The sequence below is a fragment of the Kitasatospora sp. NPDC038210 genome (genome assembly GCF_055600605.1).
Window position 1 is genome coordinate 1 of the sequence record NZ_JBVJYK010000012.1, and the last position, 224,329, is coordinate 224,329.

The window sequence follows — 224,329 nt, forward strand, 5'->3', positions numbered from 1 at the left end:
CACGAACGCGGCAACGACATGACAGCCACACCCGGCACCCCTGGGTGCCCTGATCCTACGAATGACCAGAACGAGCCCACGAAGAAAGGTATGGAGACCATGAACAGCGAGGACGGCCGCCGTCCCGATCCGGCCACCGAGGCGTTCGTCGCCCACCGCAACCTGCTGTTCACCGTCGCCTACGAGATGCTCGGCTCGGCGGTGGACGCGGAGGACGTCCTGCAGGAGACCTGGCTGCGCTGGGCGGGCGTCGACCTCGACACCGTCCGCGACCACCGCGCGTACCTGGTCCGGATCACCACCCGGCAGGCGCTCGGACGGCTGCGCACGCTCGGCCGGCGCAAGGAGTCGTACGTCGGCCCGTGGCTGCCCGAGCCGCTGCTCACCTCGCCCGACGTGGCCGACCAGGTCGAACTGGCCGACAGCATCTCGATGGCGATGATGATGGTCCTGGAGACGCTGACGCCGACCGAGCGGGCGGTGTTCGTGCTGCGCGAGGTGTTCGCCCTCGGCTACGACGAGATCGCGGAGGCCGTCGGCAAGACGCCGGTCACGGTCCGCCAGATCGCCCACCGGGCGCGGGCGCACGTGGCGGCACGCCGTCCGCGCGGCAACGTCTCGGCGGACCAGGCACGGGCCGCGATCGCGGCTTTCCAGCGGGCGGTCGAGACGGGCGACCTGCAGGACCTCCTCGACCTCCTCGCACCGGACGTCGTCCACATGAGCGACGGCGGCGGCATCAAGACGGCCATGCCGCGGCCCACCGTCGGGGCCGAGCAGGTGGCCCGGCTACTCGCCAGGGGCGTGGCGCTGTGGGGTCCGGTGGCGACGGCCGAGTCGACCCAGGTCAACGGGCACCCGGCGCTGATCCTGCGGATCGACGGGGAGATCGACCTGGTGGTGGCCATGCGGCTCGACGAGGGGCGGATCACCGGCATCTACTCGGTGCGGAACCCGGAGAAGCTGACGCACATGGAACGCGAGACGGCGGTGAGTCTCTGAGCCTCGGAGCCCCGGACGGCCCGGCGCCCAGGTGCCTCTGACTCGGCGCGCCTCGAAGCCGCCGGGTCACCGGGTCACCGGGTCACCGGGTCACCGGGACCGACTCACCGGGAGCGGCTGCGCAGCACCGCGAGCGCCGCCGCCCCGCACACCAGCGCCGGAAGCAGCATCGCCACCGCGGCCGCGCCACCCCCGCCGACGAACGCTCCCGTCACCGCCACGCCCAGCGTCGCGCCGACCTGCCGGACGGCGTTGAGCAGGCCGCCCGCCGCACCCGCACGGCCCTCCGGCGCGGTCGTGACGACGGCGGTGACCAGCGCGGGCAGCGCGAAGGAGACCCCGAAGCCCGCCAGCAGCAGCCCCACGGCGAGCAGCGGGTACGGCGTGCCGAGCGACACCGCCACCGCGAGGACCGCGCAGCCCGTCGTCAGCAGTGCCAGCCCGCCCAGCACCGGCCGCCACGGGCCGACCCTGGCGACGATCGGCCCGGTGAGCAGCGGGTTGAAGCCCGGCGGCAGCGTCATCGGCAGGAACGCCACCCCGGCCAGCGTCGGGGACAGCCGCAGCTCCTGCTGCAGCAGCAGCGGCAGCACGAACAGGACGCCCAGCAGGGCGAAGTTGACCGCGCCGCCCGCCAGCAGCACCGCCCCCGTGCCGCGGGCCCGCAGCACGTCCGTCGGGAGGACGGGCGCCGGGCTGCGCCGCTCGCGCCGTACGAAGGCCACCAGGGCCACGGCCGCAGCCGCCCCGGACCACGCCGCGTGCGACCACCCGGTGCCGCCGAGCGCGATCAGCGCGTCCGTGAACAGCGCGAGCGTCGCACAGGCGGCCAGCTGGGCCGGCCAGTCGATGCGTCGTTCGCCGCGCGGGCAGTGCACGGCCCGCCCGGCCACCAGGGCCAGCACCAGCACCGCCAGCGGGACGTTCACCAGGAACACCGCCCGCCACCCGGCGAGGTCGACCAGCGCCCCACCGACCAACGGCCCGAAGGCCATCGCGCAGCCGCTGACCGCCGCCCAGACGGCGACGGCACGCGCCCGCTCCGCCGGCTCCGGGTGGAGCCGGGTGATCAGCGCCATGCTCGCCGGGACGCAGGCCGCCGCCGCGACGCCCAGCAGGGCGCGCAGCAGCACCAGCGTCGGGATGTCCGGCGCGAACGCGCTGAGCAGCGAGCCCGCACCGAAGGCGGCGATGCCGAAGCGGAAGGCCCGGTGGGCACCGTAGCGGTCGGCGGCCGCCCCGGCCGACAGCAGCAGCGCCCCGAAGGCGACGCTGTAGCCGGTGACGGCCCACTGCAGTCCGGCGGTCGAACTGCCCAGCGAGGCAGCCAGATCGGGTTCTGCGACGGAGAGCACGGTGGTGTCGAGCAGCACCATGAAGTAGCCGAGGGCGATGCCGAGCAGGGCGCGCGAGCGGGTCGCCGTGGCCGGCGTCGCAGGCGCGGCCGGCGTCGCGGGCGCGGCCGGCGTCGCGGGGGCGACGGGAGGCACGGGGGAGGTCATCGGGGTTCTCCTGATCGACGAGCGGAAGCGCCCCCACCCTGGCCGCGCCACGCCCGTCCGTTCGACCGCCGGAGCCGCATGCGGCGTTCGGTTTTTCCGAACGCCCCGGTACGACTCCGCGCACGCCGCGGTACAACTCCGCACACCCACCCGTACGCTGTCCCGCAGCACCGGGAGCAAGGCGTCCGGAAGCCGGGGAGTCCAGGGGAAACCAGTGGAACTACGTCAGTTGCGCGTCTTCGAGGCCGTCGTCGCCCACCGCACCGTCACCGGCGCGGCCGTGGCGCTCGGGCTCGCCCCGTCCTCCGTCTCGGAGCAGATCCGCACGCTGGAGCGGAGTCTGGACACCGAGTTGTTCGAACGGGCACCGCGCGGCATGACCCTCACGTCGGCCGGGGAGCGACTGCTGCCGTGGTCCCGGAGGCTGCTGGACCAGGCCGAACAGGCGCGGCGGGAGGTGGTCGCCGCCCGCGCCCGGCTGCGGCTCGGCGCACTGGAGACCATCGCGGCCACCCACGTGCCCGCCGTCCTGGCCCGGCTCGCCGAGCGCCGGCCCGACCTGGAGATATCCCTGCACACCGACACCGCCCGGGACGGCCTGCTCGGCGGGGTCGCGGCCGGGGCGCTGGAGGCGGCACTGATCCTGGACACCGCCGGACCGCTCGGCGAACTCGGCTTCTACCTGCCGCCGGCCCCGCTCGACCACGTCGACCTGCAGGACGTCCCGCTGGCCCTGGTCGCCGCCCCCACCGACCCGCTCGCCGACGCCACCGCCCTCACCCGCGAGAGCCTGCGCGGCCGGCGCCTCCTGGTCAACACCCCCGCCTGCTCCTTCCACCTGGCCGGCGAGCGACTGCTCGGCCACGACCTGGACCGCGTCCGCACCGGCGGCGTCGCCGTCACCCGCGCCTGCGCCGAACAGGGCCTCGGCATCGCGCTGCTGCCCGAGTTCGCCGTCCACGACCAGCTCGCCGCCGGCACGCTGGTGCGCCTCCCGCTCGATCCCCCGCCGCTGCACCTGCGCCTCGTCTGGCGGGCCGACCGCGAGACCGTACCCGGCCTGCGCGAGGTCCTGTACGCAGTCTCCGCATGAGCCCGCGACGCCATGAGCCTGCCTCATGGGCGCGCAACGCCATGAATCTGCGTCATGAGCCCGCGACGCCATGAGCCCGCGTCATGAGCCTGCCGACCTCGGTGCGCCCTCAGCCTGAGCCGTCCCCGCCCCTCAGGCCGGGGCGTCGGCGAGCCAGTTGCCGTGGAAGCCGAACGGCACCCGGGCCGGGAGGCGCACGGCGGCGACCGGAGGGGCGGCCTGCGCTTCAACGCCATGCGCCGCGACTGGGCCGAATGGGCCGCCGCCCAGATCAAGTGACCCCAGCCCCAACCCTTCCCGCACTACGGCGAATCGGGGCCTCGGCAGCCGGTAACCGCCCACCCCGCCACCACCGCGGGCAGCCGGGAAGCACTTCGGGCCCTCCCCCACCAGGGGAAGGGCCCGAAGGACGAACTACCGACTACCGACTACCGGCCACCGCCGGCAAGTACCGACTCAGGCGCCCTTGGGCCCGGCCGACTGGACGACCTCGAAGGACCACAGCGTGGAGCCGGAGGCGGCCGGCCGCTTCGGGGCCTCGCCCTCACCGCCGCCCTGGTGGGCCGACTTCATCGGGCCCTCCATCCACGCCTTGAAGTCCTCCTCGCTGCGCCAGCGGGTGTAGACCAGGTACTGCTCGGTGCCCTCGACCGGGCGGAGCAGCTCGAACCACTCGAAGCCGTCCGAGTTCTCCACCGCGCCGGCCCGCGAGGCGAAGCGCTGCTCCAGCACCTCGCGCTGCTCGGCCGGCACCGTCAGTACGTTGATCTTGACGACGGACATGCCGCTCCTTACTGGTCCGCCGGGGCCCCGCGTGCGGCCGCCGGCTCGGTCACTGCCAGCAGTCTCCTACACCTCACACCGGGCGGGCCGGCCTCCCGCCGCTCAGGCGATCCATGCCGGGAGGACGCGCTCGGCGTCGCGCGGGGCCATGGCGCAGGCGCCCTCGGGGGTGACGGCGTCGGGGTTGTAGGCGCGGGAGGGCGAGGTGGAGGCGACGACGGCGGTGAAGCCCCCGTCGGTGGTGATCCGGCGGGCCTCGTCGGCGGGGAGGACGAGGGTGTCGCCGGCGGCCAACACGTGGGAATCGCCCGCGAGTTCCACCGTGGCGAACCCGGCGAGGAAGGTCCAGATCTGCTCGGCGTCCATGGCGTGCAGCGGGCCCTGGGTGCCGGGCCGCATCTCGACCCGCCACAGCGCCAGCGACGTCGAGCCCTGGGTGGGCGAGGCGAAGGTGGTCATGACGGCGTTCGGGGTCTCGGAGCGGCGGGCGTCGGAGAGGCGGATGACGGACATGGCGAAGGGACCCCCTAATATGGACAACGAAGTTGTCTATATGGTCAATGAGGTTGTCTACCGTGTCAAGCGAACCCGCCCCGCCCGGCTTCGAGCTGCCGCTGCGCCTGCTCCTCGCCTTCCGGACGATCATCGACGAGCTGCACGAGCGGATCGCCCGCGAGGGACATCCGGACCTCCGCCCGATGCACGGCTTCGTCTTCCAGGCGATCGGCCCGCACGGCACCACCGCCGTCGAACTCGGCCGCCGCCTCGGCGTCTCCAAGCAGGCGGCGGGCAAGACCGTCGAGAACCTGGAACAGCTCGGCTACGTCGAGCGCGGCAGCGACCCGGCCGACGCCCGACGCAAGGTGGTCCGGCTCACCGACCGGGGTGTGGACTGCCTCGCCCGCTCGGCCCGGATCTTCGACGAGCTGCGCGCCGAGTGGTCCGCCACCCTCGGCGAGGAGGAGCTCCGGCGCCTGGAGGACGGCCTGCGCCGACTCGCCCCCGGGGACCCCTTCCGCCTCGACACCCCGCGCTGGTTCGGCGCCCCGTGAGTCCCGCGAAGCGGACATGCGTGTGCCACCCCGCCCTGGAGGCCGGGGTGGCACACGCACACGCACACACGAACACGCACGCGACTACTGGGTGACGGTCGGCAGCTTCGCCGTGAGCGCGGTCGGGACACTGACCACGTTGTTCGGGTCGAGCTTGCCCGGCCCGAAGTCACCGGCCGCCAGGGCCTTCTTGCCGCCCCCGTTGACGACCTGCCACACGGTGTTGCTGTCCGGCGAGAGCAGCAGCGTGCCGTCGCTCGGCGCCGCCTTCGCGGCCGCCGAGGCCTCCCAGGCGCCGGGCACCGGGCGCAGCGGACGCTTGTCGTACCCGAAGCCGGTGTAGTCCGCGGCGCTGAGCAGGACGGCCATGCCCCCGGCCATCACGTACACGTTCGGATCGGCGCCCGAGACGTTCTTGATGATCGTGCCGTCGGACAGCGGCTTGGCGACCGCGCCGGCGAGCCAGTGGCCGGGCACGCCCATCAGGCCGGCGCCGGAGTAGCCGTCGGCCACCCACTCGTCACCCGCGATGTGCAGCGCCGAGCCGCTCACCATCACGTAGCGGGCCGGGTCCGTGCCGTTCTGGTCCATCACGACGGTGCCCTCCGGCAGCGGCTTGGCCACCGCGGCGCGCAGGAAGTCGCCGGGGACGCCCATCAGTGCCCGCTGGTCGTAGCCGTCGGCCGTCCACTCGTCGCCCGCGATGTGCAGCGCCGCACCGGCCACCATCACGTAGCGGCTCGGGTCCGTGCCGGACTGGTCCATCACCACCAGGCCGGTCGGCAGCCGGCTCGCCACCGCGCTCTGCAGCCAGGCGGTCGGAACGCCCATGTCCGACCGGGAGTCGTAGCCGCCCGAGGTCCAGTCCGCCGCCGAGATCGGCAGCGCCGCACCGGCCACCACCACGTAGCGGGCGGCACCGCCGCCCTGGTCGTGGACCACCGTGCCGACCGGCGGCGCGGTCGCCAGCGAGTTGAACGCCGCGTCGTCCACCAGCACGATCCTGCCCAGGTCGTAGCCGTCGGCCGCCACGTCCGAGCCGGCCACGGGCACGCCCGAGCCGCCGATCATCACCTTCACCGCCGCCCCGTTCGGCGACTTCACCAGCGTGCCGCTCGCCAGCGAGGCCGGGTTCGGGTAGGTGGTGGTGGCCGGGAAGGGGTCGGCGTGGTCACCGACCAGCGGCGCGTAGCAGTTCGGCCAGGCCTTCAGCCCCTGCTTGGCGAGGATCTTCTCGGCGATCAGGATCTGCTGCTGCCTGGTGGCCCGGTTCGCGTAAGGCGCGTACTGGCTGCCGCCGAACGCGAGCCAGGTGGGCTGGGAGATCTGGAGACCGCCGAAGTACAGGCCGTTCCGGGAGACGATCGACCAGTTGCCGCCGCTCTCGCACTGCGCGACCTTGTCCCAGCTCGCCGCCGAGGCGGCCGAGGCCTGACCGGGGAGGGCGAGCGGGGCGGCCAGGGCGAGCAGCGCGGTGGCGGCGAGGGCGAGCGCGGACTTCTTGCGGACGGCGGTGGTCATGGTGTTCCCCCGGGAGCGGCTGGGCTGGGCTGATGAGGTGTCCGGCGGTCGACCGCCGTGAGCAGGGCGGCCCGGCCGATGAGGGCCGGGCCGCCCGGGTGCGGGCGCGGTCTACTGGGTGACGGTCGACAGCTTCGCCGTGAGCGCGGTCGGGACACTGACCACGTTGTTCGGGTCGAGCTTGCCCGGCCCGAAGTCACCGGCCGCCAGGGCCTTCTTGCCGCCCTTGACGACCTGCCACACGGTGTTGCTGTCCGGCGAGAGCAGCAGCGTGCCGTCGCTCGGCGCCGCCTTCGCGGCCGCCGAGGCCTCCCAGGCGCCGGGCACCGGGCGCAGCGGACGCTTGTCGTACCCGAAGCCGGTGTAGTCCGCGGCGCTGAGCAGAGCGGCCATGCCCCCGGCCATCACGTACACGTTGGGGTCGGTGCCCGCGGCGTTCTTGATGATCGTGCCGTCGGCCAGCGGGCGGGCCGTCAGCTTGCCCTCCCAGGTCTCCGGGGCCCCGACGACCGGCCGGCCGGCGTAGGTGGTGGTGAACTCGGCGTTGGTCAGCGGCAGCGCCGAGTTGTTGACGACCACGTAGATGCTCGGGTCGGTGCCGGCCTGGCCCTTGATCAGGGTGCCGTCGGCCGGGGCCGCGGCGGCCGCACGGCCCAGCCAGGTGCCGGGGACGTCGGACACAGGCTGGTTGTCGTAGCCGTCGGCCGTCCACTCGGCGCCGGAGATCTGCGCCGCGGCGCCGCCGACCATGACGTAGCGGTTGATGTCGTTGCCCGAGACGTTCTTGACGACCGTGCCGTCGGCCAGCGGGCGGGCCGTCAGCTTGCCCTCCCAGGTCTCGGGGACGGCGACGATCCCCCGGCCGGCGTAGGAGCTGTTGAACTCGTCGCTGGTCAGCAGCATCGCGGTGTTCTTGACCACCACGTAGACGTTCGGGTCGGTGCCGGCCTGGCCCTTGATCAGGGTGCCGTCGGCCGGGGCCGCGGCGGCCGCACGACCCAGCCAGGCGCCGGGAACGCCCAGCGCGGGCTGGATGCTGTAGCCCTCGGCGGACCACTCGGAGGCGTCGATCAGCGCCGCCGCGCCGCCGGCCGTGACGTAGCGGTTCGGGTCGGTGCCGTTCTGGTCCATCAGCACGGTGCCGTCGGGCAGCGGCTTGGCGGCAGCGGCGCGCAGCCAGTCGCCGGGGACGCCCATCAGCATCCGCTTGTCGTAGCCGTCGGCCGTCCACTCGGCGCCGGAGATCGGCAGCGCGGTGCCGTTGACCATCACGTAGCGGCTCGGGTCGGCGCCCGACTGGTCCATGACCACCCAGCCGGTGGGCAGCGTGCCCTGGATCGCGTTCTGCAGCCAGCTGCTCGGAACGCCCATGTCGGAGCGGCTGTTGTAGCCGCCCGAAGTCCAGTCCGCCCCGGAGATCGGCAGCGCGACACCGTTGATCACCACGTAGCGGGCCGAGCCGCCGGCCTGGTCGTGGACCACCGTGCCGGTCGGGGGCGCGGGCGGCAGGGCCTTGAAGGCCGCGTCGTCCACCTGGACGATCCTGCTCAGGTCGTAGCCGTCCGCCGCCACGTCGGAGCCGGCGATCGGGACGCCGGAGCCCGAGATGATCACCTTGACGTCGGGGCCGGCGGCCGACTTCACCAGGGTGCCGGTCGGCAGCGTCGACGGGTTCGGGTTGGCCGCCGGGGTGTTGTTGAAGACCGGGGAGATGTAGCCGCTGACGGTCTGGCCGTACGGGGCCTGGCCGACGCCGTAGCGCGTGGTGGACTCGCGCTGGACGATGCCGTTGCTGTGGCCGGAGCTGTGGCCCTCGTTGCCGCCGACGTAGGTGACGGTGCCGTTGCCGACCGCGACCACCAGCGCGACGTGGTCGGCGCGGTCGATGCTGCGGTTGTAGTTGAAGACGACCGCGTCGCCCACCTGCGGGGTGTTGTGCAGCGTGCCGTAGCGGCGCCCGTAGTCGTAGAAGCTCGCGGCGGAGGGGCTGAGGTCGCCCAGGTGCGCCACACCGTTGCGGGCCCAGATCCATCCGGCGAAGTCTGCGCACCAAGCCTCGGCGGAACCGCCGCCGCGGCCGCAGGAGTTGCTCGAACCGTCGCCCGGGACGTAGCCCCCGTGGGCGCAGGGGCCGTTGCCGACCTCGGCGTTGGCGGCGGCGGCGATGCCACCGGCGTCGGCGTGGGCGGGCAGCACGGTCAGGCCGGTCATGGCGGTGGCGGCGACGACGGTGGCTATGCCGCTCTTGCCGAGCTTGCGGGCGACGCTGGACATGGAGGTACTCCTGACGGTGGGAAGAGCGCGAAGTGTGTGTGCTCGGCTGCGCGGTGCGAGCCGGAAGTTCGTGGGCACGCCCCGGGGCGGACGGCTGCCCTGCAGGAGCAGCGGTCGACGGCGACGCGGGGGCGGCGGCGAGGAGCAGAGCGGAACGGAACGGAGCGACGGGAGCCGCGGGAGCGGCCGGTTCCCACTACTCCCAAGCGGTGGTGGCCGCGACCGTCGTCTCCCAGGCGGTGGTGGCCGGGACGACGGCGGCGGCGCGGGTCTGCGACGTGACGGGGGAGGCGGCGTGGGCGACGGCCGGAGCGAGCGCGGCGAGGGCGAGGGCGGTGACCGCGGCGGCCTTGCGGAGGGTGGTGTGCAGCATGATCGGTTCGGTCCTTTGCGAGAGCTGGGTCGAGGGGTGCTTCCGGTCTCGCGTCCCGCGGTGACGCGTCGTCCGGTGGTGTCCTCCGGGTGTCTCCCCCGGCTGACGGGATCAAGCTTCGTCGCAGCTCAGCGGTGGCGGAAGGGTTCTCAGCTGGACGGATCCGGTCCTGGACCGTTCCGTCCAGCGGGGCCGGAAGAGGACAGCAGGCGCTCGAAGACCGGCGCGATCAGCGGGGCCTCGGCGCTCGTGACGGTCCAGCCGTCCAGGGCCGGCCAGGTCGCGACGGCCCGCAAGCAGACCTCGGTCGCCCGGTGCTCGGCGTCCGCCAGTCGGTCCGCCACCAGGTAGAGGCCCAGCACGGTGGTGCGGTCCGCCCGCGGGTGCACCGAGACGTGCTCGACCCGCTCCTCGGGGAAGGCTGTCGTACGAATGAACTCCGAAACCCCCGGGGGGAGTTCGAAATCCGGCGCGGGCGGCCGCAGGACGGCGTGGACGAGGTGCATGGACCCGACGCTCCCAAACCACCCGGTCTGCGCATAGGTGTCCGATGATGGCGGTTCCGTCCCTGGCCGGAACCGTCCACGGGGAGACCTGGCCGCCCGAACACGGTTCGTGTCATGATCCTTTACAACTGCCGTACGGAGTCCACACTGGGGGAACCGCTGTGCTCGCCGCTCTCGGACTGGATGCCGCCGCGGAGACGCTCTACCGCGTGATGCTCGCGCACCCCCGCGACGGCGTGGCCGAGCTGGCGCAGCGGCTGGCGGTCCCGCAGGAGCAGGTCCGGCGCTCGCTGGACCTGCTGAGCGAACTGGCGCTGATCAGGCCTTCGTACGAGCACGAGGGCGAGCTGCGGGCGGTCTCCCCCGACGTCGGCATGGAACTGCTGATGGCCCGGCAGCGGACCGAACTGGCCGCCCAACAGCTCCGGGTGGAGGCCTCACGGGCGGCGGCGGCCCAGCTGATCGCCGACTACGCCGGCCTCGCGCCCCGCTCCGCCCACCCGGGCGTGGAGCAGCTGACCGGCCTCGACGCGATCCGCGACCGGATAGCCGCGATGTCGCGCGAGCTGACCGACCAGCTGATGACCTTCGCGCCGGGCGGCGGGCTCAAGGAGTCCACCCTGGAGGCGTCCAAGGCGAACGACGAGGCCCTGCTGAAGCGCGGGGTCCGGATGCGCACCGTCTACCTGGACAGCGTGCGCAACAGCCAGCCGACGGTGGCCTACGCCGCTTGGCTGGCCGAGCTGGGCGGCGAGGTGCGCACCGCCCCGGAGCTCGCCACCCGGATGATCGTCTTCGACCGCCGCGCCGCCGTCATCCCGGTGAACAGCGAGGACTCCGGCGCGGCCGCCGTGGTGCTGACCGGGAACGGCACGCTGACCGCGCTCTGTGCGCTGTTCGAGCACGTCTGGGCCTCGGCGCAGCCATTGGGCAAGGCCGGGGCCAAGGACCGGAGCGGGCTGACCGCCCAGGAGTCGACGGTCGTCCGGCTGCTGGCCCGGGGACTCACGGACGACGCCATCGCCAAGCGGCTCGGCGTCTCGCCGCGCACCGCCCGCCGCTCGGCGACCGATCTGATGGAACGGCTCGGCGCCCGTAGCCGGTTCGAGTTCGGCGTGCGCGCGGTCCAACGGGGCTGGCTGCCCTCCGAGGCCTGACCGACCGGCCGGGCGCGGGCCCGGGGCGTGTCCGGGGTGCACCCGCTCCGCCGTGGTCAGAACGACCGCCCCTCACCGTGGTACGGCGGCTGCGGCCCGACCGGGTCGGGACGGTCCCGCAGGTCGGCGCACAGGGCGGAGCTGAGCCTGGTCAGCAGCTCGGCGAGATCGGCGTACTGCTGCTCGTCCCAGTCCTCCAGCAGGCCGGCGAGTTGGGCGCGCCGGGCGGCGACCAGCCGCAGCGCCACCTCCTCCCCCGACTCGGTGAGCCGCAGCGGCAGCCCGCCGGTCCGCGCGGCCAGCCCCCGGCTCTCCACCTCCCGGACGGCCGCCTCGACGACGGCGAACGGCACGATCCGCCGCTCGGCCAGTTCGGCCGGCTCGACCGAGCCGTGCTGGTGCATCTGCAGGAGCAGCCAGCTGGAGGCGGGCAGCAGGTCCAGCCCGGCGGTGGCGGTGATCCGCCGGAAGAGGTCGCGCCGGGCCTCGCGGGTGCTCAGCACGGACAGCGCGCGGGCGATCTCGTCCAGGGAGCTGCGCTCCACCGGGTTCAGCCCGATGGACTCGCTCAGGTCCGGTGCGGTGACGGTGGACCGCAGCTTCTGCTCGCGCAGGAAGAGCGACAACACGAAGGCGACCGTCGCGACGGGCACCGCGTACAGGAAGACGCGGGTGATCGACTCGGCGTACGCGTGGTAGACCGCCGCCTGGGCGTCGGCGGGCAGCCGGGGGATGACCCTCGGGTCGGTGGTGACCGCCTCGGGCTGGAGGCCGGGTGGCAGCGGCACCCCCGCCAGGGCGTCGGCGAGGCGGTCCCGCAGCCCGCTCGCGAAGACCGTCCCGAAGATGGAGACGCCGAAGGAGGCCCCGATGGAGCGGAAGAAGGTCGCGCCCGCGGTGGCCACGCCGAGGTCCTCGTAGCCGACCGAGTTCTGCACGATCAGCACCAGGACCTGCATCACCAGGCCCAGCCCGAGGCCGAAGACCAGGAAGTAGAAGCTCGTCTCGGCGGTGCTGCTGTGCTCGTCGAGCCGGGAGAGCAGCAGCAGCCCGACGGTCGTGACGGCCGTTCCGGCGATCGGGAACGCCCGGTAGCGGCCGGTGCGGGCGACGACCTGGCCGGAGCCGATCGAGGTGACCAGCATGCCCAGGACCATCGGCAGCATGTGGATGCCGGACATGGTGGGCGAGACCTGCATGACCACCTGCAGGTAGGTCGGCAGGTAGGTGAGCGCGCCGAACATCGCGAAGCCGACCACGAAGGAGATCACCGCGACCAGGCTGAAGGTCCGCGAGCGGAACAGCCGCAGCGGCAGGACCGGTTCCACCGCCGTCCGCTCGACCTCGAGGAAGGCGACCAGCAGCACCAGCCCGAGCACGCCGAGGCCGACGATCTGCCAGGAGCTCCAGGCCCAGGTGGTGCCGCCGAGCGAGGTCATCAGCACCAGGCAGGTGGCGACGGCGGCGATCAGGACGGTGCCGAGGTAGTCGATCCGGTGCTCGCGCCGCACCTCCCGCCCGTGCAGCACCGCGGCGATCACCACCAGGGCGACGACGCCGATCGGCAGGTTGACGTAGAAGACCCAGCGCCAGCTGAGGTGGTCGACGAACAGTCCGCCGAGCAGCGGCCCGAGCACGCTGGTGACGCCGAACACGGCACCGAACAGGCCCTGGTAGCGGCCGCGGTCCCGGGGTGGGACGAGGTCGCCGACGATCGCCTGGGAGAGCACCATCAGCCCGCCGCCGCCCAGCCCCTGCAGCGCCCGGAAGGCGATCAGCTCGCCCATGTCCTGCGCGATCCCGCACAGGACCGAACCGAGCAGGAAGATCACGATGGAGGCCTGGAAGAAGCGCTTCCGGCCGTACATGTCGCCGAGCTTGCCCCAGAGCGGGGTCGCGGCGGTGGCGGCCAGCATGTAGGCGGTGACCACCCAGGAGAGGTGGTCGAGGCCGCCGAGGTCGCTGACGATGGTGGGCAGCGCGGTGGAGACGATGGTCTGGTCGAGGGCGGCGAGGAGCATCGCCAGCAACAGCGCGCCGATCGGCACCCAGAGGTTGGGGACGGCGGCCGTCGGCGGGCCGGGCTCGCCCGCCGGGCTCCGGTCGGACGCGGCGGGCGGATCCGTCACGGCGTCTCCGTGGGCATGGCGTCTCCGTGGGGTCGCGGGCACCGACCGGCAGCCCAGGCGGATGATCACTCCCAGCTCACCATGCTGGCAGATTCGCCCGGTTTTGTTCCTCCGGATTGAGCCGAACGTAAGCACCGGGGACGTCCACGGCGTCCGGGGCGTTCCCCGGAGGCGATCTCCGGGGCGGTCTCGGGGCGGTGTCGGAGCGGTCTCGGGACGTTCTCGGAGGGGCCAACCGGCACCAACCGGCACAACACCCCCGCAGCGGGTCGGACGCCCCTGTCCACCCTCCGGGCAGTCCTGCATAATCAGGCGCGATCGTGCGCCCGGGCCCCGCCCGGACGCCACCGGAACCGCACACGAGCACGACCCGAAACCGAGGAGGACCGGCCGATGCCGGACCAGCACTGCCCGACGTGCGGCACCGCACGCTCAGCCGGGTGCGGCTGTGTCCCGGACCCGAGCCTCACCGAGACAGCCGTCCTCCCCCACATCGAGGGCCCGCCGCTGGTCCGCCCGTACGTCCCGCAGACCGCCGACCAGGTGGCCGAGGAGGCCCCGGCGCACGCCCCGACCGTGGACCCGTTCGCGACCGCCGTGCTGCCGCCCGCCGCACCGGGGCAGTCGTTCGCTCCGGGCGGGCCGGTCACCGCGCCGCTCGGGCCGGACGCGGACGCCTACGCGACCACGGTGCTGCCGCCGGTCCACGCCGGGCAGCCCCCGCTCCGCCCGGACGCCGACGCCTACGCGACCACGGTGCTGCCCCCGGTGCCGGCCCCCGGGCCGGGCGCGTACGCGGCAGGGCCGCCGCAGACCCCCGGACAGCACGCCGGCGGGCACGGCAACGGGTACGAAAACGGGTACGGCGGCAACGGGTACGGCGGCAACGGGTACGGAGCCGGACACGAGGCCGAGTACGGGGCCGGGCAAGAGATCGGCCTGTTCCCCTTCGACAACGCCCCCGCCGGGCCCGACGCGCCGGACACCGGCGGACGGGCCGCACGCCGGGCGGCCGACCAGGCCGCCAGGAACCCGCTGACCGAGCGCAAGGGGCTGCTCGTCGGCGTCGGCGCCGCGCTGGTGGCGCTCACCATCGGCGTCGCGTACGCCGTGACGCCCTCCTCCGAGCCGGACGCCAAGCAGGCGAAGCCGCTGCCGACCACCACCCTGGCGCCCGCGCCGGTGGACCCGGCCCCCTCGGCGGTCCCCACCGCGACCACGCCGGCGCCGACCAGTGAGGCGCCGAGCCCGTCGGCGACGCCCACCCGCAAGCCGACGCCGACGAAGACGGCCACTCCGACGCCGACCCCCACTCCGACGCCGACGCCGACCCCGACTCCCACGCCGACCCCCACCCCGACGCCGACGCCCACCCCGACCCCCGCGCCCACCCCGCGGGTGCTGCAGGTCGGGATGGTCGGGCCCGACGTCCGGGACATGCAGCAGCGCCTCTACGCCGCCGAATGCGGATTCGTCGACAAGTCGATCATCTCCGGCACCTTCGACGACTGGACCAAATCGGTGCTCAGCAGCTACCAGCGCGAGAACCGGATCAAGGGCGAGAACGGCTTCTACGGTCCCAAGACCCAGGCCGTCCTCTCCGCCGACCCGGGCTGCTGATCCCCGGACACACGAAACGGGCGGCGCCCGCCGATCGGCGGGCGCCGCCCGTTCGCCGCTTCCGGGACGTCAGCCGGTGATCGCCCCGACGATGCTGACGGCCGCCAGCACCAGCATGATCCCCGCCGCCACCCGGATGATCAGCTTCATCGGCACGTACTTGAGCAGCTTCTGTCCGCCCACGATGGCGATCCCGCCGACGGCGCAGAGCGCCAGCCAGGAGCCGAGGCCGACGGCCAGCGGATCGGCGTACTTGGCGGCCAGGTTGGCGGTCATGATCTGGGTCAGGTCACCGAACTCGGCGATCGCGACGACCACGAAACTGGCCCCGGCCACCTTCCAGAAGCTGTTCGAGGACGGCTCCTTGGCCGCGTGCTCGTCCTCGTCCCCGCCGCCGTGGAACAGCAGCATCGCCGCGCCCGCCAGGAAGAGCACGCCCGTGACGAGCTCCACCCAGCGGTGCGGCAGCAGCGACAGCAGGTGCCCGGCGACCAGCGCGATCCCCACCTGCAGGGCGAAGGCGGCGGCGATGCCGGCGAAGACGTAGCTCGCCCGGTACTTGGTGCCGAGCACCAGGCTGGCCAGCGCGGTCTTGTCCGGCAGTTCGGCCAGGAAGACGATGCCGAACGTCAACACGGCAACGGTCAGGCTCATGCGCCCGCCTCGTTTCGCTCGGCAGGGACGTTCGCACGGACGCGCCCGTCGACGGCTCGTTCGGTTCGCTCACTCATCAAGGGAGGTTCCTCGGTCGGGCTGCCCGGCCGTCGCAGCTCCGTCAGGGGACGCTCCGGCCCGACAGCACTGGTCATGGTCACAGCACTGCGGCCGAAGGTCTCGCCGGCAACGCTCTACGAGCGGTGCCCCGGGCGCCGGGCCCCTGGGGGCCAGTATGTCGACGGTCCGGTGGAGGGCTACTCCCCTTCAACGCCCCCAAGGGTACCCGACGCCTTCCAGTGCCCCGGCTCCGTCGGCTGCCGGCCGCCGGCTCCCGGCTCCCGGCTCCCGGCTCCCGGCTCCCGGCCGTCATCGGCCTTCGCCCGGTTCCCCCGCCGTCACCAGGCCCCGGCCGACCAGTTCCAGCACCACCACGATCGCCACCGACTCCACCGCCAGCAACCCGATCAGCACGAACAGCTGCACCGCCCCCGCCTGGACGGGCGAGGCACCGCCGAGCAGCATCCCGACGAAGGCGCCGGGCAGGGTGACCAGGCCGACCGTACGGGTCTGGTCCAGGGCCGGGACGAGCGAGGTCGCCGCAGCCGTGCGGCAGATCTCCAGCCGTGCGTCGCGCTCCTCGAAGCCGAGCGCCAGCGCCGCCTCCACCTCCCCGCGCCGCAGCCGCAGCTCGTCCAGGGCGCGCCGCCCGGCCAGCGAGGTCGCGGTGAGCCCGCCGCCGATCAGGATGCCCGCGACCGGGATGACGGACAGGCCCTTCGGCGGCAGCAGCCCGACGCCCAGCAGCAGGGCGAGCACCGGCAGCACCCCGGCCCCGATCGGCGCGGCCGCCCAGACCCAGCCCGGCCCCGGGGTCATCCGCCGCCCGGCAGTGCGCACCGCGACGCCGAACATCAGCACCACGAACAGCGCCGACCACCACAGCGAGCCGACCACCCAGGTGATCACCGCGGCGACGGCCGCCAGCTGCACCACCGCGCGCAACCCGGCCCGCAGCACCGCGTGCCCGTGGCCGAGCTGCCCCCGCCCGGCCACCACGACGGCGGCCAGCAGCAGGACGGCGGTGACCACCCCGAGCACCGGCGTGACCGGCAGCAGCTGGCCACCGGACGCCGCAAGGTCCATCAGATCCAGCTGGTGAACCACATCCGGTCCTGCCAGGACGACATCGGGATCACCTCCGCCGTGTACAGCGGGTAGAAGAAGGCGAAGCAGCCGACGACCGCCAGCACGACGGCCCCCGCCCCGATCGCGCCGATCCGGCGGCGCCGGGGGCTGGATCCGGGCGGGCCGAGGATCGCCCCGAGCATCTGGGCGACGGCCAGGCACAGGAACGGCACCAGCACGACCATGTAGAAGGAGAAGATCGTCCGCTCCTGGTAGCGGAACCAGGGCAGGTAGATCCCGGCCACCGCGCACAGCACCGCGCCGGAGCGCCAGTCCCGCCGGAAGAACCAGCGCCACAGCAGGTAGACCAGCGCGAAGCAGGCCGCCCACCAGAGGAACGGCGTGCCCAGGCCCAGGATCTGCGCCGCGCAGCCGCCGGAGGAGGTGCAGCCGCGGGTCCCGTTCGGGATCTGCTCCCAGTACATGGAGACCGGGCGGCCGTCGACCAGCCAGGCGAAGGGGTTGGACTGGTAGGTGTGCGGGGTGCTCAGACCGGTGTTGAAGTCGTACATCTGCGAGTGGTAGTGCCACAGGCTGCGCAGCGGTGCGGGCACCCAGCTCATCGGCACCTGCGGCAGCGGGACGCCGAGGAAGCTGTCCGGGGACAGCCCGGCGCGGCCGTCGGCCCAGTGCCGGTCGTAGCCGCCCTCGCCGCTGCCGCCGCTGAGCAGCCAGCCGCCCCAGGCGCCGACGTACACCACCAGGGCCGAGCCCACCATGGCGAGGAGGGCGGGCCCGGCGTCCCGGCGCAGCATGGAGCGCCAGGGGCGGCGGGCGCCCGCCCCGCGGCGGCCGGCCTGGTCCCACAGGACGGTCAGGATGCCGAAGGCGGCGAGGATCGGGGCACCGTTCCACTTGACCGCGCAGGCCGCGCCGATCAGCACCCCGGCGGCGATCCGCCAGGGGCGCCACCCGAGCCGGACGGTGTCGCCGTCGGCGGCCTCGGCGAGCCGGGCGCGGGCGTGGTCGCGGTCGATCAGCAGGGCACCGAAGGAGCCGAGCACGAAGAACATCTGGATGCCGTCGAGCAGGCCCACCCGGCTCATCACCAGCGCCAGGCCGTCCACCGACATCAGCAGCGCGGCGGTGCAGCCGATCAGGGTGGAGCCGAAGAGCCGGCGGCCGATCCGGGCCAGCATCAGCACGGTGAGGGTGCCGAGCAGCGCCGTCATGAACCGCCAGCCGAAGGGGTGCAGTCCGAACAGCTGCTCGCCGATCGCCATCACCCATTTGCCGAGCGGCGGGTGCGCGATGAACTCGGGCGCGGAGCCGAGCGGGACGGACTGCGGGACGGCCAGGATGTCGGCGTTGGCGTGGTCGGGCCAGTTGGCCTCGTAGCCCTGCCGGAGCAGCGACCAGGCGTCCTTGGGGTAGTACGTCTCGTCGAAGACGAAGGCGTTGGGGTAGCCGAGGTTCCAGAACCGCAGCAGCCCGGCGAAGATCGCGACGCCGATCGGCCCGAGCCACCCGGAGCGGTCGGCCGCCCAGCGGACCACGCCCCCGCGCGGGGCCGGTGCGGGGTCGGCCGGGGCCGGGGCCGCCGGGGGGTGCGTGAGCGCCGCTTGCGTCATAGCCTCGCCGATTCGCCTGTCTGCTCTGCCCGGGCCCGGCGCTGGGGCCTGGTCCGGGCGGTCAACAGCCACTGACACTATGTGGCGGTGGTCGCGAAGCCAAGCGCGACGGGCGCCGACCAGGTGACCTGGTCGGCGCCCGTTTCACACGCTCGCACGTGCCCTTTCGTCACGCGGCGGTCTGCAGCTCCCGGACCGGGACGGCGTGGACCACGGCCGGGGCGGCGTTGTCCTGCTCCGGCGTGAGGTACGGGCGGAGCCGCAGCGCCAGGGCGACGATCAGCAGTGTCGAGCCCGCCATCGCCGCCAGGTAGAGCGGCCAGGTGCCGGAGCCGACCAGCAGCACGCCGACGGCCGGGCCGACCGCGATCGCGATCTGCTTCACCAGGGAGTAGCCGGCGTTGTAGGTGCCGAGCAGCCGGGCCGGGGCGAGGTCCGCCACCATCGGGCCCATGGTGGGCGCGAGCAGCGACTCGCCGACGCCGAAGAGGGCGTAGATCGAGACGATGGCGACCGTGGCGGCCATGGTCTCGGTCCGGATCAGGCCGGCCACCAGGGCCATCGCCCAGGCGCCGAGCCAGACCAGGCCGGCCGCGGCCATCGCGGTGGTGCGGCGGCGGCGCGCGGTGATCCGCACCATGAACATCTGCAGCACCACGATGGTCAGCGCGTTGGCGCCGATCGCGAAGCCCAGGGTGGAGGGCGCGGTGCCGACGGTGTCGGTGGCGAAGGCCGCCACACCGGACTCGAACTGGCCGTAGCAGGTGAAGAAGATCAGCCCGGCGAGCAGGCAGAGCCGCAGCATCGCCTTGTCGGCGACCAGCGCGCGCAGGCCGGTCGGGCCGTCGCCCTTCTCGTGGACGGCGCTCAGCTGGAACCGCGGCATCCGGGCCGTGCCGGTGACCAGGGCCAGGCCGAGGAAGGTCGCCGCCTCGATGGTGAACAGCCGGGTGAGGCTGGCCGGGTCGGTGACGTCGACGATCTGCCCGCCGACCAGCGCGCCGATGCCCATGCCCAGGTTGACCAGGGTGAACTGCAGCGCGAAGGCGTGCGAGCGGGTCGCCGCCGTCGAGCAGCGGACGATCATCGTGGCCAGCGCCGGCTGGCAGGTGGTGACACCCGCACCGAACAGGAAGGAGGAGACCAGCAGGGCCGGGGTGCCGGTGGCGTGGCCGAAGGCGAACGCGCCGGTGGCGGCGAGCGCCGTACCGGCCAGCAGCACCGGACGGGGGCCGTACCTGTCGATGCCGCGCCCGGTGAACGGCAGCACGGCGAGGGCCGCCAGCGCGAAGACGGTGAACACCATCCCGGCCGCCAGCGAGCCCAGGCCGCGCACCTGGTCCACGTACACGAACATGTACGGCATCGTGAACCCGCTGCCGAACGCACTGAGCGCGTTGCCGATCTGGACGCGGCGCAGCGGGCCACCCGCCCCGCGACGCGGCCTCCGCTGCTTCACCGTGCCGACCACCGTGCACATCCCTTCCTGGCTTCGACTGGATACTCTTAAGTCCAGAAGATTTCAGAGCTAAAGTTTGACGAGATAAAGTCTTAGCACCAGAAGGCTGTGGAGTCAAAGGCTTAAGGGGTGCACGCTCGTGCGACACTGGTCCGCATGACTACGGACAAGCCGGCGCCGGCTGCCGGAAAGCCCGCACCGGCCACCCCCCTGGAGCTCGGAATCGCCGAGCAAGTGGCGCTCTACCAGCGGGAGTTCCCCACCGTGGACCCCCAGGTGGAGACCATCGTGCAGACCCTCAACCGGGTCTCCCGGCGGATGGGCGTGGCGTACGACCGGCAGCTGACCGTGCTCGGAATCACGTCCGCCGAGTGGGAGGTGCTCAAGGCCCTGGTGGTCGCCGGCAGCCCGTACCGGCTGGGGCCGGGCGAGCTGGCCAAGCGGCTCGGACTCACCCCGGCGGCGATGACGCACCGGATCGACCGGATGGTGGCCGACGGCCTGGTCACCCGGGAGCGGGACGAGTCCAACCGGGTGCGGGTGATCATCGAGCTGACCGAGACCGGCCGCGACAAGTGGCTGGAGTCGATGCGGATGGCGGCGGTGTTCGAGGAGGAGCTGCTCCAGGACGTCGTGGGCCCCGAGCGCACCGCGCTCTCCGGCCTGCTGGCCCGGATGCTGCGGCGGATCGAGGAGACCCAGCCCGACGCCCTCGGCCGCACCGCCGACCTGGACTGAGCCGGCGCCGGCCCGGGGCCGCCGCGCCCGGCGAGCGGGGCGCGGCGCCCGGGAACGAAAGGGTCCGGCCCGCCGGGGGTGCTCCCCCGGCGGGCCGGACTCGTCCGGGTGCCGCGCAGGCCCGTCGGGGCCCCGGTCATCCGGTGGTTCGGGTCGTCAGCAGGGACCGTTGTCGGTCCAGACGCCCCACTGGCCGCTCAGGCTCGGGTCCTCGCCCTTGGTCCACCACTTGTTGGTGTAGTAGTGGCCCTTCCACGAGACCTTGGTGCCGCCGGCCGCGTAGGTGGTGTTCGGGTCCCAGCTCGGGGCGGCCGAGCAGGTGGCCGGCGAGGTCGGGGTGCCGGTCGGCGTGCCGGTGGGGGTGCCCGTCGGCGTGCCGGTGGGGGTGCCCGTCGGCGTGCCGGTCGGCGTCTGGGTCGGGGTCGGCGTGCCGGTCGGCGGGGCCGGGCAGGCCGCGGCGGAGCCGTTGGTGGCGTTCACCATCGTGTCGAACAGCCCGGTCCGGGTGCCGAGGTCGTAGAGCGAGAAGGCGAAGGAGCCGCCGAGGCCGTTGCAGTGCGCGTAGTCGAGCTTGGCCTGGATCGACTTGGTGTCCTCACCGCTCCAGAAGGTGTTGCCGTCGTAGAAGTACGTGGCCTTGGCGTCGTCGTCCCAGAAGGTCCTGGACGGGTTGTCGACGAAGCCCGCGAGCTCCTTGTACATCTGGATGCCGGGGACGTTGCCGGACATCGCCGCGCCGGCCGCCGGGCTGGCGGCGGGCTGGAAGAGGCCGTGCTTGCCGTTGTCCTTCACGCCGGTCCAGCCGCGGTAGTAGAACGGCACACCCATGTTGATCTTGTTGGCGGGGAACCCGCCGGGGATGCCGTACTGCGCGTCGCCGACCGTCCACGCCTTGACGGCGTTGTCGATCGAGTACTTTCCGTTGCCCGGCTTGGCCGGGGTCGACGGGTCGTTCGGGCCGGAGTAGAGCGGGGCCTGGTGGTTCGTCGGGCCCTGCGCGTCCCAACCTCCGTGCATGTCGTAGGTCATGACGTCGAGGAAGGTCAGGTACTGACCGATCTTGTCGGTCTCGACGTTCATGATCTTGTCCTGGCCGGCGCCGACCGCGGCCGACAGGGCGTAGGTCTTGCCGTCGGTCTTGCCCTGCGCGTCCAGCTGGGTGCGGAACTCCTTCAGCAGCGCCGTGAAGTTCTGCTTGTCGGCCGGGCTGGAGATGTTGCCGGTGTGGCCGCCGCCGCCCGGGTACTCCCAGTCGATGTCGACGCCGTCGAAGATGCCGGCCGCCGAGCCCGGGCCGCCGTAGCCGGCGTCGGACGGCAGGTTGCCCTTGATGAACATGTCGAGGCACGACGACACCAGGTGCTTGCGCGAGGCGTCCGTGGCGGCCGCCGCCGAGAAGTACTTGGAGTAGGTCCAACCACCCAGCGAGATAAGGACCTTGAGGTTGGGGTTCTTCGCCTTCAGCTTCTTCAGCTGGTTGAAGTTGCCCGCGACGGGCTGGTTCCAGACGTCGCCGACGCCGTCGACCGAGATGTCCGCGCCGAAGCTCTTCTGGTAGTCGGCGAACGCGTCACCCGCGCCGTCGCCCGCGTTGGGGTTGTTGTCGTTCGTGTCGGCGGCCTTGGTGGCCTCGAAACACCCCAGGTCGGTCGGATGGATGTTGGCGAAGTCGTAGATCAGGTAGTCCAGCTTCCCGGCCACCCCGGTGTCCTGGATCGTCTTGGGGTAGTAGCCGTTCGCGTAGATCGACCACTGGTCGAAGTAGGCGACCTTGATGCCGCCGCTGGTGGCGGGCGCGCCGGTGGAGTTGGTGGTCGCGGCGTTGGCCGCGCCGCCGCCGGACAGCGCGAGGCCCGCGCCGAGCAGGACGGAGGCGGCGGTGCCGGCCGCGACGGCGGCCAGGCTCTTCGGACGGCGTCGGCGGCCGCCCTGCGGAGCCGGGGTCCCGGCCCTTTCGATGCGTGAGCGCAGCATGCGTACGTGACTCCTGGTTGTGGGGGAGGTTCCCGCCGCCCCGGGGGCGCGCGTCCGGGGTGGGGCCGAACGACCGGGACATGACAGGAATGGGTGGGGAATCGAGCGGTTCGGGCCGTGACGGGACACCGGGATGTGCCGAACCGGCGCCGGCGGCACGAGGCCGTCGACGCCGGTTCAGGGGCTCCCTGCACCTGGGCATAAAAATGGACTAGACCAACTCGCCCGTCAAGGGGTCCTGTTGGGCCTTGAGTTCCGCTTAAGGTTCCGCCCCCGATCCGACCGGGCGTCATCACCTGGCTTCAGTACCGGGCGTCAGTACCGGATCGCGTTGGCCACGTCGGCCTTGACCGTGCCCGAGAGCTGCCGGTTGCTGCGCGCGGCCGCCTGGACGCTCTGCCCGGCGGCCAGCTCCGGGACGGTCACCGCGGTGGCGTCGACCACCTTGCCGGACTCGTCGGTGAAGTTCACCTGGATCACGTACTTGTACGACTGCTGACCGTGGTTGGTGACGGTCAGCTGCACCTGGGTCCTGTTGTCCGTGCCGGTGGTGACCGCCCCGACCGTCACGTCACCCTTGGCGTCCAGCCCGCCCTTGACCCCGGACACCGCCGAGGAGGCCGCCGACACCGCCTCCGAGGCCCGCGCCTCCGCCGACGCCAGGGCCGAACCCGCCCCGCTCGCCACCGAGGCCAGCGCCGAACCCGCCCCGCCGACCGCCGAGGCCAGCGCCGAGGCGGCGGAGGCGGCGGCACTCGCGCCCTTCTCCGCCGCGGACACCGCCTGGGAGGCCACACTGCTCGCGCTCTGCCCGGAGGAGCAGCCCGCCAGCGCGGCCGCGCCGACCAGCGCCGCCGTCAACACCCCTGCCACGGCGGGTCGTCGACGGCGCAGCGGTGACGCGTCCAGGTCCTGGGCGGTGACCCTCGCGCCCGTGGCAGCGGCCCCGGCACCCGGGGCGGTGACCCTCGCGCCCCGGGCAGCGGCTCCCGTGCCCGGCGCGGTGACCCGGGTGTGCGACTGGCGGTCCATGCGGTCCCTCGATTCCGGTCGGCCGGTTCCGGTCGGCGCCGGGCTGTCCGGCCCGCCTCCCCGCCCACCCTCCGAGGCCCCGGGGGCAGCCGCCAGCAGGGCTGCTGCCTCCGGGTGACCGCGCGGCCCGACCACGCGGCCGGACCACGCGCCCCGACCGCGCGACCCGACTGCCGACCCGCCCCGGCCCGGCCCGGCCCGTCAGGACAGCCCGGAGCCCTCCTGTTCGTCCGCCTCCACCGCGGCCCGCTCCTCGCGCAGCCGCACCACGTGCCGGCGCCGCGCAACCACGCCGTACGCGCCGGCCGCGCTCGCCACGAAGGACAGCACGCCCAGCCAGGGCCGGTCGAACACGTGGCCGGTCGCGTGGTCCAGCGAGTACCGCCCGGCGCCGGCCAGGCCGATCGCCAGCCCGGTCGCACCGAGGAAGGCCGGGTACTCGTAGCCGCCACCCATGGCGAAGAATCCGGCCGGGGCGTGCACCGCCACGGCGGTCGCCATCGTCCCGGCCACCACCGCGCCGGCCGCCGGCGTGGCCAGCCCGGCGACCAGCAGCGCGCCGCCGCCCGCCTCGCCGAGCCCGGCCGCGATCGCGCTCTGCCGGGCCGGATGGAAGCCCATCTGGTCCATCGCCTGGGTGGTGCCCTCCAGGCCGCCGCCCCCGAACCAGCCGAACAGCTTCTGGGTGCCGTGCGCGATCAGCACCCCGCCGACCGCGCTGCGCAGGGCCAGCAGGCCCAGGTCCTTACGGTTCAGGCACATGTCGCATCCTCGATTCCGCGGCGGAGTGTCCCTGCCGGTGGCCGCTGCCGGTGGTCCCCGCCGGTGGTCGTGCCGACGGAACTGCCGGTGGGGCCGCCGGCGTGGCGGTCCTCCCTCCATAGCAACCGAGACCGCCCGTGCGTTCGAGCCGGAGCCGCCATCCGGGCGAATTCACCGCCGATCGGGAATGAACCGCCGACCGGGATGCGGCGCGAACCGGCGAGACGCACGCCACGCCCGGCCGCGGGGCGTGGCGGACCGGCCGCCCGCGGTGCCGCGGTCATGCTGGGCGCATGTTCGTCTTCAACCTGAGCAGCGCGTTCATCACCTTCTTCGCCGTGGTCGGCCCCCCGAAGACCCTGCTGGCCTTCGCCCGGCTGGCCACCACCCGCAGCACCCGGGAGCTGCGGCGGCTGGCGGCGTGGAGCACGGTCATCTCGGCGGTGATCGGCCTGGTGCTCGGGTTCACGGCGGACGAGGTCAGCACCCTCTTCCACATCAGCGACCAGTCGCTGCAGCTGGCGGGCGGGCTGATCTTCTTCGTCTACGCGGTGGCGCTGGTCTTCGGCGTCCACCTCGGCGGCAGCAGCGAGGAGGACGAGCACCTGTCGAACCCGCTGGTGGACGGCATCCGCGAACTGCTGCTGCCGTACATCGCCAGCCCGCTCGCGGTCTCCGCCGTGCTGGTCGCCTCGCTCAACCGGGACGACTGGGCCTGGAAGGCCACCGTCGCCGCAGCGTACGTGGCCGTCACGGTGATCAACTACGTCTGCGTGGCCCTGCTGGCACCGCTGATGCGGCGCACCCACCGGACCTCGCTGGAGGTGCTGTCCCGGCTGCTCGGGCTGCTGCTGGCGGCGGTCGGCGTGGAGCTGGTCCTGGCGGGCCTGGCCGGGCTCGGGGTGCCCGTGCCCGAGGCGCACTGAGCCCGGCCCCGACCGCCCCGGCCGCAGGTCGGGGCGGTCGGGGCATCGGCCGGGCCGCCGTTCAGGCCGCCGCCAGCCTCGCCAGCACCTCGCCGATCCGCTCGCGCACCTGCGGGTCGGCGGCCAGCCCGTCCGGGCCGACCGCCCCGCGCTCCAGTGGGATCCGGACACAGGCCTCGTCCACCACGGCCGCGCCGGTGTAGCCGAGGACGGTGCGCAGAGTCGCCTCGGCGCCCCCGCCGCGGCCGGGCCCGGCGGCGTTGATCCAGGCGGCCGGCTTGTCCGAGATCTCCACGCCGCCGACCGTCCAGTCCAGCAGGTTCTTGAACGAGCCCGGCAGCGTCCCGGCGTACTCGGGCGTGCAGATCAGCAGCGCGTCGGCCGCCTCGATCGCGGCCCGCAGCGCGGCCACCGGGCCGGGCAGCGGGTCGGTGTCGTCGTCCGGGTTGAAGTGCGGCAGCTCGGCCAGCCCGGAGTAGTACGTGGTGCGCAGGCCCGGGGCGGCGGCGGCGACGGCGACGGCGGCAGCCGTCCGCAGCACGGTCTCGTTGGTGGAGCCGGCCCGCAGACTCCCCGGCAGCAGCAGGATGTGGCGCTCGTTCGACATGCGGTGGAACCTACTCCTTGACGTCGACGTCAGGGCCAGGCAGGACCGTTCGCCGAGGGCCGCGCGCCCGGTCAGCGCGGCGCCAGCGGCCGCCACGGCACCGGGCTGGAGAGGATCATCGAGCTGGCCGGCTGGCCGTAGCCGCCGAGCCGGTCGCACAGCGCCTCGAACTCGGCCATCGTCGGCACCGCGACCAGCAGCACGCAGCAGGCCCCGCCGGTGACCCGGTGCAGCTGGAGCACCTCGGGCCAGGTCGCCACCTCCGGGTCGCGCAGCACGCAGCGCGGGCCGTAGCACTGGATCTGCACCAGCGCGGTGATCGGCAGCCCGGCCCGGGTCGGGTCCACGTGGGCGTGGTAGCCGCTGATCACCCCGTCGGCCTCCAGGCGGCGGACCCGTTCGGCCACCGCGGGTGCGGACAGGCTCACCCGGCGGGAGAGTTCGTTGTACGAGAGCCGGGCGTCGGCCTGCAGCTCGGCCAGCAGGCGGCGGTCGACGGCGTCCATGGCGGGCTCCCCGGGTGATCGGGATCAAGTGGTTTTCATTCGTAAAGCGAATCCGCCGAACGCCTCGTGAACGACAGCTCCGAAGGCAGTTGCGGTGTCCGTCGACCATTCAAGCGGGGGCCACCCCCGCCGCACAATGGGCACCCGGTGGAACCAGGCAGTCCGTCTGGTTCACCGGAGCGGGCGAGGGGCCCGGACGGATCAGGAGGCATCGGGATGGGGCACGACACGGTGGAGACACCCAACCTGTCGTTCGGTCGGGACAGGACGCCGGGTCGGAGCACCCCGTACGCCCAGTACGTCCGGCTGGACGAGCTGCACAGCCTGCAGCACCCGCGCAGCAAGGAGCCCGCCGAGCTGTCGTTCATCGTCACCACCCAGGTCATGGAGCTGCTCTTCGACCTGATCCGGCACGAGTGGACGATCGCCCGGCAGGCGCTGCGCGAGGACGACCTGCCCACCGCGCTCGCCGCGCTGCGCCGGGGCACCCACGCCCAGGACGTGCTGGTGGAGTCCTGGGACCTGCTGGGCACCATGACGCCGCAGGAGTTCAACTCCTTCCGCTCGCTGTTCGGCGAGGCCTCCGGCTTCCAGTCCGCGGCCTTCCTGCACCTGGAGTTCCTGCTCGGCAACAAGAACGCCGCCCTGCTGACGATGTACGACGGCATGCCGGACACCCAGGACGGGCTGGTCGAGGCGCTGCGTTCCCCGGGCCTGTACGACGAGGCGCTGGCGCTGCTGGCACGGCGCGGCCTGGAGCTGAGCCCGGCGCACTCCGAGCAGCGCTACCGCCCGTCCGAGGAGGTCGCGGCGGCCTGGCGCCGGGTGTACACCGAGCCGGAGTTCGCCGCGCTGCAGCCGCTCGGCGAGGCCCTGCTGGACGTCGCGGAGCGGGTCACCCGCTGGCGCCAGCGACACCTGTCCGCGGTCAAGCGGACCATGGGCGGCAAGCCCGGCTCGGGCGGCTCCAGCGGGCTGACCTGGCTGCGCAAGTCCGCCGAGCAGGACGTCTTCCCGGAGCTGTGGACGATCCGGGACGAGCTGTGAGCGAGGAGAACGAGGGAATGGGCATGACCACGCGCGAGGAGTGCGAGGCGCTGGACGCCGTCGACCCGCTGGCGGCGTTCCGCAAGGAGTTCGCGCTGCCGGACGGGGTGATCTACCTGGACGGCAACTCGCTGGGCGCGCTGCCGGTGCGCACGCCGGAGCGGGTGCGCCAGGTGGTCGAGGAGGAGTGGGGCCGGGAGCTGATCCGCAGCTGGAACGACGCCGGCTGGTTCGAGCAGCCGTACCGGCTGGGCCGGCGGATCGCGCCGATGATCGGGGCCGATCCGGCGGAGGTCGTCGTCTGCGACACCACCTCGGTGAACCTGTTCAAGGTGCTGGCGGCCGCGCTGGGCCTGCGCCCGGGCCGGCGCACGGTGCTCGGCGACGCCGAGGCCTTCCCGACCGACCTGTACATCGCCGAGGGCGTGACCGGCCTGGTCGAGGGTGCGCGCAGCGTGCTGATCCGGCCGGAGGAGCTGGACCGGCACCTGGACGGGGACGTCGCCGCGGTCGTCCTCTCGCACGTGGACTACCGCACCGGCGAGCTGTTGGACATGCCCGGGATCACCGCCCGGGTGCACGCCGCGGGCGCGCTGATGATCTGGGACGTGTGCCACGCGGTGGGCGCACTGCCGGTCGAACTCGGTGCCGCGAACGTGGACTTCGCGATCGGCTGCACCTACAAGTACCTGAACGGCGGCCCCGGCGCACCGGCCTTCCTGTACGTCGCCGAGCGCCACCTGGCGGCGGGTCCGCTGCAGCCGCTGAGCGGCTGGTTCGGGCACGCCCGCCCGTTCGCCTTCGAGCCCGGGTACGACCCCAAGCAGGGCATCGGCCGCTTCCTGACCAGCTCGCCCTCGCTGCTCGGCCAGGCCGCCCTCGGCGCCTCGCTGGACGTCTGGGAGCGGGCCGACCTCGCGGCGGTGCGGGCGAAGAGCCTGGCGCTGACCGACCTGTTCATCGAGCTGACCGAGGGCCTGGACGGCATCGAGGTGGTGACCCCGCGCGAGCACGCCCGGCGCGGCAGCCAGGTGGCCCTGCGGCACGCCGACGGCTACCCGGTGGTGCAGGCGCTGATCGAGCGCGGGGTGATCGGCGACTTCCGCGCGCCGGACCTGATGCGCTTCGGCTTCACCCCGCTCTACCTCTCGTACACCGAGGTGTGGGACGCCGCGCGGCAGCTGGCCGAGGTGCTGGAGAGCGGCGAGTGGCGGGCGGAGCGCTTCTCCCGCCGGGGCGAGGTGACGTAGGCGGGTTCGGCCGGGGTGAGGCCGGGTGAGGCCGGGCGCCGCCGTGGGGTCCGGGGCGCCGGCCCGCTGCAGCAGTGGGCCGACGCCCGGACCGGCGCGGCACCGTGACGAAGGTCATGCCCGCGCCGAGTTGGATCACCATCGACCCAGGGGAGACTGCCGATTGACGGTACGTCAGTCCACAGGGAGGTCGCGTGAACCTCGAACTCGGCCCGCTCAAGCCCGAACCGGTCCCGCTGGGGCTCGGCCTGGCACTGTTCCTCCTGGTCCTCTGGGCGCTCGGCCGGCACCTGCTCCCCCGCATCGAGCGGGTGCAGGCCGAGCGCTGGGAAGCCACCGAGGGCCGGATGGAACGCGCGGAGGCCCTGCAAGCCGAGGCCGACGCCGTCCGGGACGCCCACCTGCGGGCACTGGCGGAGGCCCGGCACGAGGCCGCCCGGATCCGGGAGGACTACGCCGAACGCGGCGCGGCGGCGATCGCCGCGGCCCGCGCCGAGGGCCTGCGCGCCCGGGACGCCCTGCTGGCCACCGGCCGCGCGCAGATCGCCGCCGACCGGGCCACCGCGGCCGACCTGCTCCGACAGGACGTCGGCGAGCTGGCCATCGCCCTGGCCGGGCGGGTGGTCGGCGAGCCGGTGCACGACGTCGCCGCCCGGCGCCGCACGGTGGCCCGCTTCTTCGAGACGAACTAGCCCTCTCAGCAGGCCAGTTCGGCCACGAGCTTCCGGTAGGTGTCGAAGGCCGGTTTGCGCGAGTAGTCGTCGCGCAGCAGGCCGAAGTGGGGGAAGAGCCCCGCACCCGCGCTGTCTGCGTCCCGCAGCGCGAAGAACGCGTAACCGGTGACGGTGAGTTCGTCGGCCAGCCCGGCGACCGTCCGGACCACCTCCTCGACCACCTCGGCCTGCCGCGCCTCGCTCCGACCGGGACCGGTGGGCCACCCGTTCTCGCAGATCCGCAGCGGCACGGCGGGACCGATGCCGGCCCTGGGCAGCCAGTCCCGCCGGAATCCGGTGACCACCGCCCGCACAGCGTCGGCGAGCCGGCCCGCCGGGACGGGGCGGAAGACGTCCGGGAAGAAGTCCACGCCGACGTAGTCCAGGGCGCGGTGGAAGCGCTCGTCGGCGAGCTCGCCGAGCTCGGACCAGAAGGTGTCCGCGGGGTCGAAGGACGGCACCGCGTTGAAGCCGACGGCCAGCCGGTCGAACCCGCAGGCCAACGCCTCCTCCTTGGCCGCGATCACGCCCGCCACCAGCGCCCGGAGGACGTTCGGGATACTGCCGTCGACGGGCGGCAGGTCGAGGTTGGGCTCCTCGCAGATCTGGAGCACCGCGACCCGGTGGCCCTCGGCCCGGACGGTGCGCCGGACGAAGTCCAGCCAGCCCGCCGACCCCCCGCTGCGGTCCCGGTACTGGAGCACCAGGTCGAGCTTCCGCCCCTCGACGGCGTACTGCTCGGGACGGTCGGGGGCGCGTCCCGGATCGGCATACGAGCGGTAGGCGCGGACCTGGAACTCGGCTGCCTCGCCCTGGAGTTCGCGCAGGGCAGCGGTGATCAGCGCCGGGTCGTCGGGGCGGACGGGAGCGAGCACGCCGGTCTCGTCTCCGAGCAGTCCGCCGGGATAGATGCCGAAGGTGAAGGTCATGCCGCCACCGTAGCGGATAATTTTGGTGTCACTGCAAGTTTGATGTGACACCATGGTCCTGGCGTAGGATCCGGCCATGGGACTCCGTGAACTCAAGAAGCAGCAGACCCGGGAACTCCTGGCCGACACCGCCATGGGCCTGTTCGCCGAGCGCGGCTTCGACCGGGTCACGGTGGTCGAGGTGGCCCGGGCCGCCGGGGTCTCCCCGAACACGGTCTTCAACTACTTCCCCACCAAGGAGGACCTGTTCTTCGACCGGCAGGACGCGGTGGTCGCGCACCTCGCCGAGGTGGTCCGGCACCGCACGCCCGACAGGTCCGCCGCGGCCGCCGTCCGGGCGGACCTGCTGGCCGCGCTCGCGGACGGGGAGCCGACGATCGGGCTGAGCCCGCGGATGGCCGCGTTCTGGCAGATCGTCGCGGACAGCCCGGCACTGCGGGCCCGGCTGCTGGAACTCGGCGAGCGGGCCGAGGCGGCACTGGCGGCCGTGCTGGCCGAGGAGACGGGAGCCGCGGAGGACGACCCGCTCCCCCGCGTGGTGGCCGGGGCCATCGCGGGGGCCCACCGCGCGGTGCTCGGCGAGATCCGGCTGGCCATCGTGGCCGGCGAACCCGCCGAGGCCGTCCGGAACAGGATCCGGGAGACGGTGGAACGCGCCTTCGACCTGCTCGCCTCGGGGCTCGCGAAGTACCCGGCGCCGCGGTAGGACCGACACCCGGGAACGCCCCGGGCCGCCCGATCGGATCGACTCGGGCGGCCCGGGACAGCGGCCGGGCGTCCTGGCGTTCAGGCCCGTCAGCTGTGGCGGCCGCGACGACGGGCGGCCATCACGGCCAGACCGCCGAGACCGAGCAGGCCGACGCCCGCCAGGCCGAGGACCACCGGGGCGTTGCCCGCGCCGGTGGAGGGCAGCTCACCGCCGTCCCCGGGGTGGTGGCCGGTCGGCTGCCCGCTCGGGTGCCAGGTCGGGTGGTGGCTGCTCGGGGCCGGCCCCGAGCTTGAGGTCGAGGCGCCGGCCGACGGCGAGTGGTGGTGGCTCCCACTGGCCGACGGCGAGTGGTGGCTCGGACTGGGGGAGGTCGGGTGCGGTGACGTCGGGTGCGGTGACGTCGGGTGCGGCGAGGTCGGGTGCGGCGAGGTGGGGGACGTCGGCGCCGGCGACGTCGGCGAGGAGGTGGGCGACGGCGAGGTCGAGGTCGGCGACGGGCTGGGCGTCACCGTGCACTCCGGCAGGTCCCCGTCGAACGGGTAGCTGTGGATCTCGTAGCCGCCGGTGCCGGTGTGGATCAGGCTGCCCGCCAGGTACACCCGGCCGTTCATGCCCGCCTGGCCGATGGTCGTGGTGCCGGCCGGGTTCCCGGCCAGGACCGATCCCTGGAACTGGGCACTGCCGAGGATCCGGGCCGAGGTCGCGGTCGGGAAGTTGTACATCAGCTTCGAGCGCATCCCGGTGGTCTGGTCGCCCGGCAGCGCGGTGCCCGTGTAGGTGTTGATGACCGGGCTGTCGCCGAGCATGTTCACCACGACGGTGGCGCCGGCCGGGATGCCGGTGAAGACCAGGCCGATCTGCCCGCCGGTCGGCGAGGCGAGGTCGCGGGTGACGTTGAAGACCTGTCTCGCGCTGGTCCCGTCGCCGGTGAAGGTCGCCGTGCTGGAGGAGATGTCGACGGTGCCGGTCGCCGTGGCCCGCCCGACGCAGTCGGAGGTCTCCTCGATCCGGGTCAGCACCGCCCGGTAGGGCGCGGCGGCGGCGTCGTCCTGGATCGACCAGCCGGTGGGGTCGATGTTGACGGTGCCGGTCACGCTGCCCGCGTGGCGCAGGTTGCCGAAGGCCTGGCCGTGCGAGTCACTGCCGCCGATCAGGATGCGGTTGCCCCGCCGGACGTCGACGTTCCCGCCGGTGGTCACGAAGTCGCTGCCGTCCGGCGGCGGGACGCGCGAGCCGACGCCGACGACGCCCATGTTGTAGACGCCGCCGCCGTCCTTCTCGACGGTCAGGTCCCCCAGCACGACGATCTTGCCCTCGGCCTCGGCGGCGCGGCCGTTCACGGTGTAGTCGCCGCCGGTGAAGACGTTGACGGTGGAGTCCCGACCGGTGAAGTCGCCGTTGTTCGGCGCCGGCCAGGTGGCCGGGCAGTCCGGTCCGGTGCAGGCGCCGAGCGGCGGGGCCAGCGGAGCGGCCGAACCGACCGTCAGCACGGCGGCCAGCGGCAGCGCGGCGACGCCGGTGGCCACCGCCACCCGGACGGCGCGGCGGCCGCTGCAGGCGGGCGTTCTCACGGCGGTCGTTCTGTGATCCGGCGAACCGGTGGCCTGACCCATCGACAATTCCTCCGCGCATAAGAAAAGGGCAGGCCGAATGACCTGCCATGTTCCGTGTTATCTGCCGTCAATCCCACATTTCCGGGGCATCCAACCCTAAATCGGACTATTCGCACCTATGGACCCTCAGAACGGGTCCGAACACTCACCCGGACGGCGCAGCAGCACTCGGGCCTCGACCACCGGGCGACGACCCCGCCGACGGATCCCGGCGTGGAGCTAGGTTGGAGGCATGACCACCGAGGCCCAGGACCAGAGCGCGCCGCTCGTCGCCGTCGCGTCCGCCGACGCCGTGCTGCGGCACCCCGAGGCGGACGAACACCTGCTGACCGCCCTCGAAAGGGAGCGCGCCGCGCGCTTCCGGCACGAGTCCGGGCGGGTCGACTTCACCGCCGGGCACCTGCTGGTCCGGCTCTGCGCCGCCCGGCTGCTCGGCGTGCCGGCGGCCGGCCTGGTGCTCGCCCAGCAGTGCCCGGACTGCGGGCTGGCCGACCACGGCAAGCCGTACCTGCCGGACCACCCCGGGGTGCACGTGAGCCTCTCGCACACCAAGGGCGTGGTCGCCGCGGGCGCCGGTCACCAGCCGATCGGCGTGGACGTCGAACTGGCCGCCCGGGGCGGCTCGCTGGGCGCGGTCGCCCGCCGGGTGCTGGCCCCGGAGGAACTCGCCCTGGTCGAGGCGGACCCGGAACCCGAGCGGGCGTTCCTGCGGCTCTGGGTGCGCAAGGAATCGCTGATCAAGATCGGGCGGGCCACCCTGGACACCCTCGGCCGGATCGACCTCTCCGCCCTGCCCCTGGCCGTACCGCCGGGGCAGGCGCTGCGCAGCCGGTACGAGGACCTGCACCTGCTCGACTGGACGGACCCGGAGCACGGCGCCGCCGTCGCGGCGGTCGGCACCGCGGCGCCGCGGATCGTGGAGCTGACGACGGCGGGCTGAGCGGCTGCCCTCGCCGGGGCGGGGGCGGGCGAGGGCCCTCCGCAACCGCCCACCCGAGCGGTGGGCCCGTGAATAAGCGGTGTTAGCGTGCCTGGTCGTGGGCGCGCCGACCGCGCGCGCCCGCTCCCCAGCTGCCCACCGGATCCAAAGGGTGCCCCGCCATGGCCAAGTTCCTGCTGAGCCTGCACGTCCTCGTCTCGGTCCTGTTCATAGGCCCGGTCGCGGTGGCCGTCAGCATGTTCCCGCGCCGGGCGAAGGCCGCGCTGGCCGACGGCCCGGACCGGGCCTCCGACGCCGGTGTGCTGCGCGTCCTGCACCGGATCACCCAGGTCTACGCGCTGCTGGGGGTCGCCGTGCCGGTGCTGGGCATCGGCCTGGCCCAGGTGATGGACGTGATCGGCCAGTCCTGGGTCATCGTCTCCATGGTGCTGACCGCGATCGCCGCGCTCTCCCTGCTGCTCTTCGTCCTGCCCGGCCAGCAGGCCGCCGTGGACGCCCTCGCCCTCGACCCGGCGGACGAGCAGCGCACCAAGGCCGTCGACGGCCTGCGCCTGCTGCCGATGACGGCCGGGGTGTTCAACCTGCTGTGGGCCGTGGTCGTGGTCCTGATGGTCATCCGGCCGGGCTCCAGCACCGGCGTCTGATCCGGCCGATCCCCCCTCGCCCCCTCCCGCGGAGCGGGCTCGTTCGAGTACCGTCCTGGGCCATGACGATCATGGCGGGCATGGGCAGCCCGACGGGCACCGGGGTCGGACCGCTGCTGCGCGGCTGGCGGGAACGACGACAGCTCAGCCAGCTGCAACTGGCCCTGCGGGCGGACTCCTCGGCGCGCCACCTCAGCTTCGTCGAGAACGGCCGCTCCCGCCCCAGCCGCGAGCTGGTGCTGCGACTCGCCGAGCAGCTGGACGTCCCGGTGCGCGAGCGCAACACCCTGCTGCTCGCGGCCGGCTACGCCCCGCACTACCCCGAGACGCCGCTGGACGACCCCTCGATGGCCGCGCTGCGCGGCGGCATGGAACGGCTGCTGGCCGCCCACGACCCGTACCCGGCGGTCGTCGTCGACGGGGGCTTCCGGGTGCTGGCGGCCAACCGCTCGCTCGGACTGCTCCTGGACGGGATCGCCCCGCACCTGCTGCAGCCGCCGCTCAACGCCGTCCGGGTCACCCTCCACCCGGAGGGGCTGGCGCCACGCATCGTCAACCTGGGGCAGTGGCGGCGACACCTGCTGGAACGGATGGAGCGCCGGCTGGAGCTGGTCCACGCCGAGCCGCTGCGGCAGCTGTACGAGGAGGTCCGCGGCTACCCCGAGCCGGACGCCGACCCGGCGGAAGGAACGGCCGACGGGCCGGCCGAGGACGGCTTCCCGTTCGCGCTGCCGATCCGGATCCGCCACGAGGGGCGGGTGCTCTCCTTCCTCTCCACCATCGCGACCTTCAACACTCCGCTGGACGTGACCGTCTCCGAGCTGGCCATGGAGACCTTCCTCCCGGCCGACGCGGAGACGGCGCGGTTCCTGCAGTCCTCGGTGGGGCCGGAGCGTCAGCCGTAACGACCGCCCGCACCGGGTCGGCTTCCCGGGGTCGCTTCCCGGGGCCCGCTCCGTGGGGTCAGCTCCCCGGGGTCAGCTCGGGGTGCCGCCCACCCCGGGGTCGGCTCCGGCTGCCGTCCGGCGCAGCGCGGTGAACTGCAGGACAGCGAACAGGCCGACCGCCGCGGCCTGCAACGGGATCCAGACGAACCCCGCGGTGGTCGGCTCCAGCCACACCTCCATCGCGACCAGGCTGAGCACCACCCAGGCGAGGTTGAGGTCGATCACCGTCCGCACTGCCGTCCGCGGCGGCCGCCGGCGGGTGGCCAGCACGCCGACCGCCACCGCGTAGCCGGTGAGGAGGAGCCCGAGGTCGACCAGGGTGGCGCGGCCCGCGCCGAGCAGGTCGCCGAGCGGGCCGGCGAAGGCCAGGTAGGCCAGGCCGTTGCCGCCGGTGACCAGGGCGTCCAGGCCGAGGATGCCGCGCACCGTCCACGGCGAGAAGGCGGATCCCGGCGGGGCGGGGGTGAGGGAGTTCGCGTGGACGGACATGGCGGATCGCCTCCTGTCAGGGGTGGGGGCCCGGGGCCGTGGCGGCCGCACCGAGCTGCCTCCACCCTGCCCGGACCGGCGCCCGGCGTCGATTACCCCGCAGGTAACGGGCCGTCCGGCCGCCTCCTTCTCCTCCCCCTCCTCCGCCGCCTCCTCCGGCCGTGCGCGCCTGCACCCCTCCGGCCGCTCTCCCCTCGTCCCCCGTCACGGCCGCCGGGGCGGCTGACGGAGCAGGACGCCCGCCCGCTTCACCGCGCGGGCGGTGATCGTCGTCTCGGCCCGGGCGACCCCCAGCGGACCGAGGGTGTCGGCGAGGAAGCGGTACAGCTCACCGTGGTCCGCGCAGAACAGCGTGGCCAGCAGGTTGCTCGGGCCGCTGGTGGCGAACACCCCGTGCACCTGCGGGTGGCCGGCCAGGGCCGTGCCGACCTCGGCGAGCCGGCCGGGCGGCACGTCCAGCCAGAGGTTGGCGTCCACGGCCATGCCGAGCAGCTGCGGGTCGACGGTGGCGTGGGTGCGCAGCAGGCCGAGCTCGTCCAGCCGGTGCAGGCGGCGGCGCACCGTCGACTCGGGCGCGCCGACGGCCGCGGCCAGGGCCGCGTGGGCCTGCCGGGCGTCCTCGCCCAGCCGCTCCAGCAGCGCGCGGTCGAGGTCGTCCAGGGGCGGGGGCGCGGCGGGGCGGGGCACGGCGGACCGGGCGAGCGCGGCAGCCTCCTCCTCGGTGAGGTGGCCGGCCCGCCACTGCCCGGCGTCGGCGAAAGCGTGCAGCACGGCGTGGGTGGTGGTCTCGGTGACCGCACTGGTCGCGGGCAACTGCCCGTACAGCAGCCGGTCGCGGGCACCGGCGTCGGTCAGCACGACCGCGCCGACCTCGTGGCCGCCGAGCATCACATCGACGAAGGGGACGTCGGAGCGGTCGGCCAGTGCCTGCGCGATGGCGTCCACCCGGCCGCTCAGCACCCGGACCCGCAGCAGCAGCGCACCCACGGCGGCGTCCTCGACGTCGGGCATCCGGACCACCCGCAGCACCCCGGCCTGCCGCATCCGGGCCAGGCGGCGGGTGACCGTCCGGGCGGAGACTCCCAGCACCTCGGCGATCCGGCCGGGCTCGGCCCGCCCGTCCACCTGCAGGGCGCAGACCAGGCGGCGGTCGAGGGCGTCCAGCACGGCGTCCGGATCAGCAGTCGAGAGGTCCATGGTGTCCGATCCCCGCCACTCCTGGCGGCCCGTGCGTCCTGTTCGGCAGCCCTGACGGTACTCCTTGTCCCGTGGGGCCGGAGCGGACCGGCCCGGGAGCAACGAGGAGTCACCGTGACGAACGAGCTGTGGACGCTGGTCCGGGGTGTGGAGGACGCGGTGCGCGAGGTCGGCGCGAAGCTGGCGGCCCGTCGGTCCACCGAGCCGATCACGGCGCGGACGGTCGAGGAGGCCGGGGCCCGCTTCGCCGAGCTGGACCGCCCGGCCGCCGCCGAACTGCGGCAGCAGCTGGGCGTGCTGCGTCCGCAGGCCGGCTGGGTTCCGGAGGAGCTGGACGGTTCGGTCCCCGCCGAGGGCGAGTGGTGGCTGTGCGACGCGACCGACGGCGCGGTGCAGTACCTGCTGGGCCACCCGCACTGGGCGGTCACCGCCACGCTGGTCCGGGACGGTGCCGCGGTGCTCGCCGTGGTGCACGCGCCGCAGCTTGACGGCGGGCGGACCTACCGGGCGGTCCTGGGCGGCGGCGCCGAGCTGGACGGGCGCCCGATCGCCCCGCTGGAGCGCGAGTTGGCGATCACCGTCGCCGCCACCAGCCAGCCGCCGCAGGTGGCCGGGGACCCGGTGGCGCTGCGCCGGGCGGGCGAGTCGCTGTCCGCGATGGCGGGCGCGGTGCTCGCGGTGCGCAACCTCGGCCCGACCGCGCTGCAGGTGGCCCAGGTCGGCTCCGGACACCTGGCGCTGTTCTGGGAGTACGGGCAGGACGCCGGCAACCTGCTGGCCGGCGCGCTGATCGCGAGCGAGGCGGGCGCGGCGGTGACGGACACCGCCGGAGCGGACTGGACGGCCGGCTCCGACGGCATCCTGGTCGCCGCGCCCGGACTGCACGCGCGGGCCCTGGAGGTCCTGCGCGCGGTGCGGTGATCGGCCTCCGCTCGGGCGGCCGTGCCCGGTGCGGGCGGTCGTGCCCCGCGTCGGTGGCCGACCGCCCGTACGGCGGCCGGCCTCCGGCGCGGAGGTCAGCCTCCGGTCCCGATGCCGAAGAGTCCTGCCGCGTTGTCGTGGCACACCGCCCGCAGCCACTCCTCCCCCAGGCCCAGCCCGCCCAGCGCCTCCAGCTGGTGGACGTACCGGTACGGGATGTTGGGGAAGTCGCTGCCGAGCAGGACCCGGTCCTGCAGGCCGCGCAGTCGCGGCAGTTCCTCGCGCGGGAACGGGTCGTCGGCCTCGGCGAAGTCGGTGAACGCCATGGTGGTGTCCAGCCGGACGGACAGGTGGCGCTCGGCGAGGTCGAGGAAGTCCCGGTACTCGGACATGCCGAGGTGGGCGACCACCAGGACCAGCCCCGGGTGCCGGTCCAGCACCGCACCGATCGGGCCGGGGCCGGTGAACTTGCCCGCCACCGGCCCGGATCCGCAGTGGGTGACCACCGGGGTGCCGGTCTCGGCGAGCAGGCCCCAGACCTCGTCCAGCCGCCGGTCCGTCGGGTCGTAGCCGCCGACCTGCAGGTGCGCCTTGAACACCCGGGCGCCGTCCTCGATCGCCCGGGCCACGTAGCCGGCCGCTCCGGGCTCGGGGAAGAAGGTCGCGGTGTGCAGGCAGTCCGGGGTGCGCGCGGCGAAGTCGACGGCCCAGGCGTTCAGCCAGGCGGCCATGCCCGGCTTGTGCGGGTAGAGCATGGACGTGAACGCCCGCACCCCGAACTCCCGCAGCCGGCGCACGCGTTCGGCCTCGGCGTCGCGGTAGGTGATCGGCCAGGGCCGGCCGATCAGCGGGCCGGCCGCGTCGAAGTACGCCCACACCTTGTCGAGGACGTTCTTCGGCATGAAGTGGGTGTGCACGTCGACCAGTCCGGGCAGGCCCAGGGCCTGCCAGAACGCGCGGACCTCCGCGGCCTCGCTCACGCCGGCACCGGACGGGCCCGGTCGATGATCGCCCCGGTGTCGACGCCGGCCGGCAGGGTGCCGAAGGCCGTGCCGTGGTCGCCGCCCAGCCGGCTGGCGCAGAACGCGTCGGCCACCGCCGGGTGGCCGTACCGGACCAGCAGCGAGCCCTGGAAGGCCAGCGCCATCGACTCCACCAGCCGGCGGGTGCGGTACTCCAGGTCGGTCAGGTCGGTGAGCTCCTTGCGCAGCGCGGCGACGGCCGCGTCCAGCCGGCGGTCCGCGCCGGCCGCGGCGTCGATCTCGCCGAGGAAGGCCTCCACGCTCTCCGGGCGCTTGGCCATCGCGCGCAACGCGTCCAGCGCGGCGACGTTGCCGGAGCCCTCCCAGATCGACACCAGCGGCGCCTCGCGGTAGAGCCGGGGCATCCCGGACTCCTCCACGTAGCCGTTGCCGCCCAGGCACTCCAGCGCCTCGGCGGAGTGCGCCGGACCGCGCTTGCACACCCAGTACTTGGCCACCGCCAGGCCCAACCGCCGTACCAGCGCCTCGGTTTCGTCCCCGGCCAGGGCGAGGTCGGTGGACTGCGCGAGCCGCATCGCGACGGTGGTGGCGGCCTCGGACTCCACCACCAGGTCGGCCAGCACGTTGCGCATCAGCGGCTGGTCGACCAGCGCCTTCCCGAACGCCCGCCGGTGCAGGGCGTGGTGGACGGCGCGGGTGGCGCCGTAGCGCATGCCGGAGGCGGCGCCGATGGTGCAGTCCAGGCGGGTCATGTTGACCATCTCGATGATGGTCGGCACCCCGCGGCCCTCCTCACCGACCAGCAGGCCGACCGCGCCGTCGTACTCCAGCTCGGCGGAGGCGTTGGACTTGTTGCCGAGCTTGTCCTTGAGCCGCATCAGGTGCAGGCGGTTGCGGCTGCCGTCCGGGAGGACGCGCGGCAGCGCGAAGCAGCTGAGCCCGCCCGGGGCCTGGGCGAGCGTCAGGAACAGGTCGGACATCGGCGCCGAGGTGAACCACTTGTGGCCGGTGATCCGGTAGGTGCCGTCCGGCTGCGGGGCCGCGGTGGTGGTGTTGGTGCGGACGTCCGAGCCGCCCTGCTTCTCGGTCATCGACATGCCGGCAATCAGCCCGCGCTTGGTGCCCGGCTCGCGCAGCCCGAAGTCGTACTCCTTCGCGGCCAGCAGCGCCTCCCACTCCCCCGCCAGGGAGGGGTTCGCGCGCAGCGCCGGGACGGCGGCGTAGGTCATCGAGACCGGGCAGGTGTGGCCGGCCTCGACCTGGCCCCAGACGAAGAACTTGGCGGCGCGGGCGGTGTGGGCGCCGGGGCGCTCGTCCCGCCAGGGTGCGGCGTGCAGACCGTACGAGACGGCGGTGCGCATCAGCTCGTGCCAGTACGGGTGGAACTCCACCTCGTCGATCCGGTGACCGAAGCGGTCGTGGGTACGCAGCACCGGCGGGTTCTCGTTGGCCAGCCGGCCCCACTCGGCGGCCTGCTCGGAGCCGGCCAGCCGGCCCAGCTCGCGCAGCTCCGGCTCGGCCCAGCCGGCACCGGACCGCTGCAGGGCGGCCAGCAGGGCGGGGTCGGCGGCGGTGTCGTGTCCGTACGGCAGGGGCACCTGGTTGGTGACCTCATGCGTCGCTGTCATCGCGTCCTCCCAGGGCACGCAGGGTGAAGGAGACCAGGGCGGGGACCACCCCGGCGGTGGCCCTCCGGGGGTCGGTGACCCCGTGGCTCTCGGGCATGGCCGAGAGCGGGCCGGCCAGCGCCTCGCCGACCGCGCCGACCAGGGCCGCGGCGGTCAGCACCGGGTCCTGCTCGGGCAGTTCGCCGCTCGCCACGGCCGCGGCGATCTCGGTGGCGATCACGTCGCGGAACGCCCGCCGGAACACCAGGCGCTCCCCGTCCACCACCGCGTCGGCCGGCTCGACCAGCAGCGCGTACGCCAGCCGGGGGGCGCGCAGGGCGCGGGCGGCGAAGGTCTCGACCACGGCGGCGATCCGCCGCTGCGGAGTGTCCCACAGGGCGACGGCCGCGTTGACCGCGTCGATCTCGCGGGTGACCACCCGGCGGAACAACTGCACCGACAGCTCGGCCTTGTTGGCGAAGTGCTGGTAGAGGCTCCCGGTGGCGATGCCGGCCCGGTCCGCGACGGCGGCCATCGTGCACCCGCCGTAACCGCGCTCCGCGAGCAGCCCGACCGCCGACTGCAGCACCGCCTCCCGCTGGGCGTCCAGGCGGGCTTGTACGGCGGGCGTGCGACGGTAGGCCATGGAAGCATTGAAGCACTGATTCACCGCTTCGGGGAGGGCTTCCGCGGAGGGGTTCTGCCGGAGCCCCGGGGGACGACTTCGGGGCCGGCTTCGGAGGACGGGGTTCTGCGGGAGCCTCGGGGGGCGGCGTCCCGGCGGACGGCTTCGGAGGACGGCTCCCGGCGACAGAGGGAGGCCGCCCCGGGCAGCGGGGCGGCCTCCTGTCTCGGGTGGCCCGGTTCGCTCAGGCGTTACAGGGGGTGGCGCTCCTGCTCCAGGCGCTGCCCCTCGACGTCCAGCGGACCGAAGGCCGGGATCGACCGCGGCGACTTGGCGAGCGAGCGGGCGGCGTCCGCATCGCCCAGGCCGGCCCACTCCAGCACCTTCGCGGTGGCCTCCGCGGACTGCGCGGCGGGCAGCTTGCCGATGTTGGAGCCGTGGTTGCCGCCGGGCACGGTGTAGACGTAGCTGTCCTCACTGCCCCGGCCGAGACGGAACGGCTTGGCGCCCCACGGGTCGTTGCCCCCGTAGACGTACATGATCCGCTCGCCGTCGCGCTTCACCCAGCGGTCGATGTCGGGCATCGCGTACGGGTTGAAGACGGTCGGGATCTCCTTCGGCACGTAGGAGCGGGCCGAGTAGAGCTCCTTGTAGTCGTAGTGCAGCACGTCCTTGAGGTACGAGACGTCGAAGAACGGCGCACCCAGTTCGGTGGCGGCCTGGTAGTAGTACGCGGTGTACTTCGCCAGCGACTGGTCACTGTTGCCGGTGATGCCCGACTGGGCGTCGAACCAGGCGTACAGCTCGTCGTCGGTCGCGGTGGCGGCCACCGGGACCTTGGCGCAGTCCGCCTCCAGGCTGTACTGCCAGAACGCCCAGACCACGTCGAGCACGCCCGCCTCGTACGCGCGGTCCGGGGTGCCGAGGGTGTTGAAGGTGGAGCCGGCCGCCTTGTTGTCGGCGACGTAGCGGGCCTCCAGCCGGTCGCGGCGCACCAGCAGCTCGCGCTGGGCGGCGTTCAGCCGGTCCCGGCACTCCTGGGTGCCGACGGTGCGGAAGAACTCGGTGTAGGCCGCGTAGTCGTTGACGTCGGTGTTGTTCGGCGCGACGTAGGCGACCGTACCGGCCACGTCGTCCGGGTAGAAGCGGCGGTAGAAGGTGGAGGACATGCCGCCCTTGCTGGCGCCGGTGGAGAGCCACTCCTGCTGGTAGATCCGCTTGAGCGCGGTCACCAGCCGGTGCGAGTCGGCGGCCTGCTGGCGGATGCCGGCCTTGGTCCAGTCCGCCGGCTCGGGGCGCGAGGGGGTGAAGTACCGGTACTCGATGGAGACCTGGTTGCCGTCCACCAGCCGGGTCGGCTCGGTGCGGGACGGGTTGGTGCCCAGCGTGTAGCCGTTGGTGTAGAAGACGGTCGGGCGGTCGTAGCCCCGGTGCAGCAGGCTGAAGCGCTGCTGGAAGGTGCCCAGCCAGGGCCGGAGGTGGTCGATCGGCTGGGTGTAGGTGGCGATGAAGTAGCGGTGGTCGGCGTCGGTCGGCTTCTCCTCGGTGATGGTCACCCCGGGGATGGCCGCCAGGCGGGCCTTGATGTCGGCGTTCGGGTCGTCGGCGGGGCTCCGGCCGTGGGCCGCCCCAGCCTCCGGGGCGGCCTGGGCGTCGGCGGCCAGCGCCGGGGACGCCAGGCCGCCGAACGCGAGCAGCGGTATCAGCAGGGTGGAAACCAACAGCCTTCGCAGCGTGGTGGTCATCAACTCTCCATCTGGTCAACGGACATGACTGCCGCCTCGTGGGCACAACTCTGCGGTGCGGGTGGTGCGGCGGCCGCCCGGTGGACGGCCGAATGGGTCATCCACCGTCGGCGGATGACCCATCGGAGTAAAGGTGCTGGTCACTGGGGTTGGGCCGCCCCGCCGGGAGGGCGACTCGGGTTCCGGGGCTTCCGGGGTTCCGGGGTTCGGCCCCGGCCCCGGGGGTGCGGCCTGCGAGCTCCGAGTCCCGGATTCCGGGGTTCCGGGGTTCCGGCCGGTCGGGTGCTCCGGCCGGAACGGGTGCGGTCCCACGGTGTGTGCCTACGGTGCGGTCCCACGGTGCGTGCCGACGGTGCTCGCCTACGGGCGGGGCAGGGTGCAGCCCGGGAGGGTGAGGTCGAGCCGGTTCCCGGCGGCGAAGCAGGCCGGGATCCCGTACGTCTCCTGGGCGTACCCGATGCCCTGGTGCACCGTCACGGCGCCGCTCTGGTCGACCTCGCAGGGGTTGTCCAGGGTGCAGCTCTCGCCGCTCTCGTTGATCGTGTTGTTCACCGCGACCACCTGGCCGGACGAGGCGTCGACCACCGGCGAACCGGAGGTGCCACCGATCACGTTGCAGCCCGAGGTGTAGCGGACCGAGTCCTTGAAGGTCCAGTCGGCTTCCTTCAGCCGGTAGGCGAAGCCGTCGACCGAGCAGGAGTAGATCTTCTTCCAGTAGCCGGAGACGACCCGGATCGAGGTGCCCTTGACGGGGTGGGTGGCGGCGATGGTCAGCGGGGCGATCCCGTACCGGGACTGGATCGAGGAGTAGCTGGTGTTCAACTGGTAGATCGACACATCGGTGTCGGTCATCGCGCCGTAGACCACCTTGGTCGCCCGCAGGGTGGCGAGGCGGCCGCCGGTGGCGCTGAGCAGGGTGAAGGTCCGGCTGGAGGACTGGTTGAGGACGACCTCGCCGGGGCCGGGCATCCCGCTCTCCAGGCAGTGGCCGTTGGAGAGCACGAGCGCGGGGTCGCTCGCGGCCGAGCCCGGCATCCGCACCAGCGAACCGGAGCAGTTGCTGAGCGCGACCGTTCCGGCGAAGTTGACGGTGGCCGAGGGGGCGGCCTGGACCTGGGGGGCTCCGGCGAGGGTGGCGGCTCCGGCGGCCAGGAGCGTGGCGAGCATGCCTATGAGCGGCTTCTTCATGAGAGACCTCTCGGTGTGGGGGTCCACCAAAGCTGTCGCGGACATGACGCCCTGTCAAGAGTCAAAGCAAGACCAAGAAACCGTCTCGACGGCTATGGCCGGTTACCACCCCCGCGGGGGCCGGGGCACCCGCTCGCCCGACGCCGCGCGCGTCAACTCCCCTGCCAGTGCCGCCGCCCCAGACTGATCAGGCGCAGCTGGAGGCGCGCGGTGGCGGCGATCCGCTGCTCCCGGGACGGGTCCGCCTCCTGCGCCTCCAGGAAGGCCGAGGCCGTGGACACCATGTGGTCGACGTACAGCTCGGCGAGCATCCGAAGGTCCCGCTCGCTCCACCCCTGCGACACCGGCTGCAGCGCCAGGGCCGCCCCCACCTCCGCGGCGAAGCGGTCGAGTTCGGCGTCGATCGCCTCGCGCACCTGCCGCACCCCGCCGTGCCGTTCGCGCGCCAGGAAGCGGACGTGCGTCCGGTGCTCGCGGACGTGCCGCTCGATCACGTCCACCGCGCGGTCGATCAGCTCCTCGGCGCCGCCGGCCTCGGCGAGCACCGCACGGATCATGACGTGCACGCTGGCGAGCGACTCCTCGACCAGCGCGACCCCGAGGGCCGCGAGGTCCGGGAAGTGCCGGTAGAACGCGGCCGGGGAGAGTCCGGCCTCCCGGGTGACCTCGCGGACGCCCAGGCTCGCCAGGTTCTGATCGGCCAGCAGGTGCAAACCCGCGTCCAGCAACGCCCGCCGACTCTGCTGCTTCTGGGCCTGCCTGGCCCCTACGGTGTGACTCACGCCATTCAGTAAACAGTCGTTTGCCGAACTTGGCCAGCCGGGGGTAGAGTGATGCCGAAGTCAGTGAACACTTGTCAACCGAAACCCGGCACAGCCGCCGCCGTAGTCAGCGCCGCACTCAGTGCCGCAGCCGAAGGAGTCAGTCGTGATCCTGTTCTCCGCCCTGGTCGCCATGGCCGTCCTGATCGGCACCGCCGCCCACACCTCGCTCCCGGTCTTCCTCGCCGCCTCCGCCGCCATCACCGCCTGGCTGCTCGCCTTCGGCGCCCGCGAGGGCATCGCCCGGCTGCGCCACCGCTGACCCGGACGCGCCCGGACCGCACCCCGTCCACTCCCGTACCAGAGAGGACCCGCACAGCCATGAGCACCGTCACCACTTCGCAGAACACCGGCCGCCGGGAGACCGCCGAGGCCGACAACCTGGCCGTCGCCTCCTTCCTCCTCGGCCTCCCGGGCCTGCTGCTCTTCAACATCGTCCTGGGCCCGATCGCCATCACCCTCGCCACCCTGGCCCTGGTCCGCGGCACCAGCCGCCGCGGCCGCGCCGTCCTCGGCCTGGTGCTCGGCACCGCCTCGCTGGTGATCCTCGCCGTCACCACCGCCACCTCCCACGGCGTGCTCATGGACCTCGGCTCCTGAGCCACCCTCCGACGGCCGAGCGGCCGCCCGGATCCCGATCGCCACCGAACCCCGAACGGGCCTCAACTCCGCTGCCGGGCAGTCGAACAACTGATCCCTTCAACCCGCCCCGTTCCCCGGACCCGCCGCGTAGGGTGGCCACATCGGCCGGACGACCTCAGGGGGCAGGAGTGACCACGGAGAACCGCAGCGACGCACAGCCCGCGCGGCCCGCCCCGACGGGCGGACGACTGCTCGCGGTGAGTGATCTGCACATCTCCTACCAGGAGAACCGCGACCTGGTGGAGAAGCTCCAGCCCACCCACCCCGACGACTGGCTGCTCGTCGCCGGCGACGTCGCCGAGCTCACCACCAGCATCGAGTGGGCCCTGCGCCTGCTCGCCGAGCGCTTCGCCCGGGTGGTGTGGGTGCCCGGCAACCACGAGCTGTGGACCCACCCCGAGGACCCGGTCCAGCTGCGCGGCGTGGCCCGCTACGAGCACCTGGTGGAGCTCTGCCGCGGCCTCGGCGTGGTGACCCCCGAGGACCCCTACCCGCTCTGGGAGGGCGCGGGCGGACCGGTCCGCATCGCCCCGCTCTTCCTCCTGTACGACTACTCCTTCCGTGCGCCGGGCACGACCACCAAGGAGGAGTCCCTGGCGGCCGCGTACGAGAGCGGCATCGTCTGCGCGGACGAGCGGATGCTCCACCCCGACCCGTTCCCGGACCGCGACTCCTGGTGCCGCGAGCGCGTCCGGCTGACCGAGGAACGGCTGGCGGCCTGCGACCCGGACGTCCCGCTCGTGTTCGTCAACCACTACCCGCTGGTCCGCCACCCCACCGAGATCCTCTGGTACCCCGAGTTCGCCCAGTGGTGCGGCACCGAGCTGACCGCCGACTGGCACCGCCGCTTCAACACCGCGGCGATGATCTACGGCCACCTGCACATCCCCCGCAAGACCAGCTACGACGGTGTGCCCTTCGAGGAGGTCTCGCTGGGGTACCCGCGCGAGTGGCACAAGCGCGGCCTGCCGGACCCGCTGCTGCGCGAGGTGTTCCCGCCGGCGGCCGCGGGCTGACCCCGGCCCGACGCCCCGGCGAGGCGGCGGTCCGCCGCCTCGCCGTCTCCGCTCCCTCCTACTCCGTCGCTATCGCCCGCAGGACGTCCAGTCGTGCCGCCCGGCCCGCCGGGCGCAGGCCCGCCACCGCGCCCGCCAGCAGCCCGGCCACCAGGACCACGGCCAGCTGCCCGGGCGGTATCGCGAAGGACCCCGTCCCGGCCCCGTCCGAGGCCCGCACCAGGGCCCAGCCGAGGAACGCGCCGAGCCCCAGCCCGCCGACCGTCCCGAAGGCCGCCACCAGCACCGACTCCCAGCGCACCATGCCGCGCAGCTGAGCCCTGGTCTGGCCGACCGCCCGCAGCAGCCCCAGCTCCCTGGTCCGCTCGTGCACCGCCAGCGTCAGCGTGTTGGCGATGCCCAGCAGCGCGATCAGCACCGCCAGCGCCAACAGCGCGTAGACCACCGAGAGCATCGTGTCCACGCCGGAGGCCGCGCTCTTGGCGTACTCGGCCCGGTCCTGCACCTGCGGGCTGCCGAAGGGCACCAGCGCCTTCTCCACCGCCGCCTTTCCGGCGACCGGCGGGACGCCCTCGCGCAGCCCGACCGCGACCATCGTGTCGGCGTCCTGCCCCCGGTGCGGGGCCCAGGCCTGCCTGGTCATCAGGTAGTCCCCGGCCAGCCCGCCGCTCCCGTAGAGCGCACGGATGGTGAACCGGTCGCTCGCACCGTCGGTGAAGCCCACGGTGACGGTCTGTCCGAGCTGCCAGCCGTGCTGCTGCGCCTCGCTGCGGGAGACCGCCAGCCCGTCGGTGCCGAGTGCGTCCAGCGAGCCGTCGACCCGGCCGAGGTCGACGATGCCGGACAGCCGGGCCGGGTCGGTCACGTCCAGCGTCCGCCCGTGCCCGTCGATCCGGGCGACGCCCCTCCCGAGCCCGACCGTCTGCCGCACCTCGGGCAGCCCGGCCAGGGCGTCCGCCACCTTGGGGCTGATCCCGCTGCCGCCGGCCCCGAACGAGGCGGTGGTGACGGCGAGATCACCCGCGAAGGACGTGCTCACCGTGTCGTCCAGGGTGGCCTTGATCGACGCCCCGAAGACGGTGAACAGCGTGACCACGGCGACCCCGATCATCAGGGCGCTCGCCGTGGCCGCCGTCCGGCGCGGGTTGCGGGCCGCGTTGCGCCTGGCCAGCACCCCGGAGACCCCGCGCAGCCTGGGCAGCGGCGCGCCCAGTGCCCGGACGGCGAAGGCCGCGGCGACCGGCCCGAGCACCACCGTGCCCAGCAGCACCGCCACCGCCCCGGCCCCCGTCAGCAGGACGGACGGACCGTCCGTCGCACCGAGGACCGTCACCGGGACGCCCCCGGCCAGCAGCAGGCCCCCGAGCACCGCCCGGACGACGCCCGAACGCCCCTGCGCCGCCCGGTCGACGCCGGTGTCCCGCAGTGCCGCCAGCGGAGCCGTCCGCCCGGCCCGGACGGCCGGCAGCAACGCCGAACCGACCGCGACCAGCGTTCCGACCAGCAGCGGCAGGAGCACGGCGGCCGCGCTGATCACCATGCCGCCGGTCGGCAGGGCGAAGCCGAGCGCCGAGAACAGCGCCTTGAGCCCGGTCGCCACCCCGATCCCGCCCAGCAGCCCGCCGAGCGAGGCCAGCAGGCCCACCGCCAGTGCCTCCGCCAGCGTCGCCCCGAGCACCTGGGCCCGCACCGCGCCGAGCGCCCGCAGCAGCGCGTTCTCCCGGCTGCGCTGGGCGACCACGATGGCGAAGGTGTTGTGGATGGTGAACGTCGCCACCAGCAGCGCGATCCCGGCGAAGACCAGCAGCAGCGTGGTGAACATGGTCAGGAACCGCCCGGACAGCAGCTGGGTGGACTCCTGGGTGGCCGCCGCACCGGTGACCGCCTGGACGCCGGCGGGCAGGCGCGGGGCGATCCGGTCGACCAGCTCCCGCTGCGAGACCCCGCCCGCCGCCCGGACCTGGATCGAGGCGGCCTGCCCCGCGCCCTTGGGCGTGAGGTAGCGCTCGGCGTCCGCGAAGGTCATCGCGGTGAAGGTGCTCGGCCCCATGCCGTCCGCGCTCGCCCCGAAGGTGGCGATGCCGACGACGGTGACCGGCACCGGATCGGGCGTGCGCAGCACCGTGGTCGAGCCGAGGTGCAGCCCGCCCGTCCGCGCCGCGCCGCGGTTCACCACCACCTCGCCCGGGGCGGCCGGTGCCCGGCCCTCGGCCAGCCGGTACGGGTTGAGCCGACCGTCGGCGAGCCAGTTGCCCGCCAGCGTGGGCGGGCCCTGACCGCCGATCGGTTTGCCGTCGCTGCCGACGAGTTGGCCCGCCCCCTGGACGGACGGCTCGGCGGCCGCCACACCCGGGACCGAGCGCAGAGCGTCGGCGAGCGCCGCCTCCACCGGCGCCCGCACCCCGCCGGCCGTGCCCGGGGAGTCCAGGACGTCGGCGCTGCGGACCACGACGTCGGTGCCCGCGTTGGCGTCCGCGAAGAGGGTGTCGAAGTTGGCCCGCAGGGTGTCGCCCAGCACCATGGTGCCGGTCAGGAAGCTCACCCCGAGCAGGATGGACAGCAGGGTGCCGGCCAGCCGCCGCCGGTGGGCGCGCAGCGAGCGCAGGCTGAGGCGGAGTGTGACGGGCATCATGCGCGCGCCTCGCTTCGCCCGGCAGGGGCGGTCGCCGGTGCGCGCCGTTGGGCGACCCGCCCTCCCGCGGCCGCCGTCCGGGAGCACGCCCCCGCAGTTCGGGCGTACGTCTCCGCCGTCCGGGAGCACGCCCCCGCAGTTCGGGCGGACCTCTGTCGCTCGCTCATGACCGCCCCCGTTCGAAGGCCTTCATCCGGTCCAGCACCCGCCCGGCGCTGGGCCGCTCCATCCGGTCGACCAGCCGGCCGTCGGCGAGGAACAGCGCCTCGTCGGCCCAGCCGGCGGCGGTCGGGTCGTGGGTGACCATGACCACGGCCTGTCCCATCTCGTCCACCGCCCGGCGCAGCAGGCCGAGCACCTCGCCGCCGGTGCGGGAGTCGAGGTTGCCGGTCGGCTCGTCGGCGAAGACCACCTGCGGCCGCCCGGCCAGTGCCCGGGCCACCGCGACCCGCTGCTGCTGGCCGCCGGAGAGCTCGCTCGGGCGGTGCTGCAGCCGGTCACCGAGGCCGACGACGTCGATCAGCGTCTCCAGCCAGGCCCCGTCGGGAGTGGCCCCGGCCAGGTCGAGGGGGAGGGTGATGTTCTCCCGGACGGTGAGCGTGGGCACCAGGTTGAAGGCCTGGAACACGAAGCCGATCCGCTCCCGGCGCAGCAGCGTGAGCCGCCGGTCGCTCAGCGAGCCGAGTTCGGTGTCCCCGATCCAGGCGGTGCCGGCGGTGAGCGTGTCCAGCCCGGCCGCGCAGTGCATCAGGGTGGACTTGCCGGAGCCGGAGGGGCCCATGATCGCGGTGAAGCGCCCGGCCGGGAACTCCACCGTGACGTGGTCCAGCGCCCGGACCTCGGTGCCGCCGACGCCGTGGATCTTCACGGCGTCGGCGACCCGTGCGGCGGTGCCGCGCACGACGTCGAGGGTGGTCACCTGGCACCGCCTCCCCGGGTGTCCTCCCGGGCCGACTCGCTGAGCACGGCCCGCTTGGCGCGGTACTCCTCGGCGTCGATGTCGCCCTCGGCGTAGCGGCGGCCGAGGACGGCCAGCGGGTGCTCGGCGGCGGATCCGGCGCCGTACCCGAAGCCGCAGCCACGCCGGCGCCAGACCGTGCGGCGCAGCACCACGATCACGAGGAACACCACGGCGATCCAGACCACGGGGACCAGCAGGATCCACGGCCCGGGCCCGTGCCAATCGGCCAGCTGCGTGTACATGGGGTTCATCTCCTCGGCCGGGGGCCTCCAGGACCTCGGGCGGTTCCCGAGGTGCCTTGAGCGTCCCGCCGAGGGGTCTCATCGCGCGTCCTACCGGCAGCGGCAGTCGGGATACTCCCGGGAGAGTACGGACGGCCGGTGACACCCCGGGCCGGGAGTAGCCGCGCCGAATCGACCCGCTCGTCCGGGGGAGGGCTCTCCCCCGGGCACAGCCCTCGCCGGCAGAGCCCTCCCCGGCGACGCCCTCCCGCGCGAGGGCCGTCAGCCCAGCCAGCCCGGGCGCACCAGCCCCGACTCGTACGCCAACACCACCAGTTGCGCCCGGTCGCGCGCCCCGAGCTTCACCATCGCCCGGCTCACGTGCGTCTTCGCCGTCAACGGGCTGACCACCAGTCGCCGGGCGATCTCCTCGTTGGACAGCCCCATCCCGACCAGCGCCAGCACCTCGCGTTCCCGCTCGGTCAGCGCCGCGATGTCCGTGAGGCCCTTGGGCGCGGCCTCCGGCGCCTTGGAGCGGGCGGCGAACTCGCCGATCAGCCGCCTGGTCACCCCCGGCGAGAGCAGTGCGTCCCCCGCGACCGCCACCCGGATCGCGCGCAGCAGGTCGGCCGGCTCGGTGTCCTTGACGAGGAAGCCCGCCGCCCCGGACCGCAGCGCCTCGAAGACGTACTCGTCCAGCTCGAAGGTGGTCAGCACGACCACCCGTACGGAGGACAGCGCCGGGTCCTCGGCGATCCTCCTGGTCGCCTCCAGCCCGTCCATCCGGGGCATCCGGATGTCCATCAGCACGACGTCCGGCACGAGTTCGCGGGCGAGCTGCACCGCCGCCTCCCCGTCGTCCGCCTCGCCGACCACCGTGAGGTCGTCCTGCAGGTCGAGCAGGGCCCGGAAGCCCGCCCTGACCAGCAGTTGGTCATCCGCCAGCAGTACCCGAATCACTCACTCCCCGCCTTCGGTGTCGGCAGCTCCGCCCGTACCCGGAAGCCGCCGCCGGGCAGCGGCCCCGCCGTGATGGTGCCACCGAACGAGGCCGCGCGTTCCCGCATCCCGACCAGTCCGCTGCCGGCCCCTCCGGCGTCGGCGACCACCGCCGGGCCCGGGTCCTCGACCCGGACCACCAGCACGGCGGGATCCCTCCAGTCCAGCACCACGACCGCCTGCCGGGCCGCCGAGTGCCGGATGACGTTGGTGAGCGCCTCCTGGACGATCCGGAAGGCGGTGAGGTCGACGGTCGCGGACAGCGCGCGCCGCTCGCCGTGCTCGTGCACCTCGGCCTCCAGGCCCACCCGGTCGGCCTGCGCGGTGAGTTCGTCCAGCCGGTCCAGCCCCGGGGCCGGACCGCGCGGCGCCGCCCCGGGCCCGCGCAGCGTCGCCAGCACCTGACGGACCTCGCCCAGCGCCTCCTTGCTGGTCGACTTGATGGTGACCAGCGCCGTGCGGGCCTCCTCCGGCCGCCGGTCGAGCAGCGCCAGCGCGACCCCCGCCTGGATGTTGATCAGCGACAGGCTGTGCGCGAGGATGTCGTGCAGCTCCCGGGCCATCTTGAGCCGTTCCTCGTTCGCCCGGCGTTCCTCCAGCTGCTGCCGGTAGGCCCGGTGGGCGGCGATCCGCTCGCGCCGGAAGCGGACGATCTCGGCGATCGCCATCACCAGCAGCAGCCAGGCCAGCAGGCCCAGTTCCTCCTGCCAGGCCACGCCGTGCCCGGGTGCGCGCTGCCAGCTCTCCGGCAGCACGAAGGTCACCAGCACGTGCACCAGGTACACCCCGGCCAGGCCCGCCCAGGCCGCCCGGCGGTGCCCGGCGCCGATCGCCACGCTGCAGGCGATCAGCCAGCTCAGGAAGACCGGCCCGTACGGGTAGCCGGCGGCCAGGTAGGCCGCGGTGGCCACCGAGGTGCCGGCCACCACCGCGACCGGTCGGCGTCGGCGCAGCACCAGCAGGGCCGGCCCGAGCAGCAGCAGCACGTAGCCGAACGCGTCGAGGGGGGCGCGCCCGGGCTGGTTGTGCGCGGCGAAGGTCGAACCGACCACCTGCACCGCCGCGACGCCGACCGCCAGCCCCACCGGAAGGCGCGCCCGCACCCACGGCGGCCGCCACGGCTCGGGCGGCGCGGGCGGCTCCGACGGCGAGCGCGGCTCCGACGGCTCCGACGGCTCCGGCCGCTCCGACGGCTCCGGCCGCTCCGGCCGCTCCGACGGCTCTCGCGGCACCGACGGATCCGGTTCCGGTGACGGGGACATGCGCGGCATCATGCCCGAAACGCTAGACCCGGCTTCCGCTCCGACGCGTCCTCCACCAGTGGCGTTCGGGCGTACTCCCGCCGGAGTACGCCCGAACCCGCTCCTGTTCCCCTCAACGGTCCGCGCCGACTCCAGCCTGCGCCTTCTCCTCCGACGCCGCAGCCTCCTCGAAGGTCGCCGACGCCTCCGGCAGCGCCATCGTCACCACCAGCTCGCCGTCGATCACGTCCGCGATCAGCGTGTCCCCCTCCCGCACGGAGCCGTCCAGCAGCAGGTTGGAGATCCGGTTGTCCAGCTCCGACTGGATCGTCCGGCGCAGCGGCCGGGCCCCGAACTCCGGCTGGTACCCGCGGTCGACCAGGTACTCCTTGGCCTCCCCGGTGACCTCCAGCCGGACGTCCTGGGCCCGCAGCCGTCGCCGGCTGCGCTCCAGCAGCAGGTCCACCACCGACAGCAGGTCCTTCCGGGTGAGGGCGTGGAAGACGATCACCTCGTCGATCCGGTTGAGGAACTCCGGCCGGAACTGCTGCCGCAGGTCGCGCATCAGGTCGTCCCGGATCTCGTCGACGTTCCCCGCGTGGTCCAGGATCCGCTGCGAGCCGATGTTGCTGGTCATGATCACCACGGTGTTGCGGAAGTCGACCGTACGCCCCTGGGAGTCGGTCAGCCGCCCGTCGTCCAGCACCTGGAGCAGCAGGTTGAAGACGTCCGGGTGCGCCTTCTCCACCTCGTCGAAGAGCAGCACGCTGTACGGCTTGCGGCGCACCGCCTCGGTCAGCTGCCCGGCCTCGTCGTAGCCGACGTACCCGGGCGGGGAGCCGACCAGCCGGGAGACGGTGTGCTTCTCCTGGAACTCGCTCATGTCGAAGCGGATCATCCGGTCCGGGTCCCCGAACAGCAGCGCCGCCAGCGCCTTCGCCAACTCGGTCTTGCCGACGCCGGTCGGGCCGAGGAAGAGGAAGGAGCCGGTCGGCCGCTCCGGGTCGCCCATCCCCGCCCGGCCGCGGCGCACCGCCTGGGCGACGGCGGTGACCGCCTCGTCCTGGCCGATCACCTTCTCGTGCAGGTGCTGCTCCAGTTTGAGCAGCCGCTCCTTCTCGGTCGCGTTCAGCTCCGCGACCGGGATGCCGGTCCGGGAGGACAGCACCTGCGCGATGTCGTCGGCCGTCACGTCGACGACCTCCTCGCGGGACTCGGCGATCGCCGCCAGCTCGTCCTCGGTGTGCCGCAGCTCGGTCTTCAGGTTGGCGGCCCGCACGAACTCCTCGTCCGCGACGGCCTCCTCCAACTCCCGCCTCAGCTTGGTGATCCGGTCCTGCACCCCGGTCGCCTCGGTGGACCCGCTCAGGCTGCGCAGCCGCACCCGGGCACCCGCCTGGTCCAACAGGTCGATCGCCTTGTCGGGCAGGAAGCGGTCGCTGACGTACCGGTCGGACAGCGCCGCCGCCGCGTCCAGCGCCGCGTCCGTGAAACGCACCTGGTGGTGCGCCTCGTAGGCGTCGCGCAGCCCCTGCAGGATCTCGACGGTCTCCTCGACGCTCGGCTCGGGCACCAGCACCGGCTGGAAGCGGCGCTCCAGCGCGGCGTCCTTCTCCACGTACTTGCGGTACTCGTCCAGCGTCGTCGCGCCGACCACGCTCAACTCACCGCGGGCGAGAGCCGGTTTGAGGATGTTGCCGGCGTCCATCGAGCCCTCTCCGCCACCGCCCGCGCCCACCACGGTGTGCAGCTCGTCCAGGAACAGGATGACGCTCTTCTCGGCCGCCGTGACCTCGTCGATCACGCTCTTCAGCCGTTCCTCGAACTCGCCCCGGTACTTGGAGCCCGCCACCAGCGCGGCCAGGTCGAGGGTGACCACCCGCTTCTCCCGGAGGCTCCGAGGGACGTCCCCGGAGACGATCCGCTGCGCCAGGCCCTCGACGATCGCGGTCTTGCCGACACCCGGCTCGCCGATCAGCACCGGGTTGTTCTTGGTCCGCCGGGAAAGGATCTCGACGGTCTGCTCGATCTCCTCGGCCCGCCCGACCACCGGGTCCAGCCGGCCCGAACGCGCCTCCTCGGTGAGGTCGCGCCCGTACTCGTCCAGCGTCGGCGTCTCACTCGGCTGCGCCCCCGCACCACCCCGCTCGCCGCCGGTGCCCCGCGTCTCCAGCACCGACTTCAGCGACTCCTGCGACGGCGCCGCGTTGCGCAGCGCCACACCCGCGCCCGAGCGCTCCTGGTCCAGCAGCGCGCCGAGGACGTGCTCCGGCCCGATGTACGAGGCACCGGCCGCCTGCGAACGGGCGTGCGCGGCGAGCAGGGCGCGCTTGGCCGCAGGGGTGAGCGCCGGCTGCCCCTCCACCGCACCGGCACCGCCGGACGGCAGGGCGTGCTCCAGGTCCGCGGACAGCTGGTCGGGGTCGATGCCCGCGCGCGCCAGCATCCGCCGCGCGGGGTCCACCCGGGTTGCCGCCCAAGCCAGGTGGGCGGTGTCGAGGTCACTGGACCCGTCCTCGGCCGCACGCTGCGCCGCCAGCGCCAGCAACTCCTGGGAGGACTCGCTGAGCAACCGCCCGATCGGCACCCGCTGCACGGCGGGCGGGGAGGCCATCGGGCTCATCCCGAAGAACCGGCTGAGCAGGTCGGAGAACGGATCGTTCGATCCGAACGGGGGCATGGTCACGACGAGTCACCTCTCCCAAGCGGTTTGCAGCCACACAAACACAGGCCGCACGACCTCGCCTGTCGAGCCGAACGACGCCGTGACGTGCCGTGGGCGCGGTGCTGTGCGCGCCGTACGCCCCGGCCCCGCCCACGCCCTGGTCGGCCCTCCGCCCCTCCGACGTGTCAGCCGGTGAAGCTGTCCAGCAACACACCACCGCTGTACGTCACCGCCATCGCCAGCAGCCCGCCAGCGACGTTGCGGCCCACCGCCCGCGACGGACCCGCCCCGCCCATCCTGGCGCTCGCCCAGCCCGACAGGGTCAGCGCGGCCACCACGGAGCCCACCGTCACCCCCAGCCGCCACGACTCCGGCGGCAGCAGCACCGCCAGCAGCGGCACCAGCGCGCCCAGCGTGAACGCGGCCGCGCTGGCCAGCGCCGCCTCCCAGGGATTGGTCAACACCTCCGGGTCGATGCCGAGTTCGGTCTGTGCGTGGGCCGCGAGCGCGTCCCGCTCGGTCAGCGCCACCGCCACGTCCCGCGCGAGGTCGTCCGTCAGCCCGCTGCCCCGGTAGTAGTCGGTGAGTTCGTCGAGCTCGCCCTCCGGGTCCTCCGCCAGCTCCCGCCGCTCCTTCGCCAACGCGGCCCGCTCGGTGTCCCGTTGGGTGCTGACCGACACGTACTCGCCGGCCGCCATCGACATCGCCCCCGCCAGCAGACCGGCCACCCCGGCCGCCAACAGGGCCGTCCGCGAACCGGCCGCGCCCGCCACACCCGTCACGATGCCGGCCGTCGACACCACACCGTCGTTGGCCCCCAGCACCGCCGCCCGCAGCCAGTTCAGGCGCGACGACAGCTCCGCCCGCGTCTCCCCGACCTGCTCAGCCATCCGTCCACCGCTCCCAGGGGTCCGGCCTCAGGAATCCGGCTCAGGACTCCGATTCAGGGGGCCCGCTCAGGGGTCCGGCTCAGGGCTCCGACCGGTCCCCCCGATCCTCACCCGGCGCCGGCGCCCCCGCCACCCGCAGCCGGCAGCTCGTCCAGCAGGCCGATCAACGTCCGGCGCGCCTCCTCCGACAGCCCGCCCACCAGCCACGCCTCCCGGCCCAGCACCACGTCCACCGACCGCTCGACGAGCTCGTGCCCGGACGGCGCCAGCAACATCAGCACCGCCAACCGCCCGTGTTCGCCGGGCTCCCCGGGTTCCCGGGCCACCAGCCCCTGCGCCTCGACCCGGGCCACCCGCTGCGAGACCGCCCCGGCACCCCCGCCGACGTCGCCCGCACCGCCCACTTCCTCGCTTCCCCCGGCGCCCGCCACCTCACCGGCCGGACCCTCCACCTCAACGGCGGCGCCCACACCACCCGCTAGCCCAACAGCGGCGCCAGCGCCCGCCGCAGGTCCTCCGGGCCGCGGTAGAGCACCCCGGCCATCCCCAACGCCACCGCCGCGTCGACGTTCTCCTGCCGGTCATCGACGAACAGGCACCGCTCCGGCGCCGCCCCCGCCCGCTCCGCGGCGATCTCGTAGATCCGCTGCTCCGGCTTGGCGCTGCCCACCACGGAACTGTTCACCACCTCGTGCGCCAGATCCGTCAGCCCCAGCCGCGCCAGGTCCTCGTCCAGCCACACCGTCGCGTTGGTCACCAGCACCAGGCGGCAGTGCTCCCGCACCCGCCGCAGCATCCCCACCGCGACCTCGTCCGCCCAGAACGGCGAGTTGGCGAACGCCTCCGCCAGCCCGCGCGCCTGCGCAGCCGACACCCGCCCCTCCAGCCCGCGGACGATCGACTCCACCCACTCCGCCTTGCCGATCCGCCCCAGCAACAACGGCCGGTCGTTCTCGGGCGCGAACCCGACGCCCGCCGTACTCCCCTCCCCCAACCCCGCCGCCCGTTCCAACGCCGTCACCCCGGCCCCGTCGAAGAACCGGATCACGCCGTCCACATCGCACAGCACCGCATCAAACGCCCTGGCAGTCACCCCACCTGCCTACCAGCCGCCCCCACCACCCCGCCCCCCGGGGTCCACCCGACCCACCCGACAGTCCTACGCACCCTCATCCCCTGTTTCCCCCTTCCCCCGCCACTTCGCCTCCGCCCGCTTGCCTCCGCCCGCTTGCCTCCGGCTGGACCGGGCAGCTCGCTGCCTCTCCGCGTTCCCGCCGATCCGTGCGTGGGCATGCTGACCGTGGTCAGGAAGCGCATGCCGGAGGGGGACGCATGACAGCGCTGGTGGTCAAGCCTTGGCGGGTACCGGGGAAGGAGCGGCTCTACGTCAACAAGGCTGGCGCCCGCGGCGATTCGGTCGCCTGGCTGGACTGCAAGACCGGCGTGGTCATGGTCGAGGTCCCGGAGTTCGAGGAGTCTGCGCTGGCCAAGGTCGAGGAGTGGTGCCGCTCGTTCGGCAGTCACGTCCCGCCCCGCACCGTCCGACGTCGCGGCGAGAAGACGCCACCTCCCCAGGTGATCCCGGCACAGGTACCGCAGCCTCGTGCGGCGCTCCCGTTCCTTCCGCCGATGAGCGAGGAGGACGACCTGTCGCTGAACCTTCCTGGCGCCGGCTTGGAAAGCCTGGTGCGTGCGGGCGAAGAGAGGTACGGGCTGCTCGTCCGGCTCGCCGCCAAGCTTTCCCGCCAGCGGCTCGGTGATTCGAGCACGCTGCGCGGGCTGGAGGGCGAGCAGATCGTGGGGGCTCGACTGGACGCGCTGAAGGCTGCGGGTTGGAAGGTGCTGCACGGGGTCCCGTTGCCGTCGGGGGCCGACATAGACCATGTGGTGATCGGCCCGCCCGGGGTCTTCACGGTCAACTCGAAGCACCACCCGGGCGCCACCGTGTGGGTCGGCGACAAGATCGTGAAGGTCAACCGCAACGGCTTCCCGTACCTGGAGAACTCCAAGTTCGAGGCGGCCCGTACCGCTGACCTGCTCGCCGTGTGGTGTGGTTTCGACGTACCCGTCCACCCCGTCATCGCCGTCGTGGGTGCACAGAAGATCAGGCTTGGGGCGACACCGGAAGTGACGGTCCTCGACGGCGAGCAGATCACCGACGTCCTGCCCGCCCGGCCCGCGGTGCTGTCCCCGAACAGGGTTGACCGGGTCTTCAGGGTTGCCCGCCATCGCTACGTCTGGAGCCGGATGGGCACGCGCGGGAAGAAGGCCCGCTGACTCAGCTTGCCGGAAGCCTGTCGACAGGTCCGATCGAGCCCCGAAACCTCAGTCGGCCCTTCGAGCAGATCGGCGCCGGCGCCCGGCCGACATCAGCGGCTGCTGTCAACCACTGCAGTCAAAAGGCCCGCAGCATGATCACTGCGGGCCTTTTGCGCTGGTGGGCGCGGACGGTTTCGAACCGCCGACATCTGCTTTGTAAGAGCAGCGCTCTACCACTGAGCTACGCGCCCCCGTGCGTGGCCGGGTGGGCGCACGACGAGTGCCTAGGGTACCTGGTCCCGGGGGGTGGTGTGGGCCAGGTGGTCGGGTGGGGCGCGGGCGGGGTGGGGAGGGGGAGGCCGGGGCGGGAGGGGTGGGAGGGGGTGACGGGCCGGTGGGGTGATCGGGGAGAATGGGGGCCGGATCAGCGGGTCGGAGCAGGGAGCGCGCAGTGACGGGTGCCGGCGGGAGCGGGCGGGGGCGGCGTCGGGCGGGGAGTGCGCTGGCGGACGCGCTGGTGCTGCCCGTGGTACTGGCGGGTGCGCTGGGCGCGGTGGGGCTGGCGTCGGCCGGGACCGGCGGTTGGTGGGGTCGGCGCGGCGGTGGCGAGGGCGTACGGGCGGAGGCCAGGGAGGCCCGGGCCGCGGCGCAGGAGGCGTTCTACGAGCTGGAGGAGACCCAGCGCGAGGTGCAGCTCGCGGTGGAGACGGTCCGCGCGGCCGAGGACGGGGCGACGGCCCAGCGTGCGCTGGCCGATCTGGCGGCGATCTCCGGCCGGGTCGAGCAGGTCACCGTGAACTACCTGGGCGCCCTCGACGCCCACAACCTGGACAGCGAGACCCTGGACGCGGGCACCGCCGCGCAGGCCAAGCGCCGGCTGGAGGACGTGAAGGGGCAGCTGGGCTCCGCCCGCGCCGAGCTGAACGACTTCCTGCGCCGACTGCAGCCGACCGTCGAGCACGCCGAGCAGCAGCTGATGCGGGTCACCCCGGCTGTCGAGCAGGCCAAGCGGGCGCTGCTCACGGCTTCCGACGCGCTGGACGCGGTGCGCGGCGCCGGCCTGCGGGCGGACGACCTGGCGGCCCGGCTGGCCGAACTGGCACCGGAGCTGGGGCGGCTGAACGAGGGCCCGGCCCGGCACGGGGTCGCCGGGACGCTGGAGCGTGCGGACGAGGTGAAGCAGCGCGCCGGGGCGATCGCCGCCGATGCCGCGCAACTGCCGGAGCGTGCGCGGGAGATCGATCGGCGGGTGGCGAGCCTGCGGACCCGGATCCAGGCGCTGGAGACCAAGGCCGCGACGGTCGAGCCCGCCCTGAGCGAGCTGCGCCGCCGGTTCAGCACCGCGTGCTGGCAGGACCTGCAGCGGGTGCCGGAGCAGGTCGCCGAGACCGGGCGCGCCGCCGAGGGCAAGCTCGGCGAGGCCGCCCTCGCCCGGGACGAGCAGCGCTGGGCGGACGCCACCGCCGCGATCGGGACGGTCCGCGCGCTGTTGGACACCGCGGACGGCTCGGTGGTCGCGGTGAACGACCGGCTCCGGCAGTTGAACGAGGTGCAGCACGACCCCAGCCGGGAGATCGAGCGCGCCCGCTTCGCGATCCGGGACGCCCAACGGCTGGCGATGGCCGGGCGCAACGCCCCGGACCCGCGGCACGCCGCCCCGCTGGACGAGGCGGTGGCCCGGCTCGACCGCGCGGTGGCCGTGCTGGAGGCGGCCGGCCGGCACCCCGACTACTGGGCCTTCCTCACCGAGCTGGCGGCGGTGCGGGAGACGGCGGCACGGGTGATCGGGCTGATCCGCGGCGACCTGGGCGGACACCGCTAGCCGAGGACGAACGGCGAACGACGAACGGCGGACGACGACCGGCAGCAGAACGGCGGAACGGCCGGAGAGCTGCGGGAGAAGGGCGGGGTGCCGAGCGGGCCGGCTCGGTACCCTGCCGGTATGCCACGCTACGACTTCCGCTGCCGCTCCTGCGGCGCCGCCTTCGAACTCCGCCGTCCGATGGCGCAGGCCAACGACCCCGCCGTCTGCCCGCAGGGCCACGAGGACACCGTGAAGCTGCTGTCCGCCGTCGCCGTCACCGGCGCGGCCGCCGGCCGACCGGCCCCCTCCGCCGGGGGTGGGGGCGGGGGCGGCTGTTGCGGGGGCGGCTGCTGCGGGGGCTGACCGAGAAGCCACCCCCGAGCGACGCCGGCCCGAGAACGCGACCCCGGCCCCAGAAAGCGAACCCGAGCCGGCCGACAGGAGCCGCACCGGCCGACGGGCGCCCCCGGCGGGGACTACCCCGCCGTGGCCCCCGCCAGGAACCGGCGGACGATCTCCTCCCCCGCCGTCACCCCCACCTCCTCCAGGGCGGTGACGCCGGGGGCCGTCCAGCCGCTGTCCGCGAGTTCGCCGTGCCCCGGCCGCCATGCCGCGTCCGCCGCGAGCAGCAGGTCCGCGTCGAGCAGCGAGTCCCCGGCCGCGAGCACGGTGGTCGCGCCGCTGCGCCGTACGACCTCGGCGAGGGCCGCGCTCTTGGTGAGCGGCGCCGGGACGGCGTACACCTTGCGGCCCTGCAGCGAGACCGCCCAGCCGCGCTCGGCGCACCAGCCGGTCAGCTCCTCCAGCCAGCCGGTCGGCAGCGCGGCGCGCTCGACCACGAGGTAGGCGAACAGCTCGTCGGCGACGCGCCGCTTGTGCGTCCACTCCGGGTCGGCGCACAGCGCGAGCCGCCGGGACACCTCCTCCAACGGGGCCGAGCCGGCGGCGATCCGCGCGGTGATCTCGGCACGCCAGTCGCCGTCCGGCACGCCGTCCACCAGCAGCTGCCCGCCGTTGGCGCAGATCGCGTACTCGGGTATCCAACCCGGCGTCGGGCCGGGCAGGTTGACCCGCGCGTACTGCTCCGGCGTCCGGGTGGTGGAGGGGACGAAGCGGGCCTGGCGGGCGAGTTCGGCGAGCAGTCCGGCGGCCTCTTCGGTCATGTAGGACAGCGGTCGGCCCTGGTACGTCTCGACGCAGAGCAGCCGTGGCGCGAGCCGGTCGGGGACGTCCAGGGCGAGCGCCCGGTCGGAGTAGATCAGCGTCCGGTCGAGGTCGCTGGCCACCAGAACACCCATCAGGATTCCCTCCCCGAAACCGAACCCGCAGCCGGGCCCGGAACAGCACGTGAAACAGAGCCGGAGGCCGGGTCCGAACCCGAACCCGAACCCGAACCGGCAGTCGACCCCGAGCCAGCGGCCGGGTCCGAACCCGACCCGGCGGACCGTCCGTCGGCCCCGGTCGCCCCGCGGCTGTAGCGGGGGTGGATCAGGCCGACGCAGGTGTACGGCAGGTCGTCCACCTCCTCGACCTCGACGCCGCGCTGGGCGGCGAGCAGCCGGACGTGGTCCAGGTCCGCGCCGGCGCCGCGGCGGGCGAGGATCCGCCAGGGGACGCGGCGCAGCAGCACCCGGGTGGTCTCGCCGACACCGGGCTTGACCAGGTTGACGTTGTCGATGCCGTACTCGGCGCTGATCCGCTCGACGGCGGCCCAGCCGGCCCAGTCGGGCGCCCGGTCGGGGTCGGCGGACAGCCGGTCCACACCCTCGACCGCCTCCGCGCGCACCTCCCCGAAGCACGCGGCCACGGCGTCCAGGAAGGCCGCGGAGACGTCGCTGCCGGCCAGCTCGGCGTAGTGCTTGGCGCCGTGGAAGTCGTTCGGGCCGATCAGGCCGGCCCGCAGGACGGTGCGCGAAACCAGCCCGGACACCGTGGAGTTGAGGCAGGCGGACGGGATCAGGAAGTCGTCCCGGGTGCCGTAGGTGCGCACGCAGCGGCCCGGGTCGGCGAGCACCGCGAGGTCCGGGTCGAAGCCGGTGCCGACCAGCGCGTCGGCGAGTTCGCGGGTGATCGCGCCCTTGCCCGTCCAGCCGTCCACGAACACCACGTCCTCGGAGCGGTGGTGGGCGGCCAGGTACCGCAGCGCGACGGGGTCGATGCCGCGGCCGCGGACGATCGAGACGGCGTAGTGCGGTACGGACAGCTCATGGGCGAAGGCCAGCCAGCGGCGGATCAGGATGCCGACGGGCGTGCCGGCCCGGGCGAGCGAGGCGAGCACCAGCCCGGGGCCGCGTTCGCGCAGGAGCGTCTCGGCGACGGTGCCGACGGCGAGCGCGATCCGGCGGGCGGAGCCGTGCAGCGCCTGGTGGAACAGCTCCTGGTACCCGGGGCTGGGCTGGTACTCGACCGGCAGCGACTCCGCGTAGTGCGCGCCGCCGTTCTGGACGGCCTCCTCGCGCTCCTCGGTGGGGGCTTCCAGGGCGACCCCGGAGAGGTCCTTGAGCAGCCACGCCACCTCCTCGGCCCGGTACGAGGAGAACGCCGGCCCGTACAACGGGGTCGGCAGCAGCGACGGCGACAGCGACGTCGGCGCCGCCGCCACGCCCACCGCCGCCCCGCCCACCGCCGCCCCGCCCACCGGCCGGTGCGAGGGCAGCACCGCGAGCACCACCCGGTCGGTGACCTGCCGCAGCTGGCCGAGCAGCGCCCGCTCGCCCCGGTGCAGCGCCGGCGTGTCGGCGATGTCGTCGACCACCAGCACGACGGCGTCGAAGCGCCGCGCCGGGTCGCTGCCGGGAGCGACGTTGTACGCGTAGCGCTCGCGCGAGGCATCGTCCTGCGGGTCGTCGTGGGCGGGGAAGGCCAGCCGGGTGCGGATGGCGTAGCCGGGGTCGTCGACCGCCAGGACGGGCGAGCGGGTGGTGGTGGAGTAGCGGACGCGGTCGCCGCCGAGCCGCTCGGCCAGGGCGTCGGCCAGGCGCAGCGGCGTGTACATCAGCTCCTCGAAGCCGAGCACCAGCACACGCTGCGCCTCGGCGGGCAGGGCGTCGGCCAGCTGCCCGGCGAGCCGGGGAAGGGCGGCGTCCAGTCGGGCGCGGTCGCGGGCGGTGAAGCCGTGCCGGCCGCCGTCCGGGAGGCCTGCAGGCCAGTCCAGCTCGACCCGGGCCAGCGGCGCGGGCTCGGCCGCATCAGGCGCATCGGCCGCATCGGGCGCACCAGCCGCACCGACACCAGCCACGTCAGCCGCACCAGCCGCATCGGGCGCACCAGCCGCACCGGCCGCCGGAGGCAGCTCGGCCGCCGCCTCCGCGATCAGCCGTTCGGCCCGCTCCAGCACGTCCGCGGGCAGCTCGACGCCGCCGCTCGCGGTGGCGACGAGGTCGAGCCGGACGCCGAGTTCGGCGGCGGCGTCGGTGAGCCGGTCGCGGTCGTCGGCCGAGCGCAGGTCGACCAGCGCGACCACGACGTAGTGCTCGCGCGGGTGCCGGGCGTGCAGTTCGCGGATCGTGTTGAGGACCGTCCGGCCGGTCGAGAACTCGTCGTCCACCAGCACCAGCGGCCCGTCGCCGGCGAACAGTTCGGGGTCGGCCGGGAGCAGCAGGTGCGAGGTGGCGTGCGAGTGCTCCTCCTCGAAGCCGCCGAGCGGCGGGATCCCGGGCACCGGACGGCGGGTGGAGTGCAGGTAGGGGGCGTCGAGGCCGTCGGCGACGCTGTGGCCGAGGCCGGTGGCGGTCTCCGCGTAGCCGAGGACGACGGCCCGCGCGGCCGCTTCCTCGCCGAGCAGTCCGCGGACCCGGCGGCCGAGTTCGAGCCCGGCGCCGTGGACCACCGAGGGGCGCTGCGGCACGTGCTTGCCGAGCACGTTGGAGACGAGCAGGTGGGCGCGCTTGCGGTTCTCCCGGAGAGCCAGCCCGACGAGTTCGGGGAGGCGCTCGGAGCCGGTCAGCACGATCCCGGCCCGGTCGGCGACCCAACGGCCGGTCCACGTCTGGGGTGTTGCTGTCACTGCTGGTCCTGCCTTCGGTGGTGCGATGGTGCGATGGTCATGTCCGGCTCGTCGGGTCCGCTCCGCCGTACGGGACCGTCCTGCCGACCGTACGGGAACCGTCCTGCCGACCCTACGGACACCGTCCTACCCGCCGTTCCGGAACCGGAGGGAACGCCCCGGCCTCGGCCGCACGAACAGCGGGAACGCCCCGGCCCCGGCTGTACGCTCGGCGCGGACGCCCCGGCCCCGGCCTCAGGCGCACAGGCAGGCCGAGAGCAGTTCCGCGAAGCTGACGTCCTCACGGGCCACGCCGAACACCTCCGCCCGCAGCAGTATCCGCTCCGCCCAGGCCCGGTGCGGCCGGGCCTCGTTCATCTTGTTGGTGTACGCCGAACGCAGCACCCCGCCGCCGTCCTGCTCCTGGCGGAGGATGTCACGGGCGTCGCAGTACTCCTCGTGCGTGACCACGGAGAGGGCGTGCACGGCGGGCACGTGACTGGGGTGGATGCAGGTCTTGCCGAGCAGGCCGTTGGCCCGGTCGAGTTCGATCTCCCGGATCAGCCCGTCCAGGTCGTGTTCGATGATCCGCCGACGGACCTCCTCGCCGGAGGCCCGTCCCGTCCCGACGGCGTCGGTGCCGAACGAGGCCTCGGTGAACGGGGTGCGGCGCAGCTGCGGCTTGAACATCCGCTCCTGCACCGGGAAGTACTCCCAGACCGGACCGGTGACGGTGTGCCCCGTGCCGTCCGCCCGGCCGAGCACGTTGACGACGTCCCCGATCACCGCCGCGACCAGCGCGACGTCGTACGCGGTGAGGTCGGGCGAGCGCCGCAGGCCGTACGCCGAGCAGAGGTCGGTGACGCCGAGGCGGACGGCGAGCACCCGCTCCCGGTACCCGGCGAGCAGCTCGGCGATGCCGAAGAGCTGTTCGCGCCGGGTCTCCAGGTGGGCCAGCTCGGGCGATTCCAGGACGGGCATGGCGAACAGCCGCCGCCCGGTGGCGGCCTCGGCGGCGGCGAGCGCGGCCAGGTACTCGGCGCCGTTCTCCGGGGTGAACTTGGGCAGGACGAACCCGCTGAGCAGCTCGACGGCCGGTCCGAGCCGTTCGGCCAGGTCGGGAATCTGGGCGGCGGCACGGACTCTGATGAAGAGCAGTGGATGACCTTGTGCGCAGTCGGTGAAATCCTTGACCAGGTCATTCAGCTGCTCGACCAGGTTCCGCTCCCCGGCGTCCACCTCGTGGTCGGCGATCGCGTCCTCCAGGCAGAGCACCATCGACACCACGCCCCGAGCCGCCTGCTTGCGGATGTCGGCGGCCAGTGCGGGCCTGGTGGCGGGGCTGTAGAGGGTGCCGCCGAGCGCGGTGGCGAGCACCCCGGGCTCGCTCTGCGCGGTGAACGTGCGCGGCTGCTCCAGGAAGAGCCGGCCGCGTACGTCCTCGGCGAGGTGGCCGAAATGGCGCAAGGTGCTCTCCTCCAGGAAGTGGACGGGCCTCCGGCCCCCTGCCGACGCTGCCCCTGGCGCCGGACGGCGCCCTCGGCGGACGCCGACGGCCTCGTCGACCGTCCGACAGCCACGCCGACCGGCCGACACCCTGGTCAACCGGCCGACCGGGCGCCGTGGTTCCCCGGACGGTTCCCCGGACGCGCCGCCGGTGGACGCCCCTCCGTCGAACCCCCGGGGGCCTTCAGACCGCCCATCGTACGGACGGGATCCGGCCGCTCCCGGTTCCCCGGCACTGAACTCCCGGAACATCCCGGTCCACTTGGACGATCATGGGCCGGGCGACGGCAAACCCCGGGAAGCGCAAGTCTTGGCAAAGTCCGCCCCGGCGCGAACCGGTCCGGTCACGTTGTCCGAAGGGGTGGCGAACGGGCAGGATGGTCCGCTATGACGCACGTGATGGCCAAGGGCGCCAACATCGCACTGCCGGCGGCGGCGGTCCGCGCCGTGCTGCGCTGGAGCGCCGCGCCCGGTGCGCCGGACGTGGACGCGTCCGCGCTGCTGCTCGGCGCCACCGGCAAGGTCCGTTCGGACGCCGACTTCGTCTTCTACAACCAGCCGCGCCACCCGTCCGGCCTGGTCCGCCACCTGCCCAAGCAGCAGACCTCCGGCGGGGCCGAGATCATCGACACGATCGAGGTCGAACTCGCCAAGCTGCCCGCCGACGTGGACCGCGTGGTGCTGGCCGGCTCCTCCGAGGGCGGGCCGTTCCGCGCGGTGCCGGGGCTGCGGCTGCTGCTGTTCGACGCCGCGGCCGGTGACGGCGCGCCCGCGCTGGCCGAGTTCGAGATCAGCGACGCCGAGAGCGTGACCGCGCTGGTCGCGGGCGAGCTGTACCGGCGCTCCGGGTCCTGGAAGTTCCGGGCGATCGGCCAGGGCTACACCTCCGGGCTGATCGGCCTGGCCACCGACTTCGGCATCACCGTCGAGGACGAGGCCGCGGGCGCGGCGCCCGACCAGGTGGCGGCCCCCGCGCCCGCCTCCACCGCCTCCCCGACCGGTGCGGTGGACCCGCGCAGCACCCCGCTCCCGGACCCGCGCTCGACCGCTGCCGAGCCGGGCACCTTCACCCTGGCCCCGGCCGTCCCGCTGACCCCGCCCCCGGCCGCCGCCCCGACCCCGGTCGGGGCCACCGCGGGAGCGCCGACGGCCGCCCCCGCCGCACCATCGACCCCGCCGCCGCCCACCGCCCCGCCGACCCTGCCGCCCCCGCCGGCCGCCCCGCCCACCCCGCCGCCGGGCCACCGGCCCGGTACCGGCTACGGCTACCCCCAGCAGCAGCCCGGCACGGGGTACGGCTACCCGCAGCAGCAGCCCGGGACCGGCTACGGCTACCCGCAGGCCACGCAGCCGTACCAGCAGCAGCCGGGCACCGGGTACGGCTACCCCCAGCCGACCCAGCCCGTCCCGCCGCAGCCGCACCCGGGCAGCTACGGCTACCCGCAGCCGGGCACCGGCCAGCAGCCGCCCGTCCCGCCGCAGCCGCCGACGGCCCAGCCGACGAACGCGCAGCCCCCAGGGCCCACCGGCGAGGAGTTCGCGCTGCCGCCGCAGGGCCCGCAGTTCCAGCCCCGCTGACGCCCACCTGGGGTGGCGGCCGCCCGATCGCGGCGGCCCCGCCCCGGACCGCAGCCTCCCCGAACCGGCAGCGCCCGTCAGCCGCCGACCCGGACCGACAGCAACCCCGCCCCGGACCGACAGCAACCCCGCCCCGGCAGCGCCCGTCAGTCGCCGCCCGGCTGGTTCTTGTAGCCGCGCTGCCACTGCATGCCGAAGCCGTACAGCCGGTCGATGTCCGACTGGAACCCGTTGACGTACCGCACCTCGCGGCGCACCGTGAGCTGGTTGTCCCCGGCGTTCTCGATCAGCACCACCGCGCAGGAGCGCGCCGCCCGGGCCCGCTCCTCCAGCTTGATCTCGATCCGCGGGCCGGTCTGCGGCACGATCGTCACCACCGCCTGCGACTGCTCGAAGGCCGGCGTGCCGTCGTAGATGTAGACGAAGATCAACAGCCGCTTGAACTTGTCCTTCTTCTCCAGGTTGACGTACATCGTCTCGCCCGACGGCGCCCCGTACTGGTCGTCGCCGCTGAGCTTGACGTACGGCGCGTTCTGGAGGTCGCCGAAGAGGCCGCCGAGCGGCTGCACCACACCCGTGGAGCCGTCGGAGAGTTCGTACATGCAGGCCAGGTCGAGGTCGACGTTCATCGCCTCGCTGCTCTGCGGCGAGTCCGGCTCCAGCGGACTGAGGATCCGCGGGCTGAAGAACCGCTTGATCGTGTCCCGGGTGCTCGGCCGACCGGCGCCGGCCCGCATCGACCAGTGCAGGTTGACGTAGAGGTAGCCGGTGGTGGCCGCCGACCCGGTGATCGCGTGCTGCGGGGCCGACTTGGTGAGTATGACCTTGTGCTGACCGCCCGGGTTGTCGAAGGTGTAGCTCCGGTCCCCGCGCAGGTACTCCCAGATCGAGACCATCCCGTCCTCTCCCCCTGCTCCCGCCAGGCGATCTGACGGTCCGCCGACCAATGATCGGGCATCGGCCCGGCCGACGGATACCCCGTCCGTCCCCTCCCCTACCCCGTCCGGCCACCCACCCGCCACCGACGGGCCGACCGCCGCACGCGCCGGCGCGCACGCCGGCGGGCACACGAACGGCCGCACGAACAGCTGCACGACCGGGCGCCGCCGCCCGAACGGGCGACCGAAAACCGGCCGACGGCCGACCCACCCCCGCCCCGCCCCCGACCGGGCACCGGCCCCCCGTCGATCGACCGCCGGGCGCACCATCTGCCCAACCGCCGGGCGCACCACGGGCGCACGGCAGGGCACACGACCGGGCGCCACCTGCCGGACCACCGGGCGAACCACGGACGAACCCCGGGCGAACCGGTGGGTCGATTGGCCGCAGCCAGCCGCCCTCCCGTAACATGCCGCCCCTTCGGACGCGATATCGTCTAGCCGCACAGGTGTCCCGTCCGCCCCTGCGCGGGCGCGGTGGGCACGCCGTGCGGCGACGAACGAACCGTCAGGCAGTGTCCGCACGGCGGGCCCTGACCGCCTGTGTCGCACTGTGAACCTGTCCCCTTCGGAAACCCGAGGCCCGACCCGCAATGAACCTGACCTCCATACAGCTGGTCTGGACCGTCGTCGGCGGCGCAGCCCTGCTGTTCGTCGCCGTCCTGATGGCGACGCTGCGTTTCAAGAACTCGAAGAAGGACGAGGCCACCGACTCCTGGGAGCGCAGCGAGGAGCGCCGCCGCCGCAAGGAGATGATCTACGGGATCTCCTCGTACACGCTGCTGTTCTGCTGTGCCGGTGTCGCCGCCGCGCTGTCCTTCCACGGCCTGGTCGGCTTCGGCAAGGAGAACCTGGGCCTGGCCGACGGCTGGGAGTACCTCGTCCCGTTCGGCCTGGACGGCGCCGCGATGTTCTGCTCGGTGCTCGCCGTCCGCGAGGCCAGCCACGGTGACGCCGCGCTCGGTTCACGCCTGCTGGTCTGGGTGTTCGCGATCGCCTCGGCCTGGTTCAACTGGGTGCACGCCCCGCGCGGCTTCGGCCACGCCGGTGCCCCGCAGTTCTTCTCCGGCATGTCGATCTCGGCGGCGATACTGTTCGACCGCGCGCTGAAGCAGACCCGCAAGGCCGCGCTGCGCGAGCAGGGCCTCGTCCCCCGCCCGCTGCCGCAGATCCGCATCGTCCGCTGGCTGCGCGCCCCGCGCGAGACCTACGCGGCCTGGTCGCTCATGCTCCTGGAGAACGTCCGCAGCCTGGACGAGGCGGTCGAGGAGGTGCGCGAGGAGCGCCAGGCGAAGCTGGACGCCAAGGCCCGCGCCCGCACCGCCGACCGCCGCGAGCGCGCCGAGCTGAAGGCCATCTCCCGCCAGGGCGGCGGCATGCTGGCCCGGGCCCGCGGTGGCCGCCAGGTGCCCGCCCTCACGGCTGCCGGAGACGGCCCGAGCGCTACGGAGCCTGCCCTAGCCGCGGAGTCGGACGCCACCACCCCGACCTCGCAGGCCTCCACCTCCTCGCTGGAGCCCACCGCCCTGGACACCGGCCGCCGCCCCCGCGCCGCCGTCGGCTCCTCGTACTCCTCCTCGTACTCGTCCCCCTCGACGTACTCGTCCTCCTCGTACTCCTCCACGTCCTCCTCGGCCGACGCCCTCGGTTCGTCCCGTCGCAGCTCGTCCATCGACCTGACGGCCGACGACGACACGCTGGCGATGCCGAAGCTGGACTCGCTGGAGCGCAAGCTGCGCGCGATCGAGCAGCAGCTCGGCTGACCCGGCCGCCCGCACGACGCGAAACGGCCGCCCCCGGGGTTCCCGGGGGCGGCCGTTTCGCGTGTCCGGCTCGGTGTCCGGCCCTGTGTCCGGCCCTGTGTCCGGCGCTGTGTCCGGCGCTGTGTCCGGCTACGAGCCCGACTACGCGTCCGAGCCGGCTACTTGCCCGACCCGACCAGCTCCGGCTCGTCCTCCGCGCCCTCGCGCCGGTTGCGCAGGATCGAGGAGCCGAGCGCGAGCCCGATGAAGGCGACGCCGATCAGGCCGGTGACGATCTCCGGGATGTGGTACTTGATCCCGACCAGCAGGATCGCCGCCAGCGCGCCGATCGCGTAGTGCGCGCCGTGCTCCAGGTAGACGTAGTCGTCCAGGGTGCCCTTGCGGACCAGGAAGACGGTCAGCGAGCGGATGTACATCGCGCCGATGCCGAGGCCCAGGGTGATCTGGAAGATGTCGCTGGAGATGGCGAACGCGCCGACGACGCCGTCGAAGGAGAACGACGCGTCCAGGACCTCCAGGTAGAGGAACAGGAAGAACGCGGCCTTGCCGGCGACCTGGACGACCGACTTGCCGGCCTTCTCGGCCTCCTCCTCGCGCTCGGCCTCGGCCTCCAGGCCCGACTCGAAGATCGAGGAGAGGCCGTTGACCGCGAGGTAGGTGATCAGGCCGAGGACACCGGAGAGCAGCACGGTCTCGGCGTGCTCGGCGGCGAAGAAGCGGGCGGCCAGCACCAGCGAGACCAGGGCGATGACGACGGACAGGGCGTCCAGCTTGCCGATCTTCTCCAGCGGGCGCTCCAGCCAGCTCAGCCAGTTGTGCTCCTTCTCCTCGAACACGAAGTCCAGGAAGATCATGAGCAGGAAGACGCCACCGAAGGCGGCGATGGCCGGGTTGGCGGCTTCCAGGTACTGGCCGTAGGTGAGGCCGTCGTGGGTCTTGTCGGAGTGCAGCGCCAGGTCGATGACCGTCGCCGGGTCGAGCTTCGCGGTGAGGCCGACGACCAGCAGCGGGAAGATCAGGCGCATGCCGAAGACGGCGATGAGCACGCCGACGGTCAGGAAGATCTTCTGCCAGTACGGGTTCATCCGCTTCAACACCGTGGCGTTGACCACCGCGTTGTCGAACGACAGGGAGATCTCCAGGATGGAGAGGATCAGCACGATGCCGAAGCCTTGGGCTCCCCAGAGCAGTCCGGCCGCGACCAGGCCGATGGCGGTGATCGCGAACGACCAGCCGAATGTGCGGAGGAACACGGGAGTTGGCTACCTTTCGGGTTCTGGCCGTGCCGGGGGCGGCCTCGTCCCCGAGACGCCCTGACCGGGCCCCGCCCGGTCAGGTCACCCCCGCACTGCCCTCAGTTCTCATGATCGGGTCGGGTGCGATGGTCCGATTTCCGCCCTTACTGTACGTTCACCCCGAAGTCGAGCGCGATGCCGCGCAGGCCGGAGGCGTACCCCTGGCCCACCGCGCGGAACTTCCACTCGCCCGCGTAGCGGTACAGCTCGCCGAAGATCATCGCAGTCTCGCTGGACGCGTCCTCGGACAGGTCGTAGCGGGCGATCTCCTGGCCGTCGACCGAGTTGACGACCCGGATGTAGGCGTTGCGGACCTGCCCGAAGTTCTGCAGCCGCGGCTCGGCGTCGTAGATCGACACCGCGAAGACCACCTTGTCCGCCTGTGCCGGGACCAGGTCCAGGTTGACCAGGACCACCTCGTCGTCACCCGTGTCGTCGCCACCGGTGAGGTTGTCGCCCTGGTGCTCCACCGAGCCCTCGGGGCTCTTGAGGTTGTTGTAGAAGACGAAGTACTCGTCGCCGAGCACCCGCCCGCCACCGCAGAGCAGGGCGCTCGCATCGAGGTCGAACGGTGCGCCCGTGGTCGAACGGGCGGACCAGCCGAGGCCGATCTGGACCTGCGTCAGGTTCGGCGCGGCCTTGGTGAGCGAGACGTTGCCACCCTTGGCGAGCGTGACCACCATGACGTTCTTCCTCCCTTGCTTCTCCCGGGGCGCCTTCCAGGTGTAGTCCCCCGCGGCCCCGGCCGACCGGCTCCGGTCGGCTGAACTTCCTGAACTCACATCCTCGCAGCGCGACGGGCCCCCGCGGGACCGGGTCGGACGAACCCCGACCGGCCGGCACCCGCCCACCCGCGCGGCGCCCGAACTGCCGCCCGGACGGCCGTGAAGGCGGCAACGGCGGCAACGGCGGCAGTGGCGGCAGCGACCGGACGAAGCCGGGGCGGCCCGGACCCTCCGCGGGTCCGGGCCGCCCCGGCTGGAACGCGCCGCAGGGCGCCGAGTGACTCAGACGTTGACGCCGAAGTCCTGCGCGATGCCGCGCAGGCCGGAGGCGTAGCCCTGGCCGATGGCGCGGAACTTCCACTCGCCGCCGTTGCGGTACAGCTCGCCGAAGACCATCGCGGTCTCGGTGGAGGCGTCCTCGGAGAGGTCGTAACGCGCCAGCTCCGTGTTGTCCGCCTGGTTCACCACGCGGATGAAGGCGTTGCGCACCTGGCCGAAGTTCTGACTGCGGCTCTCGGCGTCGTAGATCGACACCGGGAAGACGATCTTCTCCACGTCCGCCGGGACGCCGGCCAGGTTGACCTTGATCGCCTCGTCGTCGCCCTCGCCCTCGCCGGTGAGGTTGTCGCCGGTGTGCTCGACCGAGCCGTCCGGGCTCTTCAGGTTGTTGAAGAACACGAAGTTGCCGTCCGAGGCGACCTTGCCCTGGGCGTTGCAGAGCAGTGCGCTGGCGTCCAGGTCGAAGTCCGCACCGGTGGTGGTCCGGACGTCCCAGCCCAGGCCGACGATCACGGCCGTGAGCCCGGGCGCCTCCTTGGTGAGCGAGACGTTGCCGCCCTTGCTGAGGCTGACTCCCACGTGTCCTCCAAGATTCGGGAGGCACGCCCTGTGGTGCCCCCGGTGGTGCGGTTCGGGGCCCGGGAACGCACCGGCTCCCGCACCCCACTCCGCCAACGGCCCGAGCGTAGTACGCGGTTCCCGTGCGCAGCGCGGATGCGGTCGGACACGACCGTCCGGCACCCGGGCGGCCGGGTTCCGGCCGGTCGCGGCCGCGCAGTGGCCCCGCAGCGGTCCGGCCCCGGCCCCGCGGCGGACGGGGCCGGACCGCTGCGGGGCGGGGCTCAGAGCCCGGCGAGGACCCTCAGGTACTCCTGCTCGTCCCGGGCGTCCGGGAGGCCGTTGACGACGCTCCAGCGCACCGTGCCGGCCTTGTCGATCACGAAGGTCCCGCGCAGCGGGCAGCCGCGCTCCTCGTCGAGCACGCCGTACGCCCGGGTGACCCCGCCGTGCGGCCAGAAGTCGGCGAGCAGCGGGAACTCCAGGCCCTCGCGGTCGGCGAGGACGCGCTGGGAGAACTGCGAGTCGCAGGAGAGGCCGAGCACCTGGACGTCGTCGTTCTGCAGCCCGGCCAGCTCGCGCTGGATCGCGCCCAGCTCGCCGGTGCAGACGCCGGTGAAGGCGAACGGGTAGAAGACCAGGACGACGTTCTTCTCACCGCGGAAGTCGGCGAGCCGGACGGACTCCCCGTGCTGGTTGTTGAGCTCGAAGTCCGGAGCCCGGGTGCCGACCTCGATGGCCATGGACGGGACCTTTCTGACGCGACCGCGCCGCGCGGCGGGCGCAGCGGGCCCATCCTCGCATCCGCTTACGCGCGTTCGGCCGAACGGATGAGGCGGGCCCGTCGGGCACCCGCCCGCTTCCGCTCTGAGCGAACGCGGCACGGCCTGCGCCGATCGGGTCGGGAGGCGGCCGGGAAGTCGTCGGAAGACACCGGAGACCGGCGGACGGCGCAGGAGACCGGGGCGCCCCCGGACGGCATCGCAAAAGCGCCGGGCCCCGCCGGAGCGTGGCTCCGGCGGGGCCCGGCAGGGGGCTTCAGGACCCGTTCAGCGCTTGCCGGCGGCCGGCTTCGCCGTGGACTTGGTCGCGAGCCTGGTGGCCGCCCAGTCCTTGACGATGTTGATCGAGCTGGTCTGGGAGAGGCCGGCCGTGCGGGCCGCCTCGTTGATGTCCGAGGCCTCGATGTGGCCGTCCCGCCCGGTCTTGGGCGTCAGCAGCCAGATGACGCCGCCCTCGGCGAGGTACTCCAGCGCGTCGACGAGGGCGTCGGTGAGGTCCCCGTCGTCGTCGCGGTGCCACAGCAGGACGGCGTCCGCGACGTCGTCGTAGTCCTCGTCGACGAGATCCGTCCCGGTGATCTCCTCGATGCCCTCGCGGAGGTCCTGGTCAGTGTCTTCGTCGTACCCCAGCTCCTGGACGATCTGGCCACCCTCGAAGTTGAGACGGGCCGCCGGGTTGGACTTGTCCGCGGGGTCCGCGGTCGCGCTCACGGGAATAACCTCCAGTATTCGGCTCGGCGTCCATGCCGAGGCTGTGGCCGTAGTCCACACGGGCGCGGCGGTTCGCGCAAGTACCCGACCCCCGATCCCCTCCAAAGGTTGACGTGTCGCACCGGGACACGCCGTTCGACGTGTCGGGAATCACACCGATTTGCCCTTCTCTGCATGGGACAAGGATGCTTCGGGTGGTCCGGGCCCACAGGCCGTACGCGTGCCCGAGATGCGAACGGCATTCGGGGTCCGCGCATGCGCGGGCGTAGAGTCTCCTGTTGGCCCTCACCCCGGCCGCCCGCCATCGGGCGGACGGGACACCAGGTCGGACCACCTCTTTTCGTAACACCAGGGGGTGTGCGGAGCGGACGAAGACGCCCGTGCCGCGCACCACCAGACCGGACCGCCCAACAGGCGGAACGGTTACCGATCGGTAGAGATGACGGATCTCCGAATGCGGTAGCACGATGGAGGCGGCGCGACACACCTCTAGTTTCGACCGACAGTGAAGGAACAGCGTGGCTTCCGGATCCGATCGCAACCCGATCATCATTGGCGGCCTTCCGAGTCAGGTCCCGGACTTCGATCCCGAGGAGACCGCGGAATGGCTGGAGTCGCTCGATGCGGCCATCGACGAGCGCGGGCGTGAGCGTGCCCGTTACCTGATGCTGCGGCTGATCGAGCGCGCCCGCGAGAAGCGTGTCGCTGTGCCCGAGATGCGCAGCACGGACTACGTCAACACCATCGCCACCAAGGACGAGCCGTTCTTCCCCGGCAACGAGGAGATCGAGCGCAGGATCCTCAACGCGACCCGGTGGAACGCGGCCGTCATGGTCTCCCGGGCCCAGCGCCCCGGCATCGGCGTCGGTGGCCACATCGCCACCTTCGCCTCCTCCGCGTCGCTCTACGACGTGGGCTTCAACTACTTCTTCCGCGGCAAGGACGCCGAGGGCGAGTCCGGCGACCAGATCTTCTTCCAGGGTCACGCCTCCCCCGGCATCTACGCGCGCGCCTTCCTCCTGGACCGACTCACCGAGCAGCAGCTCGACGCGTTCCGCCAGGAGAAGTCGAAGGCCCCGTACGGCCTCTCCAGCTACCCGCACCCGCGGCTGATGCCGGACTTCTGGGAGTTCCCGACCGTCTCGATGGGCCTCGGCCCGCTCGGCGCGATCTACCAGGCCCGGATGAACCGCTACCTGGAGCACCGCGGCATCAAGGACACCTCCGACTCGCAGGTGTACGCCTTCCTCGGCGACGGCGAGATGGACGAGCCGGAGTCGCTCGGCCAGCTGTCGCTGGCGGCCCGCGAGGGCCTGGACAACCTGACCTTCGTGGTGAACTGCAACCTGCAGCGCCTCGACGGCCCGGTCCGCGGCAACGGCAAGATCATCCAGGAGCTGGAGTCCCAGTTCCGGGGCGCCGGCTGGAACGTGATCAAGCTCATCTGGGACCGCAGCTGGGACCCGCTGCTCGCGCAGGACCGCGACGGCGTGCTGGTCAACAAGCTGAACACCACGGTGGACGGCCAGTTCCAGACCTACGCCACCGAGTCCGGCGAGTACATCCGCGAGCACTTCTTCGGCTCCGACCTGCGCCTGCGCAAGATGGTCGAGAGCATGACCGACCAGCAGATCCAGCACCTGGGTCGCGGCGGCCACGACCACAAGAAGATCTACGCGGCGTTCAAGGCGGCCCGCGAGCACAAGGGCCAGCCGACGGTCATCCTGGCCCAGACGGTCAAGGGCTGGACGCTGGGCCCCAACTTCGAGGGCCGCAACGCCACCCACCAGATGAAGAAGCTGACGGTCGAGGACCTGAAGCGCTTCCGCGACCGGCTGCACCTGCCGATCACCGACAAGCAGCTCGAAGAGGGCTACCCGCCCTACTTCCACCCGGGCCGCAACTCGGAAGAGATCCAGTACATGCACGACCGCCGGCAGGAGCTCGGCGGCTACGTGCCGACCCGCAAGGTCCGCCCGCGCAAGCTGGAACTGCCCGGCGACGACGCGTACAAGGCGGTCAAGAAGGGTTCCGGCAACCAGACCATCGCCACCACCATGGCGTTCGTCCGGCTGCTCAAGGACCTCATGCGGGACAAGGGCATCGGCAACCGCTTCGTGCCGATCGCGCCGGACGAGTACCGCACCTTCGGCATGGACTCGCTCTTCCCGTCGGCGAAGATCTACAACCCGCTCGGCCAGACCTACGAGTCGGTCGACCGGGACCTCCTCCTCGCCTACAAGGAGTCCCCGACCGGCCAGATGCTGCACGACGGCATCTCCGAGGCGGGCTGCACCGCCTCGCTGATCGCCGCGGGCTCGGCCTACGCCACCCACGGCGAGCCGCTGATCCCGGTGTACGTCTTCTACTCGATGTTCGGGTTCCAGCGCACCGGCGACCAGTTCTGGCAGATGGCCGACCAGCTGGCCCGCGGCTTCGTCCTCGGCGCCACCGCCGGCCGCACCACCCTGACCGGTGAGGGCCTGCAGCACGCCGACGGCCACTCGCACCTGCTGGCCTCGACCAACCCGGGCGTCGTCGCGTACGACCCGGCGTACGGCTTCGAGATCGCGCACATCGTCCAGGACGGTCTGCGCCGGATGTACGGCTCCAGCGCCGAGCACCCGAACGGCGAGGACGTCTTCTACTACCTCACCGTGTACAACGAGCCGATCAAGATGCCGGCCGAGCCCGAGAACGTGGACGTCGAGGGCATCCTCAAGGGTCTGCACAAGTACGCGCCGGGCACCGCCGGCCAGATCCCGGCCCAGATCCTCGCCTCCGGCGTGGCCGTGCCGTGGGCCCTGGAGGCCCAGCGCATCCTCGCCGAGGAGTGGAACGTCAAGGCCGACGTCTGGTCCGCGACCTCCTGGAACGAGCTGCGCCGCGACGCGGTGGAGGCCGAGGAGTTCAACCTGCTGCACCCCGAGGAGCAGCAGCGCGTGCCGTACGTCACCCAGAAGCTCCAGGGTGCCGAGGGCCCGGTCGTCGCGGTGTCCGACTGGATGCGCGCGGTGCCGGACCAGATCGCCCGCTGGGTGCCGGGCCAGTACCAGTCGCTGGGCGCCGACGGCTTCGGCTTCGCCGACACCCGTGGCGCGGCCCGTCGCTTCTTCCACATCGACGCGCAGTCGGTCGTCCTGGCGGTGCTCACCGAGCTCGCCAAGCAGGGCAAGGTCGACCGCTCGGCGCTGAAGGACGCGATCGACCGCTACCAGCTGCTGGACGTCACCGCGGCCGACCCGGGCGCCGCCGGCGGCGACGCCTGATCACCCGGTAGGTGACCGAAGGGGCCGGACCTCCACGCGAGGTCCGGCCCCTTCGGCGTTCCGCACCACGACGGCCCCGGACTCCGCCGAGTCCGGGGCCGTGGTGCACGGGCGCGCGTCAGATGTGCACGGCGGGGCCCGCGTCGGTGGCGCCGCGGCGGGTGAGCAGGCCGAGCACGGCGGCGCCGAAGGCCACCACGGCGGCGACCGCGAAGGCGAGCGACATGCCGCTGACGAAGGACTCGTGGACGGCGCCGGCCATCGCGTCCACCACCTGCTGCGGGGTGCCGGGTGGGGCCGGCGGGGCGATGCCCAGCTGGGCGGCCTGCTTGAGCCCCTCCGCCTGCGGGCCCTCGACCGGCGGCAGGCCGGCCCCGGCCCACTTGCCGGGCAGCACGTCGCCGACCTTGGCGGCCATCAGCGCGCCCAGCACCGCGGTGCCGAGGCTGCCGCCGACCTGCATCGCGGCCTGTTGGAGGCCGCCGGCCACGCCGGACAGCTCCAGCGGGGCGTTGCCGACGATCACCTCGGTGGCGCCGACCATGACCGGGCTGATGCCGAGGCCCATCAGGACGAACCAGAGCGACATCACGCCGTTGCCGGAGCCGGCGTCCAGGGTGGACATGCCGAACATCGCGGTGGTGGTGATCAGCATGCCCGCCACGATCGGGATCCGCGGGCCGAGCTTGCCGATCGCGATGCCGGCCACCGGCGAGCCGACGATCATCATGCCGGTCATCGGCAGCAGGTGGACGCCGGCCTCGACCGGCTTCATGCCGTGTACGTTCTGCAGGTAGAAGGTCACGAAGAAGATCGCGCCGAAGAACGCGAAGGCCATCAGCACCATCAGCAGGACGCCCGCCGACAGCGGCACCGAGCGGAACAGGCCGAGCGGGATCAGCGGTTCGCGCGCCTTGCCCTGCCAGAGCGCGAAGAGCACCATCAGCAGCACCGCGCCGCCCAGGAACAGCAGCGTCCGGGCGTCGCCCCAGCCCCACTCGGGGGCCTTGATGATGCCGAAGACCAGCGCGAACATCCCCGCGGACAGCAGCACGATGCCGGGGACGTCGAAGGACTTGGCGGCGTTCTCGGCCCGCACGTCCTGGAGGATCCACAGGCCGAGCGCCAGGGCGATCAGGCCGACCGGGATGTTGATGAAGAACACCGACTCCCAGCTGACGTGCTCGACGAGCAGGCCGCCGACGATCGGGCCGGCCGCGGTGGAGGCGCCGATCACGCCGCCCCAGATGCCGATGGCCATGTTGAGCCTCTCGGCGGGGAAGGCGCCGCGCAGCAGGCCGAGCGCCGCCGGCTGGAGCAGCGCGCCGAACAGGCCCTGGAGCACCCGGAAGGCGATCACGGTCCGGATGTTGCCCGCGAAGCCGATCGCGGCGGAGGTGGCGGCGAAGCCGACCGCGCCGACCAGGAAGGTGGACTTGTGGCCGAAGCGGTCGCCGATCTTGCCGGCGGTGATCAGGAAGACCGCCAGGGCGAGCAGGTAGCCGCTGGTGACCCACTGGATCTCGGAGGGCGCCGCGTTCAGCTTCTCCTGGATCACCGGGTTGGCGATGGCGACGATCGTGCCGTCCAGCGCGACCATCATGACGCCGACCGCGACGGTCAGCAGGGTCAGCCAGGGGTGCCCCTTGAGGCCGCCCCCGGACGGTGGCGTCGGCGGCGGCGCGGCGTCCGCCTCGGAGTTCTTGACGACGGACTGGCTCATCTGGGCCCTCCGGGGGCGTGGCTCGGTCGGAACGTGGTCGTGGCGCCCCGGCCCACCCGTCCCCACAGGTGCCCCGGCCCGACGGGCGCCACTCGCCGCAGATTATGTCAGCTGCTGACATTCGGCAAACAGTGACTTCTGGCCATTACTGCCATTTGTCAGAACGCTAAGGTTGTCCTCCCACCCGCCACACCAGCGCCCCGGAAGGCCCCCGCCATGGCCGCTCACGCCCCCCGCACCACCGGCACCCCGGAGGACCTCGGTCGGACACCCGGGCTGCGCGAGCGCAAGAAGCAGCAGACCCGGTACGCCCTGGTCCAGGCGGCCCACATGCTCTTCCTCAGCCAGGGCTTCGCCCGCACGACCGTCGACGAGATCGCCTCCGCCGTCGACGTCTCCCAGCGCACCTTCTTCCGCTACTTCGCCAACAAGGACGAGGTCGCGCTCGCCGTCATGGCCGAGGCCGAGGACTACTTCATCGAGTGCCTGCGCCACCGCCCCGCCGAGGAGTCCCCGCTGGAAGCCCTGCGCGCCTCGATCGTCAAGGCCTGGCGCGACCTCGGGAACGCCGAGACCTCCGGCCCCGGTTCGATCACCAGCGCCCTCGAACTCATGCGGATGATCGAGGACGCGCCCACCCTGCTCGCCGCCCACCTGCGCCGGGTCACCGAACAGGAACGGATCGTCGTGCAGGTGCTCGCCGAACGCGAAGGCCTGGACCCGCGCGAGGACCTGCGCCCCACCGTGCTCGCCGCCGTCTTCGGCAGCGTGCTGCGCGCCGCCCACCTGTCCTGGACGGCCGACCGCGAACCCGACGGCCCCGAGGGCATGATCGCCCTGATCGAGCGCCACTTCGACCAGCTCGGCCCCGCCCTGGCCGGCCGCTGGCGCACCTGAACGCCCGTGTCATACCCGGGTACCACCCCGGATCCCACCCCCGGGTCGGACGCCGGGCGCCGGGCGCGCCCCTAGTCTGACCGGATGATCGACTCGTCCCCCCGGTCCGGCCCCGTCGGCGTGGCGCGGGCCCTGCTCGGCACGCTCGTCCGACCGTCCGCCGACCACGCCCCGCTGCTGGCCCACTCCTCCCGGCCGTGGCTCCGCCACCTCCCGTACGTCCTCGCGGTGGCCGCGATCGCCTCACTGCTGCCCAGCGGGATCAACGTGATGGCCAACGACTACGGGATCGACGGAGGGCTCGCGGCCGCCCTCGCCGTGGCTCAGACCGCGCCGCTGCTGCTCGCGGTGAGCCGGCCGCTGGCCGCCTGGTGGATGATCGGCAGCACCGACCTGCTGGCCGCCGTCCTGGTGCTGACCACCGGGAGCGGGACCGGCGGCCCCTGGCCGTGGATCCCCACCGCCCTGGTCGGCTACCTCTTCCTGATGGTCCCGCTGTCCCTCCGCGAGCCGAGGCGCACCCTGGTCGCGGTCTGGCTGGTCACCGCGGGTGCCGGGTTCGCCCTGTCGCTCGCCGGAGCGGGCTCCCGCTACACCGGGGACAACGCCCTCCTCGCAACCGCCCTGACCGGCGCCGTCCTGGTGCTCGGCGGAGCCCTGCGGGAACGCGCCGAGGCCCGCCGGCTGCTCACCGAGCAGGAACACATCAGCGAGGTCGAGCGCGAACGACGCACCCTGCTGGAGGAACGCGCCCGGATCGCCCGGGAGTTGCACGACGTGGTGGCCCACCACATGTCGGTCATCGCGGTCCAGGCCGCCAGCGCCCCGTACCGGATCTCCGACGTTCCGGCCGGGGCCGCCGAGGAGTTCACCGCGATCGCCGGCACCGCCCGCGAGTCGCTCGCCGAGATGCGCCGGCTGCTCGGCGTCCTGCGCAGCGAGGACTCCGGCGGGGAGAAGGCCCCGCAGCCCGGGGTCGGCCAACTCGCCCAGCTGGTCGAGACGGTGGGACGGGCCGGGGTCGCGGCCGAACTGGCGGTGGCCGACGGCCTGGAGGAGGCGGTGCCGCAGGCCGTCGGCCTCTCCGCGTACCGGATCGTCCAGGAGGCGCTGGCCAACGTGGTGCGGCACGCCCCCGGCGCGCGGACCTGGGTGTCGCTCTCCTCGGACGGCCCCGAGCTGCTGGTGACGGTGGTCAACGGGCCGCCGCCGGAGCGCACCGAGTCGCTGGAGGCCTCGGTCGAGGGCACCGGGCAGGGCCTGGTCGGAATGCGCGAACGCGTCCGGCTCGTCGATGGCAGGCTGGACACCGGCCCGCTGCCGGACGGCGGCTTCAAGGTGGCCGCCGTCCTGCCCCTCGGCACCTCCGACAACACCCCCCGGGAGCCCACCGCATGACCATCCGCGTGATCATCGTCGACGACCAGGCCATGGTGCGCGCGGGCTTCGCCGCCCTGCTGAACGCCCAGAGCGACATCGACGTGGTGGGCGACGCGGCGGACGGCGCCCAGGCCCTGGAGGTCGCCGGCCACACCCACCCGGACGTGGTGCTGATGGACGTCCGGATGCCCGTGATGGACGGCCTGGAGGCCGCCCGACGGCTGCTCGACCCCGCCACCGGTCCACGGGAAGGCGGGGGCGCGCACCGGCCCAAGGTGCTGATGCTGACCACCTTCGACGTGGACGACTACGTCTACGAGGCGCTGCGCGCCGGGGCCAGCGGCTTCCTGCTCAAGGACGCCCCGCCGGCCGACCTGATCGCCGCGGTCCGGGTGGTCGCGGCCGGCGAGGCGCTGCTCGCCCCCTCGGTGACCCGCCGGCTGATCGAGGACTTCGCCCGCACCCGCCCCGCCAGGCGCCACGACCCCAAGGTGCGGCTCAACGGCCTGACCCCGCGCGAGACCGAGGTGCTGGAGCTGATCGCCCGCGGCCTCTCCAACCAGGAGATAGCCGCGAAGCTGGTGCTCGCCGAACAGACCGTCAAGACCCACATCGGGCGCATCCTCGCCAAGCTCGACCTGCGCGACCGCGCCCAGGCGGTGGTACTGGCCTACGAGTCCGGCCTGGTGACCCCCGGCCAGTAGGGGGGACATCCCCCTGATACCCGGGTAGCACCCGGGAGTTGGCCCCGCGGTGTGACGCCCGCGGGGCCGTCGCGTTCCTACCTTCCTCTTCGTCGCAAGCCGAACGAACGAGGGGGAGAAGGACCATGCGCGGATTCCGGATCAGGCGGGCACTGGCCGCCGCGGTGGCGCTGGCGGCGGTGCTCGGCGCCGGCGGCTGGGCCGCCGACACCCAGACCCCCGTCACCGGCCCGCCGCCCGGCAGCGCCGCCTGGACGGCCGACACCTCGCTCGGCCTGCGCCTGCCCGACCCGGCCACCACCGCCCCGGACGGGGTCGCCGCGTTCTTCGCCGCACTGGCACCGGCCGCACAGGACGCGCTGGCCGTCCGGCACCCGCTGGTGGTCGGCAACCTGGACGGCGCCCCGGTCGCCCTCCGCTACCGCGCCAACGCCCTGGCCCTCGCCGCCGAACGCACCCGGGAACTCGCCCGCGCCGCCGACCCGGCCCGCACCCCGCAGGACCACGAGGCCGCCCGCACCCGCGCCGAGCGCTACCGCACCCTGCTGGACGGCGGACGGCAGATCCTCGCCTTCGACCCGCGCGGCCGCGGCCAGGTCGCCGAGGTGTACGGCGACCTCGCCGCCGCCCGCCGCACCGCCGTGATCGTCCCCGGCTCCGACATCGACCTGCTCGACTTCGACCGCGCCGCCGATCCGTACGGAACCCCCGCCGGCATGGCCCGCGCCCTGTACGAGGCCACCGACCGGCAGACCGCCGTGATCGCCTGGACCGGCTACACCACCCCGGTCGGCCTCGGCCCCGACGCCGCCACCGAGGACCTCGCCCGGGCCGGCGCCACCCGCCTCACCCGGCTGCTCGACGGACTCGCCGTCAGCACCCGCCCCCAGGCCCCGGCCACCGTGTTCTGCCACAGCTACGGCTCGGTGGTCTGCGGCCTGGCCCGCCCCACCCCCGCCCGGGCCTCCGGCGTGGTGGTGCTCGGCTCCCCCGGCATGGGCGTCGACTCGGCCGCCGGCCTCGACCCGCGCGTCCCGCTGTGGGCCACCGCCCGCAACGGCTCCGACTGGATCGGCGACGTGCCCAACGTCCGGCTGCTCGGCCTCGGCCACGGCGCCGACCCGACCGCCCCCGGCTTCGGCGCCCGCCCGCTGCCCGCCACCGGATCCCACGGCCACACCGGCTACTTCGCCCCCGGCACCGCCTCGCTCGCCGCCTACGCCGCCGTCGCCCTCGGCCGCGCCTGACCGCCCGCACCGGAAGGAGCACCACCATGGCCCACCCCCTCACCGCCCTGCGCCGCGCCGCCCGACAGGTCGACGCCCGGACCCCCGCCACCCGCGACCGCGCCCTGGACGGCCTGCGCGCCCTCGCCCTGCTCGCCGTACCGGTCGGGCACTGGATGCTCGGCGGCCTCACCCGCTCCCCCGACGGCGCCCTGCACAACGCCAGCCCGCTCTCCTCGCTCGGCTTCTTCGCCCCGATCAGCTGGGGGCTCCAGATGCTCGGGGTGTTCTTCCTGGTCGGCGGCCACTCCTCGGTCCGCTCGCTGGAACGGGCCCGCGCCCGCGGCGAGTCCTACGGCGGCTGGCTGCGCGCCCGGACCGTACGGCTGCTGCGCCCGGTGCTCGGGGTCGCGGCGGTCTGGGCGCTGCTGGTCCCGCTGCTGCCCGCGCTCGGCGTCCCCGCCGACACCCTGCGCACCGGCGCGACGCTGGTGGTGCAGCCGCTCTGGTACATCGCCGTCTACCTGGGACTGACCGCGCTCACCCCGCTCTGCGCGGCCGCCGGACGCCGGCTGGGCGGCTGGTCGGCGGGCCTGCTGGTGGCCTCGGTCGCCGCCGTCGACCTGCTGCGGTACGGGCCGTGGGCGCAGGCCGTGCCGTCCTGGGTCGCGCTGCTGAACATCCTGCCGGGCTGGCTGTTCGGCTACCAGCTCGGCGTGCTCTGGGCGCAGGGCCGGCTCGGGCGGCCGACCGCCCGGGTGCTGCTGATCGGCGGCGGCGCGCTGTTCGCCACCCTGCTGCTGGTGTTCCACTACCCGGCCAGCATGGTCGGCGTGCCCGGGGCCGAGCGCACCAACTCGCACCCGCCGTCCCTGCTGGTGCTCGCCCTGGCGGCGGTCCAGTGCGGCGCCGCGGTGCTGCTGCGGGAGCGGCTGGGCCGGGTGCTGACCCGCCGTCCGCTGCTGTGGCTGCCGGTGGTCGTCGTCAACCTGTCGGCGATGACGATCTTCTGCTGGCACCAGAGCGCGATGCTCGCGGCGGCGGTGCCCGGCGCGGCCGTGCTGGGCAGCGTCCCGGGACTGACCACCGCGCCGGACTCGCTCGGCTGGGTGGCCGCCCGGCTGGCCCTCCTCCCGCTGTTCGCGGGCGTCCTGGTGGCGATCGGGTGGTTCACCCGGCGGTTCGACGGGCCGTGGACGTCCTTCTCCCGCGCCGGGAAGGCGGCGGCCGGCGCCGCCGCGGCCCTCTTCGCGGCCTACGCGCTGGGTGTGGTGTGACCCGCGCCTGGCGGGCGACGGCCCCCGCCGGACGGCGTCACCGGGGGGATGCACCCGCATGCGAACTACCACGCACTGTGATCTCCTGTGACCGTCGGCGACCATCGCAGGACCGCGCCCGCCCACGGCCCGTCCGTCCGCATTCGCCACCCCTCCCCCTCCCCCCGGCACACCCAACTCCCGAGGAGTCCCATGTCCTTGTCCCCACCACGCCCGCGGCCACGGCGCGGGGCCCGCCGCCGACTGGCGGGCACCGCCGTGGTCCTCGCGGTGACCGCCGGCACCCTGCTGAGCACCGTCGCCCCGGCCCTCGCCCACGGCGGACCGGCCGCCCCCGGGGCCGACGACCTCACCCCGCACGTCGACTCCCCCCGGGTGATGGCCGAACTGCGCGAGGACGAGGTCGCGGCGCTCGGCCAGGAGCACGCCGAGGAGCACGCCCGGATGCGCGCCGCCATCCGCGGCATCGGCGACTACCCGCAGACCACCCGCACCAACCGGTACAACGCGCTGACCGCCTCCCAGGCCGATCGCAACAAGGCGTTCGACCCGGCGACCTTCGGCGCCTTCAACCAGTACTTCGACTCCCCCGACTTCGGCGACCACGTCGCGCTGCTGCCGACCGGAAAGGTGCTGCTGTTCTCCTTCGAACGGATCGAGACCAACCCGGAGAAGGAACCGGCACCCACCCAGACCACCGGCAAGGAGAACGCCGGCCGGGCCTTCCTCTGGGACCCGAAGAAGAACTACGGTCCGGACGCGTTCAAGCAGGTCAACCCGCCGGTCGTCGACATGCCGGACGGCCTCGGCGAGAAGCGCCCGGCGCCCTTCTTCTGCTCCGGCCACTCCTTCCTGCCCAACGGCATGCTCGGCGTCTTTGGCGGCAACCTCGGCGGCAACGGCGGGACGGGCGCCAAGCTCTCGCTGATCTTCGACCCGTGGACGGAGACCTGGACCCGCAACCCCGACATGTCGGTGGGCCGCTGGTACCCCTCGGTGGTGACCGGCGCCGACGGCCGCCAGCTGATCATGTCCGGCCAGTCCGAACTCGGTTACGGCACCCCGACCCCGGTGGTCGAGCGGTTCCCCGCCAAACCCTTCGCGGTGCCGGTGAAGAAGACCGACCTCCCCACGAACACCCCGGTGGACCGGTTCAAGGTCGACGCCCCGTTCACCACCGACTACCCGCACCTGTTCTCGCTCAACGACGGCAACGTCTACGGCTTCGGCCGCCAGGCCGCCGAGCAGTGGAAGTTCGACCCGGTCGCCGAGTCCCGCACCGACCTGGCCGCCCGCCCGGACGGCCGCAAGCGCAACTACGGCTCCGCCGTGCTGCTCCCCAACGGCGCCAACGGCCCGGACTCCGCGCTGGTCCTCGGCGGCGACCGGGACAACCCGAGCACCCTGCGCTTCTCCAACGGCACCTGGACGGCCGAGAAGTCCCGCGCCTTCGGCCGCACCCAGGACGACACCGTCCTGCTGCCCACCGGCCGGCTGATGACCGTCAACGGCGCCTACGACATCCGCGACTACGGCAACGGCCCGTACAACCCCAACGCGGACCTCAAGTACCGCCAGATCGAGCTGCGCGACGACCAGGGCAACTGGCAGCTCGGCCCGGTCCAGCGCCTGCCGCGCGGCTACCACTCCAACGCGGTCGTGCTGCCGGACGGGCGCGTCCTGGTCACCGGCGACGAGCTCCAGCAGCTGGCCAACAACACGGACGTCAACCGCACGGTGAGCGGCATCCCCGGCACCGCCGGCCCGGTCACCATGAACGGCACCATCGAGATCTACGAGCCCGCCTACCTGCACCAGGGCGGCAGCCGGCCCGACCTGGACGACGCGCCGACCGTGCCGATCGGCTTCGACAAGAAGTTCACCGTCTCCAGCTCGACCTCGGACCAGGTGGTCAGGGCCGTCCTGCTCGCGCCGACCACGTCCACCCACTCGGTGAACACCAGCCAGCGCTACCTCGACCTGCGGATCACCAGCCAGGCCGGCAACCGGATCCAGCTGCAGGCCCCGCCGGACGCCAAGGCCGCGCCGCCCGGCTGGTACATGATCTTCCTCCTCGACGGCAAGGGCGTGCCCAGCGAGGCGAAGTGGATCCAGCTCAGCCCCTCCGCCTGACCCCACCCCCACCGAAAGGAACCCCCGATGGCAACGGACCTGAGTCTGCGCGAGAGCGACGAGATCCAGGGCGACATCCTCGCCGGCTTCAAGAAGGACAACGTCAGCGTCCTCTTCCTCAAGTTCGAGGACGCGGCACGGGCCCGCGACTGGCTCCGCAAGCTGACCCCGCAGATCTCCACCACACGTGAGGTCGCCAGGTTCAACGAGGCGTTCAGCGAGGCCAGAGCCGCGTCCGGCGGCGACGACCCCAAGTCGCTGACCGCCACCTGGCTCGGCATCAGCTTCACCTATGAGGGCCTGCAGATGCTCTCCACCACCGACCCGCTCCCGACGCTCCCGCAGGGCGACACCGGCCTGAAGGCGTTCAAGGAGGGCGCGGCCAAACGGGCCGGCGGGCTCGGCGACACCGGCGACAACTCCCCGGAGAACTGGCTCTTCGGCAACGGCAGGACCCAGTCGGTCCACGCCGTCCTGAAGATCTCCGCGGACACCGAGAAGGACCTGCAGACGGCCGTCGAGGCCCAGCGGATCGCCGCCGCCGAGTCCCGCGTCCTGGTCGTCTACCAGCAGAACGCGAAGACCCTCCTGGGCAGCCGCCGCGGCAAGGAGCACTTCGGGTTCAAGGACGGCATCAGCGAGCCCGGCGTCAAGGGCTTCGACCGGCCCAGCCCGACCGATCCGGAGCAGGTGGACGGCCACCCCGGCACCCGGATCATCCCGGCCGGCGAGTTCGTCTGCGGCCTGGACAACGACCAGTTCAGCTTCCCCAAGGACCAGTACCCGGCCTGGACGCTCAACGGCTCGTTCCAGGTGGTCCGCCGCCTCGCCCAGGACGTCCCCGGCTGGTGGTCGCAGGTCGCGGTCAAGCTGGGTGAGCTCCGGAAGGCCAAGGCCGTCCCGGACCACGCCACCACCGAGTGGCTGGCCGCCCGGATGGTCGGCCGCTGGCGCTCCGGCGCCCCGGTCTGCCACTTCCAGGACCGGGACGTCCCGAACAACCCGACCGCCGCCAACGACAACGCCTTCGACTTCTCGGACGACCCGGAGGGCCTGGTCACCCCGCTCTGGTCGCACCTGCGCAAGACCGAGCCGCGCGCCGGCCTGCAGGAGAGCCCGGACAAGCCCCCGTTCCCCGCCAAGGACCTCAACGGCCGGCGGATCATCCGCCGCGGCACTCCGTACGGAGAACCGTTCGACCCGGCCTCCGAGGGCCCGGGCGGCCCGGACGACCCGCGCGGGCTGCTGTTCGTCTGCTACCAGGCGGACCTCAAGCGGCAGTTCGAGTTCATCCAGGCCAGCTGGATGGACCGGGCGAACTTCCCGCCCAACCGCGACTCCCAGGACACCACCCCGCCCGGGCACGCGAACCCCAGGCCCGTACCCGGCCGGGACCCGGTCACCCAGAACTGCACCGACCCGGACACCGGACAGGTCACCCCCCTCGACTACGAGAGCCGGGACACCAGCGGTCTGATCCAGCACACCCCGCTGGACTTCGCGCAGTTCGTCCAGACCACCGGCTCGGTGTACGCCTTCATGCCCTCGATGAGCATCCTGCGGGGGCTCTGCGAGGGCCGGCTCGCCCCGGTCGGCGGACAGACTTCGGGCGGGCAGGGCTCGGGCGGCCAGGGCTCGGGCGGGCAGGGCACCACCACGCAGTCGGGTGGCGGCGGTTGGCCGCAGCCCGAGCCGCAGCCGGTGAAGGCGTACCCGTGCGACGAGTTCGTCGGCGTCCCGGACCAGTTCCGCCGGGCCGGCCAGAGCCAGTACTGGGCGTTCCACGGCGACCGCTGCCGGCTGATCTCGGTGGCCGACGGCTCCGCCCACACCGACCGCAAGGTCGAGGACGACACCTGGCTGACCGGCTGGTCCTGTCTGCAGGGCGTCGGCCGGGTCGACTGCTTCCTGCCCGTGCCCGACCAGCAGGACCCGGCCGGCAAGAGCTGGTACTGGGTCTTCCACAGCACCGCCGGCCGCCAGCAGTACCGGCTGGTCTCCGTCACCTGCGGCGGCGGCCGGTACACCACGGCGCTCGAACGCTCCGACCGCGACCTCACCTACTGGGGCTCGCTCAGCGGTGTCGGCCAGGTGGACTGCTGGCTGCCCGTTCCGGACCAGCAGCGGGTCGGCGGCAAGAGCTGGTACTGGTGCTTCCACACCACGGCCGGCCGCCAGCAGTACCGGCTGATCTCGATCGCGGACGGCTCCTCGCACAACGACGTGCGCGAGCGCACCGACCGCGAGCTCTCCCAGTGGAGTTCGCTCAGCGGCCTGAACCGGGTGGACTGCTTCCTGCCCGTGCCGGACTGCCAGCGGGTCGGCGGCAGCAGCGAGTACTGGGTGTTCAGCGGCCAGAACTACCGGCGGATCTCGGTCGCCGACGGCAGCGGCCACCCGGACCGGCTGGTCTCCGCCGACCGCTCCTGCGACGCCTGGGCCTCGCTCGCCTGAGACCGGTCCCCTCGACGCGCCCCCGCCGCGCCACCGCGCGCGCCGGGGGCGCGTTGTCACTGCCCTGCTCTAACCTGCCGCCATGGTGACGTTCGACGAGTTCCGCGCGATGGCCCTGGCCCTGCCGGGGGCCGCCCAGGAGCCGACCTGGGACATCGAGACGCTGCGGGTCCGCAGCCGGATCTTCGCGATGGGCGCGCCCGACGGGGACCGCGTCACCGTCAAGGCCTCGCCCGAGGACCAGGCCGAACTGCTCGCCGCCGAACCCGAGGTGTTCTCCTCCGCCCCCTACGTCGGACGGCACGGCTGGGTGAGCGTCCGGCTGGACCTGGTGGACCGGGACGAGCTGCGCGACCTGGTCACCGAGGCCTGGCGGCGGACGGCCCCGAAGCGGCTGGTACGGGAGTTCGACGCCTGAGCGCACGGCCGTTCGGGCCCGGCCCGAACCACTGGGAGACGCCGCGAGGACACCCCCGGTTCATGTGATCCATCCCACAGTTTAGGCGCGCCCGCCGCCCCTTCGAGCCCCCTAGGCTTGCGCAGGGAAGTCAGCAGTCCTTATCGCACCCTCCGGGCACCGCCCGAGAAACGGTGACGGGCCCCAAGGGAGTTGGTGCGGTGCGCAACCGTCGACGCTGGAAGCGGGTACTGATCGGAGCGTTCGCGGGTTGCGCCGTGCTCGCCGACGCCGGCGCCTCGGCCGCCGCGGCCGCGGTCTCCTCCGAGCAGCTGGCGATCTCCACGCCCCCGGCCGGCAGCGCCGCCTGGATCCAGGACCACTCCTTCGGCCACGCCCTGCCCGACCCGGCCACCACCAGCCCGGCCGCCGCCGCGGAGTTCTTCGCCTCGCTCGCGCCCACCGAGCTGGACCGGCTGATCCAGCAGTACCCGCTGGTCGTCGGCAACTACGACGGCGCCCCGCTGGACCTGCGCTACCGCGCCAACCGGATCGCCCTGGCCGTCGAACGCGACAACGCCCGGACCCGCGCCGCGGACCGCAAGCTCGACTCCGACACCCGCGCGCTGGCCGTCTCCCGCGCCAACGACGTCGAGCACCTGCTCGCCCCCGGCCGGCAGATCCTGGCCTTCGACCCGCGCGGCCGCGGCCTGGTCACCGAGGTGTGGGGCGACCTCGCCGACGCCGAGCGGATCTCCGTCCTCGTCCCCGGATCGGACGCCGACCTCGGCCACTTCGACCAGACCGCCGAGCCGCTGCGCTCCCCGGCCGGCATGGCCCGCGCCCTGCACGCCGAGGAGCAGCGCCAGGCCCCGGGCACCCGGACCGCCGTGATCTCCTGGACCGGCTACGTCACCCCCTCCGGCCTCGGCCCGGACGCGGCCACCTCCCGGCTCGCCGACGTCGCCGCACCCCGGCTGGAGCGACTGCTCGCCGGGCTCAAGGAGACCACCCGGCCGGACGCGCCCCCGTCGCTGCTCTGCCACTCGTACGGCTCGGTGGTGTGCGGCACCGCCGCCCCGAAGGTCCTCCGCGCGGCCGCCTCGCCGTCCGACACCTCGGGCATCACCGACATGATGGTGTTCGGCTCCCCCGGCATGGGCGTGCAGAGCGCCGCCGACCTGGGCACCGGCGTGCACGTCTGGGCCGCCCGCAACCCCAGCGACTGGATCGGCAACGTCCCGTTCCTGGAGGTCGGCAAGCTCGGCCACGGCGCCGACCCGACCGGCAGCGGCTTCGGTGCCGAGCAGATCTCCTCGGCCCGCGCGGTCGGCCACAACGGCTACTTCACCGACGGCACCGACAGCCTGCACAACTTCGCGGCGATCTCGCTCGGCCACTACCGGGACGTGGTCCGGACCGAGCCCAACTCCTAGTCGCAGCCCGCCGTGGCCGGTCCCGGTCACCATCGGCCCCGGTCACGACGACGGGGCCGGCGACGGCGTCCGACCCGGCTACGACGACTGGTCCTGGTAAAGCCGCAGGGCGTCCGCCGCCGCCCGGGCCAGCTCGCGCCGGGCGGCCGGCGGGGCCAGCACCTCGACGTCCGCGCCGAAGGCCAGCAGCGACCGGACCGCCGCCGGGGCCGGGAAGGCCATCGCCACCTCCACCCACTCCTCGGCCGCCCCGGCGCCCGCCTCCGGCGGCTGCACGGTGACCCGGCCGCCGTGGATGCGCAGGAAGAGGTCCAGCCGCCCGCGACGCACCCGCACCCGCACCGGCAGCTCCTTGGGGAGCCGCTCCACCTGCTCGCGGAGCACCGCCCACACCTCGCCGAGCGCGACCCCGGCCCGACGCCGCACCGCCTCCTCGGCGGTCTCGGCGGTCAGCACCCGGTCGGCCCGGAACAGCCGCGGCTCGCCGTGCAGATCGGCCACCAGGTACCAGACCGAGGCCTTGCTCACCAGCCCGTACGGGTCGACGGTGTACTCGACCGGCGCGGGCGTGCCGCTGTGCCGGTAGCGCAGCCGCAGCCGGCGGTCGGCGAAGACCGCGTACTGCAGCTCGCCCAGGTCCGGGCCGGACGCGGCGGCGGACGCGGCGCCCTGCATCCAGCGGGCCGGGTCGACCAGGATCCGCTCGCTGATCCGCTCGGCGGCCGGGCGGTGCGGGGCCGGCAGCGCCGCCATCACCTTGCGCAGCGCCGAGCCGAGCGCGCCGTCCAGCCCGAGGTCGCTGTGCGCACCCTGGGCGGAGAGCACGAACAGCGCCCTGGCCTCGTCCGCGGTCAGGCCGGTGACGTCGGTGCGGTAGCCGGGCAGCAGGCCGATGCCGCCGTGCCGCCCGCGCTCGGTGAACACGGGCACGCCGGCGGCGGAGAGCGACTCCACGTCGCGGTAGACGGTGCGGACGGACACCTCCAGCCGCTCGGCGAGTTCGGTGGCGGACACCCTGCCGCGGGTCTGGAGCAGGAGGAGGATGGAGAGCAGGCGGTCGGCCTTCATACGACAAGAATCCCAGTAATCCTGACGGCAGTTGTCAGGTTTTACTGGGAGATTGCGTTCCGAGCCCGAAAGACCGACCCACAACGGGGAGTTGACCGCACGTGAACGCCGTCCAGGACGCCCGCCCGCAGTACCTGCTCGCCCTCGCCCAGCTGGAGAAGCTGTTCGCCGCCGTCACCCCGGCGGACCTCGACCGGCCCACCCCCTGCAGCGAGTTCACGCTGCGCCGACTGCTGAACCACGTCGTCGGCGGCATCCACCGCTTCGCGTACATGGGTGAGGGCGGCCGCGCCGAGGACATCGTGCCCGCCATCGAGGACCCGTCGGACGAGGGCTGGCCGGCCGCGCTCGCACGGGCGGCCGGCCGCGCCACCGCCGCCTGGGCGGACGACGCCAAGCTGGGCCGCCCGACCTTCGCACCCTGGGGCGAGGTGCCCGGCGGGATGGTGGTCGGCGGCTACGTGATGGAGGCGGTGACCCACAGCTGGGACATCGCCACGGCCCTGGACAACGGCTTCGTGCTGAACGAGGGGCTCGCGCACACCGCGCTGGCCGTCGCCGAGATGGTGCTGCCGCCCGAGAGCCGGGTCGAGGGCGTCCCGTTCGCCGAGGTGCAGCCGGTCGCCGGGGACGCCGACATCCACGCCCGGCTGGCGGCCTGGATGGGCCGCACGGCCTGAACCGCGTGCCGGAGCGGGCCCGGGGAGCCACCGACTCCCCGGGCCCGCCCGGCTGTTCCGTCCCGGGCCGCGCCGCCCGCACGGAGCGACGAGGACCGCGCCGGACCGCACGGACTCGCCGGCCGCTCCGGACTACTCCCGGCCGACCGAGGTGAAGCCCATGTCCGCGTAGCGGTCCCCCGCCACCCGGCCGGCCACCGGCTCCAGCAGCGCCAGCTCCTCCGCGTCCAGCAGCAGCGTCGCCGCAGCGGCGTTCTCGGCGAGGCGGCTGCGCTTGCGGGTGCCCGGGATCGGCACCACGGTCAGCCCGTGCACCTCCGCCCGCTGGTGCACCCAGGCCAGCGCGACCTGGGCCAGGGTCACCCCGCGCGCCGTCGCGACCTCCCGCAGCGGCGCGAGCAGCTCGCCGTTGGCCGCCGCGTTGTCGCCGGTGAACCGCGGCTGGGTGCGGCGCACGTCGTCCGCCGCGAGCTGCTCGGCGGCCTGGAACGAGCCGGTCAGGAAGCCGCGTCCGAGCGGCGAGTACGGCACGAAGGCGACGCCCAGCTCGGCCGCGGCCGGCACAACCGTGCGCTCGACGTCACGGGCGAACACCGACCACTCGGACTGCACCGCCGCGATCGGGTGGACCGCGTGGGCCTCGCGCAGCTCGGCGCCGGTCACCTCGGACAGGCCCAGGTGGCGCACCTTGCCGGCCTCGACCAGCTCGGCCATGGCGCCGACCGAGTCGGCCAGCGGCACGGCCGGGTCACGGCGGTGCATGTAGTAGAGGTCGATCTCGTCCACGCCGAGGCGGCGCAGCGAGGCGTCCACGGCGGCCCGGATGTACGCGGGGTCGTTGCTGATGCCGCGGTAGCCCGGGTCCTCCTCCTTGCGCAGCAGGGCGAACTTGGTGGCGAGCACCACCTTGTCCCGGTTGGCCCGGACGAAGGGGCCGATGAACTCCTCGTTGCGGCCGTAGCCGTAGCCGTCGGCGGTGTCGAACAGGGTGACCCCGGCCTCCAGCGCGGCGGCCAGGGTGGCCAGCGCCTCGTCGGAGTCGGTGGGGCCGTAGAACTCGCTCATGCCCATGCAGCCGAGGCCCTGGACGCCCACCAGCGGGCCGTCGGTGCCGAGTTCGGCGGTGGGAAGGACGGGGTGAGTCATGCGCTCTGCTCTTCCTCTACACGGTTGTACTGGCATCGGACCGGGGCGCCGGCGGTGTCGACGGCCTTCCCGGCATAGAGATCGATCTTGTAGTCGAGGACGGCGAGGGTGGCCTGGAGGTCGGCGATCCTCTGCCGGACCTCCTCGCGCTGGGCCTCCAGCAGGCGGCGCCGCCCCTCGTAGGTCCGCTCGCCCTCGCGGGCCATGTCCACGTACTTGAGCATGTCCGCGATGGACATGCCGGTCAGGCGCAGCCGGCCCAGGAAGGCCAGCCGGTACAGGTCGGCGTCGCAGTAGCGGCGCTGTCCGCCGACCGCGCGGTCGACCGGGTCCAGCAGGCCGATCCGCTCGTACCAGCGCAGGGTGTGGGCGGTCAGGCCGCTCGCCGCGGCGACCTCGCTGATGGTGTGCCGAGGCGTGCGGTCCGGCTCCCCGCCCGGGGCCCGGTTGAACACTTCGGAGCAGCTGCGCAGGTCGATCTCGACGCGTGCGGGTGTGGCCATCGAACGTTTCCCCCTGTCCTGTGCGACGGGAAAGACGCTACCGAGTTGGAGTGCACTCCAAGCAAGCCGAACGGGCCCGGCAGCCTGGTGCGCGCACCACCCGGCTGGGACCGGGGTGCCCCGCCGCCCCGCGCCGGCCCCGACTACAGTCGGGACCCATGGAGAGCTTGCGCGTGATCGAGAACTGGCCGGTGCCCCACGCCGCGGCAGCGGTGGTCCGGGGGGCGGACGGCGCGGTGCTGGGGGCGCACGGGCCGCAGCAGCACCTCTTCCCGCTGGCCTCGGTGACCAAGCTGCTCACCTCCTACGCGGCGCTGGTCGCGGTCGAGGAGGGCGTGTTCGAGCTGGACGACCCGGCCGGGCCGCCCGGTGCGACCGTCCGCCACCTGCTCGCGCACACCTCCGGCCTGGGCTTCGACGAGGACCGGGTGTTCGCCGAGCCCGGCAACCGCCGGCTCTACTCCAACGCGGGCTTCGACGCGCTGGCGCGGACGCTGTCCGAGGCCGCCGGGATCGAGTTCTCCCGCTACGTCGCCGAGGCGGTCTTCGAGCCGCTGGGCATGACCGACACGCTGATCAACACCGCGCACAAGTCCCCGGCCGGCGCCGGCGGCCTGTCCACCGTCGCCGACCTCGCCCGGTTCGCCGCCGAGCTGCAGGCGCCCAAGCTGCTGGACCCGTCCACTGTCCTGCGGGCCACCCGCGAGGTCGCCTTCCCGGGCACCAGCGGCGTGCTGCCCGGCTACGGCCACCGCCGCCCGAACGACTGGGGCCTCGGCTTCGAGATCCGCGACGGCAAGAGCCCGCACTGGACCGGCACGGCCAACTCGCCCGCCACCTTCGGCCACTTCGGCCAGTCCGGCACCTTCCTGTGGGTCGACCCGCAGGCGGGTGCGGCCTGCGTCGCGCTCACCGACCGGGACTTCGGTCCGTGGGCGGTCGAGGCCTGGCCGGCCTTCTCCGACGCGGTCCTGGCCGAGCTCCGCTAGGCCCCGCCGCTCGCGGCCCCGGGGCCCAGGTTCCGGGGCTCAGCCGTACGAGACCGGCGAGTGCATCTCCCACAGCAGGAGTTCCGCGCCGGTCCCGCCCGCCGTCGGGGCGGCGAAGGCGTCGCCGGTGATCCGCACGCTGTCGCCCGGGGCCATCGAGCGGCCGCCGCCCTTGGGCCCCGGGACGGTCCGGTAGCCCAGCGCCCCGGCCGTCAGGTGGGCGTACCGCCACGGGGCGGCGGGCAGTTCCGGCAGCGGCTGCCACGGCCCGGCGCTCACCAGCCACAGCGCGGCGTCGCTGCGGCGCAGCCGCAGGGCCTGCGTCCCGGCGTCGCGCTCCAGGCCGGAGGCGAGCAGTGTCAACCCGCCGTCCGCCGGTTCCACCTTGCGCAGCCCGTACGCGGGCGCCGCGTCGAACTCGTCCGGCTGGAGCCACATCTGGACGAAGCGGACCGGGCCGGTGGCGCCGCCGACGTTGCGCTCGGTGTGGGTGACGCCGGAGCCGGCGCTGAGGTGCTGGACCATCCCGGGCCGGACCACCCCGCCGTGGCCGTGGGAGTCCCGGTGGGCGAGCGCGCCCTCCAGCACCCAGGTGAGGATCTCGGTGTCCCGGTGCTTGTGCTCCTCGAATCCGGCGCCGGGGGCGAGGAGTTCCTCGTTGCACGCGAGCAGCGCGCCGAAGTGCGTGTTCTTCGGGTCGTAGTGGCCGGAGAAGGAGAACGCGTGGCGGGTCTCGACGCCCTCGGCCGGAGCGGAGCGGTAGCGCTCGGCGGTGCGGCGCAGGTCGGCACGGGGGCGGTCAGCGGCTTCGGTCACGGCCCCCACCGTAACGGGTGTGACCCTTGCCACCGCGCCGCTGCGCCGGGGGGTGTGCACGAGCAGTCACTCACGTGAGGCAGTCTTGTCCTTGTGCCAGCCGCATCCGCGAACTCCAAGAGCGAACCCAGTCCCGTCGTCGAACCCACCGGGAAGAGCCCGGCTCCCCGGACCGCCCGCGACCGCCCCGGCCGCCCCGCGCCGCGCCTGACGGCCCAGGAGCGCAGAAACGCCGCCGAACGGGCCGAGCGCCGGGCCGCGACGCTCAAGCGGCTGGAGAAGTCCTCGGGCAAGCTGGCCACCGCCGCGATCGCGCGGATGGACGACGAGCTCGGCTGGTACCGGCGGATGCCGCCGGAGCACCGGTCCTGGATCGGCCTGGTCGCCCAGGCCGGCATCGCCGCCTTCACCGAGTGGTACCGCCACCCCGAGGCGGCCCGGGCGATCTCCACCGACGTCTTCGGCACCGCCCCGCGCGAGCTGACCAGGGCGATCACCCTGCGCCAGACCGTCGAGCTGATCCGCACCACGATCGAGGTGATGGAGGAGGCCATCGAGGAGGTGGCCGCGCCCGGCGACGAGGCGGACATGCGCGAGTCGGTGCTGGTCTACGCCCGGGAGATCGCCTTCGCCACCGCCCAGGTGTACGCCCAGGCGGCCGAGGCGCGCGGCGCCTGGGACGCCCGGCTGGAGGCCCTGGTGGTCAACTCCCTGCTGTCCGGGGACGCCGACGAGGGCGTGCTCTCCCGCGCCGCGGCGCTCGGCTGGGGGCAGCCCAGCCAGGTCCGGGTGGTGATGGGCAGCGCGCCGGACGGCGACAGCGAGCTGGTGGTGGAGGCGATCCGCCGGGCCGCCCGGTACGCCAAGCTGAACGTGCTGACCGGGGTGCTGGGCAAGCGCCTGGTGGTCGTGGTCGGCGGCGAGAAGGAGCCGGTGCACGCCGCGCGGGCGCTGATCGGCCAGTTCGCGCCGGGGCCGGTGGTGGTCGGCCCGACCGTGCCCGACCTGCTCTCCGCGACCCGTTCCGCGCACGCCGCCGCGGCCGGTCTGCGCGCCTGCGCGGCCTGGCCGGACGCCCCCCGCCCGGTGCTGGCGGACGACCTGCTGCCCGAGCGGGCGCTGGCCGGCGACCAGGCCGCCCGCCGCCAGCTGGTGGAGGAGATCTACACACCGCTGGACGAGGCGGGCTCGGCACTGCTGGAGACGCTGAGTGTCTACCTGGAACAGGCCTCTTCCCTGGAGGGGGCGGCCCGGATGCTCTTCGTCCACCCCAACACGGTGCGCTACCGGCTACGACGTGTGACCGACGTCACGGGGTACGCCCCCTCCGACGTACGTTCGGCGTTCACTCTGCGGATCGCACTGGCCCTCGGCCGGCTGACCGCCGCGGGGGAGCCCGGCTGAGCCGGAGTGTAGGGACCATACAATCCCGGATGGTTTTCTTCGTTACCGTCGCCTACCCGCCCCTGGGCGCCTGGCGAGAGAGGGTTGAACCGTGCTCGTAATCGTCGCCCCTGGACAGGGTGCCCAGACCCCCGGTTTCCTCAGCCCCTGGCTGGAGCTCGACGGTGTCGCCGACCGCCTCCGCGGCTGGTCGGAGGTCGCCGGGCTCGACCTGGTGCACGCCGGCACCGAGGCGTCCGCCGAGGAGATCAAGGACACCGCCGTCGCCCAGCCGCTGCTCGTCGCGGCAGGCCTGGTGACCGCCCGTGAGCTGTTCCCGGACGAGGACGCCGCCCGCAAGCTGGTCGGCGCCGTCGCCGGCCACAGCGTCGGCGAGATCACCGCCGCCGCCGGCGCCGGTGTGCTCAGCGCCCGTGACGCGCTGACCTTCGTGCGCGAACGCGGCCGGGCCATGGCCGCGGCCGCCGCCGTCACCGAGACCGGCATGACCGCCGTGCTCGGCGGCGATCCGGAGGTCGTCGCCGCGAAGCTCGCCGAGCACGGCCTGACCGCGGCCAACAACAACGGCGGCGGCCAGATCGTCGCCGCCGGCACGCTGGCCCAGCTGGAGGCGCTGAAGGCGGACCCGCCGGCCGGCGCCAAGCTGATCGCCCTGAAGGTGGCCGGCGCGTTCCACACCGAGCACATGGCCCCGGGCGTCGAGCGGCTGGCCGAGCTGGCGCCGACCCTGACCGCGGCCGACCCGCTGGTCCGCTACGTCTCCAACAAGGACGGCGCGGTCGTGGACTCCGGCGCCGGGGTGCTCGCCCGCCTGGTGTCGCAGGTCTCCAACCCGGTCCGCTGGGACCTCTGCATGGAGACCCTCGGGCAGCTGGGCGCGACGGCCGTGATCGAGCTGTCCCCCGCGGGCACGCTCACCGGCCTGCTCAAGCGCAACCTCAAGGGTGTGGCCACGCTCGCCCTCAAGACCCCCGCCGATCTGGACAAGGCCCGCGAGCTCGTCGCGGAGCACGGCGGTCAGGACCAGGAGATCCAGGCATGACGAAGCCGCAGATCCGTCCCGCCACGGGTGCGCAGTACTCGCGCATCCTCGGCGTCGGCGGCTACCGCCCGGTCCGGGTGATCCCCAACGCCGAGGTCCTGGAGTGGATCGACTCCTCGGACGAGTGGATCCGCACCCGCAGCGGGATCGCCGAGCGCCGCTGGGCCGGCCCGGACGAGTCCGTCGCCGAGATGTCGATCCAGGCCGCCGGCAAGGCCATCGCCCAGGCCGGGATCTCCCCCGACCGGATCGGCGGCGTGATCGTCGCGACCGTCTCGCACCTCAAGCAGACCCCCGCGATCGCCACCGAGATCGCCGAGCGGCTCGGCTGCGGCACCGCCCCGGCCTTCGACATCTCGGCCGCCTGCGCCGGCTTCGGCTACGGCCTGGGCCTGGCCGACGGCATGATCCGCGGCGGCAACGCCGAGTACGTCCTGGTCATCGGTGTCGAACGGCTCAGCGACCTGACCGACCAGTCGGACCGCTCGACCGCATTCATCTTCGGCGACGGCGCCGGCGCCGCGATCGTCGGCCCGTCCGACACGCCCGGCATCGGCAAGCTGATCTGGGGGTCGGACGGCTCGCAGGCCGACCTGATCGCCCAGACCGAGGCCTGGGACACCGCGTTCGCCAAGCCCGACGCCGTCAACGGCGCGGGCGAGGAGACCAAGTGGCCGGCCCTGCGGATGGACGGCCAGCCGGTCTTCCGCTGGGCGGTCTGGGAGATGGCCAAGGTCGCCCAGCAGGCGCTGGACGCCGCCGGGGTGACCGCCGACCAGCTCGGCGCGTTCATCCCGCACCAGGCCAACATGCGGATCACCGACGCCATGATCAAGGCCCTGAAGCTGCCGGAGTCGGTGCCGGTCGCCCGTGACATCGCGGAGACCGGCAACACCTCCGCGGCCTCCATCCCGCTCGCGATGGAGCGCATGCTGGAGACCGGCGAGGCCCACAGCGGCGACCTGGCGCTGATCATCGGTTTCGGGGCGGGTCTCGTGTACGCCGCGGCAGTCGTTACGCTCCCCTAGGCGCGTTTCGCCCACTGATCCACAAGCCTGTGTCCGACCGCCGGTCGGACACGATCAACACTGAAGAGGAGCAGCCAGTATGGCTACCAAGGACGAGGTCCTGGAAGGTCTCGCCGAGATCGTCAACGAGATCGCCGGTATCCCGACCGAGGATGTCGCGCTCGACAAGTCCTTCACCGATGACCTGGACGTCGACTCGCTGTCCATGGTCGAGGTCGTCGTGGCCGCCGAGGAGCGCTTCGACGTCAAGATCCCGGACGACGAGGTGAAGAACCTGAAGACCGTGGGCGACGCTGTGGACTACATCCTCACCAACGCCTGAGCGATCGACTCGTTCGACTCGGTCGGTCCGTCCGGCGTCCCGCACGCCTGCGACGGCTGACCTGTCGGCCCGGCTCACCGAGCCGGACCGACCCGCCGGCCGGGACGCCCCACCGGGGCGCCCGGCCGGGCCCATCCTCGGCTCCCGCCGACCCCCCGCACAACGTGAGAGAAGAAGAAACCAGTGACCGCTGAAAACCGCACCGTGGTCGTCACGGGTATCGGCGCCTTCACGCCGCTGGGCGCCGACGCCGCCAGCACCTGGGAGAACCTGGTCGCCGGTAAGTCCGGTGTGGCGGCCCTGACCGAGGAGTGGGCCGAGGAGCTGCCGGTGAAGATCGCCGCGCGCACCGCCGTCGAGCCCGGCGAGATCCTGCCCCGCCCGCTGGCCCGCAAGCTGGACCGTTCGGCCCAGTTCGCCGTGATCGCCGCCCGCGAGGCCTGGGCCGACGCCGGCTACGAGACCCCCGCCACCGACGAGTCCTCCAAGCTCGCCCCCGAGCGCCTCGGCACCGTCATCGCCTCCGGCATCGGCGGTGTCACCACCCTCCTCGACCAGTACGACGTGCTGAAGGAGAAGGGTGCCCGCAAGGTCTCCCCGCACACCGTCCCGATGCTGATGCCCAACTCCCCGGCGGCCAACGTCGGTCTGGAGGTCGGCGCCCGCGCGGGTGTGCACACCCCCGTCTCCGCCTGCGCCTCCGGCGCCGAGGCGATCGGCTACGCGATCGAGATGATCCGCACCGGCCGCGCCGACGTCGTGGTGGCCGGCGGCACCGAGGCGGCGATCCACCCGCTGCCGATCGCCGCGTTCGCCAGCATGATGGCGATGTCCAAGAACAACGACGACCCGCAGCACGCCTCCCGCCCGTACGACAAGGCCCGTGACGGCTTCGTGCTGGGCGAGGGTGCCGGCGTGGTCGTCCTGGAGTCCGTCGAGCACGCCGAGGCCCGGGGCGCCCGGATCTACTGCGAGGCCGTGGGCCAGGGCCTGTCCTCGGACGCCCACCACATCGCCCAGCCCGAGCCGACCGGGGCGGGCGTGGCCCGCGCACTGGCCGACCTGTTCGAGCGCAACGAGCTGGACAAGGCCGAGATCGTGCACGTCAACGCGCACGCCACCTCGACCCCGCAGGGCGACACCGCCGAGCTGAAGGCGCTCCGCAAGGAGCTCGGTGACGACCTCGACCACATCGCCGTCTCGGCCACCAAGTCGATGACCGGCCACCTGCTGGGCGGCGCCGGCGGTGTCGAGACCGTCGCCACCGTGCTGGCCCTGTACAACCGCCTCGCCCCGCCGACCATCAACGTCGACGAGCTGGACGACGAGGTGGACGCGGACATCGTGCGCGGCGAGGCCCGCAAGCTGCCCGAGGGCCGGATCGCGGCGCTGAACAACTCGTTCGGCTTCGGCGGCCACAACGTGGTGCTGGCCTTCCGCACCCGCTGACGCCCGCGACGAAGGGGCCGGCGCTCTCCACGAGCGCCGGCCCCTTCGTCGTGCCCTCCGGTCTCAGACCACCTGGTGCAGCCAGCGCACCGGCGCGCCCTCGCCCGCGTAGCGGAACGGCTCCAGCTCGTCGTCCCAGGGCTTGCCGAGCAGCCGGGCGATCTCGGCCTCCAGGTCGGCGCCCTCGCTGCGGGCGCGCAGCAGGACGGCGCGCAGCCGGTCCTCGGGGATGAGGATGTCGCCGTGGATGCCCGTGACGGCGTGGAAGATGCCGAGCGTGGGCGTGCTGCTGTACCGCTCCCCCTCCGCCGTGGCGCAGGGCTCACTGGTCACCTCGTACCGCATCAGCTGCCAGCCGCGCAGCGCGGAGGCGAGCTTCGAGGCCATGCCGGGCTCCCCCTGCCAGGATAGTTCGGCACGCCAATGCCCGGGTGCGGCCGGCTGGCGGATCCAGTCCAGGCCCACCCGCACACCGAGCACCCCCGCGACGGCCCACTCGACGTGCGGGCACAGCGCGCGGGGCGCGGAGTGGATGTAGAGAACTCCACGTGTCGTCACCGGGACCTCCAGGCTGTGGACGAGGGTCGCCTTCCCCAGCTGCCTCGTGCCTGCAGTTGATCCACAGTTACCCACGTTTGCCGACATTAAGCCACTAAATTGAGCAAAACGGACAGGCTTTCGCTCAATGCTAGTCGAATCCTCAACGAGGTCTACCCCTCGGTCGGATCTCTCCCCCGAACGGCCCCATCGCCAGGCGGAACCACCGTACCGCGCCGCCCCGTACCGCGGCTGACACACTTTCGGATCCGGCCGGAATGCGGTAGTGCGGCCGGTCGCCCTGCGCCCGACTGCGAACCTTCCACGACGAACCGCCCCGCACGCCCGGTCGGGGCGGCGGGGCGGTCGACGGTCGTGACGGTTCGTCAGCCGTCCAGGCGGACGACCATCTTGCCGGTGTTGGCGCCGCGCAGCAGGCCGAGGAAGGCGTCCACCGTGCTGTCGATGCCCTCGGTCACCGTCTCGCGGTACTTGAGCTCACCGGAGCGCACCCACGCCGAGACCTCCTCGACGAACTGCGGCTGGAGGTCGTAGTGGTCGCCGACGAGCAGGCCCTCCATCCGGAAGCGCTTGGCGATGATCTGCGCCAGGTTGCGCGGGGCCGGGGTGGGCTCGGTGGCGTTGTACTGCGAGATCATGCCGCACACCGCGATCCGGCCGTGCAGGTTCATCACCTCGATCGCCGCCTCAAGGTGCTCGCCGCCGACGTTGTCGAAGTAGACGTCGATGCCGTCGGGGGCCGCCGCCCGCAGCTGCTCGACCACCGGGCCGTTCTTGTAGTTGAACGCGGCGTCGAACCCGTACTCCGCTACGAGGAGCTCGACCTTGTCGTCCGAGCCGGCGGAGCCGATCACCCGCGCCGCGCCCTTCAGCTTGGCGATCTGGCCCACGATGCCGCCCACCGCGCCGGCCGCGCCGGACACGAACACCACGTCGCCGGCCTTGATCTCCGCGATCCGGGTCAGCCCCGCGTACGCGGTGAGCCCCGGCATGCCGAGCACGCCGAGGTAGGTGGAGAGCGGCGCGGCGTCCGGGTCCACCTTGACGGCCGTCCGGGCGTCGAAGGTCGCGTACTCGCGCCAGCCGAAGAAGTGCAGCACGTAGTCGCCCTCGGCGAAGCCCTCGGCCTGCGAGGCGACGACCCGGCCGACCGCCCCGCCCAGCATCGGCTCGTTCAGCGCGTACGGCTCGGCGTAGGACTTGCGGGCCGACATCCTGCCCCGCATGTACGGGTCCACCGAGAGGTAGGCGTTGCGGACCAGGATCTCGCCCGGGCCCGGGGTCCGGACCGGGGCCTCGACCAGGGCGAAGTCGGTCGGCACCGGCCAGCCCTCCGGGCGGGCGGCGAGGTGCCATTCACGGGCGGTGGCGGGGGTGGTCTGCTCTGCCATGGGTCGCGCTCCTTGCGGTTCAGGCACATGAAAGGTTGAGCAACTGAAGTAACGATGGACATAAAAGGTTCACCTTGTCAACTTTTCAGGTAGACTCTGGCGCATGGACACTCAGCCGGTCCGGGACGCCACGCCGCAGCCCGACGAGATCACCCGCGAGGTCGTCGACCTCATGGCCAACCTGGTCGCGCTCTTCCACCGCGAGTACGAGGACGCCGCCGCCGCCCGTTCGCTCACCGGCGCCCAGGCCAAGGTGCTGGCACTGCTGCGCCGCGGGCCGATGCCGATGCGCCAGATCGCCCAGACGCTCAGCTGCGAACCGTCCAACATCACCGGCATCGTCGACCGGCTGGAGTCCCGCGGCTTCGTCACCCGCGAGGCGGACCGGCAGGACCGCCGGGTCAAGCTGGTCGCTGCCACCGACACCGGGTCGGCCGCCTCCGCCGAGCTGCGCGAGTCCCTGAACTTCGCCCGCGAGCCGCTGGCCGCGCTCGGCCCGGACGAGCGGACGGTGCTGCGCGACCTGCTCCAGCGGATGCTCGCGGGCGCCTCCGGCCCCGGCGCGTGACCAGCATCACAGGCCCGACGGGCGATCCGTTCGCCCATCGGGGGTAACCGAACCGCCCCCCGGAACGTCTAACGTTCGAATCATCGAACGCGAGATACCTGAAGACGGGGGGCACGGAGGATGAGCAGCAGCACGCGCCGGCGCCGGTACCTGCGCACCGCCATCGGCCTGGCCGCCGTTCTGGTGCTGTCGGTCGTGGGTGCCGGAGCCTGGTTCTACCACCGGCTGGACAGCAACATCACCACGTTCGACGCGGGCGGTGTCGCCACCGAACGCCCGCCGGCCCCCGTCCCGGCCAGCCCCGGCGCCTCCGTGCCGGTCAACGTGCTGCTGCTCGGCTCGGACACCCGCGACGACGGCAACAACGCGCTGGGCGGCGGCGACGAGGGCGTCGGCCACTCGGACACCGCGATCGTGCTGCACATCTACGCCGACCACAAGCACGCCGTCGGCGTCTCCATACCCCGCGACACCCTGGTCACCGTCCCGTCCTGCCGGCTGCCGAGCGGCGCCTGGACGACCGCCAAGAACGACCAGATGTTCAACTCCGCCTTCACCGTGGGCGACGCCCCCAAGGGCAACCCCGCCTGCACCCAGAACACCGTGGAGAAGCTCACCGGGCTGCGGATCGACCACACCGTGGTGGTCGACTTCAAGGGCGCGGCCGCGATGGCCGACGCCGTGGGCGGCGTGGAGGCCTGCGTGCCCAACGACGTCAACGAGTACGGCATCCACCTGAAGAAGGGCCTGCAGAAGCTCTCCGGACAGTCCGCCGTGGACTACCTGCGGGCGCGCCACGGCATCGGCGACAACTCCGACGTGGGCCGGATGAAGCGTCAGCAGGCCTTCCTCTCCTCGATGATCAAGAAGGTCCAGGGCCAGGGCTTCTCGCTGCCCACCCTGCTGCCGCTGGCGGACGCCGCCACCAAGTCGCTCACCGTGGACGAGGGGCTGGGCACCGCGATGAAGCTGGTGGACTTCGCCCGCTCGGTCCAGGACATCAAGCTCTCCGACGTCACCTTCGTCACCGCGCCCTGGCGCTACGCGGGCGACCGGATCCGGCTGGTCCAGCCGGACGCCGACACCCTCTGGAAGCTGCTGCGCGAGGACCGCACCCTGGACGGGCAGAGCACCGCCGGGACGGGACAGGTGACCTCCTCCCCCACCACCCCGGCCGCCGGGACGCCGCTCACCCCCGAGCAGGCCGCGGCGCCGATCACCGTGGTCAACGGCGTCGGCACCCCCGGCCTCGCGGGCTCCGCCGAGCAGACGCTCAAGGGGCGGGGCTTCCTGAACATCACGCTCGGCTCCAACGCCCCGGGGCACCAGGCCACCCGGATCGCGTACGACCCCGCGCTGAAGGCCACCGCCGACCAGGTGGTGGCGCTGTTCCCCGGCGCCCAGGCGGTCGAGGAGCCCGGCTCGGAGGCGATCACCGTCACGCTCGGCGCCGACTACCGGTCGGCCGGCACGCAGATCAACGCGCTGCCCTCCCCGAGCCCGACGCCCGGCACCGCGGCCGACGGCACGCCGGGTGCCGCGCCGGGCACCGCACCGAAGGGCGGCATCCCCACCGGCATAGCGGAGAACACCCGCAACGCCGACACCGACCCCTGCGCCAACCTGACCTTCGGCTGACCGGCCCGGCAGCGGGCCGCCCGGGCCCGGCTGCCCGGCCCCCGGCTATTCGGGATCGGGCAGCCCGGTGACCACGGCGGTGAGGCGGGTGCCGGGCGGGAAGGCGCCCGCCCCGGCCAGGTCGGCCAGCGCGGCGAGCAGCTTGGCGACGTAACGCCGCTCCAACGGGACGCCGTGGCTGCGCTCGAACCGCTCGGCGAAGGCCGCCAGCTCCGCCGGGACCCTGCCGTAGCCGCCGCCGTGGTGCGCGTGGTCGATCCGCCAGTTGTCGAACCCGCGGCCGTACGCCGCCCGGTGGAGCCGGGCGACCTCCGCCTCCAGGTAGCCCTCTCCGCCGCGCAGCACGGCCACGCCGAGCGCCCGTGCGCCCGGCGGCAGGCCCGCCGCGATGCCCGCCAGGGTGCCGCCGGTGCCGACCGGGCAGCAGACCACGTCGCGGGCGCCCAGATCGGGCAGTTCGGCCGGGATCGCGGCGGCGCCGACGGCGGCCAGGGCGTTGGAACCGCCCTCCGGGAGCACCAGGCAGGGGCCCCAGCGGCGCTGCAGCTCGTCGTCCGTCCCCCGGTCGAGGCCGGCCCGGCCGGTGGCCTCCCGGTACGCGGACCGGGTCAGGAACTCCAGCCGCATCCCGGCCTCCTCGGCGGCCCGCAGCGACCAGTTGCGCGGCCGGTCCGCCAGTTCCTCACCGCGGACCAGGCCCACGCTCTCCAGCCCGAGCGCCCCGGCGGCGGCCGCGACGGCCCGCAGGTGGGTCGAGTAGCCGCCGCCGAAGGTCAGCAGCCGGGTGTGGCCCCGCTCGACGGCGGCGGCCAGGTTGGGCGCGAGCTTGCGCCACTTGTTGCCGGGGACGCTCGGGTGCAGCAGGTCGTCCCGTTTGAGCCGCAGTTCCACCCCGGCCCGGGCGAACGCCCCGTCGGTGCAGTCCACCAGCGGGGTCGGCAGCAGGGCGGGTTCGAGCACCCGGCCAGTTTACGGGCCCCGGTGGGCCGCCCGGACGGCACGGAGCCCGGCCGCCGACCGGCGACCGGGCTCGCGGGAGAGGCCGGTCAGCCCCCCACCACACCGTCGGCGCGGGTGGCGTTGACGGCCCGGCGCAGCGCCCGCGGGACGGGGCCGGCCGCGGGGGCCAGCTTGTCGATCCGGGCGCGGAACTCGCGGCGCCCGCCCCAGGTCAGGACCGAGCCCAGCTGGGCCGCGTCGACCAGGGCGACCAGGGCGGCGTCCGCCGGGTCGACCCGGCTGAGCGGGCCCTTCAGCGCCGAGCCGACCGACGCCACGAGCGACTTGCGCAGCCGGGGCTCCGTCAGGACGACCCTGGTGGACGGGAACAGCCCGAGCAGCCGGCGCGGCTCGACCCGGATCCGGCCGGCCGCCGCCAGGCCGTCCCGGACCACCCGCGCGGCGCGGGCGGTCGGGCCGCGGTTCCGGCCGACCCAGCTCTGCCAGCTGCGCCGCCGCTCCTGCCGGATCTGCTCCAGCAGCGCGGCGCTGAGCGGGTCCAGGCCGTCGGTCGGCCCGCCGGCGACGGCGGCCGGATACCGGCCGTCCTCGCGGATCAGTCCGCGCCGCAGGAGTTCGACGAGCGCCGCCGCCCGCACCACCAGGTCGAGCCGGTCGGTGGCGGTGAGCCGCTCGCGCTCGGGGTGGTAGGCCAGCAGGTACAGCTTCTCGGGAAGGGTGGCGGACAGGTCCATGTCGGTCTCCGAAAGGTCTTCGCGTGCCCGGCCACCGGTCAGCTCTCGTCGGAGCCGCCGGGCTCCGGACCGTCCTCGGCCGGGCTCTCCTTGGGCGGGCGTCCGCGCCGGGGAAGCCGGTTCGCGCCGCTGGGCATCCGGCCCGCGTCCGTGAGGGCGCGGCGGAGCAGGAACTCGATCTGCGCGTTGGTGCTGCGCAGGTCGTCCGCAGCCCATCTGGCGAGTGCGTCGTGAACTGAAGGGTCCAGTCGCAGCAGGATCTTCTTCCGTTCCGTCGCCACTGCCGCGCCTTACTGGTAGAGGGAGCCCGTGTTGACGACGGGCTGGGTGCCGCGGTCGCCGCAGAGCACCACCAGGAGGTTGCTCACCATGGCCGCCTTGCGCTCCTCGTCCAAGTCCACCACGTCGCGCTCGGCGAGCCGGTCCAGCGCCTCCTCGACCATGCCGACGGCGCCCTCGACGATCAGCTTGCGCGCCGCCACCACGGCCCCGGCCTGCTGGCGCTGCAGCATCACCTGGGCGACCTCCGGCGCGTACGCGAGCCTGGTGATCCGGGACTCGACCACCCGCACGCCGGCCGCGGCGACCCGGGCCGCGATCTCCGCGGAGAGCTTGCGGGCGATCTCGTCCGCGCCGTCCCGCAGCGACAACTGGCCCTCGTGGTGGGCGTCGTACGGGTAGCTGGTGGCGATGTGCCGTACGGCCGTCTCGGTCTGGATGGCGACGAAGTCGGTGTAGTCGTCCACCTCGAACACGGCCATCGCGGTGTCCTCGACCTGCCAGACCACCACGGCGGCGATCTCGATCGGGTTGCCGTCCGCGTCGTTGACCTTGGTGGTCTCGGTCTCGTGGTTGCGGATCCGCAGCGAGATGTGGCGCCGGCTGGTGAACGGGTTCATCCAGGTCAGGCCCTCGGCCCGGATGGTGCCCCGGTAGCGCCCGAGCAGCTGCACCACCCGCGCCTGGCCGGGCGAGACCACCGTCAGCCCGCACAGCAGCACCACCGAGGTGATCACCAGCAGTGGCCCGGCGACCACCAGCGCGGCGCCCAACCCGCCGTTCCCGCCGGTCAGTTGGACCACGCCGGTGATGAACGACCCGACCCCCGCGGCCAGGCCGAGCAACGCGCCGAAGAGCACCGGCAGTCCGGCGGCCCCGGTGACGACGCGTTCGGTGATCTTGGGGACCGGCAGGTCCAGGGCAGGGCCGTCCTCGACGGCGAAACGCGGCGTGGCCATGGGACCGACTCCTCCAACGAGTGCTGCATCCGATGGCAAAGTGATATCACTTTTTTCGCACACCGCGCCAGGGGTCGGCAGCCGGGGAAGCGCGGGAGGAGGAGGCGGCACGGGAGGCGGCACGGAGCCGACGCGGGAGGCTGCGCGAGGGCAGCGGGGGACGCCGGGGGCGATGTCCACGGGCGGGTGAATTCCGGCGCGCCACACGGGGAAAGGAGGTGGCCGCGGCCTAGACTCTGCGTCGTCGCAGGCGGCCGAGCTCCGGCTCGGAGGCCTGCCCTCGGAAGGTTCCGGGACCCTCCGCGCGCATCGAGAAGGTGGGGCGGGTGGGACTCGAACCCACGACCAAGGGATTATGAGTCCCCTGCTCTAACCGGCTGAGCTACCGCCCCGGTTCGCCGCGCGCCGGTCGTCGGCCACGGCAGCAGCAGACGGCCCCAGCGAGGCCGTCCCGGGCAGCATAGCCGGTCGATCACCCGTGGTGCGCGCCGGGGGCGCACCTGGGTGCGGGACGGTGCGCGCCTCTCCGGGCGGCGCAGCCCGGCTGGCGGCGCGGCACCCCTCCGGGGCAGCCTGGGCGGATGACGACACGTAGGGCGGGGGCGGCGGCCGGCGCGTTCGCGGCGGCGGTGCTGGCCGTGGCGGGCTGCACCACCTCGGCCGGGCCCGGCGGGGGCGTCCCCACAGTCACCTCGGCGCCGGCCACGACCGTCTCGGGGGACAGCCACGGCTGGAGCAGGCAGCGGCTCAGGAGCGCGGTCGCCCGGCGCACCGGGGTCACCCGGACCGCCAAGCCCACCGTGCTCAACGGACTGGTCGGCGCGGTGTTCACCCGCAACGCCGACGGCGACCACTTCTGCACGGCCAGCGTGGTCGACAGCGCCGGGCTCAACCTCATCGTCACCGCCGCCCACTGCGTCTGGGACCCGAAGCTCGGCCAGCGCAGCGACCTGGTCTTCGTCCCCGGCTACCGGGACGGGGACACCCCCAGCGGCGTCTGGCCGCTGCTGGCGGTCACCGTCGACGACGGCTGGAAGGACCACGCCGACCCGGACGCGGACGTCGCCTTCGCGGTCGTCCAGGCCCAGAACGGGCAGCAGGTCCAGCAGGTGCTCGGCGCCAACCGACTGGGCGTCAACCGCGGCTACCGGCTCCCGGTGAAGGTCACCGGATACCCGGGCAGCAGCGACGTCCCCATCACCTGCTCGAACACCACCTCCGAGCAGAGCCCCACCCAGCTGCGGATCGACTGCCCCGACTACACCGGCGGCACCAGCGGCAGCCCCTGGGTCACCGACTTCGACCCGGCCACCAGGACCGGCACCGTGGTCGGCGTGATCGGCGGCTACCAGGAGGGCGGCGACACCCCGGACACCTCGTACAGCAGCTACTTCGGCGACCGCGTGCAGGCGCTCTACGACCGCGCCACCGGCTGACCGGGCCGACGCCGGGCACCCGACGGTGGCGCCGCCCCGCACGGCCTGGTAGATCTTCCTCACGAACGGCGGAACGCACGACCCCGGTGCCCGCCCCGAGGAACGAGACGGAGCCCCGATGGCCCCCCGCCCGGCACGGCCCGCGCGCACGGCAGGCACGGCCGCCCTGGCCGCCCTGCTGCTCGCCGCCTCCACCGCGTGCGGCGGACAGGACGGGACGCCGACCGCCGAGGTGGCGGGCCAGAACCCCGCCCGGGACCGGATCGGCACGCTCTCCCTCCACACCGCACAGGGCCCCCGGGCCTGCACCGCCAGCGTCGTGCAGAGCCCCCGGCACAACCTGCTGGTGACCGCCGCGCACTGCGTGCAGAGCCGCCGGACCGGCCTGCTGGACGGCCTGGTGTTCACCCCCGGCTACCGCAACGGGTCCACCCCGTACGGGACTTGGCCGGTACAGTCGGTCACCGTCGATCCGCACTGGGCCTCCGACGACGACCCGGAGTACGACGTGGCGTTCGTGACGGTGGGCACGGTCGACGGCCGGCAGATCGAGGACACGGTCGGCGGCAACCCGATCGCCACCGGCGAGGGCTTCGGCCTGCCGGTCTCGGTGACCGGCTACCCGAACGAGAGCGACGAGCCGATCACCTGCTCGGTGCGGACCCGCTCGCAGAGCGCCACCCAGGAACGCTTCGACTGCGGCGGCTACACCGACGGCACCAGCGGCAGCCCGTGGGTGACCGAGAAGGGCGCCGTGGTCGGCGTGATCGGCGGCTACCAGGAGGGCGGGGAGACCCCGAGCACCTCGTACAGCGTGACCTTCGACCAGCGGGTGACCGACCTCTACCGGAAGGCGACCACCTGATTCCGGGGCCGTCCGGGACGGCGTCACGACGTGACGTACGCAACACCGTGCGACGGCAACACGAAGGCCCCCCGGTCGACCGAGGGGCCTTCGCTCTGAGCAGTCACCGGGCGCACCCGGTGCAGCTCCCGCAATTGGACTCGAACCAATAACCTGCCGGTTAACAGCCGGCTGCTCTGCCAATTGAGCTATGCGGGATCGCGGCACCAACCTGCGTACCACGGACGGGACCAGGACCTCGAAGAGTCCTCCTCCCGAGCTCCCCCAATTGGACTCGAACCAATAACCTGCCGATTAACAGTCGGCTGCTCTGCCAATTGAGCTATGGGGGATCGACTTCCGCCCCGGCCCCCGGTTTCCCGGACTCCGCGGCGCTCGCTGCGGGACATACATTAGCGCACTCGGGGGGGTGGTCCGCCAATCGCTTTCCCCGGTTGCCCCGGGGTTGCCGCCCGGCGTGCCCGGCGCGCGCCCCCGGCCGCGTCCGGGGATGCTGGGGGCGCGGACGGTTCGCCGTCCCGACGGACGGGTAGGGCAATGCGGCAGAAGGCCGCCAGGAGAGGGTGGATCCGACCATGTGGAAGCTGTCGTTGGCCGCGGGCTTCGCGGCCGGCTACGTGCTGGGCTCGCGGGCCGGGCGTCGGCGCTACGAGCAGATCGCCAGGGTCACCCGGCAGATCGCCCGGAACCCCACGGTGCAGAGCGCGGCCGACCGGGCCCGGCACCAGGCCGGTGCGGTGGCCGGGAAGGCCGCGGGCGCGGTCGCCGACCGGGTCGGCGACCGGCTGCCGCCGGCCGTCACCGACCGGGTGCCGTACTTCAACCGGGCCCGGGCGGAGGACGACGGCTGGGGTACCTTCCGCCCGTGACGGGACGGTGACCCGAAGGCGAAGCGGGACCCAACCGGGGGTCCCGAACGGGCAACGGCTCACCCGGCCCGGACGCGTCCCGGGCCGGGCTGAGGCATGATCTCGACATGGCCATCGTCGCGGGGATAGACAGCTCGACCAGCCGTACCCGGATCGTCGCGTGCGACACGGAGACCGGGGCCGTCCTTCGCTCCGGCAAGGCGCCGCACCCCGTCCCCGAGGACCAGGACCTGCGCCCCGGCGAGGCCGACCCGCAGGTCTGGCTGCACTCGCTCGGCGACGCCGCCGCCGGCGGCCTGCTGGAGGGCGTCCGGGCGATCGGCGTCAGCGCGCAGCAGCACGGCATGATCGGCCTGGACGCGGGCGGGGTGCAGGTCCGGCCCGCGATCCTGTGGAACGACCCGCGCTCCAGCGGCGCCGCCGCCAAGCTGCTGGACGCCCTCGGCGGCCCGGCCGGCTGGACCGCCGCGATCGGCGCCGTGCCCGCCCCGACGTACACCATCGCCAAGCTGCGCTGGCTGGCCGAGTTCGAGCCCGCCAACGCCCGCCGGGTCGCCGAGGTGCTGCTGCCGCACGACTGGCTGGTCTGGCAGCTGCTCGGCCACCCCAAGCGCCGCACCACCGACCGCGGCGACGCCTCCGGCACCGGCTACTGGTCGCCGATCACCGGCGAGTACCGGCAGGACCTGATCGAGCTGGCGCTCGGCCACGGGCTCAGGGTGCCCGACGTCCTCGGCCCCGCCGAGCCCGCCGGGCACACCCCCGAAGGCCTGCTGATCTCGGCCGGCACCGGGGACAACATGGCCGCCGCCCTGGGCCTGGGCCTGCGCCCGGGCGACGCGGTGGTTTCGCTCGGCAGCGCCGGGACGATCTTCGCGGTGCACGAGGAGGCCGTGGTGGACGCCTCCGGTCTGGTGTCCTCCTTCGCCGACGCCAGCGGCCGCCACCTGCCGATGGTCGCCACCCTCAACGCGGCCCAGGTACTGCTCTCCACCGCCGCGCTGCTCGGCCGGGACCTGGAGGGCCTGAGCGAACTCGCCCTGCACTCCTCCCCCGGCGCGTACGGCCTGGTGCTGCTGCCCTACCTGGACGGCGAGCGCACCCCCGCGCTGCCGCACGCGGCCGGCACCCTGACCGGCCTGCGCGCCGAGGCGATGACGCCCCAGCACCTGGCCCGGGCCGCCGTCGAGGGCATGCTGTGCAACATCGCGGACGCGCTGGACGTGCTGCGCGCCCAGGGCGTCGGGGTGAAGCGGGTCTTCCTGCTCGGTACGGCCGGGCGGCTGCCCGCCGTGCGGCACATCGCCCCGATGCTGTTCGGCGCCCCGGTCGTGGTGCCGCCGCCGGGCGCGCACGCCGCCCGCGGGGCCGCCCGGCAAGCCGCCTGGGCGCTGGCGGGCACCGTGGAGCCGCCGGAGTGGGAGCTGCCGGACGCACAGACCGTCGAGCCCGACGGGGAACAGGACCTGGCGATCGGCTCGGCGGTGCGGCAGCAGTACCGCGCCGCCCGCGACCAGATCCACCCGGAGGCGTCGGCCTGACCGACCGGCCGCGGTGGCGGCCTTCCTCACCCGCCGGTGCTGCGGCGCCGGCCCGCCCGAGGAGCACGGGGCGCCGGCCCGGCGCGTCGGCGCCACCGGGCCGCCGCAGGGACGTCACGGCGGGAGGGCGCACCGAAGCGCCCTCCCGCCGGTTGTCCCGGGCGGGCCGGGGCAGCCTCCCCCCGCGAGGCTGCCCCGGCCCGGTGGGGGAACCGAGACGGATTCCGGACGGCCGACGCGCGTCCGTCCGGAATCCGGACGGACCCGTCGGACGGCCGACCGCTCCGACCAGAGAACTCTGCACGACGGCCACATGGTTGTTCGAGCGTCACTGGGCTTGTGAGACACTTCCGTCCGTCTCAGCGCCATGACCAGGGGATTGAGACGCCAGGCCGATGAGGTTGGAGACGCGGAGACACCCGAACGGCCCGGGCCGGAGCCCGTTCCGCCCGTTCACGTCCCCCGTTCCGCCCCTCACATTTGGAAGGCCGCATGGGTTCCGCCTGGAAGAACCTGCCCGAGGAGTTGTCAGAGCCCGCCAGACGCCTGGCCGAAGAGCTCCGGGCCATCAAGGACGCCGCCGGACTCTCGCTGTCCGAGCTGGCCTCGCGCACGCACTACAGCCGGGCCTCGTGGGAGCGCTGGCTGAACGGCAAGCGGGTCGTCACCGAGCAGGCGCTGGACGCGCTGATCGGCGCGGTGGACTGCGACGGGACGGCGCTGCGCGCGCTCTGGGAGCGGGCGGTGACGGCGCCCGGGGAACCGGCCGAGCCGTCGGGTGCCCCGGCGGGAACGCCGCCCCATGACGGGTCCGGCGAGGCCGTCGAGCCCGTCGCCCCCGTCGAGCCCGCCGCGCCCGGTGCGGGGTCCGCCGGGGAACCGGACGAGGCGCTGGTGACCGGCCAGGCGCCGGAGCCCGCCCCCGTCGCCTGGTGGCGGCGCCCGGCGGCGCTGCTCACCGGCGCGGCGGTGCTGGCGGCCCTGCTGGTGCTGGTCGGCCTGCGCGCCGCCCGGCACGACGGACCGCAGACCGCCGCCGGGCCGCACCCCGCCCCCTCCGCGGTCGCCACCGCCTCCCCGGCAGCCACCCCGTCCCCGGCCGCGACCACCTCCGGCGCCCGGCCCATCCCGGCCGCTCCCACCTGCCAGGCCATGGGCTGCGACCACAAGGACCCCAAGTACACCGGCTGCGGCAAGGACGCGCGGACCCTGCACACCGACGTGATCGGCAAGGTGGTGATCTACCTCCGCTACAGCCAGGCGTGCCAGGCCGCGTGGGCCGCGATCACCGAGGGCGAGCCGAACGACTTCGCGACGATCATCGACAGCACCGGCGACAGCGAGCAGGCGCTCATCCACTACGGGTACGACAACTACTCGCAGATGCTGAACGCGTCGGACCCGACGATCGGTTTCCACCTCTGCGGGCACCAGCCGGCCGGGGACCTCTGCACCTCGGAGGTCTTCGACCTGGCCTCCGTGGTGGCGTCGACCCCGATCCCGATCGGCCCCGCCTCGCCGCCGCCGGGCACCGGAGCGGGCGCGGCCACCACCCCCGCGACCGACCCGACGGCGGCCCCGGCCCCGGCGACGGCCCCGGCGGCGGCGACGGCCCCGGCGGCGGCGACCGACTCGCCGACGCCCTCTTAGTCGAGGTACCCGCGCAGCTGCTCGGCGAAGGCGTGGTCGCGCAGCTTGACCAGCGTCTTCGACTCGATCTGGCGGATCCGCTCCCGCGTCACGCCGAACACCGCGCCGATCTCCTCCAGCGTGCGGGGGCGCCCGTCGTCCAGCCCGTAGCGGAGCTGGACGACCTGGCGCTCCCGCTCGCCCAGGGTGGCCAGCACCGCGTCGAGGTGCTGGCGCAGCAGCAGGAAGGTCGCGGACTCGGCGGGCGAGGCGGCGTCGGCGTCCTCGATCAGGTCGCCGAGCGCGACGTCGTCCTCCTCGCCGACCGGGGTGTGCAGCGAGATCGGCTCCCGGGCCAGCCGGAGCAGCTCCCGCACCCGTTCCGCGGTCAGCTCCAGGACGGCGGCGATCTCGGCCGCGGTCGGCTCCAGGCCGCGCTCCTGCAGCAGTCCCCGCTGGACCCGGACCACCCGGTTGATCAGCTCGACCACGTGGACCGGCACCCGGATCGTCCGGGCCTGGTCGGCCAGGGCCCGGCTCATCGACTGGCGGATCCACCAGGTCGCGTACGTGGAGAACTTGTAGCCGCGGGCGTAGTCGAACTTCTCCACCGCCCGGATCAGGCCCAGGTTGCCCTCCTGGATCAGGTCCAGCAGGGTCAGCCCGCGGCCGACGTAGCGCTTGGCCACGGAGACCACGAGGCGCAGATTGGCCTCGATCAGCCGGCGTTTGGCGATCCGGCCCCGCACCACCAGGGTGTCCAGCTCGCCGGCCAGCGGGTCGGTCAGCGGCGGGTGCCCGTTCAGCCGCTCCTCGGCGAACAGGCCGGCCTCGACCCTGCGGGCCAGCTCGACCTCCTCGACGGCGGTGAGCAGGCGGATCCGGCCGATCTCGCGCAGGTACTGGCGCAGCAGGTCGGCGGCCGGGCCGCCGTTCTCGGCCGCCTCGCGGCGCGCGTCCGCCGGGTCGACACCGGCGTCTCCCCCGGAGTCCGCTTCGCGTCCGGCCTCGGGCTCGTGCTCGGACCCGGCCTCCGGGCTGTCCGGGTGGCCCTCCGACAGGCCCTGGGCAGGGACCCGCGCACCGCCCGGGGGTGCCGCCCCGGCCCGGCCGTGGTCGGCCTCCTGCTCCCCGGCCGGTCCGGCGGGGTTCGCTCTCGTACTGGTGGTGGTCGCTGCGGCGAGGCCTTGCTCCACGGGCATCCCCTCGGGGCGGGCGCGACTCTGGCGGACCCGCGCTGTACGGAGGTGGGACGCCCTCCAGTGTGCGGTACGCCACACTCCGTGGCCGAGACTCGTGCGCCGACTTTCTGCGCAACCGTCCTACAGCGCCGCGGCACCCCGGCTGCGCAGCGCCTGCCCGTACTGCTGGAGCTGCCACAGCTCGGTCTGCACCGCGTGCAGCTGCTCGGCGTCGGCCCGGTGGCCGAGCCGCTGGAGGTAGCCGCGGACCTCGTCGATCCGGCGGTCGACGGCCAGCCGGCGCAGCTTGACCAGGAACTCCCCCGCGTAGACCGCGTCCGCCTTGCGGCGCGAGCGCACCGGCTCGACGGTCAGCTCGGTGACCAGCGAGCGCACCCGGTCGTCCGGGGAGGCCTCGCGCACCGCGCTGGTGAAGTCCGGCAGGGTCGCACCGTACGCGGCGCCGCCCGCCTTGGCGATGGCCTGCCGGACGGCGGTGTACGGCGGGGTCGGGAACTCGTCCTCGCCGTAGTGGTCGAAGGCCGGGCTGACCAGGTCCGGGTGCTGCAGGGCCAGCTTCAGCAGCTCGCGCTCGACGAACTGGGCCGGGTCGCGCGGGTTGAGCCGGAAGGCGGCCTGCGCGGGGCGCGGCGGCTGCACCGGCTCGGGGCGGCGCTGCGCGGCACCGCGCGGGTTCTGCTGGCGCTCGCGGTCCCAGCGGGCCAGCTGGGAGACCCGGCGCACCACGAAGGGCTCGTCCAGGATGCCCAGCATGCCGGCCAGCCGGACGGCGTACTCGTGCTGGATCGAGCGGTCCTTGATCTTGGCGACGATCGGGGCCGCCTCCTCCAGCGCCGCCGAGCGCCCCTCCGGGGTGTCCACCCGGTGCCGGGCCACCACCGAGGTCAGCGCGAACTCGAACAGCGGGACCGGGTTGTCGATCAGCTGCTTGACCGCCTCGTCGCCCTGGGCCAGGCGCAGCTCGCACGGGTCCATGCCCCCCGGGCTGACCGCGATGGAGGTCTTTGCGGCGAACTTCTGGTCGTCCTCGAAGGCCCGCAGCGCGGCCTTCTGGCCCGCGGCGTCGCCGTCGAAGGTGAAGACCGTCTCGCCCCGGTACTGGGAGGTGTCCATCAGCAGCCGGCGGATGATCTTGATGTGGTCCTCGGCGAACGCGGTGCCGCAGGTGGCCACCGCCGAGGTCACCCCCGCCAGGTGGCAGGCCATCACGTCGGTGTAGCCCTCGACCACCACCGCCCGGCCCGACTTGGCGATCTCCTTCTTCGCCAGGTCGATGCCGTACAGCACGTGGGACTTCTTGTAGATCGGCGTCTCGGGGGTGTTCAGGTACTTCGGGCCGTTGTCGTCCTCGCGCAGTCGGCGTGCGCCGAAGCCGACCACCTCGCCGGCGATGTCCCGGATCGGCCACACCAGCCGGCCCCGGAAGCGGTCGATCAGGCCGCCGCGCTGGCCCTGCGAGGCCAGGCCGCCGAGCAGGATCTCCTTGTCGGTGAAGCCCTTGCCGCGCAGGTAGCGGACCAGGTGCTCCCAGCCGGCCGGCGCGTAGCCGACGCCGAAGGCCTTGGCCGCCTCCTCGTCGAAGCCGCGCTCGGCCAGGAAGCGGCGGCCGATCTCCGCCTCCGGCGAGGCCAGCTGCTCCCGGTAGTAGGCGGCGGCCACCTTGTGCGCCTCGACCAGGCGGGTGCGCTCGCCCTGCTGGTGGCGCGGGCTGTAGCCGCCCTCCTCGTAGCGCAGCGTGATGCCCGCCTGGGCGGCCATCCGCTCGACGGCCTCGGCGAAGGTGAAGTGCTCGATCTTCATCAGGAAGGCGATGGTGTCGCCGTTCTCCTGGCAGCCGAAGCAGTGGAAGACGCCCTTGGCGGGGTTCACGTAGAAGGAGGCGGACTTCTCGTCGTGGAAGGGGCAGACGCCCTTGTACTCCCCGCCGCCACCGTTGGTCAGCTGTACGTAGTCGCCGACCACCGCGTCGATCGGCAGTGCGCTGCGCACCGCCTGTACGTCTTCGTCCCTGATCCGCCCGGCCACCCCGGAAGTCTACTGGGGTGGCCGGGGTTTCGAGCAGGGGCCGGAGCCGGGCCCGCGGGCCGCGGCGTCACGCCCCGGCGGCGCCCACGAGCTTGGCGTGCAGGGCCAGCGCCGAGGCGTCGGTCAGGGTCGCGATCTGGTCGATGACCGTGCGCAGGGCGGCCCGGTCGTCCTCGGCCTCGCGGTACATCGCGGCGAACACCGGGTCCAGGCCCTCGGGGGCGCGCCGGGTGAGGACGTCCGCCAGCTCGGCGATCACGACCCGCTGGCGGGCCCGCAGCTGGGCCTGCTCGTCGCGCTGCATGACGAAGCGGACGGCGAGCGCCTTGAGCACCGCGCACTCCAGCCGGACGTCCCGCGGCACCACCAGCTCGGCGGCGTAGCGGGTGAGCCGCCCGGGGCCGTAGCGGGCGCGGGTGGCCTGCTCGGCGGCCAGGCAGAAGCGGCCGATCAGCTGGCTGGTGAGGTCCTTCAGCCCGGCCCGGTCGCGCGCGGTGCCGTCGTACGAGCGGGGCCACCACTCCTGGGCGAGCAGCCGGTCCAGGGCGGCGGCCAGCTCCTCCGGCTCGGCGTCGGAAGCGTAGCGCCGGGCGACCTCGAAGACCTCGGTGCGCTCGCTCGGGGCGCGCAGCGCGGCCGGGTCGATGTGGCCGGCCTGGAGGCCGTCCTCGACGTCGTGGGTGGAGTAGGCCACGTCGTCGGACCAGTCCATCACCGTGGCCTCGAAGCACTTGCGCCCGGCCGGGGAGCCGGCCCGCAGCCAGCGGAAGACCGGCAGGTCGTCGGCGTAGACGCCGTACTTGGGCGAGGCCGGGTCGACGGGGTGGGCGCCCTTGGTCCACGGGTACTTGGTGGCGGCGTCGAGCGCGGCGCGGGTCAGGTTGAGGCCGACGCTGCGGCCGGGCCAGGGGGCGAGCCGGGTCGACGGCTCCTCCTTGGGGGCGAAGCGCTTGGGTTCGAGCCTGGTCAGGATGCGCAGCGACTGGGCGTTGCCCTCGAAGCCCCCGCACTGCTCGGCGGCCTGGTCGAGGGCCTCCTCACCGGTGTGGCCGAAAGGCGGGTGGCCGATGTCGTGGGCCAGGCAGCCGGCCTCCACCAGGTCCGGGTCGCAGCCCAGGGCCGCGCCCAACTCCCGCCCCACCTGGGCGCATTCGAGGGAGTGGGTGAGCCTGGTCCGCGGGAAGTCGCTGCGCATCGGGGCGACCACCTGGGTGGTGCCGGCCAGCCGGCGCAGCGCCGCGGAGTGCAGCACCCGGGCGCGGTCGCGCTGGAACGCCGTCCGGCCCGGGCGCTTGTCGGGTTCGGGGACCCAGCGGGCCTCGGCGTTGTGGTCGTACGGGATCGGGTCGGCGAGGCGGTGCGCGGTGTCATCCATATGCCCCTCACGGTACGCCGCACCCCCGACACCCGGGATGTGCCGCGCACGAAGGGGCGTGGACGGGAGCGTGAACCCTTGCCCCCACGCCCCTGCGCGCCATTACGCTGCGGGCATGTCCGACTCATCGTCACCGGCGGGCCCGCGTCCGGCGCGGATGCCCGAACTGGTCCTGCGCGGCCCCCGCGTCCAAGCCCGGCTGGAACGGCGGCACGTGGTCGTCGAGCAGGGTGGGACGACCCACCGGATCCCCGTCGAGGCCGTCGAACGCGTCGAGTCCCGGCCGGGCGTGGTGGAGGTGGTGCTGCACTCCGCGACCGCACCCGCCACGGTCTTCGCGATAGGCCACCGCAACCGGCGCGCGGCCGAGGCGTTCACCCGGGTCCTGTCCGACGCGCTGCCGGTCGCGGACCGGGCCGCACGGCCGGTGGACGGCGCGGCCCTGGTGACGACGGAGCACGAGGAGCGTGCGCCGGCCGGGCGGCTGCGGCTCCTCCTGTTCTCCTGGCCGGGCCTCCTCGGCTGCACCTACCTCTGCGGCCTCCTCGCGATCCCGTTCGGCGCCTCCGGGCACCGGACGGGTGCGGCCCTCCGGTGGCTGCTCAGCCCGCTGGCGATCGGGGCGGCCTACGGCGCCTGGGACACGATGCTCCGCACCCTCAGGGGCTGGGTGCTGCTGAGGCGGGGCATCACCGTGGTGGCCCGGGTCGTCGGCCACGAGACCGACGACTCCGGCGAGAGCACGCTCCACTACGCCAAGTACGAGTTCGTGGACGCGACGGGCCGCACGCGCACCCACACCGAGGAGGACAAGGAGGAGTACGTCCTCTCGGACACCGTGCAGATCAGCTACGACCCCGACGACCCGCGGCTGGTCCGGCGGCGCGACCGGCTGGGTCCGCGGGTCCTCGGAGCCGGCGCGGGGCTGCTCCTGATCGCCCTGCCGCTCGCGCTCCTGGGGCTGTACCTCAGCGCCGGCTCGCTGTGGGAGGTCTTCACCACGACCGGGGCCGCACCCGGGGAGCGGTAGCCCCCGGGCGGCGGCTCAGCCGCGGGCGGCGGTCCGGCTGCGGTGGCGGTTCAGCCCCGGACGGCCTTCAGGACGACGCCGGCCACCGCCTCCTGCCCCCTGGCGTTGGGGTGGATCGGCGCCAGACCGCGGGCCGGGAACGGCGGCTCGATCCACCGCTCGCCCTCCCCCGCGCACATGTCGTGCCCCACCGAGGGCCCGGCCGTGTCCACGAACACCGCGCCGGCCTCCTCCGCGTGCTTCTTGAGCATCCCGTTGAGCTGTTTCTCCTTCTCCACCAGGAAGCCCAGGTCGGGGAGGGCCACCGTCCTGCCGAGCACCGGCAGGCAGCTCGACGGGTCGGCCGGCAGCAGCGTCGGGTACCCGATCACGTACACCCGGGCCTGCGGGGAGCGCCGCTTGATGTCCTGGAGGGCCCGGCCGAGCCGGTCGCCCGCGGTGTCCACCTTGCGCTGGACCTCGTCGGTGCCGTCGGCGGAGGAGTAGTGGTCACGGCACGGCGAGGAGGCGTGCGTCTGCTTGATCACGCCCTTCACCGCGTCCACCAGGTTGTCCTTGGCGCATTCGAGCACGACCTCCATGAAACCGGCGTCGTTGCCGCCGATCCCGAGGGTGACCAGCCGGGTGTCCGCGTCCAGCGCGTCCAGCTGGGCCGGGTTGCGGCCGTTGCCCGTGGTCTGCGGTCCGGTCAGGTCCTCGGTGGTGGCGCCGCTGCAACTGACGTCCCGGAACTGCCCGGACGCCACACCGAGGCCCTTGGCCACCAGCGACGGGTAGTCGACCGCGGAGCGGAAACAGCCGCTCGGCTCGCCGGTCTGCGGCGGGATCTGCATGCCGGCGGTGTACGAGTCACCGAGGGCGACGTACGGGCCGCCGGGCGGCGGGGTGGGTGTGGCGGACGGGGTCGCGCCGGCCTGCGCGCGAGCGGGCACGGCGCCCGCGAAGCCCTTCCCCCCGCTGTCCGCACCGCTGCCGCCGGTGCACCCGGCCAGCAGCAGCGCGGTCAGCCCGGCCGTCACGGCGACGGTCGGGCGTGTGGTCCTGGGCATGGCATCCCCCCGGGGGTACGACGAGTCACGGTCGGCTCCTCATGGCAGCCCGTCCCCCGGGCACCTCAGGCTCCAACGTACGACCGCCGAGGATGACTCCCGCCTCCGCGAAATCCTTCCAAGGGGAACCCGCGTCCCCGACGGGGACGCCCGCGCCTGCCCCGCTGCCGCGGTGCGCGTCTGCTGCGGTGCGCGTCGTCGGGGTGCGGCTACTCCGCGCCGCGCTCGTGCTCGGCCAGGAACTGCTCGAAGCGCCGCCCCAGTTCGTCCGCCGACGGCAGGTCCGTCGGCTCGGCCAGCAGGCTCTCCCGGCCCTCGGCGCCGGCCACCGCGTCGTACTGGCCCTCCATGCCGCGGATCGCCGAGCGCAACTCGCCGTCCCCCTGCGTCAGCTGCTCCTCGATGTCGGCGTAGACCTCGCCGACCCGCTCGCGCAGCCGGGTGCCGGGCAGCACCAGCCCGGTGGCGGACTGCACCGCCTCCAGGACCAGTACGGCCGCCGCCGGGTAGGCCGAGCGGGCCACGTAGTGCGGGACGTGCACGGCGAAGCCCAGGACGTCGTGCCCGGCCTCCGCCAGGCGGTACTCCAGCAGCGCCTGCGCACTGCCCGGCACCTGGGCCTGCTCGAACCATTGCGGGTACCCGGGCGCGAGGTCGAGCCGGTTGCCGTGCGGCGTCAGGCCGACCGGGCGGGTGTGCGGCACGCCCATCGGGATGCCGTGGAAGTCGATCGAGAGGCGCACCTCGAAGCGCTCCACCAACTCGCGGACGGCGCCCGCGAAGCGCTCCCACTCGACGTCCGGCTCGGGGCCGGTGAGCAGCAGGAACGGCGCGCCCGCCGCGTCGTGGACGAGCTGGAGCAGGATCTCCGGCGGGTCGTAGGACGTCCAGTGGTCGCGGTCGAAGACCATCGCCGGGCGGCGGGCCCGGTAGTCGACCAGCCGGTCGTGGTCGAAACGGGCCACCACCTGCGGCGATCCCGTCTCCAGCAGGTGGGCCACCACCTGGCCGCCGGCCTCGCCGGCGTCCATGAAGCCCTCGAAGTGCTGGAGCAGCACCAGACCGGCGCCGGTGTCGCGCAACTGCGCGGTGGCCGCGGCCACCGCGGCCACGCCCTGCTGATCCAGCTCGTACAGCGCCTGGAAGTCACGCACCGCGCACCCAACCCCGTTCTCTGCTCGTCGTCCGACCGGCTTCTCGTCCTCTCCAGCGTGCCGGGCGCCGCCGGAATTCCCGCCACGCCGGAGGACTCCTCCGGGGCCGCGGCCGACCGCTCCGGACCATGATCGCACCCGGGGGAAGAATCCCTGGTCACGGGCGTGCGGGGGCCCGTTCCGGGGCGCGCCGGAGCGGCCCGCGCGGCCATTCGCGCGCCGCGAAGTGACGCACCGCCTTCTGGCGGGTATCGTCCTCTCGCTGCCTCGCATCGTCGCGTCGTCGTCACGTCGTCCGTAACGCCGTCGGCCACGTCCCGGTCCGGTGCTCGGCCAGCCACCCACGACGCATCTTGCCTTCACCTGGCCGCCTGCTTCCCTTCGCGCTCTCGTTTCCTTCTCGGCCATTTCGCGGACGCACACTGTCCCCTCGCTCTTCCCGCCGGACCGGTCCGAGGACCCGTGTCCGTTCCGGCACCCCGCGCCGCCCGTTCCGGGCCGCCGCCCCCGCCCCGCCCGACCGGATCCTCCGGCGTGCACGGCTACCCGGCGGACGGTCACGGGCCGGGGCGAAACGTCCACCGCACCCCGTGCCGCACCCCGGCCCGGGAGGCACCCTCCGACCGATGAAGGACCGAAGGTTCCGTGCCCGTACCTGTCATCCTCACCGGCCGCACCGTGCGGCTGGAGCCTCTCGCCGCGCACCACGCCGAGGCCATCGCCGAGGCCGGCGCCGAGGACCGTACGACCTACGCCTTCACCCCCGTCCCGCACGGCCTGGAAGCGGCCCGCGACTACATCGCGCGTGCCCTCGCCGACCAGGCCGCAGGACGGTCGCTGCCGTTCGCGACGGTGAACGTCGCCGACGGCCGGGTGGTGGGCTCCACCCGGTTCCTGGAACTGGACTACTGGCAGGGCCCGATGGTGTGGCCGCCGGTGCCCGGCGTGCCGTTCGGCGATCCGGCCACGGCCGTGCCGGACGCCGCCGAGATCGGCAACACCTGGCTCTCGCCGCGCGCCCAGGGCACCGGCATCAACACCGAGGCCAAGCTGCTGATGCTGCGCCACGCCTTCGAGACGTGGGGCGTGCAGCGGATCTCGCTGCGCGCGGACGCCCGCAACCAGCGCTCGCGCGCCGCGATCGAGCGGCTCGGCGCGACCTCGGAGGGCGTGCGCCGGGCCCACTCCCGCGGGCTGGACGGGGTGGTGCGGTCCACCGCGTTCTACTCGATCCTCGACGCCGAGTGGCCGGCCGTCCGGGACATCATCGAGCTGCGGATCGCCGCCGCCACCTCGCCGAGCGCCCCGGATCCGGAGATCAACCAGGAGTGCCTTAGACACGGCGGCAGCGGCGCCGGGCACCTGATGATCACGGCCTGAGCGGGTCCCGGGCGGCCGCGGACTGCAGGACGAGGGCGAGATCGGCGGGGTTCCCACCGGTCGGGCCCAGCGCGTAGCCGCCCGGGAAGGCCTCGACCAGGGCCGAGACCGGGCGCCAGCCGCCCCGGACGGGCGCGACCGTCACCTCCCACACCGGATGGCCCCGGCGGTGGTGCACGCTGACCACGCCCTCCCGGGTGCGGACCCACCAGCGGGTGCGCGGCGCGCTCCGCGGCGCGTCGGACCGGATGCGCTGCCACTGCTCGTCCGTCCAGAGCACGTCCGGGACGGGGTGCGGCCTCGGGAGCCGCAGACGAGCGCCGTCGCCGGGGTGGACGCTGCCCGGCTCCGGGAACGCCCAGGCCGGCAGCGGTTCGCGGGCGGCCGGCCAGGAGGCGGGGATGCCCGCCGTGCCGGTGTGCGCGGCGACCACCCCGCCGGTGATCGCGGCCACGGTGTCCATGTCGCCGCCGGCCGCGATCGCCTCCCACACGGCGGCCGGATAGTCGGCCAACCGCCGGGCGGCGCACCACAGGGCGTACGGGACGGTGTCGGCGGCGGAGGTCCGGCTGCCGTTGCCGAGCACCTTCGCGGCGACCCGGTGGTCCGGTTCGGCGAGCAGCGCGGTCGCCTCGATCAGACCGTCGCGCACGGCGCCCGGCGGGGTGCGGTGGGCGACGGCTCCCAGGAAGGACTCCGGCGTCGTGCCCCCGGTCCTGGCCCGGACCGCCAGCGCCGCCGCGACCGCGACCGCGACGGTCCCGTCCACGGCCTGCGGGTGGGTGTGCGTGACCACCGCCGTGCGCGCGGCCTGCCGCGCTGCCTCGTCGAGGTCGTCGGCGTACGCGGCGCCGAGCGGGGCGACCCGCATCGCGGCGCCGTTGCCGTACGAGCCCTGGCCGTCGAAGAGTTCGGCGGCCAGCCGCCGGGCGTCGCCGCCCTCCCGGACCAGCCGGAGCATCCGGTTGGCGGCCGGGCCGTAGCCGCGGTCGAAGTCGTGGCGGCGGGCGAAGGCGTGGGTGAGGTCGAAGGTGTCGATCGTGCCGCGCTCGGAGTGGGCGGCGTACACCGAGCAGGCCATCTCGGTGTCGTCGGTCCACGGCCAGGGGCCGGGCGGGGCGGTGCGGGCGACGAGGTGGGCGCGGGCGGTGCCGGGAACGAAGAACTGGGCGCCGAGGGCGTCACCGACGGAGAGGCCGACGAGCGCGTCGAACGCGGGGCCCGTGTGTGGGGTCGTCATATGGGACCAGCTCAGCCGCTCGGCCGCCGCTTCGTCAACACGTTTGCCGGGACGCCACCGACGGGGGATGTTTCGCATACCTCCGACCCGGGCGGGCAGCACCCTGGCATGACCCGCACGAACCCGCTCCACCCGGTCGCCCTGCTCGGCGCCGACCAGCAGCACATCGCCACCCGGGCGCAGCTGCGCCGACTCGGGGTGCCCTCCGGCACCATCGCCCACCGACTGCGGCCGGGCGGGCCCTGGCAGCAGGTGCTGCCCCGGGTGATCTGCCTGCAGAGCGGAAGATTGACGGTCCATCAGAAGCTCCGGGCCGCCCTGGCCTACGCGACCCCGAAGGGGCGCGATCCGCGGGTCGGCGAGGTGCTGCTGACCGGCTTCGCGGTGCTGGCCGACGCCGGGCTGCCGAGCGCCGGCCACCCGGCCGACCTCGCCGCGGTCGATGTCCTGATCCCCCGTCAACGCCGCGTCTGTGACCGGGAGTTCGTTAGGATCCACCGCGCCTCCGGGGTGATGCCGGGCGGCTTCGAGCGGGACGACGGACTGTGGAGCACCACCGTCGCGCGGGCCCTGGCGGACCTCGCGCCGGGCGAGACCGGGCAGCGCCGGTTCCGGGCGCTGTGCGCCGAGGCCGTCCAGCGGCGGCACTGTGAACTCGGCGAGCTGCTCGACCAGTTGCTCACCCGGTCGGGCGCGCTCGGGCTGCCGCACGTGGCCCGCGTGGTGGAGGACCTGACCACCGGGGTGCGCTCGGTGGTCGAGGGCGAGGCCCGCGAACTGCTCGCGCACGCGGGCCTGCCCGAACCGCTGTGGAATCCGGTGCTCTTCCTGGACGGGCGCTTCCTCACCGTCCCGGACGCCTACTGGCCGCACGCCTGCGTGGCGCTGGAGATCGACTCCCGCGCGTGGCACCTGCGCCCGGCCGACCACGAGCGCGGCCCGGCCCGCGCCAACCGGCTCACCGCCGCCGGCCTCCCGGTCGTCCGCACCACCCCGGCCCAGCTCCGCCGCGACCCGGCCCCGGTGCTCCACGAACTGACCGCCCTGGTCACCACCGGCCCCCACGGCCCGCACGGCCGCATCACCTGGCGCCGGGCGAGGTGATGCGGGGTGGCGGCGGGCGAGGTGGGACGGGGTGCCGACGGCCGTTCAGCAGCGGGGGTCGATCTCCTGGAAGGTGGCGTAGTGGTCCGCGGACCAGTACTGCTCGCCGGCGTTGCCGGTGACGACGCGGCGGGTGCCGCGGTCGTCGGAGCCCGGGGTGACGACGGTGTACTCGTGGTAGTAGCCGTCGGACTTCCGGGGGAGGCGGCTCTCGCGGTTCTCGAAGACGATGCCGTCGCGGTTGTAGGGGTACGGGCCGCCCTTGGCGATCAGGCCGAGGGTGTCCTGGGCCTGGCTGGGGAGCTTGGTGCGGCAGACGTCCGCCAGTGCGGGGTCGGCGGGGACCCAGGTGCCGGACGGCGGGGACGACCTGGGGGCCGAGGGCTTGGGGGCCGCGGACCTGCCCGTCGAGGTGCCCGCGGCGGCGGCCGCCGTGGCGCTCGCGGCGGCCTTGGGGTGGCTGCCGCCGCCCTTGCCGGCGAGCAGGTAGCCGGCTCCGGCGAGGACCACCAGGATCAGGACGGCCACGACGACGAGCGGGCTCTTGCTTCTGGTCATGCGCCCCAGCTTGGCAGGCGCCGGTGCCGCGGGAGCCGCGTCACGCACGTGGCCGAGGCCACACGGACGTACGGCCGGGCGGGAACGGACGCCGTTGTCCGTTCCCGCCCGGCCGTGTTACGTACGCCGGTTCTCCTGCGCCGAGCTCCGGTGTACGCCCTCCCGGTGGGAGGGGGAGCGGTCAGTCGTGCCCGCGCGTGAGGAGGGGATGCCTTCCCTCCCTCAGCGCGAGTCGCTGCCCGCCGACTCGATGGCGGCGCGGCCTGCCTCCAGGCGCGCCACCGGGATCCGGAAGGGGGAGCAGGAGACGTAGTCCAGCCCCACCTCGTGGAAGAAGTGGACCGAGTCCGGGTCGCCGCCGTGCTCGCCGCAGACGCCGAGCTTGAGGTCGGGGCGGGTGGCCCGGCCGGCCTCGACGGCGTGCTTGACCAGCGAGCCGACGCCGTCGCGGTCGATGGTCTCGAACGGGGAGACCCCGAAGATGCCCTTCTCCAGGTAGGCGGTGAAGAACGAGGCCTCCACGTCGTCCCGGGAGAAGCCCCAGACCGTCTGGGTCAGGTCGTTGGTGCCGAAGGAGAAGAACTCGGCGGCCTCGGCGATCTGTCCGGCGGTCACCGCGGCGCGCGGCAGCTCGATCATGGTGCCGAGCTTGATGTCCAGCTGGACGCCGGTCGACTGGGAGACCTCGGCGAGCACGCGCTCGCACTCGTCGCGGACCAGCTCCAGCTCCTGGACGGTGCCGACCAGCGGGATCATCACCTCGGGGCGCGGGTCCCCGCCGGCCAGCTTGCGCTCGGCGGCGGCCTCGGCGATGGCCCGGACCTGCATGCCGAACAGGCCGGGGATGACCAGGCCGAGGCGGACGCCGCGCAGGCCGAGCATCGGGTTCTGCTCGTGCAGCTTGTGCACCGCCTGGAGCAGGCGCAGGTCGTTCTCGTTCGGGTCCTTGCGGGCCTCGGCGAGGGCGACGCGCACCGACAGCTCGGTGATGTCGGGCAGGAACTCGTGCAGCGGCGGGTCGAGCAGGCGGACGGTGACCGGCAGGCCGTCCATCGCCTGGAAGAGCTCCAGGAAGTCGCCCTTCTGCATCGGCAGCAGGGTGGAGAGGGCCAGCTCGCGGTCCTTGTCGTTGTCCGCGAGGATCAGGTGCTCGACCTCCTTGCGGCGCTCCTCACCGAGGAACATGTGCTCGGTGCGGCACAGGCCGATGCCCTGGGCGCCGTAGCGGCGGGCGCGCCCGCCGTCCTCGGCGTTGTCGGCGTTGGCGCGCACGGCCAGCCGGCGGCGGCCGTCGGCGTGCGACATCAGGCGGTGCACGGCCTGGACCAGCCCGCCCTGGACGTCGGCGCCGGCGTGCAGGGTGCCCTCGAAGTACTCGACCACGGGGGACGGCAGGACCGGTACCTCGCCGAGGTAGACCTTGCCGGTGGCGCCGTCGATGGAGACGACGTCGCCCTCGTGGATCACCAGGCCGTCGGCGGTGGTGAACTTGCGGGCCTTGGTGTCGACCTCCAGCTCCTCGGCGCCGCAGACACAGGTCTTGCCCATGCCGCGGGCGACGACGGCGGCGTGCGAGGTCTTGCCGCCGCGCGAGGTGAGGATGCCCTCGGCGGCGATCATGCCGTCCAGGTCGTCCGGGTTGGTCTCGCGGCGGACCAGGATGACCTTCTCGCCGGAGCGGGACCACTTGACGGCGGTGTAGGAGTCGAAGACGACCTTGCCGATCGCGGCGCCCGGCGAGGCGGCGAGGCCCCAGGCGATCTGCTTGGACTCACCGGTCGGGGCGAAGCGCGGGAACATCAGCTGGGCCAGCTGGCCGCCGGTGACCCGCATCAGGGCCTCGTCCAGGTCGATCAGGCCCTGGTCCACCAGCTGGACGGCGATCCGGAAGGCGGCCGCGGCGGTGCGCTTGCCGACGCGGGTCTGCAGCATCCAGAGCTTGCCGCGCTCGATGGTGAACTCGATGTCGCAGAGGTCGCGGTAGTGGTTTTCGAGCTTCTGCATGATCGCCATCAGCTCGTCGTACGACTTCTTGTCGAGCTTCTCCAGCTCGGCCAGCGGCAGGGTGTTGCGGATGCCGGCGACGACATCCTCGCCCTGGGCGTTGGACAGGTAGTCGCCGTAGACGCCCTGGGTGCCGGTGGAGGGGTCGCGGGTGAAGGCGACGCCGGTGCCGGAGTCCTCGCCGAGGTTGCCGAAGACCATGGTGCAGACGTTGACCGCGGTGCCGAGGTCGTTCGGGATGCGCTCCTGGCGGCGGTACAGCCGGGCGCGGTCGCCGTTCCAGGAGTGGAACACCGCGTGGATGGCGAGGTCCATCTGCTCGCGCGGGTCCTGCGGGAAGGCCCGGCCGGTCTCGCGCTGGACGATGCCCTTGAACACCTCGACCAGTTCCCGGAGGTCGGAAGCGTCCAGGTCCAGGTCGTTGACGGTGCCCTTGGCGTGCTTGGCCGCGTCCAGGGCCTCCTCGAACAGCTCGCCGTCGACGCCCAGCACGGTCTTGCCGAACATCTGGACCAGGCGGCGGTAGGAGTCCCAGGCGAAGCGCTCGTTGCCGGACTGGGCGACGAGGCCGGTCACCGAGGCGTCGGAGAGGCCGATGTTCAGGACGGTGTCCATCATGCCGGGCATGGAGAACTTCGCGCCCGAGCGCACCGAGACCAGGAGGGGGTTGTCGGCCTGGCCGAGCTTCTTGCCCATCTCGGCTTCGAGGGCGTCCAGGTGGGCGCTGATCTCCTCGTGCAGGGAGGTGGGCTCGCTGCCGGTCTCCAGGAAGACCTTGCAGGCCTCGGTGGTGATGGTGAATCCCGGGGGGACGGGGAGGCCCAGGTTGGTCATCTCGGCCAGGTTCGCGCCCTTGCCGCCAAGAAGATCCTTGAGGTCCTTGTTTCCTTCGGTGAAGGAGTAAACAAACTTCTGCTGGGACGGCACGGGTCGGTCTCCTCGTACGCGGTTGCCCTGACGCCGGAGAACATACCCATTTCGAAGGCACTTCTCTGCCCTGAATAGGCCACCCGAGGCCGGTACCGAGGGGTAACCCGCTAGATCGAATGCACATAAAGGCGTTCACCTCTGTTGGTGAAATCGTCCGCCTGACGCTAGCCAGCGTTCAACTCTTGAACACAACGAAACCCGAAGATCACACGATCCGGACGCTGGGTAGCGGCCGTGGGTCCGTCGCGTTGCCCCGGCTTGATTTCCTGCACCCGGATCGCCCGATCTCCGGTCGACCGGCTTCGGGAAGCGATTCACGGCCGACCTGTCCATTTCGTCCACTGACCCGGCATCAGTCCCTGCGGCGTGTGGCAAGCGTCACCAGCGTGTCTCACCGGTCGAACGTAGAACGCCTCCGTCGATCGTCGCACAGCGTCCAGAAACGTGCCCGTTCCGTGACATCGGGACGCCGAAAAGGAGCCCTCCTGTCCAGAATGGACAAGAGGGCTGGGACCTAGTGGCAATCGGGCCGGAGGGGCCTGATTCGCCAGTCTGTACAGATCATCCGCCAGACGTGTCCGATTCGGCGTCCGCGCCCGGCCGGGCGCAGTCGTACGGATCGTCCAACCACCCCTCCGGCAGGACCACCCGGTTGTTGCCGCTGGTGCGCCCGCGCGGGCCGTCCGCCCCGGTCGGCCAGCCCTGGGACTGCTCCACCTCGGACAGCGTTCCGGCCAGTTCGGCCAACGAGGACGAGTTGGCCAGCCGCACCCGCAGCTCGGAGCCGACCGAGAAGCCCTTGGTGTACCAGGCGACGTGCTTGCGGAAGTCGATCACGCCGCGCGCCTCGTCCCCGATCCACTCGCCGAGCAGCTGCGCGTGGCGCACCATCGCCCGCGCCACGTAGCCGAAGTCGGGACGGGCGTAGTCGACGTCGCCCTCGAAGATCGACACCAGGTCCTTGAACAGCCACGGACGGCCCAGGCAGCCGCGGCCCACCACGACGCCGTCGCAGCCGGTCTCGCGCATCATCCGCAGCGCGTCGTCCGCCGACCAGATGTCCCCGTTGCCCAGCACCGGGACGTGCGCCGGGACCGACTCGCGCAGCCGGGCGATCGCCGACCAGTCGGCCGTCCCGCCGTAGTGCTGGGCGGCGGTGCGCCCGTGCAGGGCGATCGCGGACACGCCCTCCTCGGCGCCGATCCGGCCGGCGTCCAGATAGGTGAGGTGGTCGTCGTCGATGCCCTTGCGCATCTTCATGGTCACCGGCAGGTCGCCCGCGTTGGCCACGGCCTCGCGCAGGATCTCGCGCAGCAGGTTGCGCTTGTACGGCAGCGCGGAGCCGCCGCCCTTGCGGGTCACCTTGGGGACGGGGCAGCCGAAGTTGAGGTCGATGTGGTCGGCCAGGCCCTCGTCCGCGATCATCCGGGCGGCCTTGCCGACCGTCACCGGGTCCACCCCGTACAGCTGGATCGAGCGCGGCTTCTCGCTCGGGTCGAACTTGATCAGCTGCATGGTCTTGGCGTTGCGCTCGACCAGCGCCCGGGTGGTGATCATCTCCGAGACGTACAGGCCCTTGCCGCCGCTCTGCTCGCGGCACAGGGTGCGGAACGGCGCGTTCGTGATGCCGGCCATCGGCGCCAGCACGACGGGCGGCCACACCCGGATCGGGCCGATGTCGAGCGGCGCGAACTCGGCGTCGGGCGCGGTGGGTGCGGGCGTGGCTGTCATGCGCGGCTGACCTCGGGTAAGGGGACGGGACTCTTCATTGTCCCCCACCCGGGTGAGCGGCCCCGCGCCGCGACCGCGACGGCCGGCCCGCCGCGGCGTCCCGCTACGACGGGTTGATGCTGATCGACCCGGAGGTGACCGTCGCACGGATGCGGTTCGGGCTGTCGGAGTCCGCCAGCTCCGGAGCGATCCGGCCGTTGCCGGAGCCGACGTCGCTGGAGAAGGCGTAGCGGCTGCCCCTCGGCAGGGTCATCGTCAGCGAGCCCGAGGTGGCCGTGGTCGTCACCTGCTCCGGGGCCCGGTCGAACTTCAGCTCCGTCGAGCCCGAGGTGGTCCGGACGTCCACCCGCCGCGCCTGCAGGTTCCTGCCCTGGATCAGCCCGGAGGTGGCGCGTGCGGTCACGTCCCCGGAGGTGTCGACCAGCAGCAGCTCGCCCGAGGTGAGGCTCACGTCCACGTTCCCGCTCAGGCCCTCCACCTGGACCGAGCCGGAGCTCACCGACCCGGACACCTCGGTCGAGGCCGGCACGTCCACCTCGATCTCGGCGCTGCAGCCGAGGTCCGCGACCGGCAGCACCTGCCGGCAGCGCACCCCGACGGTGACGAGGTCGTCCGTGAAGACGGTCGACACCACCGGCTTGCGCAGCATCCACTCCAGCCGCTGGTGCACCACCACGTGGTCCACCCGGCCGGCCCGCACCTTCACCGAGGCGTTGCCGGTCTCCAGCTTCAGGCGGTGCACCGGCCGGTCGTACGACCGTGAGCCGGTCGACCGCTGCTGCGCCACCACCGACCAGGTCTGCAGGCCGGCACCGATCACGACCAGGACGGTCGCGAGCGTCCCGGTGACCCGCCAGGCCTTCGCCGTGCCCGCCGTCACCCGACCTCCAGGAATCGCAGCACGGCCATCACCCGGCGGTGGCTGTCCTCCGCCGGCGGCAGTTCGAGCTTGGTGAGGATCGAGTTGATGTGCTTGGCCACCGCACTGTCGCTGACCACCAGCGAGGCGGCGATCGCGGCGTTGGAACGGCCCTCCGCCATCAGGGCGAGCACGTCCCGCTCGCGCGGGGTGAGCTTCTCCAGCGGGTCCCGGTGGCGGCGCACCAGCAGCTGGGCGACCACCTCCGGGTCCAGCGCGGTGCCGCCCTCGGCGACCCGCTGCAGCGCTTCCACGAAGTCGTCCACGTTGGCCACCCGCTGCTTGAGCAGGTAGCCGACGCCACTGGTGTTGGTCGACAGCAGATCGGCGGCGTAGCGCTCCTCCACGAACTGGGAGAGCAGCAGGACCGCGGTGTCCGGCCACTGCCGGCGGATCACCATCGCCGCCTTCACGCCCTCGTCGTGGAAGCCCGGGGGCATCCGGACGTCGGCGACCACCACCTTCGGGCGGTGCTCCTCCACCGCGGCCAGCAGTTCGGTGGCGTCCCCGACGGCGGCCGCCACCTCGAAGCCCACCGCCTCCAGGACCTTGACCAGGCCGACCCTCAGCAGGACCGAGTCCTCGGCGATCACAGCGCGCACGGCAACTCCACGGTGATGGTGGTGGGGCCCCCGAGGGGGCTGAGAACGGACAGCGTCCCGTCGACCGAGGCGGCGCGCTTGCGCAGACCGGTGAGCCCGGTGCCGCGCGAGGCGTCCGCGCCGCCCACGCCGTCGTCGCTGATGACCAGGCGCAGCCGGCCCCCGGCCGCCCGCACCGAGAGGTCGACCCGGCCGGCCCGGGCGTGCTTGGCCACGTTGGTCAGCGCCTCGGACACGGTGAAGTAGGCGACCGCCTCGACGGTCGGCGCGATCGGCTCGGACAGGTCGACGTCCAGGCGCACCGGCAGCGGGGCACGGGCCGCGATGCCGGACAGCGCCGCGTCCAGACCGCGGTCCTCCAGGACCGCCGGGTGCAGGCCGCGGACCAGGTCGCGCAGCTCGTCGATGGCCGCCTGCGCCTCCTCGTGCGCGTCGACGATCACCTGCATGACCTCGGGCGGGACGTCCTTGAGGGTGCGCCGGGCCAGGCCCAGGTTCATCGCCAGGGAGGTGAGGCGCTGCTGGGCGCCGTCGTGCAGGTCCCGCTCGATCCGGCGGCGCTCGGCGTCCACCGCGTCGACCAGCCCGGCCCGGCTCTCGGCGATCTCCTCGACCCGCCGCTCCAACGCCTCCGCCCGGTCGGGACCGAGCAGCCACTTCGCCGCCCACGCCTCCAGCCGGGCGATCGACGCCACCGGCCAGTGCGCCCCGAGCAGCAGCGCCACACCGATCAGGGTGAGCCAGACGTCCTGGCCCGCCAGGTCGGAGCGCAGCGCGGTGCCGGGGGGCATCAGCCAGATCCAGCCGTACAGGGTGGCCAGCACCAGGCCGGCACCCCAGGCGTACAGCACCGCCAGCGCGGCCGCCGCCAGCAGCGGGCCGACCAGCAGGTGGTGGAGGGTCTGACGCCAGGTCATCCCCAGCAGCAGCATCCGGCGCCCGGAGAGCGGCCGCGGCCGCGGGATCTCCACCCCGTACAACGCGCGCAGCCGGCCGCGCTGGAGGGCGGTCAGCGGGCGGGTGAGGAGCAGGAGGACAGCGAGCAGCGGGAAGAGCAGCTTGGAATCGGTGACGGCCAGCCAGATCGGCAGGGCCTGCGGTATTCCGGCGGCCGTGAAGCGGACGTCCCGCCGGACCTCGGGCGACCACGGTGCGCGCCGGAGGCTCCTGACGAGCGCTCGGCGCAACGTGGTGGAGGACATGCCGGACAGCGTAGGGCCCGGTGATCACCGGTCGCCATGAAGGGGGGTACCCGACAGGGGTGTAGCTGGCTACACCCCCGATTCGGGGTGGAGCACCACCGACAGGAAGACGCCCCGGCGGAACACTTGAGGACATGACGAGCACCGCATCGCACTCCGCCACTCCGCCGCACGGGCGGCGCCTCCCCGGGCGCCACGGCGTTCCCGGGGGCGTGCTCCTCCCGGCGTCGGAGCCGGAGGGGACGCTGTCGGCATGGAGCGGGCCGTGGTCGGTCCGCAGCACCGGGTCCGGCCGCGGCCGGGCCGCCCTGGAGTTCTACCAGCACGGCGAGTTGGCCGACGTCCTGGTCGCCGCCCGGCTCACCCCGCAGCTGCTGCGCGGGGCGCGGCGCAGCCCGTCCGGCGGGCGGGCCTGGCACGTGATCGCCTGGGGCCGGCTGGCCGCCGACGGCACGGCGCCCTCGGTGGTCTTCGCCGGGCGGCGGGCGTTCCGGTCGGTGAGCTCCGCCGTCGCGGCCCAGGTGGCCACGGTCGCCGGGCGGTTCTGGCTCGCCTGGGCCGAGGGGCCGTTCGACGCGGTGCTGGTCGAGCACCCGACGGGCGGGCCGACCGAGCGGCTGCCGCTGGAGCGGGTCCCGGCGCGCCGGGTCGGGGGTGCGGCATGAGCACCGCCGTCCTCTCCGGCCGGGCCGCCTGCTCGCTCCCCGCCTTCGTCCTGCCCGAGCGCTTCGCCCGGGTGCCCGCCATGGCGGCGGTCGCGCTGCTGCCCTGGCTGGCGATCCTCGCCGTCTGCCACGAGACCCCGTGGGTCGTGCTCGACCTGGTGGAGTTCTCTGCCCTGCTCACGCTGGACGCGCTGCTGCGCCGGCACAACCCCGCCGCGCTGTGGGCGGCCGCCACGGTGGCGCTGCTGCTCACCGCGGACGCGATGGCCGACATCGCCTGCGCCGGGCCGGGGCACGCGGTGCTCGCGGCGCTGGCCATGGCGGGTGGCGTCGAACTGCCGCTCGCGGTGGTGTGCCTGCTGCTCGGGCGCCAGGCGGCCGCCCGCGGCTGAGGCCCGGCGGGCCTGCGGGCCGGCGGGTCGGCGGGCCGGCGGGTCGGCGGGCCGGCGGGTCGGCGGGTCGGCGGGCGTCCGGGTCGTCAGAGTGCGGTGGGCAGTCGGTCCATCAGCGCGCGGGTCCCGTCGTCCAGCGGGGTGTAGGTGATCATCCGGCTGCCGTGCCGGGGACCGAGCCAGAAGTTGGTGTACTCGCAGCTCAGCAGACCGACGCCGGGCACCTGGAAGCGCTTGATGCCGTTGCTCGGCCGCATCACGTCGTGCCGCTGCCAGAGCTCCGCGAAGTCGGGCGAGGCCTTGAGCACCCGCGCCAGCAGCGCCTTCCACGCCGGCTCCGAACTGTGGTCGGCCATCGCCGAACGGAACCGCGCCACCATGCCGAGGCGTTCGGTGCGGTAGTCGACCAGCACGTCACGGAACCGCGAGGGCGTGAACGCCATCCACAGCATGTTCCGGTCCTCGGGCGGCAGGGCGGAGAGGTCGCCGACGATCCCGGTGTACTGCGCGTTGTACGCCAGCACGTCATAACGGGAGTTGACCACCAGGGCCGGGTACGGCGCCATCTGCTCCAGCACCAGCCGCACGCTCGGCGTCACCGAGGGGCACTCCTGCACCGGCGCCGGGTCGTCCGCACCGGCCAGGGTGAACAGGTGCGCGCGCTCGCTCGGGTCCAGCAGCAGCGCCCGGGCCACCGCGTCCAGCACCTGGGTGGACACCTGGATGTCCCGCCCCTGCTCCAGCCACGTGTACCAGGTCACCCCGACCGCGGCGAGCTGCGCGACCTCCTCGCGCCGCAGCCCCGGCGTACGGCGGCGCCCGGTCATCGGCAGGCCCACCTGCTCGGGCGCGATCCGCTCGCGGCGGCTGCGCAGGAAGGCGGCCAGTTCGTGCCGGCGCGCGTCGCCGGGCGCGGCGGAGGCAGCGGGCGCGGCGGAACCGACCGGGGTGGCGGGGGCGTTCGCGGCGGCCGGGGCTTGCGCGGTGCGGGTCGTCAGGCTCATGCTCCCCAGCATGCGCCACCCGTCAGCCTGTTGCCAGGTACTTCTCATACCCGGATAACCACACTCTGGTACCAGGGTATCGAGCAGCGGATCGTATGACCCGTGACCCAACAACTCGCCGTCGCCTCCGCACCGCACCGCACCGCCACCACCCCCGGCACCGCGGCCCCCGGCACCGCCGCTCCCGCCGCCCCCAGTACTCCCACCCCCGGTACGCCCACGCTCGGCACCGCGGGACTGGTCACCGTCCTGCTCGGGGCCTTCCTGCCGATGCTCGACTTCTTCATCGTCAACGTCGCCCTGCCCACCATCGACAAGGACCTGAACGCCGGGCCCGCCGTCCTCGAACTCGTCGCGGCCGGCTACGGCATCGCGTTCGCCGTCCTGCTCGTCCTCGGCGGGCGACTCGGCGACATCTTCGGCCGCCGCCGACTCTTCGTCGCCGGTGCCGCCGCCTTCGCCCTCACCTCCCTGGCCTGCGGCCTCGCCCCCGACGCGTGGTCCCTGGTCGCCGCCCGGGCCGCCCAGGGCGCCTCGGCCGCACTGCTGATCCCCCAGGTGCTCGGCACCATCACCGCCGCCACCGACGGCGCCCGGCGCGGCCGCGCCCTCAGCGTGTACGGCGCGGTCGGCGGGATCTCGGTGGTCATCGGGCAGGTGCTCGGCGGAATGCTGGTCGCCGCCGACCTCTTCGGCACCGGCTGGCGCTCGGTGTTCCTGCTCAACGTGCCGTTCGCACTGCTGGCCGTGGTCCTCGCGGTCCGCTACGTCCCGGAGAGCAAGGCCACCCGGGCCGCCCGGGTCGACGTGCCCGGCACCGTCCTGCTCACCGCCACCCTGCTCTCCCTGCTGGTCCCGCTGATGGAGGGCCGGGCCGCCGGCTGGCCGCTCTGGTCCCTGCTGCTGCTCGGACTGTTCCCCGTCCTGGCCGTCGCCTTCGCCCTGGTCGAGCGCCGCGCCGAGCAGCGCGGCGACACCCCGCTGGTGCCGCCGACCCTGCTGCGCATCCCGGAGATGCGGCGGGGCCTCGGCATCGCGCTCCCCTACTTCGCGGGCTTCGGCGGCTTCATGTTCGTCATCGCGGTCGCCCTCCAGCAGGGCCTGAAGCTCGGCCCGGTCGCAGCGGGCTGGGCGCTCGTCCCGATGGCCGTCGGCTACTTCAGCGCCTCGCTCGCCGGGCCGCGCCTGATCGGCCGCTGGGGCAGCCGGGTGCTCAGCGCCGGCGCCGTCATCCAGGCCGTCGGCCTCGCCACCCTCGCCGTGACCGTCCTCGCCGACTGGGCGCACTTCTCCCCGCTGCGGATGGCGCCCGGCGTCGCCCTCGCCGGCATCGGTCAGGGCCTGATCGGCACCCCGCTGTTCCGGGTCGTCCTCTCGAAGGTGCCCGCCGCCCGGGCCGGCGTCGGCAGCGGCGTCCTCGCCACCAGCCAGCAGTCCAGCCTCGCCCTCGGCGTCGCCACCCTCGGCACCCTGTACCTGTCGCTCTCCCCCAGCCTCGGCATGGGCCGCACGCTCGCCCTGTGCCTCGGCATCCAGCTCCTCGGCTCCTTCACCATCCTCTACCTGACCACCCGGCTCCCCCGCTCCATCGGCTGACCCGCCGGGCCTCCGGGCCCCGGGCGGCGGCGGACGGCCCCGCGATCGCACATCGATCGCGGGGCCGTCGGCGTTCCGGCTCCGCCGGTCCGGTCGTCCGGCACTCGTTCACGTGCAATCGAGGCACATTCCTCGTGATCGCCGCACGATCAGCCCGACCGTGAGTCGTATGACAGCCGGAGTCCCGATCCGGCAGCTTCAGCAGCACGCCGACGAGTTGATCGACCGCGTCGTGGCGGGCGGACGTGTCGAGATCACCCGCACCGGCCGGCCGATCGCCGTCCTCGCACCGCCGGACCCGGAACAGCGGGTGCCGGAGGACCGTGTTCGCGACGGCACCATCGACCCGGAGAACGCCGCCACCGCGCGCGGCCTCGCCGACTGGACGATCCCCGAGATCGGCGCCCGGCTCGGCTCGGCCGCCGACGCCCTGCACGCCATGCGGGAGGAGGAGGACCGTTGATCCACCTCGACTCCTGCGCGATCCTCAAGCTCCTGGTCCCCGAGGACGAATCCGCCGCGCTGCGCACGTTTCTCTCCTCACGCGGATCCGAGGGCCGTGCCACCAGCGCACCGGCCCAGGTGGAGGTGCCGCGCGCGCTGATCCGGATCGGCGCACCGCCTGAGCTGCCGGAGGCTCCGGCGGCTCTGCTCGATCGGCTGCTCCGCATCCGGCTCCCCGATCCCGTCCTTCGGGCCGCGTTCCGGCTCGCCGCCCCGCACCTCCGCACGCTCGACGCCGTTCACCTCGCCACCGCCGAGCACCCGGAGCACGCGCTCACCGCCTTCGTCACGTACGACAAGCGCTTGGCCGAGGCCGCCTGATCGCCCCCGGTCGGCCCGTCGGCGGGCCCCGGTAGTCGGCCCGGCGGGCCCCCGGGGGGGCAGGCGGGTGCCCGCCAACACCCCGAACGGGCAACGAGGTCGGGGCTACCCGCCCGTTCCCAGGGCGGCGACGAAGCGGTCCAGGCGGGCGGTGACGTGCCGCAGGATGTCGATCGAGCCCACGGCGTCGTCCGGCAGTTCGAGGCCGTGGCCCGCGCCGGAGACCTCCAGGACCTCGTGTCCGCTCGATTCGGCGATCCGGCGGTCCCACACCCGGTCGGCACTGCCGCCGACCAGGAGGGTCGGGGCCTCGGTGCGGTGAAGGGCCCGGGCGACCGGCCCGAAGGTCAGGACGGGGGTCAGCCAGGCCGCCGCCAGGCCGCGGTCGGCCGCGAGGCCGCAGGCGAAGGAGGCCAGGGACTTGCCGACGAGCAGGCGGCAGGCGCCGCCCTCGGCGTCGACGGCCCGGGCGACCTCCCGCTCGACCCAGGCGATCCGCTCCTGCGGCCCGAACTCGCCGAAGTCGTCCGGGACTTCCCACCACACTTCCTGGACCGTCCAGCCCTGCTGCTGGAGCACCGAACCGGCGAAGTGGAGCAGCGGCCTGGCCGGTGTGTACCCGACGCCCGGGAGGACGAGGGCGACGCGGTCGGGGGCGCCCTCGAAACGGGTGGGGATGGCGAGCGGGGAGGGAGTCGGCATGGGCGAAGGCTACGTGCCGACTCGATGGTGCGGTGTCAATCACGAACCGATGCCGAGGACTTCGCTCGCCTTCCGATCGGGGGGGCCGGGCTCCACCGGGCGCACCCAAAATAGTAGCCATGTACATAGTAGCCATGTACCGTATCTGTGGTGAGTTCACCAACCGAGGGCGCGACAGCGGGTTTCCTGGTCTGGCGCCTGTCCACGAAGTGGCGGGTGGCCGTCGACCGGGCGGTCGCACCGCTGGGCCTGACCCACGCCCAGTACGCGGTGATGGCATCGCTGTACGGCATGTCGCGATCCGGGCTGCGACCCAGCCAACGCCGGCTCGCCGACCACACGGGACTGGAGGCGCTGTACGTCTCCAAGCTCGCCCGCGCCCTGGAGGCCAACGGGCTCGTCGCCCGCACCCGGGACCCGGACGACCCGCGCGCCGTGCAGCTGTCGCTCACCGAGCAGGGACACGACGTCACCCGTCGCGCGATCACGGTGGTCCAGGGCCTCCTGGACCGGCTGCTGGAGCCGCTCGGCGGCCAGGACAGCCCGCGCGCCCGGCAGTTCACGAGCGAACTGGCCGCCCTGCTCGACGCACCTCTTGATCCGCCCACCGAGAACGACGAGGAGCAACCATGACCACCGCCACCACCGCACAGGCCGCCCCCACCGCAGTCGACGGCCGGGTCATAGCCCTGGCCCACTACGCCGCGCGTGCCCTCCTGGAGGGCGTGCTGGACCGGCACGGCGCGACCTTCCACCACAGCCTGACGCTCCGGGTCGTCGCCGTCGCGGGCGGCTCCATCGCCCGGGGCGCGCTGGTCCGCGACGTCACCGGCTCACTGAAGGTCGAGGAATCGGTCGTGCACGGCGTGGTCGAGGAGCTGACGGCGGCACACCTGCTGGAGGAGGAGGGGACGTCCCGGCTCCGGCTCACCGACGCCGGCCGCGAGCTGTACCAGCGCACCACCGCCGAGACCGCCGGGATCACCGCCCGCCTCTACGCCGACATCCCGGCCGAGGACCTCGCCGTCGCGGGCCGCGTGCTGACCCTGGTCACGCAGCGCGCGAACGCGGAACTGGCCGCAACCCGGGACGCCTGAGCCCCGCCCCACCCCACCCGCCCCCGGCCGGGCCGGGCCGGGCCGGGCCGTACCATCCGCCGGACCATCCGCACCGGTGATCCGATCGGCGTTCCCGAACACGTTGGAGTCCTTCGTACGCAGCGGGAGGATGGCCTCATGACCTTCGTCCTGCTGTTCCTGCTCGCGCTCGTCGCCGCCATCGTCGGCATCACCCTGCACCTGGTGCGCCGGGAGCGGGCGCGGCGGCTCCACTCGGACGGCGCGGAGGGGATGCTGATCGAGCAGCAGCGGACCGTCCAGGCCGCGCGGATGCGGATGGCGTACACGAGTGCGTCCCTCCACCACGGCACCGGTCTGGTGACCGACGAGGTGTACCGCCACCACTCCTGAGGCACCGGCCGCGGGCCGGGCTTCGGGGCCGTGCCTCAGGGCCGGGCGGGACCGCGCAGCGGCAGCGTCCGGCTGTAGACGACGCTCGTGGTCGTACTGCCGAAGCCGGCCAACTCGTCGACCAGGGTCTCCAGGTGCTCCATGGAGGTGGCCGCGACCTTCAGGGTGTAGCAGTCGTCGCCGGTGGTGCGCAGGCACTCCAGGATCTCGCGCCGCTCGGCGAGCAGGCGGCGCAGCGGCTCGTGCCGGTTGCCCGGGTACTTCAGCCGGACGACGGCGAGGACGGGGTAGCCGACCCTCGCGAGGTCCACCGTCGCGTGGTAGCCGCTGATGACGCCCTGCGACTCCAGGTTCCGGACGCGTTCGGTGGTGGCGGACGCACTGAGGCTCACCCGCCGCCCGAGCTCACTGAGGGAGATGCGGGCCTCGCGCTGCAGCTGCTCGATGATCGCCCAGTCGGTGTCGTCCAGATTCACGGCCATACGGCGAATCTACCGGGAGAACCACGGGAAACCGCCCCGCATCGCGGGAGGACCGGGTTCCGGACGCCGTGATCACGGGGATAGCCTCGACGCATGCAACTTGGCGTCAACGTACCGAACTTCGGCCCGGGGACCGATCCCGGCGTGCTGCGCGCATGGGCCCGGACCGTGGAGGCGCTCGGCTTCGACCTCCTCATGGTGTCGGACCACGTGGCGGTGACCCCGGACGTGGCCGAGCGGTACCCGGAGCCGTTCCACGAGCCGTTCACCACACTGTCCTGGCTCGCCGGGATCACCACCGGCCCGCGGCTGGGCACGACCGTGCTCGTCCTGCCCTACCGCAACCCCCTGCTGGTGGCCCGGATGGCCGGCACCCTCGACCGGCTCAGCGGCGGCCGGTTCGTCCTCGGCGTGGGGGTCGGCTGGGCCCGGCAGGAGTTCGACGCGCTCGGCGTGCCCTTCGGCGCGCGCGGCCGGCTGACCGACGAGTACCTGGGCACGCTGCGGGAGGCCTGGAAGGAGCAGGGCCTGTCCGTGCCGGTCTGGGTCGGCGGCCACAGCGGGGCGGCGCTGCGCCGCGCGGTCCGGTTCGGCGACGCCTGGCACCCGCTGCGGCTGCCGCTCGCCCGGATGCGGTCGGTGCTGGCCGAGCGCCCGATGCCCGGCTTCGCGCCCCGCATCGCCCTGCGGTTGACCGACGCCCCCGTCGACGACCCCGAGAGGCCTGCCGGCGTCGGCACCGTCGAGCAAGTCCTGGACGACCTGCGGCAGTTGCGTGACCTCGGCGCGCAGAGCGTCGTGTTCGACCCCTATCACGGCGATCCGGAGGAGACGCGCCGGCCGCAGTCGGCGTGGCAGGCTCTCCGAACCGTCGCCACCCACTGGAAGGCAGCCCGTTCGTGATCACCGAGGCCGACGAGACCCTCCTGCGTCGCGCCGTCGCCGTCGCCGCCCGGGCGATCGACCTGGGCGACGCCCCGTACGGCTCCCTGCTGGCCGGACCGGACGGCGGGATCCTCGCCGAGGCCCACAACACCGTACGGCGCGATGACGACATCACGGCCCACCCGGAGCTGAAGCTCGCCCGCTGGGCGGCCCGCGAACTCGCCCCGGACACGGCCGCGCGCACCACGATGTACACCAGCTGCCAACCGTGCGGGATGTGCCGCGGCGCCATCGTCCGGTCGGGCATCGGCCGGGTCGTGTACGCGCTGTCGACCGACCAACTCGTCGCGCTCAACCCGCAGTCGGGCGCCTGGCCGGCGGTACCCGAGGACGGCCCGGCGCTGTACGAGGAGGCCCGCGCCCCGATCGAGGCGTACTACCGGCCGTAGCGCCGGGAAATGCAGTTGGTCCGCCCGCCTCACCGGTCCGACAATCGCCGGATGACCGATGACCAGAGCGAGTTCCACCGCCGGCGCGCGGCCCGCACGTCCTGCAAGCGGTTCCTCTCCGGCGACCGCCTCCCCACCATCCGCGAGCGACTCACCCGACTCGCCGCCTACGGCCGACGGCCGAAAGCACCTGTCGGCGACCGCCCGGAGGGATCCGAACGGTTCGCGACCACCACCCCCTTTGTGTCAGACTGACGATATGAGCGAGATGCACGTGGGGGACCCCGCCGCCGTCCGCAGCCGCGAGCAGCTGGCGGCGCTGATGGCCGACGGGGTGCACCCGAAGTGGGTGATGTTCTGGGGCCACACGGCCCGCAAGGGCGGCGGCACCCGGCAGGAGTGCCTGAGCCAGTGGTGGCCCGGGGAGTTCACCGTCGACGGCGTGACGTACGCGTCCGCCGAGCACTGGATGATGGCCGGCAAGGCCCGGATGTTCGGTGACGAGGCCATCGAGCAGCAGGTGCTGGCCGCCCGCACGCCGGCCGAGGCGAAGAAGCTGGGGCGGCTGGTCGAGCGCTTCGACGACCGGACCTGGGCCGACGGGCGGTTCGAGCTGGTCGTCGCGGGCAACGTGGCGAAGTTCGGGCAGGACGAGGCACTGCGCGAGTACCTGCTGGGCACCGGCAGCCGGGTGCTGGTCGAGGCCAGCCCGGTGGACCGGATCTGGGGCATCGGCCTCGCGGCCGACGACATCCGGGCCCAGCAGCCCGCCGAGTGGCGCGGGCTGAACCTGCTGGGCTTCGCGCTGATGGAGGCGCGGGCGCGGCTGGCCGCATGAGCACGGTCGGTCCGCTGCTGGACGGGACGGTGGTGGCTTCGGCCGCCGCCGCCCTGGTCGTGGCGCCACGGGTGCTCCGCGCCGGGGCACGGCCGCCGGGCCGCGGGCGCACGGTCGGGGGGCCGGAGGCACCGCTGGCGGCCGTCGTCGCGCTGATCCTCCTCAACCAGCTCCTGGTCGCCGTGTACGTGAACCGCGTGCACGGCGGGGATCCGTCCTTCATCGCCCGCTACCTGCCCCCGGGCTGGTTCGACGTCCCCCGGCTCGACGCCCTCGCCGCCCGCGTCCCGGCGCCGGAACTGCTGGCCCCGTCCGTGCTGCGGGTCCAGGCCTTCCTCGAACTGCCGCTCGTGCTCCTGACGTTCGCGTCGGTCGTCCGGCGGCTGGACGGCGCGCTGTACGTCCGGCTGGCCCGGTCGCCGCTGCTCCCGCTCGCCGCCGTCTCGTACACCGCGGCGTTCTGCGCCGTCGAGTGGGACCTGCGGAACCCGTACACCGTGGACGACCTCGTCCTACGGGTGCTCTCGGCCGCCGTCACCCCGCCGCTGATCGCCCGGACGGCCCGGCGCGAACCCGGCGCGGACGCTGCCGCACCGGCCCGCGGCAACCCGTTCCTCTTCGCTCTCGACCTGTGGGCGTACGGCCAGTTGATGCTGGTGCTGTACGACACCGCGCTGCTCTACAACCTCGCCCGGCTCGGCGACCACCTCCTCCCCGCCGCGGCCGCCACGGCGGTCCTCGTCGCCACCCGCCTCGCCTCGCGTTCCGCAGCCCCGCGGACCGGCCCGCACACCGCCGCCCTCACCGCGACCATCGGCCGGGTGCTCACCCTCCTCCTCGTCCCCGCCCTCGCGATCCGCTACGCGGAGTCCTTCGGCACGCCCCGACTCGCCGTGCTCGCCGGCCTCCTGGTGATCGGGGCGGCCCTTCGACGCGACGCCCCGCGCCTGTTGCTGCCCGCCGTCGCCGGTGCGGCGGCCGGCTACCTCACCGCGGTCCTCGTCCCGGGCCCCTACTACGAGGCGACCCTCCTCCGGAGCGCGACCGGCGCACTTCTTGCCGCGACCGCCCTCTGCGCGCTCCTTGACACCACTCGGGCACGACTGGTCGTGCGCTCTTAACTCCCTCGCCACATACCGACGCCAGGATGTCCTGCAGTCAGGGTCTGGATGGACAGGTTGGGGCGATCATGCGCATGCGGCCGACGGCACAATCCGCAGGCCAGCAGCTGGAGGGCGAGCAACAGGCCGCCGAACTCCGCGCAGAGCTGGACGAGTTACTCCGCGCGAGCCGCTACGCGAGTCAGCGCGAGCGGCGGCTGAACGAGGCGATCCGGGCGACCCCGGGCCGCCAACGGCCGGAGGGCGAGCTGTTGCGGCAGCTCGCCCAGGCCCGCACCCTCCGTGAGGGGCTGGGGATCCGGTGTCGCCAACTCAGCGACCAGTTGGAGGCGTTGGAGATGCGCCTCAGACACGCACAGCAGGAAGCACGGCAGCAGGACCCGGAACAGCAGGAGCCGGAGCAGCAGGAGCCGCTGCCACAGGAACCACTGCGACCGCGCCCGCGGCGGCCGGAACCACGACAGCAGCACCGGCGAGCGGAGCCCGCACCCCCGCCGCCGCCCGCCCGTCCCGACATCGGCGCCCTCACCGAGCGGATCACCACCCTCCACCGCTCCGGCGCCCGCACCGAGGCCACGGAGCTGATCGACCAGGCGGCCGCCCGCCTCGCCCCCGCCGACACCGCGCTCCTGGTCGGCATGCTCGCCCGGTACGGCCCGACGGGCGCCTCCCTCCGACTCGCCCGCGGCACGGCGCGGTCCGCCCCCGAACACGCCGTCGCCGTCCTGGCCGAACTGCGCGAACTGGGCCTGGCCGAGGAGGCCGCGGAGCTGTTCCACGCCTTCTGGTCCTACCCCGCCGCCTCCGTCCCCGGGCTCCTCTCCGCACTGGAGCGGGCCGGGCATGACGCGGACGGCGCGACGCTCCTGTGGGAGTGGGGATCGGCACCGACCGCCGAGCTGACCTCCCTCGCCGCCTGCCTCCAGCAGCACGACCGCCCCGGCGACGTCCGGACCCTGCTGCGCCAGGCCGCCGGCCGCCCCACCGCGGACCTCGCCGCGCTCTCCAGCGAGCTGCCGCCCGCCCTCGCCACGGCCCTGCTGCGCGAACTCGCGGCGCTCCGCCCGCCCGTGGAGATCGTCCGCCTGGCGGCCGCGCTGGACAGCGTCGGCAGCCGGGAGCTGTACGGACAGCTGCTGGCCGCCCTGCTCGCCGACGAGGCCCGGCACCGCACCACCCTCGCCGCCCTCCGCGCGGCCGGCCTGCCGACCACCCCGCCCGCGGCCCCCCGCTCGCGCTGGGGACGGCGGTGAGCCCCGTGCGGCGGTGAGCCCCGTGGCGCCCCTTCGCCGACGGCGGTGACACCCCCGCACGGCAACCCCCGCACACGGCAAGGAGCCCCCGTACGCCCCGAACGGGGCGGACGGGGGCTCCCCGCACGAAGGACCCGGCCCTAGCAGCCGATCAGGCGCGCACCGAGGTACGCCTTGACCTGGTCCAGCGAGACGCGCTCCTGCGACATGGTGTCGCGGTCGCGGACGGTCACCGCGTTGTCCTCAAGGGTGTCGAAGTCGACCGTGACGCAGAACGGCGTGCCGATCTCGTCCTGGCGGCGGTAGCGCTTGCCGATCGCGCCGGCGTCGTCGAACTCGACGTTCCAGGCGGTGCGCAGGTCGGCGGCCAGGCCGCGGGCCTTCGGGGAGAGGTCGGCGTTGCGCGACAGCGGCAGGACCGCGACCTTGACCGGGGCCAGGCGCGGGTCGAGCCGCATGCCGACGCGCTTCTCCATGACGCCCTTGGCGTTGGGCGCCTCGTCCTCGAAGTAGGCGTCGATCAGGAAGGCCAGCATGGCGCGGTTGAGGCCGGCCGCCGGCTCGATGACGTACGGGAAGTAGCGCTCGCCGGACTCCTGGTCGAAGTACTTCAGGTCCTGGCCGGACGCCTCGCTGTGCACCCGCAGGTCGTAGTCCGTGCGGTTGGCGACGCCCTCAAGCTCGGAGAACTCGCTGCCACCGAAGTTGAAGCGGTACTCGATGTCCACCGTGCGCTTGGCGTAGTGGGAGAGCTTCTCCTTCGGGTGCTCGAAGAAGCGCATGTTCTCGGTGCGCATGCCGAGGTCGACGTACCAGTCCCAGCGCTGCTGGAGCCAGTACTCGTGCCACTGCTCGTCCTCGCCCGGCTTGACGAAGAACTCCATCTCCATCTGCTCGAACTCGCGGGTCCGGAAGATGAAGTTGCCGGGGGTGATCTCGTTGCGGAAGCTCTTGCCGGTCTGGGCGATGCCGAACGGCGGCTTCTTGCGCGACGTGGTCTGGACGGCCTTGAAGTTGGTGAAGATGCCCTGGGCGGTCTCGGGGCGCAGGAACGCCAGGCCGCTGGCCTCCTCGGTGACACCGAGGTGGGTCTTCAGCATGCCCGAGAAGTCCTTGGGCTCGGTGAACTGGCCCTTGGTGCCGCAGTCGGGGCAGTTGACGTCCTTGAGGCCGTTCGGCGGCGGGAAGCCGTGCTTGGCCTCGTACTTCTCCTCCAGGTGGTCGGCCCGGTGGCGCTTGTGGCAGGAGAGGCACTCGGTCAGCGGGTCGTTGAAGGTGGCGACGTGGCCGGAGGCCTCCCACACCTCGCGGGCGAGGATCACCGAGGAGTCGAGGCCGACGACGTCCTCGCGGGCCTGGACCATCGCGCGCCACCACTGGCGCTTGATGTTCTCCTTGAGCTCCACACCCAGCGGCCCGTAGTCCCAGGCGGCACGCGTGCCGCCGTAGATCTCGCTGCAGGGGTAGACGAAGCCACGGCGCTTGCTCAGGCTGACGATCGTGTCGATCTTGTCGGCGGCCACAGTGCTCTCTTCAGTACGTACGGCACGGTCAGGGCACGGCTGGTTACGCGTACCCGAATACCTCAGGTTACCGGCCATACGGGTACGTGATTCAAATCGGTATCGTCCGGCCGCCCCCGCTCCTCGCCATCTGCCGTTCACCCGTCCGAGTGAGTTGACAATCATTTCCATGTGAGATGAGAATGATTGTCATGATGATCGGACTGCTTCGTCGACGGACCCGCCGTTCCATAGCCATCGCCGCCACCGCACTCACCGCCTCCCTCGCCCTCACCGCCTGCGGAGGCAGCAGCAGCGCCGACAGCGGAAACGGCAAGCTGAAGGTCGTCGCCTCCTTCTACCCGATGGAGTTCCTCGCCCGGCAGATCGGCCAGGAGCACGTCGCGGTCACCGATCTCACCGCCGCCGGCGTCGAGCCGCACGACCTGGAACTCACCGCCAAGCAGGTCGGCACCGTCCAGAAGGCCGACGCGATCCTCTACCTCAAGGGCCTGCAGCCCACCGTCGACCAGGCCGTCGCGCAGTCGTCCAGCAAGCACAAGATCGACGCCACCGCCGCGAGCCCGCTGGTCGACCACCACCTCGACGAAGGCGCGGAGGAGCCCGGGCGCGGCCACGAGCACGAGGGCCCGGCCGGCGACCCGCACGTCTGGCTCGACCCGACCCGCTACGCGGCGATCGCCCGGAGCGTCGGCGACGAGTTCGCCAAGGCCGACCCGACCCACGCCGAGGACTACCGCCGGAACACCGACGAACTGGTCACCAAGCTCACCGCACTCGACCAGGAGTTCCAGGACGGGCTGAAGTCCACCGGGACCAGGACCTTCGTCACCAGCCACGCCGCCTTCGGCTACCTCGCCGACCACTACGGCCTCACCCAGGTCGCCATCAACGGCGTCGACCCGGAGTCCGAGCCCACCCCGGCCCGCCTCGCCGCCGTGCAGAAGGCCGCCAAGGACAACGGCGTCACCACGATCTTCTTCGAGACCCTGGTCAGCCCCAAGCTCGCCGACACCGTCGCCAAGGACCTCGGCCTCAAGACCGCCGTCCTGGACCCGCTGGAAGGCGTCAAGGACCCCGCCGAGAACGACTACCTCACCGTCATGAAGCAGAACCTGGCCAACCTCCGGACCGCCCTCGGCGCCACGGCCGGCCAGACCGCCCCCGCCGCGACGCCCACCCCCGACGCCACCACCCCTGCCGCCACCAGCTGACGGGACGGAACACCATGACCCACCCGATACCCCAGGCCGTCCGCCTCCGTGACGCCGTCGCCTCGCGCGGCGGCCGCCCGGTGCTGCGCGGCGTCGACCTCACCGTCCGGCCCGGCGAGGTCGTCGCCCTGCTGGGCGCCAACGGCTCCGGCAAGTCGACCACCGTCAAGACCGTGATCGGCTCCGTCCCCCTGGAACGCGGCACCCTGGAGCTGTTCGGCACCCCGCACCGCTCCTTCCGCGCCTGGCACCGCATCGGGTACGTCCCGCAGCGCACCACCGCCGCCTCCGGCGTCCCGGCCACCGTGCGCGAGGTGGTCTCCACCGGACGGCTGCCGCAGCACCGCCTGCTGCCGTTCCGCCGCAAGGACCGCGAGGCGGTGGACCGCGCACTGGCCGCCGTCGGCATGCTGGAGCGGGCCGGGGACGGTGTGGCCGACCTGTCCGGCGGCCAGCAGCAGCGGGTCCTGATCGCCCGCGCCCTGGTCGGCTCCCCCGACCTGCTGATCATGGACGAGCCGATGGCCGGGGTGGACGCCGCCAGCCAGCAGGTGCTCGCCGACACCCTGCGCGCCGAGGTCGGCCGCGGCGCCGCCGTCCTCCTCGTCCTGCACGAACTCGGGCCGCTGGAACCGCTGATCGACCGCGCCGTCGTCCTGCGGGACGGCTGCGTCGCACACGACGGCCCGCCCGTGCCCAACACCGGCCTGCACGCACTGCCCGGCCACGACCACGTCCACCCGCACGCCGACCTGACCCCGCCGAGGCTGCTCGCATGACCGAGATGCTGTCCTACGACTTCATGCAGCGCGCCCTGCTCGCCGCCGTCCTGGTCGGGATCACCGCCCCCGCCGTCGGCATCTACCTGGTGCAGCGCCGCCAGGCCCTGATGGGCGACGGCATGGGCCACGTCGCGATGACCGGCGTCGGCCTCGGCTTCATCTTCCAGACCAGCCCGGTCTGGATGGCCGTCCTGGTCTGCGTGCTCGGCGCCGTCACCATGGAACTCGTCCGCTCCCGCGGCAACCAGCGCGGCGACATCGCCCTCGCCATGCTCTTCTACGGCGGCATGGCCTGCGGCAAGCTCCTCGTCTCGCTCTCCGCCGAAGCCGGCTCCGGCTCGCTGGAGAGCTACCTGTGGGGCTCGATCCTCACCGTCGCCCCCGCCGACCTGGCCGCCATCGCGGTGCTCGGCGCGGTGGTCATCGCCGTCACCGTCGGCCTGCGCCGCCAGCTGTTCGCCATCTGCCAGGACGAGGACTTCGCCCGGGTCACCGGCCTGCCGGTGCGCACCCTCAACCTGCTGCTCGCCGTGATGGCCGCCGTCACCGTCACCGTCGCCATGCGGGTGGTCGGGCTGCTGCTGGTCAGCGCCCTGATGGTGGTCCCGGTGGTCGCCGCCCAGCAGCTCACCCGCTCCTTCGCCGCCACCCAGGCCGCCTCGATCGCACTCGGCGTGGTGGTCTCGCTGGCCGGGGTCACCGGCTCCTACGAGCTCGACGTGCCCTCCGGCCCGGCCATCGTGCTGCTCGCCATCGCGGTCTTCGCCGTGTTCAGCGCGCTCGCCGCGCCGCTCGCCCGGCGCCGCCACCGCGGCGACACCGAACAAGGGCCCAAGGTCTGCGACGTCCGACTGCCCGCCCAGACACCGGAACGGACTTCCCCCGACACGACCACTCCGGAGGGGCGGGCGGGGCTGGCACAATGATGTGCGAGACGCCCACGACCCCAGGAGGACCCACGGTGACCACCGCAGGCCCGTCGCCGCGCGCCCGATCGACCCGGCAGCGTGCCGCCGTCTCGGCGGCCCTGGACGAGATCGCGGACTTCCGCAGCGCGCAGGAACTCCACGACCTGCTGAAGCACCGCGGGGACTCCGTCGGTCTGACCACGGTCTACCGCACCCTGCAGTCACTCGCCGACGCCGGTGAGGTGGACGTGCTGCGCACCGCCGACGGCGAGGCCGTCTACCGCCGGTGCAGCAGCGGACACCACCACCACCTGGTCTGCCGGCACTGCGGCGCCACCGTCGAGGTGGAGGGCCCCGCGGTGGAGCGCTGGGCCAGTTCGGTCGCCGTCGAGCACGGCTTCAGCGACATCGCGCACACGCTGGAGATCTTCGGCACCTGCGCGGAGTGCGCCAAGAAGGCCTGAGCCCCGCCGCTCGTCCGCGGCGCGCCGCACGACGACGAGGACCCACCGGGCTGATCCCGGTGGGTCCTCTCCGTCGTAGCCGCGAACCCGCGGCGGCGCCCCGGCCTCAGTGCCCGGACGGCCGCGGCGCGGGCAGCTCGTTCGGGATCGCCCCGCCGAAGCGCCGGTCGCGCATCGCGTACTGCTCGCAGGCGCGCCACAGGTCGCGGCGGTCGAAGTCCGGCCAGAGCACGTCCTGGAACACGAACTCGGCGTAAGCCGACTGCCAGGGCAGGAAGTTGGAGGTGCGCTGCTCGCCGCTGGGGCGCAGGAAGAGGTCCACGTCCGGCATGTCCGGGTGGTACATGTACTTGGCGAGGGTCTTCTCGTTGACCTTCTTCGGGTCCAGCTTGCCGGCCGCGACGTCGCGGGCGATGCCCTGCGCCGCGTCCGCCAGCTCGGCCCGGCCGCCGTAGTTGACGCACATGTAGAGCGTCACGGCGTCGTTGTCCTTGGTGTGCTCCTCGGCGACCTGGAGCTCCTGGACGACGCTCTTCCACAGCTTGGGCATCCGGCCGGCCCAGCGGATCCGCACGCCCATCTTGCCCATCTCGTCGCGGCGGCGGGCGATGACGTCCCGGTTGAAGTTCATCAGGAACTTCACCTCGTCGGGCGAGCGCTTCCAGTTCTCGGTGGAGAAGGCGTACAGCGAGATGTTCTTGACCCCGAGCTCGATGGCGCCGGCGAGGACGTCCAGCACGACGGACTCGCCGACCTTGTGGCCCTCGGTGCGGGGCAGCCCGCGCTCCTTGGCCCAGCGGCCGTTGCCGTCCATCACGATGGCGACGTGCTCGGGCACCAGCTCGCCGGGGATCTTCGGGGGCTGTGCACCGCTGGGGTGCGGGGTCGGAGGCGCGTACGCCCGCTGCTTGCCGCCGCCGAAGAGCCGTCGCGCTGCCATGTGCTCACTTCTCCACGTATCTCATCGAGCGGATGCCCCGCTCCAGGTGCCACTGCAGATAGGCCGCGACCAGGCCGCTGCCCTCCCGCCAGTACCGCGGCTCGCAGGCGTCGGCCGTCTGCCAGTCCCCTGACAGCAGCGCCCCGAGCAGTACCAGTGTCTCAGGGGAGGGTACGGCACATCCGGGCACTCGGCAGTCCGCGCAGAGCACCCCGCCCGCCGGGAGCGAGAAGAAACGGTTCGGCCCCTCCAGGCCGCACTTGGCGCAGTCCGTGAAGCTCGCGCCGTACCCGTTCACCGCGAGCGAGCGGAGCAGGAAGGCGTCCAGCACCAGGTGCGACTCGTGGCTCCCCGCCGCAAGCGTCCGCAGCCCGCCCACCAGCAGCAGGTACTGCTGGACGGCGGGCTCGCCCTCGTTCTCGGCGAAGCGCTCGGCCGTCTCCAGCATCGCGGTGCCGGCGGTGTAGCGGCCGTAGTCCGTGACGATCGAACCGCCGTACGGCGCGATGGTCTCCACCTGGGTGCACAGCGGCAACCCTCGGCCGACCAGCTCACTCCCCCGGCTGAAGAACTGCACGTCCACGTGCGAGAACGGCTCCAGACGGGCACCGAACTTGGACTTCGTCTTCCGCACCCCGCGCGCCACCGCCCGCACCTTGCCGTGCTGGCGGGTCAGCAGGGTGATGATCCGATCGGCCTCGCCGAGCTTCTGCGCCCGCAACACGACGCCGTCGTCCCGGAAAAGACTCATGCCGACCATTCTCCCCCAGCCGCCGACAACGCCGGACAGCCGTGTTGCCCGCACCGGGGCCGTGGGGGAGGACCACTTCGGTGCGGGTCACGGCGGGCCCGGAGGGGGTCGGGCCCGTTTGTGGGGGATTCGGGATGGTCGACGGGTGGTCCACGGGGTGACGGCGGGGGGGAACGACGGGGTGACGACGGGCAGGGGGACGACGGGGTGACGACGGGGCCACGGCCTGCTGCGCGTCCGGGCCGACCGCCCCACCGCGCCCCGGCCCGCCGTGTGCCGGAACTCGACCACGTGTACGGCGCCCGGACCGGCCGCGCGCCCCGAACGACTACTTGTACGGCGCCCTGGTCGCCGCCTCCAGCAGCGCCCCGACCCGTGCCTGCGCCAGGTCCAGACAGCGCCCGACCGCGGCCAGCGCCTCGCGCTCCTGCGGCAGGTAGCGCCCGTCGGCCAGGGCGATCGCCGCGCCCTGCAGCAGCAGCCGCTCGCGGCCCTGGTGGGCCAGGTGCGGGGTGAGCGGTTCGAGCACCGCGTGCAGCTCCACGGCCAGGCCGCCGGACATCCCGTGGGCGTCGTGGAGCTCGCCGCCGAGCCCGGAGAGCGCGGCGAGCGCGGCCAGCACCTGGGCCTCGCCGCAGTCCTCGAACCCGGCTTCGCGCACCGCCGCGCAGGCCGCCTCGCGGGCCGCCCGGTGGGCGGTGCCGCCGGCCGCGAGCAGGGCCAGCGCCACGGTGTACTGGGCGTCCCGCAGCATCGCGCCGAGGCGCACGCAGGTCGGCTGCTCCAGGCTCTCGACGCCGTACCGGCCGTGGCAGCTGGTGCACTGCACGCTGCCGATCACCGGTCCGAGCGGGAGCACCGGGGTGCCCAGCAACCGCAGCCACCGCCGGCCGTGCTGCCGGCGGTAGTTGCGGTCCCCGCCGCAGCCCGGGCAGAAGAAGTCACCGAGAACGTCAGTCCGCCACCGCGGGCGAACACCCCACAACCTGGTCACGGCGCCACTCCCCAGACATGGCAGGCGGCCTGCTCGACGATGGGCAGGTCACGCGACCGGACACCGAGCCGTCCCACCGACCCGGCTTTCCGGTGGATCGATGTTGCCACGGTTACCGGCACGTGTCAGTACCTCGAACGGCTTCCGATCCCAAAAAATGTGGCGCAGGCCACAATCGGCCGCCGACACGGCGAAGGGCCGCCCGCAGGACGGCCCTTCGCACACCACCCGTACGAACTACCCGCGCTGCGAGCGGTTGACGGCACTGATCATCGCCTTCAGCGAGGCCAGCACCGTGTTGCCGTCGATGCCCACGCCCCACAGCACCTTGCCGTCCACCGCGCACTCGACGTACGCGGCCGCCTGGGCGTCGCCGCCCTCGCTCAGCGCGTGCTCGGCGTAGTCCAGGACGCGCACGTCGAAGCCGATCCGGGCCAGCGCGTCCCCGAAGGCCGACACCGGGCCGTTGCCGGTACCGCTCAGCGCCACCGGCACGCCGTCCACCAGCGCCTCGGCGGTCAGCGCGTCCCGGCCGTCCTCGGTGGTCAGGGTGCGCGAGCCGCTCAGCGACAGCCGGCCCCACGGGTTGCCGGTGGTCGGCAGGTACTCGTCCTCGAAGACCCGCCAGATCTCCGCCGGGGTGACCTCGCCGCCCTCGGCGTCCGTCTTGGCCTGGATGATCCGGGAGAACTCGATCTGCATCCGGCGCGGCAGGTCCAGCTTGTGGTCGTTCTTCAGGACGTACGCCACACCGCCCTTGCCGGACTGGCTGTTGACCCGGATGACCGCCTCGTAGGTGCGGCCGACGTCCTTCGGGTCGATCGGCAGGTACGGCACGCCCCAGGTGTGCTCCTCCACCGGCACGCCCGCCGCCTTCGCGTCCGCCTCCAGGGCGTCGAAGCCCTTCTTGATGGCGTCCTGGTGCGAGCCCGAGAAGGAGGTGTACACCAGGTCGCCGGCGTACGGGTGGCGCGGGTGCACCTCCATCTGGTTGCAGTACTCGGCGGTGCGGCGCACCTCGTCGATGTCGGAGAAGTCGATCTGCGGGTCGACGCCCTGCGAGAACAGGTTCATCCCCAGCGTCACCAGGTCGACGTTGCCGGTCCGCTCGCCCTGCCCGAACAGGCAGCCCTCGATGCGGTCGGCGCCCGCCATGTAGGCCAGCTCGGCGGAGGCGACGGCGGTGCCGCGGTCGTTGTGCGGGTGCACCGACAGGCAGACGAACTCGCGGCGCGACAGGTTGCGCGACATCCACTCGAACTGGTCGGCCTGGACGTTCGGGGTGGCCCGCTCGATGGTGGCCGGCAGGTTCAGGATGATCTCGCGGCCCTCGCCCGGCTGCCAGACGTCCATGACCGCCTCGCAGACCTCCAGCGCGAAGTCCAGCTCGGTGTCGACGAAGATCTCCGGCGAGTACTGGTAGCCGAAGACGGTGTCCTCGCCCAGCAGCTTCTCCGCGTACTCCATCACCAGCCGGGTGCCCTCGGTGGCGATCGCCTTGGTGGCGGCCTTGTCGTTGCGGAACACCACCCGGCGGAACAGCGGAGCGGTCGCGTTGTACAGGTGGACGGTCGCGCGCGGCGCTCCGACCAGCGACTCGACGGTCTTCTCGATCAGCTCCTCGCGGGCCTGCGTCAGCACCGAGATGGTGACGTCCTCCGGGATCGCCCCCTCCTCGATCAGCGACCGTACGAAGGCGTGGTCGGTGGCGCCGGAGGAGGGGAAGCCGACCTCGATCTCCTTGTAGCCCATCGCGACCAGCAGGTCGAACATCTTGCGCTTGCGGGCCGGGGACATCGGGTCGATCAGCGCCTGGTTGCCGTCCCGCAGGTCGGTCGAGAGCCAGCGCGGCGCCTTGGTGATCACGGCGTCCGGCCAGGTGCGGTCCGGCAGGTCCACGGTGCCGAACGGCAGGTAGCGCCCGTACCGCATGCCGGACGGCTGCTGACGCACCGAGGCGGCGGTGATCGGGGTGGGCCGGTCTACGAAGGCGCGAGCGGCGGGGATGGACGCGGCGGAGGTCTGCTCGGTCATGGAGGTGACTCTCGGCTTCCTGTGGATGCGTGGGTGCGGGCGGTCGGGAGGGATCAACACCGACTGGCCGGCCTCTGCTGCCGCTCGCGACCCGCCGTTGGATCGCCGATTGCGCGCACAGCTCGTTCCCCGCGGCGAGGGAGCCGGCCCCTGTGGACTACAGGCCCTCGACGCGGCAGCTAAGAAGAAGCAGCCCGTTGCGCATGATGGGACCCAGCGTAACCCAGCGCCGCGCGCCCCCGAAGTGATCCGGGCTTCCGTTCCACCCCTTGAGACGCCGACCGGTCATGTCAAGAGTGGTGACAACCGGTCATGCAGGCCTCACCCTGGGCCACATGACTGCAGCAGTACCGATCTGCACGATCGTCCCGCCGTACGTCCTCGACCGCCTCGCCGAGGCCGGTCACGAAGCCGCCGTCCACTCCCTCGCGCTCGACGCCGCGCACCGCGCGGCCCGCCTCTCCCCGCCCCGGCCCACCGGCGGCGCCCCCGGCCTCAACCGGGTGATCTCCGACGCCGCCCACAGCCAGCGGCTGCCCGGCCGCACCGCCAGAACCGAGGGCCAGGCGGCCGTCTCCGACGCCTCCGTCAACCACGCCTACGACGGCCTCGGCGCCACCTTCGCGCTCTACGCCGACGCCTTCGGCCGGCACTCCATCGACGACCACGACCTGCGGCTGGACGCCACCGTCCACTACGGCCGCAAGTACGACAACGCCTTCTGGAACGGCCACCAGATGGTCTTCGGCGACGGCGACGGCGAGATCTTCGGCGACTTCACCGCCTGCATCGACGTCATCGGCCACGAACTCACCCACGGCGTCACCCAGTTCACCGCCGGACTGGACTACCAGGACCAGCCCGGCGCGCTCAACGAGTCGGTCTCCGACGTCTTCGGCTCGCTCGTCAAGCAGTACGCGCTGCGCCAGAGCGCCGCCGACGCCGACTGGCTGATCGGCGCCGGACTGCTGGCCCCCGGCATCCAGGGCGTCGCGCTGCGCTCGATGAAGGCGCCCGGCACCGCCTACGACGACCCCCGGCTCGGCAAGGACCCGCAGCCCGCGCACATGCGGGACTACGTGGACACCGCCGAGGACAACGGCGGCGTGCACATCAACTCCGGCATCCCCAACCACGCGTTCTACCTGCTGGCCACCGCGCTCGGCGGCTCGGCCTGGGAGCGCGCCGGGCGGATCTGGTACGACGCGCTGACCGGGCGCACGCTGCCCGCCGACGCCGACTTCACCGCCTTCGCGCGGGCCACCGTGGCCGCCGCCAAGGCCCGCTACCCCGACCAGTCCTCGGTCGCGGACACCGTCACGGCCTCCTGGGCGCAGGTCGGGGTGAGCCCGGGGTGACCCGCCGGCGGGCGGCCGGGCGCGGGCGCCGGACGACGCGAGAGTGGTCGAGACCGGGTTGAGGTGCGCTTAAGGTCACGGTCCGGGAAAAGTGCCGCAAAAGCCGTCCCTGGGTAGCACCATGGACACCATGCGTATCCAGGTGACCCGGACCGGCGGCTTCGCCGGAATCGTCCGCCACGCGGAGCTCGACACCGCCGAGCGCACGGACGCCCCGCACGTCCACGCCCTCGCCCGCGAGGCCGTCGCGGGCGGGCTGCGCGCCCCCTCGTACGGGGTGCCGGACGGTTTCCACTACGAGATCACCGTCGACAACCGGACGGTGTACTGCGCCGACCCCAAGCTCACCGACTCGCAGCGGGAGCTGGTGTCGCTGGTGCTGCGCGAGGGCGCGTGACGCCACCCCCCGGCTCCCGGGTGCACAACTCCTCGGCGCCGCGGCCCTGCTGACGCCGGGCCCGGCCGGGTGCGACGAGGGCCCGTCCGGACGCAACGGCGTCCGGACGGGCCCCGGGCGTCCCCGCGGGCTCGAACTCCCTTGTCAGAAGCCGAGCTTGCGCAGCTGCTTCGGGTCGCGCTGCCAGTCCTTGGCGACCTTGACGTGCAGGTCGAGGTAGACCGGCGTGCCGAGCAGCGCCTCGATGTGCTTGCGGGCGGTGGTGCCGACGTGCTTGAGCCGCGAGCCCTTGGCGCCGATCACGATCGCCTTCTGGCTCTGCCGCTCGATGTAGACGTTGGCGTGGATGTCCAGCAGCGGACGGTCCGCCGGGCGGCCCTCGCGCGGGAGCATCTCCTCGACCACGACGGCCAGCGAGTGCGGCAGCTCGTCCCGCACGCCTTCGAGCGCGGCCTCGCGGATCAGCTCGGCGACCATGATCTGCTCGGGCTCGTCGGTGAGGTCGCCGTCCGGGTAGAGCTGGTCGCCCTCCGGCAGCAGCTTGGTGAGGAGGTCGGCGACCAGCTCCACCTGCTTGTCGCCGACCGCGGAGACCGGGATGATCTCGGCCCACTCGAAGCCCAGCTCGACGCCGAGCTGATGGATGGCGATCAGCTGCTCGGCCAGGCGCTTGGAGTCGACCAGGTCGGTCTTGGTGACGATGGCGACCTTCGGGGTCTTCTTGATCCCGGCGATCTCCTTGGCGATGAACTTGTCGCCGGGGCCGATCTTCTGGTCGGCGGGCAGGCAGAAACCGATCACGTCGACCTCCGCCCAGGTCGTGCGGACCAGGTCGTTGAGGCGCTCGCCGAGCAGCGTGCGCGGCTTGTGCAGACCGGGGGTGTCGACCAGCACGAGCTGGGCGTCGGGGCGGTGCACGATGCCGCGCACGGTGTGCCGGGTGGTCTGCGGGCGGTCGGAGGTGATCGCGACCTTCGTCCCCACCAGGGCGTTGGTCAGGGTCGACTTGCCCGCGTTGGGCCGGCCGACGAAGCACGCGAACCCGGAGCGGTACGAGGAGGAAGGGGCATTCATGGGCTCCATTCTCCCTGATCAACGGAGCCCCGCCGTCCGGGGTCACCCCCGGGGGGGTCAGCCCTGTTTTCCGCCCTTGCCGTTCCCCGGGATCAACGAGACCACCACCAGCACCAACAGGAAGCCCAGCGAGCCGAACAGCCAGGCCGCCGAACCGGTCTCCTGCCACTTCCCCAGCCCCATCACGAACAGCAGCAGCCCGGCGAAGAACGCCACCGCCCCCATGCCCCAGCCCCCTCACCGAGTCCACTCCCCCGGTGAGATTATCTGCAGAACCCATGGGGGCAACCGCGTCGGGCCACCCACCCGGGAACGGCCGCCCCGAGGCCCCCCGGGCCGCCCCCGAGGGCCCTGCGGCCCCCAGCGCGCCTCAGCGCGCCTCGGCCGCCACCCGCAGCACCCCGTCCGGACCGGCCAGCAGCACCGGCGTCCCGGCCCCGCCCAGGTCCCGCACGGCAGCCAGATCGGCCTCGGCCGGCTGCTCCGCCTCGCTCACCACGGCCGCCGCCTCCAGCGACTTGGCGCCGCTGGCCACCGCCATCGCCACCGCCGTCTGCAGCGCGCTCAGCCGCAGCGACTCCAGGGCGACCGTCCCGGCCACGTAGGTGCGACCGGTCTCGTCACGCACCGCGGCCCCCTCGGGGACGCCGTTGCGGGCGCGGGCCGAGCGGGCCAGGGTGATGATCTTCTTGTCTTCGGGATCGAGCTCGACGATGTCACTCATGCCGCCGAGCATAGGCACCGCTCCCGCGTCAGTGGCCGACCGGGTGGGTGCGGCCCGGGTTCGGGTTCATGACCTTGACGAAGGTCTTCGGGCCGGACGGCATCGGCACCTCGCGCTCGGCGCGCTCACGCCAGTACGGGTTGTCGTGCGGCAGGTGGCTGCTCACCCGTCCGTACATCCCGAAGGTCGTCAGGACGACCCCGAAGATGAACGCGAACAGCACGTTCGACATCCGGAAGTTGAGGATGTTGGCGTCCGGCCGCCCGAGCACCGTCAGGCCGTAGAAGCCGGACAGCACGAACAGCACGCCCACCACCATGTTCAGGTTCGCGGCGAAGTTCCCGCCGATCACCGCCCCGACCACCAGGATCGCGCCCGCCACGATGGACAAGACGGCCAGTGCGCCGTTGGTCGACAGCCCCGCGATCTGGTCACCCCTGGTGTCGAGGAACCCCGGGTGGTCGGCGAGCCCCAGGGCCCCGAACACGATCAGGAAGATCCCCCCGAACCCCGCCCCGATCCGCCAGACCGTGACGAGCTTGTGGTCGACGGGCAGTTCGTCTTGCAGCTTCATGGCGACCTCCAGAGCTCAGCCACGGCCTAGCTGTAGGGGTTGGTCCCCTGCATGTGCGGCGTCTCGTGCATGTAGAGCGAGCCGCACTGCTGGCAGCAGCGCAACCCGGTGCCCCACTCCTGCTCGGGCCGCGTCTCTGCGTCGTCGGGCATGGTCCGGCCGCAGAGCGCCGTCGACAGGTCCTCGTCCCGCACCACGTGCCAGGACTTGACTCCGCCGGCCGCCCCCTGCGGGCCGTACTCCGCGCGAAGTTTGTGCGTCATGCCCTCCATGGTCCAAGCCTGGCCGCACCCCGGCAACCCCAGGGCGACCGGGCCGTCCCCACATCGCCCCATCTCCGTCCGAGCGGATGCTTGCACAGAGAAGAGTGGATACCTACACTCAACATTGTGGAGAACACCCCTTCCAGGAGTGGAAGACCACTCCTTACACCAGAAGAGCTCATGGAGCTCGAAGAACTCGGCAAACCGATCTCGTATCCCACCGGGAGCGTCCTGTTCGGCGAGGGCGAGGAGACCGACTTCGCCCTGCTGATCCGCAAGGGTCTCGTCAGGATCCAGACCGGGACCCCTCCGCGCATCGTCGCGATCCGCGGCGAGAGCGAGATGGTCGGCGAGATGGCGGCCGCGAACAGGAAGCCCCGCTCGGCCAGCGTCTACGCCATGAACCCGGTCGAGGCCCTCTACATCTCCGCGGCCAACTGGCTCCGGTTCCTCTACGACCACCCCCGGGCCATGCACGCCCAGCTCGTGGCCGCCGAGGAACGGCTGAACGAGGCGACCCGGAAGAGCGTCGAGTCCTTCCTCGGCGTCGAGCAACGACTGGCCAAGGTACTGGTCGAGTTCGAGAGCAAAGGCGCCGGCGCCGTCCAGGACGGCCGATTCGCCCTGCAGCTCAGTCAACGCGAACTCGCCGACGTCGTGGGCGCTTCGCGGGAAACGGTCGTCCAGGTCGTTCGGGCGCTGAAGGCGCGGGGGATCGTCACCACCGGCAGGCAGACGACGATCATCGAGAACCTGGAAGCGCTGCGCGGGATCGCGAGCGGCGACCAGACCGCCTCGTCCTGACGCCACGGGGTCAACTCCGCATCCACGAAGGGACGGCCAGTGCGCGAAGAAGAGCCTGCGGGTGTTCTCCGGCATCCGCTGATCCGCGAACTGGTCGCCCTCGGCCTCCCGGCCGAGGACTACGTCATCTTCGGCAGCGGCCCTCTGCTCGCCCACGGCATCCGCACCGAACTGGGAGACCTCGACCTGGTCGCCCGGGGAGCGGCCTGGCAACGGGCCGAACGAACCGGGACGCCGTGCCGTGGCGCGGTCACCGGCGGTCCCGGCTACCAGTTCGACGGCGGCCGGATCACCGTCTTCCCCACCTGGATCTCACCGGACTGGGACACCGACGACCTGATCGACCGCGCCGAGGTCGTCGACGGCCTCCGGTTCGCCCGGCTCCAGGACGTCCTGGCGTACAAGCGACAGCTTCGCCGCCCGAAGGACGTCGTCGACATCCGCACCATCATGCGATTCGTGACGGAGCAGCGCTGAACCGTCCCGCTCGCAGCCCGCCGCCGGATCGCCGGCGGCCTTCCGGCACCTTCCGAACCGGACCACGTGTGAGGGCCCCGATGTCCAGCTCCAGCATGGCACCCGATACACCCCACCAACCCTGCGTCAGGTGTGCCCGCCGCGCGCACCGCCGCGGCCGGGTCAAGCAGCGGCTGAGGGTCACCGCCCGGGCCGCGGCCGGGGTGGTCACCGCGGCGAACATCGGAGCGGCGGTGACGCTGCTCCTGCTCGGTCGACCGGACGAGGCGAGCGCCTGCGCTGCGGTCGCCAGCGCCGGCCTGAGCACCGGCAAGGCCCTGGGAGGCCGGGACAAGCCCGAGGAGTGAAACGCGGAGCCCCTTGCCCGGCACCCACGCAGGCACCGGGCAAGGGGCTCCCGCCGCTACTCGCCCGCCGGCACCTCGGGTTCGTCGGTGACGCGGACCGGGGAGGCGACCATCGAGCCGATCCGGTTGCGGCGGCCGGCCGAGGACTCGGCGGTCAGCAGGATGCCGGCCAGGCCGCCGTCGACCGGGTCCGGCAGCGGGATCTCGCAGGCGGAGCCGGGGATCGGCACCCGGCCGAGGTGCTTGGCCAGCAGGCCGCCGACGGTCTCGACGTCCTCGTCCTCCAGCTCGATGCCGAACAGCTCGCCCAGGTCCTCCACCAGCAGGCGGGCGGTGATCCGGTACGAGCCGTCGCCGAGGTCCTCGATCGGCGCGATCTCCCGGTCGTACTCGTCGGTGATCTCACCGACGATCTCCTCCAGGATGTCCTCGATGGTGACGAGGCCCGCCGTGCCGCCGTACTCGTCGATCACGATCGCCACGTGCGAGCGGCGCTGCTGCATCTCGCGCAGCAGGTCGCCGGCCGGCTTGGAGTCGGGGACGAAGACGGCCGGGCGCATCACCGCACCGACCTCCTCGGCCTCGGCCTCCCGGTTGATGTGGGTGCGCCGCACCAGGTCCTTGAGGTAGACGATGCCGACCACGTCGTCCTCGTTGTCGCCGACCACCGGGATCCGCGAGAAGCCCGAACGCAGCGCCAGGGTGAGCGCCTGCCGGACGGTCTTGTGCCGCTCGATCATCACCAGGTCGGTGCGCGGCACCATCACCTCGCGCACGATGGTGTCGCCCAGTTCGAAGACCGAGTGCACCATCCGGCGCTCCTCGTCCTCGATCAGGTCGTCCTTCTCGGCGAGGTCCACCAGGGCCCGCAGTTCCGCCTCGGAGGCGAACGGCCCCTCGCGGTAACCCTTGCCCGGGGTGAGCGCGTTGCCGAGCAGGATCAGCAGCCGCGGGATCGGGCCGAGCACGGCGGCCAGCGGCAGCAGCACGAAGGAGGACGCGGTCGCCGTGGTGAGCGGGTGCTGGCGGCCGATCGTGCGCGGAGAGACCCCCATCGCGACGAAGGACACCAGCACCATCACGCCGAACGCCAGCAGCACGGCCTGCCAGGTCGGCGTGACGCTGCGCACGCACACCACGGTGACCAGGACGGCCGCCGCCATCTCGCTGGCGACCCGGATCAGGGTCGCCAGGTTGAGGTAGCGGATCGGGTCGGAGGCGAGGGTCAGCAGGCGTGCCGAGCCGCGCCGGCCGACCCGCACCGCCTCCTCCGCCCGGAACCGGGAGACCCGGGAGATGCCCGCCTCGGCGCACGCGGCCAGCCAGCCGAGCACGACGAGCAGCACGGCACCCAGGATGAAGCTCGTACTCTCACCACTCACAGGGGTTCGGGCTCCGCGCTCAGTGGGTGGTGGGGGCCGGGGAGATGCCGCCGAGGCCGCGGCCCGCCCGCCAGTCGTCCAGGATGCGCTTCTGGAGGGCGAACATCTCCTCCTCCTCGTCGGGCTCCTCGTGGTCGTAGCCGAGGACGTGCAGCACGCCGTGGACGGTGAGCAGCTGCAGCTCCTCGTCCATCGAGTGCTTCGAGGGGGCGGCCTTGCCCTGCTGCTCGGCGACCTCGGGGCAGAGCACGATGTCGCCGAGCAGGCCCTGCGGAAGCTCCTCGCCCTCCTTGCCGGGACGCAGCTCGTCCATCGGGAAGGACATCACGTCGGTGGGCCCGGGGAGGTCCATCCACTGGATGTGCAGCTCCTCCATCGCCGCACCGTCCACCAGGATCACGGACAGTTCGGACTGCGGGTGGATCCGCATCTTGTCCAGTGCGAAGCGGGCGACGTCGAGGATGGCTTCCTCATCGGCGTCCCAACCGGACTCGTTGGCGATGTCGATCGACATGACGGGCTGTGTGCTCAGCTTTCGGTGCGATGGGACTGTCGGGGTGCTCGGGGCGCCGTGGCCTTGCCCGGGCGCCGCTGGGCGGGCTTGCGGGGAGCGGTGCCGCTCTCCTCGGCCTCCTGGCGGGCGTCCCAGCGCTCGTAGGCGTCCACGATCCGGCCGACCAGCTTGTGGCGGACCACGTCGGTGCTGGTGAGGACGGAGAAGTGGATGTCGGGCACGTCGGCCAGGATCTCCTGGACGACCTTGAGCCCGCTCCTGGTGCCGCCCGGGAGGTCGATCTGGCTGGTGTCGCCGGTGACGACCACCCGGGAGTTGAACCCGAGGCGGGTGAGGAACATCTTCATCTGCTCGGGCGAGGTGTTCTGGGCCTCGTCGAGGATGATGAAGGCGTCGTTGAGGGTGCGGCCGCGCATGTACGCCAGCGGCGCGACCTCGATGGTGCCGGCCGCCATCAGGCGCGGGATGGAGTCCGGGTCCATCATGTCGTGCAGCGCGTCGTACAGCGGGCGCAGGTACGGGTCGATCTTCTCGTAGAGGGTGCCGGGCAGGAAGCCCAGCCGCTCCCCCGCCTCGACCGCCGGGCGGGTCAGGATGATCCGGTTGACCTCCTTGGCCTGCAGGGCCTGAACGGCCTTGGCCATCGCCAGGTAGGTCTTGCCGGTGCCGGCCGGGCCGAGGCCGAAGACGATCGTGTGCTTGTCGATCGCCTCGACGTACCGCTGCTGGTTGAGGGTCTTGGGGCGGATCGTACGACCGCGGTTGGACAGGATGTTCGCGGTGAACACCTGGGACGGCGCCGGGCTGTCCGGGTCCTGCTCCTGGCCGCGGAGCATGGCGATGGAGCGCTCCACGGAGTCCTCCGTCAGGGGCTGGCCGGTGCGCAGCACCAGCATCATCTCGTTGAAGAGCTTCTGGACGAGGGCCACCTCGGCGCGTTCCCCGGTGGCGGTCACCTCGTTGCCGCGGACGTGGATGTCGGCGGCGGGGAAGCCGTGCTCGATCACGCGCAGCAGCGAGTCCGCCGTGCCGAGCAGGGTGACCATCGGGTGCTTCTCGGGGATGACGATCCGGGCGCTGACACGGCCGTCGTCGGCCGGTTCGGGGCGCGACTGTCCGTTGGTACGGGTCTGCGATGTGTCACTCATAGGTCGGCGCTGGGGCCTGCCTCATCCCATCCGTGGTGTCGTGTGCCGCTCGGTGTCTCCGGGGCACCAGGGTACGCCGCGGGCGTGATCGCTGCGGCGGGCGGCGGGGCCGCACCCGTCGATGCTGCGGCAGTTCGCGGGACGGCGCGAGCCCTTTTTCCGCGGCTGCCCGGCGCGGGCCCGTCCACGACCGGCGCGGGCGCCTTCCCTGCCTGCGCCGGAGGGTCCACGACCGGCGCCGGAGGGCCCAGGAGGGGCACCGGAGGGTTCACCGCCGGCGGCGGGTTCCACGGCCGGCGCGGGCGGGTTCACGGCTGACGGCGGGCGGGGACGGGCACCCGGGCGAGGTCGGCGGCCAGCACCAGCTCCCCGTCGAAGTGCTTGCGGGCGTCGGCCAGGTGCTGGCCGAGGTCCGGGTAGCGCTGGGAGAAGTGGGTCAGCACCAGGGTGCGCGCGCCGGCCTCGGCTGCGACCTTGGCGGCCTGCCCGGCGGTGAGGTGGCCGTGCTCCTCGGCGAGGCGGGCGTCGGCGTCGCTGAAGGTGGCCTCCACGACCAGCAGGTCGGTGCCCTCCGCGAGGGCGTGCACGCCCTCGCAGAGCCGGGTGTCCATCACGAAGGCGAACTTCTGGCCCGGCCGGGGCTCGCTGACCTCGTCCAGGGTCACCCGCCGGCCGTCCACCTCGACCGCGCCCTCGTGCTGCAGCCGGCCCACCGCCGGACCGTGGACGCCCAGGGCGGCGAGCCGTTCGGGCACCAGGCGGCGGCCGTCCGGCTCGGACAGCCGGTACCCGAAGGACTCCACCGGGTGGTCCAGCCGCACGGCGTCCAGCGCGAAGCGGGCGCCGGGCGCGGGCAGCGGGCCCGGCTCGTCGATCGGCCGGGGCCGCAGCACCGCGGTCTCGTGGTACGCGGTGGCGTGCCGCAGCCGCTCGAAGTAGACCTCGCCGGACGCCGGGAAGTAGACGTCCACCGGGTGCGGGACGCGGTCCAGGTTGATCCGCTGGATCACCCCCGCGAGGCCCAGGCAGTGGTCACCGTGGAAGTGGGTGACGGCGATCCGGGTGATCTGGGTGGCCGTGACCCCGGCGTGCAGCATCTGGCGCTGGGTGCCCTCGCCGGGGTCGAACAGCAGCCCCTCGCCGTCCCAGCGCAGCAGGTAGCCGTTGTGGTTGCGGTGCCGGGTGGGCACCTGGCTGGCGGTGCCGAGGACGACGAGTTCGCGCTGGGACACGTGGGATCAGACCATGCTCTCGGTCATCCGCGTGCCGCCGAGCACGTGGACGTGGGCGTGGAAGACGGTCTGCCCGGCGCCCGCACCGGTGTTGAAGATCAGTCGGTAGTCCGTGATGCCCTCGTCCTCGGCCACCCGGCCCGCCTCCGCGAGCAGTTCGCCGGCGATCTCCGGCTCGGCGGCCGCCAGCGCGGCGGCGTTCGGGTAGTGGACGTGCGGGATGACCAGGACGTGCACGGGGGCCTTGGGGGCGATGTCGCGGAAGGCGAGGGTGCGCTCGGTCTTGCGCACCACGGTCGCCGGGATCTCGCCCGCCACGATCTTGCAGAACAGGCAGTCGGGCTGCGGCTCGCCGGCCATCGGCTACTCCTCGGGATCGGTACGTCGGGTGGTGGGGCCGTACGGGCGCAGCCTAGCCGAGCCCGGCCACGGCCTGCTGGTACTCCTGCAGGTGCTTCCAGCGCACCGCGCGCATGCCGACGATGTCGCCGTCGTCCAGGTCGAAGTCCTCGGAGATGAGCGCCACCGCGAGGAAGACGAAGCCGAGCAGCCAGCGCCTGGTGAGCCGCCAGGTGTTGGGCCGCATCACGCGCTTGGTGCGCACCAGACGCATCGCCAGGACCGCCTTGCCGACGCTGAAGCCGGTGAGCCGGGCGAGCACCACCTGGTTGAGGAAGGACACGCCGAGGCCGACGACGAGCAGCGCCACGAAGTAGGGCACGGCCGGGCCGCCGCTCTGGACGGCGTGGCCGGCCACGTGCCGGACCTTCGGGCGGCTCGCGGCGTTGGCGGCGACGAAGCCGAGGCCGACGGCGAGGAAGAAGTCGAGCACGATCGCCAGGAAGCGCCGGCCGCCGCCCGCCTCCTTGGGGCACGGCGGCAGCGCCGCCGACCGCTGAGGGTGCTGCGGCTGCTGCGGGTAGGGGTTGGGGTAGGGATCGGGCTGCCCGTACTGCTGCGGCCGGCCGTACTGTTCCTGCGGCGGCTGCTGGCCGTACGGCTGCGCCGGTGGCTGCTGCCCGTACGGCTGCTGCCCGTACGGCTGCTGCGGCGGCTGCGGGTGCCCCTGCGGTGCGTACCCCTGCGGCGGGTACGGCTGCGGTTGCTGCTGGTAGGGCGGGTACGGCTGCGGTTGCGGCGGTCCGTAAGGGTTCTGGTCGTACTGCGGCGGCGGGTAGCCCTGCGCCATGGTGGTTCCCCCGAAGGCTGTGGATCAAGAAACAGCCCCGCATCCTACCCACGCCCCGGAGCGGGAAGTCGGCTCTTGCGACTTCCCGCTCCGGCCGCGCCCGCTGAGAGCGCGCCCGGGCCGTGGGGCCGCGCCGGTGCCGCTACCGCCAGGGCAGCGGCGGCGCCGTGCGGGCCGGGCTCCCGGCGAGCGCGGCCAGGGCGATCCGGACGCCCTCGGCGAGCTGCGGATCCTCGCCGGCTGCCCAGTGGTGCGGGGCGATCGGCACCTCGACGTCCGGGTCGACGCCGTGGTTCTCCACGCCCCAGCCGTAGTTCTCCAGCCAGAACGCGTACTTGGGCTGGGTGACCAGGGTGCCGTCGACGAGCCGGTAGCGGCTGTCGATGCCGATCACCCCGCCCCAGGTGCGGGTGCCGACCACCGGGCCGATCCCGAGCGCCTGGATGGCGGCGTTGACGATGTCGCCGTCCGAGCCGGAGTCCTGGTCGGCGAGCGCGACGACCGGCCCGCGCGGGGCGTCGCCCGGGTACGGCACCGGGCTGTCGGTGTCCCGGCTGACGTTCCAGCCGACGATCCGGCGGGCGAGCTTCTCGATCACCAGCTGCGAGGTGTGGCCGCCGCGGTTCTCCCGGATGTCGACGATCACGCCCTCCCTGGCCATCTCCGAACGCAGGTCGCGGTGGATCTGGGCCCAGCCGGTGGTCTGCATGTCGGGGACGTGCAGGTAGCCGAGCCGGCCGTCGGACAGTTCGCGCACGGCGGCCCGCCGGCCGGCCACCCAGTCGTGGTAGCGCAGCGCCTCGTCGTCGGCGAGCGGGACGACCACCGGGTGGCGCCGGTCGGTGCCGTCCTTGCCGGCCACGGTCAGTTCCACCGGCTGCCCGGCGGTGCCGGCCAGCAGCGGGGCGGGGCCGGTGACCGGGTCCACCGGGCGGCCGTTGACCGCCAGGACCGCGTCGCCCGGGCGGATCGCCGCACCGGGCGCGGCCAGCGGCGAGCGGGCCCGCGGGTCGGAGGACTCGCCGGGCAGGATCCGGGCGATCCGCCACTGCTCGCCGTCCTTCACGAGGTCCGCGCCGAGCAGGCCCTGACGCCGGGCGGGCTCGGTGTGCGAACCGTAGGGCACCACGTAGGCGTGCGAGGTGCCGAGTTCGCCGTGCACCTCCCAGAGCAGGTCGACCAGGTCGTCGTGCGAGCCGACCCGGTCCACCAGCGGCCGGTAGCGCTCCAGGACGCCGGCCCAGTCCACGCCGGCGAGGTCGGGGCGCCAGAAGTTGTCCCGCATCAGCCGGCCGTTCTCGGCGAACATCTGCCGCCACTCGGCGGCCGGGTCGACGGTGACGCGCAGCCGCGCCAGGTCCACGGCGGTCTCGTCGTCCTCGCCGGCCGCCTTGTGGTCGGCCGGGACGATCCGCAGTTCGCCCTCGTCGAGCACGGCGACCCGGCTGCCGTCCCCGCTGACCGCGAAGCCGTCGACGTCGTGCACCAGTTGCTCGACCCGGCGCTTCTTCAGGTCGAAGCGCTCCAGCACCGGCCGCGGCCGTTCGTCCTCCAACGAGGCTGCCTCGTCGCCGAGTTCGCCGAGCAGCGGGACCCTCGTCCACAGCACGCCGTCCTTGGCGGCCCGCAGGGTGCCGAACAGGCCGCCCTCGACCGGGAAGGGGACGATCCGGTCGGCGATGCCGTCCAGGTCCACCCTGGTCACCGGCGCCGAGTCGGTGCCGCCCTCCTCGCCGTCCGCCTTCTTGGCCCGGGGCTCGTCCTCCTCCCCGCCGAGCGGGCGCCCGGCACGCTGCGGCCCGAACGGGGACGGCGTGTCGGCGGCCAGGGTGATCAGGTACGGGCGGCAGCCGTTGGGGAACGACAGGTCGAAGACGTGCGAGTCGTAGACCGGGTCGAAGTTGCGCACCGACAGGAACGCCAGGTACCGGCCGTCCGCGGTGAAGGCCGGCGAGGTGTCGATGAAGCGCTGCTGGGTGGCCTCGCTGACGGTGCGGGTGGCCAGGTTGGCCAGCACGATCTGGCGCAGCGAGAACGGCCCCAGCCCCGGCACCGGCCGCGACCAGGCCAGCCAGGCGGAGTCCGGGCTGAAGACCAGCCCGCCGACCTCGCCGTCGGTGCTGCGGTCCAGCTCGTGCACGGTGCCGTCGGCGAGCGCCACCAGCAGCACCCGGCCGTCGTGCACGCCGAGCGCGGCCTGCTTGCCGTCCGGGGAGACGGCCAGCGAGTTGACCCGGCCGAGCTGTCCGGCGGCCAGCCGGCGGCGCTCGGCGCCGTGCACGGCGGGCGCGAACTCCAGGGCGTCCTCGCCCTCGGCGTCGGACACCCACAGCACGCCCTGGGCGCCGTCCTCGCCGGGCACCACCCGGACCAGCCGCCCGCGCACGCCCGGCGTCTCGTCCAGCACCCGGGCCGGGCCCTCCCGGTGGGTCAGCCAGTGCACGCTGCCGCGCACCACGACGGCGCTGGCCCGGCCGGTGCGGTCGGGGGCGACGGACTCCAGCCAGTGCGCGGCGGGCACCGGGCGGGGGCGCAGGCCGGTGCGCGGGCCGGCCAGCCTGACGTCCAGGCGGCGCGGCTCGGCGCCCTCCAGGTCGTCCAGCAGCCAGACGTCGCCGGCCCGGTGGAACACCACCCGGATGCCGTCGGTGGCGGCGTTGCGGGCGTAGAAGCCGTCCGGGTCGGCGGTGTGGCGGCGCAGGTCGGAGCCGTCCGGGAGGCTGGACCACAGCTCGCCGACGCCCTCGTGGTCGGACAGGAACGCGATCCTCCCCCCTTGCCCGCCATCGGGCAGGAGGGGCCCAGCGACCCACAGCGGCGAGGACAGCTGGCCGTCCACCTCCTCGTGGACGCGGACGAACTCGTCCCGGCCGATCCACAGCTTGCCGGCCCGCCCGCCCCGGTAGCGCTTCCACCACGCCGGTTCGCGGATCGCCGCGCTCGCCAGCAGCACCCGGTCGCCACCCGGCTCGAAGGCGATCCCGCCGATCGGCCCGTACGGCAGCCGGGCGGGCTCGCCGCCGTCCAGCGGCACGGCGTGCGCCCAGGTGCGGCGCAGGGTGGCCTGGCCGGCGGTGGTGGTGGCGATCGGGCGGCCGTCTTCCGTCCAGCCCTGCACCCGGGTCTGGCCGCTGCCCCAGTGGGTGAGCCGGCGCGACGGGCCGCCGTCCACCGGCACCACGTGCACCTCGGGCGCGCCGTCCCGGGCGGAGGTGAAGGCGATGTGCCGCCCGTCCGGGGAGAACCGGGGGTCGTGGACCGGCAGGTGGTCGGCCGTCAGCCGCCAGGCCCGGCCGCCCTCCAGCGGGGCGAGCCACAGGTCGTTCTCGGCGACGAAGGTGACCAGGTCGCCGTGCAGGTGGGGGTGGCGCAGGTAGGCGCCCGCGGGGGTGCTCAGGGAGTCCGTCACGTGGCCAGCGTAGGCACGTGCGCGTACGAGCCGCCGGGCTTTTCGGCAGAGTCGGGCCGGTCGGGCGAGCCCGCTGGACGCCGCCGCGGGGTCGTAGTACGGGCCCCGGCCGGGTGCGGGGCCGGCCGGCCCTCAGGCCCAGCGGCCGGTGCGCCCGAGCAGCAGCGCGCCGGCGGCCACCCCGGCGGTGGAGGTGCGCAGCACCGAGGGCCCCAGCCGGTACGGCCGGGCGCCCGCCTCGGCGAACGCGGCCAGCTCCTCCGGGGAGACCCCGCCCTCCGGGCCGACGACGAGCACGAGGTCGCCGCTGCCGGGCAGCGCGGCGTGCGCCAGCGGCTCGGCGCCCTCCTCGTGCAGCACGGCGGCGAACGCGGCCCGCGCCAGGACGGGAGCCAGCTGCCTGGTGGTCATCGGGTCGTGCACCTCGGGGAAGCGCAGCCGGCGGGACTGCTTGCCCGCCTCGCGGGCGGTGGCCCGCCACTTGGCGAGCGCCTTGGCGCCGCGCTCGCCCTTCCACTGGGTGATGCAGCGCGAGGCCGCCCACGGGATCACCGCGTCCACGCCGACCTCGGTCATGGTCTCGACGGCCAGCTCGCCGCGGTCGCCCTTGGGCAGCGCCTGGACGACGACGATCCGCGGCGCGGGCTCCGGCTCGCGGCGCACCGCGGCGACGGCCACGTCGATCGCGTCCTTGCCGAGCACCTCGGCGACCGTCCCGTCCACGCCGAGCCCCAACCCGTCGGCGAGGGTCACCGCCTCGCCGGCCGTCAGCCGCTTCACGGCGGCCGCGTGCCGGCCCTCCGGGCCGTCCAGGCGCACCAGGGTGCCGGGCGCGGCGGCGGCGATCCGCTCGGTCTCGACGACGAAGACGGGCGCGGTCATGCGGGGAACCTCCGGGAGGGGGTGGATCGGGCACGCGAAAGGGGTGCCGGGTGGTCCCCGGCACCCCTCCGCGGACGGCTACCGGCCGTTGAAGGCGTCCTTCAGGCGGGAGAACAGGCCCTGCTGGCCCGGCGCGAACTGGCCGGACGGCCGCTCCTCGCCGCGCAGCACCGCGAGGCGGCGCAGCAGCTCCTCCTGCTCGGCGTCGAGCTTGGTGGGCGTCTTCACCTCGACGTGCACTATCAGGTCGCCCCGGCCGCCCCCGCGCAGGTGGGTGATGCCGCGGCCGTGCAGCGGGATCGACTGGCCGGACTGGGTGCCGGGCCGGATGTCGACCTCCTCCAGGCCGTCCAGGGTCTGCAGCGGCACCTGGGTGCCGAGCGCGGCCGCCGTCATCGGGATGGTGACGGTGCAGTGCAGGTCGTCCCCGCGCCGCTGGAAGATGGCGTGGGTGGTCTCGGCGATCTCGACGTAGAGGTCGCCGGCCGGGCCGCCGCCGGGGCCGACCTCGCCCTCGCCGGCGAGCTGGATCCGGGTGCCGTTGTCGACACCGGCCGGGATCTTGACGGTCAGCGTGCGGCGGGCGCGGACCCGGCCGTCGCCGGCGCACTCCGGGCACGGGGTCGGCACGACGGTGCCGAAGCCCTGGCACTGCGGGCAGGGGCGGGAGGTCATGACCTGGCCCAGGAAGGACCGGGTGACCTGGGAGACCTCGCCCTTGCCGCGGCACATGTCACAGGTCTGCGCGGTGGTGCCGGGGGCCGCGCCCTCGCCGCTGCAGGTGGTGCAGGTGACGGCGGTGTCGACCTGGAGTTCCTTGGTGGTGCCGAAGGCGGCCTCCTCCAGGGTGATCTCCAGCCGGATCATGGCGTCCTGGCCGCGGCGGGTGCGCGAGCGCGGGCCGCGCTGGCCGGCCGCGGCGCCGAAGAAGGCGTCCATGATGTCGGAGAAGCCGAAGCCCGCCGCGCCGGCGCCGAAGCCGCCCGCGCCGCCACCGCCGCCCGGGGACAGCGGGTCGCCGCCGAGGTCGTAGACCTGGCGCTTCTGCGGGTCGGAGAGCACCTCGTAGGCGGCGTTGATCTCCTTGAACCGCTCCTGCGTCTTCGGGTCCGGGTTGACGTCCGGGTGCAGTTCGCGTGCCAGGCGCCGGAACGCCTTCTTGATCTCGTCCTGCCCCGCATCCCGTCGGACGCCGAGTACCGCGTAGTAGTCCGTGGCCACCAAATGCTCCGCTTGTTCCGCCTGTAGTAGTGCTGCGACTGGACGCCGTTGGTCGTCCAACGGCGACGTTTGCTACGACTCGGCCAGGATCTGACCCACGTACCGCGCTACCGCCCGCACCGCCCCCATTGTGCCCGGGTAGTCCATCCGGGTCGGACCGATCACACCCAGTTTGGCCACGCTCTCGTCGCCCGAACCGTAACCGACGGACACGACCGAAGTGGAATTCAGCCCTTCGTAGGCGTTCTCCCGCCCGATCCGGACCGTCATCGCGGCGTCGTTGGTCTCACCCAGGAGGCGGAGCAGGATGACCTGCTCCTCCAGGGCCTCCAGCACCGGCTGGATGGTGAGGGGGAAGTCGTGGCCGAAGCGGGTCAGGTTGGCCGTGCCGGCCAGCATGATCCGCTCCTCGTTCTGTTCCGCGAGCGTCTCGAACAGGGTCGCCAGGACCGTGCTGACGGTCGGCCGGTCGGCCGGCTCGAACATCGCCGGGAGCTCCTCCAGCACGCCCGGGACCTCCGGGAGGCGGCGGCCGGCGGCTCCGGCGTTGAGCGCCGTCCGCAGGTCCGCCAGGACGGTCTCGCCGACCGTGCCCGGGCAGTCGACCATCCGCTGCTCGACCCGACCGGTGTTGGTGATCAGCACCAGCATCACCTTGGCCGGGGCCAGCGCCACCAGCTCGATGTGCCGGACGGTCGAGCGCGTCAGCGACGGGTACTGCACCACCGCGACCTGCCGGGTCAGCTGGGCGAGCAGCCGCACGGTGCGCGCGACCACGTCGTCCAGGTCGACCGCGCCGTCCAGGAAGTGCCGGATCGCCCGGCGCTCGGGGGCGCTCATCGGCTTGATCTCGGCGAGCTTGTCGACGAAGAGGCGGTACCCCTTGTCGGTCGGGATGCGGCCGGCGCTGGTGTGCGGCTGGTGGATGTAGCCCTCCTCCTCCAGCGCCGCCATGTCGTTGCGGACGGTCGCCGGCGAGACCCCGAGGTTGTGCCGCTCCACCAGGGCCTTGGAGCCGACCGGCTCCTCGGTGCCCACGTAGTCCTGCACGATCGCGCGGAGCACGGCGAGCTTGCGTTCGTCCAGCTGGCGGACCTCACCGGCCATGGGGCACGCACCTCCGTCTTCGCACGTTGTCCGTCTGTGTCCCTGTGTGTCCCTGTGTGCTGCAGCGGGCCGCTCCGGGAGGCCCCGGCCTTGGCACTCTGAACACACGAGTGCCAAAACCGTACCTGCCAGTGTAAGGCCCGGGTCCTACGGCAGGAACGGCCCGACCGGCGTGATCCTGCCCGCAGTTCCGGGTACGGCCCGCGGGGCCCCGCCCGTTCACGGGCCACCGGCGCGCGGGTGGTGCCCCGGGGCCGTCCGGGTGGGAGCATCGGAAGCGACGGCGAATGGAGGAGCAAGCGATGTCGAGCTCGGGCCAGCACACCCGTTTCGCGCCCGACCGCGGCCTGACCGGCCGCATGGTCGCGACGATGTTCGTGATCGGGCTGCTGTACGTCGGTTTCACCGGCCTGCTGATCGCGCTGCTGCGCGGCGCCTGGCCGCTGATCGTCCTGATCTCCGGCGGGCTGTTCGTGGCCCAGTTCTGGTTCAGCGACAAGATCACCGAACGGGCCATGGGCGCCCACCAGGTGACCCCGGAGGAGTTCCCCCAACTGCACGGCACGATCGACCGGCTCTGCGCCCTGGCCGACATGCCCAAACCGCGCGTGGCGGTCGCCGACAACGACATGCCCAACGCCTTCGCCACCGGCCGCAACCCGCAGAACGCGGTGGTCTGCGTGACCACCGGCCTGCTGCGCCGGCTGGAGCCGGAGGAGCTGGAGGGCGTCCTCGCGCACGAGCTGTCGCACGTCGCGCACCGGGACGTCGCGGTGATGACGATCGCCGGCTTCCTCGGCGTGCTCGCCGGCGCGATGACCCGGATCGCCGTGTACGGCGGGTTCATGGGCGGCGGGCGCAACAACAACGACCAGAACGCGGCCATCGTGGCCCTGATCATCCCGCTGGTCTCGATGCTCGTCTACGCGATCAGCTTCCTGCTCACCCGGCTGCTGTCCCGCTACCGCGAGCTGGCGGCCGACCGCGCCGCCGCGCAGCTCACCGGCCGGCCCAGCGCGCTCGCCTCGGCCCTGACCAAGGTGACGGGGCAGATCGCGGCCATCCCCAGCAAGGACCTGCGCCAGGCTCAGCCGTACAACGCCTTCTACTTCGCCCCCGCGCTGAGCGCCCGGGAGGCCGCCACGCAGCTGTTCTCCACCCACCCGTCGTTGGAGAAGCGGCTGGCGCAGCTGGCGAAGATCACCGAGCAGCTGGGCCGCTGAGCCCGCGCCCGCCGTTCGACACGAGAGGACCGCCGTGGGAAGTCTGGACGCCCTGTTCGGCCGCACCAAGCCCGTCAAGCCCGACCTCGACCAGCTGTTCGGCGTGCCGTCCGCGGCGCTGACCCTGGAGGCCGGCGCCGGGTTCACCCCCACCGGGCTCGGCTCGGTCTGCTTCGCGGCGGTCGAGGGCGCGGCCTTCGTGCAGGTCGAGCAGCAGGTGCGGGCGCTGCTGGACGCGGACACCGGGCGCGGCGGCGTGCCGGTGGAGGCCTCCAAGGACGACTACGGCTACTCCTGGCTGCTGGCCCGGCACTCCCCGCAGGAGCTGCCGGAGCTGGTGAACGACCTGCACGCGGTCAACAGCGAGCTGGAGGCGAACGGTTTCGGGCCGCAGCTGCTCTGCTCGCTGGTGGGCTTCCGCAACCCGCAGGGCCAGTCCCTGGCCCTGGTCTACCTCTACAAGCGCGGTACCTTCTACCCGTTCGCGCCGATGCCGGGCGGCGGGGAGAAGCGCAACAGCCCGCTGGAGCTGCAGGTCAACGCGATGCTGGGGAACGACCTGCGGCTGGAGAAGGACCTCAGCCGCTGGTTCCCCGTCTGGGGCGCGCCGGGCCTCTGACGGCCCGTCCGGCCTCCCTATGATCACCCGTATGCGCAGCCGCCAGTACGGACCCGACCTGACCCCGCCGTGGAAGAAGCAGACCCCCGCCCCGGAGGTGCCCGCCGAGCCGGACCTCGTGGTCGAGGAGGCGGCGACCGGCTTCTGCGGGGCGGTGGTGCGCTGCGAGAAGACCGCCGAGGGGTTCACCGTCACCCTGGAGGACCGTTTCGGCAAGCACCGGGTGTTCCCGCTGGTCCCGCGCGGCTTCCTGCTGGAGGGCAGGGTCGTCACCCTGGTCCGCCCGACCGCCCCGGCGGCGCCCCGCACGCCCGGCCGCACCGCCTCGGGCTCCGTCGCCGTCCCCGGCGCGCGCGCCCGGGTCGCCCGCGAGTCGCGGATCTACGTCGAGGGCCGGCACGACGCCGAGCTGGTCGAGCGGGTCTGGGGCGACGACCTGCGGATCGAGGGCGTCGTGGTGGAGTACCTGCGCGGCATCGACGACCTGCCGGCGATCGTCGCCGACTTCGCCCCGGGCCCCGGCCGCCGCCTCGGCGTGCTGGTCGACCACCTGCTCCCGGGGACGAAGGAGCACCGCATCGCCGCCCGGGTCACCGGCGAGTCCGTCCTGGTCGTCGGCCACCCCTACATCGACGTCTGGCAGGCCGTGAAGCCCGCCTCCGTGGGCATCCCCGCCTGGCCCGCCGTGCCCCGCGGCGAGGACTGGAAGGAGGGCACCTGCCGCCGCCTCGGCTGGCCCGTCGACACCCCGGCGGCGTGGAAGCGCATCCTGTCGAAGGTGGACGGCTACAAGGACCTGGAGCCCGAACTCCTGGGCCGGGTGGAGGAACTGATCGACTTCGTGACCGTGCCCGGTCAGGAGTAGGTCTGGAACTCCGAGGTGTCCAGAACGATGCCGAGCAGGTCGACCTCGATCGGATCACCGAATTTGCTGGTCCGCTCGGCCCAGTACACAGGGGTACCGGAAGCCGTGTCGGTGGTCAGATCCGTGAGGAGCACGCACACGCCCTTGAGCGGGTCGACGATGAGGTACGCCGGAATCCCGCCCTGGGCGTACATCTCGCGCTTGCATCCGGTCATCGATGGCGGTCACTGCGCGCTCCCTCCGACGGCTGACACCACGTTAACGAACGTCAGTCCACCAGGTCACGCACGAGCGCGTCCGCCAGCAGCCTGCCCCGGAGGGTGAGGGCGGCGCGGCCGTCCTCGTACGGCCCGGCGGCGAGGAGGCCGTCCGCGAGGGCCCGGTCGGCGGCCCTGCGGCCGGTGTCGGTGAGCAGGTCCAGGGCGACGCCGTCGACCAGGCGCAGCTCCAGCAGGATGCGCTCGACGCGGCGGTCCTCGTCCGCCAGGACCTCGCGGCCCAGCGCCGGGGTGCGGCCCTCGGCCAGGGCCCGCGCGTAGGCGGCGGGGTGCTTGGCGTTCCACCAGCGGACGCCGCCGACGTGGCTGTGGGCGCCGGGGCCGGCGCCCCACCAGTCGGCGCCCGTCCAGTAGAGCTCGTTGTGGCGGCAGCGGCCCTCGGGGGTGGTGGCCCAGTTGGAGACCTCGTACCAGTGGTACCCGGCGGAGGCCAGCGCCTCCTCGGCGATCAGGTAGCGGTCGGCGTGCACGTCGTCGTCGATCATCGGCAGTTCGCCGCGCTTGACCCGGGCGGCGAGCCGGGTGCCCTCCTCGACGATCAGGGAGTACGCCGAGACGTGGTCGGGCCCGGCGCCGATGGCGGCGTCCAGCGAGGCCCGCCAGTCGTCGTCGGACTCGCCCGGGGTGCCGTAGATCAGGTCGAGGTTGACGTGCTCGAACCCCGCCGCGCGGGCCTCGGCCACGCAGGCCTCCGGGCGGCCCGGGGTGTGGTGGCGGTCGAGCAGCTGCAGCACGTGCGGGCGGGCGCTCTGCATGCCGAAGGAGATCCGGTTGTAGCCGCCCTCGCGCAGCTCCGCCAGGTACGCCGGGCCGACGGACTCCGGGTTGGCCTCGGTGGTGACCTCGGCGTCGTCGGCGAGCCCGAACTCCTCGCGGATCGCGGCGAGCATCTTCACCAGGTCGCGGGCGGGCAGCAGGGTGGGGGTGCCGCCGCCGAGGAAGACGGTGCGCACCGGCAGCTGCGCGTCCCCCAGCACCTGCCGGGCCAGCCGGATCTCGGCGACCACGTTGTCCGCGTACGTCTCCTGCGAGGCGACCGCCCCGGAGGAGCGCAGCTCGGTGGCGGTGTAGGTGTTGAAGTCGCAGTAGCCGCAGCGGCTGGCGCAGTACGGCACGTGCAGGTAGAAGCCGAACGGCCGGCTGCCGAGCCCGTCCAGGGCGTGCGCGGGCAGGGAACCGTCGGACGGCACCGGTTCGCCGTCGGGGAGTGCGGAGGGCATGCCCCCATTGTCCCGTACGGCCGGCGAAGCTCCCGTACGGCCCGCGACACCCGCGCGGACCGTACGGGAGCGGCCGGGTCAGGCCTCGTTGGCGCCCGCGTACATCGCGGTGACCGCGTCCGCGTAGGTCCGCTCCACCACCGGGCGCTTGATCTTCAGGCTCGGGGTGAGCTCGCCGTGCTCCACGTCCAGGTCACGCGGCAGCAGGTGGAACTTCTTGATCGTCTGCCAGCGCTGCAGCCCGCCGTTGAGCCGCTTCACGAAGCCCTCGATCAGCTCGTGCACGGCCGGCTCGACCGCCAGCTCGGCGTACGACTTGCCGGCCAGGCCGTGCTCGGCCGCCCACGGCATGAGGACCGCCTCGTCCAGGCCGATCAGCGCGGTGCAGAAGTTGCGGCCGTTGCCGATCACCAGGATGTTGCTGACGAACGGACAGACCGCCTTGAACTTGCCCTCGACCTCGCTGGGCGCCACGTACTTGCCGCCCGACGTCTTGAACAGGTCCTTCTTGCGGTCGGTGATCCGCAGGAAGCCGTCCGGGCTGAGCTCGCCGATGTCCTCGGTGTGGAACCAGCCGTCCGCCTCCAGCACCTCCGCGGTCTTCTCCGGCAGGTTGTGGTAGCCGCGCATGATGCCCGGGCCGCGCAGCAGGATCTCGCCGTCCTCGGCGATCCGCACCTCGGTGCCGGGCAGCGGGCGGCCCACCGTGCCGATCCGCACGTCCTCCTCGCGGTTGACGCAGGAACCGGCGCTGGTCTCGCTCAGGCCGTAGCCCTCCAGGATCGGCACCCCGGCGCCAAGGAAGAAGTAGCCGATCTCCGGGGCCAGCGCGGCACTGCCGGAGACCGCGCCGCGCAGCCGCCCGCCGAACGCCGCCCGGATCTTCGCGTACACCAGCTTGTCCGCCAGCGCGTGCTGCACCCGCAGGCCCAGCGGGGCCGTGCCGGCACCGGTGGCGATCCGGCTCTCCTGGACCGCCCGGGCGTGCTCGCGGGCGACCTTGGCCGCCCACATGAAGATCTTGTACTTGGCGCCGCCCTCGGCCCGGGCCTTGCCCGCGATGCCGTTGTAGACCTTCTCGAAGATCCGCGGCGCCGACGCCATCACGGTCGGCCGGATCACCGGCAGGTTGTGGATGATCCGGTCCACCCGGCCGTCCACCGCCATCACGTGCCCGGTGGCGATCTGCCCGGAGATCAGCGTCTTGCCGAACACGTGCGACAGTGGCAGCCACATGAACTGGACGTCGTCGGCCCGCAGCAGCCCGCTGGCCTCCTGCGCCCGGCCCTCGTACGCCCAGCAGTCGTGCACCAGCCGCACGCCCTTGGGGCGGCCCGTGGTGCCCGAGGTGTAGATCAGGGTCGCCAGCTGCTCCTTGTCGAGCCCGGCGACGGCCTTCTCCACCGCGTCCGGCTGCCGCTCCAGGTGCTCGGCGCCGCGCCGCTCCAGCTCCGCCAGGGTGATCACGTCGAGGCCGGCCGCCTCCGGGGCCTCCTCCGGGGCGTCGAACAGGATGACGGTGCGCAGCTCGGGCAGCTGGTCGAGCTGCGCGACGGCCTTCGCCAGCTGGGCGGCGTTCTCCGCGAACAGCGCGCGCGAGCCCGAGTCGGACAGGATGAACGCCGTCTCGTCCGCGTTGGTGCTCGGGTAGACCGTCGTGATCGCGGCGCCCGCGCACATGGCGCCGAGGTCCGCGATGATCCACTCGATCCGGGTGGACGACGCCAGGGCGACCCGGTCCTCCGGCTGGATGCCCAGCGCCATCAGACCGGCCGCCACCGCCTTGACCCGGGTCGCGGTCTGCGCCCAGGTCAGCGAACGCCACTGCTCCGCGCCGGGCGCGCCGTCCGCGGCGTGCTCGTCGACCGGGGCCGGGTGGCGGTAGGCCTCGCCGTTCGGGGTCGCGGCGACCCGCTCCAGGAACAGGTGGGCGACGGAGGCGGGACGCCCGGCGACGAGGTCGGGCCTGCCGGAGTCGATCAGGGACTGCGCGGAACTCAACGAGACCTCCGGGGGCGGGTGGCCGTCTGAGGGATTGTCGCGACGGCCGTGGGGGCGGTCGCCGGGCCCCGGTTAACCTGAGCGGTACCGGTCAGTAACAAGGGGGCAACCAGCAGCCTAGGGGGAAACCGGTCATTCCGTAAGAGGGTGGATCCAGCTGGCACGCCCCCGCAGCCCCGGTGACCGCACCGCACCGCACCGGCACACCCGGCGAGGTGACCAACGAGCGAACCCGCCGGACCGTTCGGCAAAAGCCCGGCAAACCCCCGGCTCCCGCACGCCGAATGGCCTGTACGACGCTACAGAACAACGAGAATTGGGGTGCGAACCCGACCCGCGACGACAAGAGTGTTCAAGTGCTGATCAGACTACTCCGGGCGTACCTGCGCCCCTACTCCCGACCGATCACCCTCCTGGTGGTCCTCCAGCTGGTGTCCACCCTCGCGGCGCTCTACCTGCCGACCCTCAACGCCGACATCATCGACGACGGCGTCGTCAAGGGCGACACCGGCTACATCCTGCGCGTCGGCGGGGTGATGATCGGCGTGACCCTCGTCCAGGCAGCCTGCTCCATCGGCGCCGTCCTCATCGGCGCCCGCGTCGCCATGGCCTTCGGCCGGGACGTCCGCGCCGCCGTCTTCGACCGCGTACAGACCTTCTCCGCCCGCGAGGTCGGCCAGTTCGGCGCCCCCTCCCTGATCACCCGCACCACCAACGACGTCCAGCAGATCCAGATGCTCGCCCTCATGAGCTTCACGCTCATGGTCGCCGCACCGATCATGTGCGTCGGCGGCATCATCATGGCCCTCAACCAGGACGTCCCGCTGTCCGGCCTGCTGCTCGCCGTCATCCCCGCCCTCGCCGTCGTCGTCATCCTGCTCGTCCGCGCGCTGCGCCCCCAGTTCCGCAGCATGCAGCAGAAGATCGACACCGTGAACCGGATCCTGCGCGAACAGATCACCGGCATCCGGGTCATCCGCGCCTTCGTCAAGGACGACCAGGAACAGGCCCGCTTCGCCGGCGCCAACGAGGACCTCACCGACGTCGCCCGCCACGTCGGCCGCCTGATGTCCGTGATGTTCCCGGCCGTCATGCTCGTCGTCAACGTCTCCAGCGTCGCCGTGCTCTGGTTCGGCGCCCACCGCATCGACAGCGGCGACATGCAGATCGGCGCCCTCACCGCCTTCCTCTCCTACCTGCTGCAGATCCTGATGAGCGTCATGATGGCCACCTTCATGTTCATGATGGTGCCCCGCGCCGAGGTCTGCGCCGAACGCGTCCAGGAAGTCCTCGGCACCGACTCCAGCGTCACCCCGCCCGCCGACCCCGTCACCGACCCCACCCGCCTCGGCCACCTCGAACTGCGCGACGTCGACTTCCGCTACCCCGGCGCCGAAGCCTCCGTCCTGCGCGGCATCGACATCACCGCCCGCCCCGGCGAAACCACCGCCATCATCGGCTCCACCGGCAGCGGCAAGTCCACCCTGCTCGGCCTCGTCCCCCGCCTCTTCGACGTCACCTCCGGCCAGGTCCTGCTCGACGGCGTCGACGTCCGCGACCTCGCCGCCGACGCGATCGCCGAAAGCGTCGGCATCGTCCCCCAGAAGCCCTACCTCTTCACCGGCACCGTCGCCAGCAACCTCCGCTACGGCCGACCCGACGCCACCGACGAGGAACTCTGGCACGCCCTGGAGATCGCCCAGGCCAAGGACTTCGTCGAGAAACTCCCCGAAGGCCTCGACGCCCCCATCTCCCAAGGCGGCAGCAACGTCTCCGGCGGCCAGCGCCAACGCCTCGCCATCGCCCGCGCCCTGGTCCGCAAACCCGCCGTCTACCTCTTCGACGACTCCTTCTCCGCCCTCGACTACGCCACCGACGCCAAACTGCGCAAGGCCCTCACCCGCGAGACCTCCGACGCCACCGTCCTGATCGTCGCCCAACGCGTGTCCACCATCCGCGACGCCGACCGGATCATCGTCCTCGACGAAGGCGCCGTCGTCGGCACCGGCACCCACCACGAACTGATGGCCGACAACCCGACGTACCGGGAGATCGTGCTCTCCCAGCTCACCGAGCAGGAGGCGGCGTGACCAGCCCCGGCAAGCCCACGACGAAGCAGGACCCCGCCACCGGGAAAGCCGACCTGACGAAGGCCGACACCCACCTCCCCGGCGACTCCCAGGCCGCCGCCGCCCGCCGCGGCCCCGCCGGACCCGGCCGCTTCATGGGCGGCCAGGGCGCCGAGAAGTCCATGGACTTCAAGGGCTCCGGCAAACGCGTCCTCGGCCTGCTGCGCCCCGAACGCAACCTCCTCCTCGGCGTCCTCCTCCTCGGCGTCCTCGGCATCGGCTGCGCCGTCATCGGCCCCAAGATCCTCGGCAACGCCACCGACCTGATCTTCGCCGGCGTCGTCGGCGCCCGCTTCGCACCCGGCACCTCCAAGGCCCAGGTCATCGACGGCCTGCGCGCCCACGGCCAGAGCGGCGTCGCCGACCTGCTCTCCGCCGTCGACTTCACCCCCGGCCAGGGCATGGACTTCCACGCCATCGGCACCGTCCTGCTCTGGGTGCTCGGCATCTACGTCGCCTCCGCCGTCTTCGGCATCTTCCAGGGCCGACTCGCCACCAAGGCGATCCAGCTCGCCAGCTACCGGCTGCGCCAGGACGTCGAAGCCAAACTGGCCCGACTCCCGCTCAGCTACTTCGACAAGCAGCCCCGCGGCGAAGTGCTCAGCCGCGTCACCAACGACATCGACAACATCGGCCAGTCCATGCAGCAGACCATGGGACAGGTCGTCAACTCGCTGCTCACCGTGGTCGGCGTGCTGGCCATGATGTTCTGGATCTCCCCGCTGCTCGCCCTGATCGCCCTGGTCTCGGTACCGGTCTCCGTCGTCGTCGCCACCAAGGTCGGCAAGCGGGCACAGCCGCAGTTCGTCCAGCAGTGGAAGTCCACCGGCCAACTCAACGCCCACATCGAGGAGATGTACACCGGCCACACCCTCGTCAAGGTGTTCGGCCGCCGGCGCGAAGCCGCCGAGACCTTCCGCGAGCACAACGAGGCGCTCTACGAGGCCAGCTACAAGGCCCAGTTCATCTCCGGCATCATCCAGCCCGCGATGATGCTGATCGGCAACCTGCAGTACGTGCTCGTCGCCGTCGTCGGCGGCCTGCGGGTCGCGAGCGGCGCCCTGTCCATCGGCGACGTGCAGGCCTTCATCCAGTACTCCCGGCAGTTCAGCCAGCCGCTCACCCAGGTCGCCAGCATGGCCAACCTGGTGCAGTCCGGCGTCGCCTCCGCCGAACGCGTCTTCGAACTGCTCGACGCCCCCGAGCAGAGCCCCGAACCCGCCATGCCCGAGAAGCCGGACACCGTCCGCGGCCGGGTCTCCTTCCAGGACGTCTCCTTCCGCTACGACCCCGACAAGCCCCTCATCGAGGACCTCTCCCTCAAGGTCGAACCCGGCCACACCGTCGCCATCGTCGGCCCCACCGGCGCCGGGAAGACCACCCTCGTCAACCTGCTGATGCGGTTCTACGAGGTCAGCTCCGGACGGATCACCCTCGACGGCGTCGACATCTCCGCGATGTCCCGCGAGGACCTCCGCTCCGGCATCGGCATGGTCCTCCAGGACACCTGGCTGTTCGGCGGCACCATCGCCGACAACATCGCCTACGGCGCCCAGGGCGCCACCCGCGAAGAAGTCGTCGAAGCCGCCAAGGCCGCCCACGTCGACCGCTTCGTGCGCACCCTGCCCGACGGCTACGACACCGTCATCGACGACGAGGGCACCGGCGTCAGCACCGGCGAGAAGCAGCTCATCACCATCGCGCGCGCCTTCCTCGCCCAGCCGTCCATCCTGGTCCTGGACGAGGCCACCAGCTCCGTCGACACCCGCACCGAGGTGCTCATCCAGCGGGCCATGGCCCGGCTGCGCACCGGCCGCACCAGCTTCGTGATCGCCCACCGGCTCTCCACCATCCGGGACGCCGACGTGATCCTGGTGATGGAGAACGGCTCGATCGTGGAACAGGGCTCGCACGACGAGCTGATCGCCGCCGGCGGCGCCTACGCCCGCCTCTACCAGGCGCAGTTCGCCGAAGCCGTGGCCGAGGTCGACTGACCCGGCACCACCCGGCGGGCCGGGGCGGAAACCCTCCGCCCCGGCCCACCCCCGGCGCCCACCGCCACGGCGTCTTCGCAACGACCCTCCCCGGGCGCTACCTTGGGCCCGTGATCGACGACCAGCTCCCGGCCGCCCCGGACGCCTTCGAGGCGAACCGCCGCTACCTGGGCTCCGTCGCCTACCGGCTGCTCGGCTCCTTCACCGACGCCGAGGACGTCCTACAGGACGCCTGGCTGCGCTGGCAGGCCACCGACCGCTCCGCCGTCACCGACCCGCGCGCCTTCCTGACCACCGTCGTCACCCGGCTCTGCTACGACCAGCTCGGCTCCGCCCGCGCCCGCCGGGAGTCCTACTACGGCGAGTGGCTGCCCGAACCGGCCGTCTCCTACACCGCCGGCCCGGACACCCCCGCCGAACTCGCCGAACGCGGCGAGTCCGTCTCGCTCGCCCTGCTCGCCGTCCTGGAACAGCTCTCCCCGGCCGAACGGGCCGCCTTCGTGCTCCACGACGTCTTCGCGGTCGGCTTCGAGGAGATCGGCACCTCGCTGGACCGCTCCCCCGAAGCCGCCCGCCAACTCGCCTCCCGCGCCCGCCGCCGGGTCAAGGACGGCAGCCGGCGCGCCGGCGGCACCGACCCGGCCGAGCACCGCCAGGCCGTCGAGTCCTTCGCCGCCGCCAGCACCCGGGGCGACATCCTCGGCCTGATGGAGGTCCTCGACCCGGACGTGGTGTGGCACTCCGACGGTGGCGGCATCATCCGCGCCGGCGTCCGCCCGATCCACGGCGCCGACCGGGTGGCCCGCCTGGTGACCGGCATGGTCGCCAAGTGGTTCACCCCCGAGGTGGCGACCGGCCACGCCGTGGTCAACGGCGAGCCGGGACTGGTCTGGTACGACCGGGCCACCGGCACCGTCGGCGGTGTGCTCGCCTTCACCGTGACCGACGGGCGGATCACCGAGGCGTACGTCGTGGTCAACCCCGAGAAGCTCGGCCGGATCAGCCCGGTCACGGCCGCCTGACGGGACGGGCCCGCAGCCCCCTGGCGACCCCCGCACCTCGGCACCCCCGGCACCCCCGGCACCCCCGCAGAGGCGTGACGCCGGTCACGGTCACACTCCGACCGGCTGCGTCGTCCCCTTCCCGAACAGCGCTCCACCAGGGCGCACGGAACGGAGGCGGACGAGATGAGCACCACCACCAGCACCGGGAAGCGGATCGTCGTACTGGGCGCCGGGTACGCCGGACTCACCGCGGCCAAGGGCGCCGGGCGGCAGCACACCGTCACCCTGGTCGCCCCCGAGGAACGGCTCCTGCACCGCATCCGCCAGCACGAGACCGCCGCCGGACGCGGCCGCGACTGGCCCGCCATCGGCGAACTCGCCCGCGGCCGCCGGATCCGGCACCAGCGGGCCCGGGCCGTCGAACTCGACCTCGCCGGGCACAAGGTCCTGCTCGACGACGGCACCTACCTCGCGTACGACACCCTGGTCTACGCCCTCGGCAGCCGCACCGCCTGGCACGACGTCCCCGGCGCCGTCGAACACGCCTTCTCGGCGGAACGCGCCGCCGAGGTCCGCCGCCGGATCCGCGAGGCCGACCGCCCCGGCACCCTCGCCGTCGTCGGCGGCGGCGCCACCGGCATCGAACTGGCCACCGAACTCGCCGAGGCCCACCCCGACTGGCGGGTGCGGATCGTCGCGGCCGGCCAGGTCGGCGGCATCTACTCGCCCAAGGGCCGCGCCCACGTCCGACGCGTCCTCGACCGGCTCGGCGTCGCCGTCCACGAGAACACCACCGTCACCGGGGTCACCCCGGACGCCCTGCGCACCACCACCGGCCCGATCGACACCGACCTCACCGTCTGGGCCGCCTCGATGGAACCGCACCCGCTGGCCACCGAGGCCGGCCTGGCCGTGGACGAACGCGGCCGCGCCCTGGTCGACGACCACCTGCGGTCGGTCTCGCACCCCGACGTCCACGTGATCGGCGACGCCGCCGCCGTCACGGTCCCCGGCGTCGGCACCCTGCGGATGGGCTGCGCCACCGCCCTGCCGCAGGGCCAGTACGTCGGCAAGCTGCTCGACGGGCGCACCGAGAAGCCGTTCTCGTTCCGGTACGTCGTCCAGTGCGTGAGCCTCGGCCGGCGGGACGGGCTGCTCCAGCTGGTGCGCCCGGACGACTCGATGAAGCCCACCGTGTTCACCGGCACCGCGGGGCGGCTGGCCAAGGCCGGGATCGTCGCCGCCGTCTTCAGCGCGCTGAAGTAGCCCTCGGCGGAGCCTCCGCGAACGTCCTCGGGGGGATTCCGCGGGGGATTCCTCGCAGGAGTCTTCGCGGGCGCCTTCGGGGACGCGAAAGGGCCCGGGCGCGATGCCCGGGCCCTTCGGCGCGCCTCGGTTACTTCTTTTCCTTCGGCGCCTCGGCGTCGGTGGACAGCGCGGCGATGAAGGCCTCCTGCGGGACCTCCACGCGGCCGACCATCTTCATCCGCTTCTTGCCTTCCTTCTGCTTCTCCAGCAGCTTCCGCTTGCGGGAGATGTCACCGCCGTAGCACTTGGCGAGGACGTCCTTGCGGATCGCGCGGACGGTCTCACGGGCGATGACGCGCGAGCCGATCGCGGCCTGGATCGGCACCTCGAACTGCTGGCGGGGGATCAGCTTCTGCAGCTTGCCCGCCATCATCACGCCGTAGCCGTAGGCCTTGTCCTTGTGGACGATCGCGGAGAAGGCGTCCACCGCGTCACCGTGCAGCAGGATGTCGACCTTGACCAGGTCGGCGGTCTGCTCGCCGATGGGCTCGTAGTCGAGCGAGGCGTAGCCGCGGGTCTTGGACTTCAGCTGGTCGAAGAAGTCGAAGACGATCTCCGCGAGCGGGAGGGTGTAGCGCAGCTCGACCCGGTCCTCGGACAGGTAGTCCATGCCCTGCAGGCTGCCGCGGCGGGACTGGCAGAGCTCCATGATCGCGCCGACGAACTCGTTGGGCGCCAGGATGGTGCCGCGCACCACCGGCTCGTACACCTCGGCGATCTTGCCGGTGGGGAACTCGCTCGGGTTGGTGACGGTGTGCTCGGTGCCGTCCTCCATGATCACCCGGTAGACCACGTTGGGGGCGGTGGAGATCAGGTCGAGGTTGAACTCGCGCTCCAGGCGCTCCCGGATGATCTCCAGGTGCAGCAGGCCGAGGAAGCCGCAGCGGTAGCCGAAGCCGAGCGCGACCGAGGTCTCCGGCTCGTACACCAGGGCGGCGTCGTTGAGCCGCAGCTTGTCCAGGGCGTCGCGCAGCAGCGGGTAGTCCGAGCCGTCCAGCGGGTAGAGACCGGAGAACACCATCGGACGCGGGTCCTTGTAGCCGCCGAGCGGCTCGGTCGCACCCTTGTGCATCGAGGTGATCGTGTCACCGACCTTGGACTGCCGGACGTCCTTCACACCGGTGATGATGTAGCCCACCTCGCCGACGCCGAGGCCGTCGGCGACCTTCGGCTCGGGCGAGATGACGCCGATCTCCAGCAGCTCGTGGGTCGCGCCGGTGGACATCATCGCGATGCGCTCGCGCTTGGTGAGCTGACCGTCCACGACACGGACGTAGGTGACCACGCCGCGGTAGGAGTCGTACACCGAGTCGAAGATCATCGCGCGGGCCGGGGCGTCCTTGACGCCGACCGGGGCCGGGACCGTGTTGACGATGTGGTCCAGCAGGTCCTCGACGCCGAGACCGGTCTTGGCGCTGACCTTGAGCACGTCGCCCGGGTCGCAGCCGATGATGTGCGCGATCTCCTCGGCGTACTTCTCCGGCTGGGCGGCCGGCAGGTCGATCTTGTTCAGCACCGGGACGATCGTGAGGTCGTTCTCCAGCGCCAGGTACAGGTTGGCGAGGGTCTGCGCCTCGATGCCCTGGGCCGCGTCGACCACCAGGATGGTGCCCTCGCACGCGGCGAGGGAACGGGACACCTCGTACGTGAAGTCCACGTGGCCCGGGGTGTCGATCATGTTGAGGATGTGCGTCGTCCCGGCGCTGTCACCGGTCCTCGGCGCCCACGGGAGGCGGACCGCCTGCGACTTGATGGTGATGCCGCGCTCACGCTCGATGTCCATGCGGTCGAGGTACTGGGCACGCATCTGCCGGGGGTCGACGACGCCGGTGATCTGCAGCATCCGGTCTGCGAGCGTCGACTTGCCGTGGTCGATGTGGGCGATGATGCAGAAGTTGCGGATCAGCGCCGGGTCGGTACGGCTGGGCTCTGGCACATTGCTGGGGGTCGCGGGCACCTTGGTCCGATTCTCCGTTGGTCCGGGGCCGGGGGTGTCCGGGTCATCGCTGACCGGTTTCCCGGGGACCGGACAGTCTCGTCCGATCGAAATAGTTCCTCCCATCTTCCCACGAGCGCGGGACGTGCTGCCGTTCGGGCACCGTCCGTCCTTCCGCAGGCCTTCCGTGAGGCTTCCGTCGGGCTTCCGTCGGCCGTGTGCCGGCTCCCCGTCGGGCTTCCGTCGGCCGCGTGCAGCCCCCGTCGGGCTTCCGCCTGCTGCCCCGGGGCGGCAGGATGGCCTGCCGTGATCCTGGAAAGCGCCCTGCTCGACGTCCTGCCCGGCCGGGAGGACGAGTTCCTCGCCGCCTTCGCCGAGGCCCGCCCGCTGATCAGCGTCCAGCGGGGCTTCCGCTCGCTGCGGCTACGGCGCTGCCTCGACGAGGGGCGCGGCTCGCGCTTCCTCCTCCAGGTCGAGTGGGAGACGCTCGCCGATCACACGGAAGGGTTCCGCCGCTCCCCCGAGTACCAGCGCTGGCGCGCCCTGCTGCACCACTTCTACCGCCCGTTCCCGGAGGTCGAGCACTACGGCGAACCCCTGGTCGACGCCTAGGTCGCCGCACGGCGGCCGTACCCGCGCCCGACCGCCCGGAGCCCCCGGCCCGGCCGGGCCCGGCGTCGACCCCACCCGCGGATATGCCGTGTCACACGATCCGTAAGCTAATCTGCCCAGCCGTGAGACGCATCGAACTGAGCCGCGTGCCCCGCGGAGCGCGGATGAAACGGCAAGGCAAGGCCGAGGCGGCCCCGGCGAGGCTCGGCTGGCTGGACGCACTGCGCGGGCTCGCCGCCCTCGCCGTGGCGATGCACCACTTCGGACTGCGGTACTTCATCCCGCACGGCGCGGCAGTGACCCACCGCTTCGACCTCGGCCTGTTCGGGGTGATGCTGTTCTTCCTGGTCAGCGGCTACATCGTGCCCGCCTCCCTGGAGCGCCGCGGCGACATGCAGGCGTTCTGGGTCGGCCGGGTCTTCCGGATCTACCCGGCGCTCGTCGTCGGACTCGTCGCGGCGCTGGTGATCCTCCCGGCCGGGCACAACATGATGATCGACCGGTCCGTCTTCGACCGGCCGCTGCTCTCGTTCGGGGCCAACAGCCTGCTGCTCCAGGACCTGCTGGGCGTTCCCAACGCCATCGGCATCATGTGGAGCCTCACCTACGAGATGGTGTTCTACTACTTCGTCTCCGCCCTGTTCGTGCTCCGCAAGCACCGGCAGAGCGGGCCGATCGCGGTGGGCTTCGCCGCCTGCGCGGTCCTGCTCGGCGGGGTGCTCTCCCCGGCGAGCCTGGCCAAGCAGGGACTCTCGACCGAGAACCTCATCCTGGCCACCGGCCTCGTCGCGGTCATGGGCCTGCTCTGCGCCATCAGCGGCAACTCCCAGCTCACCCGCACCGGGGCCCTGCTGCTGGGCGTGCTCGGCTTCGTGCTCGCGTTCGGCAGCAGCCGGTCCGCGATGTTCGAAACGATGATGATCTTCGCGACCATGTTCGCCGGGACCGTCATCTACCGCGCGGAACACGGCCAGATCGACCGCATCCAGGCCGTCGCCTACTGCGGCTTCGTCTTCCTCGCCGGGGTGCTCGGCGGACGCATGTACAACCACGGGGACGCCCTGTGGCGGACCTGGACCACCAGCTGGATGGCGTGGTCCTTCGCCTACGCCGGGGCCTGGATCGTGCTGCTCCTCGGCATGACGCTGAAGAAGCGCCGCTTCCCGAAGGCGCTCACCTGGCTGGGCACCGTGAGCTACTCGGTCTACCTGCTGCACTGGCTGGTCATCGACGGCATGGACTGGCTCTACGGCATGCCGTGGCTGTTCCAGGGGGCGCCGGCGCCGAAGTCGGCCAAGTTCGCGATCGTCTTCACGCTCACCTTCGTGGCCGTCACGCTCGCGGTCAGCTACCTGATGTACCGGCTGGTCGAGGTGCCGTTCCAGAAGCTCGGCCGGCGGTTCCTCGCCTGGCTCAAGCGGCACACCGGGGGCCCGACCGACACCCGGGGGGCCGGCGCTCCGATCCCCGCCCAGGGCGGCTCTCCGGCTGCGGTGGCGGCCGGCGGCGGGGCTCCGGTTGCCGCGGCTGCCCCGGTGGGCAGCGTCCCCGCGGCCCCGGACCCCGTCCGGCGCTGACCGCGTGCCGCCCCGGCCCCGTCCGGCCCCGACCCGTGCCCTGCGGCCGGAGCGGGCGGCCGGTTTGGGGCGGGCGGCGGCCCCTGGTAGCGTGGTCAGCTGCACCTGGCCTCGGCATGCCCTCTCAGCTGGACCGACGGCCGCCGGTGTGATCCCGTTCAAACCTTTCAGACAGACTGAGGCTCCTTCGTGGCGAACATCAAGTCCCAGATCAAGCGCAACAAGACCAACGAGAAGGCGCGCCTGCGCAACAAGGCCGTCAAGTCCTCGCTGAAGACCGCTCTGCGCAAGGCCCGTGAGGCCGCTGCCGCCGGCGAGACCGAGAAGGCCGTCGAGCTGGCCCGCGCCGCCTCCAAGGCGCTGGACAAGGCCGTGAGCAAGGGCGTCATCCACGCCAACCAGGCCGCCAACAAGAAGTCGGCCATCACCAAGCGCGTCAACACCGCCGCCCAGGCCTGACGCCACCCGGGGGTGTGAACCCCCGACCGCCTCGGGACGACCCGGCCCTCTACCCGGACCCCTGAGGCGTGCGAGACTCGCACCGCACGCGGCCTGCGTTCGCCACGCGGGTGCGGTGCACGAAGCAGTACGACAGGCGTCGCAGTCCGCCTCCTCCCCGGAGGCCACTGCGGCGCCTGTCGCGTTCCCTGGTCCGGCCGCTATGGTCGGTCAGGTGCGATCGAGGTGCGGGGGAGCGCCCCGACGCCGTGCTCGGGGGGAGAGAACCACATGACGACGCCACCGCCACCGTCGGCACCGAACGGGCCGGGGTACGGCTTCCCGCAGCAGACGCCGGGCGCCGGAGCGCAGCCCGTCCCGCGGGCGCAGCCGGTCCCGGGGGCAGCGCACGTTCCGGGGGCAGGGCCGGTCCCGGGGGCGCCGGGCGCTTCGGGGTTCGGGCCGCCGCCCGGGTTGCCCGCTGCCCCGGGGATGCCCGCATCGTCCGGGATGCCCGCGCCGGCCGGGATGCCGACCGCTCCCGGGATGCCGATGACGCCGGGAGGCCGTGCGCCGGGCTCCGGCGGGAACCTGCGGCGCAACGCCGTCTGGGCCTTCGTCGGTGCCATCCTCGCCTCGGCCGGCTGGACCGCCGCCGTGATGGTCGTCCCCGGCCTGGTCAGCAGCAACTCGTCGCCGCGCAGCCTCGGCAGCTACCACCTCTCGGACGACTTCTGCACCACCGGGAAGCCCACCAAGCTGCTGCAGACGTACTCCGTGTCGGACACCTCCGCGCCGACCCACCACACCGACCGGAACCCGGCCCTGGACAGCATGAACTGCTCGATGAGCCTCAAGCGGACCGGTGGCAACAGCGACAGCGAGTACGCCTCGGTCTACCTGCGCGCCGACCTGCACAAGGCGGTCAACCCGGCGCCCGAGCTGGATGCCAACAAGGAGCTCTACCGGGCCCGCGGCTACCAGGTCACCGACATCTCCGGGATCGGCGAGGAGGCGTACTTCCTGTACAAGGACGACGGCTCGGACAAGTACCACAGCGTCTACGCCGAGCTGGACATCCGCGACGGCGGGATGACCTACTACATCAACTACAGCGCCAGCTACACCGAGGGGAAGGCCAAGCCGCCGTCCAAGGACGAGCTGCGGAGCATCCTGCAGTCCGACGGCCAGGACGCCGTCCGGGCCATGCGGAAGTAGGCCTCCGGCCGACGCTCCGGCGTCCGCCGGGCCCCGCCGCGTCGGTGGGCCCGGCCGCGTCGATGGGCGTGTCAGTAGGCGGGGCGGGAGCCCGCGCGCGCGGCCCGGGCGACGGCGACCACCGCGCGCTCCAGGGCGAAGGCCGGGTCGTCGGAGCCGCCCTTGACGGCGGCGTCGGCCTGGGCGATCGCGGTCAGCGCGGTGGCCACGGCATCGCCCGTCCAGCCGCGCATCTGCTGCCGGACCCGGTCGACCTTCCACGGCGGCATGCCCAACTCGCGGGCCAGGTCGGCCGGGCGCATGTTCCGCCCGGTCGTCGCCAGCCGCCCGATGCTGCGCACGCCGGAGGCCAGCGCGTAGGTGATGCCGGTCGGCGGCTGGCCGACGGCCAGCGCCCAGCGCAGCCGCTCCAGCGCCTCGGCGGCCCGGCCGGTGACCGCGAGGTCGGCCACCTCGAAGCCGGTCGCCTCGGCCCGGCCGCTGTAGTAGCGGGCGACCACCGTCTCGTCGATCGCACCTTCGACGTCCGAGGTCAGCTGGTTGCACGCGGCCGCCAGCTCCCGGAGGTCGCTGCCGAGCGCGTCCAGCAGCGCCTGGCAGGCCTCCGGGGTCGCCGAGCGGCCGAGCGCGCGGAACTCGCCCTTGACGAAGGCCAGCCGCTCGCTCGCCTTGGACAGCTTGGCGCAGGCGACCTCGCGGCCACCCGCCTTGCGCCCGGCGTCCAGCAGGCCCTTGCCCTTGGCGCCACCGGCATGCACCAGCACCATGATCACTTCGTCGGCCGGCGCCTCGATGTAGGCCTTGACCTCCTTCACCGAGTCGGCGGAGAGGTCCTGGGCGGCCCGGACGACGATGACCTTGCGCTCGGCGAACAACGACGGCGTGGTCAGCTCGGCCAGGCTGCCGGGCTGCAGCCCGCCGGGCGGCAAGTCCCGTACGTCGGTGTCCGGGTCCGCCGCCTTCGCCGCCGCCACCACCTGGGCGACCGCACGGTCCAGCAGCAGCTCCTCCTGGCCGACCGCGAGGGTCAGCGGGGCGAGCAGGTCGTCGGGTGCACTCTTCCTGGCCATCGCCTACCAGCATCCCACGGGGCGCGGACACTCCCTCCCGCCCGACCGGCCGGGCCGGGCGGCCTGGAGAATGGCCGGGTGACCGACAACCACGCCACCGCCCTCCCGGACGTCGACGACCCGCACGCCCGGCTGCTGCTCGTCCTGCCCGACCGCGACGCCGCCGAAGAAGCCGCCGAGGAGCTCGGCGCCACCCAACCCGACCTGGGCGAGGTCGAGATCGTGCGCGATGCGCTCGCGGGCGAGGACGACGCCGAGGACGCCCAGTGGCTCGTCGTGGTCGAAGCCCCGGACCGGGGCTGGACCCCCGATCTGCTGCGCGTGCTCGACGCCCTGGCGGCCGACCACGAGGGCTGGCGCGAGGAGGCCTGACCTGCCGGCCGGCGGGGCCGGGGCAGACCCTGGCCTCTGAGGGTGAATTTTGGCCCCCCGGTTCAGTGTGGTGGTGCGTTGCGCGCCGGGGGTGGCGGCAGGAGGCGGGGGGAACCCTTCTTCCGGGCAAATTTTGCTCCTGGCTTTCTCGGCGCGCTCCGGGCCTGGCCCGGAGCGCGCCGAAACGTTTCTCCTGGCCCCGCCCCGGCCCCTCCACTCCTCCTCCAACCCCAACCCCCAACCCCTTTCCCTTCCCCCACTTCGGGGTTGGGAGGAGGAGAGCGGGGTCACCCGGGCGGGGCCCGCGGTGTGCCCGGGGACTGCTCGGGGCGGGTGAGCGCGGCCGGGTCGGTCGCGCCGAGGGCGCGCGGCTTGGGGGCCTTCCGGGCCGCGTGGGCGGGCTGCGGATGGACGGCCACACCGAGGGTGGCCGGCGAATCGCCGGTCACCGCGATGTCACCCGCCCGGTCGGTCCGCAGCACGGTCGCGCCGAGTGCACGCAGCCGGTCGACCGTCTTCGGGGACGGGTGCCCGTACGCGTTGCCCTCCCCACAGGAGATGAGGGCCAGTCGGGGCCGCAGGGAGCCGGCCAGGCCCCAGTCCTGGTGGGCCGAGCCGTGGTGCGCGACCTTCAGGACGTCGACCCGCCCCAGGCGGCCCGACAGAGCCGACTGGGCGGGCGGTTCGAGATCTCCGAGCAGTGCCATCCGTAGTCCTCCTGTCAGTGTCACCATCAGTGCGACGCTCGCGTTGTTCGCGCCGGGCGCCTCGACGCCCGCCCCGGGATCGGGCCAGACCACGTCCCAGGCCAACTCCGCCCCCATCGACCGCCGTTCACCACGGCCGGCCCTCAGCAACGGAACACCGGCCCCGGCGGCCCACCCCGCGACCCGGGCAGCCTCACCGGGCGGCTCGTCCAGCGTCGTGCCCTCGACCGCGCCGACCCTTCGGCCCCTCAACACCCCCGGCACGCCCTCGACGTGGTCCGCGTGGAAGTGCGTCAGCAGCAGGAGCGGCACCGTCGTGATACCGAGGTCGCGCAGGCACCTGTCGGCGGCGTTCGGATCCGGCCCAGCATCGATCACCACCGCGCTGTCCTGCCCACCGGCCGCCAGGACCAACATGTCGCCCTGGCCGACGTCTTCCCTGTCAAGTCCAGCGTGTCGAACTTCGGTGGCTGTCTCAGGGCTTGAGCCGCAGTCGAAGTGGTCTGCTGTCAGAGTGGCAGGAGTAGCCCACTCAATGAGGCCTTCCGTCTCGGCTTGGTCTCAGGCGAGCGTTAGCGGATGCTCCGCGGGTATCCTCGGCCTATGAATGCGGACCGGGTAAGGCTCAATACCCTGCCTCTGGCTGGGCTGCCGTCGCGTCTGTCTCCTGCTCGATTGGTGGCCGATCTGGCCATGGTGATGCTCACTAAGCGACTGAAGCACTCTGCCTCGTCGAAGGCGCTCACTGTGGACGTCAAGCCGAACGCACTTGGCTCAACCCGCACGAGGCTTGAGGCGTTCGAGCAGGCTGCTCTCGCGGGCAAGGTTGACGACATCAAGAAGCCTGGTGTGCGGTTCAGTGTGAGCGCCTATGAGGCCTCGATGCGAGCCCCGCTTCCGAAGTCCATCGCGGCCACTCTCAGTGAACGGTTGCGGGCGGGGACCTTGTCTCGGCGGGCTGTGTAGCGGCCTGAGTGGACAACCTGGAATGGCGCGCCGCTACCAAGAGTGATCGCGATCTGCTGAACAGGTTCACCTGCACCATCCCTCCTCAGCGCCTGCCTGGAGGCAAGCGGGTCCCCGCGCGTGAGTGGGAGCACGAGGTTCAGGTGTTCTTTCGCCAGGATGCGATCACGAGCGCCAACAGCGTCGCTGACCAGCGGCTGGTGATAGCCGTTGAGGACGAGCGCCGCGTTGTGGCGGCCTATGCCCATGAGCCGTGTGAGCTGGTGCCGCACGACGGTCCGCAGCGGATCTTGAAAGCCTTGGCTGTCACGGTCGACGCTCGACGCTCAGGAGGACACCTCGCGGACGAGACGCTGAAACATGCCCTGAGAGACGCCCGATCGTTCTATCCGGGCAAGTCTGTTCTCATGGTCGGGAAGGTTCATCCTAAGAATCTTCCCAGCCAGAGGATGCTGACGAGGGCCGGCTTCGACTACCTCGGCGAGGAGGAGGATCTGGATTTCTGGGCCATGCTGGTTGAGTGGCCGCAGATTCCTGCCGAGGTGACCGAACGCCATAGCAGCGAAGGCGGCAACGAGCGTTCCCTTCTCGGCTCTTGACGCCTGCTGGGACGGAGCCTCCCGCAGTCAGCCGTTGGGCCGGGGTTCGGCTTGGTGGGGTTGGACGGGGAACCTGCGAACGTTGTCGAGGCGTTCGGCCAGTTGCTGTCGCAGTTGCCGGCTTTCCGTCACGGCTTGGTGCAGGGCTCCGACGAGTGCCTCGTTGTCCGCGCGAAACTGCCGCAGTTCTTCGGCGTCTGCTGCCCGGAGCTCTTTGAGCTTTCGGATCTGCTGGCGGAGTCGCTTCTCACTGTCGGGCATTTCGCCGCGCGCGCGGACTCGGTCATAGAACTCGTTCTTAAGGTCGAGGTGCCGCTGCGTCAGGGCGTTTCGGGGAACTTCGGCCTCCGCGGCGAGGGCGACGATGGTCAGGGCACCGTTCGAGTGCTCCGGCGTCCCGGCGAGGATGCGTTCCATCGCGGTGCGGATGCGCTCGCGTTCGTCTGCTGCTGGGCTCATGAGCTGGTCTCCTGGCTGGTGAGGCGGGTGCGGTAGTGCTGTTCGGCGAGGTCGCGCAGGCTCGCCGCGCGGCGCCGGAGCCTGTCGCGGAGCGGTTCCGGCGTGAGCTCGGAGGTGGCGCTCTTCTCCAGGACGTCGGCCTGCGTGGTGAGTTGCTCAGCGTGGTGGTCGGTGCGCGCGATGTTCGTGCAGGTGGGAACGCACCGGTTCAGGGTGGGGGTGTCCCGGATGCCGAGCCGGTGGCAGAGGGCCTTGTCGGGGTTGTAGACACACATCAGGTAGGCATGTGGATTGTCATGAACCGATAGAGATCGGTTGTGGAGAATGGCCTTGGCCTGGCGGGCTGTGCGAATGGAACCGGCGAAGGAGGGCGCCTGGGCGGCGGCGTGAATCGCCCGTCGCGCGGCTGGACCGGAGAGGCCCGAGCCCGCATCGAGACCGTCATGCAGGGTGACGAGCGTGTCAGCGGTGGCCCGGGCCGTCTCGATGTCGAGGAGGTCGTGGATGCCGCCGCGGCTTCGGGAGGCATAGTTGCCGCTGATGGCGGTGCGCATGTGACCGTACTGAATCGCGAGCGCAACGAGCCCACCGGGGCGGCGAGCGATGTGCCAGGCCAGGGTTCGGCGGAACCGTTCGGTGCCGATCGCCCCGTGCGGATCGTCTGGGACCACCTCGCCTGGCCGTCCGGACCGGATGGCCAGGCCGGATGCCCAAGCGGCGAAGTCCTCGACCCGGTGGAACATCGTCGACCGGTTCAGGGCACCTTTGTGTGGCCGGTGCGTGGGGTAGTCGTGGGCGGTCGCGCCGAACAGCAGGCTATCCGCCGGCACCATCTGTTCCAGGACCTGGATGGCGTTCCTGGCCGAGGGGATGGCGACCCAGGGAACCCCGCGCATCTGCCCCTGGGACAGGTGGTTGCCCTCCTCGTCGCGGGCGGTCTTGAAGATGTGGCCATAGATCAGGGGACGCCCGTCGCCTGGATCCGGGCAGCAGCCCGTTCGCAGACCGAGCGTTTCTCCGGGCCGCTGCCCGGTGAGATAGGACAGGACGATGAAGCAGGCGGTGCCGAGGTGCCGCATCAGGCCGGTCGCTTCGTGGTAGTCGATCGCCTCGGCCCAGGGACGGCCGTCGATGCGCCCACGGATCGGCGTGGGCAGCGGGCAGGGCCCAGGGTTCCGGTCGCGGTATCGCCTCCACTTCGGGAGCTGGCACTGGTTGGAGATCTGCAGCGGCGAAGCGCCGGTGAGTCCGGCGATGTAGTAGCTCGCGACCGCGCGCTGGCCGGCCAGCGGCTTCGTGGGCAGCGGTTCTCCTCGGGCGGCGAGGCCGGCGAGGTAGTCGTGCAAGGCCGCGAGGGTTTCGGGGGTGCCGACAGCCTGCCGGGCGCGAGCGTGCAGCCGGCGGTTCTCTTCCCAGGCGGCAAGGATGTCGGGGGCGAAGTCGTCGACGACGCGAAGAGCCCAGATCAGCAGCGGTCCCATGGTGTCCGGGCTGATCGGCTCGGTGACGTTCTCACCGCCCGCGGCCGCAGCCGGGAGGTAGTCGTCGATGCCTTCGTTGCTCCAGGGCGGTTCGCAGATGCCAAGCGGACGGGAGCTGATCCCGTCGAAGATCCAGAGCCGGGTCAGGGCGATCAGATGATGCTGGACGGTGTTGCGGGCATGGCCGCGCTCGCCGATGAGGTAATCGCTGTAGTTGCGGAACAAGGCAGGCGAGCAGGCAGCGAGCGAGGAGATCCCCTGCTTCTCGGCCCAGTTGGAGAAATCCGCCCAGGTGCGGAAGGTCCCGTAGATGGCCCTGGCGCTCTGGCGCGTGCGCCAGGAAGGACGCCGCCCGACCAAGTAGCTGTCGGGCACCGAATGATTGATCAACGTGTAGGTGAGGAGGCGGAGTTCGTCCTCCAGCACGGGCGAAACCGTGGCCCAGTGGATGCTGTGCTGATCAGCGCTGGGGTTGGCACTCAACGGGGCAAGCGGCCAGGAAGGGTCGGCGTATCGGGCGACCGGCCCCGTGTGGGTGGGGACGACGCGCGTCGGGGTGACGACCGGCGTGTCCGCGGCGGGCACCAGTGGCAGGACAAGGGCCGGCTCGATCACAGGTCGTAGTGTCCGTTCAGGAGTTGTTCGATGGTCGCGCGGTCGGCGTCGGTGACCCGGCTGAGGGCCTCGCTCCAGCCGAGCGGCCCGATCCGGTCCTTGAGATCGTCCAGACGGGCGTGGGCGTCGGCCCAGTCGGCTGTCCAGACCACCGGGTCCAGGACGGCGCGCAGGCTCGCGATGCTCTGGTGGAGCCAGGCGAGCCGGGGGTGGTGGGCTGGGGTGACGCGGGCGTTGGGGCAGGCGGTGCAGAGCAGGAACGAGGCCCGGCAGCCGGTGCCCGGGCGCGTGAACGGGCTGTCGTTGTAGGCGGTGCAGGCTGCGGTGGCCGTCTCCCGGTCGCCAGGGGCGACGCTGTCGGTCAGCTTCGCCCGCAGGGTGCGATGGGCGTGGGTGACGGCGTCTGTGAGGCCTTCGGCGATCACCTCGATGGCGACCTGATGCACTTGAGGCTCAGGAAGGACGTAGACGCGGTCGTGGGTTTCCTGGGTGTTCTGCCCGGGCTCGCGCCGGTGGAGGACGTTGACCGTCTTGCGGAGCCGACGCAGGGGCGAGCCCGCCAGACCGATCTGCTTCCCCCACTTGTAGGCGGCGTCGTTGTGCAGGCCGATGCCGAACACTCCCACCCAGATCTCCTCCGGGTTCGACCCCTGGTAGGTCCGGGACGTGCGCCAGACCAGCAACCGATCGAGTTCCGGTGCCTGTTCGGCGACCAGGGTCCTGGCGTGGACGGTGGCCTCCAGAGCGTGTGTGATCAGACGGCCCGGGGAATCAGCGCCGGAGTCGGTGACGTTCCTGGTCTCGAAGTGGTGGCCGGCGCCCCGGCGGCGCTTCTCCAGCTCGATCCGATAGACCGGGACCGCGCCTTCTCCCGAGTCGGGCGTGGCCCGCGGGACGGGCAGCTCAGCAACGGTGGTGGAGTTCAGCCCGTGGTCGAGCACCAGCAGCACGGCCAGGGCAACCGCTTCCGCCCGGGCCAGAAAGAGCCGCTTCCAGGTGGCCTCCGCGCTCTGGCCTCCCAGCGCGTTCCAGTAGCGGTGGATCGCTCTGGCGCGCTGTCCGCCGACGCTGACGTAATGCGGGATGGAGCCGGTGCGGGCCAGGCTGTCCAGCGCCTCACCCACGAACCACTGCTGGGTGTCGGGCTCGACCCCTCCGTCGCGCCATTGCCGCAGCAGTCGCGTGTTCTCGCTGATCCGCAGGTGGGCGGCGCGGAACATCCGCTTTGCGGTGACCCGGATCCGCTGTATTTCCTCAGGCCCGAAGGCGGTCTCCGTCCTCGGCACTTGCGGGACGCGCTTGGCCATGGCCTCGCGGACCGGCGCTGGCAGCCGGGGGTCCCTGCGCAAGAACGCGGCGATCGTGGTGATCTGGCTCAACCCGGTGGACGTGCGTGGGCGGCTGAGTCTCCAGCTGTTCCAGCAGGCCACCGTCAGGCTGTCGACATCGGCGGGCGGCTGGTCCTGATCGGCGAGGAAGCGGGCGAACACCTCCAGCTGCCTCCAGGCGGCCCGACTCGACGCGAGCACGTTCCAGCCGCCGCCCGGCGAACACCGGGTCGCGAAGATCGCGGCCCAGGACCGCTGGATGGCTGGCGCCACCGGCAACGCGGAGAAGTCGAAGTCGAGCGCCGGGCCTTGCGCGCTCTGGTGGCGGACCACCAGGCTGCCCGGTTTCTGAACAGCAGGCCTGTGATGCGGTCCTTCGGGAAGCGCCGCCGACCTTCCCCGCCGGCTCATGCGACCTCCAGCCGCTCGTCGAGGTCCTGGATGCCCTCGCTCTCGCGGGCGATCCGTGCGAACAGGTCGGTCAGCCCCGCCTCCGTCAACCCGGCGGCGATCTCCGGAGCGGACGCGGGCCCGGCCAGCAGGGACCGCAGTTGCAGGTCCGCGACCGGAGCCAGGTAGATCTCCTTCGTCGTCTCCAGCTCGGCGTGCCCGAGGAGGTCCTGGACCATCCGCCAGGGGTCGCCGTAGAGGAGTCGGAAGTCCCGCCGTTCCTCGGCCGTCAGCCCCATCCGCTGGTCCATCAGGAAGTTCAGGACCACGAGCATGATGAGCGCGAAGCTGTGGCGAGCCATATGCGCTGTGGCAAAGGGCGGCTCGGCCATCACCTCGCCCAGCACCGTCGCGCACCGCTGCGAGGCCGCCCTGAAGACGTTCTCCCACGACGCGGGCCGGAACGGCAACCCCGACTCGTTCAGCCAAAGCCATAGCGGCTCAAGACCGTTGGGGCCTTCGGTGAAGTAGGTCATCCGCTCGGCGACGGTGGCCTCGCCCAACGGCGTCTGGCCAACGACGCCGTCCTGGTCACGCCAGTGCAGCATCGGCCGCAGCCGCCCGCTCCGGTGCGTGATCGCCCTCCACTCGGACAGCAGCTCGTAGCGGCCCCGGGCCTGGGCCCGCCGCACCGCCTCCGCTCGCGAGGACTCCATGTAGCCCTCGACGTCGCCCACCACCACGGCGGAGGCGTAGAACGTGCGGGCCTTCTTCGACTTGGTCACCGCCCGGGCCAGCCGGCCGCAGTAGTAGCGTCCGCCGTCTAGCCTGGTGCCGGGGACCTCGAACGTCAGCAGCGAGGCCGCCTCCGTCAGCCGCATGCCCGACGACAGCAGCAGGTCGGCGAACGCGGCATTGCGGTCCTCAAGTCGCCCCACCCACTGCGGATGCGGCCGTCCCTCCACTGTGTGCCCGCGAAGTCCGACGTTCACCCACAGGCGGAACGCTCGCGGCGTCAGCCATCGAACGTTGCTGGTCTTGGCGTGCTTGGCCCGGGCCTCGGGCACCGAAACGGGCTCGCCGTACCTGTTCAGCGCGGGCCGCATCGCGATCGGGTTCACCACGATGAACCCGCGGTCGGCCGCCCATCCGTAGAGCCGGGTCAGCGCCGCAAGCCCCCGGTTCCAGCGGGCGCCGCCCACTCGCCGGGGATTCCTGGGTGACCGGGTCCGCCAGTCCTCGAAGTCCCACAGGTCATCGGCCGTCGCCATGCTCCAGTTCCTACCGCGTGCCCACAGGAAATCGAAGAACACGCAGTAGTCGCTCGTGTAGTTCCGCTTCGTCTCAGGCTCAAGGCGGGCGAACGAGGAACGGCACAGGTACAGACTCAGAACCTCGTCGATCCGGTAGTCCGGCGACAAAAGAATCGGGTCTCCAGGGTGAATCCCTGACCGCTCTTCCCGCTCTCCCAAGTCCTCCCAGCCTTCCAAGGCGGGATCTCGGCCAGGCGCCATCACCCGGTTCTTGGGCACCCAGTACGTACGCCAGCCTGGCACTCAACACCCCTGTTGGATTGGCTTCAACACGCTGATCCAACAGGGAAGCGGCCGCACATCGCCAGACGCCACCCCGGAGGTGGCCAGCCGGTGGCGACCCGGGCGAGTTGCGGCGGGCGCAGCACGACGGCCACCAGGACCACCAGCAGTGCCCCCGTCACCAGCACCCGCACCCCGCGGCGTCGGGCGGGCGCCCGAATGCCCGGCGCCGCCCGCCGGGGCAGCAGGAGTGGCGCCACCCAGCAGAGCGCCAGGACGGCCAGCGCGACCGTCACCGTTCCGAACCAGCCTCCCGGCCAAGCGAGTTGGCCGCCCGAAGGCTCGGCTCCGCGTCGCGCGACCAGGGCGAGCCAGCCGGCCGGAACCCCCGCCGGTACCGCGAGCAGGCGGGCCGGGTCCGGGAGGAACGGCTGCAGGACGAGCACCCCGAAGCCGAGCAGCGTCGCCGGGGCCACCGCCGGCTCGGCGAGCAGGTTGCACGGGATGCCGACCAGGCTGATGTGCCCGGACAGCAGCACCGTCACCGGCGCGCACAGCGCCTGTGCGGCCGCCGTCGCCGCGACCGCGCCAGCCAGGTGGTGCGGCCAGCGCCGGGCTCGCAGGGCCTCGGCCCAGTGCGGACCGAGGACGAGCAGTCCGGCCGTGGCGAGCACCGAGAGCAGGAAACCGAACGAGCGTGACAGGAACGGGTCCAGCAGGACCAGCACCAGCACGGCTCCGGCGAGCGCGGGCACCGCCTGGCGGGGACGGCCGGTGGCCAGGGCCAGCATGCCGATCAGCCCCGTTCCGGCCGCCCTCAGCACGCTGGGTTCGGGGCGGCAGACCGTGACGAAGGCCAGCGTCAGCCCGGTGCCGAGCAGGGCGCCGGTGCGCAGCGACAGCCCCAGTACCGCAGCGAGCCCGCGCCGTTCCGGGGTGCCGGCCCGGCCGGGTGCGCCCAGCAGCGCGCCGAGGACGATCGCCAGGTTGGCCCCGCTGACCGCCACCAGGTGGACCAGGTCGGTGGCCCGGAAGGCCTCTTCGAGGTCGTCGGGCAGGCGCGAGGTGTCGCCGACGACCAGGCCGGGGAGCAGCCCGCGCGCGTCCGGCGGGAGCTTGTCGGTGGCCGTGCGCAGGCCCTCGCGCAGCCGTCCGGCGATCCGCTGCGGCAGGCTCGGCGGTGCCAGCTGCCGCGGGGGGCCGTGGACGACCAGCAGCGCCGCGGACTCGGTGCCGTGGCCCTCCCCCGCCGGCTGCACCTCGGCTTCCACGGCGAGTCGTTCGGACGGGAGCACCCGCTGCCAGGGCTCGCCGGCCGTGCCCCGGACCATGACGGTCACGGGCGTCCGCGTCCGGGTGGTCGGCCCGTCGGGGAGCAGGAGGACCCGGTCGACCACCGCGTTCACGGTGAGGAGGGTCTGCCCGCCGGTGGTTCCGCCCCGGGAGGTGTGGACCTCGGGGTCTCCCGCGATGGTCAGCTCCGCCTCGACCGCCCGGGCGGGCACGACCGGCGCACCTGGGGCAGCCGGGGCACCCGGCGCTGCGCGCTCGGCCGCGCGGGCGAGTTCGGGCAGCGGCCCCCGGTGCAGGTCGAGGGTGTGCAGCGGGGTCGCGACCGCAGCCGCCGCACCGGTGAGCAGGACGGCGGCCAGGGTCACCGCGGCCCCGCGCCTGCGCAGGGCGCCCGGCCGGACGAGCAGCGGGACGGCCACGAGCGCGGCGACGCCCGCCGCCGCGAAGACCGGGACCTCGTACCCCGGCTCCAGGGCCAGGAGCGCCGCGGTGACCGCCCAGGCCGAGACGGCGGGCAGCAGCAGCCGGAAGTCGGCGCCAGTGGAACGGGCGTGCGGGATCGATGCGGTGGCCGCGGACACGGCAGGGCCTCCCTTCGAAGTGAGGGGGCGGGCAGGGGCGTCAGAGAGTGAGCAGCGGGCGGAGTTCCGCGTACGTACGGACGCCGATGCCGCTGACCTGCCGGAGCTGGTCGAGGGAGCGGAAGGAGCCGTGCGAGGCGCGGTAGGCGAGGATGCGCTGGGCGAGGGTGGGACCGACGCCGGGGAGGGTGTCGAGCTGTTCGAGGGTGGCGCGGTTGAGACTGACAGGAGGTCGGGGTGCTGCGGGGCCCGGTGGCGCGGTTCCGCCGCCGGGCCCGGAACCGACGGCCGGGGCAGGGGCCTGGCCGGCCTGCTCGCCGACCAGCAGCTGCTCACCGTCCGTCAGGACCCTGGCCAGGTTGAGGTTCCGGGTGTCCGTCTCCGGTAGCACTCCGCCGGCGGCCCGCAGGGCGTCGGCCACCCGTGAGCCGCCGGGCAGGGTGTGCAGGCCGGGGACGTGGACCCGCCCGCCGACATCGATGACGACGGCCGCACCGACGGCGCCACCGGACACCGCTGCGCCGGGTGCGGTCTCGCCTGGCACGGCGACACTGACACCGGCCACACCCGCCCCTGACGCCGCATCGACGGGGCCCTGCCCGTCCGTCCCCGGCAGCGCGGAGACAGCCGCCAACGCGGGAACGGCGACCGTCTCCGGCCTGGCCAGCCAGAAGTGCTGGACGGCGTAGCCGACCGCGAACAGCAGCAGGATCACCAGCCCGGCCACCGCGCGCCGGTCGAGCGCCACCGCCGAACCGAACGAGGCGGACCGCAGGCGCACCCCGACGCCGGGAGGGTCCCCTGGAGGACCCGGCGGATCCGAAGAGGCAGCCGCAGTGGTGCCGTCGTCGGCACCCGGTGGCGACGGCGCCCCACCTGTCGGCGGCCCCGTGGCCCGTCGCTCGCCCGTCGCGGACGAGGCCGATCCCGGCGCCCGCCCCGGGGAACCGCCTCCGCCTCCGGCCGCCCCGACGCCCCGGACACCCATCGGTCCGTCGGCGGGCCCGTCGGGCGGCTCGTAGGGCGGCTCACGGGGTGGCTCGTCAAGCGTCGGCAGCAGCGCCGCCATCCGCAGCCGCACCGTCTCGTTGATCGCTTGGCGCTTCGCCGCGCCCAGGCCCATGGTCGTCATGCCGAGGACGGTAGGAGGCCGGCGGCGAACGCGCGGAAATTACCGCAACCCTGTGGATAACCCGGGGGGTGTGGACAGGAGTTGCCACTCACACGAGTGGGCATGGCCTTCGCGAGTTGACCGAACAGGGCTGGGCGGACCAGCCCGACCCCGGCAGTCCGCCGTTGCCGACCGATCAGGCGCAGCCCCTGCCGGTCGGCCGCGTCCTGCCCGTCAGCCGGCATTCTGCCCATGGGCCGGCAGCACGCCGGGTGGGCCAACAGCCCGACCGTCAGCGCGGCGCGACCACCACCGCGAGCAGCCCCGGCCCGACGTGCGCACCGATCACCGCCCCCACCTCGCCGACGTACAGCTCCCGCAGCCCCGGCACCCGCGCCCGGAGCCGCTCCGCGAGCGGCTCGGCCCGGTCCTCGGCGGCCAGGTGGTGCACGGTGATGTCGACCTCCCGCTCCCCCGACCGCTCGACCGCGATCTCCTCCAGTCGCGCGATCGCCCGCGACGCCGTCCGCACCTTCTCCAGCGGCTCGATCCGCCCCCCGTCCAGGTGCAGCAGCGGCTTGACCGCCAGCGCCGAGCCGAGGAGCGCCCGCGCCGCACCGATCCGCCCGCCCCTGCGCAGGTGCTCCAGGGTGTCGACGTAGAAGAACCCGCTGGTCCCGGCCGTCCGACGAGCCGCGGCCTCGGCCGCCTCGGCCAGGCCCTGCCCGGCCGCGATCGCTTCGGCTGCCGCCAGCACACCGTATCCGAGCGCCATCCCGACCAGTCGGCTGTCCACCACGCGCACCGGTACGGGCGCCTCGGCGGCGGCCAGCCGGGCGGCCTCGACGGTGCCGGACAGCTCGCCCGAGATGTGGACCGAGACGATGCCCTTCGCCCCGGCTTCGGCGGCCGCCCGGTAGGTGGCGGCGAAGGTCTCCGGGTTCGGCCGGGAGGTGGTCACCCGCTGCTTGCCGCGCAGCGCCTCGGCGACGTCCTTCGGGGAGATCTCGACGCCCTCGCTCAGGACCGAGTCACCGACCGCGACGCTCAGCGGGACCACCGTGATCCCGTGCCGGTCGAGGGCCTCCTGCGGCAGATAGGCCGTGGAATCGGTGACAAGCGCGAGGTCGGAGGGCATGAGCCGGAGGTTACTCCCCGTTCGTGCGCGAGGACAGCGCCCGGCGGCGGACGGCCGGGCCCGGCCGCGAGGAGCCCGCCGGACCGCGGCACGAACCCGTCGGCGACCTGTCCCGCCCCGCCCGCGGACCATCCCCGGACCATCCGCGGACCACCCCCGGACGGTCCGCTGTGCCGAGCCCGGTCGAGCGCCGGGGAGTCAGCCCGCCGGGGAGTCAGCCCGCCGAGGACCCCGCCGACGGCTTCCGCAGCCGCTGCGCCAGCTTGGCCAGCGGATCGGCGAGCCCCAGCAGCTCCTCCGCGCTCGGACGCCCCTTCCCGTCCGTCAGCCCGGCCCGGGCCGCGCCCCCGCCAGCAGCCCCGCCGGACCCCGCGGCCGCACCGGCACCGGACCCCGCACCCGCACCCGCACCCGCGGAACCGGGCCCCGAGCGGTCCCAGTGCCGCAGCGCCCCCGCCTCGCTCTCGCACTCCTGGCTGAGCCGGCTCAACTCGTCGTCGGCGAACCGGTGCATCCGGTCCTGCGCCGCCCAGCGCATGGTCTCCGCGGACCGCGTGATCCGCTCCGCCCGCTCGCGCAACTCGGGCAGCTTGGCCGCGATCCGCGCGGTGTCCGGCTCGCGTTCGAGCATCCGCAGCTCTCCGTCGAGCTCCGCCGCGTGGGCGTCGAGCCGGGTCAACAGGGCGAGCGACTCGCCGAGCTGCCCGTCCTGCGCGAGCCCGCCTTCCAACACCTGCCGGGTGCCGTCGAGCGAGGTCCGCAGGCCGAGCCGGACGGAGGCGATCTGCGCGGGCGGGCCGAGCTTGGTGTACGTCTTCGCCTTGAGGGTGACGGTCTCCACGGCGCGCCGGGCGTTGGCTTCGTGCTTCTCGATCTTCGCGCCGACGGCCTTGGCCGCCTTGACCGTGCCCACCACCGCCAGGACGGCCGCCGCGATCCCGAACAGCAGGACCAGGCCGATCATCACGCCGAACACGTCCATCGCCGCGCCACCTTCCGCCACCCGTTTCGGCCCCCACCGGGCCCAACGCGGGCCGTACTGCCGAGGGTTCCACGGTATCCCCCGAACGCCCTGCGGGGCGGCTCGAACGGGCCCCACGGCCCCGGATCAGGGACAGATCCGGGATCTCCCCGAGGGACCCGGGGGCCGCCCACCCGGGATGCACCGGAACCCGCGCCACCGCCGACCGCCCGAGCCGGACGCCCACCCCGAGCCGGACGCCCACCCCGAACCGGACGCCCACCCCGAACCACCGCCCGCACAACGCCGGACCCCCGCACGACACGACACCGGGCGGGCGCCCCGAAGGACGCCCGCCCGATCAGCCCCAGGCCGGGATCAGCCGGTGACGATGTTCACCAGCTTCGGAGCACGCGCGATCACCTTGCGCACCTCGGCGCCGCCGATGGCCGCGACCACCGCCGGGTCCGCCAGCGCCAGCGCCTCCAGCTCGGCGTCCGAGATGCTCGGCGCGACCTCCAGGCGGGCCTTCACCTTGCCCTTGATCTGCACCACGCAGGTCACCGACTCGTCGACCACGTACGCCGGGTCGGCGACCGGGTAGTCGGTGTGCGCCAGCGACTCGCCGTGGCCCAGGCGGCGCCACAGCTCCTCGGCGACGTGCGGGGCCAGCGGCGCGACCATCAGCACCAGCTGCTCGGCCACCGGGCGCGGCGTCGAGCCGCGCTTGACCAGGTAGTTGTTCAGCTCGATCGCCTTGGCGACGGCCGTGTTGAAGCGCAGCCCGGCCATGTCGCCGCGGATGCCGTCGATCGCCTTGTGCAGGGCGCGCAGCGTCGCCTCGTCCGGCGCCTCGTCGGTGACGACCAGCTCGCCGGTGGTCTCCGAGACGATGTTGCGCCACAGCCGCTGCAGGAAGCGGTACGAGCCGACGACGGCGCGGGTGTCCCACGGGCGGGAGACGTCCAGCGGGCCCATCGACATCTCGTACAGGCGCAGCGTGTCGGCGCCGTACTCGTCGGCGATGTCGTCGGGCGCGACGGCGTTCTTCAGGGACTTGCCCATCTTCCCGGCCTCGCGCTTGACCGGCTCGCCCTGCCAGGAGTACTGGCCGTCGCGCTCCTCGACCTCGGCGGCGGGCACCGGGAAGCCGCGCTCGTCGCGGTAGACGTCGGCGGTGATCATGCCCTGGTTGAACAGCTTGTGGAACGGCTCGACGGACGAGACGTGGCCCAGGTCGTGCAGCACCTTGTGCCAGAAGCGCGCGTACAGCAGGTGCAGGACGGCGTGCTCGGCACCGCCGACGTACAGGTCGGCGCCGCCGGCCGGCTTGGTCGGCGTGGGGCCCAGCCAGTACTGCTCGTTGGCCGGGTCGACGACCGCCGAGGAGTTGGACGGGTCGACGTAGCGCAGCTCGTACCAGCACGAACCCGCCCAGTTGGGCATGGTGTTGGTCTCGCGGCGGTACTTCTTCGGCCCGTCGCCCAGGTCCAGCTCGACGTTGACCCAGGCCTCGTTGCGGGACAGCGGGGTCTCGGGCGAGGAGTTGGAGTCGTACGCGTCGTAGGTGCGCGGCGAGTAGTCGTCGACCTCGGGGACCTCGACGGGCAGCATCGACTCGGGCAGCGCGTGCATGACGCCGTCCTCGTCGTAGACGATCGGGAAGGGCTCGCCCCAGTACCGCTGGCGGCTGAACAGCCAGTCGCGCAGGCGGTAGTTGACGGTGCCTTCGCCGATGCCGTGCTCGGCCAGCCAGGCGGTGACGTGCGCCTTGGCGTCGACGACGCCCTGTCCGTTCAGCGACAGGTCGCCCTGCTCCCGGGCGGAGTTGACGATGACGGAGTCGTAGGTGTCGAAGGCGTCGTCCCACTGCGACGGGTCCTCGCCGCGGCCGTCCGTCGGCTCGACGACGCAGCGCATCGGCAGGGCGAAGGCGCGGGCGAACGCGAAGTCGCGGTGGTCGTGGGCGGGGACGGCCATGATGGCGCCGGTGCCGTAGCCCATCAGCACGTAGTCGGCGATGAAGACGGGGACGGACTCCCCGCTGACCGGGTTGGTCGCGTAGGCGCCGGTGAAGACGCCGGTCTTGACCTTGGCGTCGACCTGGCGCTCGACGTCCGACTTGGCGGCGGCGGCGGCCCGGTAGGCGGCGACGGCCTCGGCGGGGGTGGCGGCGCCGCCGGTCCACTCGGCGGGCACGTCCTGCGGCCACGCGGCGGGGACGATGGAGTCGACCAGGCCGTGCTCGGGCGCCAGGACCATGTAGGTGGCGCCGAACAGGGTGTCGGGGCGGGTGGTGAAGACGGTGATCCGCTCGTCGGCGCCGACGGCGAAGTCGACCCGGGCGCCCTCGGAGCGTCCGATCCAGTTGCGCTGCTGCAGCTTGATGGCCTCGGGCCAGTCCAGCAGGTCCAGGTCCTCGATCAGCCGGTCGGAGTACGCGGTGATGCGCATCATCCACTGGCGCAGGTTGGACTTGAACACCGGGAAGTTGCCGCGCTCGGAGCGGCCGTCCGCGGTGACCTCCTCGTTGGCCAGCACGGTGCCCAGGCCGGGGCACCAGTTGACCGGCACCTCCTTGGAGTAGGCCAGGCGGAACTCGCCCAGGACCTCGTCGCGCTCGGCGGCGGACAGTGCGGCCCAGGGGCGCCCGTCCGGGGTCCGGCGGTCACCGGACTCGAACTGCGCGACCAGCTCGGTGATCGGACGGGCCTTGCGGGCGGTCTCGTCGTACCAGGAGTTGAAGATCTGCAGGAAGATCCACTGGGTCCAACGGTAGTAGTCCGGGTCGATCGTGGAGATCGAGCGGCGCGGGTCGTGGCCCAGGCCCAGCCGGCGCAGCTGCTGGCGCATGTTGGCGATGTTGGCCTCGGTGGAGACCCGCGGGTGGGTGCCGGTCTGCACCGCGTACTGCTCGGCGGGCAGGCCGAAGGCGTCGTAGCCCAGCGTGTGCAGCACGTTGTGGCCGGTCATCCGCTGGTAGCGGGCGAAGACGTCGGTGGCGATGTAGCCCAGCGGGTGGCCGACGTGCAGGCCCGCGCCCGAGGGGTACGGGAACATGTCCATGATGAAGCTGTGCGGCTTCGCGGCGACGTCACCGGCCGACGGGTCGGCCAGCGCACCGGTGGGGTTGGGGGCGTGGAAGGTGCCCTCCTTCTCCCAGATGTCCTGCCAGCGGGACTCGATCTCGGCCGCCAGCGCGGCGCTGTACCGGAACGGCTCGGTCGCGGTCTCGGCCGCGCCGGACGCAGGGGTCGTCTCGCTCATGGTCCTTCAAGCTCCATCGATGTCGGTTGGCGAACCGGGCAGGCGGCCGGCCCGTGGGCCCCGCCCGGGACGGGGTCGGGGGCGGAAAACAAAAAATCCCCTCGCAGGAGGGGACGCCACGCCGACTCCGGCACCGCCCGAGGGCGCAGCCGGTCCTGGTCAGCGCGGCCGGCTAAGGAGCAGGCGCACGGTTCGCATGGGCTCAGGGTACCGCAAGCCACTCTGCGCGCTCCCGGGTATACCGCCGGGCCTGCCGCACCGGCACCGCGGCCGGGTCGACGCACCGGCACCGGGGCCGGGTCGACGCACCGGCCCGCCGACAGCCTCAGCGCGTCGGCGCGCGCCCCGCCGCGTCGAAGTCCCGCAGTGCCTTCGCCAGCCGCTCGGACTGCATCCCGGCCGCGAGCGAGCGCGCCAGCGCCGCCGTGCGGGCCGCCTCCCGCTGGTCGCCGAGCCGCCGGTGGGTCTCGGCGAGGCTCACCATCAGCAGGGCCTTGGAGCGGGCCCGGCCGGGTCCGAGTCCGGCCACGGCCTCGGCGAGCAGGGCCTTGGCGAGCCGGTTCCGGCCGAGCGCCAGTCGCCCCTCCCCCACCATCCCGGCGAGGGAGGCGCGGGCCTCCTCGGTGCCGGGCACGCCGTCCAGTTCGGCGAAGGCCCGGGCGGCGGCGGCTTCGGCCCGCTCCGGCTCGTTCCGGCGGCCGTACGCGCGGGCGAGCCGGCCGAGCTGGCGGGCCCGGCCGGTGGGGCCGAGCGCGGCGCCGTGGGTCTCCAGGGCGGTTTCGAGCGCGGAGACGGCGTCCAGGCCGCGCCCGCCCGGGCCCTGGGTGGCGAGCACCAGCAGCGCGCCGAGGACGGCGACGCCGAGCCGGGGGTCGCCGCTGACGTGGGCGGCGCGCAGCGCGGCGACGAAGGCGCGTTGGGCGGCCGCGTCGTGGCCGAGGTCGTACGCGGCCCAGCCGGCCAGGCGGGCGAGGCGGCTGGCCGTGCCGTAGAGCTCGCGGCCCAGCCGCTCGTCGTAGGCGCCCAGTTCCAGCAGCTTGGCGAGCATGGCGAGTTCGGCCCGTGCGGGGCCGAGGACGAGGCCGCCGCCGCAGGAGCGTTCGAGTCGCTGCTTGCTGCGGTAGGAGAGGCCGAGTTCGCCGACGAGTGCGGCCTCGACGCGCAGGGCGCCTTCGCCGCCGCCGACGGGTGGGGGCGGTGAGGCGAGCCGGGCGGCGGCCTGGTCGAGGTCGGCGTTGCGGAAGAGGTCGGTGAGGCGGACGGGTCCGGCGTCGGTGGCCGCCTCGCGCAGCGCGGTCTGGGCGGTGTCGGCGGTCCACGGGTCGGTGAGCAGCCGGGGCGAGAGGATCTTGGCGCCGCGGTGGCCGCCCATCCGGCCCCAGAGCTGCTCGTAGGTGACGGCGATGCCGAGGGTGCGGCTGAGCACCTCGCACACCGCCTGGTCGTGCGGGCTGCGCGGGACCATGCCGCGGTCGCGCCACTTGTACGGGGCGGTGGAGCTGATGGCCAGGCCCGGCGGCAGCGCGAGGCTCACCTCGCGGGCGAGCCGTTCCGGACTCCAGCCGAGCTGGTGGAGTATCCGGGCCAGCTCCTCGTTCCGCCTTCGCTCCAGATCGGCCATGACACGACGGTAGCGGGACTCCGGGCCCTCCCGCCGGTGGGCGGGCGAAACGGCGGAGAGCCGCCCCCCGGAACGGGAGGCGGCTCTCGACTGCTGTGGAGCTATGGGGAATTGAACCCCAGACCTCTTGCATGCCATGCAAGCGCTCTACCAACTGAGCTATAGCCCCTTGACCTGCGATGTCACCGGGGCTTTCGGCCGTTTCCGTCCGGTTTCCCTCGGCGACATCGACTACTTTACACGGTCCGGGGCGTGCTCCTGAAATCCGTTTCCCGAGGTCCCCGGCGGGGGCTCCGGGGAGCGGTCCCCGGAGCCCCCGGACGGCCCTCCCCGCCGGGCCGGGCCCCGCCGCGAAGCCCGGCCCCCATCTGCCGGGCCCGGCCCCACCCGCAGGCCCGGCCGCGCCCACGCCCCCGGCCTACCGCGCCGCCCGCCGGCTGCGGGCGGCGAAGCCGGCGGCAGCCGCCACCGCGACGGCGTTGACCAGCAGCGTGGTCCGCAGCGCGTGGCCGGACTCGGCGGCCGGCGCCGGCAGGTCGACCTGCCCGAGGAACACCGAGCCGAGCACCGCGACCCCGACCACCTGCCCGAGCTGGATGACCGTCACCATGACCCCGCTGGCGTCGGCCGCGTCCTCGGGCGCCACCCCCGCGAGGGCCCGGGCGAACAGCGGTGCGTACGCGCAGCCGGCGACCAGTCCGAGCGCGGCCATCTCCAGCAGCGCGCCGGTCCCGATCCCGGCGCCGCCGCCGAGCAGCACGCCCAGCAGCAGGTAGCCACCGCCGAGGACGATCCCGGCGACCGTCGGCAGGGCCGCGTGCAGCCGCCCGGGCAGCCGGTGCCAGTGCATGCTGGACAGGCCGAAGCCGATCGCGACGGGCGCCGAGCAGAGCCCGGCCTTCAGGGCGGTGTGGCCGAGCGCGGCCTGCTGGTGCAGGGCGAAGGAGAACATGAAGCCGGCGAAGGCCGCCATGATCGAGAACAGTCCGGCCGCCGCCGGGCGCAGCCCCGGAGCGCGCAGCACCCGCCCGTGGATCAGCGGCTGCCCGCCGCCGCGGGCGATCCGGCGCTCGACCACCACGAACAGGCCGAACAGCAGCACGCCGGCCGCGATCATCGCCCAGCCCCAGACGGGCCAGCCGAGCTCGTGGCCGAGGACGAGCGGCACCACCAGCAGGCCGAGGGCCGCGCCGAGCACCACCAGGCCGGGGACGTCGAAGCCGCGCGAGGCGTCGCCGGGCAGCCGGGGCAGCAGCCGGGCGCCGGCGGCCAGCAGCAGCACGCCGATGGGCACGTTGACCAGGAACACCGGCCGCCAGCCGCTGCCGAACAGGTCCGCGCTGACCAGGACGCCACCGAGCACCTGGCCGAGCGCCATGCCACCCGCCAGCACCGCCGAGTAGAGGCCGAGCGCCCGGGTGCGGGCGGCGCCGGTGAAGGTGCGCTGCAGCAGGCTCATCACCTGGGGCACCATCAGCGCCGAGCCGGCGCCCTGGAGCAGCCGGAAGGCGATCAGCCAGCCGGTGGTCGGGGCGAGGCCGCAGGCCAGCGAGGTGGCGGTGAAGGCGGCCAGCCCGAGCTGGAAGAGCCGGCTGTAGCCGTACCGGGCGCCCAGCCGGGCCCCGGTGATGAGCAGCACGGCGTAGGCGATGGTGTAGCCGGCGATCACCAGCTGCAGGGCGGCGCCGGAGGCGCCGAGGTCGGTCCGGATGGTGGGAACCGCGACGTTGACGATGGAGACGTCGAGCACGGCCATGAACTGCCCGCACAGGACGAGCGCGAGGAGGAGCCCGGGGCGTACGGCCGGGGCTCCGGTGGTACTTCCGGCCACGCCGGGCCGGATCTGAAGGTCCGTCATGCTCATCAGCCTGCGGCGGTACTGGTACTGGTGGTTAGAGCCTGCTGATCCTGGTACTGGCAGCACCTGTATCGCCCGGCGGCCCTGCGGCACGATGGTGGCCATGACCGTCCTGGAGGAACTGCCGACCGCCGCGGGCGGGCGGGACCGCCGTCGTACCGAGCTGGCCCGCTTCCTGAAGGCCTGCCGCGCGCGGGTCACCCCCGAGGAGGTCGGGCTGCCGCCCGGTCTGCGCCGCCGCACGCCGGGGCTGCGCCGCGAGGAGGTCGCGCAGCTCGCCGGGGTGGGCGTCACCTGGTACACGTGGCTGGAGCAGGGGCGGCCGATCAACGCGAGCGAGCAGGTGCTGTTGGCGGTGGCCCGGGCGCTGCGGCTGGACGGCACCGAGCGCGAGCACCTGTTCCGGCTCGCCGGGGTGTCGCCGTCGCCGCACGCGCAGGCGGCCGCACCGGAGTTGAGCCCGTCGATCCAGGTGATCCTGGACTCGCTCGCCCCGCTGCCGGCGGCGGTCTCCAACACCCGTTTCGACGTGCTGAGCTACAACCGGCCGTACCGCTCGCTGTTCGGTGCCGAGCAGATCCGCCCGTCCCGCGGGGTCGTGTTCAACAGCCTGTGGTGCATGCTGACCGCCCCGCTGTGCTGCAACCCGTGCGACAACCGTGACGAGGCGCTGCCGCGGATGGTGGCGGTGCTGCGCTCGGCCTACGGCAAGCACGTGGGCGAGCCGGCGTGGGAGGAGCACGTGCGGCGGCTGTCGGCGGGCAGCGAGCTGTTCCGGGAGCTGTGGGACCGCCAGGAGGTCGCGCCGCCGGAGACGTGGCTGCGGCGGTTCCGCCACCCGCGGCTCGGGGTGCTGCGGCTGAACGCCACGTATCTGACGATGCCGGGCGTGCCGGAGTGCTACATCGTGGTGTACGTGCCGGTGGATCCGCAGGACCAGGAGCGGGTGGAGCAGCTCGACTCGCTGCCGCCGGGCGGCTGGAGGCACAGCTGCGAGCCGTGAGGGGCGCCGGCTCCCGCGGCGGTGCCGGGCCGGCCACGACGCCGCGCCGACGTCGCCGACGGAGGTCCGGAACGCCGGAGGGCAAGAACGCCGGAGGCCCGAACGTCGGAAGGCCGCCACCCGTTGGATGACGGCCTTCCGAACTGCTGTGGAGCTATGGGGAATTGAACCCCAGACCTCTTGCATGCCATGCAAGCGCTCTACCAACTGAGCTATAGCCCCGCGACACGGGCGACCCTGGCTGACCACGACCGCCGATGCGGAGTGGAGCTATGGGGAATTGAACCCCAGACCTCTTGCATGCCATGCAAGCGCTCTACCAACTGAGCTATAGCCCCGCACTCACCGGATCCTCCGCTTCCCTTCCGGGCCGCGTTCTCTTCCGTGCGAACGAGGAAGACTCTAGCTGGTCAGGGCCGGAACTGCGAAATCCGATCCTTCGAGGCCCCTTCGGGCCCGCACCGCACCCCCGTGCCGAACGCCCCCGCACCCGCGCGCCGGAGACCGCGCGCCCCCGTGCGGACGCCCCCGCGCGCCTGCCGGGCGCCTGCCGGGCGCCCCGCACTCCCCGCGGGACGACCCCGCCGGGCGCCCGCAGGGGACACCCGTGCCGGGACCGCTCAGGTGTCGTCGCCGATGACCGGCTGCGGGAGCGTGCCCGCGTTGTGCTCCAGCAGGCGCCAGCCGCGCGTGCCCTGGCCGAGCACCGACCAGCAGCAGTTGGACAGTCCGCCGAAGCGCTCCCACTGGGCCGGCTCCAGGTCCAGCAGCCGCCCGAGCATGGTGCGGATCGTCCCGCCGTGGCTGACCACCACCAGGGTGCCGTCCTCCGGCAGCTTGGCGGCGGCCTCCAGCACCACCGGCACCGAGCGGTCGGCGACCTCGGTGGCCAGCTCGCCGCCACCGCCGCGCCGCACCGGCTCGCCGGCCGACCAGGCCTCGTACTCCTCCGGGAAGCGCTCGCGGATCTCGGCGTTGGTCAGGCCCTGCCACGAGCCCGCGTAGGTCTCCCGCAGGCCCTCGTGGTGGGTCACGTCGAGCCCGGTGACCTTGGCGAGCTCCTCGGCGGTGCGCCGGGCGCGTTCGAGGTCCGAGGAGATCAGCAGGTCCGGGCGGAGCCCGGAGAGCAGCCGGGCCGCCCGCTGCGCCTGCAGGACGCCCTGGCCCGTCAGCTCGATGTCCGTGCTGCCCTGGAAGCGCGATTCGAGGTTCCAGGACGTCTGGCCGTGCCGCCAGAAGACGATGCGCGGGCCTCGCGCGCCGCGGCTCAGTGCAGGTCCTCGGGCTTGCCGAAGTCGTCGGCGGGGGCGACGGCGTTGCCGGCCTCGTCGGTGTGGGCGTCGGGGCGGTTGCGCGAGGCCAGGGCGTCCTCGGGCAGCGGCAGCTCGGGGCAGTCCTTCCAGAGCCGGTCCAGCGAGTAGAAGGAGCGCTCCTCGGAGTGCTGGACGTGCACGACGATGTCCAGGTAGTCGAGCAGGATCCAGCGGCCCTCGCGCTCGCCCTCGCGGCGCACCGGCTTGATGTCCAGCTGCTCGCGCAGCTGGTCCTCGATCTCCTCGGCGATCGAGCGGACCTGGCGGTCGTTGTTCGCGGAGGCGATCAGGAAGGCGTCGGTGATCGACAGCACCTCGCTGACGTCGAAGGCGATGATGTTGTGCGCGAGCTTGTCGGCCGCCGCCTGCGCGGCGACGGTGATGAGCTGCTGGCTGTGGTCGGTGACGGTCACTGTGTTCTTCCGGCTCGGCGGCTTGGGGCGGCGCCCCGGCACTCGGCCGGGGTCGCCTTCCAGGATCTCACGCCGCCCGGGCGGGCCCGGAACCGTTTTCCGCGCCCACCCGCGCCGCCCTGCGACCGCGCACCCCGCCGCGGCGCGCCCGCCACGGCGGGTCGTCCGGTTCCGGGCCGGGCCGCCGGCCGGCCCTGCCGTCGGCCTACTGGGGCTTCGGCGGCTGGTAGTCCTTGCCGAGCACGACCAGCAGGTCCGCGTTCTGGGTGTCCCCGGTCACCTTCTTCACCGCGCTGTCCGGCAGGCCGAGGCTGGTCGCCAGCGACTTCGCCGCGGCCTGCCGGGCGTCGTCGGTGTAGCGGATCTCACTGGTGGCCTGCGCGGCGGCCTTGGCACCGCCGGGGATGAACGTCAGGCCCGAGTTGACGATCTGGACCTGCGCGGCGGCCGCCGCGGCGTCGCTGCCGCTGGCGTCCTGCAGCGCGACCCGGGCCGGGGCGTCGCCGGCGGCCGCGGACTTCACGGTGCCGCCGAGCACGTCCTTCACCTGCTTGCCCGCGGTCGCCTCGTCCAGGCTGCCGTCCGGCTTGACGGTCAGCGCGGTGGTGCCGACGTGGCCGTCCTTCGCCTGCTGGGCGAGCTGCGCGAGCACCCCTGCCAGGGCGTCCTCGGGCAGCGAGGGGTCGAGCACCGCGTTCATCCGGTGCACGTCGTCCTTGGCGTCCTTGAACTCGGTCGGCATGGTGCGCACCACCGCCTCCATGACCTGCCCGAACCGGGCGAGCTGGACGTCCCGGCTCTCGCCGGGGTTCTGCAGTGTGGCGTACGCGACCGCGGCCTTCCCGTTGAGCATGGTGTTCTTCCCGGCCGCGGACAGCAGCTTGCCGTCCGGCTTGCCGCCCTCGTGGGTCTCGGCGTTGGTGTCCACCCGGACGCCGCCGAGCTGGGAGACCAGCAGTTCCAGGTACGGGGTGTCCAGCCGCCAGGTGCCCGCCACCGGGGCGCCCAGCACGGTGGACAGGCCGTCGCGGGTCGCCGAGGCGCCGATGGTGTCCATGGCCTGGCCGACGGTGGTGACCGGCGGGTCGGCGGGGCCGGGCAGCCGCAGGTTGTCGGGCAGCAGCAGCACCGTGCCCTTCTTCCCGGAGACGTCGTCGACCAGCAGCGCGCTGGACACCTTGCCCTGCAGGTCGCGCAGGTGGACGACGTTGACCTGGCGCCCGCCGGCCGCGGCGGCCGCGGTCGGCTTGTCGCCGGTGAACCACAGGTAGCCGCCGACGCCGCCCGCGGCGAGCGCCACCACCACACCGAGGCCGATCAGCCGGTTGCGCAGCTTGCGGCGGCGCTCGGCGCGCACCTCGCTGCGGGACTCGGCGAACTTCAGCCAGTCGATGACGTCCTCGGTCTCCTCCGCCTCCTCGTCGACGAAGGTGAACTCGCCCGTGGTGTAGCTGTCCTTGGGCGCCTTGCCGCCGGACTTGCCCCCGCGCACCCCGGCGACCTGCTCGGACGGCGCGGCGGGCTTGGCCGGCACCGCCCCGGCGGCCGGCCGGGACACCCGCGGGCGCGGCGGGGCGGGTGCGGCCGGTGCCGCGGCGGCGGCAGGCGCAGCGGGCGTGACGGGTGCGGCGGGTGCGGCGGCCTCGGGCTGCGCCTGCGGCTCGACGACGACCGGGCCGGCGGCCTGGTACGGCTGCTGGTACCCCTGCTGCCCCTGCTGCTGGTAACCGTAGGGGTCGTGGGTGTACACCGGCTGCCCGTACTGGTCGTACTGCGGCTGCTGCTCGTACGACTCGTAGGACTCGTACGGCTGCGGCTGCTGGTACCCCTGGTCCTGGCCCTGGTACGGCTGCTGGTAGCCCTCGTACCCCTGCTGCCCCTGGTGCCCCTGCTGCTGGTAGCCGTACGGGTCGTGGGTGTACACCGGCTGCCCGTACTGGTCGTACTGCGGCTGCTGCTCGTACGACTCGTAGGACTCGTACGGCTGCTGCTGCTGGTACCCCTGGCCCTGGCCCTGGCCCTGGCCCTGGTACGGCTGCTGGTACTGCCCGCCGGACCAGTCCTCCGGCCGCTGCTGGCCGCCGCTGCGATCGGTCATGCGCCGCTCCTGGCTCAGGTCCCGCGCGGCGCGTACAGCGCCCGCTTGTCGATGTAGCGGACCACGCCGTCCGGGACGAGGTACCAGACCGGCTCGCCCTTGGCGACCCGGTTGCGGCAGTCCGTGGAGGAGATGGCCAGCGCCGGGACCTCCACCAGGGAGACCCCGCCCACCGGAAGCCCGGCGTCCGACAGAGTGTGCCCCGGGCGGGTGCATCCGATGAAGTGGGCCAGCGAGAAGAGTTCGTCGGAGTCGCGCCAGGACAGGATCTGGGCGAGCGCGTCGGCGCCGGTGATGAAGAAGAGGTCGGCGTCCGGGTGCAGGGCGTGCAGGTCGCGCAGGGTGTCCACGGTGTAGGTGGGGCCCTCGCGGTCGATGTCGATCCGGCTGACCGAGAACTGCGGGTTCTCCGCGGTGGCGATGACCGTCATCAGGTAGCGGTCCTCGGCCGGGGTGACGTGCCGGTCGCTCTTCTGCCACGGCTGCCCGGTCGGCACGAAGATCACTTCGTCCAGGTGGAACGCGCTCGCGACCTCACTGGCGGCGACGAGGTGGCCGTGGTGGATCGGGTCGAAGGTGCCGCCCATCACGCCGAGGCGCTTCTTCACCGGTTCCGGTCCGCCGGGATTCCCGGCCTGCTCTCCCATGCCGCCACACCTTACGCGACGCCCGTTACGGTGCGGGAACGCCCGGGTGGGGGTTGCCCGCAGACCCGGTGGGGGTTCCCCGCAGACGCGTCAGGGAGCGGCCGGCCGGTGGCCGGACGCTCCCCGGAGAGGTCCGCGGAGCGGGCTCAGCGGTCCCGGTTGAAGCGGGTGGTGATGAAGAGCAGGAGCAGCAGGATGAACAGCGCGGCGCCACCCGTCAGGAGCGGGTTCAGGCTGTCGTGGTTGCCCCCCTCGCCCTCGGCGAGCAGGTTCAGGACGGGGAGTGCGGCGGCAGTGCTCATGGTCGGCGGGACCTTCTCGGCTCGGTGAACGGACCTGGGGGTTGTGCCGGGCCGGTGAGGGCCCACCCGTCATCGTACGGGGGGTTACACGGCAACCGCTCGGCGGCCCACCGCCGCTGACCGGGCGTGAGCGCGCAGGGGCCGGGCCGGGGTCCGCGGGCCTGGTCGGGGCCCGGAAGCCGGGTCCCGGGGGCCTGGCTTCCGGGCCCCGGGCGAGGGCCTGACGCCGGGTCCCGGGGCTAGTTGCCGCGGAAGGCGCGGGCCATCAGCCAGACCAGCAGGCCGATCCCCACGAAGGACGCGATCACGATGATCCGCAGGAAGAGGCCCGGACCGGCCTCGTCGGAGATGGGCGTGGCCAGGCTGACAAGCGTGTCGGTGGACATCTGCGGGGCTCCTCGAACTGCTCGGTACCGCGGCCGGGTCCGGTCTCGGTGGTCCAGGGCATTCAGGGTAAACCGGCCTCACACCGGCGCCGCCCACCGGCCCCCGCGGCGCGGCCGGGGCCGCACGTACGCTGTCGCCCGGGGACGAGTACGCAACCACGGACGTTGCACAGACAGTCGTTTCAGGCGAAGACCAGCGGGGGGCCGGCCAGTGGGCCGCAGCCGCCGTCGACCAGGAGGGTACTCACACCATGACCGACACGACCGCGAAGACCCCGAGCCGCCGCCGCGAGCGTTTCCCCGGGATCTCCACCCGGGCCTGGGAGCACCCGGCGGACCGTTCGGCGCTGGTCGCCCTGCGGCGGCTGTCCGGCTTCGACGACGTCCTCAAGAAGCTCGCCGGCCTGGTCTCCGAGCGCGCGATCCGGCTGATGTTCCTGGCCACCGCGGTGAAGACCTCCGAGCGCCAGTTCCCCGAGCTGTACGACATGGTGCGCGACACCGCCTACGTGCTCGACCTGGAGCAGGTCCCCGACCTGTACGTGGCCCAGGACCCGGCGGTCAACGCGTTCACCATCGGCATCGACACCCCGATCATCGTGGTCACCAGCGGCCTGGTCGAGCTGCTCGACGAGGAGGAGCTGCGCTCGGTCATCGGCCACGAGGTCGGCCACGCGATGTCCGGCCACGCCGTCTACCGGACGATGCTGATGATCCTCACCAACATCGCCACCCGGATCGCCTGGGTGCCGCTCGGCAACCTGGCGATCACGGCCGTCATCACCGCGCTCAAGGAGTGGTTCCGCAAGGCGGAGCTGTCCAGCGACCGGGCCGGCCTGCTCGCCGGGCAGGACCTCCAGGCGTCCATGCGGGCCCTGATGAAGCTGGCCGGCGGCCACAACCTGGCCGAGATGAACGTCGACGCCTTCCTGGAGCAGGCCGAGGAGTACGAGAAGGCCGGCGACCTGCGCGACGGCGTCCTCAAGCTGCTCCAGGTGCTGCCGCAGACCCACCCCTTCGCGGTGGTCCGGGTCGCCCAGCTGAAGAAGTGGGCGGAGAGCGACGAGTACCGCTCGATCATGACGGGCGCCTACCCGCGCCGCGCGGACGACCCCGACACCTCGGTCGGTGAGCAGTGGAAGGCGGCCGCCGACCACTACGCGACCTCGGTGAAGGAGAGCAAGGACCCGCTGATGGGCCTGATCCGGGACGTCGCCGGCGGCGCCGTGACCGTGGGCGGCAAGCTCCGCGACACCTTCACCGGCGCCGGCCGCGGCAGCTCGAACGGCTCCGAGGGCTCGAACGGCTCGAACGGCTCCGACGGCAGGACCGACCGCGACAACAGCTGAGCCCCGGCACCCGGGCCCCGCCCGCCGGCGAACGCCGATGGCCGCCGACGAACGCCGCCGACGGCCGAGGAGCGCCGACGACGGCCGGTGACCCGCCCGGGTCACCGGCCGTCCGCGCGTCCCGGAGCCCTCAGCTCCCCGCCAGCACCCCGCACACCTGCCAGGCCGGGCGCGCGTGGTTGCCGGGATCGACGGCCGCCGGCGGCGTGACCGCCGTGCCCTGCGCCGTGGCCAGGACCGGCTGCAGGTAGCCCGCCATCGAGGTGCCGCAGGGCGCCGGACCGGCCTGGAGCACCGAGTCCACCAGCCGCAGTTGCGCCGACGCCAGGTCGACCCGGTCGAACTGGAAGGTGAGCTGCCGCCGCACCGTCTCCAGGGTGACCGGCGCTCCGGCCGGGGCCCCGGCCGGCTTCAGCGCGTAGACGAAGGTGTGGTCGGTGGTGATCTGCAGCGTCCCGCTGTCCGCCTCGTCGATCCGCATCGCGCCGACCACCTTCACGGTGTCCGAGGCCAGCGCGACCTGCGCCGGGTCGAAGCGGACCATCCAGCCGGTCACCGCGTGGTGGCGGTCGTCCACCGGCTGCGCCACGCCCGTGTCGAACTCCGCCTGCTCGCCCGGCGTGACGAAGGCCCGCACGTCCGCGGTGGCGCCCTGGACCAGGGCGGCCGGGGCCAGCGAGGAGGCGACCAGGTAGCGCTGGACGGTGTCGAGCGCCTTGGTCACCTCGACCCGGCTGAAGTGCTCGGTGGCCGCCCCGGTCGGGGTGTTCAGCCCGACCGTGCCGTCCCCGTACCCGGGTGGCAGCGCCGCGAAGGGGTTCGCCGGGTCGGCGACCGGGTGGACGGCCGAGGCCGGGCTCAATGCGACCAGGCTGACCGTCAGTTGGCTGCCCTCGGGCCGGGCCGGGATCCCCCTCGGCGAGCTGACGCCGAAGTACACCGCGGCCCCGAACGCGAGCAGGATGAGCAGCAGCAGGGCGAGCGCCTGGCGCGGCACGGTGCCCAGCGGGCCGAGCCGCACCCGCTGCCGGGTGGCCTTGCCGAAGGAGCCCGCCAGCCGCTCCCGGGCGGACAGCTCCTGGATCCGGGCAGCCCGGACGAACGATTCGTCGAAGACGACGGACCGGAATTCGTCCTCGTTGCCGGAACCGCCCTCGGGCGTACCCTCAGGAGGTTCTCGCGGGTCACCCACAACACCAGGGTAGGCGGACACCGGCGCTGCCACGAGGGTCCCCGCGCAGATTCCCGGGGACGCTCCGTGACCACCCGCCCGGGGCGTGCGCCCGTGCGGCGTCCGGCGGCTAGCCCGCCGGTGCGGTGACCACCAACGACGGCTCGGCGGGCGCGGGGCGCGGGTCCACCCCGGCGCTGCTGCTGCCCGACTCCGGTCTGCGGGGCGCGTCCGAGGAACCGCCCACGCCCTGGTAGATCGCCGCGACCGCGACCGCCACCAGGCTCACGCCCATGATCACGGCGAGCACCCAGGCCACCGGCCGGTGCCAGCGCTGCTGGGCCACGTACCGGCCGCGGGCGCGCACCGGGTCGTAGCCGCGCCGCCACCGGCGCCGGCTGCGCCGGTCGGTCGTCCGGCCCGGTCCCGACCAGGGGTCCGGGTAGTGGTGGTCCTCGTCGAGTCCGCTCGGGTACGGGCGCAGCTCCAACGGGAGCCCCTCCCCGGCCGAGACGTCGTAGCCCCAGCCCGGGCCCGCGGTGTCCGGCTCGAACCGGGCCTCGGCGGCGGCGAGTTGCCGCTCCTTGGCAGTCGGCTCGTGCACGGCGGCGGACCGGACGAAGGCCTCATCGAAGACCACGGTGGCGAACTCGTCGTCCGCACCACCGTGGTCGGCGCCGTCGGGGTACGGCAAGCCCCCCACATCCTCAGCCACGGATTCAGCGTATTACCGGCCGGGCGTTTTGTCTGTGGCTCCCGGCAGTTGGTCCGTCACACGTGTGACGGCCGGCTCGCGGGCCGCGGCTCAGCGGGCGTCCGGGTCCCCGCCGACGGTCTGCGTCGCCTCGCCCCGCACGTGCCCGTCACCGGTGACGATGTACTTGGTGCTGGTCAGCTCGGGCAGGCCCATCGGGCCGCGGGCGTGCAGCTTCTGGGTGGAGATGCCGATCTCCGCGCCGAAGCCGAACTCGCCGCCGTCGGTGAAACGGGTGGAGGCGTTGACGGCCACCGTGGTCGAGTCGACCAGCTGGGTGAAGCGCCGGGCGGCGGCCTGCGAGGTGGTGACGATCGCCTCGGTGTGGCCGGAGGACCAGCGGCGGATGTGCGCGACGGCGGCGTCCAGCGAGGGCACCACGGCCGCGGCCAGGTCGTACGAGAGGTACTCGGCGCCCCAGTCCTCGTCGGTCGCGGGCACCACGGTGGCCGGACCGCCCTCGGCGGCCTTGAGCACCGCCTCGTCGCCGTGCACGGTCACCCCGGCCTCGGCCAGGGCGGCCAGCGCGAGCGGCAGGAAGGCGTCCGCGACGTCCTGGTGGACCAGCAGTGTCTCGGCCGCGTTGCAGACGCTGACCCGCTGCGCCTTGGAGTTGAGCAGGATGCCGACGGCCATCGCCAGGTCGGTCTCGGCGTCCACGTACACGTGGCAGTTGCCGGTGCCGGTCTCGATCACCGGGACGGTCGAGCCCTCGACCACGGTGCGGATGAGCGAGGCGCCCCCGCGCGGGATCAGCACGTCGACGAGGCCGCGGGCGCGCATCAGCTCCTGCACGGAGTCGCGGCTCTCCCCCGGCACCAGCTGGACCGCGTCGGCGGGCAGCCCGGCCGCGGCGAGGGCGTCCCGCACCACGGCGACGAGCGCGGTGTTGGAGCGGTAGGCCGAGGCAGAGCCGCGCAGCAGCGCCGCGTTGCCCGACTTGAGGCAGAGCGCGGCGGCGTCGGCGGTGACGTTCGGGCGGGCCTCGTAGATGATGCCGACCACGCCGAGCGGCACCCGCACCTGCCGCACGTCCAGGCCGTTCGGCAGGGTGTAGCCGCGGACGACCTCGCCGACCGGGTCGGGCAGGCCGGCCACGTCGCGCACGTCGGAGGCGATCGCGGCGATCCGCTCCCCGGTGAGGGTCAGCCGGTCGATCACCGACTCGGCGGTCCCGGCCTCGCGGGCCCGGGCGACGTCCTCG

General features: G+C 73.2%; 205 protein-coding genes, 7 tRNA genes and 1 pseudogene (1 of these 213 cut by a window edge). 89 read left to right on the top strand and 124 right to left on the bottom strand.

Going from position 1 to position 224,329, the window contains the following annotated elements; all coding sequences use genetic code 11:
• Positions 1-90 precede the first annotated feature (90 nt).
• Entirely contained in the window at positions 91-1,002 is a 912-nt protein-coding gene (locus tag ACZ7KX_RS23710) for an RNA polymerase sigma-70 factor (protein ID WP_470328204.1), read from the top strand.
• A gap of 104 nt (positions 1,003-1,106) precedes the next feature.
• Here ACZ7KX_RS23710 and ACZ7KX_RS23715 read toward each other — a convergent pair whose 3' ends face one another.
• Positions 1,107-2,504 carry an MFS transporter gene (locus ACZ7KX_RS23715; RefSeq protein WP_470328205.1) on the bottom strand — a complete coding sequence of 466 codons (1,398 nt, stop codon included), beginning with the start codon at positions 2,502-2,504 and terminating at the stop codon, positions 1,107-1,109.
• A 214-nt stretch (positions 2,505-2,718) separates the two neighbouring features.
• Between ACZ7KX_RS23715 and ACZ7KX_RS23720 the strand changes: the two genes are divergently transcribed.
• On the top strand, positions 2,719-3,597 hold the full coding sequence (locus ACZ7KX_RS23720) for a LysR family transcriptional regulator (RefSeq protein ID WP_396550927.1): 879 nt from the start codon (positions 2,719-2,721) through the stop codon (positions 3,595-3,597).
• Positions 3,598-4,053: 456 nt separating this feature from the next.
• Here ACZ7KX_RS23720 and ACZ7KX_RS23725 read toward each other — a convergent pair whose 3' ends face one another.
• Both ACZ7KX_RS23725 and ACZ7KX_RS23730 read right to left on the bottom strand, forming a co-directional pair.
• Positions 4,054-4,380 carry an antibiotic biosynthesis monooxygenase family protein gene (locus tag ACZ7KX_RS23725; protein WP_350523238.1) on the bottom strand — a complete coding sequence of 109 codons (327 nt, stop codon included), beginning with the start codon at positions 4,378-4,380 and terminating at the stop codon, positions 4,054-4,056.
• Positions 4,381-4,482: 102 nt separating this feature from the next.
• The gene (locus tag ACZ7KX_RS23730) at positions 4,483-4,893 is read right to left on the bottom strand and encodes a cupin domain-containing protein (RefSeq protein ID WP_470328206.1); all 411 of its coding nucleotides are present in this window, start codon (positions 4,891-4,893) and stop codon (positions 4,483-4,485) included.
• A gap of 47 nt (positions 4,894-4,940) precedes the next feature.
• Between ACZ7KX_RS23730 and ACZ7KX_RS23735 the strand changes: the two genes are divergently transcribed.
• Entirely contained in the window at positions 4,941-5,432 is a 492-nt protein-coding gene (locus tag ACZ7KX_RS23735) for a MarR family winged helix-turn-helix transcriptional regulator (protein WP_470328207.1), read from the top strand.
• A gap of 84 nt (positions 5,433-5,516) precedes the next feature.
• Here ACZ7KX_RS23735 and ACZ7KX_RS23740 read toward each other — a convergent pair whose 3' ends face one another.
• The 4 genes from ACZ7KX_RS23740 to ACZ7KX_RS23755 form a co-directional block, all read right to left on the bottom strand.
• A complete protein-coding gene (locus tag ACZ7KX_RS23740) occupies positions 5,517-6,953 on the bottom strand; it encodes a transglycosylase family protein (RefSeq protein ID WP_470328208.1) in 1,437 nt (478 codons plus the stop codon).
• Between the two features lie 111 nt (positions 6,954-7,064).
• The gene (locus tag ACZ7KX_RS23745; protein WP_470328209.1) at positions 7,065-9,227 is read right to left on the bottom strand and encodes a CHAP domain-containing protein; all 2,163 of its coding nucleotides are present in this window, start codon (positions 9,225-9,227) and stop codon (positions 7,065-7,067) included.
• A 196-nt stretch (positions 9,228-9,423) separates the two neighbouring features.
• Complete coding sequence (locus tag ACZ7KX_RS23750) at positions 9,424-9,600, bottom strand: hypothetical protein (RefSeq protein ID WP_470328210.1); 177 nt, start codon at positions 9,598-9,600, stop codon at positions 9,424-9,426.
• A 149-nt stretch (positions 9,601-9,749) separates the two neighbouring features.
• Positions 9,750-10,106 carry a hypothetical protein gene (locus ACZ7KX_RS23755; protein ID WP_470328211.1) on the bottom strand — a complete coding sequence of 119 codons (357 nt, stop codon included), beginning with the start codon at positions 10,104-10,106 and terminating at the stop codon, positions 9,750-9,752.
• A 161-nt stretch (positions 10,107-10,267) separates the two neighbouring features.
• Between ACZ7KX_RS23755 and ACZ7KX_RS23760 the strand changes: the two genes are divergently transcribed.
• Complete coding sequence (locus tag ACZ7KX_RS23760) at positions 10,268-11,263, top strand: LuxR C-terminal-related transcriptional regulator (RefSeq protein WP_470328212.1); 996 nt, start codon at positions 10,268-10,270, stop codon at positions 11,261-11,263.
• A 56-nt stretch (positions 11,264-11,319) separates the two neighbouring features.
• Here ACZ7KX_RS23760 and ACZ7KX_RS23765 read toward each other — a convergent pair whose 3' ends face one another.
• Positions 11,320-13,392 carry an MFS transporter gene (locus ACZ7KX_RS23765; RefSeq protein ID WP_470328213.1) on the bottom strand — a complete coding sequence of 691 codons (2,073 nt, stop codon included), beginning with the start codon at positions 13,390-13,392 and terminating at the stop codon, positions 11,320-11,322.
• Positions 13,393-13,785: 393 nt separating this feature from the next.
• On the opposite strand from ACZ7KX_RS23765, the gene ACZ7KX_RS23770 reads away from it, so the two are divergent.
• The gene (locus tag ACZ7KX_RS23770; protein WP_470328214.1) at positions 13,786-15,012 is read left to right on the top strand and encodes a peptidoglycan-binding domain-containing protein; all 1,227 of its coding nucleotides are present in this window, start codon (positions 13,786-13,788) and stop codon (positions 15,010-15,012) included.
• A 69-nt stretch (positions 15,013-15,081) separates the two neighbouring features.
• Here ACZ7KX_RS23770 and ACZ7KX_RS23775 read toward each other — a convergent pair whose 3' ends face one another.
• The 4 genes from ACZ7KX_RS23775 to ACZ7KX_RS23790 form a co-directional block, all read right to left on the bottom strand.
• Entirely contained in the window at positions 15,082-15,666 is a 585-nt protein-coding gene (locus tag ACZ7KX_RS23775; RefSeq protein ID WP_470328215.1) for a TMEM165/GDT1 family protein, read from the bottom strand.
• A 369-nt stretch (positions 15,667-16,035) separates the two neighbouring features.
• A complete protein-coding gene (locus ACZ7KX_RS23780; RefSeq protein ID WP_470328395.1) occupies positions 16,036-16,812 on the bottom strand; it encodes an ABC transporter permease in 777 nt (258 codons plus the stop codon).
• Positions 16,812-18,425, bottom strand: coding sequence for a dolichyl-phosphate-mannose--protein mannosyltransferase (locus tag ACZ7KX_RS23785; RefSeq protein WP_470328216.1), 1,614 nt, complete (start codon positions 18,423-18,425; stop codon positions 16,812-16,814). The genes ACZ7KX_RS23780 and ACZ7KX_RS23785 overlap by 1 nt, the downstream gene beginning before the upstream one ends.
• Positions 18,426-18,594: 169 nt before the next feature.
• The gene (locus ACZ7KX_RS23790; RefSeq protein ID WP_470328217.1) at positions 18,595-19,905 is read right to left on the bottom strand and encodes an MFS transporter; all 1,311 of its coding nucleotides are present in this window, start codon (positions 19,903-19,905) and stop codon (positions 18,595-18,597) included.
• 135 nt (positions 19,906-20,040) lie between these two features.
• On the opposite strand from ACZ7KX_RS23790, the gene ACZ7KX_RS23795 reads away from it, so the two are divergent.
• Positions 20,041-20,622 carry a MarR family winged helix-turn-helix transcriptional regulator gene (locus ACZ7KX_RS23795; protein ID WP_396550945.1) on the top strand — a complete coding sequence of 194 codons (582 nt, stop codon included), beginning with the start codon at positions 20,041-20,043 and terminating at the stop codon, positions 20,620-20,622.
• 156 nt (positions 20,623-20,778) lie between these two features.
• Here ACZ7KX_RS23795 and ACZ7KX_RS23800 read toward each other — a convergent pair whose 3' ends face one another.
• From ACZ7KX_RS23800 to ACZ7KX_RS23810, 3 genes are all read right to left on the bottom strand, one after another.
• Positions 20,779-22,596 (bottom strand): glycosyl hydrolase family 18 protein, encoded by a 1,818-nt coding sequence (locus tag ACZ7KX_RS23800; protein WP_470328218.1) that lies wholly within the window; start codon positions 22,594-22,596, stop codon positions 20,779-20,781.
• Positions 22,597-22,911: 315 nt separating this feature from the next.
• Positions 22,912-23,628: an FxLYD domain-containing protein gene (locus tag ACZ7KX_RS23805; RefSeq protein WP_470328219.1), complete on the bottom strand. Its 717-nt coding sequence runs from the start codon at positions 23,626-23,628 to the stop codon at positions 22,912-22,914.
• A gap of 201 nt (positions 23,629-23,829) precedes the next feature.
• Positions 23,830-24,390 carry a DoxX family protein gene (locus tag ACZ7KX_RS23810; RefSeq protein WP_470328220.1) on the bottom strand — a complete coding sequence of 187 codons (561 nt, stop codon included), beginning with the start codon at positions 24,388-24,390 and terminating at the stop codon, positions 23,830-23,832.
• A gap of 293 nt (positions 24,391-24,683) precedes the next feature.
• On the opposite strand from ACZ7KX_RS23810, the gene ACZ7KX_RS23815 reads away from it, so the two are divergent.
• Positions 24,684-25,316 (top strand): MarC family protein, encoded by a 633-nt coding sequence (locus tag ACZ7KX_RS23815; protein WP_350523226.1) that lies wholly within the window; start codon positions 24,684-24,686, stop codon positions 25,314-25,316.
• Between the two features lie 61 nt (positions 25,317-25,377).
• Here the strand turns inward: ACZ7KX_RS23815 and ACZ7KX_RS23820 are convergent, their stop codons facing one another.
• Together ACZ7KX_RS23820 and ACZ7KX_RS23825 are read right to left on the bottom strand one after the other, a co-directional pair.
• The gene (locus ACZ7KX_RS23820) at positions 25,378-25,923 is read right to left on the bottom strand and encodes an NADPH-dependent FMN reductase (RefSeq protein ID WP_470328221.1); all 546 of its coding nucleotides are present in this window, start codon (positions 25,921-25,923) and stop codon (positions 25,378-25,380) included.
• A gap of 71 nt (positions 25,924-25,994) precedes the next feature.
• Positions 25,995-26,429: an Lrp/AsnC family transcriptional regulator gene (locus ACZ7KX_RS23825; protein WP_350523224.1), complete on the bottom strand. Its 435-nt coding sequence runs from the start codon at positions 26,427-26,429 to the stop codon at positions 25,995-25,997.
• Positions 26,430-26,645: 216 nt separating this feature from the next.
• Here ACZ7KX_RS23825 and ACZ7KX_RS23830 point away from each other — a divergent pair, with 216 nt between their 5' ends.
• The 3 genes from ACZ7KX_RS23830 (at position 26,646) to ACZ7KX_RS23840 (ending at position 29,418) form a co-directional block, all read left to right on the top strand.
• Positions 26,646-27,476 carry a tryptophan 2,3-dioxygenase gene (locus tag ACZ7KX_RS23830; RefSeq protein ID WP_470328222.1) on the top strand — a complete coding sequence of 277 codons (831 nt, stop codon included), beginning with the start codon at positions 26,646-26,648 and terminating at the stop codon, positions 27,474-27,476.
• Positions 27,477-27,499: 23 nt separating this feature from the next.
• Positions 27,500-28,726, top strand: coding sequence for a kynureninase (kynU, locus tag ACZ7KX_RS23835; protein WP_470328223.1), 1,227 nt, complete (start codon positions 27,500-27,502; stop codon positions 28,724-28,726).
• A 194-nt stretch (positions 28,727-28,920) separates the two neighbouring features.
• Complete coding sequence (locus tag ACZ7KX_RS23840; RefSeq protein WP_470328224.1) at positions 28,921-29,418, top strand: F0F1 ATP synthase subunit B family protein; 498 nt, start codon at positions 28,921-28,923, stop codon at positions 29,416-29,418.
• 5 nt (positions 29,419-29,423) lie between these two features.
• Here ACZ7KX_RS23840 and ACZ7KX_RS23845 read toward each other — a convergent pair whose 3' ends face one another.
• Complete coding sequence (locus tag ACZ7KX_RS23845; RefSeq protein ID WP_470328225.1) at positions 29,424-30,368, bottom strand: hypothetical protein; 945 nt, start codon at positions 30,366-30,368, stop codon at positions 29,424-29,426.
• Positions 30,369-30,444: 76 nt separating this feature from the next.
• Between ACZ7KX_RS23845 and ACZ7KX_RS23850 the strand changes: the two genes are divergently transcribed.
• Positions 30,445-31,074, top strand: a complete 630-nt coding sequence (locus ACZ7KX_RS23850) for a TetR family transcriptional regulator (protein WP_470328226.1) — start codon at positions 30,445-30,447, stop codon at positions 31,072-31,074.
• Between the two features lie 89 nt (positions 31,075-31,163).
• On the opposite strand, the gene ACZ7KX_RS23855 is transcribed toward ACZ7KX_RS23850, so the two are convergent.
• Entirely contained in the window at positions 31,164-32,648 is a 1,485-nt protein-coding gene (locus ACZ7KX_RS23855) for a choice-of-anchor A family protein (RefSeq protein ID WP_470328227.1), read from the bottom strand.
• 274 nt (positions 32,649-32,922) lie between these two features.
• On the opposite strand from ACZ7KX_RS23855, the gene ACZ7KX_RS23860 reads away from it, so the two are divergent.
• From ACZ7KX_RS23860 to ACZ7KX_RS23870, 3 genes are all read left to right on the top strand, one after another.
• Positions 32,923-33,630, top strand: coding sequence for a 4'-phosphopantetheinyl transferase family protein (locus tag ACZ7KX_RS23860; RefSeq protein ID WP_470328228.1), 708 nt, complete (start codon positions 32,923-32,925; stop codon positions 33,628-33,630).
• Between the two features lie 161 nt (positions 33,631-33,791).
• Complete coding sequence (locus ACZ7KX_RS23865) at positions 33,792-34,274, top strand: hypothetical protein (RefSeq protein ID WP_470328229.1); 483 nt, start codon at positions 33,792-33,794, stop codon at positions 34,272-34,274.
• 62 nt (positions 34,275-34,336) lie between these two features.
• Complete coding sequence (locus ACZ7KX_RS23870; protein ID WP_470328230.1) at positions 34,337-35,179, top strand: helix-turn-helix domain-containing protein; 843 nt, start codon at positions 34,337-34,339, stop codon at positions 35,177-35,179.
• Positions 35,180-35,251: 72 nt separating this feature from the next.
• Here the strand turns inward: ACZ7KX_RS23870 and ACZ7KX_RS23875 are convergent, their stop codons facing one another.
• Positions 35,252-35,710 carry a hypothetical protein gene (locus ACZ7KX_RS23875; RefSeq protein WP_470328231.1) on the bottom strand — a complete coding sequence of 153 codons (459 nt, stop codon included), beginning with the start codon at positions 35,708-35,710 and terminating at the stop codon, positions 35,252-35,254.
• A 204-nt stretch (positions 35,711-35,914) separates the two neighbouring features.
• A complete protein-coding gene (locus ACZ7KX_RS23880) occupies positions 35,915-36,907 on the bottom strand; it encodes an Lrp/AsnC family transcriptional regulator (protein WP_470328232.1) in 993 nt (330 codons plus the stop codon).
• A gap of 114 nt (positions 36,908-37,021) precedes the next feature.
• Here ACZ7KX_RS23880 and ACZ7KX_RS23885 point away from each other — a divergent pair, with 114 nt between their 5' ends.
• The gene (locus tag ACZ7KX_RS23885; protein ID WP_470328233.1) at positions 37,022-37,828 is read left to right on the top strand and encodes an inositol monophosphatase family protein; all 807 of its coding nucleotides are present in this window, start codon (positions 37,022-37,024) and stop codon (positions 37,826-37,828) included.
• 95 nt (positions 37,829-37,923) lie between these two features.
• Here ACZ7KX_RS23885 and ACZ7KX_RS23890 read toward each other — a convergent pair whose 3' ends face one another.
• From ACZ7KX_RS23890 to ACZ7KX_RS23915, 6 genes are all read right to left on the bottom strand, one after another.
• Complete coding sequence (locus tag ACZ7KX_RS23890) at positions 37,924-38,808, bottom strand: amidohydrolase family protein (protein WP_470328234.1); 885 nt, start codon at positions 38,806-38,808, stop codon at positions 37,924-37,926.
• The gene (locus ACZ7KX_RS23895; RefSeq protein ID WP_470328235.1) at positions 38,805-40,439 is read right to left on the bottom strand and encodes an acyl-CoA dehydrogenase family protein; all 1,635 of its coding nucleotides are present in this window, start codon (positions 40,437-40,439) and stop codon (positions 38,805-38,807) included. The genes ACZ7KX_RS23890 and ACZ7KX_RS23895 overlap by 4 nt, the downstream gene beginning before the upstream one ends.
• Positions 40,423-41,064, bottom strand: coding sequence for a TetR/AcrR family transcriptional regulator (locus tag ACZ7KX_RS23900; protein ID WP_470328236.1), 642 nt, complete (start codon positions 41,062-41,064; stop codon positions 40,423-40,425). Before ACZ7KX_RS23900 ends, ACZ7KX_RS23895 begins: the two co-directional genes overlap by 17 nt.
• Positions 41,065-41,294: 230 nt before the next feature.
• Complete coding sequence (locus tag ACZ7KX_RS23905; protein WP_470328237.1) at positions 41,295-42,788, bottom strand: S28 family serine protease; 1,494 nt, start codon at positions 42,786-42,788, stop codon at positions 41,295-41,297.
• Between the two features lie 360 nt (positions 42,789-43,148).
• Entirely contained in the window at positions 43,149-43,976 is an 828-nt protein-coding gene (locus ACZ7KX_RS23910) for a S1 family peptidase (RefSeq protein ID WP_470328238.1), read from the bottom strand.
• A gap of 152 nt (positions 43,977-44,128) precedes the next feature.
• The gene (locus tag ACZ7KX_RS23915; protein ID WP_402802205.1) at positions 44,129-44,758 is read right to left on the bottom strand and encodes a TetR family transcriptional regulator; all 630 of its coding nucleotides are present in this window, start codon (positions 44,756-44,758) and stop codon (positions 44,129-44,131) included.
• Positions 44,759-44,903: 145 nt separating this feature from the next.
• Between ACZ7KX_RS23915 and ACZ7KX_RS23920 the strand changes: the two genes are divergently transcribed.
• The 3 genes from ACZ7KX_RS23920 to ACZ7KX_RS23930 all read left to right on the top strand — a co-directional run bounded on the left by ACZ7KX_RS23920 (position 44,904) and on the right by ACZ7KX_RS23930 (position 46,455).
• A complete protein-coding gene (locus ACZ7KX_RS23920) occupies positions 44,904-45,059 on the top strand; it encodes a hypothetical protein (RefSeq protein WP_189918519.1) in 156 nt (51 codons plus the stop codon).
• A gap of 59 nt (positions 45,060-45,118) precedes the next feature.
• Complete coding sequence (locus ACZ7KX_RS23925; protein ID WP_350523205.1) at positions 45,119-45,397, top strand: DUF4190 domain-containing protein; 279 nt, start codon at positions 45,119-45,121, stop codon at positions 45,395-45,397.
• A gap of 170 nt (positions 45,398-45,567) precedes the next feature.
• Positions 45,568-46,455 carry a metallophosphoesterase family protein gene (locus ACZ7KX_RS23930; RefSeq protein WP_402802203.1) on the top strand — a complete coding sequence of 296 codons (888 nt, stop codon included), beginning with the start codon at positions 45,568-45,570 and terminating at the stop codon, positions 46,453-46,455.
• 58 nt (positions 46,456-46,513) lie between these two features.
• Here the strand turns inward: ACZ7KX_RS23930 and ACZ7KX_RS23935 are convergent, their stop codons facing one another.
• The 9 genes from ACZ7KX_RS23935 to ACZ7KX_RS23975 form a co-directional block, all read right to left on the bottom strand.
• The gene (locus tag ACZ7KX_RS23935) at positions 46,514-49,084 is read right to left on the bottom strand and encodes an ABC transporter permease (protein WP_470328396.1); all 2,571 of its coding nucleotides are present in this window, start codon (positions 49,082-49,084) and stop codon (positions 46,514-46,516) included.
• 166 nt (positions 49,085-49,250) lie between these two features.
• Positions 49,251-50,006 carry an ABC transporter ATP-binding protein gene (locus ACZ7KX_RS23940; RefSeq protein ID WP_470328239.1) on the bottom strand — a complete coding sequence of 252 codons (756 nt, stop codon included), beginning with the start codon at positions 50,004-50,006 and terminating at the stop codon, positions 49,251-49,253.
• Positions 50,003-50,290 (bottom strand): SHOCT domain-containing protein, encoded by a 288-nt coding sequence (locus ACZ7KX_RS23945; RefSeq protein WP_470328240.1) that lies wholly within the window; start codon positions 50,288-50,290, stop codon positions 50,003-50,005. The genes ACZ7KX_RS23940 and ACZ7KX_RS23945 overlap by 4 nt, the downstream gene beginning before the upstream one ends.
• A gap of 261 nt (positions 50,291-50,551) precedes the next feature.
• A complete protein-coding gene (locus ACZ7KX_RS23950) occupies positions 50,552-51,229 on the bottom strand; it encodes a response regulator (RefSeq protein WP_470328241.1) in 678 nt (225 codons plus the stop codon).
• A complete protein-coding gene (locus ACZ7KX_RS23955; RefSeq protein WP_470328242.1) occupies positions 51,226-52,530 on the bottom strand; it encodes a sensor histidine kinase in 1,305 nt (434 codons plus the stop codon). Before ACZ7KX_RS23955 ends, ACZ7KX_RS23950 begins: the two co-directional genes overlap by 4 nt.
• 112 nt (positions 52,531-52,642) lie before the next feature.
• Positions 52,643-55,189, bottom strand: coding sequence for an ATP-dependent Clp protease ATP-binding subunit (locus ACZ7KX_RS23960; protein WP_470328397.1), 2,547 nt, complete (start codon positions 55,187-55,189; stop codon positions 52,643-52,645).
• 170 nt (positions 55,190-55,359) lie between these two features.
• The gene (locus tag ACZ7KX_RS23965; RefSeq protein WP_470328243.1) at positions 55,360-56,064 is read right to left on the bottom strand and encodes a VIT1/CCC1 transporter family protein; all 705 of its coding nucleotides are present in this window, start codon (positions 56,062-56,064) and stop codon (positions 55,360-55,362) included.
• A 107-nt stretch (positions 56,065-56,171) separates the two neighbouring features.
• On the bottom strand, positions 56,172-56,468 hold the full coding sequence (locus tag ACZ7KX_RS23970; protein WP_470328244.1) for a hypothetical protein: 297 nt from the start codon (positions 56,466-56,468) through the stop codon (positions 56,172-56,174).
• Between the two features lie 74 nt (positions 56,469-56,542).
• Positions 56,543-57,157: an HAD family hydrolase gene (locus ACZ7KX_RS23975; RefSeq protein WP_470328245.1), complete on the bottom strand. Its 615-nt coding sequence runs from the start codon at positions 57,155-57,157 to the stop codon at positions 56,543-56,545.
• Positions 57,158-57,396: 239 nt separating this feature from the next.
• Here ACZ7KX_RS23975 and ACZ7KX_RS23980 point away from each other — a divergent pair, with 239 nt between their 5' ends.
• Complete coding sequence (locus ACZ7KX_RS23980; RefSeq protein ID WP_470328246.1) at positions 57,397-58,341, top strand: nuclease-related domain-containing protein; 945 nt, start codon at positions 57,397-57,399, stop codon at positions 58,339-58,341.
• 158 nt (positions 58,342-58,499) lie between these two features.
• Here the strand turns inward: ACZ7KX_RS23980 and ACZ7KX_RS23985 are convergent.
• Positions 58,500-58,574, bottom strand: a tRNA-Val gene (locus ACZ7KX_RS23985).
• A 161-nt stretch (positions 58,575-58,735) separates the two neighbouring features.
• Here ACZ7KX_RS23985 and ACZ7KX_RS23990 point away from each other — a divergent pair.
• Positions 58,736-60,145: a coiled-coil domain-containing protein gene (locus ACZ7KX_RS23990; RefSeq protein ID WP_470328247.1), complete on the top strand. Its 1,410-nt coding sequence runs from the start codon at positions 58,736-58,738 to the stop codon at positions 60,143-60,145.
• Positions 60,146-60,265: 120 nt separating this feature from the next.
• Positions 60,266-60,490, top strand: coding sequence for an FmdB family zinc ribbon protein (locus ACZ7KX_RS23995; protein WP_470328248.1), 225 nt, complete (start codon positions 60,266-60,268; stop codon positions 60,488-60,490).
• A 113-nt stretch (positions 60,491-60,603) separates the two neighbouring features.
• Here ACZ7KX_RS23995 and ACZ7KX_RS24000 read toward each other — a convergent pair whose 3' ends face one another.
• The 3 genes from ACZ7KX_RS24000 to ACZ7KX_RS24010 all read right to left on the bottom strand — a co-directional run bounded on the left by ACZ7KX_RS24000 (position 60,604) and on the right by ACZ7KX_RS24010 (position 65,579).
• The gene (locus tag ACZ7KX_RS24000) at positions 60,604-61,425 is read right to left on the bottom strand and encodes an HAD family hydrolase (RefSeq protein WP_350523190.1); all 822 of its coding nucleotides are present in this window, start codon (positions 61,423-61,425) and stop codon (positions 60,604-60,606) included.
• Positions 61,425-64,133 carry a phosphoribosyltransferase gene (locus ACZ7KX_RS24005; protein ID WP_470328249.1) on the bottom strand — a complete coding sequence of 903 codons (2,709 nt, stop codon included), beginning with the start codon at positions 64,131-64,133 and terminating at the stop codon, positions 61,425-61,427. Before ACZ7KX_RS24005 ends, ACZ7KX_RS24000 begins: the two co-directional genes overlap by 1 nt.
• Positions 64,134-64,367: 234 nt before the next feature.
• Positions 64,368-65,579: an HpcH/HpaI aldolase/citrate lyase family protein gene (locus ACZ7KX_RS24010; RefSeq protein WP_470328250.1), complete on the bottom strand. Its 1,212-nt coding sequence runs from the start codon at positions 65,577-65,579 to the stop codon at positions 64,368-64,370.
• 426 nt (positions 65,580-66,005) lie between these two features.
• Here ACZ7KX_RS24010 and ACZ7KX_RS24015 point away from each other — a divergent pair, with 426 nt between their 5' ends.
• Positions 66,006-67,196: a TerD family protein gene (locus ACZ7KX_RS24015; RefSeq protein ID WP_470328251.1), complete on the top strand. Its 1,191-nt coding sequence runs from the start codon at positions 66,006-66,008 to the stop codon at positions 67,194-67,196.
• A 146-nt stretch (positions 67,197-67,342) separates the two neighbouring features.
• Here the strand turns inward: ACZ7KX_RS24015 and ACZ7KX_RS24020 are convergent, their stop codons facing one another.
• A complete protein-coding gene (locus ACZ7KX_RS24020) occupies positions 67,343-68,092 on the bottom strand; it encodes a Tellurium resistance (RefSeq protein ID WP_470328252.1) in 750 nt (249 codons plus the stop codon).
• A 635-nt stretch (positions 68,093-68,727) separates the two neighbouring features.
• Here ACZ7KX_RS24020 and ACZ7KX_RS24025 point away from each other — a divergent pair.
• Positions 68,728-69,897, top strand: a complete 1,170-nt coding sequence (locus tag ACZ7KX_RS24025; RefSeq protein WP_470328253.1) for a DUF2637 domain-containing protein — start codon at positions 68,728-68,730, stop codon at positions 69,895-69,897.
• Between the two features lie 158 nt (positions 69,898-70,055).
• Here the strand turns inward: ACZ7KX_RS24025 and ACZ7KX_RS24030 are convergent, their stop codons facing one another.
• From ACZ7KX_RS24030 to ACZ7KX_RS24050, 5 genes are all read right to left on the bottom strand, one after another.
• Positions 70,056-71,150 carry a DUF475 domain-containing protein gene (locus tag ACZ7KX_RS24030; RefSeq protein ID WP_470328254.1) on the bottom strand — a complete coding sequence of 365 codons (1,095 nt, stop codon included), beginning with the start codon at positions 71,148-71,150 and terminating at the stop codon, positions 70,056-70,058.
• A gap of 146 nt (positions 71,151-71,296) precedes the next feature.
• Positions 71,297-71,875, bottom strand: a complete 579-nt coding sequence (locus ACZ7KX_RS24035) for a TerD family protein (RefSeq protein ID WP_350523183.1) — start codon at positions 71,873-71,875, stop codon at positions 71,297-71,299.
• A gap of 324 nt (positions 71,876-72,199) precedes the next feature.
• Positions 72,200-72,775 (bottom strand): TerD family protein, encoded by a 576-nt coding sequence (locus ACZ7KX_RS24040; RefSeq protein WP_470328255.1) that lies wholly within the window; start codon positions 72,773-72,775, stop codon positions 72,200-72,202.
• A 263-nt stretch (positions 72,776-73,038) separates the two neighbouring features.
• Positions 73,039-73,497, bottom strand: a complete 459-nt coding sequence (locus ACZ7KX_RS24045) for a peroxiredoxin (protein ID WP_350523181.1) — start codon at positions 73,495-73,497, stop codon at positions 73,039-73,041.
• A gap of 306 nt (positions 73,498-73,803) precedes the next feature.
• Positions 73,804-74,247: a DUF3052 domain-containing protein gene (locus ACZ7KX_RS24050; RefSeq protein ID WP_470328256.1), complete on the bottom strand. Its 444-nt coding sequence runs from the start codon at positions 74,245-74,247 to the stop codon at positions 73,804-73,806.
• 518 nt (positions 74,248-74,765) lie between these two features.
• Between ACZ7KX_RS24050 and aceE the strand changes: the two genes are divergently transcribed.
• Positions 74,766-77,516, top strand: a complete 2,751-nt coding sequence (gene aceE / locus ACZ7KX_RS24055) for a pyruvate dehydrogenase (acetyl-transferring), homodimeric type (RefSeq protein WP_470328257.1) — start codon at positions 74,766-74,768, stop codon at positions 77,514-77,516.
• A gap of 118 nt (positions 77,517-77,634) precedes the next feature.
• On the opposite strand, the gene ACZ7KX_RS24060 is transcribed toward aceE, so the two are convergent.
• A complete protein-coding gene (locus ACZ7KX_RS24060) occupies positions 77,635-79,239 on the bottom strand; it encodes an MFS transporter (protein WP_470328258.1) in 1,605 nt (534 codons plus the stop codon).
• Positions 79,240-79,455: 216 nt separating this feature from the next.
• Between ACZ7KX_RS24060 and ACZ7KX_RS24065 the strand changes: the two genes are divergently transcribed.
• From ACZ7KX_RS24065 to ACZ7KX_RS24105, 9 genes are all read left to right on the top strand, one after another.
• A complete protein-coding gene (locus ACZ7KX_RS24065) occupies positions 79,456-80,136 on the top strand; it encodes a TetR family transcriptional regulator (RefSeq protein ID WP_470328259.1) in 681 nt (226 codons plus the stop codon).
• 84 nt (positions 80,137-80,220) lie between these two features.
• Positions 80,221-81,534, top strand: coding sequence for a sensor histidine kinase (locus ACZ7KX_RS24070; RefSeq protein WP_470328260.1), 1,314 nt, complete (start codon positions 80,221-80,223; stop codon positions 81,532-81,534).
• Positions 81,531-82,220: a response regulator gene (locus tag ACZ7KX_RS24075; protein ID WP_470328261.1), complete on the top strand. Its 690-nt coding sequence runs from the start codon at positions 81,531-81,533 to the stop codon at positions 82,218-82,220. The genes ACZ7KX_RS24070 and ACZ7KX_RS24075 overlap by 4 nt, the downstream gene beginning before the upstream one ends.
• A gap of 125 nt (positions 82,221-82,345) precedes the next feature.
• Positions 82,346-83,467: an alpha/beta hydrolase gene (locus ACZ7KX_RS24080; RefSeq protein WP_470328262.1), complete on the top strand. Its 1,122-nt coding sequence runs from the start codon at positions 82,346-82,348 to the stop codon at positions 83,465-83,467.
• A gap of 26 nt (positions 83,468-83,493) precedes the next feature.
• Positions 83,494-84,723 (top strand): acyltransferase family protein, encoded by a 1,230-nt coding sequence (locus ACZ7KX_RS24085; RefSeq protein WP_470328263.1) that lies wholly within the window; start codon positions 83,494-83,496, stop codon positions 84,721-84,723.
• A gap of 198 nt (positions 84,724-84,921) precedes the next feature.
• Entirely contained in the window at positions 84,922-86,856 is a 1,935-nt protein-coding gene (locus tag ACZ7KX_RS24090) for a galactose oxidase-like domain-containing protein (RefSeq protein WP_470328264.1), read from the top strand.
• Between the two features lie 27 nt (positions 86,857-86,883).
• Positions 86,884-89,310, top strand: coding sequence for a Dyp-type peroxidase (locus ACZ7KX_RS24095; RefSeq protein ID WP_470328265.1), 2,427 nt, complete (start codon positions 86,884-86,886; stop codon positions 89,308-89,310).
• Between the two features lie 82 nt (positions 89,311-89,392).
• Positions 89,393-89,728: an MmcQ/YjbR family DNA-binding protein gene (locus ACZ7KX_RS24100; protein WP_470328266.1), complete on the top strand. Its 336-nt coding sequence runs from the start codon at positions 89,393-89,395 to the stop codon at positions 89,726-89,728.
• Positions 89,729-89,928: 200 nt separating this feature from the next.
• Positions 89,929-91,143 carry an alpha/beta hydrolase gene (locus tag ACZ7KX_RS24105; RefSeq protein ID WP_350523973.1) on the top strand — a complete coding sequence of 405 codons (1,215 nt, stop codon included), beginning with the start codon at positions 89,929-89,931 and terminating at the stop codon, positions 91,141-91,143.
• A 78-nt stretch (positions 91,144-91,221) separates the two neighbouring features.
• Here ACZ7KX_RS24105 and ACZ7KX_RS24110 read toward each other — a convergent pair whose 3' ends face one another.
• Complete coding sequence (locus ACZ7KX_RS24110; RefSeq protein WP_470328267.1) at positions 91,222-92,211, bottom strand: helix-turn-helix transcriptional regulator; 990 nt, start codon at positions 92,209-92,211, stop codon at positions 91,222-91,224.
• Positions 92,212-92,312: 101 nt separating this feature from the next.
• Here ACZ7KX_RS24110 and ACZ7KX_RS24115 point away from each other — a divergent pair, with 101 nt between their 5' ends.
• Positions 92,313-92,891 (top strand): TIGR03086 family metal-binding protein, encoded by a 579-nt coding sequence (locus ACZ7KX_RS24115; RefSeq protein WP_470328268.1) that lies wholly within the window; start codon positions 92,313-92,315, stop codon positions 92,889-92,891.
• A gap of 132 nt (positions 92,892-93,023) precedes the next feature.
• Here ACZ7KX_RS24115 and ACZ7KX_RS24120 read toward each other — a convergent pair whose 3' ends face one another.
• Positions 93,024-94,037 carry an aldo/keto reductase gene (locus tag ACZ7KX_RS24120; RefSeq protein WP_470328269.1) on the bottom strand — a complete coding sequence of 338 codons (1,014 nt, stop codon included), beginning with the start codon at positions 94,035-94,037 and terminating at the stop codon, positions 93,024-93,026.
• On the bottom strand, positions 94,034-94,540 hold the full coding sequence (locus ACZ7KX_RS24125) for a MerR family transcriptional regulator (protein ID WP_470328270.1): 507 nt from the start codon (positions 94,538-94,540) through the stop codon (positions 94,034-94,036). Before ACZ7KX_RS24125 ends, ACZ7KX_RS24120 begins: the two co-directional genes overlap by 4 nt.
• 158 nt (positions 94,541-94,698) lie before the next feature.
• Between ACZ7KX_RS24125 and ACZ7KX_RS24130 the strand changes: the two genes are divergently transcribed.
• Positions 94,699-95,529, top strand: coding sequence for a serine hydrolase domain-containing protein (locus tag ACZ7KX_RS24130; RefSeq protein WP_470328271.1), 831 nt, complete (start codon positions 94,699-94,701; stop codon positions 95,527-95,529).
• Between the two features lie 39 nt (positions 95,530-95,568).
• Here the strand turns inward: ACZ7KX_RS24130 and ACZ7KX_RS24135 are convergent, their stop codons facing one another.
• Positions 95,569-96,345, bottom strand: a complete 777-nt coding sequence (locus tag ACZ7KX_RS24135; RefSeq protein WP_470328272.1) for a pirin family protein — start codon at positions 96,343-96,345, stop codon at positions 95,569-95,571.
• A 207-nt stretch (positions 96,346-96,552) separates the two neighbouring features.
• Here ACZ7KX_RS24135 and ACZ7KX_RS24140 point away from each other — a divergent pair, with 207 nt between their 5' ends.
• The 5 genes from ACZ7KX_RS24140 to fabF all read left to right on the top strand — a co-directional run bounded on the left by ACZ7KX_RS24140 (position 96,553) and on the right by fabF (position 101,590).
• Positions 96,553-97,749, top strand: coding sequence for a PucR family transcriptional regulator (locus tag ACZ7KX_RS24140; RefSeq protein ID WP_350523991.1), 1,197 nt, complete (start codon positions 96,553-96,555; stop codon positions 97,747-97,749).
• A 91-nt stretch (positions 97,750-97,840) separates the two neighbouring features.
• A complete protein-coding gene (locus tag ACZ7KX_RS24145) occupies positions 97,841-98,791 on the top strand; it encodes an ACP S-malonyltransferase (protein ID WP_470328273.1) in 951 nt (316 codons plus the stop codon).
• A complete protein-coding gene (locus ACZ7KX_RS24150; protein WP_350523965.1) occupies positions 98,788-99,819 on the top strand; it encodes a beta-ketoacyl-ACP synthase III in 1,032 nt (343 codons plus the stop codon). The genes ACZ7KX_RS24145 and ACZ7KX_RS24150 overlap by 4 nt, the downstream gene beginning before the upstream one ends.
• A gap of 79 nt (positions 99,820-99,898) precedes the next feature.
• Positions 99,899-100,141: an acyl carrier protein gene (locus ACZ7KX_RS24155; RefSeq protein ID WP_189918130.1), complete on the top strand. Its 243-nt coding sequence runs from the start codon at positions 99,899-99,901 to the stop codon at positions 100,139-100,141.
• Between the two features lie 183 nt (positions 100,142-100,324).
• On the top strand, positions 100,325-101,590 hold the full coding sequence (fabF, locus tag ACZ7KX_RS24160; RefSeq protein WP_470328274.1) for a beta-ketoacyl-ACP synthase II: 1,266 nt from the start codon (positions 100,325-100,327) through the stop codon (positions 101,588-101,590).
• A gap of 63 nt (positions 101,591-101,653) precedes the next feature.
• Here the strand turns inward: fabF and ACZ7KX_RS24165 are convergent, their stop codons facing one another.
• Complete coding sequence (locus ACZ7KX_RS24165; protein ID WP_470328275.1) at positions 101,654-102,148, bottom strand: DUF3145 domain-containing protein; 495 nt, start codon at positions 102,146-102,148, stop codon at positions 101,654-101,656.
• A gap of 365 nt (positions 102,149-102,513) precedes the next feature.
• Positions 102,514-103,539, bottom strand: a complete 1,026-nt coding sequence (locus tag ACZ7KX_RS24170; protein WP_470328276.1) for an NADP-dependent oxidoreductase — start codon at positions 103,537-103,539, stop codon at positions 102,514-102,516.
• 103 nt (positions 103,540-103,642) lie between these two features.
• On the opposite strand from ACZ7KX_RS24170, the gene ACZ7KX_RS24175 reads away from it, so the two are divergent.
• Complete coding sequence (locus tag ACZ7KX_RS24175; RefSeq protein ID WP_350523961.1) at positions 103,643-104,107, top strand: MarR family winged helix-turn-helix transcriptional regulator; 465 nt, start codon at positions 103,643-103,645, stop codon at positions 104,105-104,107.
• Between the two features lie 120 nt (positions 104,108-104,227).
• Positions 104,228-105,745, top strand: coding sequence for an LCP family protein (locus tag ACZ7KX_RS24180; protein ID WP_470328277.1), 1,518 nt, complete (start codon positions 104,228-104,230; stop codon positions 105,743-105,745).
• Positions 105,746-105,790: 45 nt separating this feature from the next.
• Here the strand turns inward: ACZ7KX_RS24180 and ACZ7KX_RS24185 are convergent, their stop codons facing one another.
• From ACZ7KX_RS24185 to ACZ7KX_RS24205, 5 genes are all read right to left on the bottom strand, one after another.
• Positions 105,791-106,705 carry a 1-aminocyclopropane-1-carboxylate deaminase/D-cysteine desulfhydrase gene (locus ACZ7KX_RS24185; RefSeq protein WP_470328278.1) on the bottom strand — a complete coding sequence of 305 codons (915 nt, stop codon included), beginning with the start codon at positions 106,703-106,705 and terminating at the stop codon, positions 105,791-105,793.
• 86 nt (positions 106,706-106,791) lie between these two features.
• Positions 106,792-107,439 carry a GOLPH3/VPS74 family protein gene (locus ACZ7KX_RS24190; RefSeq protein ID WP_470328279.1) on the bottom strand — a complete coding sequence of 216 codons (648 nt, stop codon included), beginning with the start codon at positions 107,437-107,439 and terminating at the stop codon, positions 106,792-106,794.
• A gap of 38 nt (positions 107,440-107,477) precedes the next feature.
• Complete coding sequence (locus ACZ7KX_RS24195) at positions 107,478-107,720, bottom strand: type II toxin-antitoxin system antitoxin (protein WP_396549517.1); 243 nt, start codon at positions 107,718-107,720, stop codon at positions 107,478-107,480.
• Positions 107,721-107,729: 9 nt separating this feature from the next.
• The gene (locus tag ACZ7KX_RS24200; RefSeq protein ID WP_470328280.1) at positions 107,730-108,677 is read right to left on the bottom strand and encodes an SPFH domain-containing protein; all 948 of its coding nucleotides are present in this window, start codon (positions 108,675-108,677) and stop codon (positions 107,730-107,732) included.
• Between the two features lie 318 nt (positions 108,678-108,995).
• A tRNA-Ile gene (locus ACZ7KX_RS24205) sits at positions 108,996-109,069 on the bottom strand.
• 189 nt (positions 109,070-109,258) lie between these two features.
• Between ACZ7KX_RS24205 and ACZ7KX_RS24210 the strand changes: the two genes are divergently transcribed.
• Positions 109,259-110,113 (top strand): trypsin-like serine peptidase, encoded by an 855-nt coding sequence (locus tag ACZ7KX_RS24210; protein ID WP_470328281.1) that lies wholly within the window; start codon positions 109,259-109,261, stop codon positions 110,111-110,113.
• 118 nt (positions 110,114-110,231) lie between these two features.
• A complete protein-coding gene (locus ACZ7KX_RS24215; protein WP_470328282.1) occupies positions 110,232-110,978 on the top strand; it encodes a trypsin-like serine peptidase in 747 nt (248 codons plus the stop codon).
• Between the two features lie 125 nt (positions 110,979-111,103).
• Here the strand turns inward: ACZ7KX_RS24215 and ACZ7KX_RS24220 are convergent.
• A tRNA-Asn gene (locus ACZ7KX_RS24220) sits at positions 111,104-111,176 on the bottom strand.
• A 61-nt stretch (positions 111,177-111,237) separates the two neighbouring features.
• Positions 111,238-111,310 (bottom strand) — tRNA-Asn (locus tag ACZ7KX_RS24225).
• 231 nt (positions 111,311-111,541) lie between these two features.
• On the opposite strand from ACZ7KX_RS24225, the gene ACZ7KX_RS24230 reads away from it, so the two are divergent.
• From ACZ7KX_RS24230 to ACZ7KX_RS24240, 3 genes are all read left to right on the top strand, one after another.
• The gene (locus tag ACZ7KX_RS24230; RefSeq protein ID WP_470328283.1) at positions 111,542-111,847 is read left to right on the top strand and encodes a hypothetical protein; all 306 of its coding nucleotides are present in this window, start codon (positions 111,542-111,544) and stop codon (positions 111,845-111,847) included.
• A gap of 107 nt (positions 111,848-111,954) precedes the next feature.
• Positions 111,955-113,388, top strand: a complete 1,434-nt coding sequence (locus ACZ7KX_RS24235; RefSeq protein ID WP_470328284.1) for an FGGY family carbohydrate kinase — start codon at positions 111,955-111,957, stop codon at positions 113,386-113,388.
• 492 nt (positions 113,389-113,880) lie between these two features.
• Entirely contained in the window at positions 113,881-115,038 is a 1,158-nt protein-coding gene (locus ACZ7KX_RS24240) for a helix-turn-helix domain-containing protein (protein WP_470328285.1), read from the top strand.
• Here ACZ7KX_RS24240 and ACZ7KX_RS24245 read toward each other — a convergent pair.
• The 3 genes from ACZ7KX_RS24245 to ACZ7KX_RS24255 form a co-directional block, all read right to left on the bottom strand.
• Positions 115,035-116,219: an RNA polymerase sigma factor gene (locus ACZ7KX_RS24245; protein ID WP_470328286.1), complete on the bottom strand. Its 1,185-nt coding sequence runs from the start codon at positions 116,217-116,219 to the stop codon at positions 115,035-115,037. The genes ACZ7KX_RS24240 and ACZ7KX_RS24245 overlap by 4 nt on opposite strands.
• Positions 116,220-116,339: 120 nt before the next feature.
• Positions 116,340-118,244: a DNA primase gene (gene dnaG / locus ACZ7KX_RS24250; RefSeq protein WP_470328287.1), complete on the bottom strand. Its 1,905-nt coding sequence runs from the start codon at positions 118,242-118,244 to the stop codon at positions 116,340-116,342.
• A gap of 67 nt (positions 118,245-118,311) precedes the next feature.
• Entirely contained in the window at positions 118,312-119,619 is a 1,308-nt protein-coding gene (locus ACZ7KX_RS24255) for a deoxyguanosinetriphosphate triphosphohydrolase (RefSeq protein ID WP_350523948.1), read from the bottom strand.
• Positions 119,620-119,734: 115 nt separating this feature from the next.
• Between ACZ7KX_RS24255 and ACZ7KX_RS24260 the strand changes: the two genes are divergently transcribed.
• Complete coding sequence (locus tag ACZ7KX_RS24260; RefSeq protein ID WP_470328288.1) at positions 119,735-120,649, top strand: DUF3592 domain-containing protein; 915 nt, start codon at positions 119,735-119,737, stop codon at positions 120,647-120,649.
• 50 nt (positions 120,650-120,699) lie between these two features.
• Here the strand turns inward: ACZ7KX_RS24260 and ACZ7KX_RS24265 are convergent, their stop codons facing one another.
• Together ACZ7KX_RS24265 and ACZ7KX_RS24270 are read right to left on the bottom strand one after the other, a co-directional pair.
• A complete protein-coding gene (locus tag ACZ7KX_RS24265; RefSeq protein WP_470328289.1) occupies positions 120,700-121,698 on the bottom strand; it encodes an SGNH/GDSL hydrolase family protein in 999 nt (332 codons plus the stop codon).
• Between the two features lie 209 nt (positions 121,699-121,907).
• Positions 121,908-122,852 carry a PAC2 family protein gene (locus ACZ7KX_RS24270; protein WP_350523946.1) on the bottom strand — a complete coding sequence of 315 codons (945 nt, stop codon included), beginning with the start codon at positions 122,850-122,852 and terminating at the stop codon, positions 121,908-121,910.
• A 645-nt stretch (positions 122,853-123,497) separates the two neighbouring features.
• Between ACZ7KX_RS24270 and ACZ7KX_RS24275 the strand changes: the two genes are divergently transcribed.
• The gene (locus ACZ7KX_RS24275) at positions 123,498-124,232 is read left to right on the top strand and encodes a GNAT family N-acetyltransferase (RefSeq protein WP_470328290.1); all 735 of its coding nucleotides are present in this window, start codon (positions 123,498-123,500) and stop codon (positions 124,230-124,232) included.
• On the opposite strand, the gene ACZ7KX_RS24280 is transcribed toward ACZ7KX_RS24275, so the two are convergent.
• The gene (locus ACZ7KX_RS24280) at positions 124,222-125,472 is read right to left on the bottom strand and encodes an ADP-ribosylglycohydrolase family protein (RefSeq protein WP_470328291.1); all 1,251 of its coding nucleotides are present in this window, start codon (positions 125,470-125,472) and stop codon (positions 124,222-124,224) included. The two genes, ACZ7KX_RS24275 and ACZ7KX_RS24280, sit on opposite strands and share 11 nt — an antisense overlap.
• 108 nt (positions 125,473-125,580) lie before the next feature.
• Between ACZ7KX_RS24280 and ACZ7KX_RS24285 the strand changes: the two genes are divergently transcribed.
• Positions 125,581-126,576, top strand: coding sequence for a hypothetical protein (locus ACZ7KX_RS24285; protein ID WP_470328292.1), 996 nt, complete (start codon positions 125,581-125,583; stop codon positions 126,574-126,576).
• 45 nt (positions 126,577-126,621) lie between these two features.
• Here the strand turns inward: ACZ7KX_RS24285 and ACZ7KX_RS24290 are convergent, their stop codons facing one another.
• From ACZ7KX_RS24290 to ACZ7KX_RS24315, 6 genes are all read right to left on the bottom strand, one after another.
• Complete coding sequence (locus ACZ7KX_RS24290; protein ID WP_470328293.1) at positions 126,622-127,134, bottom strand: ribonuclease; 513 nt, start codon at positions 127,132-127,134, stop codon at positions 126,622-126,624.
• A 222-nt stretch (positions 127,135-127,356) separates the two neighbouring features.
• The gene (gene ppdK / locus ACZ7KX_RS24295) at positions 127,357-130,065 is read right to left on the bottom strand and encodes a pyruvate, phosphate dikinase (protein WP_470328294.1); all 2,709 of its coding nucleotides are present in this window, start codon (positions 130,063-130,065) and stop codon (positions 127,357-127,359) included.
• Positions 130,066-130,629: 564 nt separating this feature from the next.
• A complete protein-coding gene (gene dusB, locus ACZ7KX_RS24300) occupies positions 130,630-131,799 on the bottom strand; it encodes a tRNA dihydrouridine synthase DusB (protein ID WP_470328295.1) in 1,170 nt (389 codons plus the stop codon).
• 103 nt (positions 131,800-131,902) lie between these two features.
• Positions 131,903-132,679 (bottom strand): DUF4097 family beta strand repeat-containing protein, encoded by a 777-nt coding sequence (locus ACZ7KX_RS24305; RefSeq protein WP_470328296.1) that lies wholly within the window; start codon positions 132,677-132,679, stop codon positions 131,903-131,905.
• Complete coding sequence (locus ACZ7KX_RS24310; RefSeq protein WP_470328297.1) at positions 132,676-133,320, bottom strand: response regulator; 645 nt, start codon at positions 133,318-133,320, stop codon at positions 132,676-132,678. The genes ACZ7KX_RS24305 and ACZ7KX_RS24310 overlap by 4 nt, the downstream gene beginning before the upstream one ends.
• Positions 133,308-134,522: a sensor histidine kinase gene (locus ACZ7KX_RS24315; protein WP_470328298.1), complete on the bottom strand. Its 1,215-nt coding sequence runs from the start codon at positions 134,520-134,522 to the stop codon at positions 133,308-133,310. The genes ACZ7KX_RS24310 and ACZ7KX_RS24315 overlap by 13 nt, the downstream gene beginning before the upstream one ends.
• A 134-nt stretch (positions 134,523-134,656) precedes the next feature.
• Between ACZ7KX_RS24315 and ACZ7KX_RS24320 the strand changes: the two genes are divergently transcribed.
• Together ACZ7KX_RS24320 and ACZ7KX_RS24325 are read left to right on the top strand one after the other, a co-directional pair.
• Positions 134,657-135,187 carry a hypothetical protein gene (locus ACZ7KX_RS24320; protein ID WP_470328299.1) on the top strand — a complete coding sequence of 177 codons (531 nt, stop codon included), beginning with the start codon at positions 134,657-134,659 and terminating at the stop codon, positions 135,185-135,187.
• Positions 135,184-135,579, top strand: a complete 396-nt coding sequence (locus tag ACZ7KX_RS24325; RefSeq protein ID WP_470328300.1) for a hypothetical protein — start codon at positions 135,184-135,186, stop codon at positions 135,577-135,579. Before ACZ7KX_RS24320 ends, ACZ7KX_RS24325 begins: the two co-directional genes overlap by 4 nt.
• Positions 135,580-135,665: 86 nt before the next feature.
• Here ACZ7KX_RS24325 and ACZ7KX_RS24330 read toward each other — a convergent pair whose 3' ends face one another.
• A complete protein-coding gene (locus tag ACZ7KX_RS24330; RefSeq protein WP_470328301.1) occupies positions 135,666-136,583 on the bottom strand; it encodes a helix-turn-helix transcriptional regulator in 918 nt (305 codons plus the stop codon).
• A 102-nt stretch (positions 136,584-136,685) separates the two neighbouring features.
• Between ACZ7KX_RS24330 and ACZ7KX_RS24335 the strand changes: the two genes are divergently transcribed.
• The 3 genes from ACZ7KX_RS24335 to ACZ7KX_RS24345 all read left to right on the top strand — a co-directional run bounded on the left by ACZ7KX_RS24335 (position 136,686) and on the right by ACZ7KX_RS24345 (position 139,004).
• Positions 136,686-138,179 carry an MFS transporter gene (locus ACZ7KX_RS24335; protein ID WP_470328302.1) on the top strand — a complete coding sequence of 498 codons (1,494 nt, stop codon included), beginning with the start codon at positions 136,686-136,688 and terminating at the stop codon, positions 138,177-138,179.
• 169 nt (positions 138,180-138,348) lie between these two features.
• Complete coding sequence (locus tag ACZ7KX_RS24340; RefSeq protein WP_470328303.1) at positions 138,349-138,642, top strand: type II toxin-antitoxin system Phd/YefM family antitoxin; 294 nt, start codon at positions 138,349-138,351, stop codon at positions 138,640-138,642.
• Entirely contained in the window at positions 138,639-139,004 is a 366-nt protein-coding gene (locus ACZ7KX_RS24345) for a type II toxin-antitoxin system VapC family toxin (RefSeq protein WP_470328304.1), read from the top strand. The genes ACZ7KX_RS24340 and ACZ7KX_RS24345 overlap by 4 nt, the downstream gene beginning before the upstream one ends.
• A gap of 105 nt (positions 139,005-139,109) precedes the next feature.
• On the opposite strand, the gene ACZ7KX_RS24350 is transcribed toward ACZ7KX_RS24345, so the two are convergent.
• Positions 139,110-139,706, bottom strand: a complete 597-nt coding sequence (locus tag ACZ7KX_RS24350; RefSeq protein ID WP_470328305.1) for an alpha/beta hydrolase — start codon at positions 139,704-139,706, stop codon at positions 139,110-139,112.
• A gap of 150 nt (positions 139,707-139,856) precedes the next feature.
• Between ACZ7KX_RS24350 and ACZ7KX_RS24355 the strand changes: the two genes are divergently transcribed.
• The 3 genes from ACZ7KX_RS24355 to ACZ7KX_RS24365 all read left to right on the top strand — a co-directional run bounded on the left by ACZ7KX_RS24355 (position 139,857) and on the right by ACZ7KX_RS24365 (position 141,175).
• Positions 139,857-140,339, top strand: coding sequence for a MarR family winged helix-turn-helix transcriptional regulator (locus tag ACZ7KX_RS24355; RefSeq protein WP_470328306.1), 483 nt, complete (start codon positions 139,857-139,859; stop codon positions 140,337-140,339).
• Complete coding sequence (locus ACZ7KX_RS24360) at positions 140,336-140,803, top strand: MarR family transcriptional regulator (protein WP_470328307.1); 468 nt, start codon at positions 140,336-140,338, stop codon at positions 140,801-140,803. Before ACZ7KX_RS24355 ends, ACZ7KX_RS24360 begins: the two co-directional genes overlap by 4 nt.
• Positions 140,804-140,941: 138 nt before the next feature.
• Entirely contained in the window at positions 140,942-141,175 is a 234-nt protein-coding gene (locus ACZ7KX_RS24365) for a hypothetical protein (RefSeq protein WP_470328308.1), read from the top strand.
• A 35-nt stretch (positions 141,176-141,210) separates the two neighbouring features.
• On the opposite strand, the gene ACZ7KX_RS24370 is transcribed toward ACZ7KX_RS24365, so the two are convergent.
• On the bottom strand, positions 141,211-141,657 hold the full coding sequence (locus ACZ7KX_RS24370) for an Lrp/AsnC family transcriptional regulator (RefSeq protein WP_470328309.1): 447 nt from the start codon (positions 141,655-141,657) through the stop codon (positions 141,211-141,213).
• A gap of 93 nt (positions 141,658-141,750) precedes the next feature.
• Here ACZ7KX_RS24370 and ACZ7KX_RS24375 point away from each other — a divergent pair, with 93 nt between their 5' ends.
• The 6 genes from ACZ7KX_RS24375 (at position 141,751) to ACZ7KX_RS24400 (ending at position 146,203) form a co-directional block, all read left to right on the top strand.
• Positions 141,751-142,560, top strand: a complete 810-nt coding sequence (locus ACZ7KX_RS24375; protein ID WP_470328310.1) for an LLM class flavin-dependent oxidoreductase — start codon at positions 141,751-141,753, stop codon at positions 142,558-142,560.
• Entirely contained in the window at positions 142,557-142,991 is a 435-nt protein-coding gene (locus ACZ7KX_RS24380; protein WP_470328311.1) for a nucleoside deaminase, read from the top strand. The genes ACZ7KX_RS24375 and ACZ7KX_RS24380 overlap by 4 nt, the downstream gene beginning before the upstream one ends.
• Before the next feature lie 51 nt (positions 142,992-143,042).
• Positions 143,043-143,246, top strand: coding sequence for a hypothetical protein (locus ACZ7KX_RS24385; RefSeq protein ID WP_470328312.1), 204 nt, complete (start codon positions 143,043-143,045; stop codon positions 143,244-143,246).
• A 4-nt stretch (positions 143,247-143,250) separates the two neighbouring features.
• Positions 143,251-143,829, top strand: a complete 579-nt coding sequence (locus tag ACZ7KX_RS24390; RefSeq protein ID WP_402803600.1) for an NADAR family protein — start codon at positions 143,251-143,253, stop codon at positions 143,827-143,829.
• Positions 143,826-144,950, top strand: coding sequence for a hypothetical protein (locus ACZ7KX_RS24395; protein ID WP_470328313.1), 1,125 nt, complete (start codon positions 143,826-143,828; stop codon positions 144,948-144,950). Before ACZ7KX_RS24390 ends, ACZ7KX_RS24395 begins: the two co-directional genes overlap by 4 nt.
• 68 nt (positions 144,951-145,018) lie before the next feature.
• The gene (locus ACZ7KX_RS24400; protein ID WP_470328314.1) at positions 145,019-146,203 is read left to right on the top strand and encodes a hypothetical protein; all 1,185 of its coding nucleotides are present in this window, start codon (positions 145,019-145,021) and stop codon (positions 146,201-146,203) included.
• Positions 146,204-146,343: 140 nt separating this feature from the next.
• Here the strand turns inward: ACZ7KX_RS24400 and ACZ7KX_RS24405 are convergent, their stop codons facing one another.
• Positions 146,344-147,726, bottom strand: a complete 1,383-nt coding sequence (locus tag ACZ7KX_RS24405; RefSeq protein WP_396549569.1) for a glycine--tRNA ligase — start codon at positions 147,724-147,726, stop codon at positions 146,344-146,346.
• Between the two features lie 191 nt (positions 147,727-147,917).
• On the opposite strand from ACZ7KX_RS24405, the gene ACZ7KX_RS24410 reads away from it, so the two are divergent.
• From ACZ7KX_RS24410 to ACZ7KX_RS24425, 4 genes are read left to right on the top strand one after another with little or no spacing between them, the layout of a single operon-like run.
• On the top strand, positions 147,918-148,940 hold the full coding sequence (locus tag ACZ7KX_RS24410; RefSeq protein ID WP_470328315.1) for a metal ABC transporter substrate-binding protein: 1,023 nt from the start codon (positions 147,918-147,920) through the stop codon (positions 148,938-148,940).
• A 14-nt stretch (positions 148,941-148,954) separates the two neighbouring features.
• Complete coding sequence (locus ACZ7KX_RS24415) at positions 148,955-149,719, top strand: metal ABC transporter ATP-binding protein (protein ID WP_470328316.1); 765 nt, start codon at positions 148,955-148,957, stop codon at positions 149,717-149,719.
• Positions 149,716-150,648 carry a metal ABC transporter permease gene (locus ACZ7KX_RS24420; RefSeq protein WP_470328317.1) on the top strand — a complete coding sequence of 311 codons (933 nt, stop codon included), beginning with the start codon at positions 149,716-149,718 and terminating at the stop codon, positions 150,646-150,648. Before ACZ7KX_RS24415 ends, ACZ7KX_RS24420 begins: the two co-directional genes overlap by 4 nt.
• A 35-nt stretch (positions 150,649-150,683) precedes the next feature.
• Positions 150,684-151,094 carry a Fur family transcriptional regulator gene (locus ACZ7KX_RS24425; protein WP_350523917.1) on the top strand — a complete coding sequence of 137 codons (411 nt, stop codon included), beginning with the start codon at positions 150,684-150,686 and terminating at the stop codon, positions 151,092-151,094.
• A gap of 106 nt (positions 151,095-151,200) precedes the next feature.
• Here ACZ7KX_RS24425 and ACZ7KX_RS24430 read toward each other — a convergent pair whose 3' ends face one another.
• From ACZ7KX_RS24430 to leuA, 4 genes are all read right to left on the bottom strand, one after another.
• Positions 151,201-152,034 carry an isoprenyl transferase gene (locus ACZ7KX_RS24430; protein WP_350523916.1) on the bottom strand — a complete coding sequence of 278 codons (834 nt, stop codon included), beginning with the start codon at positions 152,032-152,034 and terminating at the stop codon, positions 151,201-151,203.
• Between the two features lie 4 nt (positions 152,035-152,038).
• Entirely contained in the window at positions 152,039-152,785 is a 747-nt protein-coding gene (recO, locus tag ACZ7KX_RS24435; RefSeq protein WP_350523915.1) for a DNA repair protein RecO, read from the bottom strand.
• 328 nt (positions 152,786-153,113) lie between these two features.
• Positions 153,114-153,779, bottom strand: coding sequence for a TerB family tellurite resistance protein (locus ACZ7KX_RS24440; protein ID WP_350523914.1), 666 nt, complete (start codon positions 153,777-153,779; stop codon positions 153,114-153,116).
• A gap of 237 nt (positions 153,780-154,016) precedes the next feature.
• On the bottom strand, positions 154,017-155,813 hold the full coding sequence (gene leuA, locus ACZ7KX_RS24445; protein ID WP_350523913.1) for a 2-isopropylmalate synthase: 1,797 nt from the start codon (positions 155,811-155,813) through the stop codon (positions 154,017-154,019).
• Between the two features lie 335 nt (positions 155,814-156,148).
• Here leuA and ACZ7KX_RS24450 point away from each other — a divergent pair, with 335 nt between their 5' ends.
• Together ACZ7KX_RS24450 and ACZ7KX_RS24455 are read left to right on the top strand one after the other, a co-directional pair.
• Positions 156,149-157,171, top strand: a complete 1,023-nt coding sequence (locus tag ACZ7KX_RS24450; RefSeq protein WP_350523912.1) for a M4 family metallopeptidase — start codon at positions 156,149-156,151, stop codon at positions 157,169-157,171.
• Positions 157,172-157,301: 130 nt separating this feature from the next.
• Positions 157,302-157,568 carry a protealysin inhibitor emfourin gene (locus ACZ7KX_RS24455; protein WP_350523911.1) on the top strand — a complete coding sequence of 89 codons (267 nt, stop codon included), beginning with the start codon at positions 157,302-157,304 and terminating at the stop codon, positions 157,566-157,568.
• 144 nt (positions 157,569-157,712) lie between these two features.
• Here ACZ7KX_RS24455 and era read toward each other — a convergent pair whose 3' ends face one another.
• The 5 genes from era to ACZ7KX_RS24480 form a co-directional block, all read right to left on the bottom strand.
• On the bottom strand, positions 157,713-158,642 hold the full coding sequence (era, locus tag ACZ7KX_RS24460) for a GTPase Era (RefSeq protein WP_380446599.1): 930 nt from the start codon (positions 158,640-158,642) through the stop codon (positions 157,713-157,715).
• A 57-nt stretch (positions 158,643-158,699) separates the two neighbouring features.
• Entirely contained in the window at positions 158,700-158,867 is a 168-nt protein-coding gene (locus ACZ7KX_RS24465) for a hypothetical protein (RefSeq protein ID WP_470328318.1), read from the bottom strand.
• Between the two features lie 145 nt (positions 158,868-159,012).
• Positions 159,013-159,366 carry a cytidine deaminase gene (locus ACZ7KX_RS24470; RefSeq protein WP_350523908.1) on the bottom strand — a complete coding sequence of 118 codons (354 nt, stop codon included), beginning with the start codon at positions 159,364-159,366 and terminating at the stop codon, positions 159,013-159,015.
• Between the two features lie 28 nt (positions 159,367-159,394).
• Positions 159,395-159,940, bottom strand: coding sequence for a DUF4383 domain-containing protein (locus ACZ7KX_RS24475; RefSeq protein WP_470328319.1), 546 nt, complete (start codon positions 159,938-159,940; stop codon positions 159,395-159,397).
• A 26-nt stretch (positions 159,941-159,966) separates the two neighbouring features.
• Positions 159,967-160,203 carry a hypothetical protein gene (locus tag ACZ7KX_RS24480; RefSeq protein WP_350523906.1) on the bottom strand — a complete coding sequence of 79 codons (237 nt, stop codon included), beginning with the start codon at positions 160,201-160,203 and terminating at the stop codon, positions 159,967-159,969.
• Positions 160,204-160,383: 180 nt separating this feature from the next.
• Here ACZ7KX_RS24480 and ACZ7KX_RS24485 point away from each other — a divergent pair, with 180 nt between their 5' ends.
• The 3 genes from ACZ7KX_RS24485 (at position 160,384) to ACZ7KX_RS24495 (ending at position 161,831) form a co-directional block, all read left to right on the top strand.
• Positions 160,384-161,007: a Crp/Fnr family transcriptional regulator gene (locus ACZ7KX_RS24485; protein ID WP_470328320.1), complete on the top strand. Its 624-nt coding sequence runs from the start codon at positions 160,384-160,386 to the stop codon at positions 161,005-161,007.
• 39 nt (positions 161,008-161,046) lie between these two features.
• Positions 161,047-161,484 (top strand): hypothetical protein, encoded by a 438-nt coding sequence (locus ACZ7KX_RS24490; protein WP_470328321.1) that lies wholly within the window; start codon positions 161,047-161,049, stop codon positions 161,482-161,484.
• A gap of 80 nt (positions 161,485-161,564) precedes the next feature.
• Positions 161,565-161,831, top strand: a complete 267-nt coding sequence (locus ACZ7KX_RS24495) for a hypothetical protein (RefSeq protein WP_470328322.1) — start codon at positions 161,565-161,567, stop codon at positions 161,829-161,831.
• Positions 161,832-161,887: 56 nt separating this feature from the next.
• Here ACZ7KX_RS24495 and ACZ7KX_RS24500 read toward each other — a convergent pair whose 3' ends face one another.
• The 10 genes from ACZ7KX_RS24500 to hrcA all read right to left on the bottom strand — a co-directional run bounded on the left by ACZ7KX_RS24500 (position 161,888) and on the right by hrcA (position 173,915).
• On the bottom strand, positions 161,888-163,213 hold the full coding sequence (locus ACZ7KX_RS24500) for a hemolysin family protein (protein WP_470328323.1): 1,326 nt from the start codon (positions 163,211-163,213) through the stop codon (positions 161,888-161,890).
• A gap of 19 nt (positions 163,214-163,232) precedes the next feature.
• Positions 163,233-163,727, bottom strand: a complete 495-nt coding sequence (ybeY, locus tag ACZ7KX_RS24505) for an rRNA maturation RNase YbeY (RefSeq protein WP_189917985.1) — start codon at positions 163,725-163,727, stop codon at positions 163,233-163,235.
• A gap of 14 nt (positions 163,728-163,741) precedes the next feature.
• Positions 163,742-164,773: a PhoH family protein gene (locus ACZ7KX_RS24510; RefSeq protein ID WP_470328398.1), complete on the bottom strand. Its 1,032-nt coding sequence runs from the start codon at positions 164,771-164,773 to the stop codon at positions 163,742-163,744.
• 410 nt (positions 164,774-165,183) lie between these two features.
• Positions 165,184-166,107, bottom strand: a complete 924-nt coding sequence (locus ACZ7KX_RS24515) for a ribonuclease Z (protein WP_350523904.1) — start codon at positions 166,105-166,107, stop codon at positions 165,184-165,186.
• Positions 166,108-166,113: 6 nt separating this feature from the next.
• The gene (locus tag ACZ7KX_RS24520) at positions 166,114-166,467 is read right to left on the bottom strand and encodes a histidine triad nucleotide-binding protein (protein WP_350523903.1); all 354 of its coding nucleotides are present in this window, start codon (positions 166,465-166,467) and stop codon (positions 166,114-166,116) included.
• A 52-nt stretch (positions 166,468-166,519) separates the two neighbouring features.
• A complete protein-coding gene (locus tag ACZ7KX_RS24525; protein ID WP_470328324.1) occupies positions 166,520-167,296 on the bottom strand; it encodes an RDD family protein in 777 nt (258 codons plus the stop codon).
• 142 nt (positions 167,297-167,438) lie between these two features.
• Positions 167,439-170,705, bottom strand: coding sequence for a S41 family peptidase (locus ACZ7KX_RS24530; RefSeq protein ID WP_470328325.1), 3,267 nt, complete (start codon positions 170,703-170,705; stop codon positions 167,439-167,441).
• A gap of 132 nt (positions 170,706-170,837) precedes the next feature.
• On the bottom strand, positions 170,838-171,587 hold the full coding sequence (locus tag ACZ7KX_RS24535; RefSeq protein ID WP_470328326.1) for a 16S rRNA (uracil(1498)-N(3))-methyltransferase: 750 nt from the start codon (positions 171,585-171,587) through the stop codon (positions 170,838-170,840).
• Positions 171,588-171,665: 78 nt separating this feature from the next.
• Positions 171,666-172,808, bottom strand: coding sequence for a molecular chaperone DnaJ (gene dnaJ, locus ACZ7KX_RS24540; RefSeq protein ID WP_470328327.1), 1,143 nt, complete (start codon positions 172,806-172,808; stop codon positions 171,666-171,668).
• A gap of 72 nt (positions 172,809-172,880) precedes the next feature.
• Positions 172,881-173,915 carry a heat-inducible transcriptional repressor HrcA gene (gene hrcA / locus ACZ7KX_RS24545; protein ID WP_470328328.1) on the bottom strand — a complete coding sequence of 345 codons (1,035 nt, stop codon included), beginning with the start codon at positions 173,913-173,915 and terminating at the stop codon, positions 172,881-172,883.
• Between the two features lie 302 nt (positions 173,916-174,217).
• Here hrcA and htpX point away from each other — a divergent pair, with 302 nt between their 5' ends.
• From htpX to ACZ7KX_RS24560, 3 genes are read left to right on the top strand one after another with little or no spacing between them, the layout of a single operon-like run.
• Positions 174,218-175,138 carry a zinc metalloprotease HtpX gene (gene htpX, locus ACZ7KX_RS24550; protein ID WP_470328329.1) on the top strand — a complete coding sequence of 307 codons (921 nt, stop codon included), beginning with the start codon at positions 174,218-174,220 and terminating at the stop codon, positions 175,136-175,138.
• Positions 175,139-175,172: 34 nt separating this feature from the next.
• Entirely contained in the window at positions 175,173-175,757 is a 585-nt protein-coding gene (gene pspAB, locus ACZ7KX_RS24555; protein WP_470328330.1) for a PspA-associated protein PspAB, read from the top strand.
• 31 nt (positions 175,758-175,788) lie between these two features.
• Positions 175,789-176,622, top strand: coding sequence for a DUF3097 domain-containing protein (locus tag ACZ7KX_RS24560; RefSeq protein ID WP_470328331.1), 834 nt, complete (start codon positions 175,789-175,791; stop codon positions 176,620-176,622).
• Here the strand turns inward: ACZ7KX_RS24560 and ACZ7KX_RS24565 are convergent.
• The 3 genes from ACZ7KX_RS24565 to ACZ7KX_RS24575 all read right to left on the bottom strand — a co-directional run bounded on the left by ACZ7KX_RS24565 (position 176,613) and on the right by ACZ7KX_RS24575 (position 180,121).
• Complete coding sequence (locus ACZ7KX_RS24565; protein ID WP_470328332.1) at positions 176,613-176,837, bottom strand: hypothetical protein; 225 nt, start codon at positions 176,835-176,837, stop codon at positions 176,613-176,615. The genes ACZ7KX_RS24560 and ACZ7KX_RS24565 overlap by 10 nt on opposite strands.
• A gap of 53 nt (positions 176,838-176,890) precedes the next feature.
• Positions 176,891-178,120, bottom strand: coding sequence for a radical SAM family heme chaperone HemW (gene hemW / locus ACZ7KX_RS24570; protein ID WP_470328333.1), 1,230 nt, complete (start codon positions 178,118-178,120; stop codon positions 176,891-176,893).
• 78 nt (positions 178,121-178,198) lie between these two features.
• Positions 178,199-180,121: an AMP-dependent synthetase/ligase gene (locus ACZ7KX_RS24575; RefSeq protein WP_350523891.1), complete on the bottom strand. Its 1,923-nt coding sequence runs from the start codon at positions 180,119-180,121 to the stop codon at positions 178,199-178,201.
• A gap of 356 nt (positions 180,122-180,477) precedes the next feature.
• Here ACZ7KX_RS24575 and ACZ7KX_RS24580 point away from each other — a divergent pair, with 356 nt between their 5' ends.
• The 4 genes from ACZ7KX_RS24580 (at position 180,478) to ACZ7KX_RS24595 (ending at position 186,514) form a co-directional block, all read left to right on the top strand.
• Positions 180,478-182,211, top strand: coding sequence for an ABC transporter ATP-binding protein (locus tag ACZ7KX_RS24580; RefSeq protein WP_470328334.1), 1,734 nt, complete (start codon positions 180,478-180,480; stop codon positions 182,209-182,211).
• Positions 182,212-182,345: 134 nt separating this feature from the next.
• The gene (locus ACZ7KX_RS24585; protein ID WP_470328399.1) at positions 182,346-184,244 is read left to right on the top strand and encodes an ABC transporter ATP-binding protein; all 1,899 of its coding nucleotides are present in this window, start codon (positions 182,346-182,348) and stop codon (positions 184,242-184,244) included.
• A gap of 110 nt (positions 184,245-184,354) precedes the next feature.
• Positions 184,355-185,266 carry an RNA polymerase sigma factor SigJ gene (gene sigJ, locus ACZ7KX_RS24590; RefSeq protein ID WP_470328335.1) on the top strand — a complete coding sequence of 304 codons (912 nt, stop codon included), beginning with the start codon at positions 184,355-184,357 and terminating at the stop codon, positions 185,264-185,266.
• A gap of 165 nt (positions 185,267-185,431) precedes the next feature.
• Positions 185,432-186,514 (top strand): NAD(P)/FAD-dependent oxidoreductase, encoded by a 1,083-nt coding sequence (locus tag ACZ7KX_RS24595; RefSeq protein ID WP_470328336.1) that lies wholly within the window; start codon positions 185,432-185,434, stop codon positions 186,512-186,514.
• 130 nt (positions 186,515-186,644) lie between these two features.
• Here ACZ7KX_RS24595 and lepA read toward each other — a convergent pair whose 3' ends face one another.
• Complete coding sequence (gene lepA / locus ACZ7KX_RS24600) at positions 186,645-188,513, bottom strand: translation elongation factor 4 (protein WP_396549596.1); 1,869 nt, start codon at positions 188,511-188,513, stop codon at positions 186,645-186,647.
• A gap of 285 nt (positions 188,514-188,798) precedes the next feature.
• Here lepA and ACZ7KX_RS24605 point away from each other — a divergent pair, with 285 nt between their 5' ends.
• From ACZ7KX_RS24605 to ACZ7KX_RS24620, 4 genes are all read left to right on the top strand, one after another.
• Positions 188,799-189,104, top strand: a complete 306-nt coding sequence (locus tag ACZ7KX_RS24605) for an antibiotic biosynthesis monooxygenase family protein (protein ID WP_350523886.1) — start codon at positions 188,799-188,801, stop codon at positions 189,102-189,104.
• Between the two features lie 164 nt (positions 189,105-189,268).
• On the top strand, positions 189,269-190,681 hold the full coding sequence (locus ACZ7KX_RS24610; RefSeq protein WP_470328337.1) for an acyltransferase family protein: 1,413 nt from the start codon (positions 189,269-189,271) through the stop codon (positions 190,679-190,681).
• A 189-nt stretch (positions 190,682-190,870) separates the two neighbouring features.
• Positions 190,871-191,140, top strand: a complete 270-nt coding sequence (rpsT, locus tag ACZ7KX_RS24615; RefSeq protein WP_030061888.1) for a 30S ribosomal protein S20 — start codon at positions 190,871-190,873, stop codon at positions 191,138-191,140.
• A gap of 531 nt (positions 191,141-191,671) precedes the next feature.
• Positions 191,672-192,337: a hypothetical protein gene (locus tag ACZ7KX_RS24620; RefSeq protein ID WP_350523884.1), complete on the top strand. Its 666-nt coding sequence runs from the start codon at positions 191,672-191,674 to the stop codon at positions 192,335-192,337.
• 71 nt (positions 192,338-192,408) lie between these two features.
• Here ACZ7KX_RS24620 and holA read toward each other — a convergent pair whose 3' ends face one another.
• The gene (gene holA / locus ACZ7KX_RS24625) at positions 192,409-193,407 is read right to left on the bottom strand and encodes a DNA polymerase III subunit delta (RefSeq protein ID WP_350523883.1); all 999 of its coding nucleotides are present in this window, start codon (positions 193,405-193,407) and stop codon (positions 192,409-192,411) included.
• A 135-nt stretch (positions 193,408-193,542) separates the two neighbouring features.
• On the opposite strand from holA, the gene ACZ7KX_RS24630 reads away from it, so the two are divergent.
• The gene (locus tag ACZ7KX_RS24630; RefSeq protein WP_470328400.1) at positions 193,543-193,779 is read left to right on the top strand and encodes a hypothetical protein; all 237 of its coding nucleotides are present in this window, start codon (positions 193,543-193,545) and stop codon (positions 193,777-193,779) included.
• Between the two features lie 440 nt (positions 193,780-194,219).
• Here ACZ7KX_RS24630 and ACZ7KX_RS24635 read toward each other — a convergent pair.
• Positions 194,220-194,921 (bottom strand): annotated as a pseudogene (locus tag ACZ7KX_RS24635) (ComEC/Rec2 family competence protein); the annotation flags it as partial.
• Positions 194,922-195,089: 168 nt separating this feature from the next.
• Here ACZ7KX_RS24635 and ACZ7KX_RS24640 point away from each other — a divergent pair.
• Both ACZ7KX_RS24640 and ACZ7KX_RS24645 read left to right on the top strand, forming a co-directional pair.
• Positions 195,090-195,452 carry a hypothetical protein gene (locus tag ACZ7KX_RS24640; RefSeq protein WP_470328338.1) on the top strand — a complete coding sequence of 121 codons (363 nt, stop codon included), beginning with the start codon at positions 195,090-195,092 and terminating at the stop codon, positions 195,450-195,452.
• Positions 195,453-195,460: 8 nt separating this feature from the next.
• Positions 195,461-196,051, top strand: a complete 591-nt coding sequence (locus ACZ7KX_RS24645; protein WP_470328339.1) for a hypothetical protein — start codon at positions 195,461-195,463, stop codon at positions 196,049-196,051.
• A 27-nt stretch (positions 196,052-196,078) separates the two neighbouring features.
• Here the strand turns inward: ACZ7KX_RS24645 and ACZ7KX_RS24650 are convergent, their stop codons facing one another.
• The 12 genes from ACZ7KX_RS24650 to ACZ7KX_RS24705 form a co-directional block, all read right to left on the bottom strand.
• Positions 196,079-196,510, bottom strand: coding sequence for a hypothetical protein (locus ACZ7KX_RS24650; protein ID WP_470328340.1), 432 nt, complete (start codon positions 196,508-196,510; stop codon positions 196,079-196,081).
• Entirely contained in the window at positions 196,507-198,606 is a 2,100-nt protein-coding gene (locus tag ACZ7KX_RS24655) for an integrase (RefSeq protein WP_470328341.1), read from the bottom strand. Before ACZ7KX_RS24655 ends, ACZ7KX_RS24650 begins: the two co-directional genes overlap by 4 nt.
• A complete protein-coding gene (locus tag ACZ7KX_RS24660; RefSeq protein ID WP_470328342.1) occupies positions 198,603-200,267 on the bottom strand; it encodes a hypothetical protein in 1,665 nt (554 codons plus the stop codon). Before ACZ7KX_RS24660 ends, ACZ7KX_RS24655 begins: the two co-directional genes overlap by 4 nt.
• A 74-nt stretch (positions 200,268-200,341) precedes the next feature.
• A complete protein-coding gene (locus ACZ7KX_RS24665) occupies positions 200,342-201,856 on the bottom strand; it encodes a site-specific integrase (RefSeq protein ID WP_470328343.1) in 1,515 nt (504 codons plus the stop codon).
• A gap of 47 nt (positions 201,857-201,903) precedes the next feature.
• Positions 201,904-203,733, bottom strand: coding sequence for a ComEC/Rec2 family competence protein (locus tag ACZ7KX_RS24670; protein ID WP_470328344.1), 1,830 nt, complete (start codon positions 203,731-203,733; stop codon positions 201,904-201,906).
• Positions 203,734-203,773: 40 nt separating this feature from the next.
• Positions 203,774-204,481, bottom strand: a complete 708-nt coding sequence (locus tag ACZ7KX_RS24675) for a ComEA family DNA-binding protein (RefSeq protein ID WP_470328345.1) — start codon at positions 204,479-204,481, stop codon at positions 203,774-203,776.
• Positions 204,482-205,136: 655 nt separating this feature from the next.
• A complete protein-coding gene (locus ACZ7KX_RS24680; RefSeq protein WP_470328346.1) occupies positions 205,137-205,982 on the bottom strand; it encodes a DegV family protein in 846 nt (281 codons plus the stop codon).
• Positions 205,983-206,196: 214 nt separating this feature from the next.
• The gene (locus tag ACZ7KX_RS24685) at positions 206,197-206,964 is read right to left on the bottom strand and encodes a hypothetical protein (protein WP_470328347.1); all 768 of its coding nucleotides are present in this window, start codon (positions 206,962-206,964) and stop codon (positions 206,197-206,199) included.
• A 357-nt stretch (positions 206,965-207,321) separates the two neighbouring features.
• Positions 207,322-210,210, bottom strand: coding sequence for a leucine--tRNA ligase (leuS, locus tag ACZ7KX_RS24690; RefSeq protein WP_470328348.1), 2,889 nt, complete (start codon positions 210,208-210,210; stop codon positions 207,322-207,324).
• Positions 210,211-210,535: 325 nt separating this feature from the next.
• Complete coding sequence (locus ACZ7KX_RS24695) at positions 210,536-211,831, bottom strand: hypothetical protein (protein ID WP_470328349.1); 1,296 nt, start codon at positions 211,829-211,831, stop codon at positions 210,536-210,538.
• 96 nt (positions 211,832-211,927) lie between these two features.
• Positions 211,928-212,000 (bottom strand) — tRNA-Ala (locus tag ACZ7KX_RS24700).
• Between the two features lie 249 nt (positions 212,001-212,249).
• Positions 212,250-213,689: an MFS transporter gene (locus tag ACZ7KX_RS24705; RefSeq protein WP_470328350.1), complete on the bottom strand. Its 1,440-nt coding sequence runs from the start codon at positions 213,687-213,689 to the stop codon at positions 212,250-212,252.
• Between the two features lie 103 nt (positions 213,690-213,792).
• Here ACZ7KX_RS24705 and ACZ7KX_RS24710 point away from each other — a divergent pair, with 103 nt between their 5' ends.
• On the top strand, positions 213,793-214,692 hold the full coding sequence (locus ACZ7KX_RS24710; RefSeq protein ID WP_350525614.1) for a helix-turn-helix transcriptional regulator: 900 nt from the start codon (positions 213,793-213,795) through the stop codon (positions 214,690-214,692).
• A 149-nt stretch (positions 214,693-214,841) separates the two neighbouring features.
• Here ACZ7KX_RS24710 and ACZ7KX_RS24715 read toward each other — a convergent pair.
• The 8 genes from ACZ7KX_RS24715 to ACZ7KX_RS24750 all read right to left on the bottom strand — a co-directional run bounded on the left by ACZ7KX_RS24715 (position 214,842) and on the right by ACZ7KX_RS24750 (position 219,851).
• Positions 214,842-214,914, bottom strand: a tRNA-Ala gene (locus ACZ7KX_RS24715).
• A gap of 43 nt (positions 214,915-214,957) precedes the next feature.
• Positions 214,958-215,030: transfer RNA gene (locus ACZ7KX_RS24720), tRNA-Ala, on the bottom strand.
• Positions 215,031-215,312: 282 nt separating this feature from the next.
• A complete protein-coding gene (locus ACZ7KX_RS24725) occupies positions 215,313-215,963 on the bottom strand; it encodes a histidine phosphatase family protein (RefSeq protein ID WP_350525657.1) in 651 nt (216 codons plus the stop codon).
• Positions 215,960-216,418 carry a ribosome silencing factor gene (rsfS, locus tag ACZ7KX_RS24730; RefSeq protein WP_224284631.1) on the bottom strand — a complete coding sequence of 153 codons (459 nt, stop codon included), beginning with the start codon at positions 216,416-216,418 and terminating at the stop codon, positions 215,960-215,962. Before rsfS ends, ACZ7KX_RS24725 begins: the two co-directional genes overlap by 4 nt.
• Before the next feature lie 205 nt (positions 216,419-216,623).
• Complete coding sequence (locus ACZ7KX_RS24735; protein ID WP_470328351.1) at positions 216,624-218,516, bottom strand: LCP family protein; 1,893 nt, start codon at positions 218,514-218,516, stop codon at positions 216,624-216,626.
• Between the two features lie 14 nt (positions 218,517-218,530).
• Positions 218,531-219,163, bottom strand: a complete 633-nt coding sequence (nadD, locus tag ACZ7KX_RS24740; RefSeq protein WP_350525617.1) for a nicotinate-nucleotide adenylyltransferase — start codon at positions 219,161-219,163, stop codon at positions 218,531-218,533.
• Positions 219,164-219,309: 146 nt separating this feature from the next.
• Positions 219,310-219,465, bottom strand: a complete 156-nt coding sequence (locus tag ACZ7KX_RS24745; RefSeq protein ID WP_350525618.1) for a hypothetical protein — start codon at positions 219,463-219,465, stop codon at positions 219,310-219,312.
• A 239-nt stretch (positions 219,466-219,704) separates the two neighbouring features.
• The gene (locus ACZ7KX_RS24750) at positions 219,705-219,851 is read right to left on the bottom strand and encodes a hypothetical protein (RefSeq protein WP_350525619.1); all 147 of its coding nucleotides are present in this window, start codon (positions 219,849-219,851) and stop codon (positions 219,705-219,707) included.
• A gap of 251 nt (positions 219,852-220,102) precedes the next feature.
• On the opposite strand from ACZ7KX_RS24750, the gene ACZ7KX_RS24755 reads away from it, so the two are divergent.
• Positions 220,103-221,200 carry a M48 family metallopeptidase gene (locus ACZ7KX_RS24755; RefSeq protein WP_470328352.1) on the top strand — a complete coding sequence of 366 codons (1,098 nt, stop codon included), beginning with the start codon at positions 220,103-220,105 and terminating at the stop codon, positions 221,198-221,200.
• 130 nt (positions 221,201-221,330) lie between these two features.
• Here ACZ7KX_RS24755 and ACZ7KX_RS24760 read toward each other — a convergent pair whose 3' ends face one another.
• The 3 genes from ACZ7KX_RS24760 to ACZ7KX_RS24770 form a co-directional block, all read right to left on the bottom strand.
• On the bottom strand, positions 221,331-222,392 hold the full coding sequence (locus tag ACZ7KX_RS24760; RefSeq protein WP_396551716.1) for an SCO2583 family membrane protein: 1,062 nt from the start codon (positions 222,390-222,392) through the stop codon (positions 221,331-221,333).
• A 109-nt stretch (positions 222,393-222,501) separates the two neighbouring features.
• On the bottom strand, positions 222,502-223,086 hold the full coding sequence (locus ACZ7KX_RS24765; protein WP_396551715.1) for an SCO2584 family spore wall biosynthesis protein: 585 nt from the start codon (positions 223,084-223,086) through the stop codon (positions 222,502-222,504).
• A 90-nt stretch (positions 223,087-223,176) separates the two neighbouring features.
• Positions 223,177-224,329, bottom strand: the 3' portion of a protein-coding gene (locus tag ACZ7KX_RS24770; protein ID WP_470328353.1) for a glutamate-5-semialdehyde dehydrogenase. 170 nt of this gene lie beyond the right edge of the window; 1,153 of the gene's 1,323 nt are visible here — the last part of the coding sequence; its start codon lies off the right edge, out of view; the stop codon is at positions 223,177-223,179.

Bases quoted from the DNA above. Each gene is read 5' to 3' on its own strand.
- kynU (WP_470328223.1), top strand. From the start codon at position 27,500: ATGACCACGCGCGAGGAGTGCGAGGCGCTGGACGCCGTCGACCCGCTG.
- ACZ7KX_RS23860 (WP_470328228.1), top strand. From the start codon at position 32,923: ATGACCACCGAGGCCCAGGACCAGAGCGCGCCGCTCGTCGCCGTCGCG.
- ACZ7KX_RS24455 (WP_350523911.1), top strand. From the start codon at position 157,302: ATGCGTATCCAGGTGACCCGGACCGGCGGCTTCGCCGGAATCGTCCGC.
- dusB (WP_470328295.1), bottom strand. From the start codon at position 131,799: ATGACAGCCACGCCCGCACCCACCGCGCCCGACGCCGAGTTCGCGCCG.
- hrcA (WP_470328328.1), bottom strand. From the start codon at position 173,915: ATGGCCGGTGAGGTCCGCCAGCTGGACGAACGCAAGCTCGCCGTGCTC.
- ACZ7KX_RS24395 (WP_470328313.1), top strand. From the start codon at position 143,826: ATGAGCACGGTCGGTCCGCTGCTGGACGGGACGGTGGTGGCTTCGGCC.
- ACZ7KX_RS23785 (WP_470328216.1), bottom strand. From the start codon at position 18,425: ATGACGCAAGCGGCGCTCACGCACCCCCCGGCGGCCCCGGCCCCGGCC.
- ACZ7KX_RS24565 (WP_470328332.1), bottom strand. From the start codon at position 176,837: ATGACCGGATGCAAGCGCGAGATGTACGCCCAGGGCGGGATTCCGGCG.
- ACZ7KX_RS23740 (WP_470328208.1), bottom strand. From the start codon at position 6,953: ATGACCACCGCCGTCCGCAAGAAGTCCGCGCTCGCCCTCGCCGCCACC.
- ACZ7KX_RS24290 (WP_470328293.1), bottom strand. From the start codon at position 127,134: ATGACCAGAAGCAAGAGCCCGCTCGTCGTCGTGGCCGTCCTGATCCTG.
- ACZ7KX_RS24180 (WP_470328277.1), top strand. From the start codon at position 104,228: ATGAGCAGCAGCACGCGCCGGCGCCGGTACCTGCGCACCGCCATCGGC.
- ACZ7KX_RS24110 (WP_470328267.1), bottom strand. From the start codon at position 92,211: ATGAAGGCCGACCGCCTGCTCTCCATCCTCCTCCTGCTCCAGACCCGC.
- ACZ7KX_RS23770 (WP_470328214.1), top strand. From the start codon at position 13,786: ATGCCGGACCAGCACTGCCCGACGTGCGGCACCGCACGCTCAGCCGGG.
- ACZ7KX_RS23775 (WP_470328215.1), bottom strand. From the start codon at position 15,666: ATGAGCCTGACCGTTGCCGTGTTGACGTTCGGCATCGTCTTCCTGGCC.
- ACZ7KX_RS23945 (WP_470328240.1), bottom strand. From the start codon at position 50,290: ATGTACACGCAGCTGGCCGATTGGCACGGGCCCGGGCCGTGGATCCTG.
- ACZ7KX_RS24385 (WP_470328312.1), top strand. From the start codon at position 143,043: ATGACCGATGACCAGAGCGAGTTCCACCGCCGGCGCGCGGCCCGCACG.
- ACZ7KX_RS24450 (WP_350523912.1), top strand. From the start codon at position 156,149: ATGACTGCAGCAGTACCGATCTGCACGATCGTCCCGCCGTACGTCCTC.
- ACZ7KX_RS24470 (WP_350523908.1), bottom strand. From the start codon at position 159,366: ATGAGTGACATCGTCGAGCTCGATCCCGAAGACAAGAAGATCATCACC.
- ACZ7KX_RS24045 (WP_350523181.1), bottom strand. From the start codon at position 73,497: ATGGCCATCGAGGTCGGCACCCGGGCTCCGGACTTCGAGCTCAACAAC.
- ACZ7KX_RS23980 (WP_470328246.1), top strand. From the start codon at position 57,397: ATGACAGCGCTGGTGGTCAAGCCTTGGCGGGTACCGGGGAAGGAGCGG.
- ACZ7KX_RS24710 (WP_350525614.1), top strand. From the start codon at position 213,793: ATGACCGTCCTGGAGGAACTGCCGACCGCCGCGGGCGGGCGGGACCGC.
- ACZ7KX_RS24640 (WP_470328338.1), top strand. From the start codon at position 195,090: ATGAATGCGGACCGGGTAAGGCTCAATACCCTGCCTCTGGCTGGGCTG.
- ACZ7KX_RS23725 (WP_350523238.1), bottom strand. From the start codon at position 4,380: ATGTCCGTCGTCAAGATCAACGTACTGACGGTGCCGGCCGAGCAGCGC.
- ACZ7KX_RS24085 (WP_470328263.1), top strand. From the start codon at position 83,494: ATGGCCCACCCCCTCACCGCCCTGCGCCGCGCCGCCCGACAGGTCGAC.
- ACZ7KX_RS23815 (WP_350523226.1), top strand. From the start codon at position 24,684: ATGTTCGTCTTCAACCTGAGCAGCGCGTTCATCACCTTCTTCGCCGTG.
- hemW (WP_470328333.1), bottom strand. From the start codon at position 178,120: ATGCCCTCCGCACTCCCCGACGGCGAACCGGTGCCGTCCGACGGTTCC.
- ACZ7KX_RS23960 (WP_470328397.1), bottom strand. From the start codon at position 55,189: ATGCCCCCGTTCGGATCGAACGATCCGTTCTCCGACCTGCTCAGCCGG.
- ACZ7KX_RS24245 (WP_470328286.1), bottom strand. From the start codon at position 116,219: ATGCCCGTGGAGCAAGGCCTCGCCGCAGCGACCACCACCAGTACGAGA.
- holA (WP_350523883.1), bottom strand. From the start codon at position 193,407: ATGGCCAGGAAGAGTGCACCCGACGACCTGCTCGCCCCGCTGACCCTC.
- ACZ7KX_RS23745 (WP_470328209.1), bottom strand. From the start codon at position 9,227: ATGTCCAGCGTCGCCCGCAAGCTCGGCAAGAGCGGCATAGCCACCGTC.
- ACZ7KX_RS23910 (WP_470328238.1), bottom strand. From the start codon at position 43,976: ATGAAGAAGCCGCTCATAGGCATGCTCGCCACGCTCCTGGCCGCCGGA.
- ACZ7KX_RS24325 (WP_470328300.1), top strand. From the start codon at position 135,184: ATGAGCACCGCCGTCCTCTCCGGCCGGGCCGCCTGCTCGCTCCCCGCC.
- ACZ7KX_RS24420 (WP_470328317.1), top strand. From the start codon at position 149,716: ATGACCGAGATGCTGTCCTACGACTTCATGCAGCGCGCCCTGCTCGCC.
- ACZ7KX_RS24125 (WP_470328270.1), bottom strand. From the start codon at position 94,540: ATGGCCACACCCGCACGCGTCGAGATCGACCTGCGCAGCTGCTCCGAA.
- ACZ7KX_RS24595 (WP_470328336.1), top strand. From the start codon at position 185,432: ATGAGCACCACCACCAGCACCGGGAAGCGGATCGTCGTACTGGGCGCC.
- ACZ7KX_RS24280 (WP_470328291.1), bottom strand. From the start codon at position 125,472: ATGACGACCCCACACACGGGCCCCGCGTTCGACGCGCTCGTCGGCCTC.
- ACZ7KX_RS24150 (WP_350523965.1), top strand. From the start codon at position 98,788: ATGACGAAGCCGCAGATCCGTCCCGCCACGGGTGCGCAGTACTCGCGC.
- ACZ7KX_RS24170 (WP_470328276.1), bottom strand. From the start codon at position 103,539: ATGGCAGAGCAGACCACCCCCGCCACCGCCCGTGAATGGCACCTCGCC.
- ACZ7KX_RS23955 (WP_470328242.1), bottom strand. From the start codon at position 52,530: ATGTCCCCGTCACCGGAACCGGATCCGTCGGTGCCGCGAGAGCCGTCG.
- ACZ7KX_RS23830 (WP_470328222.1), top strand. From the start codon at position 26,646: ATGGGGCACGACACGGTGGAGACACCCAACCTGTCGTTCGGTCGGGAC.
- ACZ7KX_RS24035 (WP_350523183.1), bottom strand. From the start codon at position 71,875: ATGGTGGTCACGCTCGCCAAGGGTGGCAACGTCTCGCTCACCAAGGCC.
- ACZ7KX_RS23865 (WP_470328229.1), top strand. From the start codon at position 33,792: ATGGCCAAGTTCCTGCTGAGCCTGCACGTCCTCGTCTCGGTCCTGTTC.
- ACZ7KX_RS24025 (WP_470328253.1), top strand. From the start codon at position 68,728: ATGAACCTGACCTCCATACAGCTGGTCTGGACCGTCGTCGGCGGCGCA.
- ACZ7KX_RS24680 (WP_470328346.1), bottom strand. From the start codon at position 205,982: ATGCCCTCCGACCTCGCGCTTGTCACCGATTCCACGGCCTATCTGCCG.
- ACZ7KX_RS24375 (WP_470328310.1), top strand. From the start codon at position 141,751: ATGCAACTTGGCGTCAACGTACCGAACTTCGGCCCGGGGACCGATCCC.
- ACZ7KX_RS23965 (WP_470328243.1), bottom strand. From the start codon at position 56,064: ATGGCTGAGCAGGTCGGGGAGACGCGGGCGGAGCTGTCGTCGCGCCTG.
- ACZ7KX_RS24400 (WP_470328314.1), top strand. From the start codon at position 145,019: ATGCGCATGCGGCCGACGGCACAATCCGCAGGCCAGCAGCTGGAGGGC.
- ACZ7KX_RS24585 (WP_470328399.1), top strand. From the start codon at position 182,346: ATGGGCGGCCAGGGCGCCGAGAAGTCCATGGACTTCAAGGGCTCCGGC.
- ACZ7KX_RS24260 (WP_470328288.1), top strand. From the start codon at position 119,735: ATGTCCGACTCATCGTCACCGGCGGGCCCGCGTCCGGCGCGGATGCCC.
- ACZ7KX_RS23935 (WP_470328396.1), bottom strand. From the start codon at position 49,084: ATGCCCGTCACACTCCGCCTCAGCCTGCGCTCGCTGCGCGCCCACCGG.
- ACZ7KX_RS24495 (WP_470328322.1), top strand. From the start codon at position 161,565: ATGTCCAGCTCCAGCATGGCACCCGATACACCCCACCAACCCTGCGTC.
- ACZ7KX_RS24020 (WP_470328252.1), bottom strand. From the start codon at position 68,092: ATGGTCTCGATCTGGGAGTACCTGCGCGGGGACCGGAGCTACACCTTC.
- ACZ7KX_RS23995 (WP_470328248.1), top strand. From the start codon at position 60,266: ATGCCACGCTACGACTTCCGCTGCCGCTCCTGCGGCGCCGCCTTCGAA.
- ACZ7KX_RS23850 (WP_470328226.1), top strand. From the start codon at position 30,445: ATGGGACTCCGTGAACTCAAGAAGCAGCAGACCCGGGAACTCCTGGCC.
- ACZ7KX_RS23755 (WP_470328211.1), bottom strand. From the start codon at position 10,106: ATGCACCTCGTCCACGCCGTCCTGCGGCCGCCCGCGCCGGATTTCGAA.
- ACZ7KX_RS24070 (WP_470328260.1), top strand. From the start codon at position 80,221: ATGATCGACTCGTCCCCCCGGTCCGGCCCCGTCGGCGTGGCGCGGGCC.
- ACZ7KX_RS24060 (WP_470328258.1), bottom strand. From the start codon at position 79,239: ATGAGCCAGTCCGTCGTCAAGAACTCCGAGGCGGACGCCGCGCCGCCG.
- ACZ7KX_RS24015 (WP_470328251.1), top strand. From the start codon at position 66,006: ATGACGCACGTGATGGCCAAGGGCGCCAACATCGCACTGCCGGCGGCG.
- ACZ7KX_RS24175 (WP_350523961.1), top strand. From the start codon at position 103,643: ATGGACACTCAGCCGGTCCGGGACGCCACGCCGCAGCCCGACGAGATC.
- ACZ7KX_RS24340 (WP_470328303.1), top strand. From the start codon at position 138,349: ATGACAGCCGGAGTCCCGATCCGGCAGCTTCAGCAGCACGCCGACGAG.
- era (WP_380446599.1), bottom strand. From the start codon at position 158,642: ATGAATGCCCCTTCCTCCTCGTACCGCTCCGGGTTCGCGTGCTTCGTC.
- ACZ7KX_RS23710 (WP_470328204.1), top strand. From the start codon at position 91: ATGGAGACCATGAACAGCGAGGACGGCCGCCGTCCCGATCCGGCCACC.
- recO (WP_350523915.1), bottom strand. From the start codon at position 152,785: ATGAGTCTTTTCCGGGACGACGGCGTCGTGTTGCGGGCGCAGAAGCTC.
- ACZ7KX_RS24520 (WP_350523903.1), bottom strand. From the start codon at position 166,467: ATGGCCGGCGAGCCGCAGCCCGACTGCCTGTTCTGCAAGATCGTGGCG.
- ACZ7KX_RS24535 (WP_470328326.1), bottom strand. From the start codon at position 171,587: ATGACCGCGCCCGTCTTCGTCGTCGAGACCGAGCGGATCGCCGCCGCC.
- ACZ7KX_RS24480 (WP_350523906.1), bottom strand. From the start codon at position 160,203: ATGACGCACAAACTTCGCGCGGAGTACGGCCCGCAGGGGGCGGCCGGC.
- ACZ7KX_RS23780 (WP_470328395.1), bottom strand. From the start codon at position 16,812: ATGGACCTTGCGGCGTCCGGTGGCCAGCTGCTGCCGGTCACGCCGGTG.
- ACZ7KX_RS23750 (WP_470328210.1), bottom strand. From the start codon at position 9,600: ATGCTGCACACCACCCTCCGCAAGGCCGCCGCGGTCACCGCCCTCGCC.
- ACZ7KX_RS24370 (WP_470328309.1), bottom strand. From the start codon at position 141,657: ATGGCCGTGAATCTGGACGACACCGACTGGGCGATCATCGAGCAGCTG.
- ACZ7KX_RS24365 (WP_470328308.1), top strand. From the start codon at position 140,942: ATGACCTTCGTCCTGCTGTTCCTGCTCGCGCTCGTCGCCGCCATCGTC.
- ACZ7KX_RS24215 (WP_470328282.1), top strand. From the start codon at position 110,232: ATGGCCCCCCGCCCGGCACGGCCCGCGCGCACGGCAGGCACGGCCGCC.
- ACZ7KX_RS23870 (WP_470328230.1), top strand. From the start codon at position 34,337: ATGACGATCATGGCGGGCATGGGCAGCCCGACGGGCACCGGGGTCGGA.
- ACZ7KX_RS24200 (WP_470328280.1), bottom strand. From the start codon at position 108,677: ATGGCCACGCCGCGTTTCGCCGTCGAGGACGGCCCTGCCCTGGACCTG.
- nadD (WP_350525617.1), bottom strand. From the start codon at position 219,163: ATGGGAGAGCAGGCCGGGAATCCCGGCGGACCGGAACCGGTGAAGAAG.
- ACZ7KX_RS24465 (WP_470328318.1), bottom strand. From the start codon at position 158,867: ATGGGGGCGGTGGCGTTCTTCGCCGGGCTGCTGCTGTTCGTGATGGGG.
- ACZ7KX_RS23845 (WP_470328225.1), bottom strand. From the start codon at position 30,368: ATGACCTTCACCTTCGGCATCTATCCCGGCGGACTGCTCGGAGACGAG.
- ACZ7KX_RS24265 (WP_470328289.1), bottom strand. From the start codon at position 121,698: ATGCCCAGGACCACACGCCCGACCGTCGCCGTGACGGCCGGGCTGACC.
- ACZ7KX_RS24475 (WP_470328319.1), bottom strand. From the start codon at position 159,940: ATGAAGCTGCAAGACGAACTGCCCGTCGACCACAAGCTCGTCACGGTC.
- ACZ7KX_RS23990 (WP_470328247.1), top strand. From the start codon at position 58,736: ATGGGGGCCGGATCAGCGGGTCGGAGCAGGGAGCGCGCAGTGACGGGT.
- htpX (WP_470328329.1), top strand. From the start codon at position 174,218: ATGTCGAGCTCGGGCCAGCACACCCGTTTCGCGCCCGACCGCGGCCTG.
- ACZ7KX_RS24735 (WP_470328351.1), bottom strand. From the start codon at position 218,516: ATGACCGATCGCAGCGGCGGCCAGCAGCGGCCGGAGGACTGGTCCGGC.
- ACZ7KX_RS24560 (WP_470328331.1), top strand. From the start codon at position 175,789: ATGCGCAGCCGCCAGTACGGACCCGACCTGACCCCGCCGTGGAAGAAG.
- ACZ7KX_RS24285 (WP_470328292.1), top strand. From the start codon at position 125,581: ATGACCCGCACGAACCCGCTCCACCCGGTCGCCCTGCTCGGCGCCGAC.
- ACZ7KX_RS24330 (WP_470328301.1), bottom strand. From the start codon at position 136,583: ATGAGCCTGACGACCCGCACCGCGCAAGCCCCGGCCGCCGCGAACGCC.
- ACZ7KX_RS23730 (WP_470328206.1), bottom strand. From the start codon at position 4,893: ATGTCCGTCATCCGCCTCTCCGACGCCCGCCGCTCCGAGACCCCGAAC.
- ACZ7KX_RS24360 (WP_470328307.1), top strand. From the start codon at position 140,336: ATGACCACCGCCACCACCGCACAGGCCGCCCCCACCGCAGTCGACGGC.
- ACZ7KX_RS23900 (WP_470328236.1), bottom strand. From the start codon at position 41,064: ATGGCCTACCGTCGCACGCCCGCCGTACAAGCCCGCCTGGACGCCCAG.
- ACZ7KX_RS24080 (WP_470328262.1), top strand. From the start codon at position 82,346: ATGCGCGGATTCCGGATCAGGCGGGCACTGGCCGCCGCGGTGGCGCTG.
- ACZ7KX_RS23895 (WP_470328235.1), bottom strand. From the start codon at position 40,439: ATGACAGCGACGCATGAGGTCACCAACCAGGTGCCCCTGCCGTACGGA.
- ACZ7KX_RS23810 (WP_470328220.1), bottom strand. From the start codon at position 24,390: ATGTGCCTGAACCGTAAGGACCTGGGCCTGCTGGCCCTGCGCAGCGCG.
- ybeY (WP_189917985.1), bottom strand. From the start codon at position 163,727: ATGTCGATCGACATCGCCAACGAGTCCGGTTGGGACGCCGATGAGGAA.
- ACZ7KX_RS23875 (WP_470328231.1), bottom strand. From the start codon at position 35,710: ATGTCCGTCCACGCGAACTCCCTCACCCCCGCCCCGCCGGGATCCGCC.
- ACZ7KX_RS24130 (WP_470328271.1), top strand. From the start codon at position 94,699: ATGGAGAGCTTGCGCGTGATCGAGAACTGGCCGGTGCCCCACGCCGCG.
- ACZ7KX_RS24650 (WP_470328340.1), bottom strand. From the start codon at position 196,510: ATGAGCCCAGCAGCAGACGAACGCGAGCGCATCCGCACCGCGATGGAA.
- ACZ7KX_RS23825 (WP_350523224.1), bottom strand. From the start codon at position 26,429: ATGGACGCCGTCGACCGCCGCCTGCTGGCCGAGCTGCAGGCCGACGCC.
- ACZ7KX_RS24685 (WP_470328347.1), bottom strand. From the start codon at position 206,964: ATGGACGTGTTCGGCGTGATGATCGGCCTGGTCCTGCTGTTCGGGATC.
- ACZ7KX_RS24390 (WP_402803600.1), top strand. From the start codon at position 143,251: ATGAGCGAGATGCACGTGGGGGACCCCGCCGCCGTCCGCAGCCGCGAG.
- ACZ7KX_RS24320 (WP_470328299.1), top strand. From the start codon at position 134,657: ATGACGAGCACCGCATCGCACTCCGCCACTCCGCCGCACGGGCGGCGC.
- ACZ7KX_RS24510 (WP_470328398.1), bottom strand. From the start codon at position 164,773: ATGGTCACCCTGCTCGGCACGGCGGACTCGCTGCTGCGCGTGATCGAG.
- ACZ7KX_RS24065 (WP_470328259.1), top strand. From the start codon at position 79,456: ATGGCCGCTCACGCCCCCCGCACCACCGGCACCCCGGAGGACCTCGGT.
- ACZ7KX_RS24415 (WP_470328316.1), top strand. From the start codon at position 148,955: ATGACCCACCCGATACCCCAGGCCGTCCGCCTCCGTGACGCCGTCGCC.
- ACZ7KX_RS24430 (WP_350523916.1), bottom strand. From the start codon at position 152,034: ATGGCAGCGCGACGGCTCTTCGGCGGCGGCAAGCAGCGGGCGTACGCG.
- ACZ7KX_RS23820 (WP_470328221.1), bottom strand. From the start codon at position 25,923: ATGTCGAACGAGCGCCACATCCTGCTGCTGCCGGGGAGTCTGCGGGCC.
- ACZ7KX_RS23735 (WP_470328207.1), top strand. From the start codon at position 4,941: ATGAGGTTGTCTACCGTGTCAAGCGAACCCGCCCCGCCCGGCTTCGAG.
- ACZ7KX_RS24610 (WP_470328337.1), top strand. From the start codon at position 189,269: ATGAAACGGCAAGGCAAGGCCGAGGCGGCCCCGGCGAGGCTCGGCTGG.
- ACZ7KX_RS23715 (WP_470328205.1), bottom strand. From the start codon at position 2,504: ATGACCTCCCCCGTGCCTCCCGTCGCCCCCGCGACGCCGGCCGCGCCC.
- ACZ7KX_RS24525 (WP_470328324.1), bottom strand. From the start codon at position 167,296: ATGGCGCAGGGCTACCCGCCGCCGCAGTACGACCAGAACCCTTACGGA.
- ACZ7KX_RS24155 (WP_189918130.1), top strand. From the start codon at position 99,899: ATGGCTACCAAGGACGAGGTCCTGGAAGGTCTCGCCGAGATCGTCAAC.
- ACZ7KX_RS24485 (WP_470328320.1), top strand. From the start codon at position 160,384: ATGGAGCTCGAAGAACTCGGCAAACCGATCTCGTATCCCACCGGGAGC.
- ACZ7KX_RS24000 (WP_350523190.1), bottom strand. From the start codon at position 61,425: ATGGGTGTTCTGGTGGCCAGCGACCTCGACCGGACGCTGATCTACTCC.
- ACZ7KX_RS24410 (WP_470328315.1), top strand. From the start codon at position 147,918: ATGATGATCGGACTGCTTCGTCGACGGACCCGCCGTTCCATAGCCATC.
- ACZ7KX_RS24075 (WP_470328261.1), top strand. From the start codon at position 81,531: ATGACCATCCGCGTGATCATCGTCGACGACCAGGCCATGGTGCGCGCG.
- ACZ7KX_RS24750 (WP_350525619.1), bottom strand. From the start codon at position 219,851: ATGTCCACCGACACGCTTGTCAGCCTGGCCACGCCCATCTCCGACGAG.
- ACZ7KX_RS24315 (WP_470328298.1), bottom strand. From the start codon at position 134,522: ATGTCCTCCACCACGTTGCGCCGAGCGCTCGTCAGGAGCCTCCGGCGC.
- ACZ7KX_RS24210 (WP_470328281.1), top strand. From the start codon at position 109,259: ATGACGACACGTAGGGCGGGGGCGGCGGCCGGCGCGTTCGCGGCGGCG.
- ACZ7KX_RS23880 (WP_470328232.1), bottom strand. From the start codon at position 36,907: ATGGACCTCTCGACTGCTGATCCGGACGCCGTGCTGGACGCCCTCGAC.
- ACZ7KX_RS23905 (WP_470328237.1), bottom strand. From the start codon at position 42,788: ATGACCACCACGCTGCGAAGGCTGTTGGTTTCCACCCTGCTGATACCG.
- leuS (WP_470328348.1), bottom strand. From the start codon at position 210,210: ATGAGCGAGACGACCCCTGCGTCCGGCGCGGCCGAGACCGCGACCGAG.
- ACZ7KX_RS23805 (WP_470328219.1), bottom strand. From the start codon at position 23,628: ATGGACCGCCAGTCGCACACCCGGGTCACCGCGCCGGGCACGGGAGCC.
- ACZ7KX_RS24620 (WP_350523884.1), top strand. From the start codon at position 191,672: ATGACGCCGGGAGGCCGTGCGCCGGGCTCCGGCGGGAACCTGCGGCGC.
- ACZ7KX_RS24240 (WP_470328285.1), top strand. From the start codon at position 113,881: ATGGGTTCCGCCTGGAAGAACCTGCCCGAGGAGTTGTCAGAGCCCGCC.
- ACZ7KX_RS24235 (WP_470328284.1), top strand. From the start codon at position 111,955: ATGGCCATCGTCGCGGGGATAGACAGCTCGACCAGCCGTACCCGGATC.
- ACZ7KX_RS24190 (WP_470328279.1), bottom strand. From the start codon at position 107,439: ATGGACCTGTCCGCCACCCTTCCCGAGAAGCTGTACCTGCTGGCCTAC.
- ACZ7KX_RS23925 (WP_350523205.1), top strand. From the start codon at position 45,119: ATGAGCACCGTCACCACTTCGCAGAACACCGGCCGCCGGGAGACCGCC.
- ACZ7KX_RS24755 (WP_470328352.1), top strand. From the start codon at position 220,103: ATGACCGACACGACCGCGAAGACCCCGAGCCGCCGCCGCGAGCGTTTC.
- ACZ7KX_RS24100 (WP_470328266.1), top strand. From the start codon at position 89,393: ATGGTGACGTTCGACGAGTTCCGCGCGATGGCCCTGGCCCTGCCGGGG.
- ACZ7KX_RS24095 (WP_470328265.1), top strand. From the start codon at position 86,884: ATGGCAACGGACCTGAGTCTGCGCGAGAGCGACGAGATCCAGGGCGAC.
- ACZ7KX_RS23790 (WP_470328217.1), bottom strand. From the start codon at position 19,905: ATGTGCACGGTGGTCGGCACGGTGAAGCAGCGGAGGCCGCGTCGCGGG.
- ACZ7KX_RS24705 (WP_470328350.1), bottom strand. From the start codon at position 213,689: ATGACGGACCTTCAGATCCGGCCCGGCGTGGCCGGAAGTACCACCGGA.
- ACZ7KX_RS23800 (WP_470328218.1), bottom strand. From the start codon at position 22,596: ATGCTGCGCTCACGCATCGAAAGGGCCGGGACCCCGGCTCCGCAGGGC.
- ACZ7KX_RS24120 (WP_470328269.1), bottom strand. From the start codon at position 94,037: ATGACTCACCCCGTCCTTCCCACCGCCGAACTCGGCACCGACGGCCCG.
- ACZ7KX_RS24745 (WP_350525618.1), bottom strand. From the start codon at position 219,465: ATGAGCACTGCCGCCGCACTCCCCGTCCTGAACCTGCTCGCCGAGGGC.
- ACZ7KX_RS23795 (WP_396550945.1), top strand. From the start codon at position 20,041: ATGACTACGGACAAGCCGGCGCCGGCTGCCGGAAAGCCCGCACCGGCC.
- ACZ7KX_RS24255 (WP_350523948.1), bottom strand. From the start codon at position 119,619: ATGGATGACACCGCGCACCGCCTCGCCGACCCGATCCCGTACGACCAC.
- ACZ7KX_RS24350 (WP_470328305.1), bottom strand. From the start codon at position 139,706: ATGCCGACTCCCTCCCCGCTCGCCATCCCCACCCGTTTCGAGGGCGCC.
- leuA (WP_350523913.1), bottom strand. From the start codon at position 155,813: ATGACCGAGCAGACCTCCGCCGCGTCCATCCCCGCCGCTCGCGCCTTC.
- ACZ7KX_RS24695 (WP_470328349.1), bottom strand. From the start codon at position 211,831: ATGGCCGATCTGGAGCGAAGGCGGAACGAGGAGCTGGCCCGGATACTC.